The following is a 229254-nucleotide window of genomic DNA, read 5'->3' on the forward strand; positions in this document are numbered from 1 at the left end:
GGCGTGATCGGCCTGCACGAAATGCGTACCCGGCGGATGGCCGACCGCGTGCTGTGCGACGCCCACGTCCAGGTCGATCCACGGCTGACCGTCTCCGAGGGGCACCGCGTGTCCGACGCGGTGTACCTGCGCGTGCGCGCCGCCCACCCCGAGGTGCGCGACGTGCTGGTGCATATCGACCCCGAGGACGATGGCGAGCTGCAGGCGGTGCCGCCCGGCCCCCTGCCCGAGCGCGACGAAATCCTCGCGCACATGCGCAAGCTCCTCGGCCCCGGCTTCGCCGACCCTCGGCGGGTGCAGATCCACTACCTCGGCCAGCGCGTGGAAGTGGAAATCATCCTGCCCTCCCTCCCCGATGCGGACGCGCTCGATGCACTGCGATCGCACCGCCAGACTTGGCTCGCGGAACATCCGCACTACCGCAACATCCGCGTCTTCGTGGAGCTCGCACCATAGTAGTGCATTCAGGGAGCACATCCGCACCATTGAAGTGCATCCGCACCGGGCCGAGGCACCGATTTCGGGCTCGCAGCCTTGTGGCACAATGCCCTGCGCGCTGACATAGGGCTGGCACGCTAAGTGCTTAGCCCTGCTCACACGAATCCGGCGCATCGACCCCAGGCCGCTGCACCACCCGCTCAACGCAACAACGCCTCATCTCACCAGGAGTCAAAATGAACGCCCAAGACGTCATGAAGATGATCCAGGAAAACGAAGTGCGCTTCGTGGACCTGCGCTTCACGGATATTCGCGGCAAGGAGCATCACGTCGGCCTGCCGGTGTCGGCCTTCGAGGAAGAGCACTTCGAGCACGGCCACCCCTTCGACGGATCCTCGCTGGCCGGCTGGAAGGGCATCCAGGCCTCGGACATGATCCTCATGCCGGAGCCGTCAACCGCATACATCGACCCCTTCTTCGACGAGACCACGCTGGTCATCACCTGCGACGTCATCGAGCCCTCCGACGGCAAGGGCTACGACCGCGACCCGCGCTCGATCGCCAAGCGCGCCGAGGCCTACCTGAAGAGCACCGGCATCGGCGACACCGCCTTCTTCGGCCCCGAGCCCGAGTTCTTCATCTTCGACTCGGTCGAGTGGTCGGTCGACATGTCGGGCGTGTATAGCAAGATCATCTCGGAAGAGGCCGCCTGGTCGACCGCGGACAAGTTCGAAGGCGGCAACACCGGCCACCGTCCGCGCGTCAAGGGCGGCTACTTCCCGGTTCCGCCGGTCGACAGCCTCAACGACGTGCGCGCCGCCATGGTGCTCGCGCTCGAGGCCTGCGGCGTGCCGGTCGAGGTGCACCACCACGAAGTGGCCAACGCCGGCCAGTGCGAGATCGGCACCAAGTTCAGCACGCTGACCCAGCGCGCCGACTGGACCCAGGTGCTCAAGTACATCGTGCACAACGTCGCCCACCAGTACGGCAAGACCGCCACCTTCATGCCCAAGCCCATCGTCGGCGACAACGGCTCCGGCATGCACGTGCACCAGTCGATCTGGAAGGACGGCAAGAACCTGTTCGCGGGCAACGGCTACGCCGGCCTGTCCGAGACCGCGCTGTACTACATCGGCGGCATCATCAAGCACGCCCGCGCGCTCAACGCGATCACCAACCCGGGCACCAACTCGTACAAGCGCCTGGTGCCGCACTACGAGGCCCCGACCAAGCTCGCCTACTCGGCGCGCAACCGCTCGGCCTCGATCCGCATCCCCTACGTCGCCAACCCGAAGGGCCGCCGCATCGAGTCGCGCTTCCCGGATCCCCTGGCCAACCCGTACATGTGCTTCGCCGCGCTGATGATGGCGGGCCTGGACGGCATCCAGAACAAGATCCACCCGGGCGACCCGGCCGACAAGAACCTGTACGACCTGCCGCCGGAAGAGGACGCGCTGATCCCGACCGTGTGCACCAGCCTCGAGCAGGCGCTGGAGTACCTGGACAAGGATCGCGAGTTCCTGACCCGCGGCGGCGTGTTCTCGAACGACTTCATCGACGCCTACATCGCGCTCAAGATGGAAGAGGTCGATCGCATGCGCATCACCACCCACCCGGTGGAATTCGACATGTACTACAGCCTGTAAGCCGGGAAATCCTGCGCAGGACGGAAGGGACGGGCGTTGCCCGTCCCTTTTTTCTGGGGTCTAATCGGGCCTGACCCGCAAGGATGACGGCATTGCAGCCCGTTACTGCCGTCCCCGCGCCCCTCCGGACCTGCGCATGCGACCGTATCGAATCCTCCCGCTGCTCCTGCTCGCCGGCCTTGCCGCGCCGGCCCATGCCGAAATCTACAAGTGCACCGATGCCGACGGCAGGGTGACCTACACCAACGATCGCGCACTCGCGCGCGGTTGCGTGCGCCTGCAGTCCGACCAGCCGGTGTCCTCGGTGCCCGCCCCCGTGCGCCGTCCCGCCGCTCCGGCGGCACGCGAGACGCCCACGGGCGGCGACTTCCCGCGCGTGAGCCCCAACGAGCAGCGCGGCCGTGACGACGCCCGCCGCCAGGTGCTGCAGGAAGAACTGCGCACCGAGGAGCAGAAGCTGGCCGAGGCCGAGAAGGCGCTCGCCGAGCAGGAATCCATCCGTCTCGGCGACGAGCGCAACTACCAGAAGGTGCTCGACCGCGTGCGACCCTTCAAGGACCGCGTCGAATTGCACAAGCGCAATGTCGATGCACTGCGCCGGGAGATCTCCGGCCTGCGATGACCCGGACCTGGCGCGCTTCTTGCATGTCCTCGACCGAACAACAGGACGCGCCCATGCCATCGCACCCCACCCACGCCGCCAGCAGCCCCAGCAGCCCGTTCGCCGGACTCGACCTGCTGTCTTCGGCGGTCGTGCTCGTCGACGCCGGGCTGGTGATCCGCTACCTCAACGCGGGCGCGGAGAACCTGTTCGCGATCAGCCGGCGCAAGCTGCTCGGCCAACCGCTCGAACGCCTGCTCGGCAGCCCGCCCGGCCTGGCCGCGGCGCTCGACAACGCGCTGCGCACCAACTGGAGCTACACCGGCCAGGACATCAGCGTGCAGCGCGGCGACGCCGAGCCGCTGCGGCTCGACTGCACGGTGACGCCGGTCGACACCGCAAGCGTGCGCCTGCTGCTCGAATTCCGCCCGATCGACGCGCAGCTGCGCGTCGCGCGCGAGGAGCAGCTGCTGCACCAGCAGCAGGCCAACCGCGAGCTCATCCGCAACCTCGCGCACGAGATCAAGAACCCGCTCGGCGGCATCCGCGGCTCGGCCCAGCTGCTGCAGCACGAGCTCGACGACCCGCAGCTGCGCGAATTCACCGACGTCATCATCGCCGAGGCCGACCGCCTGCAGGACCTGATGAACCGCCTGCTGAGTTCGCATTGCATGATGCGCCCGGCCTCGATCAACCTCCACGACGTGCTCGAACGCGTGCGCCGCCTGATCCTCGCCGAGTTTCCTTCGATCGGCATCGTCCCCGACTACGACCTCAGCCTGCCCGAGCTCACCGCCGATCGCGAGCAGCTCATCCAGGCCGTGCTCAACATCGTGCGCAACGCCGCACAGGCGCTGGGCGGCCACGGCGAGATCCTGCTGCGCACCCGCATCGCGCGCCAGGTCACGCTCGCCAAGCGCCGTCACAAACTGGCACTCAAATTGCAAGTAATCGACGACGGCCCCGGCATCCCCGAGGAGATCCGCGATCGCATCTTCTATCCGCTGGTTTCGGGGCGGGAGGGCGGCAGTGGTCTGGGCCTGTCGCTCGCACAGAGCTTCATCGAGCAACACCAGGGCATGATCGAGGTGGATAGCCGTCCCGGGCGCACCTGCTTCACGATCCTGCTGCCGATTACCGAGCGTGCCTGAGCGCGCACCAGAATAGTGCATACGATATGAACACCGTCTGGATCATCGACGACGACCGCTCGATCCGCTGGGTGCTGGAAAAGGCGCTCGGCCGCGAGGGCATCGACCACGCCAGCTTCAGCTCCGCCGGCGACGCGCTCGCCGAGCTCGAGCGCGCACCGCAGCCGCCGGCCGCGCTGCTATCCGACATCCGCATGCCCGGCGAGTCCGGGCTGGACCTGCTGCAGAAGGTGAAGGAGCGCCACCCGCAGCTGCCGGTCATCATCATGACCGCCTACTCCGACCTCGACAGCGCAGTCGCGGCCTTCCAGGGCGGCGCCTTCGAGTATCTGCCCAAGCCCTTCGACGTCGACCAGGCGGTCGCGCTCGTCCGTCGTGCGCTGGAGCAGACCGCGCACCAGAACGGTGCGAGCGAAGAGGCCACCCTGGCCCCCGAGATCCTCGGCCAGGCCCCGGCGATGCAGGAGGTTTTCCGCGCCATCGGGCGGCTCGCCCACTCGCACGCCACCGTGCTGATCAACGGCGAGTCGGGCAGCGGCAAGGAACTGGTCGCGCGCGCCCTGCACCGCCACAGCCCGCGCCGCGACGCGCCCTTCATCGCCATCAACACCGCGGCCATCCCGCGCGACCTGCTCGAATCCGAACTCTTCGGCCACGAGCGCGGCGCCTTCACCGGCGCCGCCACCCAGCGCCGCGGCCGCTTCGAGCAGGCCGACGGCGGCACGCTGTTCCTCGACGAGATCGGCGACATGCCGGCCGAGCTGCAGACGCGGCTGCTGCGCGTGCTCTCCGACGGCCACTTCTACCGCGTCGGCGGCCAGCAACCGATCCGCGCCAACGTGCGCGTGATCGCCGCCACCCACCAGGACCTGGAGGAGCGCGTGCGCCAGGGCCTGTTCCGCGAGGACCTCTTCCACCGCCTAAACGTCATCCGCCTGCGCCTGCCGCCGCTGCGCGAGCGCCATGAGGACATCCCCTTGCTGGTGCGGCACTTCCTGCAGAAGAGCGCGCAGGAGCTCGGCGTCGAGCGCAAGCGCATCTCGGAGGCCACGCTCGAATACCTGCAGGCTCAGCCTTTCCCGGGCAACGTGCGCCAGCTCGAGAACCTGTGCCACTGGCTCACCGTGATGGCGCCGGCGCAGGTGGTGGAGGTCGCCGACCTGCCACCCGAGATGCGCGAGCAACCCGGCCGCGAGTCGCCATCGAACTGGATGGAGGGCCTGGGCAGCGAGGCCGACCGCCTGATCGCCTCGCGCCCCGGAGAGGTGTTCGACCGCCTCACGCGCGATTTCGAGCGCACCCTGATCCGTCGTGCGCTGGCCGCCACCGGCGGCCGCCGCATCGAGGCCGCGCAGCTGCTCGGCATCGGCCGCAACACCATCAGCCGCAAGATCCAGGAGCTGGGCATGGACGAGGAGCGCGCGCCGGAGACGGAGGAAAGCGGGCGCTGATCGCCCCGGTCGCCTCGATGCGGGGGCGCGTTGGCGCGGCCGGCGCACGGGGCGCAGCGCATCCATGCCGCGGGAAGCGCATCCCCCACGGTCTTGGCGGATAATGCGGTTTTCGATCCGCCGCTTCCGCACTTGTCCTCCATCCGTCCATCCACGCCTTCGGCGCGCGCCTGCGCGACCGAACTGGCCTCCCTCCTCGGCGCGCGTGCGCGCGACTTCGCCCTCGAATGGGTGGAGTGCTGCGACTCGACCAACGCCCGTCTCGTGGATGCGCCGCCCGCCGACGACGGTCGTGTGCATGTGCTCGTGGCCGACCGCCAGACCGCCGGGCGCGGGCGGCGCGGGCGGCAATGGCTGTCCTGGGAGGGCGCCAGCCTCACCTTCTCGCTGCTGTGGCGCTTCGCGCCGGGTACCCCGGCGCCGGCCGGACTCTCGCTCGCCGCCGGGCTGGCGCTCGCGCGCGCGCTCGAGCAGCTCGGCGTCGAGGGGGTGCAGCTGAAATGGCCCAACGACGTGCTGGTGCACGGAGAGAAGCTCGCCGGCATCCTGGTCGAACTCCTCCCCGTGCGCGGTCGCCCGCCCGCGGCGGTGATCGGCATCGGTCTCAACCTGCGCCTGCCGGCCGACGCCGCCATTCCCGACCAGGCCGGCGTCACCGACCTCGCCGCTGCGCTCGGCGGCGAACCGCCCTCGCGTCCGGTCCTGCTGGCGGCCATCCTCGGCGAGTTCCACCGCCTCTTCGACACCTACGCGGCCGCGGGCTTCCCCGCCCTGCGCGGCGCCTGGGAGCAGCGCAACGCCTTCGCCGAGTTACCGGTGGCGGTCCGCGGGGAGTCCGCCACGCTGCAGGGTACCTGCGCCGGGGTGGACGACGACGGCGCCCTGCTGCTGCGCACCGGGGACGGCGTGCAGCGGGTGCTCGCCGGCGACGTGTCGCTGCGTCCGCTGCTGGACGGCTCGCGATGATCCTGCTCGTGGATGCCGGCAACACCCGGGTGAAATGGCGCGTGATCGCAGCGGACGCCCCCGCGCGAGCCCTCGCCGAGGGGGCAGTCGGCCACGCCGAGATCGACATGCTCGCCGCCGCCTGCCGCGCCTGGCCGGGACTCGCGCGCGTGTTCGGCTGTAACGTCGCCGGCACCAGCGTCGCCGCGCGCATCGCCACGGCCTGCGCACCGCTGCGGGTCGATTGGCTGCTGCCCACCGCCGCGCGCGCCGGCGTGCGCAACCTGTACGAGAACCCCGAGCGTCTCGGCGCCGACCGCTGGGCGGCGCTGATCGGTGCCCGCCACAGCCATGCCGGCCCCTGCCTGGTCGTCACCGCCGGCACCGCGACCACGGTGGACCTGCTCTCCGCGGCGGGCGACTTCCTCGGCGGCCTGATCCTGCCCGGGGTCGAGCTGATGCAGCAGGCGCTCGCCCGCGGCACGGCTCAGCTGCCGCTCGCCGAGGGTCACTTCGCGTGGCAACCGCGACGCACGGTAGACGCGATCCGCTCCGGCTGCCTGCAAGCCCAGACCGGCGCAGTCGAGCGCATGTTCCGCCAGATCGCGGAGCACCCCGGCGCGCTCTGCCTGCTCGGCGGCGGCGCCGCCGACAGCTTCGCCGACCTGCTCGAGATTCCGCTGCGACGAACCGACAATCTGGTGCTGACCGGCCTGGGCACGGTCGCCACCCTGCCCGCCCCGCCCACCCACTGACAAGAATCGAAAGGGAGAAAACAACGATGGAAGCCACCCGCATCCTGCTCGACGCCGCCGACATCCCGACGCACTGGTACAACGTCGCCGCCGATCTGCCGACGCCGCTCGCGCCGCCGCTCGGCCCCGACGGCCATCCGGCCACGCCGGAGCAGATGGGGGTCATCTTCCCGCCGGCGATCCTCGAACAGGAGATGAGCACCGAGCGCTGGATCGCCATCCCGCAGGAGGTGCGCGAGATCTACCGCCTGTGGCGGCCGAGCCCGCTGTGTCGCGCGGTGCGCCTGGAGCAGGCGCTCGGCACCCCGGCGAAGATCTTCTTCAAGTACGAGGGCGTCTCGCCCGCCGGCTCGCACAAGCCCAACTCCGCGGTGCCGCAGGCCTTCTACAACAAGCAGGCCGGCATCACCCGCCTGACCACCGAGACCGGCGCCGGGCAGTGGGGCTCGTCGATCGCCTTCGCCGGGCAGATGTTCGGGCTGGAGGTGCGCATCTACATGGTCAAGGTCAGCTACGACCAGAAGCCCTACCGCCGCCTGATGATGCAGACCTGGGGCGGCGAGGTCTTCGCCAGCCCCTCGCCGCACACCGAGACCGGCCGCCGCCTGCTCGCCGAGAACCCGGACAACCCCGGCTCGCTCGGCATCGCCATCTCCGAGGCGGTGGAAGAGGCCGCCGGCCGCGCCGACACCAACTACACCCTGGGTTCGGTGCTCAACCACGTGGTGCTGCACCAGAGCATCATCGGCCTGGAGGCGAAGAAGCAGCTCGACAAGGTCGGCCTCTATCCCGACGTCGTCATCGGCCCCTGCGGCGGCGGCTCGAGCTTCGCCGGCATCGCCTTCCCCTTCCTCGCCGACAAGGCCGCGGGCGACAAGCGCGCCGCCACGCTGCGCTGCGTGGCGGTGGAGCCGACCTCCTGCCCGACCCTGACCAAGGGCCAGTACGCCTACGACTTCGGCGACGCCTCCGGCTTCACCCCGCTGATGAAGATGTATACGCTGGGCCACGATTTCATGCCGCCCGGAATCCATGCCGGCGGCCTGCGCTACCATGGCGACTCGCCGCTGGTGTCGAACCTGCTGCACGCCGGCCTCATCGAGGCCGCCGCGGTGCCGCAGCTGGCGACCTTCGAGGCGGGGGTGCAGTTCGCACGCGCCGAGGGCATCATCCCGGCGCCCGAGTCCTGCCACGCCATCCGTCAGGCCATCGACGAGGCGCTCGCCTGCAAGGCGACCGGCGAGGCGAAGACCATTCTGTTCAACCTGACCGGCCACGGCCACTTCGACATGAGCTCGTACGAGCGCTACTTCTCGGGCAAGCTCGAGGACTTCGACTACCCGGCCGAGGCGGTGGCAACTTCGCTCGCCCACCTGCCCAAGGTCGGCTGAACGAGCTGGCGGTCGCGCTCGGCCGGCAAGGCCGGCGGAGCGCCCCGCCTTCCCCGCCCCCCCTGCGACACCAAGGCATGACGACCCTGCGCTTCCTGCTCATCCTGCTGCTCATCCTCAACGCCCTCGCCTTCGCGGCGATCGGCGGCTGGCTGGGTGGCGAGCCGCCGGCGGGCGAGGCGGGGCGCATCGCCGCGCAGTTGCATCCCGAGCGTATCCGGCTGGCAAACGAGACCGGCGCCACCGGCCTCGCGCCCGTCGCCGCCGAACCGCCCCCGCCCGCCGCGGTCGTCGCCCGCGCGCCTTCCGCGCCGGAGGCCACCGCAGCCGCGCCACCCGACACCACGACCGGCAACGCCCCGGCGCGAGCCGCCACGGACGACGCCACGCTCCCCGCAGCGCAGGTCGCACCCGAGCCGGCCCATCCCCCGGCAGCCGAAATCGCCCCCGCGGCAGAGCCCCCGCCCCCCGAGCCTGCCCTGGTCCCCGCCCCCTCGCCGGCGCCGCCCGCCCTCTGCCACGTCTGGGCCGACCTCGGCGCGAGCGAGGCCGACCGCCTCGCCCAGCGCCTGCGCCGCATCGGCATCACCGCGGCGCGCAGCCGCAGCGAGACGCCGGAGGCCTGGTGGGTGCGCATCCCGCCGCAGCGCAACCGCAGCGAGGCCGAGCGCCGCGTCGTCGAGCTCAACCTGCTCGGCGTCAGCGACACCTTCATCGTGCAGGAGTCCGGCCCCAACCAGAACGCGGTCTCGCTCGGCCTCTTCAAGACCGAGAACCGCGCCCGCATCCTGCTCGGCCAACTGCGTGCCAAGGGCGTCGAGAACGCCGGCATCGAGCCGCGCATGGGCACCAGCTACCGCATCCAGGCCAACGTCCCGGCCAACGAGCTGCGCATCGTCGAATCGGCCGCGCCCGGCCTGCGCGCCCGGCGCCAGGCCTGCACGCGCTGATTCGGAGAAGGAGATGAGCGCGAAGCGCCCCTACATCGTCGGCCTCACCGGCGGCATCGGCAGCGGCAAGAGCGCCGCCACCGACCGCTTCGCCGCCCTCGGCGCGAGCGTGGTCGACACCGACCGTATCGCCCACGAGCTCACCGCCCCCGGCGGCGGCGCGATCGAGGCCATCCACGTCGCCTTCGGCGACGCCATGATCGCGCCCGATGGCCGCCTCGACCGCGCCGCCATGCGCGCGCTCGCCTTCCGCGAGCCCGATGCCCGCCGCCGCCTCGAGGCCATCCTGCACCCGCTGATCCGCGCCGAGAGCGCCCGCCAGTGCCTGGCGGCCAGCGGCCCCTACGTGATCCTCGCAGTGCCGCTGCTGGTCGAGTCTGGCGGCTACCGCGAGCGCTACGACCGCATCTGCGTGGTCGACTGTCCCGAGGCGCTGCAGGTCGCGCGCGTGCGTGCGCGCAGCGGGCTCGTCGATGAACAGATCCGCGCCATCATGGCCGCGCAGGCCAGTCGGGCGCAACGTCTGGCCGCCGCCGACGACGTGCTCGACAACGCCGGCACGCTCGCATCCCTGCACGCACAGGTCGATCGCCTGCACGCCGCCTACCTCGCCGCGGCGACGCACTGAAACCGTGCCTCGCCATGGTGGGAAGGGGGCCTGTGCTATCATCGGCGCGACTCTGAACAGGTGCGATACAGGCGGACACGCTGCGGTGATTAGCTACGAATATCCTCTCAACGAGCGCATCCGCACCTTGCTGCGCCTGGAGGACCTGCTCCTCAAGATTGCCCATTTCACCGCGGGCACGGCGCCGCAAGACCACCATGTCGCGCTGCTGACCATCTTCGAGACGCTCGAAGTGGCGAGCCGCGCAGACCTGAAGGTCGACCTGGTGCAGGAACTCGAGCGCCAGCGCCAGATCCTGATGTCCTTCCGCAACAACCCCGAGATCTCCGAGGAAGCGCTTGCCGGCGCGCTCTACGAGATCGAGCAGGCCTCCACCGGGCTGCTCGCGATGGCAGGCAAGATCGGCCAGTACCTGCGCGAGAACGAGTGGCTGATGAGCATCCGCAGCCGCGCGGCGATCCCGGGCGGAGTCTGCCAGTTCGACCTGCCGTCCTACCACTACTGGCTCAATCGCGACCCGGCCGTGCGCCGCGGCGACCTCGGCACCTGGATCCAGCCGATAGCGCCGATCCGCGATGGCATCGAGATCGTGCTGCGCCTGCTGCGCGCCAGCGGCCACCCCGAGCCGCTGCACGCACGTGCCGGCGCCTTCCAGCTCACCATGGCGGGGCGCACCGCACAGATGCTGCGCGTGCGTCTGGCGCAGTCCGAGACCGTGGTGCCCGAAATCAGCGCCAACAAGTACGCACTCAACGTGCGCTTCATGCTGCCCGAGACCGTCGCACGCCCACGCGTGGCCGAGCGCGACGTCGCCTTCGAACTGACCTTCTGCAGCCTGTGAACATGGACACCCGGGCCCGCACCGTGCGCTGCCCCACCTGCGGCAAGGACGTCGAATGGAAGCCGGAGAGCCGCTGGCGCCCGTTCTGCTCGGCGCGCTGCAAGCAGATCGACCTCGGCGAGTGGGCCTCGGAAGGCTACCGTGTGCCGAGTTCGCCGCCCGATGCGCCGCTCGACGAGATCGACTACCAGCCGCCCGGCGCGGGCGAGATGCCGCAGCGCTGAACGCCGCCGGCGCGGGCGGATTCGCCACCGCCTCGCGGCGCGTGCGCCTTCAATCCCGGACGGGCCTCCAGATCGCGCGGATCGCGGCGATGCCGTGCGCGCCGGCATCGCGCGCACGCTCCATGTCATCCGCTGCCAGCCCGCCGAGGGCGAACACCGGCAGCGGCAGGCCCGCCGCCGTGCTCGCGAACCCTTCCCAGCCCATCCCCGCCTGGCCGGGATGGGTCAGGGTCGGCTGCACCGGTCCGAGCAAGGCGTAATCGAGCTCCAGCGCCGCGGCGCGCTCGAGCCCCGCGCGGTCGTGGCAGGACGCCCCCACCCAGGGGAAATCCGGTCGCGCCTGCACCGCCATCAGCCGGCGCGCCGGCAGATGCACGCCGTCGGCGCCGATGCGGCGCGCGAGCACCTCGTCCTCATTCACCACCAGCAGCCCGCCATGCGCCCGCACGCGCGCCAGCGCCGCGCGCGCGAAGGCCTCGCGTGCAGCATCGGGCAGCGTCGCCTCGCGCACCTGCACCAGGCGCAGACCGCCGGCGAGCGCACGCTCGAGCGCGTCGAGCTGGACCTCTACGCCGATCTCCGCCGCCTGGGTGATGCCCATCGTGCGCGGCAGGCGCAGAGCCTTCAGGATCGGTCCGTTGGCGGGCAGCATCGGCTCGCGCGCGGGGCCCTCGGGACGCACCCAGGCGAGGGCGCTGTGCACCCGGTCGGCGAGCTCGCCCTCCCAGGCCGCAACCTCTTGGAAGTGCAGGCGGACGTGGGCATGCTCGTAGAGGTGCTCGCGGCACAGCCAGGGCCGCAGCCGCGTGACGCGGATGCCGAGTTCCTCGTCGAGCTCGCGGACCAGAGCCTGCGCCGGGCTCTCGCCAGGCTCGACCTTGCCGCCGGGAAACTCCCAGTAGCCCGCATACACCGCATCCGGCGCGCGCTGGCCGAGCAGGTAACAACCGTCCTCGCGCAGCAGCACGCCGGCGGCGACCTCCACCCGCTTGCGCGTCATCGCGCGTCGTCCTGCAGGCGACCGGCATGGTCGCGGGCGAACTGCCAGGCGACGCGGCCCGAACGCGAGCCGCGCATCAGCGCCCACTGCAGCGCCTCCTGGCGGGCGGCGGAGATTTCGTCATCGCTCGCCCCGAAGCTGCGCAGCCAGTGCGCGACGATGTCGAGGTACTCGTCCTGGCTGAAGGGGTAGAAGGAGATCCACAGGCCGAAGCGCTCGGAGAGCGAGATCTTTTCTTCGACCGCCTCGCCCGGGTGCACCTCGCCATCGACATGGCGGGCCTGCAGATTCTCGTCGTGGTACTCCGGCATCAGGTGGCGGCGGTTGGAGGTGGCGTAGATCAGCACGTTGTCCGACATCGCCGACACCGAGCCGTCGAGCACGCTCTTCAAGGCCTTGTAGGCGTCCTCGCCCTCCTCGAAGGAAAGGTCGTCGCAGAAGAGGATGAAGCGCTCCGGCCGGCCGGCGACCAGTTCGACGATCTCGGGCAGGTCGACCAGGTCGGTCTTGTCCACCTCGATCAGGCGCAAGCCGCGCGCGGCGTATTCGTTGAGCAGGGCCTTGATCAGCGAGGACTTGCCGGTGCCGCGCGCGCCCGTGAGGAGCACGTTGTTGGCGCGCCGGCCGGCGAGGAACTGGCGGGTGTTGCGGTCGATGCGCGCCTTCTGCTCGTCCACGTCCTGGATGTCGGCGAGCATGATGCGGTGCGGCGCACGCACCGGGCGCAGCGCGGTACGGCCGTGGCGGCGCTGCCAGCGAAAGGCGACCGCGGCGTCCCAGTCGGGCGCGGCGGCAGGGCCGGGCAGCAGGGTTTCGAGGCGCGCCAGCACGCCTTCGGCGCGGGCGAGCAGCTCAGCGAGTTCCTTGGTCATCGGGGTTTCCGCAATCGTCCCGGTCGCGCGCGTGCGCGGACGACTGGCGCAGGGCGAGCCCTACGACCAGCAGCAGCGCGAGCGCGACACCGAGTTCGAGAAAGATCAGCCACACCTTCCGTCTCCGGCAGCCTGTGGGGGCCCGGTATACTGGCGGCAAAGACAGCCGAGTTCAACCAATGCCCCGCAAGATGCTCTGCCGCACCCGCAACGCCCTCTTCCCTTCCCTCTCCGCCCTGCTGGTGGCCGCTTGCGCCGCCCTGCCCGGCACGCCCGAACCCTCCGGAGAGCGCCCCTGCGTACCCTGTCCGAGCTGCGCGCCCTGCTCCGGCGCCGCACCAGCCGCCACGCCGGGCGCTCCGGCTGCCCCGGCCGCCCCAGCCGCAGCCGCGCTGCAGGCGAGCGACTGGGGCGCGATCGAAGGCTGGCAGCGCGACGAGCTGTCGGCGGCCTGGCCGGCGTTGCGCGCCTCCTGCGGCACCCTGGTGCGCCAGGCACCGTGGAAGGCAGCTTGCGAGGAGGCCGCCCGCCTGGGCGGAGCACCCGACGGCGGCACTGTGCGTCGCTTCCTCGAGAGCCGCTTCACGCCCTGGCAGGTGGTGAATCCCGACGGCAGCGCGAACGGGCTGGTGACCGGCTACTACGAGCCGCTGATCCGTGGCAGTCGCACGCGCGGCGGACGCAGCACCTGGCCGATCCATGGCGTGCCGCAGGACATGCTGACGATCGAGCTCGCCGACGTGTATCCGGAACTGAAGAGCCTGCGCCTGCGCGGCCGCCTCGTCGGCAACAAGGTGCTGCCGTACTGGAACCGCCAGCAGCTCTCCGAACGCGAGGTCCCGGCACCGGTGCTGCTGTGGGCGGACGATCCGATCGAACTCTTCTTCCTGCAGGTGCAGGGCTCGGGGCGGGTGCAGCTGCCCGACGGCAGCCTGGTGCGGGTCGGCTATGCCGACCAGAACGGCCATCCCTACCAGTCGATCGGGCGCTGGCTGGTCGCCCAGGGCGAGCTGACGCTGGACAAGGCCTCGATGGATGGGATCAAGCGCTGGGCGCAGGACAACCCGCGGCGCCTGCAGGAACTGCTCAATGCCAACCCGAGCTACGTCTTCTTCCGCGAGTTGCCCGCCTCGGGCGGCGGGCCGGTGGGCGCGCTCGGCGTGCCGCTCTCCGAGGGCCGCAGCATCGCGGTGGATCCGCGCTACGTGCCGCTGGGCGCACCGGTGTTCCTCTCGACCACGCAGCCGCTCAGCGAGCGCCCGCTCGAGCGCCTGGTCATGGCGCAGGACACCGGGGGCGCGATCAAGGGCGCAGTGCGTGCCGATTTCTTTTGGGGATTCGGTGCCGAGGCTGGCCGCGAGGCCGGGAAGATGCGTCAGCAGGGGCGGATGTGGGTGCTGCTGCCGAGGGGGATGAAGCCGCCCATGCCGCACTGACCCGATCCGCGGCGCGGGCGTGACCGTCCGCCCGCGCCCTGCGAGGGATCAGCGCTTGGCGGCGTCCATCGCCTTTTCGAGTTCGGCGCGCGGCAGGTAGCCGCCGATGCGCGAGCCGTCGGCGAGGAAGATCGTCGGCGTGCCGCTGATGCGGAGGCTCTGGCCGAGTTCGACGTTACGCGTGATGGTCGCGGTATCGCAGCTCGCCTTGGCGGGCTCCTTGCCATCGACCACCCAGTCGGTCCACGCCCTCCCCTTGTCCTTCGCGCACCAGATGTTGTCCGACTTGACACGCGAGTCCTCGCTCAGGATCGGATACAGGAAGGTGTACACGGTGACGTCGTCCATCTGCTCGAGCTCCTTGCCCAGGCGCTTGCAGTAGCCGCAGTTGGGATCCTCGAAGGTGGCGATCACGCGCGTGCCCTTGCCTTTCACGACCTTCACCGCGTGGTCGAGCGGCAGGGTGGAGAAGTCGATCGCGGAGAGCTGATTGAGGCGCGCCTGGGTCACGTCGCGGCGCGTGGCGGTATCGATGATGCTGCCGTCGATGATGAAGCTGTTCTTCGCATCGGTATACACGAGCTGGCCGTTCTTGAGCACGACCTCGTACAGCCCGGCATAGTCGGTACGAGTCACCCTCTCCACCGCCGGCGAGCCGATGAAGGCCTCCATGCTCTTCTTGACCCCGGCTTCGTCGGCGTGTGCGAACGTGGTCGCACCGAGCGCCAGGGCGAGGCCGAGGGGCCGGATCAGGGACGGGACGGAAAGGGCTTTCATCAAGTTCTCCACAGGGTTCAGAAGCGACCGTTGGCAGCGTAGCGCACCAGCGCATTTTTTAAGACCGGGACCCGCCCGGTCAGGTTCATCCCGAGATTGCGCAGGGTCGCCGAGAGGGGATCCTGGCGCCCGAACAAGCGACTCAGGGCATGCGTCGTGTACTGCAGCAGGAAGGGCTCTTCCGCACGCATGCGCGCATAGCGCCGCAGCACCGAAAGATCGCCTGCGTCCTGCCAGGACGGTAGCGCGTCGAGCACCTCCGCCAGCGCCTTCGCATCCTGAAAGCCGAGGTTGATGCCATGTCCCGAGAGCGGGTGGATCGCATGCGCGGCATCTCCGATCAGCGCCACCCTTGGGCGCACCGTCTCTTCCACGCGCATCAGACGCAGCGGAAAAGCGGCGCGCTGGCCGGCGAGCTCGAGCTTGCCGAGCGCGCGGCCGCCAGCCCCCTCCACGCGCGCGCAGAACTCCTCGGCCTCGAGCCCGAGCAGCTCGTCGGCGAACGCGTCGGGCGCGGACCACACCATGGACATGTGACGCCCGGGCAGGGGCAGCCAAGCCAACACGCCGTCGGCGCGGAACCACTGGTAAGCGACACCGCGACTGGGGCGCTCGCAGACGAAGTTGGCCACCACGCCGCGCTCGCCGTAGGGCGTGATCGTCGCGGCGATTCCGGCGCGTTCGCGTACCCAGGAGTCGCGTCCGTCCGCACCGACGACCAACGCGGCTTTCAGGCTGCGACCGTCGCCCAGGCGCAACGTCGCCGCATCTTCGTCGATCTCGAGCGCCTCCGGCGCCGCTGGACAGAACAGCGTGACGTTGTGCTGGCGCTTGAGGCTCTCCCAGATTTCGACATGAACCAAGCTGGACTCGCCGATCCAGGCAAGCTCCTCGAGTCCGCTGTCGTAGGCCGAAAATACGAGCTCGCCGCCCGCATCGCCGTGGATACGCATCTCGGCGACTTCAGCGAGGCGTTGGTGGTCCAGATGGGCCCACACGCCAAGCTGGTCCAGGAAGCGTGCGCTCACCGGGCTGTAGGCGTAGACGCGGGCGTCCCAGCCTTCGGGGCGGCGCGGCACAGCATGTTCGATCACGGCGATCCGCAGTGCGCTACGGCGCAGCGCTACCGCAAGCGCGGCCCCGGCGAGACCGCCGCCGACGATGATGAGGTCGAATTTCATCGCGATCCCCGGAAACTCGGTACAGCTTTGGATTGTGCCCGAGGGCGCGCCTTGCCGCCACGTACGCACTCGCGGAGTGCGGGGGGATCCGGCAGCTGTAAAGCACGACGCCCCAGGCACGGATGTGTGCGTGGGGCGTTGTGTTGGTGTGGTTAGTCTGACGATGACCTACTTTCACGAGGGCGGACCTCACTATCATCGGCGCATGTGCGTTTCACGGTCCTGTTCGGGAAGGGAAGGGGTGGTTCCACACAGCTATGGTCGTCAGACTTTGACTTGTTGCCTGCGTGGTTTGCAGGCCAAAGTTAGGAAGAAGTGTTGTGTGATTGTCTGGTTACGTTGTTTTGGCAACCAGTGGGTTGAGTTCGTTTTGTTTTGAAGGTTATAGGATCAAGCCACACGGGCAATTAGTACCGGTTAGCTGAACGTGTTGCCACGCTTACACACCCGGCCTATCAACGTTGTGGTCTTCAACGACCCTTCAGGGGGCTCGAGGCCCCGGGGAAGTCTCATCTTGAGGCGAGTTTCCCGCTTAGATGCTTTCAGCGGTTATCTCTTCCGCACATAGCTACCCGGCGATGCGACTGGCGTCACAACCGGTACACCAGGGGTGCGTCCACTCCGGTCCTCTCGTACTAGGAGCAGGCCCTCTCAAACTTCCAGCGCCCACGGCAGATAGGGACCAAACTGTCTCACGACGTTTTAAACCCAGCTCACGTACCACTTTAAATGGCGAACAGCCATACCCTTGGGACCGGCTACAGCCCCAGGATGTGATGAGCCGACATCGAGGTGCCAAACTCCGCCGTCGATGTGAACTCTTGGGCGGAATCAGCCTGTTATCCCCAGAGTACCTTTTATCCGTTGAGCGATGGCCCTTCCATACAGAACCACCGGATCACTATGACCTGCTTTCGCACCTGCTCGACTTGTGGGTCTCGCAGTCAAGCCACCTTTTGCCATTGCACTATCAGTACGATGTCCGACCGTACCTAGGTGACCTTCGTACTCCTCCGTTACCTTTTGGGAGGAGACCGCCCCAGTCAAACTGCCCACCATGCACGGTCCCCGACCTGGATTCACAGGCCTGGGTTAGAACCTCGACGACACCAGGGTGGTATTTCAAGGTTGGCTCCACCGGAACTGGCGTCCCGGTTTCAAAGCCTCCCACCTATCCTACACAAGTCCCGTCAAAGTCCAATGCAAAGCTACAGTAAAGGTTCATGGGGTCTTTCCGTCTAGCCGCGGGGAGATTGCATCTTCACAAACATTTCAACTTCGCTGAGTCTCAGGAGGAGACAGTGTGGCCATCGTTACGCCATTCGTGCAGGTCGGAACTTACCCGACAAGGAATTTCGCTACCTTAGGACCGTTATAGTTACGGCCGCCGTTTACCGGGGCTTCGATCAAGAGCTTGCACCCCATCACTTAACCTTCCGGCACCGGGCAGGCGTCACACCCTATACGTCCACTTTCGTGTTTGCAGAGTGCTGTGTTTTTAATAAACAGTCGCAGCCACCGATTCTCTGCGACCCCGTTCCGCTCCGGCCGCGAGGGCCTTCACGTACCAGGGGCATACCTTCTCCCGAAGTTACGGTATCAATTTGCCGAGTTCCTTCTCCTGAGTTCTCTCAAGCGCCTTGGTATTCTCTACCAGCCCACCTGTGTCGGTTTGCGGTACGGTCACTCTTAGACTGAAGCTTAGAGGCTTTTCCTGGAAGCTGGGTATCACTCGCTTCGGATCCGAGGATCCTCGTCATCACGCCTCATCTAAGCCACGCGGATTTGCCTACGCGGCACGACTACACGCTTAAACCACCTATTCCAACAGATGGCCGAGCTAACCTTCTCCGTCCCCCCATCGCATCTAAGAGCGGTACAGGAATATTGACCTGTTTCCCATCGACTACGCATTTCTGCCTCGCCTTAGGGGCCGACTCACCCTGCGCCGATGAACGTTGCGCAGGAAACCTTGGGCTTACGGCGAGGGTGCTTTTCACACCCTTTATCGCTACTCATGTCAGCATTCGCACTTCCGATACCTCCAGCATCCCTTACGAGACACCTTCGCAGGCTTACGGAACGCTCCCCTACCACGTGTCAAAGACACATCCGCAGCTTCGGTTCATGGCTTGAGCCCCGTTACATCTTCCGCGCAGGACGACTCGACTAGTGAGCTATTACGCTTTCTTTAAAGGATGGCTGCTTCTAAGCCAACCTCCTAGCTGTCTATGCCTTCCCACCTCGTTTGCCACTTAGCCATGCATTTGGGACCTTAGCTGGCGGTCTGGGTTGTTTCCCTCTTGACACCGGACGTTAGCACCCGATGTCTGTCTGCCGTATATCACTTTGCGGTATTCGGAGTTTGCTATCGCGGGGTAGATCGCAATGACCCCCCCAACGATTACAGTGCTCTACCCCCGCAAGTGTCCGTACGACGCACTACCTAAATAGTTTTCGGGGAGAACCAGCTATTTCCGGATTTGTTTAGCCTTTCACCCCTATCCACAGCTCATCCCCTAACTTTTCAACGTTAGTGGGTTCGGACCTCCAGTACCTGTTACGGCACCTTCATCCTGGCCATGGATAGATCATCCGGTTTCGGGTCTACGCCCAGCTACTCTGACGCCCTTATCAGACTCGCTTTCGCTACGCCTCCCCTATTCGGTTAAGCTCGCAACTGAACGTAAGTCGCTGACCCATTATACAAAAGGTACGCAGTCACCCCTTTCGAGGCTCCCACTGTTTGTATGCATGCGGTTTCAGGATCTATTTCACTCCCCTCCCGGGGTTCTTTTCGCCTTTCCCTCACGGTACTGGTTCACTATCGGTCGATCACGAGTATTTAGCCTTGGAGGATGGTCCCCCCATCTTCAGACAGGATTTCTCGTGTCCCGCCCTACTTGTCGCACGCTCAGACCCGCCACCGGCTTTTCGCATACGGGACTATCACCCTGTATCGTCGGACTTTCCAGACCGTTTTGCTAAGCTGATGGTTTAGTCGTGCAGGCTCTTCCGTGTTCGCTCGCCACTACTTACGGAATCTCGGTTGATTTCTTTTCCTCGAGCTACTTAGATGTTTCAGTTCGCTCGGTTCGCCTCTACACACCTATGTATTCAGTGTGAGATGACCCTTGCGGGCCGGGTTTCCCCATTCGGACATCGTGGGATCAATGCTCTATTGCCAGCTCCCCCACGCTTTTCGCAGGCTTACACGTCCTTCATCGCCTGTGATCGCCAAGGCATCCACCACATGCACTTAGTCGCTTGATCCTATAACCTTGGACCCTCTTCGATGTTGCCATCCCGAAGGCCCGCGTACAGGAACGAACTCGTTTGTGCGATCCAGCCTGCGCTGACAAGCTCAGCCTGGATCGATGCAATCACACAACTTGCAGTACGCACCGGCTCGGTACGTACTACACTTCTTCCACTTTGTTAAAGAGCAAACCTCTACGCGCGACAGCCGAAGCTGCCGACCAAGAAGTAAGAGATGACGACGCCACGATCTTCGAGCGCCATCGACATCTCTTACTTCTCGAACCTGTTGCTTGGACAGTCCTGGTGGAGCTGGTCGGGATCGAACCGACGACCTACGGCTTGCAAAGCCGCCGCTCTCCCAGCTGAGCTACAGCCCCCCTGTCTCGAGCAACCCTTGATTGGTGGGTCTGGTTGGGTTCGAACCAACGACCCCCGCCTTATCAAGACGGTGCTCTAACCAGCTGAGCTACAGACCCTCATCCGAGGCTCTTCTCGCCTGAACAACCGATAAGTTGTGGATACTTGGCCATCATGGCCTGATCTCTTGAAAGGAGGTGATCCAGCCGCACCTTCCGATACGGCTACCTTGTTACGACTTCACCCCAGTCATGAATCTCACCGTGGTAAGCGCCCTCCCGAAGGTTAAGCTACCTACTTCTGGTGAAACCCACTCCCATGGTGTGACGGGCGGTGTGTACAAGACCCGGGAACGTATTCACCGCAGCATGCTGATCTGCGATTACTAGCGATTCCGACTTCACGTAGTCGAGTTGCAGACTACGATCCGGACTACGATCGGCTTTAAGGGATTGGCTCCACCTCGCGGCTTGGCAACCCTCTGTACCGACCATTGTATGACGTGTGAAGCCCTACCCATAAGGGCCATGAGGACTTGACGTCATCCCCACCTTCCTCCGGTTTGTCACCGGCAGTCTCACTAGAGTGCCCAACCAAATGATGGCAACTAGTGACAAGGGTTGCGCTCGTTGCGGGACTTAACCCAACATCTCACGACACGAGCTGACGACAGCCATGCAGCACCTGTGTTCTGGCTCCCGAAGGCACCCTCGCCTCTCAGCAAGGTTCCAGACATGTCAAGGGTAGGTAAGGTTTTTCGCGTTGCATCGAATTAATCCACATCATCCACCGCTTGTGCGGGTCCCCGTCAATTCCTTTGAGTTTTAACCTTGCGGCCGTACTCCCCAGGCGGTCGACTTCACGCGTTAGCTGCGTCACTCAGTGCATTGCTGCTCCGAACGACTAGTCGACATCGTTTAGGGCGTGGACTACCAGGGTATCTAATCCTGTTTGCTCCCCACGCTTTCGTGCATGAGCGTCAGTACAGGCCCAGGGGGCTGCCTTCGCCATCGGTGTTCCTCCTGATCTCTACGCATTTCACTGCTACACCAGGAATTCCACCCCCCTCTGCCGTACTCTAGCCTTGCAGTCACAAACGCAGTTCCCAGGTTAAGCCCGGGGATTTCACATCTGTCTTACAAAACCGCCTGCGCACGCTTTACGCCCAGTAATTCCGATTAACGCTCGCACCCTACGTATTACCGCGGCTGCTGGCACGTAGTTAGCCGGTGCTTCTTAGTCCGGTACCGTCATCCATGGCCTATGTTAGAGACCACGATTTCTTCCCGGCCGAAAGAGCTTTACAACCCGAAGGCCTTCTTCACTCACGCGGCATGGCTGGATCAGGCTTGCGCCCATTGTCCAAAATTCCCCACTGCTGCCTCCCGTAGGAGTCTGGGCCGTGTCTCAGTCCCAGTGTGGCGGATCATCCTCTCAGACCCGCTACGGATCGTCGCCTAGGTGAGCCTTTACCTCACCTACTAGCTAATCCGACATCGGCCGCTCCAATCGCGCGAGGTTCCGAAGAATCCCCCGCTTTCCCCCTCAGGGCGTATGCGGTATTAGCGTAGCTTTCGCTACGTTATCCCCCACGACATGGGCACGTTCCGATGCATTACTCACCCGTTCGCCACTCGCCGGCAGGCCGAAGCCCCCGCTGCCGTTCGACTTGCATGTGTAAAGCATGCCGCCAGCGTTCAATCTGAGCCAGGATCAAACTCTTAAGTTCAATCCAGCAAAGTACTCAAAATACTGACTTACATCAGCATGAGCACCAATCATTGTGATACCTGTGCGACCAAAGTCGCCGACCACAACAACCAAGCACCCACACTTATCGGTTGTCCAAGTTTTTAAAGAATCGCTGCGTTGCCGCAGCGAAGAAGCGAGATTATGTAGAACCTACATCGCCCTGTCAAGCATCTCGCGAATCTTTTTTTGCGCCGCCCCGCCAAAAACACGGAACAACAAGACCCGCAACACCCGACTGCCTCTCCCTTCCCGCCCCGCTGCGCCTGCACTCAAGCACCGCTGCGCTGGAAGAGGTGCGCATTATAGACAACCAAATCCTGACGTCAAGAAAAAACAACAAAGATTCCGATGGAAGCATGCGAGCAACGCCGACGGGACCCCGGGACCGATCACCGAGCACACCACACCTCTGGCGCCAGCGTCTCTACGGGCCTCCCGCAGGGCCCGACGCAGGAACAATCGCTTGGTGACGACCGCCGACCTTCCTGCGCAAACCGCAAAATCGCGACCATCCTGCGATAGGGCTCAGTACATGCCGGGGGCGGCGGCGTAGTTCTCGAAGCGCGTATTCTCCCCGATGAAGGTGAGGCGCACGGTGCCGGTGGGACCGTTACGATGCTTGCCGATGATCAGTTCGGCCGTCCCCTTGTCGGGCGAATCGGGGTTGTAGACCTCGTCGCGATAGATGAACATGATGATGTCCGCGTCCTGCTCGATGGCACCGGACTCGCGCAGATCGGACATCACCGGGCGCTTGTTGGGACGCTGCTCGAGGCTGCGGTTGAGCTGGGAAAGCGCCATGATCGGCACGTTCAACTCCTTGGCCAGCGACTTTACCGAACGCGAGATCTCGGACAGCTCGGAGGCACGGTTGTCGCCCTCGCGCGTGCCGCTCATCAGCTGCAGGTAGTCGATCACGATCAGACCGAGCCTGCCGCACTGGCGCGCCAGGCGACGCGCACGGGCGCGCAGGTCGATCGGGTTGAGGCCGGGCGTCTCGTCGATGTAGAGCGGCGCATCGTAGAGCTTGCCCATCGCCATGGTCAGACGCTGCCAGTCGTCGTCGGTCAGGCGTCCACTGCGGATCTTCTGCATGTCGATGCGACCCACCGAGGAGATGAAGCGAGTCGCGAGCTGCGTGCCCGGCATCTCCATCGAGAAGATCGCAACCGGCAGGCGCTGCTCGATCGCGATGTGCTCGGCAAGGTTGAGCGCGAAGGTGGTCTTGCCCATCGCCGGACGGCCGGCGACGATGATCATGTCGGACGGCTGCAGGCCGGAGGTCTTCTCGTCGAGGTCGACCAGGCCGGTCGGCACGCCGGTGACCTCGGAGGGGTTGTCGCGATCGTAGAGTTCCTGCACGCGATCCACGACCTGCTTGAGGATTGGCTGGATCGAGACGAAACCGCTGGCGTGGCGCGCGCCGGCCTCGGCGATCTCGAAGACCTTGGCCTCGGCCTCGTCGAGCAGCGCCTTGGCGTCCTTGCCCGACGGACTGAGCGCACTGGCAGCGATCTCGTCTCCCACCGCCACGAGCTTGCGCAGGATCGCGCGCTCGCGGACGATCTCTGCGTAGCGCCGGATGTTCGCCGCCGACGGCGTGTTGTTGGCGAGCTCGGCGATGTAGGCGAGACCGCCGGCCTGCTCGGCCTCGCCGTTCTTCTCCAGCGACTCGAACACGGTGACCGCATCCGCCGGACGCCCCTGGTCGATCAGCTTGGTGATGTGGCGGTAGATGCGGCGGTGGTCGTCGCGATAGAAATCGGCCTCGTTCACCAGGTCGGCGACACGCTCCCAAGCCTGGTTGTCGAGCAGGATGCCGCCGATCAGCGACTGCTCGGCCTCCAGCGAGTGCGGCGGCAGCTTGATCTGCGCGAGCTGCGGATCGGCGGAGAAATCGGAGAAACGGGAAGACGCGGAACTCATCGGATGCACCATCGGGGCCGGACCGCACATTGTAGCGAGCCGGACCGCGAGACGTTGGCGAAGGGAACGCGCCGCAGGGGCGCAGGAAACAAAAAGGGCTGCCAGCGGCAGCCCTCTTCGTGATGCACGTACAGATCGCGATTACTGCTCGGCAGCCACCACGACGGTGATGTTCGCGAGCACGTCGGCGTGCAGCGACACTTCGAGCTGGGTCTCGCCGACCTGCTTGAGCGGGCCGTCCGGCATGCGGATGGCGGAACGCTCGATGTCGAAGCCCTTGGCGGCGAGCGCCTCGGAGATGTCGGCATTGCCGACCGAGCCGAACAGACGGCCGTCCATGCCCGCCTTGCGAGCAACTTCGACGCTGACGCCTTCGAGCTTGCCCGCCAGCTCCTGGGCCGCAGCCAGCTTTTCGGCCTGGACGCGCTCGAGCTCGGCACGACGCGCTTCGAACTCGGCCAGATTGGCCTGGGTCGCGCGCTTCGCCTTGCCCTGCGGGATCAGGAAGTTGCGGGCGTAGCCGTCCTTGACCTTGACGACGTCGCCGAGACCACCGAGGTTCACGACTTTCTCGAGAAGAATGATCTGCATGGGTTCGTTCTCCTCTTACTGGTGCAGGTCGGTGTAAGGCATCAGGGCCAGGAAGCGGGCGCGCTTGACCGCGACCGACAGCTGACGCTGGTAACCCGCCTTGGTGCCGGTGATGCGCGCCGGCATGATCTTGGCGTTTTCGGTGATGAAGTCCTTGAGGATGTCCACATCCTTGTAGTCGACTTCCTCGATCTTCTCCGCGGTGAAGCGGCAGAACTTGCGACGCTTGAACAGACCACGACCGCCGCGATCGTCCTTCTTCTTGAACTTGGATTTGGGCTTGAAGGCCATTTTCAGTTTCCTTCGAGAAATTCGATAGTGTTCAGGTGCAGAACCGGAGTTCGGCTGCGCAGGCTCTTCGCGGCGAGGAATCCGGTGGCGCGCAGCGCACTCCCGGGAACCGCCACAGCCAGCACCGCCGCCAGATCGCCCAGCGCCACCGCCTGCACTTCCACCGAAACCTCGCGGGTCAGGCCCGCTTCGACTTGTTTCGATTCGTGCGCCAGCACACAGCTGGCGACCGGTATTCCGGCAGGGGTTCGACGCAGCGGCAGCACTTCGGCCACGCGCGCATCGAGGCGCAGTTCGTTCAGACCCGGCTCAGGCAACTCAGGCGGCAGCGGCTTCGCTGTCGGCCGGCTTGGCGTCGTCGGCACCGATGTTCATCGAGCGCGACTTCTCTTCCTTCATCATCGGCGAAGGCGTGGTGACGGCCTTCTTCATCTTGATGGTGAGGTGACGCAGCACGGCGTCGTTGAACTTGAACGAGTGCTCGAGTTCGGCCAGCGTCTCGCCGTCGCACTCGATGTTCATCAGCACGTAGTGGGCCTTGTGCACCTTTTGGATCGGGTAGGCCATCTGGCGGCGCCCCCAGTCTTCCAGGCGGTGGATCTGGCCGTTGCGGGTGGTCACGATGGACTTGTAGCGCTCGACCATCGCCGGCACCTGCTCGGACTGGTCCGGGTGCACGATGAAGACGATTTCATAATGTCGCATGCAAACTCCTTGCGGTTGGTTGTTGCAGCCCCCCGGCATGCGGTCCGGTGGAGCAAGGGAAGCTCGCCAGTCTAACAAGAAAACCCGGAAAATCAAAGACACTGAAGAAGCCCGGAAGTCGGGAGCGCGGTTGCAAAAGCCCGCTTACACTCTGCGACTGCCTCGTGGCGTCCGCCTCGCCTAGTATCCGGATCACCGGGGCCCTGCCCTGCAACGAAGAAATCGAACGAGGCAGACCATGAACACGACCCTGACCCGCAAGATCGCCACCGCCCTGCTCTGCGGCAGCGTCCTCGCCGCTGCCGCGCCTGCCGCCTACGCCGACCGGGACGACCGCGGCCCGCGCTGGGGCCACCACAAGCACCACTACAAGCACGATCATCGCCGCCACTGGGACGAGCGCACGGTGTATCGCGAGAAGGTCATCATCCGTGAACGCCCGCGCTACTACCGCGAGGCGGAGATCCACAACCACTACTACGAGCGCCCCTACCGCTCTTACAGCTACAGCCGCTCGCCCGCCGTGGTCATCGGCGTGGATATCCCGCCGCTGGTGATCCCGCTGCGCTGAACACCCCCCGCTCCATCCCCGTTCGCAGGGCGCGGCCTCACTCCCCTGACGGCACGCCCGGCCGAGCCGGTCGCGCGACTCAGCGCGGCCGGCTCTCCCAGATCTTCTGCAGACGCTTCACCGACACCGGCATCGGCGTCCTAAGCTCCTGCGCGTACAAGCCCACGCGCAACTCCTCCAGCAGCCAGCGGAACTCTTCCAGCGCCGGATCTTCCACGCCCGCGCGCCGGCGGGCGAGGCGCTCGCGCTCCCAGGCCTGGGCGAGCTGCTTCCACTCCGCCATGGCCTGGGGCGTCGCGCGCCGGATTGTTGCGGAGTTTGTCGAGCCGCACCGCGGCACCCTTGAGATAGCGTGCGAAGTGCGCCAGCTTGTCCCACTCGAAGGCGACGAGGAAGTCCTTCGGCAGCAGCGCACCGAGCTGGCCCTGGATATCGGCCACCACCTCGGGAAAGGTCTTCAGCCCGGACAGGCGCTTCTGCAGCGCCGCATGCTCGACCAGCAGCTGGCCGGTCAGGCGCATGAACTCCTGCGCAACCAGGCTCACCCGCGACTTGGCCTCGGCGCAGCGCTTCGCGAACGCGTCGGCATCCGTAGGCAAAGGCTCGAGCAGGCAGCAGCGGCCCAGCGTCGCCTCGATCAGGCGCGCCTTCAGCTCGGCCTCGGTGCCGAAGCCCATGTACTGCAGCGCGAGCTCGCGCAAGCCGGGCAGACGCTCGACCGCGCGCACCTGATCCTTGAGGTTGAGCGCGAACAGGCGGGCGAGGCCGCGGCGATGCACGCGCGACGCCTCCTCGGGCGTGTCGTGGGGGCGTAACGAGACGCTGTCGCCATCGTCGTGCAGCGCAGGAAAACCGATCACCTCACGGCCGGCGACGCGCACCTCGAGCAACTCGGGCAGGGCGCCGAAAGTCCACGCAGTGAAGCCGGACAGCACCGGCGCCGGGAGTTCGGCAGGCGCAGCGCTCCGGCCTGCCGGGTCGCCCGCCGCCTTGCCGCTCCCTTTGCCCCCCGGCTGCCCCGCCCCGGCACGGCCACCCACATCCGCCGCGGCATCACGCGCATCCGCGCCGGAGCGCGCACGGCCGGCGACCTCGCCCGCAACGGCGTCGGATCCGGCCCCCCGCGCGCTGACGCCCGCTCCGCCGGCACCGACGCCTTGGCCACCACCCGCGCCCCCGACGCCCACCACCGACAGCGCCCCCGCGAGCGCGCCGCCGATCTTCGCCGCCGAGAAGCGCGCCGCCACCTGCTCGCGGAAGCGCGCACGCAGCTCCATCAGGTTGCGCGACTGCCCCATCAAGCGGCCGTGCTCGTCGATCACGCGGAAGTTCATGAAGCAGTGCGGCTTCAGGTTCTCCGGGCGGAAGCTCTCCAGCGGCAGCTTCAACTGCACGCGCTCCTCCACGAAGCGTTGCAGCATCTTCAGCAGCGGCTCGTCGGTGTCGAACTCGCCGGCCTCGAAGACCGCCATGAAGGCCGCCGCGCTCTCGGCCACCGGCTGCAGGCGGTGGCGGTGCTTCTGCGGCACGGTCTTCATCAGCGCCGCAACCTTCTCTTCGAGCAGTCCCGGCACCAGCCACTCGCAGCGGTTGGCGGGGATCTGGTTGAGCATCGCCAGCGGCACCGCGAGCGTCACGCCGTCGTCGGCCTCGCCAGGCTGGTGCAGATAGGCGAGCTTCAACTTCTGCCCGAGCACCTCCAGCGTCGGCGGGAAACGGTCGGTGGTCACCCCTTCCGCGTCGTGGCGCATCAGTTGCTCGCGCGACAGATGCAGCAGCTTGGGCTCGGCCTTCTCCGCCGGCTTGCGCCACGCCTCCAGCCCCGCCAGGTCGCAGACCTCCGCGGGGAGCTTGCTGTCGTAGAAGGCCTCGATCAGGGTCTCGTCCACCAGCACGTCGGGGCGGCGCGACTTGTGCTCGAGGCGCTCGATCTCCGCCACCAGGCGCTGGTTATGGGCGAGGAAGGCCATCGCGCGCGCCGGCCCCTCGGCGATCTCGCCCTGCACCAGGCCCTCGCGGATGAAGAGCTCGCGGCACAGCGCGGGGTCGATGTCGCGATAGGCCACGCCGCGGCGCGGATAGATCACCAGTCCGTACAGCGTGCCGCGCTCCCAGGCGCGCACCGCGCCGGACGCCTTCGACCAGTGCGGCTCGAACACCTGGCGCTTGATCAGGTGGCCGCCGACCTCCTCCACCCACTCCGGCTCGATGCGCGCGATGCAGCGCCCGAACAAGCGGCTGGTCTCGACCTGCTCGGCGGCCATGATCCACTTTCCGGCCTTCTTCGCCAGCGCGGAGCCCGGGTGCGGCCAGAACTTGATCCCGCGCGCGCCGAGGTAGGCGCCGGCCTGCGGCCCCGAGGCATCCTCGACCTTGCAGCCGATGTTGCCGAGCAGCCCGGCGAGCAGCGCCTTGTGGATCGCCTCGTAGTTCGCCGGCTGTTCGTTCTCCTTCCAGCCGTGCTCGGCGCACAGGGTGTGGAGCTGGGCGAACACATCGCGCCACTCGCGCATGCGCATGTAGTTGAGGAAGTGCTTCTTGCACCAGGCCTTCTGCTTGCTGGAGGACTCGTGGCGCTGGACCTCGTCCCAGGCCTTCCACAGGTGCCAGTACCACAGGAACTCGGACTTCTGATCCTGCTCCCCGCCGCGGAACCTGGCGTGCGCCTGGTCGGCGGCACCCGGGCTGTCCTGCGGGCGCTCGCGCGGGTCCTGCACCGACAGCGCGGCGGCGATCACCAGCAACTCGGCGAGCGCGCCACGGTCGCGCGCGGCCAGGATCATGCGGCCGATGCGCGGGTCGAGCGGCAGCTTGGCGAGCTCGACGCCGGTCGGGGTGAGCTTGCGTTCATCGTCGTCGCTGACCGCGCCCAACTCGGCCAGCAGCGCGTAGCCGTCGCCGATCAGGCGCGCGCCGGGCGCGTCGATGAAGGGGAAGTCCTCCACCGCGCCGAGCTTCAGGGCCTTCATGCGCAGGATCACGCCGGCGAGCGACGACCGCAGGATCTCGGGATCGGTGTGCGCCGGGCGGCGGTTGAAGTCGTCCTCGTCGTAGAGGCGGATGCAGATGCCGTCCATGACACGACCGCAGCGCCCGGCGCGCTGCTGCGCGGCCGACCGGGCGATCTTCTCGACCTGCAGCTGCTCGACCTTGTTGCGCGGCGAGTAGCGCTTGATGCGCGCGAGTCCGGTGTCGACCACGTAGCGGATGCCCGGCACGGTCAGCGAGGTCTCGGCGACGTTGGTCGACAGCACCACCCGGCGGCCGTTGGAGGCCGAGAACACGCGCGCTTGCTCCTGCGCCGACTGGCGCGCGAACAGCGGCAGGATCTCGGTGCCGGGCAGGTGGTGCGCCTTGCGCAGCGCCTCGGCGGCCTCGCGGATCTCGCGCTCGCCGGGCAGGAAAACCAGCACGTCACCCGGGCCGCAGCGCTGGGCCTCGTCGACCGCATCGACCAGCGCGTCCATGAGGTCGCGGCTCCTGTCCTTGGCGGCCTCCCTGCCACCCTTGGCGGCGCTGCGCGCGGCCGCGGCGGGGTCAATCTCCTCGCTCTCCACCGGCCGGTAGCGCATCTCGATCGGATACAACCGGCCCGACACCTCGATCACCGGCGCCGGCTTGCCCGCGGCATCGGCAAAGTGCCGGGCGAAACGCTCGGCATCCAGCGTCGCCGAGGTCACCACCACCTTCAGATCCGGCCGGCGTGGCAGCAGGGTCTTCAGGTAGCCGAGCAGGAAATCGATGTTGAGGCTGCGCTCGTGCGCCTCGTCGATGATCAGCGTGTCGTAGGCGGCGAGCAGCGGGTCGGTCTGGGTCTCGGCGAGCAGAATGCCGTCGGTCATCAGCTTGACGTGGCTGCGCTCGCCGGTCTTGTCGGTGAAGCGGATCTTGTAGCCCACGACCTCGCCGAGCGGGCTCTTGAGCTCCTGCGCGATGCGGCTCGCGGTGGCGCGTGCGGCCAGGCGACGCGGCTGGGTGTGGCCGATGAGGCCGGCGACGCCGCGGCCGAGCGTCATCGCGATCTTCGGCAGCTGGGTGGTCTTGCCCGAGCCGGTCTCGCCGCACACGATGATGACCTGGTGGGCGGCGAGGGCCGTGGCGATCTCGTCGCGGCGCCCGGACACTGGCAGCTCGGGCGGGAAGTCCGGCACGGGCAAGGCGGCGCGGCGTGCGCGCAGCGCGGCGCGCGAGCGTTCGAGCAGGGCATCGAAGTCCGCCCGCAGGCGCAGGCGCTGCGCCGTGGCGCGCTCGTCCGCGCGTGACGGGTGGGAGAGGTCGCGCGCCATGCGGCGCAGGCGCGGGCGGTCGCCGCTCAGACAGTCATCGAAGTTCGGCAGCGCGGACGGGCGGCGCGCGCCCTTGTGTTCAGCCCTCATGGATCCGTTTCGGCTTCGTCGAGCCGCGCATTATCTCCCGCATCTTCGCCTTGTTGGCGCCGCAGTGCGACAATGAGGCCCATCCACGAACGAGCCGCCCGCCGAGCCCGACCATGCCCGCACACGCCATCGCCGCCGTCGTCTACAAGCCCACCGACAACATCGAGGCTCTGCTCGCCCGCGCCGCGCGCGCCCTGGGCGAGCGTGGCGTGCGCCTGGGCGGCGTGCTGCAGCACGACATCGCCACGGTGATCGAGGACCCCTGCGCGATGCAGCTCGAGAACCTGGAGACCGGCGAGAGCATCCCGCTGTCGCAGGAGCTCGGCCGCGGCTCGATCTCCTGCCGGGTCGACCCGGACGCGCTCGCGCAAGGCTCGATGGCGGTGCGCGGCGCGATCGAGCGCGGCGTCGAGCTGGTCATCATCAACAAGTTCGGCGCGCAGGAAGTGTCGGGCGCCGGCCTGCGCGACGAAATGGCCGAGACGGTCGTGGCCGGCGTACCCCTGCTCACGGCGGTAGGCGAGCGCTTCCTCCCCGAGTGGAAGGAATTCACCGGCGGCGAGGGCGTGCTGCTCGAACCCACGCTCGACGCCATCCTCGCCTGGTGGTCGGCGCCACGGGCAGGCTGAGGCATGGACTGCCGCCCCGGCTGCGCCGCCTGCTGCATCGCGCCCTCGATCTCCTCGCCCATCCCCGGCATGCCGCACGGCAAACCCGCGGGTGTGCGCTGCGCGCAGCTCGACGAGGCCGGGCACTGCCGCCTGTTCGGCGACCCGCGTCGGCCGGCGGTGTGCGCCAGCCTGCGCCCCGGCGCCGAGATGTGCGGCACCGACCGCGAGCATGCCCTGCTTTTTCTCGCCACCCTCGAAGCGATGACGGCGACCTGAGCGGGCAAACCTACCCCGCAGTGCAACATCCCGCCGGCTATAATCCGGCCTCCGATCCCTCCACCCTTCCCCCACTTCCAGCCCGGCCGCATGGACCTCTCCCTCCTCCTCGTCGCGCTCGTCCTCGGCATCGTCGAAGGCCTGACCGAATTCCTCCCGGTGTCCTCCACCGGCCACCTCATCATCCTGGGCGACCTGCTCGGCTACAACGACGACACCAGCAAGGTGTTCAAGATCGTCATCCAGCTCGCCGCCATCCTCGCCGTGTGCTGGGACTATCGCGAGCGCCTGATCAAGGTCGCGAGCGGGATCACCACCGAACCGAGCGCGCAGCGCTTCGTCGGGCTGCTGTTCATCGGCTTCCTGCCCGCGGCGGTGCTCGGGCTGATGTTCCACTCCACCATCAAGGGCCTGCTGTTCAACCCGATCACGGTGGCCACCGCGCTGGTGGTCGGCGGCCTGATCATCCTCTACGTGGAAAAGCGCGCCTACCACCCGCGCCTGAATTCGGTGGATGAACTGCGCTGGACAGACGCGCTCAAGGTGGGCTTCGCCCAGGCGCTGGCGATGATCCCGGGCACTTCGCGCTCGGGCGCGACCATCATGGGCGGCGTCATCTTCGGCCTGTCGCGCAAGACGGCGGCGGAGTTCTCCTTCTTCCTGGCGATCCCGACCATGTTCGCCGCCACCGCCTACGACCTGTACAAGAACTGGGCGCTGCTGCGGGTGGAAGACCTGCCGGTGTTCGCGGTCGGCTTCATCGCCTCCTTCGTCGCCGCGATGTGGGCGGTGAAGAGCTTCATCAAGTTCATCTCCAACCACACCTTCGTCGCCTTCGCCTGGTACCGCATCGTCTTCGGCATCTTCGTGCTCGCCACCTGGTACTTCGGCTGGGTCGAGTGGTCCGAGCCATGATCGAGGCAGCACGATGATCCTCTACCTGCACGGCTTCCGTTCCGCCCCGGCGTCGATCAAGGCGCGCGCCCTGAAGGAACGCATGGTCGAGCGCGGCCTGGCCGAACGCTTCTGGTGCGCGCAGCTGCCGGTGTCGCCGCGCGCCGCGATCGCGCTCGCCGAAACGGAGATCGCGCGCATCCGCGCCGCCGGCCTCGAGCCCACCGTGGTCGGCAGCTCGCTCGGTGGCTACTACGCCACCTGGCTCGCCGAGCGCCACGACCTGCGCGCGGTGCTGATCAATCCGGCCGTGGTCGCGCCGCTCTCGCTCGAGGCCTATGTCGGCGTGCAGGACAACCTCTACACCGGCGAGCGCTTCGAATTCACCCGCGGCCACATCGACGAGCTGCGCGCGATCGAGGTGCCGACGATCACCCGGCCGGAGCGCTTCTGGCTGCTGGTGGAGACCGGCGACGAGGTGCTCGACTACCGCCACGCGGTGGACAAGTACGCTGGTGCCCGCCAGACCGTGCTCGAAGGCGGCGACCATGGCTTCTCGCGCTGGAACGACTACCTGGACGAGGTGCTCGCCTATGCGGGGCTGGGCGATACCCGCCCCTGACCCGACCGAACACGGAGTGCCGCCGATGAGCCGTCCCACCGATCCCGCCCAACCCGGCTTCGATGCCCGCCGCTTCAAGGCCATGGAGCGCGCCGGCTTCAACCGCATCGCCGCGCGCTACGCCGAAGGCGCCCACCTGCGCGCCGAACTCGCCGAAGCCCTGCTCGAGGCCGCCGCGCTCGCCCCCGGCCAGCGCGTGCTCGACCTCGCCAGCGGCCCCGGCCTGCTCGCCGGCCAGGCCGCGCTGCGCGTCGCCCCCGGCGGCAGCGTGCTCGCCACCGACATCGCCGAGGGCATGCTCGCCGAAGGCGCGCGTCGCTGCGGCGAACACGCCGACGCTCCGTGCTTCGCCGCCGCCGACGCCGAACAGCTGTGCCTCGCCGACGCCAGCATGGACCGCGTGCTCGCCGGGCTGGCGCTGTTCATCTTCCCGCACCCCGAGCGCGCGCTCGCCGAAATGCACCGCGTGCTCATGCCCGGCGGACGGGTGGCACTGTCGGTGTGGGGCGTGCGCGAGTCCGTGCCGCTGATCCACCGCGCTCAGGACACCATCGCCCGCCTGCTGCCGCCGCCCAAGGTGTCGCGCCCCTCGGTGTTCCGCTACGGCGAGGCGGAAGTGCTGTCCGCCACGCTCGCGGCGGCCGGCTTCGACGACATCGACATCCGCCCCTGCACCTTCTCCTGCCACTTCGCCGACGCCGAAGCCTACTGGCAGGCCTTCCTCGACCTCGCCGGCGGTGCCGCGGAGGCGCTCGGCCGCCTGCCCGAGCCCATCCAGGCGGACCTGCGCGCGGCGGTCGCGGACGACCTCGCCGATCACCGCTGCGACGACGGCCGCGGCGGCTTCCTGGTGCCGGCCCTGACCCTGGTGGCGAGCGCCCGCCGGCCGGGCTGACCCCCCCGGGCCGAGCCCTGCCGCCCGCGCGGCCGGGGGCCGCACTGCGGCCCGCTGCCGATTTCCCGGCGCCCCCGCCTTCCTCCTTCCACCCCCTGCCCCGTCCGGATCCCGACTTGTCCCGCTTCCAAACCCGCGCACCGACCGCGGCACTCCCCGCTTCCGCAGTCGAAGGCGACACCCGCGCCGTGCGCCAGGGCATGTTCGCCGCCCTCGCCGCCTTCGTGACCTGGGGTCTGGCGCCGCTCTACTTCCGCGCCCTCGGCAGCGTGCCGCCCTTCGAGATCGTCGCCCACCGCGTGCTGTGGTCGGCGCTGCTGCTCGCGCTGATGCTGGCCACGCTGCGCTTCACCGGCGGCTTCGAACGCGTGGGCGCCGTGCTGCGGCAGCCCCGCCTGCTCGCCCTGCTCGCGCTCACCTCGCTGCTCACCAGCAGCAACTGGCTGGTCTTCATCTGGGCGATCGACGCCGGGCGCCTGCTCGAGGCCAGCCTCGGCTACTTCATCAACCCGCTGGTCAGCGTGGCGCTCGGCGCGATCTTCCTCGGCGAACGCCTGCGCCCGCTGCAGGCCGCCGCGGTGGGCATCGCCTGCGCCGGCGTGGCCTGGCGGGTCTGGCAGCTCGGCAGCCTGCCGTGGATCCCGCTCTTCCTCGCCGGCACCTTCGGCCTCTACGGCCTGCTGCGCAAGCGCGCCCCGGTGGACGCCGTGGGCGGACTCTTCATCGAGACGCTCGTCGTCGCGCCCCTCGCGCTCGCCTGGCTGCTGTGGCTGCACGCCCAGGGCAGCCTCGCCTTCGGCAGCGGCAACCCGGCCGAATGGCTGCTGCCGCTCACCGGCGTGATCACCGCGATCCCGCTGATGCTGTTCGCGGTCGGCGCCCGCCGCCTGCCGCTGGCCACGGTCGGCTTCCTGCAGTACATCGCGCCCAGCCTCAATTTCCTGGTCGCGGTGCTGCTCTTCCGCGAGCCCTTCGACACCACCCAGCTCGTCGGCTTCGCGCTCATCTGGCTCGCGCTCGCGGTGTATTCCGCGGACATGGTCAGGGCCGGGCGGCGGACGGCGCGGCGAGCCCGCTGACGGAAGCGGTGCGCGCCAGCCGCGTCGGGTGACGGCCTCGCCGATCGACGGGGCACCCAATGGCAGCGTCGGCGGTCGCATCCCCGCCAGGATCGCGACTTGCGTCGCTCCTACGGCGCACCCCGGTGCCACGGCTCGCTGCCGGCGCGATCGGCCCCGAATGCGCGAGGCCGCGGGGCAGGGGATGGCGGGGGCCAACTTCAGGAGCGCCGAGGTGGAGGGCGTCGCCGGGGAAACAAGGCGACGCATGTCCGAGGCGCGCAGCGACGAGTTTGCGTCGCCGCCCCCGCGGCGTCCTCCACCGCGGGAAGCCCCGAGCGCAGCGAGGGGCCGCGAGTGCAGGCGGCCCCCGCCACCCCGGCCCCGCGGCCGAATCGAAGCCGCACCGACTCCGAACCACGCCGACGCCGAACCGCACCGCACTGGAGCCGCACCGAATCGGTGCCAGCCCCGATCGGAGCCGCGCCGGATCGCCCCCCGCGCGGCATCGCCCCCTCATTCGCACCCCGCGATAGGGCCGGCGGCCCGAATCCAGTAAACTAGCGCGCTTGCTTTCTTCAGGCGGATGCCGATGTTCGTGCTGTATGAAGAGGACGGGGCCTTCAAGGCCGGAACCATCCTCGCCGATAACGACGCCACGCTGCAGGTCGAGAACACCCACGGCAAGCGGGTGAAGCTCAAGCGCGCCCATGTGCTGATGGAGTTCCGCGAGCCGGGGCCTTCCGACCTGCTCGCGCGCGCCGAGGCCGAGGCCGAAGGCCTGGACGTCGAATTCCTCTGGGAAGTGTGCGGCGACGACGAGTTCGCCTTCGCCGACTTCGCCGCCGAATATCACGGCCATGTTCCGAACGCGGTCGAATCGGCCGCCCTGCTGCTGCGCCTGCACTCGGCGCCGATCTGGTTCCACCGCAAGGGACGCGGGCGCTTCCGCAAGGCCCCCGCCGACATCCTCCAGGCCGCGCTCGCCGGCCTCGAGAAGAAGCGCCAGCAGGCCGCCGCGATCGAGCACATGCGCGCCGAACTGGTCGCCGGGCGCCTGCCGCCCGAGCTCGCCGCGCTGCTGCCGCAGGCGCTCTACCGCCCCGACCGCAACCGCCCAGAGATCAAGGCGCTCGAAGCCGCCTGCGTCGACAGCGGGCTGTCGGCCGCGCGCCTGCTGCTGGCCTGCGGTGCGCTCGCCTCGAGCTACGACTTCCATTACAACCGCTTCCTCTTCGAGCACTTCCCCGAAGGCACCGCCTTCCCCGCCATCGAGCCCCCCGTGCTGCCGACCGCGCTGCCGCGTGCCGAGGTTGCCGCATTCTCGATCGACGACGCCTCCACCACCGAGATCGACGACGCCTTCTCGGTGACGCCGCGCGCCGAGGGCGGCTGGCGCATCGGCATCCACATCGCCGCACCCGCGCTCGGCTTCGCGCGCGGCTCGACGCTCGACGCGGTCGCGCGCCGGCGCCTGTCCACCGTCTACATGCCGGGCAACAAGATCACCATGCTGCCCGACGAGATCGTGCAGACCTTCACCCTCGGCGAGGGCCGCGACTGTCCGGCGGTGTCGCTCTACCTCGACATCACCCCGGGGCTGGCGATCGTCCATCAGGAGAGCCGGGTCGAACTCGTGCCGATCGTGGCCAACCTGCGCCACCACGACATCGAGCCGGTGTTCAACGACGACACCGTCCACAACGGCGGCCCCGACTTCCAGTGGAAGCGCGAGCTGACCCTGCTGTGGGACCTCGCCACCGTGCTCGAGGCTGGACGCGGCAAGGCCGCCGGCAACGAGGACCGCATCGACTTCGGCTTCAGCGTGGACTGGACCGAGGAGACCGCGGACGGCCCGGGACGCGTCAGCATCGGCCGGCGCCTGCGCGGCTCGCCGATGGACAAGCTCGTCGCCGAGCTGATGATCCACGCCAACATGACCTGGGGAAAGCTGCTCGATACCTCGGGCATCCCCGGCCTGTATCGCGCCCAGGGCGGCGGCAAGGTGCGCATGACCACGGTCGCCGCGCCGCACGAAGGCCTCGGGGTGGACTGCTACGCGTGGTCGAGCTCGCCGCTGCGGCGCTACGTCGACTTGGTGAACCAGTGGCAGATCATCTCGGTGCTGCAGGGCACCCCGCCCGCGTTCGCGCCCAAGTCGGCCGAGCTGATGGCGGCGATGCGCGACTTCGAGCTCACCTACGCCGAGTACGCCGAGTTCCAGCGCGGCATGGAGCGCTACTGGTGCCTGCGCTGGCTGCGCCAGCACGGCCGCGGCGAGGTCGAGGCCACGGTGCTGCGCGAGAACGTGGTGCGCCTCGCCGAGATTCCGCTGGTGATCCGCGTACCCTCGATGCCGCTGCAGATGCCCGGCAGCCGGGTCAAGCTCGTCGTCGAGCGCACCGACCTGCTCGACGTCGAGGTGGAGGCGCGCTTCGTACAGACGCTCGCCGAACCCGATCCCGAGACGGTGGACGAGGCCGGCTTCGGTTTCGCGTGATCTGCGCATGACTCCCCCCGCCGCCCCCGTCCTGCCCGCCGGCGCCCTGCCGGGGGCCTGGAGCGGGCGCCTGCGGCGCTTCGGCGGACCGCTGCTGGTGGCGGCCTTCGTCATCTCGATCAGCCTGCACGCGCTGCTGCTGCTGATCCACTTCCGCCTGCCCGAGGCCAAGCCCGCGCGCGACAAGGGTCTGGAAGTGGTGCTGGTCAACGCCCGCCACGCCCGGGCACCCGACAAGGCCGAGGTGCTCGCGCAGGCCAACGTCGATGCCGGCGGCAACACCGAGCAGGAGGTGCGCGCGAGCACGCCGCTGCCGCCGCAGCCCAACCGCCAGGACGGCGACGCCCTGGTCGAGGCCAAGCGCCGCGCGCCCGAGCCGGTGCGCGAGCAGAAGCAGGTGATCACCCGCGACAAGGCGCCGGCCAAGGTCGCTGCGGCGCCGAAGAAGGTCGAGCAGCCCACGCCGACACCCGAACCGCAGCGCGAGATCAGCGGCCTCGACCTGCTCGACAGCGCCGCCGCGGTCGCCCGCATCGAGGCCCAGATCGACCGCGACCTCAAGGAGCTCGCCAAGCGTCCGCGCAAGAAGTTCATCGGCGCGCGCGCGCAGGAATACCGCTTCGCGCAGTACGTCGAGGACTGGCGGCAGAAGGTCGAGCGCATCGGCACCTTGAACTACCCGGATGCGGCGCGCGGCCGGCTCTACGGCAGCCTGCTGCTGTCGGTGACGATCCGCTCCGATGGCACGGTGGAGCGGATGGGCGTGCATCGCAGCTCGGGCCACAAGGTGCTCGACGACGCCGCGCTGCGCATCGTCAAGATGGCCGCGCCCTACGCCCCCTTCCCGCCCGACATCCGCAAGGACTACGACGTGATCGAGATCACCCGCACGTGGACCTTCACCAACAGCGACCAGGTGCGCGCCAACTGAGACCCCGCCCATGGACCGTTACGCCGTCGTCGGCAACCCGATCGCCCACAGCAAGTCGCCCTGGATCCACGCCGCGTTCGCTCGCCAGACCGGGCAGGCGCTCACCTACGAGGCCCTGCTCGCCCCGCTCGACGATTTCGCCGCGACGGTGGCGCGCTTTCGCGCCGAGGGTGGGCGCGGCCTCAACGTCACCGTGCCCTTCAAGCTCGAGGCCTTCGCCCTCGCCGACCGCCGCACGCCGCGTGCCGAGGCGGCCGGTGCGGTCAACACGCTCGCCTTCGGCACGGACGGCATCCTCGGCGACAACACCGACGGCGCCGGCCTGGTGCGCGACCTCGCGAGCCATCTCGGTTGCCCGCCCCGCGGGCGGCGCATCCTGCTGCTGGGCGCCGGCGGCGCCACCCGCGGTGCGCTGTTGCCGCTGCTCGACACCGCACCCGCTGACCTGTGCATCGCCAACCGCACGGCGCACAAGGCGGTGGAGCTGGCGCAGGCCTTCGCCGCCCACGCCGGCACGGTGCGCATCGAGGGCTGCGGCTTCGAGGCGCTCGCCGACCAGCGCTTCGACCTCGTGATCAACGCCACCTCCGCCAGCCTGTCCGGCGAACTGCCGCCGCTGCCGCCCGGCCTCTACGCCCAGGGCGCGCTCGCCTACGACATGATGTACGGCCGCGGCCACACGCCCTTCCTGCGCGCCGCGCTCGCCGACGGTGCGGCGCGGGTGGCCGACGGGCTGGGCATGCTGGTCGAGCAGGCCGCCGAGAGCTTCGCGCTGTGGCGCGGCGTGCGCCCCGACTCCGCGCCGGTGCTGGCCGAGCTGCGCCAGCTCATCGAAGCCGGCTGAGGCCAGCGTGCCGATCCCCGCGCCGCGCCGCATCCTCGGCTGGGTCGCCCGCGGGCTGGGTGTCGCGCTGCTGTTGGCGCTGTTCTGGCAGGCGGTGCTGCTGACCCAGGTGGTGTGGTGGAGCCGCTTCGATCCCGGCAGCACGAGCTTCATGCGCATCCGCCTCGCCGAGTTGCGCGAAGCCGACCCGCGGGCCGAACTGCGCCAGCAATGGGTGCCCTACGAGCGCATCTCGATCCACCTCAAGCGCGCGGTGGTCGCTGCCGAGGACGATCGCTTCCTCGACCACGACGGCTTCGACTGGGAGGGCATCGAGCGCGCCCTGGAGCGCAACGCCGAGGAGGGCCGCGTCACCGCCGGTGGCTCGACGATCAGCCAGCAGCTCGCCAAGAACCTCTTCCTGTCGTCCTCGCGCTCCTGGCTGCGCAAGGGCCAGGAGGCGGCGATCACCCTGATGATCGAGGCGACCTGGGACAAGCGCCGCATCCTCGAGGTGTACCTGAACGTGGCCGAATGGGGCAACGGCGTGTTCGGTGCCGAGGCCGCCGCGCGCCACTACTACGGCCGCCCGGCCGCCAGCCTGGGCCCGGCCGAGGCCGCGCGCCTGGCGGTGATGCTGCCCAACCCGCGGCGCTACGAGAAGACCTTCGGCCCCCGCCTGGCCGCGCACGCGGCGCGGGTGCAGCGGCGGATGGCGAATTCGCAGGTGCCTTGAGCGCAAGGCGCGAGGGGCGGGAATGGCCCTCCGCCGATTTTTCGCCTTCTGTCACATGATCGGGGTCGCGTGCGCGGGGGGGAGTCCGTAGAATTCGCGACTTGCCCCTCCGCCGGCCTTGCGCGCGATGACCGAGCCCGAAGAACTCCACGCCGACGACGTCCAGCAGCACCTCAAGGAGGTGCAGGATCTGCTCGCCCGCCAGAAGGTGGTGGAGGGTCTCGTCCATCGCCAGGACATGCCGCGCCACGAGCTGGTGGAGAACCTCGTGCACAAGCAGCACGAGGCCGGGCTGCGCGCCAAGCTCGACAGTCTGCACCCGGCCGACATCGCCTACATCCTCGAGGCGCTGCCGCGCGAGGAGCGTCTCTATGTCTGGGACCTGGTCAAGGCAGAGCGTGACGGCGAGATCCTGCTCGAGGTCTCCGACGCGGTACGCGAGTCGCTCATCGAGACGATGGACCCCGAGGAGCTCAAGGCGGCGGCAGGTTCGCTGGATGCCGACGAGCTCGCCGACCTCGCCCCCGACCTGCCGCCCGAGGTCATCGAGGACGTCTTCCAGTCGCTCGACAGCGAGGGCCGCGAGCAGCTGCGCGCGGCGATGTCCTACCCGGAGGATTCCGTCGGCGCGCTGATGGACTTCGACATGGTGACGGTACGCGACGACGTCACCCTGGAGGTCGTGCTGCGCTACCTGCGCCGCTTCGACGAACTCCCCGACCACACCGACAAGCTCTTCGTGGTCGACCGCGAGGACCACCTCGAGGGCATCCTGACCCTGGAGACGCTGCTGATCAGCGACCCGGAAAAGACCGTGGCCGAGGTGATGCGCTCCGAGCCGGTGATCAGCTTCACCCCCGAGGACGAGGCCGACGACGCCGCCCAGGCCTTCGAGCGCTACGACCTGGTGTCGGCGCCGGTGATCGATTCCGAGCGGCGGGTGATCGGCCGCATCACCGTGGCCGACGCGGTGGACTTCATCCGCGAGGAGTCCGAGGCCGAGATCCTGTCCCAGGCCGGCCTGCGCGAGGAGGAGGACATCTTCGCCTCGGTGTGGAGCTCGGTGAAGAACCGCTGGGCCTGGCTGGCGATCAACCTCGTCACCGCCTTCGTGGCCTCGCGCGTGATCGGCCTGTTCGAGGAGTCGATCGAGAAGCTGGTCGCGCTCGCGGCGCTGATGCCGATCGTCGCCGGCATCGGCGGCAACTCGGGCAACCAGACCGTGACGATGATCGTGCGTGCGATCGCGATGGGCCAGGTCGAGCCCTCGGCGATGACCCGCCTGCTGCGCAAGGAGCTCGGCGTGGCGCTGATCAACGGCGTGGTGTGGGGCGGACTGCTCGGCGTGCTGGCGTGGTGGCTCTACGGCAACGTCGATCTCGGCCTGGTGATGACCGGTGCGATGACGCTGAACCTCCTGCTGGCAGCCTGCGCGGGCGTGCTGGTCCCGATGCTGCGCCAGCGCCTCGGCGCTGACCCCGCGCTCGGCGGCTCGGTGATGATCACCGCACTCACCGACTCGGGCGGCTTCTTCATCTTCCTCGGGCTGGCGACGCTTTTCCTGCTCTGACGGGCGAGATGTGAGGAATATGGCGCCAGGAGCGGGCGAGCCCGCTCCGCAGGCCTGCGGGAAGGCTCAGCCCAGTTGGGCGAAGACCGCGCGCGCCACGGCCACCGTGGCGTCGATCTCGGCCTCGCCATGCGCCACCGACACGAAGCCGGCCTCGAAGGCCGAGGGCGCGAAGTAGTGGCCGGCTTCCAGCATGGCGTGGAAGAAGCGGTTGAAGCGCTCCTTGTCCGTAGCCATCACCTGGGCGAAGGAGGCCGGCACCTTGTCGGCGAAATAGACGCCGAACATGCCGCCGACCGAGTCCGCGCTGAACGTGACGCCGGCATCCTTGGCCGCCGCGGCGAGACCCGCAACCAGTCGCTGCGTGCTCGCCGTCAGCCGCTCGTAGAAGCCGGCCTCACGCGTCAGCTGCAGCGACACCATGCCCGCCGCCACTGCCACCGGGCTGCCCGACAGGGTGCCGGCCTGGTAAACGCTGCCCAGCGGGGCGATCTTTTCCATGATGTCGCGACGACCGCCGAAGGCGCCCACCGGCATGCCGCCGCCGATCACCTTGCCGAGCGTGGTCAGGTCGGGGGTGATGCCGTAGAGGCCCTGCACGCCCTGCGGGCCGACGCGGAACCCCGTCATCACCTCGTCGAAGATCAGCACCGCGCCGTACTCGGTGCAGATGCGGCGCAGGCCTTCGAGGAAGCCGGGCTGCGGCTTGATCAGGTTCATGTTGCCGGCCACCGGCTCGACGATGATCGCGGCGATCTCGTCGCCGCGCGCCTTGAACACGTCCTCGACCTGCTGCAGGTCGTTGTAGTCGAGCACGATGGTGTGCTTGGCGAAGTCCGCCGGCACGCCGCCCGAGGACGGGTTGCCGAAGGTCAGCAGGCCGGAGCCGGCCTTCACCAGCAGGCTGTCGGCGTGGCCGTGGTAGCAGCCCTCGAACTTCACGATCGCATCGCGGCCGGTGAAGCCGCGCGCCAGCCGGATCGCGCTCATGGTCGCCTCGGTGCCCGAACTGACCAGGCGCACCATCTCCACCGAGGGCAGCATGGCGCAGATCAGCTCGGCCATGTCGACCTCGCTCTCGGTGGGCGCACCGAAGGACAGGCCCTTCAGCGCCGCCTCGCGCACCGCCTCGATGATCGCCGGGTGGGCGTGGCCGGCGATCGCCGGGCCCCAGGAGCCGACGTAGTCGATGTACTCCTTGCCATCCGCATCCCACACCCGGGCACCTTCGGCGCGCGCAAGGAAGCGCGGCGTGCCGCCCACCGAGCGGAAGGCGCGGACGGGCGAATTTACGCCACCGGGGATGCTGCGCTGGGCGCGCTGGAAGAGGGCTTCGTTACGGCTGGTCATGGCAGAGGGTTCCTGTGCTGCGTGCGAAAGCCGGCATTGTGGCGCCGCAAGGCCAAGCCGGTCCACCACCGGCATTCACACGACTTGCGCGGCGAGCGTCCGCATGAGCCGCCCGCCTTGGCCGCCGACCACAGAGAACCGATCACGCCCAGCCTGACGTGACGCCCCTTGTCGGAGCCCGAAAACGTCGATGGATGACCACAGTTGCACGACAGCGAGATGAGACCCGGCGACTCGTCTGGTCATCCACCTCCGCCTGCCCCGGAGCCTGCGCCCGACAGCCCGCCGAAAAGCGCGTCGAGCACCTCGCGTTTCGGCTCGATCTGCTTCTTCGTGCCCACCCTATCGACGACGGAGAACGAAACCGTCGAGGATTTTTCCGGGTCTTCACGCGTGATGCCGATCACGATGGGAGACCTATCGTGTTGCGCGGGCGAGATTGTCTTTATGTTGGTTCCCGTCGTTGTGACGGTATAGGGAGGCGTTCCCCCCGTCACCGACAATTCGAGCTCGCCCGGCTTTGCGCCACGCCGGACATCAAGCTCGAGTTGTTGCACATTTTCCACCCCCCCGGCCCCGCCCGTACCATTGTTGCCCGCTCCGAAATGAAAGCCGACGATGGTTGCAAATACCCCCGAGAACACCAGAAAGATTTCGCGCGCCATCCTGAAACGTTCTTCGAACTTCCCCTCGTTGGAGTACAGAGCGCTGAAAATCAGCCCGCCGCCATACGCCAGCGTCGCAATGATCGCCGCCACGGTAAGGATGGGTCGTGTGCCATCCACGCCCATGAGCGCCTTCCAGCCAACTGCGGAGGTGAACAACATGATCCCGGCGACGAGCAAGCCCAGTACAACCAGGAGCACGACCAGCCCGATGAGCCCCGCAATGCTGAAGTCTGCCAACCACTCCGAAATCTTCCTCTTCGGTGCTACGCCGCTCCAACGCTCGACATTTGCCCACAACTCCTGAACCGCCATCTCGATGTGATCGCGCATGGTCGCGTCGCCACTCGCCCTGGCCGAGGCGAAATCGCTCTGCAAGGCGGTAACGCGATCAGCCAGTGATCGGGTTCGGGTGTTGACCGCTGCAGCCTTGACGACCTTGTCGAGGCCGGTGATCAGAGCCTCCAGGTTTTTCCATTTTTCTTCATCCATGACCGTCTCCCTTTCTCACCTCACCACGGACACCTCCATCGACCCGATTGCGATTCGTGCAGCCTCCGTGAAGGCGGCAAAGCCGGATCAACCCGCCATCATGCGGACTCGCGAGACGGGAGGCTCACGCCCGGTCGACATGACATCCGCCAGACCCATGGAATGATTCCGGTATAGCACTGGCATTGCCACATACAAGCTCGACGCAGTCGCATGAAGGCGCAGCCTGTGCCCATCTTCTGCACCGGGGGGCTTGCCCGCGCAGGAGCGCCGCACGCCGCCCTTGCGCGGGCAGGCCCGCTCCCACGGGTTCCGCTCGGGCAGGTCATGCATTCGTGCGATCGCCCCGCATGCGGGCCCTCGGCCAGGATGAGGCGCTACCGCCCGCGTAGGGTCGTCGGGCGGGAGGTGCGGGGTTCAGAACAGCGCGCGATACATCCTCGCACGCGCCGCCGGATCGGCCGCGCCGAACACGTCGCCGACCACCGCGAGCAGGTCGGCGCCCGCGGCGATCACCTGCGGCGCACGCTCCAGCGTGATGCCGCCGATCGCCGCCACCGGCAGGCCGAGCTCGCGCCTGGCGCGTTCGACGAGCGCGAAGGGTGCGGGCGGCGCGTGGGGCTTGGTGGTGGAGGGGAACATCGCGCCGAAGGCGATGTAGTCGGCACCGATCTCGGCGCCCTCGGTCGCACGCGACCAGTCGGCATAGCAGGTGAGACCGAGGATGCGCTGTGGGCCGAGCGCAGCGCGCGCCGCGGCGGGCGGGCCGTCCTCGCGGCCGAGATGCGCTCCGTCGGCGTCGATGGCGAGCGCGAGCGCGAGGTCGTCATTGACGATGAAGGGCACGCCGGCGGCCCGGCAGGCGTCGCGCAGCGCCAGCGCCTGCTCGCGGCGCAGACCGGCGTCGGCGCCCTTGTTGCGGTACTGCAGCAGCGCCGGATGACCGGCGAGCACGGACTGCGCGAGCGCGAGCAGGCGGCCGGTGTCGGGTTCGTCGGGGGTGACCGCGTAGAGCCCGCGCAGCGTGCGCACCGGGAAACGCTCAGTCATCGCTCTCGCCCTTGCCGCGCGCCCAGAAGAAGCGGTCGGGCAGCGCCCGCCCCATGCCGGCGCGATAGGCGTGGCGCAGGGCCTGGCGGGTAAACTCCTGCGCCTCGCGCACCGCCTCGGGCAGCGCCATGCCGTGCGCCATCGCTGCCACCGCGGCGGCGGCGAGGGTGGTGCCGGCACCCAGGCAGGGCGCGGCCGGGCGCGGGCCGGCGTCGGTGCGCACGATGCCCTCGCTGCCGAAGAGGGTGTCGACGAGCTGCGGGCCGTGGTCGCCGCCGCCGGTGAGCAGCACGTACTCGGTACCGTTGCCGAGCAGGCGCTCGAGCGCCTCGTCGAGCTCGGCGCCACCCGTCTCGCCCTGGCCTCCCCCGCCACCGTCCTCCTCGTCGGACTCGGCCGCCTCGTCCCCGGCCAGGCCGGTCAGGCGCAGCAGCTCGTGGCGGTCGGCCACCAACAGCGTGGTCTGCGGCAGGATCAGGTCGGCGAGCGCCGCGGCGATCTCCTCGCCCGCCTCGCCGAGCAGCGCCGCGGCGTGCAGGCCGGGTTCGACCACCAGGGGAACGTCGGGATAGTCGGCGAGGATCTCCGCGATCACCGCGACGTTCTCGACGCTGCCGCAGAAGCCGAGCTTGAACGCCGCCACCGGCACGTCCTCGAGCACCGCGCGCGCCTGCATGGCGATCAGCTCGGGCGCGACCGGCCACAGCTCGTCGATGCCGCGGGTGTCGCGCACCAGCGCCGCGGTCTGCACCGGCAGCGGGTGGCAGCCCATGCTCGCCAGGGTCAGGATGTCGGCCGCGAGTCCTCCGCCGGCCGTGGCGTCACCCGCCGACAGGCACAGCACGCAGGGGGGAGTTTCCGGAATGGCGAGCGGCATGGGAGGTGGAAATGCAGCGCGGATGGGGTGCGCGCGGATGCGTTAAGATAGGCGGTCGATTCTACCCCCAACCCTCGAGTCACGCTGGAACATGGCCGATACCCCCTGGAAGACCTACATGTGCCTGATCTGCGGCTTCATCTACGACGAAGCGTCGGGCCTGCCCGACGAGGGCATCGCGCCGGGCACGCGCTGGGAGGACGTTCCGCCGAACTGGACCTGTCCCGAGTGCAACGCGCGCAAGGAAGACTTCGAGATGGTCGAGATCTAGGCCCGGACGCCACCGCCCGACAACCCACCAGGAATACAGCATGGACCTTGCCGGCCTGAAGGTGATGGTCATCGACGACAGCAACACGATCCGCCGCAGCGCCGAGATCTTCCTCGCCCAGGCGGGCTGCGAGGTCGTCCTCGCCGAGGACGGTTTCGACGCACTCGCGAAGATCGCCGACCACCACCCCGACGTCATCTTCGTGGACATCATGATGCCGCGCCTCGATGGCTACCAGACCTGTGCGCTGATCAAGAAGAACCCCCGCCTGTCGCCCACGCCGGTGATCATGCTGTCCTCGCGCGACGGCCTCTTCGACCGCGCGCGCGGACGCATGGCGGGCTCCGACGAATACCTCACCAAACCCTTCACCAAGGACAGCCTGTTGCGGGCGGTCGCCAGCCACGCACGGCGCGGCGGCGATGCGGCGCGCGCAGGCTGAGCCACGCCGGAGACGACCGATGCCGATCCGCAAGATTCTCGTGGTCGACGACTCTCCCGTCGAACGCCTCGCCCTCCAGGAGGTGCTGGGCCGCAACGGCTACCAGGTGCTGACCGCCGAGAACGGCGAGCAGGCCATCGCACGCAGCCGCAGCGACCACCCCGACCTCATCCTGATGGACGTGGTGATGCCGGGCATGAACGGCTACCAGGCCACGCGCACGATCTCGCGCGATGACGAGACGCGCGACATCCCGATCATCATGTGCACCAGCAAGGGCCAGGAGACCGACAAGATCTGGGGCATGCGTCAGGGCGCGCTCGACTACCTGGTCAAGCCGGTCGACCACGACGAACTGCTCGCCCGCATCCGGGCGATGGGCTGAGCTCGATGGCCCGCAGCAGCCTGCGCGAATTCCAGGAACGCCTCGCCCGTCGCCTCGCCGAGGCCGCCGGCGCCGAGCGCCGCGGCCTGCTCGGCTTCCAGTGCGGCAGCGACAACTGGTTGATCGAACTCGCCGAGGCCGGCGAGATCCTGCCCCCGCCGCCCTTGTCCGCGGTGCCGCTCACCCGCCCCTGGTTCCGCGGCCTCGCCAACGTGCGCGGCAGCCTGTACGGCGTGGTCGACTTCGCCGCCTTCAACGGCCAGCCGCCGATCAGCGCCGGCGGGCGGGCGCGCCTGCTGCTGATCGGTGCGCGCCACGGCATCCACAGCGCGCTGCTGGTGTCGTCCTCGAGCGGCCTGCGCAGCCACGAGGACTTCGAGCCCGCCCCGGGCGGCGATGCCCCGCCCTGGGTGGCACGCCGCCTGCGCGACATGCAGGGCCGCGCGTGGCTGCAGCTCGACCCCGCCCGCCTGCTCGCCCAACCCGCCTTCCTCGACGCCGGGCTGGAATGACGTACGCATCCACCCCGCAAGAACCCGACCGAAAAATCGAGCATCGACCATGGCATTGAACCCGTTCGGCAAGAAAGCCCCGGCCCCCGGCGCCGGCACCGAGGCCCAGACGATCATCGAGACCTCCGCGCCGGAGCAGACGGTCGCCAACAAGACTCCGTCTCCCCCCGCGCGATCCGGCGGCCGCCTCGGCATGCTCGGCGGACTCTTCGTCGCCTGCACGGCGATCAGCGCCGGACTGCTCGCATACCAGGCGCGGGATGCGAGCCTGTCCGCGCTCCAGCTCGGCGCGGCGAGCGAACTGCAGGTGCTGCCCGGACAGATGGCCAGGGCGGCCCGCCTCGCCCGCCTCGGCGAGCCCGGCGCGGTCGCCGATCTCGAGCAGACCCGGGCACGCTTCGCCGGCTTGCTGCAGACCCTCGGCCAGGGCGGCAGCCATGCCGGCGCCACGCTGCCGCCGCTGCCCGCGAGCATGCGGCCCCTGCTGCAGGACCTCGACGCCGAGTGGCAGAAAAACGCCACGCTGGCGGCGCGCCTTGCCGCCCAAGGCGCGCCGCTCGCCGGCACCAGCGCTGCCGTGCGCGCGATCAACGCGGCCAGCGGCGCCCTCGCCGACGCGGCCGACCAGTTCGGTCGCCGTGTGGCGGCGATGAACGGAGACGCTTCTGCGCTGCGTGCGGCCCACGCCCTCCTGCTCCATGCCCAGCGCGCCACCCTGCAGGCAAACACCCTTTTCTCCGCGGATGCAGACCCGGCGGCGGCGGCCAAGGTGCTCGCCGGCGAGGCCGAGCAGCTGCGTCAGCGCTTGGCCGAACTCGAACGCCCGAGCAACGGCAGCGTCCTCGACGAGAGCCTGCGCGCGCTCGGGTCCGCCGCGGCACCGATCCTCCAGGCGATCGAGCGCATCGGCGCCGACGCGGGCGCGCTGCAGCAGGCGAACGCCGCGAGCGCCGGCCTCGCGGCGAACACCCCCGCCCTGCTCGCCGCGAGCACGGCCCTCGGCACGGCGCTCGCCGGGCGCACCGGCGGCTTCGGTCCGCTGCATGCGGGCGCGGCGCTCGCCGCCCTGCTCGCCGTGTTCGTGCTGGCGCAGATGGCGCGCGCCTACGCCGCCGACGCCGCGGCGCGGCGCCTCGCCTCGGAGGCCGAGCGCCGCCAGGCCGAGGATGAGCGCAACCTCACCCAGCAGGCCATCCTGCGCCTGATGAACGAGATGGGCGACCTCGCCGACGGCGACCTCACGGTGCGCGCCACGGTCACCGAGGACATCACCGGCGCGATCGCCGACTCGGTGAACTACACCATCGAGGAGCTCTCGGTGCTGGTACGCCGAATCAACGACGCCGCCACGCGGGTGACCTCGGCCACCGAGTCGGCGCGCCGTACCTCGACCGAGCTGCTCGCCGCCACCGACCGCCAGTCGCAGGAGATCGAGGAAGCCGGCGCCACCGCCGAGCGCATGGCGCAGTCGATGACCGACTCCTCCGCGCGCGCGCTGCAGTCCGCCCAGGTGGCGCGGCGCTCGCTGGAGTCCGCGCGCAAGGGCGCGGACGCGGTGCAGAACAGCATCCGCGGCATGAACGACATCCGCAGCCAGATCCAGGAGACCGCCAAGCGCATCAAGCGCCTCGGCGAATCCTCGCAGGAGATCGGCGAGATCGTCGAGCTCATCTCCGACATCACCGAGCAGACCAACGTGCTCGCGCTCAACGCCGCCATCCAGGCCGCCACCGCCGGCGAGGCCGGGCGCGGCTTCACCGTCGTCGCCGAGGAAGTGCAGCGCCTCGCCGAACGCTCGGCCGAGGCGACCAAGCAGATCGCCGCGATCGTCAAGACCATCCAGACCGACACCCAGGACGCGGTGGGTGCGATGGAGAGCGCCACCCGCAACGTGGTCGAGGGCGCGCAGCTCTCCGACGCCGCCGGCCAGGCGCTCGCCGAGATCGACCAGGTCTCCACCGAAACCGCCAGCCTGATCGAGCGCATCTCGGCCGACGTGCAGGAACAGGCCGCGACCGCCGGCCGCGTCGCCGCGGCGATGAAGGACATTCTCGCCGTCACCGAACAGACCTCGCTCGGCACCCGCCAGACCGCCGTGTCGATCGACCAGCTCGCCGAGCTGGCGGTGGAGCTGAAGGGCTCGGTCTCGGGCTTCAAGGTCTGACCACGCTGGCTGTCGCCCGGAAGAACAGCATGACACACGCCACCGAGCCGGACCTGGGACCGCTGACCTGGGTGAAGGGCGAGATCGACGCCGCGCTGGGGCGCGCGCGCGAAATCCTCGAGCGCGGCTGCGCAGGCAGCGAAGCCGCCGGCCTGCAGTTCGCGCAATCGCACCTGCACCAGGTGCGCGGCGCCCTCGACATCGTCGGCCTCGACGGCCTGACGCTGTTCACCGACGCCCTCGAGCAGCTGCTCGGGGCGATGGCGCGCGGCGAGGTCCCGGCCGACGCCGCGCGCCACGCGCTCGCCCTGCGCGCGCTGGCGATGGTGGGCAACTACCTCGAGGAGCTCGCCGACGGCGCGCCCGACCAGCCGCTGCGGCTGGCCGCGCGCTACCTCGAGCTCGCCGCAGCGCGCGGGCAGCACGACGCCAGCGCCGCCGACCTCTTCCATCCCGATCTTTCGCGCCGCCCGCCTGCGCGTGCGGCGCCGCCGGCGGACACGACCGGGAGCGAGGCGCGGGAGCTGCGCGCGGCACGCAGCCGCTTCGAGCGCGGTCTGCTGGAGTGGCTGCGCAAGGGCGCGGCGGGCGAAGGCGCGCGCGTCATGCGCGACGCGATCGCCGAGGTCGAGGCGCAGCAGCGCAGCCCGGCTGCGCGCAGTCTGTGGTGGGCCAGCCTCGCGTTCTACGACGCCCTGATCCACGGCGGGCTGCAGCCCGACCCGGCGGTGAAGCGCCTGTGCACCCAGCTCGACGCCCAGTTCCGCCGCCTGCTGAGCGGCACGCCCTCGGTGCCGGACCGTCTGCTGCGCGAACTCCTCTACCAGATCGCGCGCGCCCCGGTGCGCACTGAACAGCAGCGTGCGGTACGCGCGTGCTGGCAGCTCGACGCGCAGATCCCGGAGCCGGGGCTGGAGGTCGGCGAGACACCGATCGCGCCGCTGCTCGACGCCCTCGCCGCCCGCCTCGGCGAGGCGCGCGCGCATTGGGAAGCCTTCTGCGCCGGCACCGCGGTGGCCCTGCCCCGCTTCGAGGATGCAGTCGCGGCGATGAGCGCCCCCGCCGAGGCGCTCGGCCGCCCGGGCGTGCGCATCCTGTGCGCCGCACTGCTCGACTTCGCGCGCTGGCTGCGCCGCGATCCGCTGCAGTTCGTCGAGACCTCGGGCATGGAGGTCGCCACCGCGCTGCTGAGCCTCGAAGGCGCGCTCGACCGTCGTCCGCCGCCCGCCGGATTCGGCGCGCGCGCGGAACAGATCGCCGCCCGTCTGCTCGCCCTGCAGCGCGGCGAGCCCCTGTCCGCGGGCGCGATCGTCGCAGCACCGGCGGATGCCCGCCAGGCGCAGGAGCGCGCCGCGCTCGAGCAGGTGGCGAAGGAGATGCTCGCCAGCCTCGCCCACGTCGAACAGGTGCTGGACGACTTCTTCCGCAACCAGGCCAGGCGCGAGCCCCTGCTGCAGCTCCACCAGCCGCTGCAGCAGATCATCGGTGCCCTGAGCATGCTCGGCGAGACCGACGCGCTCGCCCTGGTGCGCAACGCCGCGATCCACATCGCCAGCCTCGCGCGCGAGGACAGCCGCGCCGGCCAGGCCGAGTTCGAACGCCTCGCGCGCGACCTCTCCGCGCTCGGCTTCTACATCGAGGCGATGCCGCGCGGCGGCGCCCGCCTGGAAGAACTGCTCGACCCGAGCCTGGGGCTCCAGGGCAGGCCGGCTGCACAGGAGGACGCGGCAGCGCCCGCTGCCGCGATCGCCGCCACACCTGTGGCGGCACCGGCACCGACGCCCGCGACCGAAGCCGCCGCGGCGGCGCCCGTCGAGATGCCCGAGCCGCCGCCGCCCGCGGCCGCGGAGCCGCCTCCACAAGACCTGGACGCCGCGGCGACGCAGGTCGCAGCGGCCCACCCGGAGAGCCCCGAAAACCTGTTCGGCCTCGACTTCCCCGATCTCGACTTCAGCCCCCTCGAAGAACTCGAGACACCTGCCGCAATGCCGCAGGCCGCGACAGAGCCCGTCGGCACCGATGCGCGGGCGCCTGCCGCCGCCCCCGAACTCGCCGCCACGGTCGCCGCGGAGAGCGCAGCCGCCCCGATGGCCGCAGGGGCGGCGCCGGTGGGCGCGGAGATCGACGCCGAACTGCTGGCGATCTTCATCGAGGAGGCGCACGAGGTGCTCGCCGGGATCGCGGCCGGGCTCGAAGCACTCCGCGACGGCACGGACGAGCCCGCGCAACTGGTCACCATCCGGCGCGGCTTCCACACCCTCAAGGGTAGCGGGCGCATGGTCGGGCTCGTCCAGCTCGGCGACACCGCGTGGGCGGTGGAGCAGGCGCTGAACCGCTGGCTGCAACTCGACTGGGCGCTCACCCCCGCCTTGTTCGCCCTCGTCGCCGAGGGCCATCGGGTGTTCTCCGCCTGGGTGGCGCAACTCGAACATGGCGAGGCCGGCGGTGGCGACACCGCGGCTCTGATCGCCGAGGCGAGACGGCTCCACGAAGCGGCCGAGCCGGTGCACGACGCCGGCATCACCACGCCGAGCGGAGCGCTCCCGCCCCTCCCCGAGCCGATCGAGGAGATCGAGGCGGAACCCGCCGCCATGGCCCCCGCCTCCGCGCCGATGCAGATCGACAGCGTGGACTTCCTGCTCGACGGCGAGATCGGCGGAGCCCCGCCGGCCCCCCCAGCGGGCACGGAGGAGACCACGCCCGTGTTCCCCGCCGCGACCGCGGCGAGCGCAACCGAAGAAGAGCTGATCGAATTCATCGAGCCGCTCGACGAGGGCGCCCCGATCGCGCTGGAAGCCTTCGAGTTCTTCCCGGCGCAGCCGGACGAAGTGCGAATCGAAGGCGGAGACGACGAGGTCGCCCCCGCACAGGCGCCCGCCGCAACGCAGGACGACGCGCCCGCCAGCGATGTCGTCGCCAGCCCCGCTGGCGACACCCTGCGCATCGGCGACGGCGAGATCTCGCGTGCGCTGCACGCGCTCTACTGCAGCGAATCGGCCCAGCACCTGGCCGCGCTCGAGCAGGCGCTGCGCGCGCTGCACGCGGGCGACGAGCCCCCCTCGACCGCCGCGATACGCGCCGCCCATACCCTGGCCGGCATCTCGGGCACCGTGCGCGCAGAGGCCGCGCATCGCCTCGGCCGCGCCCTGGAGCACCGCCTGGAACGCCTCGCCGACGCCGCCCGGGCTCCGGACGGGAACGAGCTGGCGCTGTTCGGCGAGGCTCTCGACGCCCTGCGCGCGATGCGCGACGAGATCGCCGCGGGCGGCACGCCGGCGGCGGAGGATGCACTCGTCGCACGCCTGGACGCTCGCGCCGACGAAGACAGCGCAGGCCTGGCCGACCTGTCCGAGGTCCTCGCTCCCGACATCGCCCTCGCTCCCGACATCGCCCTCGCTGTCGACGCGCAGACCGCACTCGACGGCGCGCGCGCCGCCGACCACGCGCCCCCCCCGCCAGCGGCTCCCGCGAGCCTACCCGCAGCGCTCCCCGCGGCGGAGGCGGGCGCCGTGGACAGTGCGCAGGACGACATCGACAGCCAGCTGCTGCCGATCTTCCTCGAAGAGGCCGCCGAGACCATCGGCGAGCTCCACGCCACCCTGCGCCGCTGGCGCATGCAGGCCGACGACGAAGAGGCGCCGCGTGCGGTCGCGCGCCTGCTGCACTCGCTCAAGGGCAGCGCGCGCATGGCGGGCGCGATGCGCCTCGGCGCCCACCTGCACGAACTCGAGTCGCGCCTGGAGGACGGCCTCGCCGCGCGCGAGGCGGCGGCCGGGCTCGCCGAAGCGCTCGCGCACGGCATCGACCGCTGCGAGCAGGTCATCGACGAGCTCGCCCTCGGCGAAGCGGCCCTCCAGGCGCCGGCCGCCCCGATCCGCGCCGAGGAAGCCGGCGCCGGCGCGGAGGCGGCACCCGAGGTCGAGCCGCTCGCCTCCCCGACCCTGCGTGTGCGCGCCGAGCGGATCGACCGCTTCGTCAACCAGGCCGGCGAGATCGGCGTCGCGCGCAGCCGGGTCGAGGGCGAGCTGCGCAGCCTGCGGCGCTCGCTGCTCGATCTCACCGAGAACGTGATCCGCCTGCGCAACCAGCTGCGCGAGGTCGAGATCCAGGCCGAGGTGCAGATGCAATCGCGCATCGCGCAGGCCGGCACCCAGCACACCGATTTCGATCCGCTCGAGCTCGACCGCTACACCCGCCTGCAGGAGCTCACGCGGATGATGGCCGAGAGCGTCAACGACGTGACCACCGTGCAGCAGGGCCTGCTGCACAACCTGGACGGCGCGGAGCTCGCCCTCGGCAGCCAGGCGCGCATGGCGCGCGAGCTGCAGCAAGGGCTGATGCAGGTGCGCATGCTGCCCTTCGACAACCTTGCCAGCCGGCTCTACCGGGTGGTGCGGCAGAGCGCGCGCGAGCTCGGCAAGCGTGCCGCGCTCGACCTTCGCGGCGGACGCATCGAGGTCGACCGCAGTGTGCTCGAGCAGATGGCCGCGCCGCTCGAACACCTGCTGCGCAACGCGGTCGCGCACGGCATCGAGGCCCCGGCCGCGCGCCTGGCCGCCGGCAAGGCCGAGACCGGCAACATCGAGCTGACGGTGCGCCAGGAGGGCAACGAGATCGCCATCGAGATCGCCGACGACGGCGCCGGGCTCGACCTCGAGCGCATCGCGGCGCAGGCGCGCGCGCGCGGTCTGCTCGGCGCCGACGAGCGCGTCGACGAGCGCCGCCTGGTGAACCTGATCTTCGTCTCCGGCTTCAGCACCGCGCGCGAGGTCTCCGCGGTCTCCGGCCGCGGCGTCGGCATGGACGTGGTGAAGGCGCAAACCGCCGCCGCCGGTGGCCGCGTCGAGGTCGCCAGCCGGCCCGGCGCCGGCACCCGCTTCTCGATCCGCCTGCCGCTCACCCTCGCGGTAACCCAGACCTTGCTGGTGGAGGCGCTCGGCCGCAGCTGGGCCGTTCCCGCCAACATGATCGTGCAGGCCATGGAGCTCAAGCCCGACGCGCTGCAGGCCATGCAGCGGGCGCACGGCATCGAATGGCAGGGCGAGCATTATCCCTACCGCTATCTGCCGCGCCTGCTCGGCGATCGCGAGGCGCGCCCCGCCGAGGCGCGCTACAGCTGGGTGCTGCTGCTGCGCGCCGGCGCGCAGACGCTCGCGCTGCATGTCGACGGGCTGCGCGGCAACCAGGAAGTCATCGTCAAGAACGCCGGCCCGCAGCTCACCCGCGTCGTCGGCATGAGCGGCGCGACCGTGCTTGGCGACGGCGAGATCGTGCTGATCCTCAACCCGGTCGCGCTCGGCGCGCGCGCCGCCACCACCATGGACGAGGCGCACGCGGGGTTGTTCGGTCCCGCTGCCGAGGCGCCGCCGCCGCTGCACCTGCCCACGGTGATGGTGGTGGACGACTCGCTGACCGTGCGCAAGATCACCGGTCGCCTGCTCGAGCGCGAGGGCTATCGCGTGCTCACCGCCAAGGACGGCGTGGACGCGCTCGAGCAGCTCATCGACCTGAAGCCCGACGTGGTGCTCACCGACATCGAGATGCCGCGCATGGACGGCTTCGACCTCGTCCGCAACATCCGCGCCGACGCGCGCCTGCACGACCTGCCGGTGGTGGTGATCACCTCGCGCCTGGCGGAGAAGCACCGCCGTTACGCCCTGGAGGTCGGCGCCGACCACTACCTCGGCAAGCCCTACCAGGAAGAGGAGCTGCTCGCGCTGGTGGCGCGCTACGCACAGGCGGGCAAGGGCTGAGGGGGGCCTCGCTCTTTCTGCGGTGCCAGCCGGGATGCGGCAACGGATGCGCCTCGACGCCCTCCGAACCGCCGCCGATCTCGACTTGCGTCGCTCCTGCGCCCCCGGCGTGGAAGCACGCTGCAGGAGCGACGCAAGTCGAGATATTGCAGTGGAAGACCGCTCCGTCCCGGCGTCTACGCGCCCAGCGCGCGCGCCATGCGCGCGAGCGCTTCGTCCAGCGTCGCGCGCGGGCAGCCGAAGTTGAGCCGCACGAAGCCCGGCGCGCCGAAGGCCGCGCCATCCGAGAGTCCGACGCCGGCGGCCTCGAAGAAGGCCGCCGGGTCGGAGACCCCGCGCGCCGCCATCATCGCGCGGCAGTCGACCCAGGCCAGGTAGGTCGCTTCGGGGCGCGTCGTCGTCAGGCCGGGCATCGCCGCGACGGCCTCCAGCACGCGCTCGCGGTTGCCGCGCAGGTAATCCAGCAGCGCCCGCCGCCAGGCATCGCCGTCGCGGTAGGCGGCCTCCGCCGCGACCATGCCGAGCACGTTCACATGCGGCACGATGCCGCGCATGGCGTGGCGGTAGCGCCGGCGCAGCGCGGGGTCGGGAATGATCGCGAAGGCGCAGTACAGCGCCGGGATGTTCCAGGTCTTGGACGGCGCCATCAGGGTGATCGTGCGCCGCGCGATAGCCTCGTCGAGCGCGGCGAGCGGGCGGTGCGTGCGATCGGCGTCGAGCACCAGGCCGCAGTGGATCTCGTCCGAGCACACCAGCAGGTCGTGGCGCGCGGCGAAGTCGGCGAGCCGGCGCAGTTCGGCTTCGTCGAACACCCGGCCGACCGGGTTGTGCGGGCTGCACAGCAGCAGCAGCCGGGTCGTGGGCGTGCAGGCGGCCTCGAGCGCGTCCCAGTCCCATTGCCAGCGGCCGTCGCCCAGCACCAGTTCGGCGCGCTGCAGCACGCGGCCGGTGTTGGCCGGGGCGGTAAGGAAAGGCGGATACACCGGGGTGGCGGTGAGCACGCCGTCGCCCGCTTCGCCGGCGATGGCGCAGGCGAGGTTGAAGCCGGCGACCACGCCCGGCAGCCACACCAGCCAGTCGGGCTGGATCGTCCATCCGTGATCCCGCCGCAGGCCTTCGACCACGGCCTGCTCGAGCGCGGGCCAGGCATCGGTGTAGCCGAACACACCATGGTCGATGCGCCGGTGCAGGGCCTCGATGACCGCCGGCGGCGCGGCGAAGTCCATGTCGGCGACCCACAGCGGCAGCACGTCGCGGCCGGCGTAGCGGCCCCATTTTTCGCTCGGCAGGCTGCGGCGGTCGATGAGGCGGTCGAAGTCGAAGGCGGGGGCGGTCATGGCGGGGCGTCCGGTGAAGGGTGACGGGGCGTCATTGTCCCGCATTCCCCCGAGCGCTCGCTGCCCCGCGGGAGCGACGCAAGTCGCGATCCGGCGCCCGGACGGCGCACCGAATCCCCGGGCTGACGCCTATGTGCCTTGCGCGTCGTTCTTCACCACGCCGAAACGTTGCAGCGTGCGCTCACGCGCAGCGGCGTGATCCACGATCGGTCCGGGGTAATCGACGCCGATCTTCGTCCGGCACGCGGTCTGGTCGATGCCGCCCATGGTCCAGGGGGCGTGGATGAACTTGTCGGGCACGCGCGCGAGTTCGGGCAGGTAGCGGCGGATGAAGCGGCCCTCGGGGTCGAACTTCTCGGACTGAGTGACCGGGTTGAAGATGCGGAACCAGGGCTGGGCGTCGCAGCCGGTCGAGGCCGCCCACTGCCAGCCGCCGTTGTTGGCGGCGAGGTCGTAGTCGTTGAGCCGGATGGCGAAGTAACGCTCGCCCAGGCGCCAGTCGACGCCGAGGTCCTTGGTGAGGAAGGAGGCGACGATCATGCGCAGGCGGTTGTGCATCCAGCCAGTCTGGTCGAGCTGGCGCATCGCCGCATCGACGATCGGATAGCCGGTGCGCGCCTCGCACCAGGCGGCGAAGAGCTCGGGCGCGTCGTCCCACTGCACGGCGTCGTACTCGGGACGGAAGGCACGGTCCACCACCTGCGGGTGGTGCCACAGGATCTGGTGGTAGAAGTCGCGCCAGATCAGCTCCGACAGCCAGGTCTCCGCCCCCTCGCCGCCGCGCGCGCGGGCGTGGGCGGCGAGCTGGCGGATCGACACGGTGCCGAAGCGCAGGTGGGTGGACAGATAGCTGACGCCTTTCACCGCCGGGAAGTCGCGCGCGCGCTTGTAGCGCTCGATGCGCGCGGCGAAGTCGTCGAACAGGCGCTTGCCGCCGCTCATGCCCACAGGCATGTTCAGCTCGGCGAGGTTGGTGGGCGCGAAGCCGATGTCGGCCAGCCCGGGCAGGGTCTCGCCGGCGGGCTTCGGCGCCAGGTGCGCGGCGTACTTCTCCACCGCATGCGAGCTGACCTGGGAATCGTCCACCGCCTTCAGCCAGGCGTTCTTGTAAGGCGTGAACACGCTGTAGGGCTTGCCCGTCTGGGTGAGCACCTCGTCACGCTCGAAGACCACCTGGTCCTTGAAGTCCTCGTAACCGATGCCGTCCTCGGCGAGTCGCTGCGCGACCCGGCTGTCGCGCAGGATCGCGTCGGGTTCGTAGTCGCGGTTGGCGAAGACCTTGTCGACGCCAAGCTCGGCGGCCAGGCGCGGGATCTCGTCCTCGGCGCGGCCATGGCGGACGATCAGCCCGCCTCCCGTGCCACCCGCGGCACGCGCCATGGCGTCGAGCGCCGCATCCAGCTCGGCCAGGCTGGCGTGGATGAACTCGACGCGGCGGTCGGCGCGCGCGGGCAGCGCGTCAAGGATGGCGGTATCGAAGACGAAGGCGCAATGCACGCGCTCGGCGAAGCGCAGGGCGTGGTGGAGCGCAGCGTGATCGAAGCTGCGCAGGTCGCGGCGGAACCAGACGAGGGCGGAAGACATTTTTTTGTCCAGGACAAAGGTGCACAATTATGACGCATCCGCCACCGTGCCGCCGCAGTCCGGACAAGCGCGAGGCCGCGGGGCCGGAGTGGCGGGCGCCAACTTCAGGAGCGCCGAGGCGGAGGGCGTCGCGGGGGAATCAAGGCGACGCATGTCCGAGGCGCGCAGCGACGAGTTTGCGTCGTCGCCCCCGCGGCGCCCTCCGCCGAGGGCAGCCCGCAGCGAAGCGCAGGGCCGCGAGTGCAGGCGGCGCCCGCCACTCCGGCCCCGCGGCCTCGCAGCACGCGATCGCCCACGCCGCACGCCACACCATCCACCCAGGAAGGGAATCGACGATGCCGGCGACCGATCGCTGCGATCGCGACTTGCGTCGCTCCCACAGAAACCGCGCGCGGCCTGCCCGACGGCGGAAGATCCCGCTCGCGCAAGCCCTCACGCCAAGAAGACCGGCGTTCGGCGTAGAATGCCGCGCATGGAAACGCCCACGGCCAACTTCACGCACCACTTCCTGATCGCCATGCCCAACATGGTCGATCCGCACTTCGCGCGCACGCTCACCTACATCGCCGAACACAACGAACAGGGCGCGCTCGGCATCATCGTGAACCGGCCGATCGACATGACCCTGGCCAGCCTCTTCGAGCGCATCGAAGTGCCGCTCGAGGCCGAGGGCTTCGCCGCGCAGCCGGTGTATTTCGGCGGCCCGGTGCAGACCGACCGCGGCTTCGTGCTGCACCGCCCGCTCGGCGACTGGCACTCCACGCTCAAGGTCACCGACGAGATCGGCCTCACCAGCAGCCGCGACGTGCTGCAGGCCATCGGCGCCGGTGGCGAACCCAAGGACGTCATCGTCACGCTCGGCTACGCCGGCTGGGCTGCCGGCCAGCTCGAGCAGGAGCTCCTCGACAACGCCTGGCTCACCGTCCCCGCCGACCTCGAGATCGTGTTCGAGCTGCCGCCCGAGGAACGCCTGGTCGCCGCCATGCAGAAGCTCGGCATCGACTTCACCAACCTGAGCGATGTCGCCGGACATGCCTGAGGCGGCCACGGCCGCCCCGTCCCCTGCGGACACCCGCTTCCCCCGGCCCGCCCCGGACACGCTCCCCGCGCGTGGCACCGTGCTCGGTTTCGACTTCGGCCTCGCCCGCATCGGCGTCGCCAGCGGCGAACTCGAGACCGGCCTGGCCAGCGCGCTCACCACCGTACACGCCGAGGCGAACGACGCACGCTTCGCCGCCATCGCCAGGCTCATCGCCGAATGGCGGCCGGTCGCGCTGGTGGTCGGCATTCCCACCCATCTGGACGGCCGCGAGCACGAGCTCACCGCGCGCTGCCGCCGCTTCGCCAACCAGCTCCACGGCCGCCACGCCCTGCCGGTGTTCACCGCCGACGAGCGCCTGTCCTCGGTCGCCGCCGAAGCCGAGCTCGCCGAGGCCGGCCGCAAGGACTGGCGCGAGCGCAAGGCGGCGCTCGACGCCGCCGCCGCCCGCATCCTCCTGCAAACCTTCCTGGACACACGACGCCATGAAAGACCTTGACGCCGAAGCCCTGTGCCGGCAGCTCGCCGAGCAGATCCGCCCCCACGTCGGCCCCGCCACCGCGCTCGTCGGCATCTACACCGGCGGCCTGTGGCTGGCCGAGCGCCTGCACGCCGAGCTGGGCATCGCCCAGCCGCTGGGCGCGATCGACGTCTCCTTCTACCGCGACGACTACGCCAGCAAGGGCCTGCACGCCAGCCCGAAGAAGACCGAGATCCCCTTCGACGTAGACGGCGCGCACGTGATCCTGGTCGACGACGTGCTCTACACCGGCCGCACCACCCGCGCCGCGCTCAACGAGCTGTTCGACTTCGGCCGCCCGGCCCGGGTCGAGCTCGCCGTGCTGGTCGACCGCGGCGGGCGCGAACTGCCGGTCGCCGCGCGCTACTGCGCCCACACCCTGTCCGTGCCGCTCGCGCGCGAGCAGAACCTCGAGCTGCAGCGCGACCAGGCCGGCCACTTGGGCCTCGAGCTGACACGTCGCGCCTGAGCCGGAGCCGCCCTCCCCTTCCCCCTGCCCACCGCTGATTTCGAGGCACGCCCGATGCGAAACCCCCAGCTCAACCAGCACGGCGAACTGCAGCACCTGCTCACGCTCGACGGTCTGCCGCGCAACATCCTGAACGCCATCCTCGACACCGCCGCGCCCTTCACCGAGGTGGCCGAGCGCGAGGTCAAGAAGCTGCCGCTCTTGCGCGGCAAGAGCGTGTTCAACCTGTTCTTCGAGAACTCCACACGCACCCGCACCACCTTCGAGATCGCCGCCAAGCGCCTCTCGGCCGACGTGGTGAACCTCAACATCAACACCAGCTCGGCCGCCAAGGGCGAGAGCCTGCTCGACACCGTCGACAACCTGTGCGCGATGCAGGCCGACATGTTCGTCGTGCGCCACGCCGCCAGCGGTGCGCCGATGCTGATCGCCCAGCACCTGCAGAACACCGGGCGCGACCACATCCACGTGGTCAACGCCGGCGACGGCCGCCATGCGCACCCGACGCAGGGCCTGCTCGACATGTACACCATCCGCCACTTCAAGAAGGACTTCACCAACCTGACCGTGGCGATCGTCGGCGACGTGCTGCACTCGCGTGTGGCGCGCAGCCAGATCGCCGCGCTGACCACGCTCGGCGTGCCCGAAGTACGCGTGATCGGCCCCCGGACCCTGCTGCCCACCGAGGTCGAGAAGCTTGGCGTGCGCGTGTTCCACGACATGCGCGAGGGGCTGAAAGGGGTGGACGTGGTGATGATGCTGCGCCTGCAGAACGAGCGCATGAACGGCGCGCTGCTGCCCACGCCGCAGGAGTACTACAAGATCTGGGGCCTCACCGCCGAGAAGCTCGCGCTCGCCAGGCCCGACGCGATCGTGATGCACCCCGGCCCGATGAACCGCGGCGTGGAGATCGACTCCGCGGTGGCCGATGGCGCGCAGGCGGTCATCCTGCCCCAGGTCACCTTCGGCATCGCCGTGCGCATGGCGGTGATGAGCATGCTCGGCAGCCGCTGAAGCCGCGGACAGCACAGGAACAAGGACCCACGCATGAACATCCTGATTTCCAACGGCCGCGTCGTCGATCCGGCCAATCGCACCGATGCGGTGCAGAACGTCTACGTCGCAGGAGGCAAGATCGTCGCCCTCGGCCAGGCGCCGGACGGCTTCGTCGCCGAGCGCACGATCGACGCCGGCGGTCTCGTGGTCGCCCCCGGCTTCATCGACCTCGCCGCGCGCCTGCGCGAACCCGGCTACGAGTACCGCGCCACGCTCGAATCCGAAATGGAGGCGGCGATGGCCGGCGGCGTCACCAGCCTGGCGATCCCGCCCGACACCGACCCCGTGCTCGACGAGCCCGGCCTGGTCGAGATGCTGACCTATCGCGCCAAGAAGCTGAACCGCGCCCACATCTATCCGGTCGGCGCACTCACCATCGGCCTTCAGGGCGAGCGCCTGTCCGAGATGGCCGAACTGGTCGAGGCCGGCTGCGTCGCCTTCTCGCAGGCCAACGTGCCGCTGGTCGACAACACCGTGCTGATGCGCGCGCTGCAATACGCCGCCACTTTCGGCTTCCGCGTCTGGCTGCAGCCGCTGGCGCCCTTCCTGTCGCAGGTGGGCCACGCCCACGACGGCGAGGTGGCGACGCGGCTGGGCCTGTCGGGCATCCCGGTCGCCGCCGAAACCGTGGCGCTCTACACCTACCTCGAGCTCGCGCGCATCACCGGCGCCCGCCTGCACATCACCCGCCTGTCCTCGGCCGCCGGCCTCGCGCTCATCGACCAGGCGCGCGCAGAAGGCATGGACGTGACCTGCGACGTGTCGATCAACCATGTGCACCTGTGCGACATGGACATCGGCTACTTCAACCCCAACTGCCACCTCGTCCCGCCGCTGCGCAGCCAGCGCGACCGCGAGGCACTCGCCCGGGGCCTGGCCGAGGGCCGCATCGACGCGCTGTGCTCGGACCACACCCCGGTGGACGACGACGCCAAGCAGACGCCGTTCTCCGAATCCGAACCCGGCGCCACCGGCCTCGAGCTGCTGCTGCCGCTGACGCTGAAGTGGGCCGACCGCGCCGGGCTGGCGCTGCTGGACGGGCTGGCCCGCATCACCTCGGACGCGGCGAAGATCGTCGGCATCACCAAGGCCGGCCACCTCTCGGTGGGCGCGCGCGCCGACGTGTGCGTGTTCGACCCCGCGACCCACGTCACCATCACCCGCGAGGGCCTCCGGAGCCAGGGCAAGAACACGCCCTTCCTCGGCATGGAGCTGCCGGGCAAGGTGCGCTACACGCTGGTCGAGGGGCAGGTGATGTTCGAGGGCTGAGCCCGGTCGGGCAAACGCCCGCCGGCCCGGCTCGCAAAAAGGGGCAGCCGCTACCGGCCGCCCCTTTTTGCGCTTGAAGCCGGTGCGGAAATCAGCCCCCGAACAGCAGCGGCGCGAAACCGTTGCGCGCGCCGGCGAGCACCATCAGCACGATCTGCAGCACCAGCAGCAGCACCAGCGGCGACAGGTCGACGTTGGCGATGCTCGGGATCACGCGCCGGAACGGGCGCAGGAAGGGCGCGGCGATCGAGTGCAGCAGCGGCGCCAGCGGCGCGTGCGGGCTCACCCAGGACAGCACCGCCGAGCCCAGCACCACCGCGAACACCAGGTAGATCATCATGCGCAGCAGCTCGATCAGGCCCACCCCCCACAGGCCGGCGAGCACGGCGGCGGTGTTGCCGCTGAAGGCCGCGCCGCGCAGGCTGAGCTCGAACATCACCAGCAGTACCTGAACCAGCCAGGCGGGCAGCAGGCTCGCCATGTCGAGACCGAACAGCCCGGGGATGAAGCGGCGCAGCGGGCGCACGATCCAGTCGGTGGTGCTGACCACGAACTGGCCGAGCTGGTTGCGGAAGGAGATGCGCTGCCACTGCATGAAGAAGCGCGCGAGCAGCATCAGCGTGAGGAAGCTGGCGGCGACGTCGATCACCAGCAGCAGGATGTTGGCGAGCATGAGTCAGTCCTTGCCGAGTTCGGCGCCGAGCTCGCGCCCGCGCGCTTCGGCCGCCTGCACCGCGGCGACGAGTTCGTCGTGCCAGCCGGCCGCCGCCAGGCTGGCGAGCGCGGCCTCGGTGGTGCCGCCCTTGGAGGTGACCTTCTGGCGCAGCACGGCGGGCGCGTCGGCGGAGTTCGCCGCCAGCTTCGCCGCGCCGAGCACGGTGTCGATGGCCAGGCGGCGCGCGCCGGCCTCGTCGAAGCCGAGGCTGCGACCGGCGGATTCGAGCGCCTCGATGAAGTGGAAGACGTAGGCCGGGCCGCTGCCCGAGATCGCGGTGACCGCGTCCATCTGCGCCTCGGCATCCGCCCACACGGTGCTGCCGACCGCGGCGAGGATGCGCCCGGCGGTCTCGCGGCCGGCGGCGTCCACCGACGGGTCGGCGTACAGGCCGGTGACGCCGGCGCCGATCAGCGCCGGTGTGTTGGGCATGCAGCGCACCAGGCGGGCATGGGGCGCACCCGGCGCACCCAGCCAGCGCCCGAGGTCGGCCAGGCGCAGGCCGGCGGCGATGCTGATGACGAGCTGGCCGCACAGGCGCCCGGCGATCGGTGCCAGCGCAGCCTTCATCTGCTGCGGCTTGACCGCGAGCACGAGCACGTCGCAGGCGAGCGCCGCGTCGTCGAAGGACTCGACCGCACGCACGCCGAAGCGCTGCGCGAGCGCGCAGCGCGCCGCTTCGCCGAGCTCGACGACCTGGAGGCCGGCGGCGGCGAAGCCGCGCTCGAGCATGCCGCCGATGAGGGCGGTGGCCATGTTGCCGCCGCCGAGGAAGGTGATCTTCATGGATGGACCTGCTGGTTGGGGCCGGAGCACACGCGGACGCGCGTCAGGCCGTAGGGGTCGGGGTCGGCGCGGTTCGGGCACGCTCGCCGAAGATCGCCGTGCCCACGCGCACGATGTTCGCGCCCTCGGCGATCGCCGGCTCGAGGTCGTGCGACATGCCCATCGACAAGGTGTCGAGCGCGAGTCCGGCGGCGCGCAGCTCGTCGTGGAGCCCGCGCAGCACGGCGAAGCGCGCGCGCAGCACGGCCTCGTCCGCGCTCGGTTCGGGGATGCACATGAGGCCGCGCAGGCGCAGCCGCGGCAGGGCGGCGACCGCGTGCGCGAGCGCGCCGGCCTCGTCCGGCGCCACGCCGCTCTTGCTGTCCTCGCCGCTGACATTGACCTGGATGCACACGTCGAGCGGCGGCAGATGCACGTCGCGCTGCGCCGACAGGCGCTCGGCGATCTTCAGGCGGTCGATGCCATGCACCCAGTCGAAGGCGTTCGCCACCGGGCGCGTCTTGTTGCTCTGCAGCGGGCCGATGAAATGCCATTCGAGCCCGAGCGCGCGCAGCGCCTCGACCTTGTCCACGCCTTCCTGCACGTAGTTCTCGCCGAAGGCACGCTGCCCGGCGGCGGCGGCCTCGCGCACCGCCTCCGCCGGCCAGGTCTTGCTCACCGCGAGCAGCTTCACGTCCGCAGGGTCGCGCCCGGCATGTCGTGCGGCGGCGGCGATGCGGGCGCGCACCGCGTCGAGGCGTGCAGCGATCGTCGTCATGGTCCGTGGCCTATTTCCTGGGATTTCGGGGCGGCAAAAGTATAGCATCGCTCCATCGCCCACCCCGAGGCCGACCCCGAGCGCCGCCCGCGCAGGCGGCCGTGTCGCCATTTGCGCCGGAATACCATGGACATCACCGAACTGCTCGCCTTCGCGGTCAAGAACAAGGCCTCCGACCTCCACCTCTCCGCCGGCCTGCCGCCGATGATCCGCGTGCACGGCGACGTGCGCCGGATCAACCTGCCGCCGCTCGAGCACAAGGAGGTGCATGCCATGGTGTACGACATCATGAACGACGCGCAGCGCAAGCAGCTCGAGGAGACCTGGGAGTGCGACTTCTCCTTCGCCGTGCCCAACCTCGCGCGCTTCCGCGTCAACGCCTTCCAGCAGAACCGCGGCGCAGGCGCGGTGTTCCGCACCATTCCGAGCAAGGTGCTGACCCTGGAGGAGCTCAACTGCCCGAAGATCTTCAAGGAGATCGCCCACCAGCCGCGCGGCATCGTGCTGGTGACCGGGCCGACCGGCTCGGGCAAGTCCACCACGCTGGCGGCGATGCTCGACTACGTGAACGAAAACGAGTACGGCCACATCCTCACCGTGGAGGACCCGATCGAGTTCGTGCACGAATCCAAGCGCTGCCTGGTGAACCAGCGCGAGGTGCACCGCGACACCATGTCCTTCAACAACGCGCTGCGCGCTGCGCTGCGCGAGGACCCCGACGTGATCCTGGTGGGCGAGATGCGCGACCTCGAGACCATCCGCCTCGCCCTCACCGCCGCCGAGACCGGCCACCTGGTGTTCGGCACCCTGCACACCTCATCCGCGGCCAAGACCATCGACCGGATCGTCGACGTCTTCCCCGCGGCCGAGAAGGACATGGTGCGCTCGATGCTTTCGGAATCCCTGCGCGCAGTGATCTCGCAGACCCTGCTCAAGACCAAGGACGGCCAGGGCCGGGTCGCGGCGCACGAGATCATGATCGGCACCCCGGCGATCCGCAACCTCATCCGCGAGAACAAGATCGCGCAGATGTATTCCTCGATCCAGACCGGCCAGAATATCGGCATGCAGACCCTCGACCAGTGCCTCGTCGACCTGGTCCGGCGCAACGTCGTGTCGGCCGCGGAAGCACGCGTGAAGGCGCAGAACAAGGACAGCTTCGCCGCCTGAGCGGCATCCACCCGCCCGTCCCGGGCAGGAGCACGCAGACCATGGAACGCGACCAGGCCCTCAAGTTCATGCACGACCTGCTGCGGCTGATGCTGCAGAAGAACGGCTCGGATCTCTTCATCACCGCCGGCTTCCCGCCTGCGATCAAGGTCGACGGCCGCATCGTGCCGCAGTCGAACCAGATCCTGCAGCCGCAGCACACCACCGAGCTGGCGCGCGCGATCATGAACGACCGCCAGGCCGCCGACTTCGAGACCCACAAGGAGTGCAACTTCGGCATCTCGCCGGCGGGCATCGGCCGCTTCCGCGCCAATGCCTTCGTGCAGCAGGGCCGCGTCGCCCTGGTGCTGCGCACCATCCCGCAGAAGATCCCCAATTTCAAGGAGCTCGGCCTGCCGCCGGTGCTCACCGAGATCGCGCTCGCCAAGCGCGGGCTGGTGATCTTCGTCGGCGGCACCGGCACCGGCAAGACCACCTCGCTCGCATCCCTGGTCGATTACCGCAACGAGAACACCTACGGCCACATCATCACCATCGAGGACCCGATCGAGTTCGTGCACCAGCACAAGAACTGCATCGTGTCCCAGCGCGAGATCGGCATCGACACCGAGTCCTGGATGTCTGCGCTCAAGAACACCCTGCGCCAGGCGCCCGACGTGATCCTGATGGGCGAGATCCGCGACCGCGAGACAATGGACTACGCGATCGCCTTCGCCGAGACCGGCCACCTGTGCCTGGCCACCCTTCACGCCAACAGCGCCAACCAGGCGATCGACCGCATCATCAATTTCTTCCCGGAAGACCGCCGCCAGCAGCTGCTGATGGACCTGTCGCTGAACCTGCGCGCGATGGTCTCGCAGCGCCTGCTGCCGATGAAGGACCGCAAGGGCCGCGTACCGGCGGTGGAGGTGATGCTCAACTCGCCGCTGATCGCCGACCTGGTCTTCAAGGGCAACGTGCCCGAGATCAAGGACGTGATGAAGCGCTCGCGCGAGCTCGGCATGCAGACCTTCGACCAGTCGCTGTTCCAGCTCTACGAGGACGACCTGATCGGCTACGAGGACGCGCTGCGCAACGCCGACTCGGTGAACGACCTGCGCCTGCAGATCAAGCTCAACAGCCGCCACGGCGACCCCCTCGCGGCCGGCGGCGGCATCCAGAACCTCGGCATCCTGTAGGGCGGGACACCGCGCGCTTTGTTACTCCTGCGGACGCGGCGTGCGCTCGCGGTTGCTGCCGGCCACCATGCGGTACTCGAACAGGCGGCATTCGAGCGCGCCGTTGAAGAGCGGCGTGCGCCGGCTCGCCTTCAAGCCGATGCGCTTGGGCAGCTCGGGGTCGGCGCTGAACAGATAGCAGCGCCAGCCGCCCCAGCGCTGCTTGAGTGCGTCGCCCAGGCGGGGATAGAAGGCGAGGAGTTCCTCCGCCTCGCCGATACGCACCCCGTAGGGCGGATTCGCCACCATCACCCCCGCGGCGGCCGGCGGCGTGCGCTCGAGAACGTCGGCGCGGTCCAGGCGCACGCAGTCGGCCAGCCCGGCCGCGTCGAGGTTCATGCGGCTGCGCCGCACCCACTCGCCGACCACGTCCGAGCCGAAGATCGGCAGCACGCGCGCCGGCTTGCGGCGCTGCTCGGCGGCGCGGCGCAGCGCCGCCCAGGCGCCGCGGTCGTGGATGCGCAGGCGCTCGAAGGCGAAGCCGCGCCCGAGGCCCGGCGCGATGTCGAGCGCCATCTGCGCGGCCTCGATCAGGAAAGTGCCGCTGCCGCACATCGGATCGACGAGGGCCTCGTCCGGCTGCCAGCCTGTGAGGCGCAGGATGCCGGCGGCGAGGTTCTCCTTCAGCGGCGCCTCCACCGCAGCAGGCTTGTAGCCACGCTTGTAGAGCGGCTCGCCGGTGGTGTCGACATACAGCGTGGCGGTGTCGACGGTGAGGAACAGGTGGATGCGCACCGCCGGGTCGGCGGTATCCACGTTCGGCCGCCGTCCGGCCACCGTGCGGAAGTGGTCGCACACCGCATCCTTCACCCGCAGGGTGATGAACTCGAGGCTCTTGAGCGGCGACTTCTGCGCGGTGACGTAGATGCGGATGGTGTCGTCGGCGGTGAACCACTTCGCCCAGGTGACGCTATAGGCGAGCTTGTAGATGTCGACCTCGGCGCGATAGCGCCCCTGCCCCACCCGCCACAGCACGCGGGTGGCTAGCCGGCTCTCGAGGTTGGCGCGCCGGCAGGCGTCCCAGTCGCCCTCCCAGCTCACCCCGCCATGCACCGCGCGCGCCGCGCGCGCGCCGAAAGTCACCAGCTCTTCGGCCAGCAGCGCCTCGAGGCCGCGCGGGCAGGGGGAAAAGAAGGTTTCGGCCATGTCGGGCTCCGGGCGGACAAAAACGGATTGTACCTAGTGGGCCCATGCGCCGCAGCGCGAACCCCGGGAAGCCGACAAAACGCGGCCCCGCAGGCATGCGATGCCGGTCGGGGCCGAAGCGTCCCGGGCCGAAGGGATGGGCGGCCCGGACGAGGGAGAGGAGATGGCGGGCCCGCTCAGGGATGCCCGGACTTGCCCGCCTTGACGTCGTGGTACCACTGCTCGTGGTGCTCGCGCGCCCAGGTCTCGTCGACGTAGCCGGTCTTCATCGACTCGTAGGCGCCTTCGGCGCCGAGCGTGCCCATGTAGATGTGGCCGAAGGCCAGCCCCAGCATCAGGATGGCGCCGATCGCATGCACGATGTTCGCGGTCTGCATGTCGGCACGGCTCCAGTCACCCAGGTTCGGGAAGTCCATGATCAGGCCGGAGATCGCCACGGTGAGGCCGAGGAAGGTGACGCCGAACCAGAACCAGGTCTTCTCGCCGAAGTTGAAGCGTCCCGAAGGCACGTGGCTGCCGTCGAGCAGGCCGCCGGCGCGGCGGATCCACTGCGCGTCGATCGGCCGCCAGACGTTGTCGCGCAGGAAGGCGAAGAACATCAGCACCACGAAGACCCCGAACAGCGGACCGACGTAGTTGTGCACCAGCTTGCCGGCGTTGAGCAGCAGACCCAGCCCGCCATGGCCGATGAGCGGCAGCAGCACGTGCTTGCCGAACAGGATCGCCACTCCGGTGACGGCGAGCAGCAGGAAGCTGATCGCCGTGCCCCAGTGCACGAAGCGCTCGAAAGCCGAGAAGCGCAGCATCTTGCGCCCGGTCTTCTGCCCGTGCAGCTTCATCGTGCCCTTGACCAGCCAGAACAGCAGGATGGCCGAAGGCACGAGAATGAGCAGCCAGCCGCCGTAGAGCGTGACCGGGCCGTTGCGAAGCTGGCGCCAGGTGTTGCCCTCGCTCTGGATCAGCACACCGGCCTCGGGGCTGCGCGAGAGGGTGAAGTGCTCCTCGCCCGAGCGCACCGCGCGCCACACCGGCGCGTTGTTGAGCGGGCGCTCGACCTGGCGCTCGGCCTGGTCCGCCGCGGTACTGCCGTGCTGCGGCGCTGCCGCCTGCAGCGGCAGCGCCGTCGCCCACAGCATGAGCGCGAGCAGCAGCACGGCGAGCCAGCCGCCGCGCTGCCCCCGCATCGCGTGTGTCGTCATGACGATCTCCTCACTGGATGCGGTTGTACTCGTTCTGGCCGCGGGAACGCTCCTTGAGCGCCTTCTCCCAGGCCGCGCGGTCGCCCTTGAACTCGCCGCCTTCCCAGGGGCGGGCGTCGGTCTTGCCGCGGTACTGGCCCTGCTCGTACACCGTGACCTGCGGCACCTCGCTGCAGGCCGACAGGCCGAGCAGCGCAGCGCCGGCCAGCGTCGCGAGCGCGATCGACTTCAGCTTGCCGGTACTCATGACTGCCCCTCCCGCTTGCGTTCCTGCTTGCGTTCCTGCTTGCGCTCACCGCCGCCGTAGGCCGCATCCCAGCCCCACACCTCGGCGCCGGTGCCGCGGCGCAGCACGCGCTCGCGGAAGATGTTGGCCACCACGTCGGCGTCGCCGGCGATCAGCGCCTTGGTCGAGCACATCTCGGCGCACAGCGGCAACTTGCCCTGGGCGAGGCGGTTGGAGCCGTACTTCTCGTACTCGGCGGCCGAGCCGGTCTCCTCGGGGCCGCCGGCGCAGAAGGTGCATTTGTCCATCTTGCCGCGCGCACCGAAAGCCGCCGGGCCGTTGGGGAACTGCGGCGCGCCGAACGGACAGGCATAGAAGCAGTAGCCGCAGCCGATGCACTTGTCCTTGTCGTGGAGCACCACGCCGTCTTCGGTCTTGTAGAAGCAGTCGGTCGGGCACACCGCCATGCAGGGCGCGTCCGAGCAGTGCATGCAGGCCACCGAGATCGAGCGCTCGCCCGGCACGCCGTCGTTCATCGTCACCACCCGGCGGCGGTTCACGCCCCAGGGCACCTCGTGCTCGTTCTTGCACGCGGTGACGCAGCCGTTGCACTCGATGCAGCGCTCGGCGTCACAGAGGAATTTCATGCGTCCCATCTTTTACTCTCCTCGTCCTCAGGCCTTGCTCACGCGGCACAGGGTGGTCTTGGTTTCCTGCATCATGGTCACCGAGTCGTAGCCGTAGGTGGTGGCGGTGTTGACCGCCTCGCCGCGCACGACCGGGGCCGCACCCGCGGGGTAGAACTCGAGCATGTCCTTGCCCTGCCACCAGCCGGAGAAGTGGAAAGGCAGGAAGACCGTGCCCGGCGCCACGCGCTGGGTGACCTGCGCGCGCACCTTGAGCCTCGCCTTGGTGGGCGACTCGACCCAGATGTACTCGCCATTGCGGAAGCCCGCGTCGTTGGCGTCCTTCGGATTCACCTCGGCGAACATCTCCTGCTGCAGCTCGGCCAGCCAGGGGTTGGAGCGGGTCTCCTCGCCGCCGCCCTCGTACTCGACCAGGCGTCCGGAGGTCATCACCAGCGGGTAGTCCTTCGAGATGTCCTTCACCTTCTCCTGCATCGACTTGTACAGGGTAGGCAGGCGCCAGAACTTCATCTTGTCGTCGTGGGTCGGGTACTTGGCGACCAGGTCCGGGCGCGGCGAGTAGATCGGCTCGCGGTGCTGCGGGATGGGGTCGGGGAAGTTCCACACCACCGCGCGCGCCTTGGCGTTGCCGAAGGGGTGGCAGCCGTGGTTCTTCATGGCCACGCGGATGATTCCGCCCGAGGGGTCGGTCTTCCAGTTCTTGCCCTCGGCCGCAGCCTTCTCGGCGTCGGTGAGCTCGTCCCACCAGCCCAGTTTCTTCAACAGCACGTGGTCGAACTCGGGGTAGCCCATCTGCAGGTCGGCGCCCTTGGAGGCCGAGCCCGCGCCGGCGAGCAGCGACACACCGTCCTTCTCCACGCCGAAGTTGGCGCGGAAATTGCCACCGCCGTCCATCACGTGCTTGGAGGTGTCGTAGAGGTTGGGCGTGCCGGGGTGCTTCATCTCGGGCGTGCCGTAGCACGGCCACGGCAGGCCGAAGTACTCGCCGTCGCAGGGGCCGCCCACCGCCTTCAGCGTCTTGACGTCGAAGGTGTGCATGTTCTTCATGTGCAGCTTGAGGCGCTCGGGCGACTGGCCGGTGTAGCCGATCGTCCAGGTGCCGCGGTTGATCTCGCGCAGCGTGTCCTCGATGCTCGGCTCGTCCCAGCCCTGGGCATCCTTCTCGAGCTTGATGTTCTTCACGAACTGCTCGGCCCAGCCGAACTTCTTCGCGAAGGCGTACATGATGGTGTGATCGGGCTTGGACTCGAAGAGGGGCTCGATGACCTTCTCGCGCCACTGGATCGAGCGGTTCGACGCGGTCGCCGAGCCGTGGGTCTCGAACTGGGTGCAGGCCGGCAGCAGGTACACGCCGTCCTTCCGCACCATCGCCGCCATCGCCGCGGTGGCCGACGGATAGGGATCGATCACCACCAGGGTGTCGAGCTTCTTCATCGCCTCGACCATCTCGGCGCCGCGCGTCTGCGAGTTGGGCGCATGGCCCCAATACACCACCGCGCGCAGGTTGCCGGCGGGCTGGTCGATGAGGTCCTTGTTCTCGAGCACGCCGTCGATCCAGCGCGACACGGTGATGCCGGACTTCTCCATCAGCTCCTGCGAGACGTAGCGACCCTTGACCCACTCGTAGTCCACGCCCCACACGTTCGCCCAGTGCTTCCACGAGCCGGTGGCGAGGCCGTAGTAGCCGGGCAGGGAGTCGGGGTTGGGGCCGACGTCGGTCGCGCCCTGCACGTTGTCGTGGCCGCGGAAGATGTTGGCGCCGCCGCCCGACTTGCCGATGTTGCCGAGCGCGAGCTGCAGGATGCAGGAGGCGCGCACCATCGCGTTGCCGATCGAGTGCTGGGTCTGGCCCATGCACCAGACGATGGTGCTCGGGCGGTTCTCGGCCATGGTGCGGGCGGCGAGCAGCATCTGCTCCGCGGGCACACCGCAGGCTTCTTCCACCTTGTCCGGCGTCCACTTGGCGAGCACTTCGTCGCGGATCTTGTCCATGCCGAAGACGCGGTCGTCGATGTACTGCTTGTCTTCCCAGCCGTTCTGGAAGATGTGGTACAGCAGGCCGAACAGGAAGGGAACGTCGGTGCCGGAGCGGATGCGGATGTACTGGTGGGCCTTGGCCGCGGTGCGGGTGAAGCGCGGGTCAACGACGATCATCTTGGCGCCGTTTTCCTTGGCGTGCAGGATGTGCAACAAGGACACCGGGTGCGCCTCGGCCGCGTTCGAGCCGATGAACAGCATCGCCTTGGCGTTCTGCATGTCGTTGTAGGAGTTCGTCATCGCGCCGTAGCCCCAGGTGTTCGCCACGCCCGCCACGGTGGTGGAGTGGCAGATGCGCGCCTGGTGGTCGGTGTTGTTGGTGCCCCAGAAGGAGACGAACTTGCGCAGCAGGTAGGCCTGCTCGTTGTTGTGTTTCGACGATCCGATGAAATACACCGCGTCGGGGCCGGACTCCTCGCGGATCTTCAGCAGGCGGTCGCCGACCTCGTTGAGCGCCTGCTCCCACGAGATCTTCTGGTACTTGCCGTCGACCAGCTTCATCGGATACTTCAGGCGGTATTCACCGTGGCCATGCTCGCGCAGCGCGGCGCCCTTGGCGCAGTGCGACCCGAGGTTGATCGGCGAGTCGAACACCGGCTCCTGATGCACCCACACGCCGTTGCGCACCACCGCGTCGGCGGCACAGCCCACCGAGCAGTGGGTGCACACGGTGCGGCGGATCTCGGCCTTGCCCTCGGCGCGCGACACGCCCGCGGGCGCCGCGGCGTCGGCGGCGCCGATGAAGTTGTAGGGCAGCTGGGTGGCGAGCGCGCCGGCGCCCACGCCCAGGCCGGAGCGCTTCAGGAAGGCGCGGCGGTCCATGGTCTGGCCGAGCTGGCGCGCGGCGGCGCCGCGCAGGCGACGCGCGCTGGTGGCGGCGGTCGCGGATTTCTTCGTCAACATCCTCGCGTCCTCCTCAGATCCGCGTCGTGCGGTAGTAATTGCGCATGTGCTCGCTCACGCCCTGGTCGGCGACCTCGCGGCGCGCCTCCTCGACCACCTTGGCGGTGACAGGCGACGCCTGGGCGGCGGTCGCGGCCAGCGTGGCGGCGCCAGCGGCACTGCCGGCACCGATCGCGGCCAGGAAGTTGCGGCGCGACAGCTTGGTGTTTTCGTCCTTCATCCTCGCTCTCCCCTCATTCGCGGCGCAGGCGCCCGCCCGCCCCGCATCGTGTCCATGGCGGCCGCGCTCAGCGCGCTTCCGCCTCCAGCATGTCGAACGCCTCGCGCTCGATGTCCATGAAGGCCGCCAGCAGGCCGCCGACCTTCGCGTAGAAATCCGCCCCCGGCGCCGCCGCAAGCGCGCCGGCGAACTGCGCGTACCAGGGCGCGAGGTGGCGGCCGAAGAAGCGCCGCTGGCGCGCCAGCCCCGCGTCGTCCGGCCCGGTCAGCACCAGGTGGCGCATGACCTCGGCGAGTGCGGCGATGTGGTCCTCGGTCTCGGTCACGCCCGCGCGGCGGCCCAGGCCGAGTTCGGCGAGGTCGTCGCGCAGCTCGGCGAGCGGCTCTTCCTGCAGGAAGCCGGTCAGGTACCAGGAGCCGTTGCACATCACCTCGGGCTTGCCGACGCTGACGAACAAGGCGTCGAACTCCTCGGCCACCGCCTGCAGCGGCATCGTCTGCGCCGCCGCGCCCAAAGCGGCCCAGGCACGCGGCAGCTCGCCGCCCTCGCCGCCGAGCGTCCGCCCCGCCTGCGCGAGCGCCGCGAGCAGCGCAGCGTCGGGCGCGGCGTGGAACAGACGGGCGATCAGCGCGTAGTGCTCGGCGCGCGCGCGGTCCTCGTCCGACCAGGTCGGCTGGGGCTGGATGGAAATGCTGGCGTTCGCGGCTGCGCTCATTCGGAGTCGTTCATTCAGTGAGGTCCCAGGCCTTGACGGCCGTTTCGGCCTTCATCATGTCGATCACCCGGCAGTCGGCGCACATGCGCAGGCGCGCGCGCTCGGCCTCGCCGGCGAACATGGCGTGGCCGGACAGGCGGGCGATCATGGATTCGATCAGCGGCGCGGCGCCCATGGCCTTGCCGCAGGCGGTGCAGTGGAAGATGTCGGCTTCGCGCAGGGCGCGCGCGCGGCGCGCACCTTCGGTGCCGTACTCGCCCGGCAGCAGGCGCGGCTCGAGCGTGATCGCGGACTCCGGGCAGGACGCCTCGCACAGGCCGCACTGCAGGCAGTTCTTCTCGACGAACTCGAGGCGGTAGGCGTCGCTGGCGGCGCGCAGCGCGCCCGCCGGACAGGCGCCGGTACAGGACATGCACAAGGTACAGGCGTCGGATGCGATCACCTGGCCGAAGGGTGCGCCCGCGTTGAGCGCGATCGCCGCCGGCAGGCCCGCAGGCGTGGTCGTGGCAGGCGCGTGGGCGACCAGATGGCGGAGCGCGAAGTCCAGCGTCTCGCGCTTCTTCGCCAGCAACCGGAAACGCGCGGGTTCGGCGACGGTCATCGCCGGAGCCCAGTCGTACAGTGCGCGCTCGAGCGCCTGCCAGTCGTCGGCGTCGGCCTCGATCACGCGCAGGTGTTCGCCGCCGTAACCCAGGGCGGAGAGGATGGCCTGGCCATGACCCGCCTGCGCCTCGAGCGGCGCGGCGTCGTGGCTGCCGGCGGCGAGCACCGCCACCTGGCAGGCGCCGAGCGCGAGGCTGCCGAGCATCAGGTCCAGCCCGACCGCGTCGGCGCTCCACACCTCGACCGGGATCACCCGCGCCGGCAGGCCGCGGCCGCGGCGCGCGAGGCGGGCGATCGCGGCGCTGCCGGCCGCGGCGGAGTGGAACAGCAGGCAGGCGTCGGTGCCGCCGGCGCGCGCGTATTCGGCGAGCAGGGTCTTCACGCGCTGGCCGAGCTCGGGCACGCGCGGATACTGGAAGGACAGCGCGCCCGAGGGACACACCGTGCTGCAGGTGCCGCAGCCCTTGCACAGATACGGGTCGACCGCGATCACGTCGCCGTTCGAGCGGATCGCCGCGGTGGAACAGGACTCGATGCAGTTGCTGCAGCCGGTCTTCTTCGCCCGGCTGTGCGCACACAGGGCGGCCTCGAAGGCTACGTAGCGCGGCTTCTCGAACTCGCCGACGAACTCCCCCAGCGCCTGCACCGCGAGCGCCTGCTCGAAGGGATCGCGCCCAGGCGCGGCGTAGCCGTCGGGCAGCTCGACGCGACGCAGCAGCGGCTCGGCCGACAGGTCGAGCACGAGGTCGAAGCGTTCGCTGCGCGCGCTGTCCTGGCGCGCGAAGTCGATCGCGCCGATCTCGCCACAGGCGGCGACGCAGGCGCCGTGGCTGCGACAGGCGTCGACATCGACCTGCAGGTCCCAGCCGATCGCGCCCTCGGGACAGGCCTTGACGCAGGCGTTGCAGCGCACGCACAGCTCGAGATCGATCGGGTTGTGCTGCGTCCACTCCAGCTCGAAGGCGCCGAGGTGGCCGCCGAGCCGCACCGGCCTGCCCGACCACACCGGGTACGCGTTGACCGCCGGCAGCTCCACGTCCTTCGAGCGCGCGGTGATCAGCACCGCCGGCTCGAAGCTGCCGGCCAGGCGCTCCGCCCAGCCCAGCGCCGCGCCCGCCTCGCCGATGATCAGCAGGCTGCGCCCGGCGCTCATCTGCACCGCAGCCACCGGCTCGGGGTCGGCCAAGGTGGTGGCCGCCGCGATCAGCGCGGCGAGCTTGGGCGTTGCCGCCGCGGACTCGGCCGACCAGCCGGCGTGCTCGCGCAGGTTGAAGAAGCGGATGCGCTCGCCCGCGCCGGCTTCCTCCGCGAGTTCGCCGAAGAGCGCGGTTTCCTGCGTACAGGCGACATGCACGGTCTTTCCGCCTGCGAGCGAAGTTTGCAGCGCCGGGAGTTCGGCGCCGCAGAGCGCGTGATGACACTGCATCGCGGCATCCGTGCCCGCCGCAAGACGCCCGGCGTCGAGCGCGAAGCTGCGGTTGCAATCGCACAGGTGGATACGGGAGGTCGGGTCGCGGCGTTCGCTCATGTGTTCTTCCATCGATTCCCTTACGCAAAGCAGTTCATAGGCCAGCCGGGGACTCAGGGAAGACCGCAGGAATCCCCGAAAAGCCATGACTGGGCGATATCCGGAATCGACGCGCGACAATTTGTCGCTCAGGGTGCGTTTTGTCCCGACTCTTGCGGCGGCTCCGACGACACCGCGCCCGACAGATCGTCGACGCATCGCCCACCCGGAGCAGTCGCAGCTTGCGCAGACGCGCACTCCACCGCAGCGGCCGGTTCCGCGGTGGTCCCCCGTCCCCGCTCGCCGTCGACGGGCGCCGCGTCGACAAGCGCCGTCGCCCCCTCGGGAGCGGGCTGTGCCGTCGCGTCGTCCATCAGCCATTCGCGCGCATGCTGGAGCTTCGCCAGGATCTCCGGCGGGATCGGGTCGGGCTGCGAGTAGTCGTCGATGTAGATGTCCAGCCCGTCCATGCGATTGAAGTGCGGGTCGGAGAACAGTTTCTGCAAGGCCTTGCGACGCAGCGCCTCGCTCACCTCTTCCTTCAGGAAGGCGGTGAAATCCGAGGACAGCGACAAGCTCTCGACCGGCGGCAATTGCGCCTCGGCGCCCCCCGCCGCATCCGCCGCCGCATCCGGTGTGGCCGGCGCGAGCGGCAGCGGATCCGCTGCGTGCGTGCGCAGCGGCGCGGGCGGAGCGCCCGCCGGCTGCGCTGCAGCCTCGGCCTGCGCTACCGCGGCGAGCTTGCGCCGCGACCAGCGCGAGAGAAAGCCGCGGCTCACGTCCGTCTCCGGTCCAGCCCGAGCGGATCGTTGCGCTTGACCTTCTTCTTCGGCTCCGGCTGGTAATGCGTGTTCACGAAATCCCCCACCCAGTCGGCGATCTCGCGCGGCATCGCCACGCCATCGACCTGCTCGCCCGAGTCCAGCCAGCGCGCGGCCTCGCCATAGCTCACCGAAACCGTCGCCGGCCGGGCGAGCTCGCCGTCCATGCGCCACAGCACGAAGACCTTGGGGATGGGCGCGGTGAGGTTGGCGAAGTAGTTCTCCGCCTCGTCGCGGAAGAGCTCGAGCGCGAAACCCCCGCAGCGCCACTGGCTGCGCTCGGGCTCGTCGACGATGCGCCGTGGCGCCGGCGCGGCGTCGTCGAAGGCCGGCACGACCCCCACCGCCTCCCAGGCGGCATCGACCCAGGGGTTGTTCAGGCGGCGGCGCTCCATGATCACCGCGATGGGGAATTCTTTCATCCTGCTGCACCCGCAAAGGAAGGTCCATGTCTTTCTTAGCATAAGCGCCCGCCGCGCCGTGCGCGAGCGTGGAAACCCGCGGCACGGACCTCAGGCGCCGCGATCGCGACTTGCGTCGCTCCCACAATGTCCGACCGCCGCGCGTGCGGGAATCGCCACGTGAGTCGCGATCCGCGGTAGCGAATTCCGTGTCGGGGCGAGGCCGCGAGTGCAGGCGGCGCGCGCCGCCGTGGTCCCGAGGGCGGATCACCGCAGCGACCGCACGGCCGGATTGGAGCCGCGACTCCGCCCATGCCTCGCCGGACTTGCGGCTACAATCGCCTGCTCGCGCATCCCCGGCCCCGCCCCGATGACCCCTCCCCACCGTCCCCTGCTGAGCCAGGCCCGCCGTCCACTCACCATCGAGATCCCCGCGGTCGATGAACGCGGCGACACGGTGCCGACCTCGATCGCCGGCGAGCATCCACTCACGCTCTACGTCGACAAGCGCGAGATCGTCACCCTGATGACGCTCGGCGCCGCCCCCGAGGCGCTCGCCATCGGCTGGCTGCGCAACCAGCGCCTGGTGCGCAGCCTGGACGAGATCGCCGCGGTGCAGGTGGACTGGGATACCGACGCGGTCGCGATCACCACGCGCGCCGGCATGCAGGACGCCGAGCGCAAGCTCGGCAGCCGCACGGTCACGACCGGCTGCGGCCAGGGCACGGTGTTCGGCGGACTCATGGACGAGATCGACCAGATCCGCCTGCCGCACGATCGCCAGCTGCGGCAATCCACCCTCTACGCCCTGATGGACGCGGTGCGCCACCACGAGTCCATCTACAAGCAGGCCGGCGCGGTGCACGGCTGCGCGCTCGCCAGGGCCACGCCCGGCGGCTGCGAGATCCTGATGTTCTTCGAGGACGTCGGCCGCCACAACGCGGTGGACGCGATCGCCGGCCAGATGTGGCTCGACGGGCTCGATGGCAGCGACAAGATCTTCTACACCACCGGCCGGCTCACCTCCGAGATGGTGATCAAGACCGCGCAGATGGGCATTCCCTTCCTCGTCTCGCGCTCCGGCCTCACCCACATGGGCTGGCAGATCGCGCAGAAGATCGGCCTCACCATGATCGGCCGCGCCCAGGGCAAGCACTACCTGCTGTTCTCCGGCGCCGACCGCTTCGAGCGCGACTGAAACGCCACCCCCTCCCACGCACGACGAGCTCCCACCATGCCTCCCTCCCCAGCCCCCCGCCCCGCCGACCGCCGCATCACCGGGATCCTGCTCGCTGGCGGCCAGGGCAGCCGCATGGGCGGTGTGGACAAGGGCCTGGTCGAGCTCGCCGGGCGGCCGATGGCGGCACACGCGCTCGAGCGCCTCGCCCCCCAGGTCGACGCGCTGCTCATCAACGCCAACCAGAACCTTCCGGCCTGGCAGGCCTTCGGCCATCCGGTGTTCGGCGACGACATCGGCGGCTTCGCCGGCCCGCTCGCCGGGCTCCATGCCGGGCTCCTGCGCGCGCAGCATCCCTTCGTCGTCACCGCGCCCTGCGACTCCCCGTTCCTGCCCGCGGATCTGGTCGAGCGCCTGGCCGCCGCACTCCACGCCGCCGACGCCCAGCTCGCCGTCGCCAAGACCTTCGGGCAGCCGCACCCGGTGTTCTGCCTGTGCCGGCGCGATCTCGCCGATCACCTCGGTGCCTTCCTCGCCGCCGGCGGACGCAAGATCGACCGCTGGTACGGCAGCCTGAAGGTGGTCGAGGTCGCCTTCGACGACGAGGAGGCCGCCTTCCGCAACGTCAACACCCGCGACGAGCTGGCCGAGGCCGCCCGCGACCTGCCCGCCGCCGCCGCGGGCGCGCCGCGCGGATGAGCGCGCGCCCCGCGCAGCCGGCAGGCACCGACGCGGCATCCGCGACCTGCCTCAACGCACGCGAGGCCGCGGCCTTCCTGCAGCTCAACGAGAAGAAGCTCTACGAACTCGCCAACAGCCGCGAAATCCCCGCCGCACGCGTGGGCGGCAAGTGGCTGTTCCCGCGCGCACTGCTCGAGGAGTGGCTGCTCGAGCAGGCGCATGGCGGCGCGCTCAGCGACCGGCTGGTGATCACCGGCAGCGACGACCCGCTGCTGGCCGCCACGGTGGGCGCGCTCGCTCCCGTGCTGGGGGGCGATGCCTTCGTCGCCTACAGCCCCACCGGCACCCTGCCCGGGCTCGAGCTGCTCGCGCGTCGCCGCGCCAGCGTGTGTGCGCTGCACTGGGGCGGGGTGGAGCACAGCCTGCAGCAGCACGCCATGCTGCTGCGCCGCTTCGCCCCGCATCGCCATTGGGCGCTGGTGCGCCTGGCGCTGCGCGAGCAGGGCGTGATCCTGCGCCGCGGCCTGGCGGTCGACGGCATCGAGACGCTCGCCGCCTTCGACTATCGCTGGGCGATGCGCCAGGCCGGCGCGGGTTCGGCGCACTTTCTCGAGTCCGTGCTCGCCAGCCGCGGTTTCTCGGCGGCCGACTGCAGCGTGGTCGCCACCGCCCGCAGCGAGCGCGAGGCCGCGGCCCTGGTCGCACGCGAGGACGCCGACTGCGCGCCCGGCACGCGCGCCGCAGCGACCGAGTTCGGCCTCGGCTTCCTGCCCTTGGGCTGGGAGGCCTTCGACCTCGCGCTGCCGCGCGACGTGATGTTCCGCCGCCTCTTCCAGGATCTGCTCGCCGCGCACGGCGACGCGCGCTCTCAGGCGCTGGCGCACCGGCTCGGCGGCTACGACCTCGGCCCGCTCGGGCGCGTGCTCGGCCTCGACTGAGGGCGCGGCACGCGCGGCCTCAGTGCAGCTTGACGTGGGGCTCGGTGCGGCGCGTGATCATGCGCGCCAAGGTGTCGAGCGTCACCTTCACCCAGCCGTGCAGCGCCAGTTCGTGCATCTTGTACAAGGAGGCATACATCAGGCGCGCGAACCAGCCCTCGATGAACAGGTCGCCCCTGGCGAGCCCGCCCATCATGTTGCCCACCGTGCTGAACTCGCCCAGCGACACCAGCGAACCGAAGTCCCGGTAGCGGTAGTCCTGCACCGGCTTGCCGGCGAGGCGGCGCTGCAGCTGCGTGTACAGATGCGAGGCCTGCTGGTGCGCGGCCTGCGCGCGCGGGGGCACGAAGCCGTCCTTTTCCGGCCACGGGCAGGCGGCGCAGTCGCCCATCGCGAAGATGTCGTCGTCTACCGAACTCTGCAGGGTCTGCCGCACCACGAGCTGGTTGATGCGATTGGTCTCCAGCCCGTCGAGCCGGGTGAGGAAATCGGGCGCCTTCACCCCGGCCGCCCACACCACCAGCTCGGCGGGCAGGACGCGACCGTCGGCCAGGCGCACGCCATCGGGCAGCACCTCGGCCACGCGTGCGTCGGTATTCACTTCCACACCCAGCTTGCGCAGCAAGCGCTCGGTCGATCGCGACAGGCGCTCGGGCAAGGCCGGCAGCACGCGCGGCGCGGCTTCGATCAGGGTGAGCCGGACGTCCTTTTCGGCATCGACGCGGTCCAGCCCGTACGCCACCACCTCGCGCGTGGTGTGGTGCAACTCGGCGGCAAGCTCGACGCCGGTAGCGCCGGCACCGATGATCGCCACATGCAACTGCCCGGGGCGCAGCGGCGAACGCTGGGCGTGGGCGCGCACGCACGCATTGACCATGCGCACATGGAAACGCCGCGCATCGGCGACGGTCTCGAGCTTGAGCGCATGCTCGCGCACCCCCGGCGTGCCGAAATCGTTGCTGAGACTGCCGACCGCGATCACCAGCGTGTCGTAGGGGAAGGAACGCGCGGGCGTGACCTCCTTGCCGTCTTCATCGACGAAGGGGGCGACGTGGATCTCGCGCCGGCTGCGGTCGAGCCCGATCATCTGCCCGATGCGGAAGCGGAAGCCATGCCAGTGCGCCTGCGCCAGGTAGGGCACCTCGTGATCGCCGATGTCCATGCTGCCGGCAGCGATCTCGTGGAGCTTGGGCTTCCACACGTGGGTGCGCTTGCTGTCGACGAGGGTGACCTCGACCCGCCCGCCGCTGCCGAACTTGCGCCCCAGGCGTGTCGCCAGCTCCAGTCCGCCGGCGCCCCCGCCGACGATGACGATGCGGTGGGGCGTCCCCGCCGTGGTCTTTTCGATCCTCATTACCGTCTCTCGAGAAAATTATTTATCTCGAGAATCCTAACAGAGCATTCGCCCTGCCATACCGGGCGTTCGCATGGATGCAACAGACTGGACCGACCTCGCCCGCACTACAGGTGCAGATGGTCCGCGATGAAGTCGGCCACCTGCACCGGGTCGTTGAGGTCCAGCCGCGGCAGCGTCGCAGGCAGCTCGGCGTCGGTCGCGATGGCGACGATGTGCGGATCGTGCGGATACAGCAGCGGCTCGGCGAGCCCCCGGCGATGCACCTCGATCTTGGGGATCGCCGCGCGCTTGAAGCCCTCGACCAACACCAGATCGCACGGTCCGAGGTGGGCAAGCAGCTCGTCGAGCGTCGCCTCGGGCCCGCCGCGCAGCTCGCGTGTCAGCGACCAGCGCTGGTCCGAGCTCACCATGACCTCGCGGCAGCCGGCCTGGCGATGGCGCCAGGAATCCTTGCCGGCATGGTCGATGTCGAAGCTGTGGTGGGCGTGCTTGACCAGCGACACCACCAGGCCGCGCGCGCTCAGCGCCGCGATCACCTGCTCCACCAGCGTCGTCTTGCCGCTGCCGGACCAGCCGGCGAAACCCATCACTTTCATGTCGCTTCCGTTTGTCCTGTTCCGTTTTCCCGTCCGCCGGGCGGCGGCGCGGGGTCCTTGCGATACACCGGCTCGGCGAGCAGGCTCACCGTGAAGGCCGCGCCCCGCCCGGGCGCGCTGTCCACCTCGATGCGGCCGCCATAGCGCTCGACCAGGGTGTGGCTGATCGACAGCCCCAGCCCGGTGCCTTGGCGCTTCTTGGTGGTAAAGAAGGGATCGAAGATGCGCGCCAGGTCCTCGGCACGGATGCCGCCGCCGGTGTCGCGCACCGTGATGCGCACGCCGCGCGCATCCTGCCGCGGGTCGCGGTCGACCGTCTCCAGCGTCAGCGTACCGCCGGCCGGCATGGCCTGCACGGCGTTGACGATGAGGTTGATCAGCACCTGCTGCAGCTCCTGCAGGTTGATCTGCACCCGCGCGGTGGCGGCCAGGCGCTGCACCACCTTCACCTCGGCGCGCGCCAGATGCTGGCGCGTCAGCACCAGGCAGTCGGCGAGCGCGGCGTTCACGTCGACGTCCTCGACGTAGCCGGCGAACTCGCCCGGACGGGCGAACTGCAGCAGCTTGGTGACGATCAGGCGGATGCGCCCGACCTGCTCGTGGATCAGGCGGATCTCGTTGGCCACCGGCTGCGCCGCGGGGCCGAGCTCCTCGCGCAGCAGGTCGAGATTGCCCTGGATCACCGCGGTGGGATTGCTGATCTCGTGCGCGACGCCGGCGGTGAGCTCGCCGATCGCGGCGAGCTTCTCGCTCATCACCAGGCGGTGCTGTGCGGCGCGCAGCTCGGCGTTGGCGTCGGCGAGGTCGGCGGTGCGCTCGGCGACCTTGCGGTCGAGCGAGGCGTTGAGCGCCTGCAGCTCGGCGCGGCGCACGGCCTGGTCGTCGAGCAGGTGGTCGAAGGCGGTAGCCAGGCGGCCGAGCTCGTCGCGGCTGGCGACGTCACCCACGCGCGCCTGCTCGTCGCCGGCGTCGATGCGGCCGATGGTGGCGTGCATGCGCTCGATCGGCCGGAAGATGCCGCGCGCCCAATACAGCGTCAGCAGCGCGCCGGCGGCGCTGACCAGCAGCGCGAGCGCGCCGACCACCAGCAGGGCCATGCGCTTGGCGGCGCGGAAGGGCGCCTCGAGGAAGCCGACGTAGAGCATGCCGACGCGTTCGCCACGGCTGTCCACCACCGGCTCGTAAGCCGACACGTACCAGTCGTTGACCACGAAGGCGGTCTCCAGCCAGGTACGCCCGTGGTCGAGCACATGCGTGCGGACCTCGTCCGAGGCGCGCGTGCCGAGCGCGCGCGCGCCCTCGAACAGGCGCACGTTGGTGGCGATGCGCACATCGTCGACGAAGAGCGTGGCGGTGCCCTCGCTGCCCTCGGGCAGGCTGCCCTCGCGGTAGACAATGGCGTTGAGGGTATCGACGAAGTCGAGGTTGCCATTGAGCAGCACGCCGCCTTCGAGCACCGCGACCAGGTTGCCCGCGGCGTCGAGCACCGGGGCCGCCGCGTGCACCACCAGGCCGCGCTCCTCCTCGCCGCGCGAATCCGGCCGCGCGCGCGCCGTGGCCACCAGGGCAAGGCGGGCACGCTCACGCATGCCGGCGTCGATCGCCGCGAGCTCGGCGGGTGCGAAGCGCTCGACGACGCTGCCGCCGCGGGCGCGGATCGCCTGCTGCACGACGGGCCATCCACCACGCGCGCTCCCCGCCGCCAGCGCGGTCGACGCATGCAGCACGCGGCCATTGACGTCGAGCAGGTTGAGGAAGTCGAGCGCGAGTCCGCCCTTGCGCGCACCGAGCAGCGCGGCCACCGCTTCCGGACTCTCGTGCGCCAGGGTCTGCGCGAGCGCATGCGAGCCGGCGAGCCCCTGCACGCCGTTGCCGACGCCGTCGATCACGCGCTCGAAGTAACCGTGCGCAGTCGCCAAGTCGCTGGCGACCCGCGACACCATCAGGCGGTGGTAGTAGACCTCGCCCCAGTACCACAGCACGCCCATGATCAGCGGGAAGCCCAGCATCAGCGGCGCGAGCACGAGGGCGAGCAGCTTGGCGCGTACCGAGCCGCGCAGGCGTTCGGCGAGCCTCATCGCCCCGCTCCCGCACCGGGCCCCGCCATCCGGCGCAGCCTGCTCGCCCCGACCCCCGCCACGCTCAGGCCCGCCGCTCCGCACGCGCGGCCGCGGCGTCCTCGAGCGCCCACTCGGCGAACTTGCGCTCCAGGGTCTTGCGCGACACGCCCAGCCGGCGCGCGGCCTCGGTCTTGTTGCCCTCGCAGGCGGCGGTCACACGCTCGATGTGGCGGCGCTCGACCTCGGCCAGGCTCGACTCCAGCTCGCCCGCCGGCGTCGGCGCGGCGGTCGGTGCGGCGCTCGGCTGCGCCGGGAAGTGGCCGAGAATCAGCGAGCGCTCGATGTAGTTGCGCAGTTCGCGCACGTTGCCAGGCCAGGTGTAGCCGGCGAGCCGGTTCACCACCTCGTGCGAGAGCGGCAGCGGCGGCACGCCGAGCTGGACGGAAAACTGCTGCATGAAGTGGCGCATCAGCTCGGGGATGTCCTCGGTACGGTCGCGCAGCGGCGGCAGGCCGATGTCCACCACCGCGAGGCGGTAGTAGAGGTCCTCGCGGAAGCGTCCGGCGCGCACCTCGGCGGCGAGGTCGCGGTTGGAGGCGGCGATGATGCGTACATCCACCGGCAGCTCGCGCTCGGAACCGACCGGGCGCAGCTTGCGCTCCTCGAGTACCCGCAGCAGCCGGGTCTGCATCGCCAGCGGCAGCTCGCTGATCTCGTCGAGGAAGAGCGTGCCGCCGTGGGCGTAGTAGAACAGACCGTTGCGGTTCTCGGTGGCGCCGGTGAAGGCGCCCTTGACGTGGCCGAAGAGCTCGCTCTCGATCAGCTCGGAGGCGATCGCCGCGCAGTTGAGCGGCACGAAGGGGCGCTGCGCGCGCGGGCTGGTCTGGTGCAACGCGCGCGCCACCACCTCCTTGCCGGTACCGGATTCGCCCAGCAGCAGCACCGTGCTCGGCATCTGCCCGACGCGGCGCACCAGCGCGCGCAGCTGCTCCATCGCGGGCGAGTGGCCGATCAGCCCGGTGGGCTCGGCGCCCAGGCCGGCGAGCTCGCGGCGCAGCACGAAGTTCTCGCGCGCCAGGCCGGCACGCTCGAAGCAGCGCTTGATCGAGTTGAGGATCTGGTCGACGCGGAAGGGCTTGAGGATGAAGTCCGAGGCGCCGCCGCGCAGCGCGTCGATCGCGGTCTCCATGTCGGCGAAGGCGGTGATCAGGATCACGTCGCCGGCATAACCATTCTCGCGCAGCTCGTGCAGCCACTCGATCCCCGACTTGCCAGGCAGGGCGATGTCGAGGACCAGCAGGTCGAAATGCAGACGCGCCATCAGCACCGCGGCGTGCTCGGCATCGGCGGCCGACTGCACCATGCCGCAGCGGCGCGCGAGCGTGCGCTCGAGGAAATTGCGCATGCCCTCCTCGTCGTCGACCACCAGCACCGAGTGCGCAGGCCACTGGTAGTCGGCGAGCTCCACCGGGCGCGCGGGCTCGGCGCGCCCGACTCCGCCTTGCGCGAGCGCCTTCGCCTCGTCGCCCCGCACGCCGCGCGCCATCTGCACGTCGTCCCCGCCGCCCCCGATCCGTTTCGCGACCATGTTCAGAAGGGCTTCAAGACCACGAGGAACACCACCACGAACAGCACCAGCACCGGGATCTCGTTGAAATAGCGGTACCACACGTGGCTGCGAGTGTTGCGTCCCTCGGCGAAGGCGCGCATCAGGCGGCCGCAATACAGGTGGTAGGCGATCAGGAACACCACCAGCAGGGTCTTCACGTGCAGCCAGCCGCCGGCGAAGTCGTAGCCGAACCACAGCCACAGGCCGAAGCCCACGGCGAGGATGCCGAGCGGCGTCATGAAGCGGTACAGCTTCATTTCCATCATCGCCAGGCGCTCGCGGGTGGCGGCGTCCTCGACCATGGCGTGATTGACGAAGAGGCGCGGCAGGTAGAAGAGGCCTGCGAACCAGCTCACGACGAAGACGATGTGAAAGGCCTTGAGGGTCAGCATGCGGGAAGGGCTCCAGGTTCGATCGGGGAAGTTCGCCCGCGGCGCGGCAAAGCGCCGCGGTTCAGACGGGAACGGTCGCGGCGCGCAAGCCGTCGGCCACCGTCGGATAGCGCAGGTGCAGGCGCAGTTCCCGCTTCAGCCGGCGGTTGTCGAGGCGGCGCGACTCGCTCATGAAGGACAGCGCGAGCGGCGACAGGTGGCGGACGATCTCGGCGCGTGCCATGCGTGGCGGGCGCGCCAGGCCGAAACGCTCGGCGACCGCGTCGAAGTACTCGCCCATGCGCAGGCCGGAGTCGTCGCTGGCGTTGTAGGCCCGCCCCGGCCCGGCACGGAACAGCGCCAGGCAGGCGATGCGGGCGAGGTCCTCGGCGTGGATGTGGTTGGTGTGCACATCCTCGTCGGCGGCGAGCACCGGATCGGCGCGACGCAGGCGCTCGAGCGGCAGACGGTCGGCGGCGTAGATGCCGGGCGCGCGCAGCAGGGCGACCCGCACCCGGTTACGGCGGCCGAAGGCGCGCAGGCGGCGCTCGGCATCCACCCGTCGGCGGCCGCGCGCGGTCTGCGCCCGGCACGGCCGCGTCTCATCCACCCGGACACCTGCGCAGTCTCCGTAAACCCCTGTCGTGCTTATGTATACCACCCCCTGTGGTAGACTCGATCGACCTGCCAGCGCGGCCAGCAGCCGCGCCATGCGCGGGTCGCCCTCGCCCGTCTGCGGCGGCGGCGCGAAGTGCAGCACCGCGTCGGCGATGCCGGCCAGGCGGCGCAGGCTGCGGCGGTCGTCGAGGTCGCCCGCGACCGGCACCGCGCCGAGCGCACGCAGTTCGGCGGCCGCCTCGGGCTGGCGGACGAGCGCGAAGACACGAAAGCGACGCACCAGCCATGGCAGCGCGCGGCGGGCGACGTCGCCGCTGCCGACGATCAGTATCCTTTTCATCGTTCAATTATCTCACGCACCATGAGCCACCGGATTTCCCTCCAGCCCGGCAACCACTCCTTCGAGGCCGACGACGACCAGACCGTGCTCGAGGCCGCGCTCGCCGCCGGCCTGCTGCTGCCGCACGGCTGCCGCGACGGCGCCTGCGGCGCCTGCAAGGGTCGCGTGCTCGAGGGCGAGGTCGAGCACGGCGAGCACTCGCCCGGCGCACTGAGCGAGGCCGAGCGCGCCGAGGGTCTGGCGCTGTTCTGCTGCGCGAAGCCGCTCGGCGACGTGATGGTGCAGGCACGCAGCGTGACGCGCGCCGGCGACATCCAGGTGAAGAAGCTGCCCTGCCGCGTGCAGAAGCTCGAGCGCCTGGCCGAGGACGTGATGCGGATCGAACTCAAGCTGCCCGCGAGCGAGAACTTCGCCTTCCGCGCCGGCCAGTACATCGACATCCTGCTCGCCGACGGCCAGCGCCGCAGCTTCTCGATCGCCAACGCCCCGCACGACGCCCGCCATCTCGAGCTGCATGTGCGCCGCATCGACGGCGGCCGTTTCACCGGCCACGTCTTCGAGACCATGATGGAAAAGGAGATCCTGCGCTTCGAAGGGCCGCTGGGCAGCTTCTTCCTGCGCGAGGACTCCGCGCGGCCGATCGTGCTGGTGGCCGGCGGCACCGGCTTCGCACCGATCAAGGGCATCGTCGAGCACGCGATCCGGCTCGGCCTGCAGCGCCCGATCACGCTGTATTGGGGTGCGCGCCGGCGCGACGGGCTGTATCTCGACGCGCTCGCACGCGCCTGGGAGGAGGTGCTGCCCGGCCTGCGCTACGTCCCGGTGCTCTCCGACGAGGCCTGGGCGGGACGCGGCGGCCTGGTGCACCAGGCGGTACTCGAAGACTTCGCCGACCTTTCCGCGCACGAGGTCTATGTCTGCGGCGCCCCCGCGATGGTCGATGCCGCACGCGCCAGCTTCCACAGCGAACGCGGCCTGCCCGAGGACGCGTTCTTCGCCGACGCCTTCACCTTCGCCCAGCCCTCCGCCCGATGACCCGGAACGCCCGATGAGCCTGACCACCCTGCTGACCCGCGAGCCGGTCGTCAACAAGAACCGCGCGATCACCGCCAACCGCCTGATCGCCCACGGCCCCAACATCGCCTCGGTGGTCGAGGCGCTCTCCGCCCAGGCCGCGGTGTGGCCGACCCACCATCCGGTGTTCGTCAGCCTCGGCCGCCTGGTACCGACGCCCGAGATCATGGAGTGGGCGATCCCCGGGAACGTGGCGATCGAGATCCCGGTGCAGACGCTCGCCCATCCGCACACCCAGGCGCTGATGGCGCGCCTGCGCGATGCCGGCATCGGCATGTGCCTGACCTGGTTCCAGCCCGAGGTCGCCCTGCCCGCCGGCCACGACTGGCGTTTCGTGCTCATCGACGCACGCCGCCACCCTGCGCCCACCGGCTCGCCCGGCCTGAGCCTGGCCTGGGGCCTGGCTGACATCGGCGCCTTCCGCCAGGCCGTCGCGGCGGGCTACGACGGTGCCTCGGGCTGGTTCTTCCTGCACGGCAACGCGCCCGCCAAGAGCCTCACGCCGGGGCATGCGCAGATCGTGCGGCTGCTCAACCTGGTGCGCAACAACGGCGACATCCGCGAGATCGAGGGCGTCCTCAAGCAGGACGTGGCGCTCTCCTTCAAGCTGCTGCGCTACATCAACTCGGCCGGCTTCGGCCTCATGGTCGAGATCCAGTCCTTCCGCCACGCGGTCAGCATCCTCGGCTACGACGCCCTCAACAAATGGCTGTCGCTGCTGCTGGTCACCGCCAGCCGCGACCCCAGCGCCCCCGCGCTGATGCAGACCGCGATCGCGCGCGGCCGCTTCATGGAAGAGATCGGCGGCGGCTTCTTCGATGCCGTCGAGCGCGACAACCTCTTCATCACCGGCGCCTTCTCGCTGCTGCACACCCTGCTCGGCACCTCGATCCAGACCCTGCTCGAAGAGATGAACCTGCCGCCGCGGGTGAGCGAGGCGCTCCTCTACGGCCAAGGCGACTTCGCCCCCTTCCTGCACCTTGCGCAGTGCTGCGAGAGCTTCGACCCCAAGGCCTTGCAGGCGGCGGTGGACCAGCTCCACCTGAGCTGCGAGCAGGTCAATCGCGCACAGCTGGTCGGGCTCGGTTTCGCCGACAGCCTGCACGGCTGAACCTCGTCCAGCGCCGCACCCCGTTCGTCATTCCCGCTCGACCGCCACATCGTTCACGGCAAGGGGAAGGGCCGACGGGCTAGAATCCGTCGGCCCTTTTTCCAACCGTCCATCGCATGTTCGCCGCCAATTTCAGCGCCTTCGAGCTCCAGCCCCTGCCCGACGGCGCGTCGACGATCCTGCGCATGCTCGCCGCGCAGACGCCGAACTGGGCGGAGATCGCGCTCGTGGCCGCACGCGACCCCGCGCTGAGCCTGGCGCTGCTGCTGGCCGATCCGCTGCGCGCGGGCGAACTCCAGGACGGCCTCAATGCCGCCCTGCGGCGCCGCCTCGAGCGCATCGGCACCGACCTGCTGCGCGCCTGGCTGCTCGGTCTGGGCCACGTCGGCAACCAACCGGACGAAACCGCCGACGCCGCACTGCTGCGTGCCGAATGCGCGCTCCACCTCGCGATCGAGACCGAATATCCGCGCCCCGACGAGGCCTACCTCGCCGGCCTGTGGTTCGGCCTGCCGCGCTCGGCGGGGTGGGTTTCCGGGCGCCGGCCGACGCTGCCGGCCCTTGTCGCCGACTGCGGCCTGCCCGCGAGCCTGGCCGACGCGCTCGAGTTCGACGGCATGGATCCGGCCTGCGCGGGCGCGATGCATCCGCTGCTCGGCCTGCTCGCCGCCGCACGCCAGCTCGCCGGTGGCAACTGGCAGGAGCGCATCACGGAAGTCGCCGAGCTGACCGGACTCGAGAGCGCAAGCGTGGTGGCGCTGCGCACCGACGTCGGCTACATCCTGTCCGGGCATGCGTCCTACCCCGCCCTGCCCGGCCTGCCCAGCGCGGGCACGGGCGCGGCCTGCCCGACCCTGCGCCTCACGGACGACCCCTACCGCTACGCCGGCATGCTCGGCCTGCTCACCGCCGCCTTCGTCGACCTGGACGCGACGACCATCCGCGACCGCCTGGCGATCGCCTGCCCGCTGTTCGGCCTGCACACCCCGCCGGTGCTGCTCGGCAGCGGCGAGGACGGTCGCCTGCGCCCGCTGCTCGGCGCCGCGGCGGGCAGCCCCGACCTGCTGATCGGCGAGCTGCGCCTGCGCCTGGACGACGAGACCAGCTGCATCGCCCTCGGTGCGCGCAGCGAGCAACCCTGCTCGCATTTCGGTGACGGCGGCCCGCCCGGGCGCAGCGTCGCCGACTGGCAGGTCGCACGCTGGCTCGGCCAGCCGGGCTTCCACGTCATCCCTCTGGGCGGCGCGGGCGACACCAGCGTGGCCCTGGTCGCCACCGCCTCCGCGCAGGCGCTCGACAGCGAGCTGCGCTGGCGCTACGCCGCCCTGCTCGGTGCCGCGGCGCGCGCGCTGCGCAGCCACGCCCGCCAGCGCGATGCGATCGCCGAGCGCGAGGCCGCGCTGCACCAGCGCTTCCGCGACCATGTGCGCCGCATCGCCCACGAGGCCAGCAACCCGCTCACGGTGCTCAAGACCCGCATCGACATGCTCGCCCAGGAGCGCTCCGGCGACAGCACGCTGCAAGACGAGATGAGCCTGCTCAACGCCGAACTCGACCGCATCGACAAACTCCTGCGCAGCGCCGCCGAACTGCCTGCCGAGACGGCCGAGATGCGCACCTGCCGGGTGCCCGAGCTGCTGCTGGACATGCGCACGCTGTACGGCGAGCCGCTCTTCGGCAGCCGCCAGATCCAGCTCGAGTTGCGCGCCGCGCGCGACGTGCCGCCGGCCGCGATCCCCGCATCGGCGCTCAAGCAGGTGCTGCTCAACCTGCTGCGCAACGCCTCCGAAGCGCTCCAGCCCGGCCAGCGCCTGGTCGTCTCGGTGCTGCCGCTGGTCAATGTCGACGGCCGCAACTGCCTGGAGATCCGCTTCGTCGACAACGGCCCCGGCCTGCCGGTGGAACGCGCCCAGGATCCGCTCAGCCCGCGCCCGAGCGCAAAGGGGGCGGAGCACCAGGGCCTCGGCCTCTCGGTGGTGCGCGAGATCCTCGCACAATGGGGCGGCACCCTGCTGTGCCGCACCCAGGCGGGCGCCGGCACGAGCTTCCAGATCTTCGTTCCGCTGGAACAAAGCGCCTGAGTGTTGCATCATGCGGCCGAACAAGCCCTCCACATCGCAGCCTCCGGGAGCCATGGTCACTCCGGCCGACAACGGGTTAAGGCCTCGGATCGACGCCACCGCCGGCGACGACGCCGACAGCGTCCGCATCCTGATCGTCGATGACGATCCGGCCCTGCGCCGCACCTTTCCGCATGCACTCGCCCGCCCCGGGCGCCTCTTCGACGAATGCGGCAGCATCGGCGAGGCGATCGGCCGCCTGGAGAAGCAGCGCTACGCGCTGATCCTGCTCGACTACCGTCTCCCCGACGCCAACGGCCTCGCGCTGCTCGACTGGCTGTCCGACCACCAGCGCGACGAGGCGGTGATCATCATCAGCGGCGAGGACGCGATCGACGCGGCGATCGGCGCGCTGCGCGGCGGCGCCGACGACTACGTGCGCAAGCCCTATCACGTGGCGCAGCTGCAGCGCGCGGTCGACGGCGCCCTGCACAAGGGCACGCTCGAACGCGCCAACAAGCTGATGAGCCAGCGCCTGAAGGATTCGGAGCGCCTGCACCGCTACCTGGTGGAGAGCTCGCCCGACATGATCTTCACCCTCGACGGCAGCGGCCGCTTCACCTACATCAACCCGCGCATCAAGGCCCTGCTGGGCTACGACCGCAGCGCGCTGGTCAAGCGCCCCTTCACCACCCTGGTGATGCCCGAGGACCTCGACCGCATCGACACCCTGCTCAGCCAGCCGAGCAGCCTGCCGGGCGAGAGCTTCCACGTCGAGCTGCGCCTGCGCTCGCGGCGCGACGGTGGTGGCGAGGGCGGCAGCGTCACCGTGTCGCTGACCGGCATCCCGATGGTCACGCAGGAGAACGACCGCCGCGTGATCGGCCTCTACGGCGTGGCGCGCGACATCTCCGAGCGCAAGCGCGCCGAGGAGATCATCTCCTTCCAGGCCTATCACGACCAGCTCACCCACCTGCCCAACCGGGTGCTGTTCAAGGACCGCCTCGAACTCGCGATCGCGCAGGCGCAGCGCCGCACCGGCGCGCTCGCGGTGATGTTCATCGACATCGACCGCTTCAAGCTGGTCAATGACACCTTCGGCCACGCCGAGGGCGACCTGCTGCTGCGTGCGATCGCGAGCCGGCTGTCGGCCACGCTGCGCCGCGGCGACACACTCGCCCGCCTCGGCGGCGACGAATTCACCGTGCTGCTCCCGGACATCAACCAGCCCGAGGACGCCGAGGTCATCGCGCGCAAGGTGCTCGACGCACTCGCCACCCCGGTGCGGCTCAGCCAGGGCGAATTCCGTGCCACGGTCAGCGTCGGCATCGCGCTCTTCCCGCGCGACGGCACCACTGCCGAGGACCTCACCCGCCACGCCGACGCGGCGATGTACCAGGTCAAGCGCTCCGGCAAGAACGCCTTCCGCTTCTTCGACCCCGAGCTCAACACCCGCCATCGCGACCGCATCGCGCTCGAGAACGACCTGCGCGGCGCGGTCGCCCGCGGCGAGCTCGACCTGCATTACCAGCCCCAGGTCAGCCTGGCGACGCGCGGCATCGTCGGCCTCGAGGCCTTGTTGCGCTGGAACCATCCGGGCCTGGGCGCGATTCCGCCCGCGACCTTCATCCAGGTGGCCGAAGAGGTCGGCCTCATCAGCGAGATCAGCAACTGGGTGCTGGAGACGGCCTGCGCGCAGCTCGCACGCTGGCAGGCGGAGGGCGTCGGCGCCCCGCGCGTGTCGATCAACCTGTCGGCCTGCGACTTCCAGCGCGGCGACGTGGTCGGCAGGATCCGCGCCTGCCTCGACCGCCACGGCGTGGCACCGTCATGCCTCGAGGTGGAGATCACCGAGGGCCTGATGATGGACGACACCGCCGACATCGCCGCCAAGGTGCGCGCGCTGCGCGAGGCCGGCATCAGCGTGGCGATCGACGACTTCGGCACCGGCTACTCGGCGCTCGCCTACCTGCAGCGCTTCCCGGTCAGCACGCTGAAGATCGACCGTAGCTTCGTGCGTGACCTCGAAGGCCCGATGACCAACCCGATCATCTCGGCCATCACCGGCATCGCACGCGGCTTCGATCTCGACCTCGTCGCCGAGGGCGTGGAGAATCTCGAGCAGGCCGACGCGCTGCGCGCGCTCGGCTGCGAGGTGATGCAGGGCTACCTGTTCGCCCGCCCCGCCCCGGCCGGCGAGGTGCCGGGCTGGCTGCGCCAGCCCGAACGGCTCTTCCTCGGCGCCGGCAGCGCGGACCTGCAGGCCGCACCGGCGTAAAAAAGCCGGCTTGCGCCGGCTTCGGAGGCACGCGGGCCGGCAGCGCCGGCCCGGGAATGCGGCATTACTTGAGCGTCAGGATCCAGTCGACGAGCGCCTTGGCGTCGGCGGCATTGACCTGCGGGTTGGGAGGCATCGGGACCTTGCCCCAAGCGCCCACACCGCCCTTCTGCACCTTGTCGGCGAGCATCGCCGCGGCATCGGCCTGGCCGGCGTACTTGGCGGCGACTTCCTTGTAGGAAGGGCCGACCAGCTTCTTGTCCACCGCGTGACAGGCCAGGCAGTTCTTGGACTTGGCCAGCGCCTCGGACGCGAAAGCGGGCGAAGCGGAGAGGAGACCAGCAGCGACCGCAGCAGCAACGAAAGCCTTCATATTCCTTACCTCTTGGTGTTGGTTGTTACCGGCAGGTATTAAACCACCGCATGCGCCGGTTTGGGCAGGGCCCGCATACGATGTTGCACATTTGCCGCGCCTGCGCTCACTGGCGCACTTCCATGGCCTCGTCCGCCCGCAGCCCCGCCCGGCTGGCGCGGAAGGGATTGATGTCCAGCCCGCCACGGCGGGTGTAGCGCGCCCACACCGCAAGCTCCTGCGGCTTGCAGCGCGCCATGAGGTCGCAGAACACGCGCTCCACGCACTGCTCGTGGAACTCGTTGTGGCCGCGGAAGGACACCACGTAGCGCAGCAGGCCCTCGCGGTCGATCGCCGCCCCGCGGTAGCGCACGACCAGGGTACCCCAGTCGGGCTGGCCGGTGACCAGGCAGTTCGACTTGAGCAGGTGCGAGTACAGCGTCTCCTCCACCTCCGGTCCCGCGGCGCGCAGCGTCTCCGCGCAGGGCTGGTAGCGCCCGATGTCGATCTCGAGCGCGTCGATGCAGACGCCCTCGGGGTAGCCGAAGCTGCGCCCAGGGCGTTCCTGCAGCGGCCGCAACACCACCGCCACCGCGGCGCCGGCCGCCGCCGAAAGGTCCCGCGCGATGGTCGCGCGCACTTCCTCGACACTCGCGCAGCGCTGCTGGTTGAACGAGTTCAGGTAGAGCTTGAGCGACTTGGACTCGATCAGTCGCGGCGAAGCCGCCGGCACGCGGAACTCGCCGAGGGCCACCACCGGCTTGCCGCGCGCGTCCAGCCAGGAGAGTTCGTAGGCGTTCCACAAGTCCTCGCCGCAGAAGGGCAGCATGTCGGCGCGCAGGCCGAGCTCGTCGCGCTTGAGCTGGCGCGAAATCGGGAACAGCAGCTCGGGCGCGTAGGTGTCGCGGTAGGCGACCGCCTGACCGAGCGGGGAGGATTCGGCGCCGTGGCGGCGCGGGGTGTCGGTGTTCATTCGTGCGGATCCCGCAAGACTTCAGAGGCGATTCGGGGCGAACAGGGATGCCAGATCGACATGGGCCTCGATCGCGTCGGCGAGGCGGTCGAGATCGGCTTCGCGGCGAGCTGCGAGGTCGACCGGCCCGGATCCTTCCAGCGCCTCCGCGTCCAGCCCCGCCCAGGCGAGCAGCGCCGCCAAGGCCGCGGGGGCGTCGAACAGGCCGTGGACGTAGGTGCCGAGGATCTGCCCGTCCGCAGAGCGCGCGCCGTCGGGCCGGGTCGGCATGGCATCGTCGCCGTGCGCCAACCACAGCGCCGGCCTCGCCAGCGCCGGGCCGGAGCTCACGCCCATGTGGATCTCGTAGCCGGTGACGGCCGCACCGGGTTCACCTGCACACTCGGACCCGTCTTCGCGCGACAGGTTCGCGAGGCGGCCGCGCAGGTTGCGCAGCTGCTTGTGTTGTTCGAGCACCGTGTCCACCTCGAGCAGGCCCAGCCCGGCCATCGTTCCCGGCGCGCCTTCGAGGCCCAGCGGGTCGGACAGCTCGCGGCCGAGCATCTGGAAGCCGCCGCAGATGCCGACCAGCTTGCCGCCATAGCGCAGGTGGCGGCGGATCGCCGTCTCCCAGCCCTGCGCGCGCAGCCAGGCGAGGTCGGCCTGCACGCTCTTGGAGCCGGGCAGCACGATCAGGTCGGCAGGCGGAATCGCCTGCCCGGGGCCGATCCAGCGGAAATCCACCTGCGGGTGCAATCGCAGCGGATCGAGGTCGGTGTGGTTGGAGATGCGCGAGTACACCGGCGCGATCACGCGCAGCGCAGCCTCGCCCGCGCGCACGTCGGCGGCGCTGTCGGCGAGCGCGTCCTCGGCGTCGAGGAAGAGCCCGTGCAGGTAAGGCAGCACGCCGAACACCGGCCGCCCCGTGCGCGCCTCCAGCCAGTCGAGGCCGGACTGCAGCAGGCCGAGGTCGCCGCGGAAGCGGTTGATGACGAAGCCCTTGACGCGCGCCTGCTCGGAGGGCGAGAGCAGCTCGAGGGTGCCGACGAGGTGGGCGAACACGCCGCCGCGGTCGATGTCCGCAACCAGCACCACCGGCACGTCGGCGGCTTCGGCGAAACCCATGTTGGCGATGTCGCGGTCGCGCAGGTTGATCTCGGCCGGGCTGCCGGCGCCCTCGACCAGCACCGCCGCGTAGGCGCTGCACAGGCGGTCCCAGCTCTGCATCACCGCGGCCATCGCGGTGGGCTTGTAGGCGTGGTAGTCGCGCGCCGACAGGCTGGCGACGGCGCGGCCGTGGATGACGACCTGGGCGCCGATGTCGGTGGAAGGCTTGAGCAGCACCGGATTGAAGTCGGTATGCGGGGCGACGCCGGCGGCGAGCGCCTGCAGGGCCTGGGCGCGGCCGATCTCGCCGCCGTCGATGGTGACGGCGGAGTTGAGCGCCATGTTCTGCGGCTTGAACGGGGCGACCTTGATGCCCCGTCGGCGCAGCACGCGGGCGAGTCCGGCGACCAGCGTGGTCTTGCCGGCGTCGGAGGTGGTGCCTTGCACCATCAGCGTGATCGGGGGGGACATGGCGTAGAATCCTGCGGGTTTTGCTCGAAGGGGCGGGATTATCGCCGATTCGGGAGGGTACGGTGGGCGCCCGGGCTTGCGCAGGCTGCCCGGCCCGGCGCGGGCGGGGCCGTGGTGCTTGCGGTTGTGTTCGCTGCTTGGGGTGACTCGCCCAAGTTCCTTTATTGACTGTTCCGATGCCCTCTTCATTGCTGCTCGTCCTCACGCTCAAGATGGCCGCCGGCCTGCTCGCCGATCGCGTATTCGGCGAGGCGAGGCGCTTCCATCCGCTGGTCGGCTTCGGGCGCTGGGCGGGCTGGGTCGAGCGGGCCTGCCGCCGGCTGTTCTTCGGCACCAACGAGACCGGCATGCGCCTGGCAGGATTGCTCGCCTGGGCGCTCGCGGTGCTGCCTTGGGTGGCGCTCGCGCTGTGGCTGCGTACGCTCCATCCGCACGCGCACTGGGGGGTGGACAGCGCGCTGCTCTACTTCGCCCTCGGCGGACGCAGCCTGGCCGAGCACGCGCTGGCGGTGGCGACGCCGCTCGCCGCCGGCGACCTTGACGCGGCGCGCGCGCGGGTGGGCTGGATCGTGAGCCGCGACACCCGCGCGCTCGACGCGGAGGGCGTGGCCAAGGCGGCCACCGAGTCGGTGCTGGAGAACGGCAACGACGCGGTGTTCGGCGCGCTGCTGTGGTTCGTGCTCGGTGGCGGCGCGGGGGTGGTGCTGTTCCGCCTGGCGAACACGCTCGATGCGATGTGGGGCTACCGCACGCCGCGCCACCTGCACTTCGGCTGGGCTGCGGCACGCATCGACGATCTGCTCGGCTGGCTGCCGGCGCGCCTCACCGCGCTCACCTACGCCTGGCTCGGAGACACCCGGCGGGCGCTCGCGTGCTGGCGCGCGCAGGCGCCCGCCTGGGACAGTCCGAACGCCGGGCCGGTGATGGCGGCGGGTGCGGGCGCGCTCGGCGTGCGCCTGGGCGGTGCGGCGACCTACCACGGCCGCGCGGAGCACCGCCCGGCACTGGGCGAGGGCCGTGGCGCCGACGTCGACGCCATCCGCGCGGCGGTAGCCCTGGTGCGGCGTGGTGCGCTGCTGTGGCTGGGGCTGACCGCAGTCCTCGGCGTCGCGACGACGCTGGCGGGAGGCGGCGGTGCTTGAGCACGGCGGCCGCCTGCGCCGCGCCGCCGAGCACTACGGTATCGCGCTTGCCGACTGGATGGACCTGTCCACCGGGATCAGCCCGTGGGCCTATCCGGTGCCGCCGGTGCCGGAGACGGCCTGGCAGCGCCTGCCCGAGGACGACGACGGCCTGGAGGAAGCCGCCGCGCGCTATTACGGCAGCGCCGAATTGCTCGCGGTGGCGGGTTCTCAGCCGGCGATCCAGGCCCTGCCCGCGGTCCTGCCCGGCGCACGCGTCCGCCTGCTGGCGCCGGGCTACGCCGAGCACGCCCACGCCTGGCGCGAGCGCCGGCCGCATCTGATCGACGCGGCGGCGCTCGAGGACGCGATCGACCACAGCGACGTGGTGGTGCTGGTGCAGCCCAACAACCCGACCGGCGTGCATTTCGACCGCGATCGCCTGCTCGACTGGCATGCCCGGCTCGCCCGCCGCGGCGGCTGGCTGGTGGTGGACGAAGCCTTCGCCGACACCACGCCTGCGCACAGCCTGGTGCCGCTCGCCGGTCGCCCCGGCCTGGTGGTGCTGCGCTCGCTGGGCAAGTTTTTCGGTCTGGCCGGGGCGCGCGTGGGCTTCGTGTTCGCACCCACCGAGGTCCGCACGGCGCTCGCCGAACGCCTCGGGCCGTGGACGCTGGCCGGTCCGGCACGCTGGGCGGCGCACCACGCGCTCGCCGACACCGCCTGGCAGGCCGCGCAGCGCGCCCGGCTGGACGCCGCGGGCGCGCGCCTGCACCGACTGCTGCAGGCGCATGGACTGGAAAGCTGCGGGCCGGCCTTGTTCCAGTACGTCCGCCTGCCGCACGCGGCGCAGGTGCACGCGGCCTTCGCCCGCCGCGGCATCCTGCTGCGCCGCTTCGACGCCCCGCCCGCGCTGCGCTTCGGCCTGCCCGCGGACGAGCCTCGCTGGGCGAGGCTGGAGGCCGCCCTCGCAGACTGCCCGAATCTCCTCAAGGAGCCGTGATGAGTTCTCTCCCCTGCCGTCTTTCCGATGCAGCGGCCTCGGCCGCAGCGGCCACGCTGCTCGCCCTCGGCGGCCCCGCGTCCGCCGCGGGCGTCGAGCTGGTGGACGACACCGGCCGCAAGCTCGCGCTGGCCGCGCCGGCGCAGCGCATCGTCAGCCTCGCCCCGCACGTCACCGAGATGCTGTTCGCCGCCGGCGCGGGCGAGCGCGTGGTGGGCGCGGTGGACTACAGCGACTACCCCGAGGCGGCACAGCGCATCGCGCGTGTGGGCGGCTACACCCGGATCGACCTCGAGGCGGTCGCGGCGCTGCGCCCGGACCTGGTGATCGGCTGGCAGAGCGGCAACCGCGAAGGCGATCTCGCCCGCCTGCAGGCGCTCGGCATCCCGGTCTACCTGAGCGAGCCGCGCAACCTGGAAGACGTGGCGCGCAACCTGGAGCGACTCGGGCAGCTCGCCGGCAGCGAACCCGCCGCCCAGGCCGCGGCGAGCGCCTTCCGCGCGCGCCGCGAGCACCTCGCCGCCACGTATTCGGCACGCGACAAGGTGCGCGTTTTCTACCAGATCTGGGATCGCCCGCTGATGACGGTGAACGACCACCACCTGATCGCCGACGTGATCCGCCTCTGTGGCGGCGCCAACGTGTTCGGCGAGGTCGCCCACCTGACGCCGACGATCGGCGTCGAGGCGGTGCTCGCGGCCAACCCCGAGGTGATCGTGGCCTCGGGCATGGGCGAGGCCCGTCCGGAGTGGCTCGACCAGTGGTCGCGCTGGCCGCAGCTCGAGGCCGCGCGCCGCGACAACCTGTTCTTCATCCCGCCCGAGCTCATCCAGCGCCATACGCCGCGCATCCTCGACGGCGCGGCGCGCCTGTGCGGCCAGGTCGAGACCGCACGCAAGCGCCGCGGCGGCGCCTCCGCGGCGCTCACGCCCCCTGCAGCACCCGCTCCGGCGCGCGCGGACTGAGCGCCGGCGGGCAAGCGTCGCGCAGGCTCTCCAACCAGATCCGGTCGAAATGCCAGGCCAGGAAAGGCAGGCTGTCGCCGAAGAAATGCTGCGCCGCAGAAGGACCCGACACCTGCAGCCGCTCGGGCATGGCGACGCCGATCGCCACGAGGCGATCCTGCAGCGCGGGGTGGAAGGGGTCGCCGGCGTCCGCGCGCAGCACGCGCTGCGGATCGATGGCAGCGCTCGATTGGGCGAAGCCGGCGGCAAAGCCGTGCCCCATCTCGCGGTAGGGCCGCACGCAAGACGCCTCGTCGCACTCGGCCAGGGCATGCACGCGCGGCAGGTAGTCGTTGGCGAGGAAGTCCGCCTTGCAGCAGAGCTCGACCAGGGTCCCGGCAAGCAGCTCGGCCCCTACCAGGCGCACCGCGGTGCGGTCGGCGGCGTACTCCTCCATTTGCGCCAGCAGCAGCATCCTCATGCACAGGGCGTCGCCCTGGGGGTCGAACCAGGGAAAGCCGGACGGCAACGCGGCCGCAAGCTCGTCCAGCGTGCGCATCCACCACGCCTGCAGCCAACCGCTCCGGCCGTGCATCCCGCGCTGGCGTGCGACCATGTGGCCGATCTCGTGGGCGATCACCGCCGCGAGCTGGCGGGGGCCGAGCGCATGGGCCAGCGGCAGGCCGATCAGCAGATCGGTCGCCATCTCGCCGACACCCAGGTGGCGCGGGCGCTGCACGATCGAGGCGTTGATCTCGCCCGTCACGTAGATGCGCCGGATCGGGCTCACCCCCGCCACGTGCGCGAGCGCATCGACCAGCGCGTAGAGCTCGCCCACCCGTTCGCGCGCGACCGCCAGCCCGCAGGGCCGCGGCGCGAGGCTCGCCAGGGAGGCCAGCGTGGCCCAGATCGCGGCGATGCTGCCGAGCATGAAGAGCACCCAGAACAGCGTTTCCACCGGTGTGCCCCGGCCGATCGCCTCCCAGGTCGCCACGGCACCCACGACCGCCCCGCCGAGCAGGACGAGGATCGAACCGGACACGGCGAGCAGGCCGGCGAGCGCGCGCGCGCCCAGATCGCGGGAGAGCCGATCGTAGCGGCCGTCGAGGTCTTCGGAGAGCTGGATTTCGCGCACGGGAATACCCCTGCCGGGAACCGGGTTGTGTCGGATTGTAACCAAACCTTCATTCCATGACACGATCCAGCGCAAGATTCGCCAGCGCCCCCGAGGCCGCGGGGGCGGATTCGCGGTCGCCAGCGGGCCGAAATGGCTCGCCATTCCGGTGTGGAGCGCTTATAGTGCCGGCTTCGCTGCGGTGCACCAGTCACCCGCCGCGTTTCCTGCAACGATCCGTTCGCCCCCATGCGGCGCGGATCCCTCCCGCAGCCCGGATTGGTGTCGCATCGATGCATGCGACGGGCTTGCGCCGGACCATCGAATGAATCCCCAAGTCACCTTCGCCAGCCTCGGGCTGGCCGAACCCATCCTGCGCGCGGTCTCCGAGGCGGGTTACTCCACGCCCACGCCCATCCAGGCCAAGGCCATCCCGCAGGTGCTCGCCGGCGGCGACCTGCTCGCGGCGGCGCAGACCGGCACCGGCAAGACCGCCGGCTTCACGCTGCCGCTGCTGCACATCCTGTCGCAGACCCACACCCGCACCCGCCCGGGCGCCCGCGCTGCCTGATCCTGACCCCCACGCGCGAGCTCGCCGCCCAGGTGCAGGAGTCGGTCGACACCTACGGCAAGCACCTGCCGCTGTCCTCGCTGGTCATGTTCGGCGGCGTGAACATCAACCCGCAGATCAGCGCACTGAAGAAGCGGGTGGACATCCTCGTCGCCACCCCCGGCCGCCTGCTCGACCACGTCGGCCAGAAGACGCTCGATCTCTCCGGCGTCGAGATCCTGGTGCTGGACGAAGCCGACCGCATGCTCGACATGGGCTTCATCCGCGACATCCGCAAGGTGCTCGCGCTGCTGCCGAAGAAGCGCCAGAACCTGCTGTTCTCGGCCACCTTCTCGGACGAGATCCGCGAGCTCGCCCACGGCCTGCTGCAGAACCCGGCAGAAGTGGAAGTCGCCCCGCGCAACACCACCGCGGAGCGCGTCGACCAGGCGGTGTACCTGATCGGCCAGAAGCAGAAGCGCGAACTGCTCGCCCACCTGATCAAGGAAAAGCAGTGGTTCCAGGCGCTGGTGTTCACCCGCACCAAGCACGGCGCCAACAAGCTCGCCGAGTACCTCACCAAGCACGACATCGGCGCCGCCGCGATCCACGGCAACAAGAGCCAGGCCGCGCGTACGCGCGCGCTGGCCCAGTTCAAGGACGGCTCCCTGCCGGTGCTGGTGGCCACCGACATCGCCGCGCGTGGCCTGGACATCGACCAGCTGCCCCAGGTGGTGAACTTCGAGCTGCCCAACGTCGCCGAGGACTACGTGCACCGCATCGGCCGCACCGGCCGCGCCGGCGCCGCCGGCAATGCGATCTCGCTGGTCGACAACGAAGAAATCAAACTGTTGACCGCGATCGAGCGCGTCATCAAGCGCCGCATCGAGCGCGCCGTGGCCGAGGACTTCGTGCCCAGCGCCGGCGGCGAGGCCGCACACGACGCCGACCACCAGCGCGAACCGCTGCAGCGCCGCGGCGGCCGCAACGGCCAGGGCCGCAGCCCCGCCGCCGCGCCCGCGCGCAGCGAGCGCGCAGGCGGCGGACGTGCTCCGGCCCAGCCCGGCGGACGTGCCCCCGCGCGCACCCGCGGCGAGGCCGACGGCAATCGCGCGGCGCGCACGGGCGAGGCGCGCGAGCCCAACGGCAACCGCGGCTCGGCTCCGCGCCCGGACGTCGATGGCAACCGCGCCGTGCCGGCCCGCCGTGTCGAGGTGGACGGCAACCGCGCACCGTCCGCCAACCGCCGCCCGGAGGGTAACGCGCCCCGCCCCGCCGGCGCGAACCCGCAGCGCCGCCCGCAGCCCCGCGCCGCCCTGTTCGCCGCCAAGCCGGGCGGCGACAAGCGCTGAGCAGGACGACCGGAAACGGCGAGGCCGTCGGCGCGGGTCCGAGATTCGCATAACCCGCGCCGACGGCCGCATCGCGACTGGTGTCGCTCCCACGAAAACCGGCATCGCGACCGCGGCGCTCCCGTCCCCACCGCTGCACATCGCTTGCCTTCCCGCCCCAGCTTCGCCTATCCTTCGCTCCGCATTCGATCCGGGTGCCCTGTCATAGCTTCATATGACAGGGTGAAACGGGAAGTCCGGTGACGTCGTCCGCCTTGCGCGCGCACGACCATTCCGGCGCAGCCCCCGCTGCTGTGAGCCTGACGAATCCGCCAACACGCCACTGAGCCTTGCGCTCGGGAAGGCCGGCGGAGGAGGAAGACGGCAAGCCAGAAGACCGGCCCGATCGAGTACGGAACCCGCACCCGCCTGCAAGTGGCGTCGTGCGCGGTTCCAGGTTGATGTGAGCCCCGGGGTGTGGGTTCGATCCGACTGGTTTTCCGCCGGCTGCCCGTGTGCGCCGGAAGCTCCAGCCGACTCGTCGTGCAAGCGGTCTCCAGGCAATGCCGTGCCCGGCGTGCGCTCGCGGTTTCACCGCGTGCGTACGCCCACCGGCAGCGCCGCGCCCGCATGCCGCCCCCCGCCCGCGTGGTTCGCATCGTCGTTCCATGCACTCGTGGGGAGTCATCATGCACATCGAACCCGGCATCCTTTCCGGCGCCAAGATCGCCGCCGCCAACCTCGCCGCCACCGCGCTCGTCGCCGCCGAGGCGCCGCAACTTCTCAGGAAGCCGCAGCGCTTGCTGCGCACCCTGCTCGCAGCCCTGTTCTTCTCCGTCTTCATGCAGAGCTTCCATACGCCCGCCGGCGCATCGGAGCTGCACTTCATCGGCGCCATGCCGATCTACCTGACGCTCGGCTTCGTGCCCACCCTGCTCGGCTTCGGCCTCGGCCTGCTGCTTCAGGGCGGGGTCTTCGAGCCCGCCGACCTGCTGCATCTCGGGGTCAATTTCCTCTCGCTGGCCGTACCGCTGGTGGCGCTGCATGCCACGCTCGGCCGCAGGCTCGCCAGCGGCGCCGCGACGCGGGTGGGATCGGTGCTGAAGCTCGACGCCGCCTACTACGCCGGCGTCGCCGTCATGGTCGGCTTCTGGCTGGCCATGGGCGAGGTCGCCACGCCCTTCGCGGCATGGGCCGCCTTCGCCAGCGCCTACCTCCCGGTGGCGCTGATCGAGCCGGTGCTGACGGTCGCACTCGTCCGCCTGCTGCAGTCGCAGGCGCATCGTCCCCTCGTGCGGCTCTGCTTCGCCGTGCCGGCGCGCGGCTGATGACCGCGCTGCCGGGTACGGTCTGGTTCGTCGGCGCGGGCCCCGGCGACCCCGACCTGATCACCGTGAAAGGCCGCCGCCTGCTCGAGCGGGCGGGCGCGATCCTGTTCGCCGGCTCGCTGGTCGACCGCAGCGCGACGCAGTTCGCGCCCGCCCACTGCGAGATCCGCGACTCCAGGGACATGACGCTCGAGGGCATGAGCGCCTGGCTGCTGGACGCCTGCGCCCGCCATCCCGTCGTGGTGCGCCTGCAGACCGGCGACCCCGGCCTGTACGGTGCCCTGGTCGAGATGACGCGCCCGCTCGACGCCGCCGGCATTCCTTGGCGGGTGGTGCCGGGCGTGTCCTCGGCGATGGCCGCGGCCGCCGCCGCGGGCGAGACCCTGACCCTGCCGGAGGTGACGCAGACGGTGATCCTCACCCGTGTCGCCGGGCGCACGCCGATGCCGCCGGGCGAGGCGCTCGAGGCGCTCGCCGCGCACCGCACGACGCTGTGCATCTTCCTGTCGATCACGCTGCTGCACGAGGTGCAGCGTGCGCTGCGCGCCGCCGGCTGGCCGGAGGACGCCCCCATCGTGGTGGTGCACAAGGCGAGCTGGGCGGGCGCGGAGAAGATCGTGCGCGGCACGCTGGCCGACATCAAGCGCCGTTGCCAGGACGAGAAGATCGCCAGCCAGGCCATGATTCTCGCCAGTCCGGCGCTCGGCGCCCGCCTGTGGCCCGACCTCGCACGCTCGAAACTCTACGACCCGGGCTTCGGCCACCGCTTCCGCAAGGCGTCGATGCCGGCCGCCGCGGCCGGCATCGCCACCGGAGAAACCGCATGAACAAGACCGCCATCCTTCTCGTCGGCCACGGCTCGCGCAACCGCGAGGGCAACAAGGAGATCCTCCACTTCGCCGCACAATGGCGCGAACGCCATCCCGGCTGGCGCATCGAGACCTGCTTCATCGAGCACGCCGACGTGCTGCTCGACGAGGGCCTCGACCGCGCCGCGCACGCGGCGCACCGTGTCGTCACGATTCCCTTCATCCTCAACGCCGCGGGCCACGTCAAGATGGAGCTTCCGGCTGCGATCGAGCGCGCCCGCGCCCGCCACCCCGGCGTCGCCTTCGCCTGCGCCCGCCACCTCGGCATGGGGCGCGAGCTCTTCGCCGTACTGCGCGGCCAGCTCGACCGCCTGCTGAGGCAGCTCGACATGCCCGACCCGCACACCACCGGCGTGGTGCTGCTCGGCCGCGGCTCCTCGGACGCCGGCGCCAACGGCGAGTTCGCCAAGATGGCGCGCTGGCTCTTCGAGGACGGCGACCACGAGCTGGTCGACCTCGCCTTCACCGGCGTGACCTGGCCGCGACTCGAGACCGTGGTGCAGCGCCAGGCCCGCCTGGGCATGACGCAGATCTGCATCGTGCCGGTGTACCTCTTCACCGGGGTGCTGATGGAGCGCATCCGGGCACAGGTCGAGCGCCTGCGGCGCCAGTACCCGCAGCTCGCCTTCGCGCTCGGCACCCACTTCGGCTTCGACGAGGGCATCTTCGCGCTGCTCGACCGCAGGGTCGACGACCACGAAGCACCCGAAGGCGGACTGCTGGAGTGCGACGGCTGCAGATACCGCCTCGCCGCCGAGGCCGTGCACCTGCACGAGCACAGCCCCACGCACGCCCGTCACGCCCCTGCGCACCACGAGCACGACCATGGCCATGCATACGCTCGCGCCCATGGCCACGCGCACGCCTGAAGCCGAACCCGCCATGCGCACCAACACCGTCACCGAACAGCTCACCGCCGCCGGGCGCGCGATCGAGCACGACTCCTTCGCCATCATCGACGCCGAGGTCGGCCGTCACGCCTACACCGCCGGGCAGTGGCCGGTGGTGCGCCGCATGATCCACGCCAACGCCGACTTCGAGTTCAACGGCCTCACCGAATTCCATCCCGATGCGGTGGACGCCGGCCTGGCCGCCATCCTCGGCGGCGGCGCGCGGATCGTCGCCGACGTCGAGATGATCTGTGTCGGCCTGTCCGCCTCGCGTCTCGCCCACTTCGGCATGCGCACGCACCAGTTCATCTCCGACCCCGACGTCGTCGAGCACGCCCGCGCCGAGGACAGCACGCGCGCGGTGCAGGCCATGCGCAAGGCGCACCGCCTCGGCCTGCTCGACGGCGCCATCGTCGGCATCGGCAACGCACCCACCGCGCTGATCGAGCTCGTGCGACTGATCCGCGACGAGGGCGTGCGCCCGGCGCTGGTGGTCGGCATGCCGGTGGGATTCGTGTCGGCGGCCGAATCCAAGGACCGGATGGCCGCGGTCGACGCGGTGCCATGGATCGTCATCCGCGGCCGCAAGGGCGGCTCCACCCTGGTGGTGGCGGCGATCCACGCCCTGCTCGGGCTGGCCGAGACACGGCAGCGACAGGCCGTCCGGGGCTGAAGCGACACGATGGCGGCAGGACATTCCCTCCCCGACAAGGTGCGCAAGGGCGACGCCAGGCGCTCGCGCGGCAATCGTACCGGCTTCACCACCGGCGCCAACTCGGCCGCGGCCGCGGCGGCCGCCACGCTCGGCCTGGTGCGCGGCGCGGTGCCCGACGCGGTGGAGTGCGTGCTGCCCAACACGACGCGGGTGCGCTTCACGATCCGCGACGGCCAGGTGGACGGCGACCACGCCCACGCGGTCTCGATCAAGGACGCCGGCGACGATCCCGATGCCACCCATGGCGCCCGTCTCACCGCCGACGTGCGCCGCATCCGCGGGGGCGGCGGCGTGGTGATCCTCGCGGGCGGCCCTGGCGTGGGCGTGGTCACCAAGCCCGGGCTCGGGCTGGCGGTCGGCGGCCCCGCGATCAACCCCGTGCCGCGGCGCAACATCATCGACAACGTGCGCGCGGCCGGCACGCCCATCCTCGAGGCCGGCGACGGTCTGGAGGTGACGATCTCGGTGCCCGGCGGCGAGGAGATTGCGCGGAAGACGCTCAATGCCCGCCTCGGCATCCTCGGCGGCATCAGCATCCTCGGCACCACCGGCATCGTCCGCCCGTATTCCACCGCCGCCTTCCGCGCCAGCGTGATCCAGGCCATCGATGTCGCCGCCAACCAGGGCCAGACCTGCGTGGTGTTCACCACCGGTGGGCGCACCGAGAAATGCGCGATGCGCGCCTTCCCGGACCTCGACGAGGCCTGCTTCGTGCAGATGGGCGACTTCGTCAAGGCCGCCTTCACCACCGCGGTGAGGCAGGGCATGCGCCACATCGTCGTCGGCGCCATGATCGGCAAGCTCACCAAGATCGCCCAGGGCCTGTCGGTCACCCACGCCTGGCGCGAGGAGGTCGATCGCGAGCTGATCGCCGCCGCCGCTGCCGAGGTCGGCGCGCCGCCCGCGCTCGTGGCCGAGATCCGCGCCGCCGAGACCGCCCGCTTCGCCGCCGAACGCCTGAGCGCGCTCGGCCTGGCCGTGGCCTTCCACCGCGCGCTCGCCGGGCGCGCCATCCGCAGCCTGCGCCAGCGCTACCCCGGCCCGCACCGGCTCACCGTGCTGGCGTGCAACTTCGAGGGCGTGCCGATCGTGAGCGTCGATGAGGCCGACCTGAAGGAGACCACGCATGCCTGAATCCACTGCCCCCGTCTGCAGCATCGTCGGCCTGCTCGACGACGGCTGGGACGGCCTCGGCGCCGCAGCGCGCCGGCGCATCGAAGCCGCCGCCAGCCTCATCGGCGCCGGACGCACGCTGGAACGCATCGCACCGCACGCCCCCAGCGCCCGCCTGCTGAACATGGACGGCGCGCTCACACGCGTGCCGGGCTGGATCGAGGAGGCCGTGCTCGAGGGCGACGCCGCCGTGGTGCTCGCCACCGGCGACCCCTTGTGCCATGGCATCGCCGGCTTCCTGATCGACAAGCTCGGCGCCGCGCGGCTCGAGGTACTGCCCGCAACCTCGACGCTGCAGCTCGCCTTCGCGCGCCTGAAGAGGTCGTGGCAGGAGGCCCGCTTCGTGTCTTGCCACGGCGCCGACGCCGACGAATGGCAGGCCGATCCGCGGCAACCCGGCCCCACGCCGGAGCACGGCCTGTACCGCGTGGTCCGCGCCGTCGCCGAACACCCGCTGGTCGCCTGCTTCACCAGCCCCGCCAACAGCCCCGACCGCATCGCCCGCGCCTTGCTCGCGGCTGGTCATGGCGCGCCGGGCTGCGACGAGGACCTGCGCCTGTCGGTGGTCGCCCGCCTGTGCCTGGACGACGAAGCGGTGTTCGCCGGGCTGAGCCTGCAGGAGGCCGCCAGCCGGCGCTTCCCGGAACCCAACGTCGTGGTGATCGAGCGCACGTGCGTCGGTACCGCGCTGTTCGGCGTCGACGACCTCGACTATGTGCAGCGCACACCCGAGAAGGGCCTGATCACCAAGCTCGAGGCACGCGCGGTCGCGCTGGCCAAGCTCGCGCTGCGCGCCGACAGCCGGGTGTGGGACATCGGCGCCGGTTCCGGCTCGGTCGGACTGGAGGCCAGCCGCATCGCCCGCCACGGCCACGTATGGGCGATCGAGAAGAACCCCGCCGACGCCGCCAATGCACGCACCAATGCCCGTCGGCTGCGCGCCAGCAACTACAGCCTGTTCGAGGGCAAGGCCCCCGCCGGCCTGGATGCCTGGCCCGACCCCGATGCGGTGTTCATCGGCGGCTCGGGCGGCGAACTCGGCGAGCTGATCACCCTCGTCCTGCGGCGGCTCGTTCCCGGCGGCCGGCTGGTGATGAACTTCGTCACCCTCGAGAACCTCGCCACCGCCACCTCCGTGCTGGCCGCGGCCGACACCGCCTGGGAGGTGACGATGCTCTCGGCCGCGCGCAGCCAACCCATCCTCGAGATGCATCGGCTCGCCGCGCAGAACCCGGTGTGGATCGTCACCACCCGCAAGGAGGCTCCATGAATCCGCATCCCGCGAACACGGCTCGCTTCGGCCGCCTGATCGGCATCTCGCTCGGCCCCGGCGACCCCGAGCTCGTCACCCGCCGCGGCTGGGCCGCGCTGCAGTCGGACGCACGCTGGGCGTATCCGGTGAAGAAGGCGGAGGAATCCTCCTACGCGCTCGACATCGTCCGCCGCGGCGGTCTGTCCATCCCCGCGGACGCGGTGGAGCTCGTCTTTCCGATGACGCGCGACGCCGTCGCACTCGCCAAGGCCTGGGCGCGCGCCGCGACGCAGGTGGTGGCGCTGCTCGCGGAAGGCCGCGACCTCGCCTTCCTGGTCGAGGGCGACGCCTCCACCTATTCCACCTTCCGCCACCTCGCGCGCACGGTGCGCGAGCTCGCGCCCGAGGTCGAGGTCGACACCATCCCCGGGGTCAGTTCCTTCGCCGCCGCCGCGGCGGTGGCCGACCTGGCGCTGGCCGAAGAGGACGAGACGATGGCGGTGATCCCCGCCGCCTACGGCACCACCGTCATCGACCACCTGCTCGACGAGTTCGACACCCTGGTGCTGATGAAGGTGAAGCCGCTGCTCGACGAGGTGCTCGACCTGCTCGAGCGCCGCGGCCTGCTCGCCACGAGCTGCTTCGTCGAGAAGGTGGGGGCGCCCGCGCAGCGCGTGGTGCACGACCTTGCCAGCCTGCGCGGCGCGCAGGTCAATTACCTCTCCCTGCTGCTGGTGCAGAACCCCAAGCGCGCGCGCGGCGAGCTGCGCCGCGGCTGCCGCAAGCGCGCCGCGCAAGTGGAACCGCAAGCCACCGCGCAGGCCCCCTCCCCGGACACCGGAGGCGCCGCCGCGCACCCTGGCGAGTCCCCCGCGGCCACGGCCCTTTCCTGAGGCTCCGCCCGATGCCTTCGCAACCCCTCCAGCCTCTGCCCTTCCCCTGCACCCGCATCGCCGTGGTGGCGATCACCCGCCACGGCATCGCGCTCGCCGGTCGCGTCATCGCCGCCTTGCCCGGCGCCACGCTGTTCGCACCGCGGAAGTTCGCCGCCGAGGCCGCCGCAGCCGCACCCGGCGCCTTCGCCTGCTACGAGGGCAAGGTGGGCGACCAGGTGCCGGCGCTGTTCGCCGGCTTCGACGGCATCGTCGCCATCGTGTCGCTCGGCGCGGTGGTGCGCCTGATCGCGCCGCATCTCGGCAACAAGGAGACCGACCCCGGCGTGGTGGTGCTCGACGAGGCCGGGCGCTGGGCGATCCCGGTGCTGTCCGGCCACCTCGGCGGCGCCAACGCGATCGCCGCCGCGCTGCAGCAGGCGGTGGGCGCCACGCCGGTGCTGACCACCGCATCGGACGCGCGCGCGACGCTGGCGGTGGACCTGCTCGGCCGCGAGCTCGGCTGGACCTTCGAAGCCAGCCACGACGAGATCGTGCGCGCCAGCGCCGCGGTGGTGAACGACGAGCCGGTGGCGCTGGTGCAGGAGACCGGCAGCACCGACTGGTGGTCGCGCCACGCCAACGGCCGCAGCGGCCCGCTGCCGGCGAACATCCGGCGCTTCGCGCGCCTGGAAGACGTCGAGCCCGAACACTTCGGCGCCGTGCTGTGGATCAGCGACCGCCCTCTGCCCACCGGCTACGCTGCACGCCTCGCCGGCAAGCGGGTGATCTACCGCCCCATCGCTGCGGCGAAGAAGCTCGCGCTCGGCCTCGGCTGCGACCGCGGCACGCCGGCGGCGACCATCACGCGAGCGATCGACGCGGCGCTCGCCCGCATCGGTGCGTCGCGCATCGACGTCACCGCCGTGGCCAGCATCACGCTGAAGGCCGACGAAGCCGGCCTGCTGGAGGCGGCCACGGCCGCCGGCTGGACGCTGCGGTTCTACCCACCGGCCGTGCTCGCCGCGGTCGACGTGCCCAACCCGTCGGAGACGGTGCGCCGATACACCGGCACGCCCTCGGTCTCCGAGGCCGCAGCCTTGCTCGCCGCCGGCACCGCACTCGCCACCGACCCGGGCGCGCTGCGCGTCGAAAAGCACAAGCTGCGCGGCCCGGACGGCCGCAACGCCACCGTCTCCATCGCCCGCCTTCCCGCCTCCTCGCCCGCCCCGAACTGACGACCACCCCGAGCACCCGGCACCACCGCCGGGGCTCGACGCGCGCCCTCGCGGGCCGCGTTTCGCACCGGAGTCCCTCCCGCATGAACGCCCCCGAAACCATCGTCCCTCCCGGAACGTCCGCCCCCGCCGGCAAGATCATGCTCGTCGGCCTCGGCCCGGGCGCGCACGCCCACCTCACGGAGCGCGCGCGCGCCGCGATCGCCGAGGCCGACACGATCATCGGCTACGTCACCTACATCCGCCTCGTGGCCGACCTGCTCGAGGGCAAGGAGGTCATCCGCAAGTCGATGACCGAGGAGCTCGACCGCGCCATCGAGGCGCTCGAGCGCGCCCGCCAGGGCCGCAAGGTGGCGCTCGTCTCCTCGGGCGACGCCGGGGTGTACGGCATGGCGGGCCCGACCTTCGAGGTGCTCTTCCAGGCCGGGTGGACACCGCCGAGCGGAAAGCCCGGCGACATCGAGGTCGAGATCGTGCCCGGCGCCTCGGCCCTCAACACCTGCGCCGCGCTCGTCGGCGCGCCGCTGACGCACGATTTCTGCGCGATCTCGCTGTCCGACCTGCTCACGCCCTGGCCGGCCATCGCACGCCGGCTCGACGCCGCCGCCTATGCTGACTTCGTGGTCGCGCTCTACAACCCCAAGAGCGGCCGCCGCACCGGGCAGATCGTCGAGGCGCAGCGCATCTTCCTGCGCCATCGCGACCCGGCCACGCCGGTGGCGATCGTCAAGTCCGCCTACCGGCCCAGGCAGCGCATCGAGTTCAGCACCCTCGAGCGCATGGCCGAGGCCGACATCGGCATGCTGACCACGGTGCTGATCGGCAACTCCAACACCTTCGTGCGCGACGGGTTGATGGTGACCCCGCGCGGCTACGCCAACAAGTACGCGGTCGACGGCAGCGAGCGCGCGACCCGCGCGGGCGAACAGGCCGGGCGCTCACTGTCGAGCGGGCTCGACGGCTGGCTGGCGACGATCCGCGCCAGCGGGCGCAACGCCCGGGAGCTGGCCGCCGAATACCGCCTGCCCGAGGACTACATCCGCGCCGCCCTCGCCCACCCACCTGCTTGAGCGCGCACCCTTTACCATACGACTCCGTATGGAATACCCGTATAATCGGCTTCCTTCGACGCCAGACCACACGCCCGGGAGAACCGCGATGTCCAAGCTGCAGGCCCTCTACGACAGCAAGCGCATGACCGCCTCCGACGCCGCCGGCCAGGTCCGCGACGGCGACACCGTGGTCGTGCCCACCGGCGTGGGCGAGCCGCCGGCGCTGCTGCACGCCCTGTCCGCGCGCCGTCACGCGCTGCGCGACGTCGCGGTGAGCCAGATCCTGCCGCTGCGCAAGTTCGCCTATCTCGACCCGGAAACGCGCGCGAACGTGCGCCACGACGCCTACTTCTTCGGCGGTGCGAACCGCGCGGGCGGCCAGGCCGGCTGGGTGGACTACGTGCCGGCCTACTTCTCCGAGCTGCCGATGCTGATCGAGCGCGGCCTGTCACCGGCGGACGTGGTGGTGTCGCTGGCCTCGCCGATGGACGAGCACGGCTACTTCAGCCTCTCGCTCGCGCCCGACTACACCATGGCGGCGATCCGGCGCGCGCGCGTCGTGCTGCTCGAGGTGAATCCGAACGTGCCCTTCGCCAACGGCGACTGCCTGGTGCACATCTCCCGGGTCGCCGGCCTGGTGGAGAGCGACGACGAACTCTTCGAGGTCGGCCTGCCCGAGATCGGCCCGGTGCAGCAGGCGATCGGCAAGTACGTCGCCGAGCTCATCGACGACGGCTCCACACTGCAGATCGGCTACGGCGGCATCCCCGACGCGGTGGTGGTGCAGTTGCAGCACAAGCGCGAGCTCGGCATCCACACCGAGATGCTCGGCGACGGAATCCTGTCGCTGATCGAGTCCGGCGCGGTCACCAACCGCAAGAAGACCTTCATGCCGGGCCGCACGATCGCCACCTTCGCGCTCGGCTCGCGGCGCCTGTATCGCACCATGCACCGCAATCCGGGCATCGAGATGCACCCGGTGGAGTTCACCAACGACCCCTACCTGGCCGCACGCAACGACAAGCTGTGCGCGATCAACGCCACCATGCAGATCGACCTGATCGGCCAGTGCGGCTCGGAGAGCCTGGGCCACCTGCCCTACTCGGGCACCGGCGGCCAGGCGGATTTCGTGCGCGCGGCCAACCGCTCGAAGGACGGCAAGGCCTTCATCGTGCTGCCGTCAACGGCAAAGAAGGGCACGGTGTCGCGCATCGCGCCGGTGCTGTCGCCGGGCACCCACGTCACCACCAGCAAGAACGACATCAACTACGTGGTCACCGAGTACGGCGTGGCGCAGCTGCGCGGCAAGACCGCGAAACAGCGCGCCGAGGCACTGATCGGCATCGCGCACCCGGACTTCCGTGGCGAACTGCGCGATGCGGCGCGGAAGATGAACCTGCTTTGAGGGGGAGGCTGCGGGCAGGCGCGATAGGCGGTCCGGCAAGGCGATGCGCGTGGGTGGATCTCGACCGCTGCATTCGCGCCTTGCGGCGCTCCTACAAGAGCCGCCGCGTTTCCGGCCCCCTGTAGGAGCGGCGCAAGCCGCGAACACGGCGCCTACAGGATGACCGTGATCTCCTCGCGCCGCACCAGCTCGGCGCCGAAGGTGAGCGCATCGAGCTGAAGCGCATCGCGCGCGGTGACGACACCGAGCGGGCGGCGGTTGGCGTCGACGATCGGCACGTGGCGCACGCCGTTCTCGTACATCAGGTGCAGGGCGTGACCAAAGGGGCGGTCCTCGGTCAGCGTCACCGGGTTGTGCGTCATCACCGCACCCACCGGCGTGGTGTCGGCGTCCAGGCCGGCGGCCAGCACGCCGAAGGCGGCATCGCGCTCGGTGAAGATGCCGGTGAGCACGCCGTGCTCGGTGACCAGGGCGGCGCTGCGCTGCAGGGCGTTCATCTGGCGGACCACCTCGCGCACCGGGGTGTCGGCCGACACGCCGACGAAGGGACGATCGGAAAGGATCTGATGGATCGGACGGCTGGGCATGATCTGTCTCCTGATGCTCGTTGTTGGACGGCACCCCATCCCTAGCTTCAATCGTGCCAGCTTCGGAGGTCGGCGCCGGGCGTTCCGGACGGAACGCCAAGCCGCTGTTCTAGCATGGGATTCTTTCAGCATCGTGACCGCAGGATGACGCCAGGGAATGCCCGCCGGAGCCATTCCTGGACACCATCACGGTGCATCGGCGAGTGCTGGCGCACCATCGGAGGGCGCGCCCGACTTCGCACGCGCCATCGGCTCGCCCATCCGCACCGGGCCGCCCGGCGCCCAGTCGGAGCCGAAGCGCAGCACGTCCTGCGGGAACAGCATCACCACCGTCGAGCCGAGCAGGAAGCGGCCCATCTCGGCGCCCTTCTCCAGCACCACCTCGCCCTCTGCATAGCCGCGCTTGACGATGTCCGGCCGGCGCGGCGGATTGACCACGCCGTGCCACACGGTGGCCATGCTGCCCACGATGGTCGCGCCCACCAGCACCATCACGAAGGGGCCGAATTCGCCCTCGAACACGCACACCACGCGCTCGTTGCGCGCGAACAGACCGGGCACGCCGCGCGCGGTGGCGGGATTCACCGAGAACAGTTCGCCCGGCACGTGGATCATCTGCGTCAGCCGCCCGGCGCAGGGCATGTGGATGCGGTGGTAGTCGCGCGGCGACAGGTAGATCGTGGCGAAGTCGCCGTTCTCGAAGCGCGCGGCGAGCGCCCGGTCGCCGCCCACGAGCGCCGTGGTGGAATAGAAGTGGCCCTTGGCCTGGAAGACCTGGTCGAACTCGATCGGCCCGAACTGACTGATCGCCCCGTCGACCGGGCAGACGAAGTCCGCATCGGCGATCGGCCGCACGCCTTCGCGCAGCGGGCGGGTGAAGAACTGGTTGAAGCTCGCGTAGCTCGCCGGATCGGCGTTCGCGGCCTCGGCCATATTCACCCCGTAGCGCTTCGCGAACCAGCGGATCACCGCGGTCGTCGCCTTGCCCCCCTCCAGGCCGGCGAGCTTTCCGGCAAGCTGGGTGAGCAGGCGCTTGGGCAGGGCGTACTGGAGGGCGACGGCGAGGCGTTCGGACACGGCGGAGATCCTGATCGGTGCGCGCGAGATGCGCGAGGGCATCGATTATAGCGGGCCGGGTTCACACGCTCCGCCCCCCGAACGATCCGTTTCAGGACGAAACCGACGCGTGGAATGCGCGCTCCGGTCGACCGGGCGCTGTGTTCGCGCCTTGGGGCGCTCCTACAGGGGGTCCCGAAACGCGGTCGCTTCCGTAGGAGCACCGCAAGGCGCGAATGGGCGCTCACGCCCGCTCACCCCAGCAGCAGCGAGCCCGCGATCGCCCACAGCATCAGCGCCACCAGCGCATCGAGCACACGCCACGCCACCGGCTTGGCGAACAGCGGCGCGAGCAGGCGGGCGCCGTAGCCGAGCAGCAGTAACCAGACGATCGAGGCGCTGATCGCGCCGACGGCGAAGAGCGGGCGCAGGTCCTCGGCCTGCTGGCTGCCGATCGAACCGAGCAGCACCACGGTGTCGAGATAGGCATGCGGGTTGAGCAGGCTGAAGCCGGCGGCCGCGAGCAGGGCCTGGCCGCGCGACATGCGCTTGTGCTCGGCCAGGTCCAGCGCGCGCCCACCGCGCAGCGCGGAGCGTAGCGCGCGCGCGCCGTACCAGGCGAGGAAGGCCGCCCCACCGTAGCGCGCCACCGTCATCAGGTCGGGGTTGGCGACGAACAGGCTGCCCACGCCGGCGATACCCAGGCCGATCAACAGAATGTCGCACGCCGCCGACACGCCGATCGTCAGCAGCACGTGCTCGCCGCGCAGGCCCTGGCGCAGCACGTGCGCGTTCTGCGCCCCGATCGCCATGATCAGGCCGAGGGTGAGGAGAAAACCGTTGAGGTAGACGTTGCTCATGATGCGTTCCGTTGTCGTCTCGTTTTGCCGTGGCCGCAGCCCTGTTCGCGACTGCGGGCGCTCCGGCAAGAACCGGCATGAGGCGGACCTGCAGAAGCGCCGGGAGGCGCGAATATAGGCGCCAGGCAGGCTTTTATTAAGTAGGATCGATTTATTTCGTTTTCGAGCAATAACGCTAATGATCGATCATCGCTTGCTGGCCTTCGAGGCGGTGCTGCAGGAGGGCGGATTCGAGCGCGCGGCGCGCCGGCTGGCGCTGACCCAGTCCGCGGTGTCGCAGCGGGTCAAGCTGCTCGAGGCCGAGCTCGGCCAGGTTCTGCTGGTGCGCAGCAAGCCGGTGCGGCCCACGCCGGCCGGGCGCAGGCTGCTGCCCTACCTTGCACAGCTGCGCCTGATGGAGGCGGAGGCGCGACGCGCGCTGTCGCCACGCGAGGTGGACGGGCCGCTGCGTCTCGCAGTGGGCGTCAACGCCGATTCGCTCGCCACCTGGTTCATCGGCGCGGTCGCCGAGGTGGTCCGCGACGAGGGCATCGTGCTCGACTGCGTGGTCGACGACCAGGACCACACCCACGCGCTGCTCGCCGACGGCGAGGTGCTGGGTTGCGTGTCCACCCGCGCCGATCCGATGCGCGGCTGCGCCGCCGTACGCCTCGGGGCCATGCCCTATCTGTGCGCCGGCTCGCCCGACTTCCGCGCGCGCTGGTTCCCGCAGGGTCTCACCCCGGCGGCGCTGGCGCGCGCGCCGGCGATCGTCTTCGGCCACCACGACGACATGCACGAGGCCTTCCTGCTGCGCCACTTCGGGCTGGATTCGCGGCGCTATCCACACCACGTCGTGCCCTCGTCCGAGGGCTTCATGGCCTTCGCGCTCGCCGGCCTGGGCTATGGATTCGTCCCCGAGATCCAGGCACGTGCGCACCTTGCGCGCGGCGAGCTGGTCGACCTGGCACCCGAGCGCGAAGAGGTGGTCCTGTACTGGCACCACTGGCAGGTACAGTCTCCGGTGATGGCGAGGCTGGCGCAGGCGATCGGAGATGCTGCAGGGCGGGCACTCGGGGGTGAGCGGCGCGATCCAGCCGGGCCGGGCTGAAGGCCTAATGAGACCGATGCCTCCCGTGGGAGCGACGCCAGTCGCGATTGCGGTGGCGAGATGAGCGCGGCGCGGACCGACGCGCCGATCGCGACTCGCGTCGCTCCTACGGCCCCTGATGCGCCGCGATGCCTCCCGTGGGCGCGACGCCAGTCGCGATTGCGGTGGCGAGGCGAGCGCGGCGCGGACCGACGCGCCGATCGCGACTCGCGTCGCTCCTACGGCCCCCGATGCGCCGCGATGTCTCCCGTGGGAGCGACGCCAGTCGCGATTGCGGTGGCGAGATGAGCGCGGCGCGAACCGACGCGCCGATCGCGACTCGCGTCGCTCCTACGGCCCCTCGATGCGCCGCGATGTCTCCCGTGGGAGCGACGCCAGTCGCGATCGGCGACACATCGGGTCGAGGCGCAATTTCGCCACGGACCCGATGGCAGACGGGTCATCCTCCGCCGAACAGCCCCGCCACCGCCACCGGATTCGACGGGAACCAGAAATGCACGTACGAGGCGGTGATCGGGCCGCGACGGTAGATCGCCTCGCCCTCGCCGCCGTCGGGGCGGCACGCGCGCAGCCAGGGCTCCAGCGGGGTCTCCGTGCGCGAATAATGAAAGGTGTGGCCGGTGAGCCGACCGCCGGGCAGATCGACTTCCTGCATGCCGAGCGCGGCGAGCCTTTTCTGCATCACCGCCCGGCCGGGCAGCAGGCCGGCGAACCCGTGCTCCACCCCAACCTTGTCGACGATGGCATCGAGCAGGCTCATCAGGCCTCCGCACTCGGCGAGCACCGGCTTGCCGGCGGCCACATGCGCTCGCAGCCCGACCCACAACCCGGCGTTGGCGGCCAGCGCGGCGCCGTGCAGCTCGGGGTAGCCGCCCGGCAGCCAGACGGCGTCGCACTGTGCCGGCAAGCCCTCGCCGGCGAGCGGCGAGAAGAAGGCGAGCTCCGCACCCAGCGCGCGCAGGGTGTCGACATTGGCCGGGTAGAGGAAGCCGTAAGCGGCGTCGTGCGCGATCGCGATCCGCTTGCCGGCGAGCAGTGGCGGAATCTCCGCCACTGCCACGACGGGAAACGCCACCGTCGGCGGCAGCTCCGCGGCGCCGGTGCGCTCGAGATGATCGGCGAGGCGGTCGAGACGCGCACCGAGGTCGTCGATCTCCGCCGCCTGCAGCAGACCGAGATGACGCTCGGGCAGCGCCGCATCCACATCGCGCATCACCGCACCGAACCAGCGCATGCCCGCCGGCAGCGACTCGCGCAGCATGTCGGCGTGGCGCGCGCTGCCAACGTGGTTGGCGAGCACCCCGGCAAAGGGCAACCCGGGCTGGTAATGCGCCAACCCGTAAGCCACCGCGCCGAAGGTCTGCGCCATCGCGCGTGCGTCGATCACCGCCATCACCGGGATGCCGAAGCGGCGTGCGATGTCGGCGCCCGAGGGCGCGCCGTCGTAGAGGCCCATCACACCTTCGACCAGGATCAGGTCGGCCTCGCGCGCCGCGGCGTGCAGCCGCCTGGCGATGTCCGCCTCGCCGCACATCCCCAGGTCGACGTTATGCACCGGCGCGCCGCTCGCCACCGCGTGGATCTGCGGGTCGAGGAAGTCCGGCCCGCACTTGAACACCCGCACCCGCCGTCCCAGCCGCGTGTGCAGGCGCGCGAGCGCCGCGGTGACGGTGGTCTTGCCCTGGCCGGAGGCGGGTGCGGCGACGAAGAGTGCCGGGCACGAGGCCGCACCCGGGTCGACCGTTTCCGGCATCGCGTCCGCCACGCTCACTCGCCACCCTTTCCGTGCACCACCGCACAGCCGGCGTGCGGCAGCGGCGAGGCCTTGGGCTGCTCCTGCGGCTCGAACCAGGCCAGCCTGGGGTACAGGCCGACGACGCTGCCGACAACGGTCAGCGAGGGGGGACGCACGCCTTCGTCCAGCACGCGCTGCGCCAGGGTGGCGAGGTCGGCCACCACCACGCGCTGCGCATGGGTGGTGCCGCGCTCGATCACCCCCGCAGGCGTGGTCGGCGGCAGGCCGTGGGCGACGAGCTGGGCGCAGATGTCGGCCAGGCGCGAGATGCCCATGTAGATCACCACCGTCTGATGCGGACGTGCCAGCATCGGCCAGTCGAGGTCGACCTTGCCTTCCTTGAGGAAGCCGGTGGCGAACACCACCGACTGCGCGTGCTCGCGATGAGTGAGCGGGATCCCCGCGTAGGCGGAGACACCCGCCGCCGCGGTCACGCCCGGCACCACCTCGACGTGGATGCCGGCCTCGACCAGCAGCTCCATCTCCTCGCCGCCACGACCGAAGATGAAGGGGTCGCCGCCCTTGAGCCGCACCACGCGCTTGTTCCGCCGCGCCAGCTCGAGCAGCAGCTGGTTGATCTCGTCCTGAGGCAGCGAGTGGTCGGCCGCCTTCTTGCCGACGTAGATGCGCTCGGCCTCGACCGGCGCCAGATCCAGGATGGGCGGCGCGACGAGGTTGTCGTAGACGATGACGTCCGCGCCCGCCACCAGGCGCGCGCCGCGCAGCGTGAACAGCTCCGGGTCGCCCGGGCCGGCGCCCACCAGATAGACCCAGCCCGGCAGCGGGCCGGGACGATGAACCGCGAGATCGGGAACTGCCATTCTTACCACTCCATGCCGGGCATCGCCTTCACCCCCGCGGCGAAGGCGTGCTTGACCGGCGTCATGTCGGTGACGGTGTCGGCAGCCTCGACCAGCGCGGGCGGCGCCCCGCGGCCGGTGACCACCACATGCTGCATCGGCGGCCGGGCGCGCAGGTCGGCGAGCACCCGCTCCACGTCGAGATACTGGTACTTGAGCGCGATATTGAGCTCGTCCAGCACCACGAGGCCGACTTCGGGATTCTGAAGCATTTCGCGTGCCAGCGCCCAGGCGGCTTCGGCCGACGCGACGTCGCGGGCACGATCCTGGGTCTCCCAGGTGAAGCCCTCGCCCATCACGTGCCAGCGCACGCCGGGCTGGGTACGGAAGAAGGCCTCCTCGCCGGTGTCCGAGCGCCCCTTGATGAACTGCACCACGCCGACCTGCATGCCGTGCCCGAGCGCGCGCGCCACCAGGCCGAAGCCCGCGCTCGACTTGCCCTTGCCATTGCCGGTGTTGACCAGCAGCACGCCGCGCTCGGCCTGCGCGGCGGCGATCTTTTCATCGACGACGTCCTTCTTGCGTGCCATGCGGGCGTTGTGGCGGGTGTCGCGGTCGGGGGTCTGGGTCATGTCGGGCCTGTCGTCCTGTTTTCGTTGTGAAGTCGGCGCGCGCTGGCACGCATGCCAGCGGCGATCGTGGTGAAGACATCCTCGGGGAAGGCTGCCGTCAGCCCGGCCGCAAGCCCGTCGAGCTGCGCCAGCACCGCCTCGACGACATCCTCCATGTCGGTCCCGAGGCCGCACTTGTGCGCCATCGCGTTGAAGTGCCTGCGTGCGGCGGCCCGCGGCTATCATTCACGCTCCACCTCGGCGGGCTTGCGGTCGCCGAGGGTCAGCTCGAGCCCGAGCACGCCAGCGAGCGCAAGCAGGCGGTCGAAGGTGAGGCGCTCGGGGCGCGTCTCGAGTTCGGAGAGCCGGTTCTGACTGATGCCGAGCCGGGCCGCGACCTCGGCCTGCGACAAGCCGAGCGCCTTGCGCCGGCCGACGAGCAGCTCGGCGGCCTGTTCCGGAGAGTAAAGCCTGGGCATGGTGTCGTATCGATGATCCCGATAAATCCAGGATATCGCCTTTCTCGATAAACGCAAGAAATCGCCAATGCCGATATCGAGCCCGGCACGCGCTCCGGACACGCCCGCTCAGTCCGGCAGGAACACCACCCTCCCCTCATGCTCGATCCGGCGCAGCGGGTGGCCGAAGGCCTGGCCGAGCAGGTCGGCGCGCAGCACGGCGTCGCGGTCGCCGGCGATCACGCCGCCACGGCCGTCGAGCAGGATGATGTGGTCGGCGTAGCGTGCGGCGAGGTTGATGTCGTGCAGCACCAGCACGCTCCCGCGCGCGGTACCCTGCTCGCGCAGCAGGCGCTGGAAGAGCTCGAGCGCGGCGATCTGGTGGTGCAGGTCGAGGTGGTTGAGCGGCTCGTCGAGCAGGAACAGGCGCGGCGCCTGCGCGAGCAGGGTGGCGATGCCCACGCGCTGGCGCTCGCCGCCCGAAAGCGTCTGCACGTCGCGCTGCTCGAAGCCGGCCAGCCCGACCGACTCCAGCGCCGCGCGCGCGATCGCCACGTCCTGCGGCCCCTCCCAGCCCCAACGCCCCAGGTGCGGGTGGCGGCCGACCAGCACGGTCTCGAGCACGCTCGCCGCGAAGGGGTCGGGCTGCTGCTGCGCGAGCAGGCCGCGGAACCGCGCCGCCTCCAGCGCCGGCCAGGCCGCATAGGGCAGGCCGCCGATGCGCACCTCGCCCACCGTGGGCTCGCGCAGTCCGGCCAGGGTGTGCAACAGCGTGGTCTTGCCCGCGCCGTTGGGGCCGAGCAGCACCAGGCACTCGCCCGCCGCCAGGCTCAGGCTGAACTCGCAGCACAGCCAGCGCTCGCCCACCTCGAGCGCGAGGCGCTCGGCCTCGAGCAAGGGGGCGTCATCCACGGGCAAGGCGCGGCGGGCGGCGTTCATGGCGTGCCGCGCGGGTTGCGCGAGAGCAGGAAGAGGAAGACCGGCACGCCGATCAGCGCGGTGAGCACGCCCACCGGCAGCTGCTGCGGCGCCATCACGGTGCGCGCCGCGGTGTCGGCCAGGGTCAGCAGGGTGCCGCCGGCGAGCGCCGCCGCGGGGATCAGCACGCGCTGGTCGTTGCCCAGCGCCAGCCGCACCAGGTGCGGCACCACCAGGCCGACGAAGCCCACCGAGCCCACGAGCGTGACCGCGGTGGCGGTGAGCAGCGAGGCGAGCACATAGAGCGCGACGCGCAGGTGGCCGACGCGCACGCCCAGCGCGCGCGCGCTGAGCTCGCCACGCGCGAGCACGTTGAGGTCGCGCGCGTAGGGCATCACCGCGACCAGCGCCAGCGCCAGCACCGCCAGCGCCGGCCACGGCCGCGCCGCCGCGCTGGCGTCGCCCATCATCCAGAACAGCATCGACATCACCCGCGTGTCGGGCGCGAGCGCCAGCATCAGCGACACCGCCGCGCCGCAGCCGGCGGCGACGATGACGCCGGTGAGCAGCAGCCGCGTCTGCGTCCAGCTGCCGTCGCCATGGGCGAGCCCGAAGACGAGCAGCATCGCCGCCAGCGCCCCGGCGAAGGCCGACACATCCACCCAGAACAGCGCCGCCCCGAGCATCATCGCCCCCAGCGCCCCCACCGCCGCCCCGCCCGAGATGCCCAGGATGTAGGGGTCGGCGAGCGGGTTGCGCAGCAGCACCTGCATCAGCGCACCCGCGGTGGCGAGCAGGCCGCCGCAGGCGAAGGCGGCGAGGGCGCGGGGGAGGCGAAGTTCGCGGATGACGGTCGCCCCCATGCCCTCCGCGCCGGCCAGCGCGGCGAAGACATCGGTCGCCGCAACCGGCAGGTCGCCGGCGACCAGCGCCCACAGCAAGGCCATGGCCGCCGCGGACAGCAGTACCGCAGCGATCGCCAGCGGCGCCCGCCTGCGGCGCATGGCCGGACTCAAGCGCGACTCCCCACGCAGGGCGACGGCGGGCATCGCCGGTCAGTGCATCGCGTAGCGCAGCGCGACGAAGGCACTCCTGCCCTGTGTTGCGAACCCCTTCGCAAGCTCATGGTCCTTGTCGAGTAGATTGTTGGCACGAACTTCGACGCTCCAGTCGCGCGCCACGGCGTAGTGCGCGTAGGCATCGACCAGACCGTAGCCGCCGAGGCGATTGGACACCGCGTTCGGCACCTGATCATAGCGCCGCCCCTTGCCGTTCCACTCCACACCCCAGGTCCACGCGCCCACCGCACGCTCCAGCGCGAGCGCCCCGCCGACGCGCGCGCGGCGGCCGAGCTGATCGCCGGTCTCGTCATCCTCCGCGTCGAGCAGGTCGACGCTGGCGCGCAGCCGGTAGTCGCCCAGGGTCGCGGACAGCGCCGCCTCGATCCCCTGGATGTCGGCCCTGCCCACATTGGAGGCGATGCCGGTGCTCCAGTCGATGAGGTTCTTGATGCGGTTGTTGAAATAGGTCAGGTCGACACCGACCCCGTTGCGCTCCCAGGCCACGCCCAGCTCACGGTTGAGCGCCTCCTCGGGCTCCAGGTCCGGATTGCCGCCGAAGCAGCCCCAGGCACCGTAGCACTCCACCGGGAAGTACAGATCGTTGAAGGTCGGCGCCTTGAACGCCGTGCCGATGCTGGCATGGGCGCGCCACTCGGGCGCAAGCCGATAGCCGTAGGCCGCGGCGCCGGTGGTCTTGCCACCGAACTGCGAGTTGCGGTCGTGGCGCGCATTGAGCTGGACGTTGTGGCGGTCGAATTCACCACCCCAGCCGAGCAGGAAGGCGTTGATGTGGCGACGCGTCTTCTCGAAGTCGGAGGTGGTCTTCACGCGCTGCTGCAGAAACTCGTACGCCGCCATCAGCGAGCCGCCACCTACGGCGACGTCGTGCTGCCAGCTCAACTGGCGCTGCGTGGTATCGAAGCGGGAACGCGTGCTCGCGTTCGACTGGTTGTCGAGGGCATCCACCCCGTGACCGAAGCGCAGGGTGCTGGCCCAGTCGGCGGAATGCTGCTTGCGCAGATACGCGCCGAAGGTCTCGGCACGCTTGTCGAGGTAGGAGTCGAAAGGCTGTGCCGCGTCGTACCAGTTGCGCATGTCGGAATACAGCAGGTTGGCGCCGAGCTCGTCATTGCCGCCCAGGTCCAGCACCAGCGACGCGCCCAGATAATCCTCGCGGAAGCCGTCGTCGTCGGCATCCGCGGCGGTCGCCGAATTCGGCCTTGCGTTGAAGCCGTCGCTGCGCTCGTGACCGGCGGTCAGGCTGTAGCGCAGACGCTCGTTTCCACCCGCGAGCGTGGCGCTCGCCTCGCGCGCGCCGTCCGTGCCGGCCCCGACGCGCACGGAGGGCTGGAAGCCCTCGCGCCCCTTGCGGGTGAACACCTGGATCACGCCACCGAGCGCATCCGCGCCGTACAGCGCACTTCCGGGGCCGCGCAGGATCTCGATACGCTCGATGAGTTCGAGCGGGATCGTCTCCAGCACCGGAGAGCCGCTGGTGGCGGAGCCCATGCGCACCCCATCGACCAGCACCAGCGTGTGTCCGGAGTTCGCCCCGCGGATGAAGATGCTGCCGCTCGAACCAGGACCGCCATTGCGTGCCATCTGCACGCCCGGCCGCGAGGAGAGCAGGCCCAGCAGGCTCGAATGCCCCGCGCGGGCGATTTCGTCGCGCTCGATGACATCCACGCTGGCCAGGGCCGCATCGGCACTGATCGGCTGGCGAGTGGCGGTCACGACGACGTGGCCGAGCTGGGCATCGGCCGCATGAGCGGCCGGTGCGAGGAAACAGGCGAGCGCGCATGCCGAGGCGAGCGCGGAAACACGGATCTTCATTGGTTTGAACTCCCTTCGCCACACCGTGCGTCCCCGCACGCCATGGCAACCTCACATGGACGCACCGCGAGCCAGGTAGAACCGAAGAGAGCAGGAGAACCCACCGCGCCCGTCGCCGCCACCCCGCGGCACATCCGCCAATCCGCGTTCCGGCCGGTCTCCGGGCTCGTGCGCTGTGCCGGCGGGGCCGGACGGGTGGGTCGCCTTCCCGGGCATGGATGCCCAGTGGCTGCATGACGCACCTTGCGCGCACTTACCGTTGCGGGGGCAGCACAGGCATTGCGGCCTCGTTTGCGAGGGGCCGCGCACCTGTTTCCCGTTTAACCCGGGGCGAGAAACGCCCGTGGGCACCGATAACGCGTTGCCCCTTCCGGGGCAGTGGGGGCGGATGATACCGTACGGCCCGGTATCGTGCACTGCAAAAAAACGACGACGAATCCTCCATGCAGGACCCGCAAAGACCATGACCTGCGAACTCATCCTCGGCGGCGCCCGCTCCGGCAAGAGCCGCGAAGCCGAACGGCGTGCTGTCGAAACCGGCCTGGCGGTGACGGTGATCGCCACCGCCGAGGCCCTCGACGAGGAGATGGCGGCGCGCATCCGCCGTCACCAGGCCGACCGGCCGGCGGGCTGGCGCACGGTCGAGGCGCCGCTGGCGCTCGCCGATACATTGCGACGCGAGGCCGCGGCCGAGCGCTGCCTGATCGTCGACTGCCTCACGCTGTGGCTCTCCAACCTGCTCGCCGACGCCCACACCCTTCCCGCAGGCGCCACGGCCGAAGACCTGCCGCGCTTCCGCCACGAGCGCGACGCGCTGCTCGCCGTGCTGCCGACGCTGCCCGGCCGCATCGTCCTCGTCGCCAACGAGGTGGGGCTCGGTCTGGTGCCGGAGACGCCGCTCGGACGGCTGTTCCGCGACGAGGCCGGACGGCTCAACCAGATGGTGGCGAGCGCATGCCGCCGGGTTGTCTTCGTCGCCGCCGGCCTGCCGCTGGTGCTGAAGGAAGGCTAAACTTCGGGGCGAAGCACACTTTCCGGGAGAGGGCTGTGGGGCTGCCTGCACAGAAGCACAAGATGACGCTGGAAGACTTCCTGGCCTGGGAGGCGGAGCAGCCCGAGCGCTGGGAGTTCTTCAACGGCGAGGCCTTCATGATGGCGGGGGGGGCGGACGTGCATAACGTCGTGACCGGAAACATGTACATGGCTTTGCGGATCGGGCTGCAGCACACGCGCTGCAACGTCTTCATGTCCGACGTCCGTCTGCGCCTGGCCGAATCGGACGACCTCTTCTACCCCGACGTCTTCGTCACCTGCACCGACGCCGACCGCGCCCGCCGCCAGGTCAAGGAAGACCCTATCCTCATCGCCGAGGTGCTGTCGCCCTCGACCGAGGCCTATGACCGCGGCGACAAGTTCGCCGCCTATCGCCGCTTTGCGGGGCTGAAAACCGTGCTCTTCCTGTCGCAGGACCGTGCCCACGTCGAGTGCTTCACCCGCGGCGAGGACGGGCGCTGGGTGCTGAGCGAGGCGAGCGGAGAAACGGCCCGCCTCGCCCTGCCCGCCTTCGACTTCGAGCTCGCGCTCGCCGACCTCTATCGCGACCTGCCGGACGCGGACGCCTCCGACCCGGCGCCCATCCCCCCTCCCTCCACACCACCCCCGCCACCTGCCGCATGAAGCCCTACGCCATCGCCTCGCCCGACCCGCTGCTCTCCGCCGCGATCCAGCACAAGATCGACCGCAAGACCAAGCCGCGCGGCGCGCTCGGCCGCCTGGAGGCGCTCGCGCACCAGATCGCGCTGCTGCAGCAGACCCTGGAACCCGAACTGCGCCAGCCGCACATCGTCGTCTTCGCCGGCGACCACGGCGCGGCGCGTGCCGGCGTGTCCGCCTACCCGCAGGACGTGACCTGGCAGATGGTGGAGAACTTCCTCGCCGGCGGCGCGGCGATCAACGTATTCACCCGCCAGCTCGGGCTGGATCTCACCGTGGTCGATGCCGGCGTCAACCACGACTTCGGCAAGCGCCCGGGGCTGATCGACGCCAAGATCGCGCCCGGCACGGCCAACTACATCGAAGAGCCGGCCATGAGCGCCGCGCAGCGCGACGCAGCGCTCGAGCGCGGGCGCGGCGTCGCCCATGCGCTCGCCGACAACGGCTGCAACTGCATCGGCTTGGGCGAGATGGGTATCGGCAACACCGCGTCGGCCTCGCTGCTCACCCACTGTCTGGTGGGCGCCGAGCACGACGCCGAGCTCTATACCGTCACCGGCCGCGGCACCGGCCTGGACGACCCCGGCCTGTTCCGCAAGCGCAGCATGCTCGCCCAGGCGCTGCAGCGCGGTGGTCGACCACACGACCCGCTGGAGGTGCTGGTGCAGTATGGCGGCCTCGAGATCGCCATGATGGCGGGCGCCATCCTCGGCGCCGCCGAGCGCCGCATGCTGGTGCTGGTCGACGGCTTCATCGTCACCTCGGCCGTGCTCGTCGCCCACGCCCTGGCACCCGCGGTGCTGTCGTGCTGCGTCTTCGCGCATCGCTCGCAGGAGCCCGGCCACCGCGTGCAGCTCGACTTCCTGCAGGCCGAACCGCTGATGGAGCTCGACCTCCGCCTGGGCGAAGGCACCGGCGCGGCACTCGCCTTCCCGCTCGTGCAGGCGGCTGTGAATTTCATCAACGAGATGGCGAGCTTCGAGTCCGCCGGGGTCAGCGACCAGGGCCGCAGCCCGGGCTGATGCGCGACCAGCTCGAACTCTTCTTCACCGCGCTCGGCTTCTTCACCCGCCTCCCGGTGCCCGCCTGGGTGCCGTGGTCGTCCGAGCGCATGCACCATGCGGCGCGCTACTTCGCACTCGTGGGCTGGGTGGTGGGCGGCGCAGGCGCGCTCGGCTACCTCGCCCTCGCCTGGCTGCTGCCGCCCGCCGTGGCGGTCGTCCTGTCGATGGCGCTCACCATCCGCCTCACCGGCGCCTTCCACGAGGACGGCTTCGCCGACAGTTGCGACGGCCTCGGCGGCGGCTGGGACAAGGCACAGATCCTGGCGATCATGAAGGACTCGCGGATCGGCAGCTACGGCACCATCGGCATGGTGCTGATGCTGCTCGCCAAGGCGGCGGCGCTGGTGGAGCTGGCCAGCCCGGCGGTGCAAGGGGCGGGCGTGGCGCTCGCCCTGCTCGTCGCCCATCCGCTGTCGCGCCTGGCCGCCACCGTGGTGCTGCACCGCCTGCCCTACGTACGCGCCGACGATTCGGCCAAGTCGGTCGCCGTCGCGCGCCCGCTGGCACCGGCCGGGCTCGCGCTGGCCGTCGCCAGCGGCCTGCTACCCCTGCTGCTGCTGCCACCCGCCGCCGCGCTCTGCGCCCTGCTCGCCGCCGCTGCGGTGACGACGTGGAGCGCGCGCCTCTTCCAGCGCCGGCTCGGCGGCTACACCGGCGACCTGCTCGGCGCCACCCAGCAGGCGAGCGAGCTCGCCATCTACCTCGCCCTGCTCGCCGCATCGCGGCTGGCGAGCTGAGCCTGCACCGCCGTGCGGTCCCCATGCGGCCTGGACGGATCTTGACCCAGGACAAAAAAACTTGCTCCCGACAAGTCGGCAACCCAATATGAGTTGATCTGGAGTCTTTCTCCGGCAAGTCGGACACGTCTTCAGGCGTGCGCGGAAAGCATGGTGGAGCCCCGACCTGAAGCGCGGTTCCGCGCCCTCGACAAGAGGGGCAGGGGGGAGACAAGCCATGCATCACCATCGCGAGCCCGAGCCGGTCGCAGCTGCGCCGCGCCTGAAGGAAATCGTCGTCCATGTCACTTGCGCGCTGATCGTCAGCCACGGCCTGGTGCCCGAGCTGGCGTGGGCGGTCGACATCGTCCCCGACGGCCGCACCGCGACCAGCGTGAGCCCGCTCGGCACGAACGCCGCCGATGTCCGCAACACCGACCGCCTCCTCGGCAACGGCAATGCGGTCAACTCCTTCAGCCGCTTCAATGTCGGCAGCGGCGAGACCGCCAACCTCCACCTGCCCGACGGCGCCGCCGCGCTCATCAATCTGGTGCGCGACCAGAAGACCACGATCGACGGCATGCTCAATGCCATCAAGGAAGGCCGGATCGGCGGCAAGGTCTATTTCGCCAACCCGCACGGCGTCGTCGTCGGCCCGAGCGGCAAGGTCAACGTCGGCAGCCTGCACGTGTCCACGCCCAGCCAGCGCTTCGTCGACGACTTCTTCGACGCCCCGGGCGGCGCCGAGGCCTCGGCCGCCGCCCTGGTCGAGGGCCGCGCGCCGCGCAACACCGCGGCCGAGATCCGCATCGACGGCGAGGTCAACGCCACCGACCAGGTCGGCCTGTCCGCAGGCTCGATCACGGTGGGCGGCAAGGTGCTGAGCGGCGCGAAGTTCGCCGGCGGTGCCCCCGACTTCAGCGACGTGGTCAACGTGCACGGCCTGGCGACGGGCGGCGCGGTGGTCGAGAACCAGGGCCGCATCGAAATCGTCGGCGACAGCGGCATCGAGCTCACCGGCACGGTCTCCTCGCGCCGGGTGAACGTCGGCGACGACGCCAGCCTGCGCAGCGGCGTGTCGATCGCCGCCTCGGGCGACATCGCCCTGCGTGCGCCCACGATCCGCATCGGCAGCGGCGGCAAGCTGCTCGCCGCGGGCAGCGACACCCACGCGGGCGGAGACGTGACGCTGCAGGCGCAGGCCGTCGGCGGCACGCTCGACGCCTTGTCCGACACCGCGGCGCGCATCGAGGCGAGCGGCGCGACCCTCACCGGCCGCGACCTGCACCTGCAGGCGAGCGCGGAACACCGTAGCACGCTGGCGCCGCTGGTCACCAAGACCACGAGCGCGACGATCGAGGTGGACGGATCCACGCTGGAGGCGAGCGGCCGCGCCACCCTCGAGGCCACCGCCACCGCCGCCATCGCCACCCCGGATGTCGTGCCGCTGGCGGTGGTCGATGTGGACGTCGCGGCGAGCGTGCGCGTCCAGGGCGACACCCGGATCACCAGCGCCGGTCCCGCCCGCCTCGGCGCCACCACCACCACGACCATCGACGCCCGTCCCGGCCTGCCCGACCTCGGCGCGCTGCCGGCCGACGCCGGCGCGGCGATCGTCATCGCCGACACCACCGCCAGCGTGGATCTGCTCGGCAACGCCGAGCTCGCCAGCACGGCGGACAAGACCGAGCTCGTCGCGAGCAACCGCACGACGGTGGACGCGGCGGTCGACGCCTCGGCCGCGGGCAGCAGCGCGGTGGGCGGCAGCGTGGCGGTCAGCGTGGTGCGCAGCACCACCCGCGCGCGCACCGCCGACAACGCGCGCCTGGCCGGCAAGACCGGTGTCGGCGTGCACGCGCAGTCGGATACCCGCGTCACCACCTCGGCCAAGGCCGCGGCCGGCGGCGCCAGCCCGCAGCCGGCAGGCACGAGCAAGACCGAGGGGACGCTCGCGGACTACGAGGACGAGGCCTCGACCTCGGACGGCAGTGTCAGCGTCGCCGCGGCGGTGGCGGTGAGCGACCTCGAGAGCACCACCCTGGCCGCGCTCGACGCCACCCGGGCGGCCACCAGCGAGGGCATGCTCGCGGTCGGCAGCGAGGCACTGACCCAGGCGGACGTGGTCGCCGACGGCAGCAGCACCGGCGCTGCGGTCGGCGTCGGCGCGGCGGTCGCGCTCAACCTCGCGCGCACGAGCGCGGAGGCGCGCATCGGCGGCAGCGCCGACGCACAGGGCATCGAGGTCGTGGCAACCCTGCCCACGGGCGACGAGATCAATGGCTTCACCACCGCCGCCACCTCGGGCGCGGGTGCCAGCGACGTCGGCGTGGCCGGCGCGCTCGCGCTCAACGTCATCGACGCGGGCAGCCGCGCCCGCATCACCGGCAGCGCCGACGCGAAGGGCGGCACCGTCCGCATCGGCAGCGATCACCGCAGCGAATCCTCGGCCAGCGCGACCCCCGCCGAGGACGCCACCGCCAGCGGCGACACCCTCGGCATCGGCGCCTCCGTGGCGGTCAACGTCGTCGCCAACGAGAGCCGCGCCGAGCTCGCCAACGGCGCGCGCCTGATCAACCCGGGCGCCGTCACGGTCGAGGCCGTCGGCGACTACCTCGTCCACACCGAGGCCGAGGCTGGCGCCGAGGGCGGCATCGCCGCCACCCCGGTGGCCGCGGTCGCGGTGGTCGACAACCAGACCCATGCCGTGATCGGCAGCGGCGAACGCGTGCAGGCCGGCGCCAAGGTCGGCGTCACCGCCACCCATTCCAGCACCGTCGAAACCTCGGCCAAGGGCAGCGCCGAGGGCGAGAAGGCCGCGATCGGCATCGCCGTGGCGGTCAATGTGCTCACCGAGCGCGTCAGCGCAAGCATCCAGCGCGACGTGTTCACCCCGGGCGCGATCGAAGTGGCCGCGCACAACGCCCACAAGGGCTCGGCGACTGCGAGCGCGAGCGCCAAGGGCGGCAAGGGCGAGGAAGAGGACGGCAGCAGCGCGGAGGACGGCGTGGACCTCGAGGTCCAGCGCCAGTCCGGCTTCGCCCAGGACAAGCAGAAGGACGGCAGCGCGAGCAAGACCCAGCAGCCGGGCTCGGCCGAATCGAGCGAGGGCAAGCTCAGCGTGGCCGCGGCGGTCGCGGTGAACGCGCTCGACAGCCGCAGCGAGGCCTACGTCGCCAGCGCCATCGAGTTGCAGGCCGGCGGCCGGCTCGCGGTCGAGGCCTGGAGCAACACCGACGCCGAAGCCGAGGCCGATGGCAGCGCGGCCGGGAGCACGGCGACGGTCGGCATCGGCGCCGCCGCCGCGGTCAACAGCATCGAGACCCACACCCTGGCCTGGATCGGCGACGCTCAGGTGACCGCGAACGGCATCGCCGTAAACGCCGGCACGGAAATCCTCGGCGACGACGAGGAAAACCGCTTCAGCGCGAGCGCGAAGGCTGGCGCCGGCGCGGGCAAGGTCGGCATCGCCGGCGCGCTCGCGCTCAACCTGCTCGAGACCCACACCCGCGCCGAGGTGCTCGAAGGCGCGCGCGCGGACGCCGAGGGTGGCGATGTCGAGCTCGAAGCCGGCAGCACCACGGAAACCAGCGCCACCGCCCTGCCCGACGAGCCGGTCGACGGCGGCGACTTCGGCGTCGGTGCCTCGGTCGCGCTCAACCTCTTCCGCGAGGACGAGGTGCGGGCACGCATCCGGCGCGGCGCCGAGATCACCGACCTCGACAAGCTGCGTGTGATCGCCAACGCCAGCAGCGACACCCGCGCCACCGCCGAGGCAGGCGCTGCGGGCAGCGTGGCGCTCGACGCCGCCGTGGCCCTGTCCGACCTCAAGCTGAACACGGCCGCCGTGGTCGAGGCCGGCACCGAAATCGTCGCCGCCGGCGCCGTCGAGATCCGCGCCACCTCCACCGGCGAGCACGAGGCCGAGGCGACGGGCGACACCGAATCGGAAAAGGTCGGCATCGGCGCCTCGGGCGCGATCGTGCTCAGCACGACCACGACCACCGCCAGCCTGCAGCGCTCGCTGCAGACGACCACCAGCGGCGAGGAGGGCAATCTCACCATCGACGCCGACGCCACGCGCAGCTACGAGGCGGTGGCCAAGGCCAGCGCCGCCGGCGGCAAGGCCGAGGAGGACACCACCGCCGCCGAGCGCGACAAGGCCAGCACCAGCTCGACCCTGAAGGACAACCAGGACGCCCAGGAGGGCACCCAGACCACCGGCAACAGCAACAAACTGGCGGTGGCGGCCGCGGTGGGCGTGGTGGTCATGGACGACGACGTGCGCGCGGACGTCGGGCGTGCGCAGGGGGCGGACAGCGATCCTGCCGTCCGCCTCGACGTCGGCGGTGAACTCGCGATCGGCGCACACAACCAGAGCGACTTCAGCGCCCGCGGCCTGGGCAACACCCTGGACGTGTCCAAGCTCGAGAGCAGCGCCCAGGTCGGCATCGGTGTAGGTGTCGGGTTGGCGATCGCGCGCAACGACACCGCCGCCACGATCGGCGACGGCACGCTGGTCGCGGACGCGGCGGGCGTGCAAGTTGCCGCCGGATCGTCGCAGAACACCTCGGCGGAGTTCGCCAACAAGCTCGCCGCAGAAGGCGTGGCGGGCGCCGGGGCGGAGAAGGTCGGCATCGCGGGCGCACTTGCGGTGGCATGGTCGCAGTCCACCACCTCCGCCTCGCTGGGCGAGGGCGTCCGCATCGGCGATCTGACCACCGGGGAGTACGCCGGCGAAGTCAGCATCACCGCGGACAACACCAGCAAGCTCGCGGCCAAGGCCTGGAGCGCGGCGCTCGCCGGCAAGGTCGGCGTCGGCGCCTCGATCGCCATCCTGCGCGCCAACAACAGCCAGCATGCCTGGATCGGCGAACAGGCCGAGGTCACCGCGGCCGGGCTGCAGCTCGCCGGGCGCAACCATCTGCTGAACAGCTCGCCGAGCTTCGACTGGACGATCCTCGACGACCTCGAGAACCGCTTCACCGAGGCCAACCTGCAGGTGCTGCTCGGCGAAAGCAACTACTACACCGAGACCATCGCCGGCGCCGGCGGCGAGCAGGTCGCGGTCACCGGCTCGTTCTCGGTGAATGTCTTCGACGAACGCACCGAGGCCACGATCGGCGACGGCGCGCGGGTGAACACCAATGGCACGGTCGACCTGGAAGCCGACAACCAGTCCTCCGCGACCGCCTTCGCCGGCGGCGTGTCGGCCGCGGGCAAGGTCGGCGTGGGCCTGGCCAGCGCCGACATCGTCAACCGCAGCCAGACCCGGGCCACGATCGGCGCGGACGCGCGCATCGAGCAGTCCGCCGCGATCGACATCGACGCCACGGCCGCGATGGACCTCGCCGCCGTCACCGCGAGCGCGGCCGCCGCGGGCAAGGCCGGCGTGGGCGGCGTGCTGAGCCTGATCGACTCGGAGAACCAGGTCGAGGCCGCCACCGGCGCGCGCAGCTTCCTGCGCAGCGACGGCGCCATCGACGTCGACGCGGGCAACACCTTCGATGCCCTCGGCGTCGCCGGGGTGGCCGGCGTGGGCGGAACCGCCGGGGTGGGCGTATCCGCCGGCACCTTCCTGGTCGACAACCAGACTCGCGCCTCGATCGGCGCCGCGGCCGACGTCGCCGCGGCGGGCGCGATCGGCGTGCGCGGCACCGCGGTGCAGGATGTCATCTCGGTCGTCGTCGGCGGCGCCGGCGGCGGCACCGCGGGCGTAGCCGCATCCGCGGCGGTGAACGACTACAACCCGCTCACCTACGCGTGGATCGGCGACGGCGCACGCATCAATCAGGGCGTGAGCGGCGCGGCCCTTGCGGGCCGCAGCCTTGCGGTGCACGCACACGCCCGCACCGACTTGCTGTCCATCGTCGGCACGGTAGGCATCGGGGGCACCGCCGGCGTCGGCGGCGCCGCCGACGTGGTGGTGATCGACAAGGAGACCGCGGCCTGGATCGGCGAGGGCGTGATCGCCCGCAGCGGCGACAGCCTCGCGGTGGGCGCCAGCAGCGCGGAGGCGATCCGCTCGGTGGGCGTGGGCCTGAGCGCGGGCGGCACGGCCGGTGTGCAGGGCTCGGCTTCGGTGCTGGTGCTCGACATCGACACGCTCGCCTCGGTGAAGACGGGCAGCGCGCTGTTCTCCGACGGCAACCTGGTGATCGCGGCCGACGCCGACAGCGACCTCGACCTGCTCGCCGGCGCGATCGGCGCGGCGGGGACCGCGGCGGTGGGCGCCGGCGCGGCGGTCGCGGTGGTGGACAAGACCACCCACGCCTGGATCGACGACGGCGCCGCGGCGAGCGCGCTCGGCAACGCCGCCGCGGCACAGGTGGCGGACGGCGGCTTCGACATCGACTACGTTGCCACGGCTGCGGGTGAAGGCGAGGTCGCCGCCCCCGGCATCACCCCCTCCGACGGCGAGAACGACCTCGCCGGCGGCAGCGCGGCGCTCGACGCCACACGCACCAGCAGCGCGAGCACGAGCGCGCACCGCGGGCTCGCGGTGACCGCGGTGAACCGCGACGACATCAAGGGCTTTGCGGTCACCGGCGCCGCGGCCGGCACCGCGGCGGTGACCCTGTCGGGCGAAGTGTCGGTGCACCAGACCGACACCCGCGCCTCGATCGGCAGCATCGCGCTCGCCGAGGGCGCCAGCCACACCGGCGTGCAGGTCAACGCCGACAACACCGGCGCCAACGCCGCGCAATCGGTGCGCGTCGCCGCCGGCAACGACAGTTTCCACCTCGGCATCGCCGGCGCGCTGTCGGCCTCGGGCACGGTGGGCGTAGGCGTCGGCGCCGATGTGGCGGCGATGCGGCACGCCACCCATGCGGCCATCGTCGAGCAGAGCGACGTCAAGGCGCGCCGCGACGTCGAGGTCGCCGCCAGTTCCGGTCAGGAGGTGGTCTCGATCAGCGCCAGCCTGGGCGCCTCGGGCACGGTCGGGGTGGCGGGCAGCGTGTCGGTGCTGAGCTTCGACAACGCGACCTCGGCCTCGATCGGCGACGAAGCCGAAGTCGCCGCCGGCGGCAACGTGAGCGTGAAGGCGGACGACCACACCGCCACGACCCTGGTCGCCGGCACGATCGCGCTCGGCATCGGCGGTGGCGGAGTCGGCGCCGGCGTGGGCGTGACGCTGATCGAGAAGGACACGCGCGCCTGGATCGGCGCGGGCGCGGTCGTGGATGCCCTCGGCAAGGACACCGCCGATCTGGTCGTGCGCTCGGGCGAGAGCGTGGACGAGACCGCCACGGCGCGCGGCGTGCAGGTGCAGGCGGAGTCGAGCGAGGATCTGTTCACCGTCTCGGCCGCCGCCGCGGGCGGGCTCTACCTCGGCTTCGCCGGCGCGGTGTCGGTGGCGACGGTGGATTCGGACACCGCGGCCTGGATCGGCGCGGACGCCCGGGTGAACCGGGGCGGTGGCGACGCCGACGCGGCGCAGGACGTCAACGTCGGTGCGCGCAACGAGTTGGCGCTCTTCAACGTCTCCGGCGCGCTCGGCGTCGGCGCGGCCGGCATCGCCGGCGGCGTGGATGTGGGAGTGATCCGCAACGACACCACCGCCTGGATCGGCGACCGCGCCGAAGTGGGCGCCAAGCGCGACATCGGCGTGAGCGCGCTCGCGAACACCGACATCGAGAGCTACGTGGTGAGCGCCGCCGGGGGGATCGGCGCGCTCGCCGGCGGCGTCGGCGTGTATTCCGTGGGCGGTGGGCTGGGCGACGAGGCGCAGGGCCGGCTCGAGTCCGGCGACGACGATGCCGGCAGCTATGTCGATGGCCAGGCCACCGACGGCAGCGTCGCCACCCTGCTCGGGAGCTACACGGACAGCCGCATCGGCGAGGCCGCCGATCGGGTGGAGGACGAGCGTGGCACGCTCGCCGCGAGCGGCCGCTTCACCGCGGCGGAAACCCGCACCCTGCCCGCCGGTACCGCCGCCTTCGTGGGCGAGAATGCGGACCTCGAGGCGGGCAGGGACATCGACCTCGACGCACGCACGGACGTCGAGTTCGATGCGCTCGACGGCGCCCTCGCCATCGGCGCGATCGGCCTCGGCGCCGGCGTGGGGGTCGCGGATTTCGACAACGACACCCTCGCCTCCGTCGGCCGGGGCAGCACCCTGCGTGCCGGCGCCGCCGGCAGCGTGAGCCTGACCGCGGCGCTCGACGAGGATGTGGACGTGACCGCCTTCGCCGGCACCGGCGGCATCGTCGCGGTCGACGCGGCGGTCGCACTGATCGGCTCCACCGGCGCGGTGCAGGCCGGCCTCGACGACGAGGTCGCGATCGAGCGTGCCAATGCGGTCGACATCGCGGCCGACGACACCCGCAGACTGGAGGCCGAGACCACCGGCGTCAGCGTCGGCGTGGTCGCCGCGGGGGCCTCGGTGACCGGCAGCACGATCGGTGGCGGCGCCACCGCCAGCATCGGCGACGAGGTGGCCATCGGCCAGGTCGCAGGCGACACGGTCGGCGAGCTGCATGTGCTCGCCGACGCCAGCCACACCGCCGTCGCCACCGCGCTCGCCGCCAAGGGCGGGCTCGGCCTCGCTGCCAGCGGCACGGTGGCCGACGCCGTGGTCGACACCCGCGTCTCCGCGACGATCGGCGACGACGCCCGGATCGAGGTCGCCCGTATGGTCGAGGTCGACGCGAACAGCGCCGGCAGTGCACGCGCCGACGCCACCGGCATCAACGTGAGCCTGGGCGGAGCGGTCGGCGCCTCGATCGCCACCGCGACCATGTCGCCCACGGTTTCCGCGACGATCGGGCAACGCAGCCTCATCGACGCCACCGACTTCACGCTGGCCGCACACCAGGCGCTGCCAGCGAGCGGCGGACGCAGCGCCTTCGCCAGCGCCAGCGGCGCCGCCGGCGGCCTGCTGGTGGGGGCGAACGCATCGCGCTCGACCGCCTTGAACGACGCTGCGGTGAACGCGAAGCTTGGCGACGACAGCACCTTGAAGATCAGCGATACGGCCACCGTACGGACGGATAACACGCACTCGCAACTCGCCTACGTGTCCGGGGTGTCGGCGGGCTTCGTGGCGGTCGGCGCCAACACCGCCAGCGCGGGCTCGAACACCGACAGCCATGCCGCGCTCGGCGACCATGCCCGGGTCGAGGGCGGCACGCTGAACGTGCTCGCCGACGGCCAGGCCACCAACCATGCCTACGGTGTGGCCGGTGCCGGCGGGCTGGTCTCGGTGCCGTTCTCGGCGAGCTACACCACGACCGTGAGCAGGACGAGCGCCACGACCGGCAGCAAGGCCGCGCGTCAGCCCGGCGACCCGGCGACGATCGCGGTCGACAGCCTGACGCTCGCGGCGACGCAGGGCTCCAGCTTCGACGCCTGGATGAGCAACACCAACGCGTCGCTGGTCGGCGTGAGCGGCGCGCAGACCGAGAACTTCGCGCGCGCCACCACCACCGCGACGATCGGCGCCGAGGGCGAGATCGAAGCCGGAACGGTGCAGCTCGACGCCAGCACGACGCTGAGCAAGGGGGCGCCTGCCGGCCTGCTCGCCGGCACGGGCCTGGCACGCCCGGACTGGAACGTGGAGTCGAGCTCGGGCGGGCTCGCCGACTTCCCCGCCGCCGGCAGCCGCACGATCCTGCTCGCGGACACGCTCGCCGGGATCGGCGCGGGCGCGACCGTTTTCTCCACGAGCGGCAATGCCGCCACGCCGGGGATCCGCGTCGATGCGCGCAATGAGATCGGTGCCAGCGACCGGGTCAAGATGGCCTCGGGCGGCGCGGTGTCGGCAGCGAGCGGCGAGTCGGTCGTGTCGACCGTGTGCCCGCCGGAGCACGCCGCCTGCAACGCGGGCGAACGCCCGGCCGCGACCGTGCGCGTCGGCGACGGCGCCCACGTCGAGACCACGGGCGAGAGCGACATCGCGATGGGCTCGCGGACCAGCGCAAATCTCCATTCGCAGAGCGCGGTGGACGTCTACGGCCTGGTCGGCGTCGCCCCCGAGGGCAGCAGCACCGCGGTGTACGACGGCGATAACCGCATCGAGATCAGCGACGCCGATCTGCGTTCGGAACGCAACATCCGCCTGGCGGCCGGCGCCGCGAGCGACGGCACCGCGAACGCGCTCGGCGCGAGCGCGCGCACCGACGTCTTCAACAACACCGCGATCCCGGTTAACCGCGACCCGGTGGCCGACGCCTTCGTCACCAGCCGCAGCGCGGTGAGCGTCGCTGCCGGCGCCGACGTGGCCGCGGTGCGCAACGTGGCCCTGCACGCCGTGGAAGGCTCGGCGAGCGCCTCGGGCGTGGGCATCGGCAAGGACATCTACCGCGAGACCCTGGCGGCGATCGCGAGCTGGTTCAGCAACCTCTTCGGCGGCGGCGACGTCTCCTTCGAGACCCGCACCGGACGCTCCGGCGTAAGCCAGGACAGCACGGTCGACGTCCGCGGCAGCGTGCGCGTGGGCATCGAGCGCAGGCAGCGCCTGCACATCGACTATGACGGTTCGGTGATCGAGCAGACCGACGGCATCGGCATCGCATCGACACGGATGCAGGACATCTACGCGGACATCCTGGCGCGCATCGAGACCCTGCGGGCGCTGATCCGCGACTATGCGGTAGGCCCGGGCGACACCACCAGCGATGCGGCGATCGCCACCGCGGCCTACCGGGCGGAGATCTCCTTCCTGGAGCACAAACTCCACGAGATGGGCTTCGGCGGCAACCCGGACGAGCCCGGCTTCAACGACAGCAATCCGCGCCAGATGGCCGAGGACCGCGTGGGCGCGCTCGATGGACAGCTGGGCGGCCTGCGCACCACGCGCACGCAATTGCAGGCCGAGAAGACCACGATCGAGGGCCAGGTCGCCACGCTCAACCAGCCACTCGACGAGGACAACGGCACGCGGACGGCGCAAAACACGACGCTGAGCAACCAGATCACGGGATTGAACGCGCAGATCGCGGCGCTGGATCCGGACGACGACGACTACGCGACCGATCTCGCCGCCCTGCGGGGCCAGGTCGCCACCCGGCAGGCGGCCATCGACGCCAACAACCGCGCGATCACCGCCAACAACCAGCAGATCGCCCTCAACAACGCGCCGCTCGACGCCAAGAATGCCCAGATCGCCGCGGTGAACACCGAGATCGGCAGCCTCGAGACCACGGTCGGGAAGATCCGCCAGGGCATCGCCGCCGGCGACTACGGCGATGCCAGCGGCGCCGGCCTGCAGGCGAAGTTCCTGCGCATCGGCGACAGCGTGGCCCGGCTGGGCGACATCGACGTGCGCGCCGACCGCCTCACCGGCACCGGCGAGCTCGACGCGCCGGGCGACGCCGGCATCCACATCATCAACGAGGGGCCGTCCTTCCTCACTCTGGGCAAGCTCGAGATCGCCTCGGACGCGGGTGGCCGGCTGGTCTTCAACGGCGTGGAGGTGCGCGACAACGCCGGCATCGCCGCGATCAACCGCGGCGCGGGCACGGCCGCGTTCGCGCGGATCGTCACCGCCGAGGCGGGCAGCGACGCCCCCGCCATCCTGGTCGAGAACCGCTTCAATCCGCTCGACGACGCCGACGCCACGCGCGCGATCGGCGCCGGCGTGGCGCCGGTGGCCCCCGACATCGTGCTCACCGACGCGATCACCAACCTGCGCGGCCTGGTCGGCATCCACAGCGAGGCCGGCGGCATCCGGCTCGAGCAGACCGCGTCGATCGCGGCCAACAGCGTCGAGGTGCAGGCCCTCAACGGCGACTTCGTGCAGAGCTACACCGACAGCTTCACCCACGTGGCCACCTCGCCGCTCAAGGAGGTGGTCGGCTCGGGGGGGACCCGCTCCATCGTGCAGGACACCAGCGGCAGCGGCAGCATCGTCGCCAACGGCAGCGTGCTGGTCGCGGCGCGCTACCTCAACATCAACGGCACCATCCAGAGCGGCCTCCCCGAGTGGGGCGTGCACGTCCCCGCGCAGGCCCAGGTGGAGCTGCCCGACGGCAGCAGCGTCGACCTCGCCACGGCGAAGGCCTGGTACGAAGCGCTCGACCCGAGCGCGCGCGCCCAGCCCGGCGCCGAGTTCTTCAAGCTCTCCAACGCCTCGGTGAGCGGCCTCACGTCCGCGCAGCAGGGGCAATGGACGCAGGTGACGGTCAACTACAATGCGCGCGAGGACCGCCTGGAGCTCGCCGGCGTGCAGGTGCAGGGCGGCTACATCGAGCTGTTCGGGCAGATCTTCAACACCAAGGCCGGCGGCGGCAAGCTGCGCGTGCTCGACGGCTACGGCCAGATCGAGGTGCGTAACGACAGCGGCAAGACCCTGCGGGTGAACACGCTCGACGCCGGGCGCGGCGCGGAAGGCAGGATCGTCATCACCGACCTGTCGGTGGACGCCAGTGGCGACACGGTGCCGGGCACGCCGCGCACCTTCACGCGCGCGGCGGGCGAGGCGCGCAGCGGCGTCGATGCCTACACGCCGACGACCAACCTGCGCTACGTGATGGCCACCGGCTTCAACTCCGTGCGCACCGACGAGTACCTGTACTCGCAGAACGGCTGGTTCGGCATCACCGCGGCCCCGGTGCAGGACCAGTACAGGGTCGGCACCACCGCGAACACCCTCGATCCGCTGCTGCAGGGCGAGTTCCTGCGCGTGCAGAGCCTGACCAACCCGGACGCGTTCGTGCCCACGACGACCACGGTCAATGGCTTCCGGTCCGTCACCCAGGGTGCGAGCTGGAAGAAGTGCAACTGGTGGACCTTGTGCGCCAATGCGACGTACTACATGCAGTACTTCGTCACCACCGGCAACAAGACCACGGTCACCGGCAGCGTACGCGCCGACCACCCGATCCCGATCGAGTACATCGGCTTCGACACCGCCCGCATCGCCATCGACTCGGTCGGCGACGTGGTGCTCGCCGGCAGCCTCAACAACCGCAGCGGCACGACCTCGGTCGACACCGACGGCCACCTGTCGCAGGGCAACGCGACCGCCACCGTCGGCGGGCGCACGATCGAGCTGTCGGCCGGCACCGGCATCGGCAGCACGACGCCCGCGGGCGAGCCGCAGCAGGCCCTGCGCATTCGCCAGCTCGAAGGCGGCGTGGTCCATGCCGACACCACCAGCGGCTCGATCCACCTCGATCAGGTGGTGGGCAACCTGAACGTGGGCCGCATCGGCAGCGCCGGGGTGGACAGGGTGACCCTGGAGTCCGCCGGCGACATCCTCGCCAAGGATGCCGACGCCCTGGTGCAGGCGCGGCGCATCGACCTGGTCGCCGAGAACGGCCGCATCGGCACGCTGGATGAGGCCGGCAACGGCACGCCGCTGCGCATCCGCAGCGGCGACAGCACCAGCCTCGACCCCGACGTGCTCGCCCGCCACGGCCTGTCGGCGCGCGCGCGCGGCAACATCCACCTCGCCAACGAGGCCGACCCCGACCCGGCGGCGGCAGGCACCTATACCGGCGATCTGCTGCTGATCGGCGTGGAGTCGGGCGCGGGCGACGTGCGCATCCGCACCAGCGGCAGCGCGATCGACAACAACCCCTACGGCTCGGTCGACACGCGCACGGAGGACCAGCTCGCCGCGCTGTGGGACGAGCTGCGCCTGCGCGTGAAGGCCGACCCCGACCCGAACGACGGCGTCGCAGTGGGCGCCGATGCCAAGGCACAGGAGGCGGTCGCCGCCTTCGCCAACGGTCGCAGCAACAACTACCGCCTGTACTGGCAGCTCCGCGGCCGCCAGGCCGACGGCGGCGCGGCCTACGACCCGGGATACCAGTACGTGCCCACCGCCACCGAGCGCCGGGTGCTCGCCGATTCGGGCATGAGCGACGCCGAGATCGCCGCCTTCGCCGCCAACCGCAGCGCGCAGTACCACGCGCTGCACGCCGAGGTCGGCGGCTACACCACCGCCTTCGACGAGGATTTCCGCTACGTCGCCACCGACGCCGAGCGTGCCGCGATCACCCGCGGCTCGAGCTGGACCGAGGCGCAGCTGCTGCTGTCGGTCGGCGCAGGCCTGATCAAGAAGGTCACCGACACCGTCACCACGATCCAGGAACCCAACGTCGTCGGCCGCAAGGTCACGCTCATCGCCGACGGCGACATCGGCGCCTATGGTCCGGACCTGGTGATCGACACCACCGCCGGCATCGACACCCTGAGCAAGGCCGAGCGCGCCGCGCTGGCCGCGGCCGAACGCGGCGACGCCCAGGTCGACGACCCGGACAACCCGCGCATCGTCACCCTGCGCCAGCCGCAGGCGGTGAACCTCGCGGTCGCGCCCGACGGCGCGCTGAGCGCGCGGGCGGGCGGCCATGTCCTGATCGGCGCCGAGCAGGACCTGCGCATCGACCGCATCGTCGCCGGCGGGGAGACGCGGATCAAGGTGGCGGGCGGCCTCAGCAGTCTCGCCAGCGCGACCGACGCGGTCAACGTGAAGAGCGGCGGCCGCCTCATCCTGGAGGCCGCCAGCGCCGGCATCGGCGGAACGCTGGACCCCGACGGGCTGTTCCTGACCCCGTTCGGCATTCAGCTCACCTCGCCCGACGCCGGCCTGATCCTGCGCGCCGGTGGGCACGCCTGGGTCGCGGCCGAGTCGGGCCTCTTCGTCGACACGGTGTTCGCGCTCGGCGACGTACGCCTCGACGCCAGCGGCGCCATCCTCGACTTCCAGTTCACCGAGGCGCCCCTGGCGCCCGAGCTCAATCTGCTCGCGCGCAATGTGGCGCTGGCTTCGCGCACGGGGGCGATCGGCTCGTCCGTCAATCCGTTCGATGTCGCGGTCTCGCACGAGGACGGGCGCATCTCCGCCAGCACCGCTCGCTTCGGCGAAGGTGCGCACCTGAACGGGCCGATGGGCGAGTTCTTCAACATCGCCAATGTCACGTCGGGCGACGCCGTCGCGCTGTCCTCGGCCACCTTCATGTTCATCGACGGCCGCGTCACCGGGCCGGGCCCGATCAGCCTGGTGTCCGGCGCCAGCATGGTGCTGACCCCGTTCGCCGACATCCACGCCACCACCCTCGGCGTGTTCCTGCAGGCTTCCGACCTGCTGATGCAGGAATCGGCGGACGGCGCAGATGCGGCGCGCATCCAGGTCGACGTCGGCACCATCGACCTGCGCACCGTGGGCCACCAGGCTGCACCCGACGCGCCCCGCAGCGGTGGCGACGCGGTCATCACCGGCATCTTCACCGGCAACCCGACCGAGAGCGCGATCCTCATCGACGCCTTCGGCAGCGTGCTCGACGGTGGCGACAAGCGCCTCGACATCATCGCTCGCACCGCCCCCGCCGCCACCCTGACGATCCGTGCCGGCGGCCAGATCGGCGGCAACCCGCTCGAGATCGACGTGCTCCACTTCAACGCCGACTCCGGCGGCCTCATCCACCTCGACTCGCCGGGTTCGCTGGCCATGGGTGACGTACGCGCCGAACGCGAGATCGACATCCGCGCCGCCGGCTCGATCAGTGCGGACTCCGTCACCAGCGTGACCGAGGACGTACGGCTCGCGGCCGATGGCGGCGACCTGCGCGTCGGCGCCATCGCGGGACGCGACGTCGAACTCGGCGTTCAGGGTGGCAATGCGGAGATCGGCTCGATCGACGCGCGCGACCTCGGGCTCCGGGTGGAGAACGGCGACGCTCGCATCGGTTCGATCGACGCCCGCGACGTCGACCTCGGCGCGCGCGATCGCCTCGACATCGATCGTCTCGACGTCGGCCGCAGCCTGCGACTGGGCGGCAACCACATCGTCGCCCGGGTCTTCGCCAGCGGTGGCGCGCCGATCGTCGGCTCCATCGGGGGCTATGGCGGCGGGATGGCCTCGGTCGCGGACCTGACGCTGAGCGGCCCGGGCGGATTCCACTTCGACGACATCGCCGCTCGAACCGGCCGGCTCGACCTGCCCCTCGGCACCCTGCAGGTCGATCGCTTCCAGGTCGGCGAGCGCATGGTCGTCACCAATCCGCAAACTCGGCTGCTGATCGACCAGCAGAACTTCCGCCTGCAGGGCTACGACGTGCAGCTCTACTCCGGCGGGGCCCCCTTCGCCCTGGCGCTCGATCGCAACCTGATCGCCACCGACAGCTTAGTCATCGACCGTCGCGCCTCGCACGAGGTGCGCGGACCCGATGGCCCGCTGGCGAGCGTGGTCGAGTACACCGAGCGCGTGCTCGCCGACATCCATCTCGCCCCGCCGGCTGCCGGAGCGCCCCGCGAGGACGGGGAAGAGAGCCTGGTCCGCATCGCCCCCACCCCCGTCGCGCTCGGAACGGAGGGAGAATGAGGCCGAAACGACCAATCCCCTCCAGTGGAGAGCCCGCAATCGTGAAACCCATGCTGATCCTGGCTGCAGCGCTCTCGGCGGCCCCCGCCCTGGCCCAGACCCTGCCCTCGGCGGCGAATCCCGGCGCGTTGCAGCAGCGCCGGATCGACGAGGAGGAGCGCCGCCGCCAGCTCGAACAGCTCGAGCGCCGCGAGATCACCGATCCGGTCCGGCGCGAAGCCGCACCCCCGCCGGCTGCCCCCCCGGCAGGCGAGGCGGTGCGCTTCACGGTGCGGGAGATCCGCTTCACCGAGTCGGCCATCCTGCCCGCCGAGGCGCTCGCCGAGCTCGCCGGGCCCTACACCGGGCGCGAGGTGAGCCTCGCCGAGCTGCGCGAGCTCGCCGCGCGCATCGACGCGGCCTACCGCGAACGGCGCGTGGTCACCGCGCGCGCGGTGATCCCGCCGCAGGACGTCTCCGACGGTGTCGTCGACATCCGCCTGGTGGAAGGCCGCGTGGGCGAGATCGCGGTAGAGGGCAACGCCAGCACCGACGCGGAATTCATCACCCGGCGCATCGGCCTCGTCCCCGGCGAGCTGGTCGACCTGCCGGTGCTGGAGCAGGACCTGCGCCGCTTCAACCGCACCCAGGACGCGCAGCTGCGCGCGGACCTGGCGGCGGGGCAGCGCTTCGGCACCTCGGACCTCAGGATCCTGGTCGAGGAGCCGCCGCGCCACAGCCTGCGCCTGAGCCTCGACAACGGCGGCAGCGAGGGCTCGGGCGAGTGGCGCACCGGCCTGCAATACACCAACCGCAGCCTGCTCGGCTTCCGCGACGAGCTGAGCCTGGGCGTGGTCGGCGCGAAGGGGCAGGAGAGCTACTCGGCAGGCTACAGCTTCCCGGTGAACCGCGGCGGCGGCCGCCTCAGCCTGGCGGCGTACAAGGACCACGTCGAGATCGTCGAGGGCCCGCTGCGCGACCTCGACATCAGCGGCCGCTCCACCGGCACCATCGTCGCGCTGCGCCAACCGGTGCATCTGGGCGAACGCTCGCGCACCGACCTGGTGCTGGGCAGCAAACGGCGCGAGACGCGCAACTGGATCAGCAGCGTACCGCTGCAGGAGACGCAGACGGTGGACGGCCACCTCGGCGTGGAGCACCAGGCGGCCGACGACCACGGCTACTGGCTCGCCACCTACACCCTCACCGGCGGTCGCGCCAAGGGCTTCGAGCGCAGCAACTACACGCTCGGGCGCGCCTTCGTGCGCCGCGTCCACGCCCTGGCCCCGGGCTGGTCGGCGCAGGCCGGCCTCAACTACCAGCACAGCGGCCACAGCCCGCTGCCGAGCGGCGAGCAGCTGCAGATCGGCGGCGAGTACAGCGTGCGCGGCTACCCGGTGGGCGTATGGTCGGGCGACCGCGGCTTCATCGCCAACCTGGAGTTGCATCACCCGCTCGGCGAGCTCGCCGCGAGCGAAGGCCTGCCCGGCGTGCGCGCCACCGGCTTCTTCTTCGCCGACCACGGCCGCGTCACCCCCGACCGCGCACCCAACTCGCTCGAACCGAACCACCGCCAGCTCGGCAGCGCGGGCTGGGGCGTGCGCGCCGCGATCGGCGAGCGCGTGGACGCCCGCCTCACCTTCGCCCGCGCCTTCAACCGCCTGCCCGACGAGGACCGGCGCTACGAGGTGCATTTCATGCTGGTGGCGGAGTTCATGTAGTCCACCCGCATCCGTGCCTTCCGTCGCTCCTGCAAGGCCCCGCCACGCTTCCCGAGACTCCGATGGGAGCGCCGCAAGTCGCGATCGCGGCGTACGGACAGGTCGGTGCATGTACCATGCGCCGCATCGCGACTTGCGTCGCTCCCACAAAAACCATTGGGGCCGCATCGCGACTTGCGTCGCTCCCACAAAAACCATCGGGGCCGCGTCGCGACTTGCGTCGCTCCTACGAAAACCATCGGGTAGGGCGTGGCATGATCGGGGGGTCAGATCTCATCCACGCCGCCCCCGATGCAACTTCACCTGATCCGCCACCCCCGCCCGGCCGTCGAGCCGGGAATCTGCTACGGCCAGACCGACCTCGGCCTGGCCGAATCGCCCGCCGCGGTGGCCGAGCGCCTGCGCCCGCTGCTGCCCGAATCCTTCGCACTGCATGCCAGCCCGCTCGCGCGCGCGCGCCTGCTTGCCGAGTCGCTGGGTAGGCCGCGCCTCGACGAAAGGCTCAAGGAGATCCACTTCGGCGACTGGGAGGGGCGCAGCTTCACCGACATCGGCAGCGCCATCGACGATTGGGCGGCCGACCCGCTGGGTTTTCGGCCGCCGGGCGGAGAGTCCCCGCGCGAGATGGCGACGCGCGTGCTGCAGTGGCTGGCGGAACATGGGCTCACCCCTCGAACGCCCGATGCGGCGGGAATCAGGGCCAGCCCCCCATTGCCAGACGCGCTGGTCGTCGTGGCCCACGGCGGGCCGCTGCGGGCGATTGCCGGGCACTTGCTGGGCATGCCGCCCGAACGCTGGATCGGGTTGGACTTCGGCTGCGGGCAGGTGACGCGGATCGACGTGGAAGACTGGGGAACGGTGCTGAGGTGGTTCAATCGCTGAGGCCGCACCCGAGGCGTACAAATCTGCAGTTCGACTTTGGATCTGCAAACCGCTTGGGCTACACGTGAACGCAATGGCCGATCACATCCGCTTCCCACAATGGACTGCGGTCAAAGCCTGAAACCGATCACCGGCATCTGCTCCGACATGACCATCCTCTGGCTCGTCACCGACAACAAGCCCGGCCACCGCAGCCAGCTGCAGGGCCTGGCGCAGGCGCTGGCCGCACGAACCCCGATCGACACGCGCTGGATCGACGCCCCATCCGGGCGTGCGGCGCTCTGGCAGTGGGTCGGCGGACGCTTCCCGCCCGGCGCCGGCCTGCCCGATCCGGACCTCATCCTCGTCGCCGGCCATCGCACCCACCTCGCGGGCCTGGCGGCGCGGCGCGCGCGTGGCGGCAAGCTGGTCGCGCTGATGCGCCCGAGCCTGCCGCTGGCCTGGTTCGACCTGTGCGTGATCCCGCAGCACGACGCCCCGCCCGCGCGCGCCAACGTCATCGCCACCCGCGGCGTGCTCAACACCGCGCGCCCGAGCGCCGAGCGCGCGGCCGACCGCGGCCTCTTCCTGATCGGCGGGCCGTCGAAGCACCACGGCTGGGACAGCGCCGGCCTGCTCGCCCAGCTCGACGCCATCCTCACCGCCACGCCGGGCATGCGCTGGACGCTGACCACCTCGCGACGCACGCCCGCCGAGACCGAGTCCGCCCTGCTCGCCCTGCGCGAACGCGGCGTGGACGTGCGCCCGGTGCGCGACACCCCGCCCGGCTGGGCGATGGAGCAGGTCGCGCGCAGCGCGCAGGCCTGGGTATCGGAAGACAGCGTGTCGATGGTGTACGAGAGCCTCACCGCCGGCGCCGCCACCGGCCTGCTCGCCGTGCCACGCCTGGGCGAGACGCGCATCGCCGCAGGCGTGGCCGCGCTGCAGCGCGAAGGCTTCGTCACCCCATTCGTCGATTGGCAGCGCACCGGCCGCCTGAGCACGCCCCCCGAGCGCCTGGCCGAAGCCGAGCGCGTGGCCGAGGCGGTGCTGGCACGGTTCGGAGCGTGAGCACAAGTTCGAGCCCCCCGCACCGCGACGGTTTTCTGTAGGAGGCGTCCATATAAGCGCCGCAAGGCGCGAAAGCGGCGGTTGAGCTTCGTCCGCCCACGTCGCGCACCCGACGGCCGTATTCGCGGCTGGCGCCGCTCCTACACGAAACATCGCGTATACAAGGCGGGCCCGCCGCCGGCCTACAATACCGCTATCCCCCGAACCGGATCGGAGCACCGCCATGGGCCTCGCGCTGCGCAAGGAAAAGCACTACACCTACGCCGACTACCTGCAGTGGCCGGACGAGACACGCTACGAGCTGATCGACGGCGAAGCCTTCCTGATGTCACCTGCACCGCTGGTCGAGCATCAGGAGGTCGCCGGCGAGGTCTACTATCAGCTTCGCAACCAGCTCGACGGCCAGCCCTGCCGCCCCTACATCGCCCCGGTCGACGTCCGCCTGCCGCGCAAGGACGAAGCCGACGCTGCCATCGACACCGTGGTGCAGCCCGATATCCTCGTGGTATGCGACCCGCGCAAGATCGACCGCCGCGGCGTGCGCGGCGCGCCCGACTGGGTGCTCGAGGTGCTCTCCCCCAGCACCGCCGCCCACGACCAGATCGCCAAGCGCCGCACCTACGAGCGCGCCGGCGTGCGCGAATACTGGCTGGTGCACCCGGGGGACCGCACCCTCACTGTCTATCTGCTCGACAACGGCCAGTACGGCCGGCCGGAGATCTACGAGCTGAAGGACGCGACCCCGATCGGCGTGCTGCCGGGCGTGTCGATCGCCTGGGACGCGCTGGTCGCACGCCTGCCCAAGCCGGAGTATTGATCTGGCCGACCCGGCTTCGCTCCCGCCACAGGAACCGCCTGGCTTGATCGCATCTCATATGCGATACATAATTCGCACTCCGCAAGCGAGGAAGCCATGGCACAGAGTTCAATGCTCCACATCCGCGTCGACGACGAAACGAAGACCCAGGCCACCGAGGCGCTGGCCGCCATGGGCCTGTCGATGTCCGACGCCGTGCGCATCTTCCTCAAGCGCGTCGTCAACGACCAGGCCTTCCCGCTCGAACTCAAGGTCCCCAACGCCGAAACGCGCGCCGCCATGGAAGAGGCGCGCGCCATGATGAAGGCACACCAGGCACGTTTCGAATCGACCGACGCCCTCTTCGATGAGCTCGAAAAAGCCCGCTAAAACCAAGCGAGCATCGCTGCCGCGCGCCGCGGATTTCAGCAAGGCCTTCCACAAGGACTGGGAACGATTCAGCCGCTCCGGCCGTTTCGACCTCAAGCGGCTCAAGGAAGTCATGCTGCTGCTCATCGCCAACGACGCCCCGCTCGGCCCGGAGTGGTTCGACCACCCGCTCAAGGGCGAGTGGGCCGATCACCGCGAATGCCACGTCGGCGGCGACTTCCTGCTCATCTACAGCGCCGATGACCGACAGATTACCTTCGTCCGGGCGGGCACCCATGCGGATCTCTTCGAGGGATGAGGCACGAATGAAAGCCCTCAAGGTCCTGCAACTTCTCCCCGCGCTGGACAGCGGCGGCGTCGAGCGTGGCACGCTCGAGATCGCGCGCGCGCTGGTCGCGGCCGGGCACGAATCGGTGGTGCTGTCCAGGGGCGGGCGCCTGGTCGGGCAGTTGCAGGACGAAGGCTCGCGCCACCTCGCGCGCGACCTCGGGCGCAAGTCGCCGACCACCTTCCTGCACTACCGCGCGCTGCGCAGGCTCTTCGAGGCCGAGCGCTTCGACATCGTGCACGCGCGCTCGCGCCTGCCGGCCTGGGTCGCCTGGCTCGCCTGGCGCGGCATGCCGGCCGACGCCCGCCCACGCTTCGTCACCACGGTGCACGGCATGCACTCGGTCAGCCGCTACAGCGCCATCATGTGCGCGGGCGAGCGCGTGATCGCGGTCAGCGACACGGTGCGCGACTACATTCGTACCCATTACCCGCCGTCGCGCTGGCCGCACCTGGCCGATGAGCACATCACGGTGATCCCGCGCGGTATCGACCCGGCGGAGTTTCCGCGCGACTACCAGCCTTCAGACGAATGGCTGGCGCGCTTCCATGCCGAGTTTCCGCAGCTTGGCCAGCGCAAGGTGCTGACGCTGCCGGGGCGGCTCACGCGGCTGAAGGGACATCACGACTTCATCACCCTCATCGGCAAGCTGGTCGCGGACGGACTGGACGTGGTCGGGCTGATCGTCGGCGGCGAGGACCCGAAGCGGCCCGGCTACGCGAAGGAGATCCGCGAACGGGTGCAGGCGGAGGGGCTAGGGGAACGCATCCTCTTCACCGGTCACCGCAGCGACGTGCGCGAGATCTACGCGATCTCGGACTGCGTGCTGAGCCTGTCCTCCACGCCCGAATCCTTCGGGCGCACCGTGCTGGAGCCGCTGGCGATGGGGCGGCCGGTGGTGGGGTATGCGCATGGGGGGGTGGCGGAGATCCTGGGCGAGGTGTTCCCGCATGGGGCGGTGGCGAAGGGGGACGTGGCGGCCGCGACAAAGCGGGCCGGGGACGTGGTCGCCGGACGGACGCCGGTGGTGGAGTTCAACACGCGCTTCCTGCTCGAGCGCATGCAGGCGCAGACGCTGGCGGTGTATGGAGCGCTCGCATGACCCTGTGGCTCGTTCTCTGCGCGGCGCTCGCCGCCGGCTGGCTCTCCAACCGTTACGCCTGGTGGCGTTCGCCGGCCGATTGGCGTCACCCGCGCGTGCTGATGTACCACATGGTCAGCCCACACCGTCCGGGCGCGAAGTTCAACGGCCTGCGCGTCACACCCGAGCGCTTCGACGCCCAGCTCGCCTGGCTGCAGCGCGAGGGCTGGCAGTTCTACACCGTGAGCGAGCTGTGGGAACACTGGGACACGCTGCCCGAGAAGAGTGTCGCGATCACCTTCGACGACGGCTACGCCGACAACCTGCATAACGCCCTGCCCTTGCTGGACAAGTACGACGCCAAGGCAACGATCTACATCGTCGTCGACCGCCACGACCGCGACTGGTCCACCGCCAAGAAGGCGCACCACAACACCGGCGAGCTCGCGCGCGAACCCAAGCTGAGCGACGACGAGCTGCAGCGCCTGGTCGCGAGCGGCCGCATCGAGATCGGCTCGCACACGCTCACCCACATCAACATGGGCACCACTTCGGCGGCAGACAAGCGCCACGAGCTGGCCGAGTCCCGCCGCCTGCTGCAGGCGCAGACCGGCCAGGCGGTGGCGAGCTTCGCCTATCCGTTCGGGATCTACGGCGAGGAAGACGTCGCGCTGGCGCGCGCGGCCGGCTACACGACCGCGGTGACGACCATCGACGGCATCGACGCACGCACCCCGCGCCCCGATCCGCTGCAGCTCAAGCGCATCAAGATCAGTGGCAAGGACAAGCTGCTCGCGTTCGCGCTGCGCATGCGCGGCGGGAAACGGGGGTGGAAGAAGTGAGGCCGCTCGCCATCTGGCTGCTCAGCGACGGCGCCCCCGGGCACCTCAGCCAGAGCCGCGGCATCGTCGATGCGCTCGCCACCCGGCGGATGGTGGAAACGCGCACCATCGAGCTGAAGATCCGCAGCCCTTTCTGGAAGCGCCTGGGCCGCCTGCTGCTGCCGCGCATCCGCGACACCGACACGTGGCTGCGGCGGATCTACGGCCTCACCCCACCCGCCGGCCAGCCCGCGCTGATCGTCTCGTCCGGCGCCAACACCCTGCTCGCCAACGCCCTGCTCGCGCGCCGGTACGGCGTGCCCAACGTGTATAGCGGCACCCTCAAGGGCTACGACCCGGCCGCCTTCGCCCGCGTGTTCACCGTGGTGCCGCTCGGTGTCGCGTGCAATCACGTGCTGCCCCTGCCGCCGGTGCCGGGCGAGCTCGCCCGTCCGCTGCCTCCCCCGACCGGCGAGCCACGGATCGCGGTGCTCGTCGGCGGCGATGGCGCCGGCTATGTCTTCAAGGAAGCCGACTGGCGCGCCTTCGGCGCCGGCCTCGCCGCGCTCGCCCGCCGCGACGGCGCCCGCCTGCTGCTCACCACGTCCCGCCGTACCGGCGCTGTCGCCGAAGCCTGGCTTCGGGACAGCATCCCCGCCGAACTGATCGCCGACGCGGTGTGGTGGTCGCAGGCGCCGCGCAAGGTCATGCGCGATTTCCTCGGCGCGGCAAGCGCGATCGTCGTCACCGAGGACAGCCTCAGCATGGTGGCCGAGAGCCTCTACTCCGGCCGGCCGGTGGTCTCGGTCTCGCCCGCGGTCGCCCAGCCCAACGCCAACGACGGCGCCGCGCTGCAGGCTTATGCAGAGCGCGGCCTGCTGGTGCGCCAGCCGCTCGCGGGCCTCGCCGACATCGCATTCCCCGACTGCAGCACGCCCGTGCCCGACGTGCAGGCCGAGATCGCCGACGTCGTCCTCGCGCTGCTGGAGCCGACAACACCATGAAGAAGGTGCTGATCTGGGGCCGCTACGGCAACTACGGGCCCGACTACCCGCGCAACCGCGTCATCGAGTCGGTGCTGCGCAGCCTCGGCTGCGAGGTGAGCCGCTTCCTGCCCGCGCTGTCGGCCACCGCCGACCTCGAGTACGCCCTGCGGAACCTCCTGGAGCGCAGCCACCGCCCCGACCTCGTCTGGGTGCCGTGCTTCCGCCAGCGCGACCTCGCCGCCGCCGCACGCTACGCCCGCCGCCAGCGCGTGCCGCTGGTCTTCGACCCGCTGATCAGCGCCTACGACAAGCAGGTCAACGAAAAGCACAAGTTCGCCGCGGACAGCGCAAAGGCGCGCAAGCTGCTGGAGTGGGAATCGCGCCTCTTTCAGCTGCCCGACTGGCTGATCGCCGACACCGAGGGCCACGCCGACTACTTCCACGCCACCCACGGCGTGGAGCGCGCGCGCATCCGCGTGATCCCGGTCGGCGCCGAGGAGTCGCTGTTCACCCCGCAGCCCTGGCCGCACAAGCCCGCCGATGCGCCGCTGGAACTCGCCTTCTTCGGCACCTTCATCGGCCTGCAGGGGGTGGATGTGCTGGCGCAGGCCATCCTGCACTACGACGGCCCGCCCACCCACTGGCGCCTGATCGGCGAAGGGCCGATGAAGGCGGAGTGCGAACGTCTCCTCGCGCCGCTTGCCGGCGCCACCGGCCCCAGCCGCGTCAGCGTCGAAGGCTGGGGCCCGCTGCCCGAGCTCCCCGGCCGGCTCGCCAGCGCCGACGCCATCCTCGGCATCTTCGGCACCAGCGACAAGGCGCTGCGGGTGATTCCGAACAAGGTGTATCAGGGGCTGGCGATCGGGCGGGCGGTGCTCACCGCGGCAACGCCGGCCTTCACGCCCGAACTGCGGGCGGACGAAAATAACGGGCTGCTCTGGGCAATACCGGGAAACCCGGATAGCATTCGCACCGCGGTGGAGCGCCTGCACCAACGTCGCAGCGAAACGTGGGCGATCGGTGCCGCGGCGCGCAGCACCTACGAACAGCACTTCTCCAACCGGGTCATCCGCGACGTGCTGAGCATCCTGCTCACCGCGGACACCCGGCCCACCGCACGATGAAACCGCTCATTTCCGTCGTCATCGCCAACTACAACTACGGCCGCTACCTGGCAGAGACACTCGAATCCGTCCTCGCCCAGACCTATGCGCCGGTCGAGATCGTCTTCATCGACGACGGCTCCACCGACGACAGCCTGGAGATCGCGCGGAGCTACCCGATCACGGTGCTCGCACAGCAGAACCAGGGCGTGTCGGCCGCACGCAACAACGCCGCCCAATATGCGCACGGCGAATACGTGCTTTTCCTCGACTCCGACGACCTGCTCTACCCCGACTCGCTCGAAGTCCTGCAGCGGCGGCTCGAAGCAGAAGGACCACGGGCAGGTTTCGCCTACGGCCAGTTGCAGTATTTCGGGGAGAAGAACACCGTCTTCGCCTCGCGGCCCTTCGATCCGAAAACGCTGAGCCTGGAGAACTACATCCAGACCAGCGCGCTGATCCGCCTGGACGCGTTTCGCACCGTCGGCGGCTTCGACCGCGGCTTCGAACTGCGCGAGGACTGGGAACTCTTCGTCCGCCTGTGGCACGCCGGCTGGACAGGCGCCCATCTCGCCCGTCCGGTGATCAAGTACCGCAAGCATCGCCCCAAGGCGCAAGTACGCGCGCAAGGCAAGTTCCGCAAGCGTCTTTCCGACGCCAAGCTCATCACACTCTATCCACGTTTCTTCTGGCGCAAGCTCGCGACGCATCCGCTGCGCTATCTCCTTTACCGAATGCGCTGGAAAGTCCCTGGTCTGGTCGGCCATTACGGCCCAACCGGCGCAGCCACGCTGATCCAGTCTGCAGATCGACCGCTCTCCTGAATGTCCTCGTCCCCCTTCGCAGACCACGACGCCGGCAGCCCGCTCGAGCGCACTCTCCACACGGTGAACTCGGCACTGGTGTTCTGGTTCTTCGCGTTCCTGATCACGGGACCGAAGAACTCCCACGCGACGACCGCCCTGCTGGCCTTGAGCCTGGTGACCCTTCCGGCGACGGTTCGCGTCGCCCCCAGGGTCTGGGCCCACGCAGCGCCCTGGCTGATCGGCCTGGGAGCATACTGTTCGTATCAGATCGCCTACCGATTGATCGACGGTGGGCTCGAGGCTCGCATCGACCCTCCTGCACGCTACCTCGGTGCAATCCCGATCCTTTTCTACCTCGCGCGCTACGGTTTCAACATCAAGGCACTGTGGGCGGGGATGGCCGTCGGCAGCCTCATCGGTGGCGTGGCGGGCGCGCAGGAAGTGTGGATCGAGGGGGCGCAACGCGCAGGAGCGGGAATCCACCCGATTGCATACGGCAGCATCCTGGCGCTGCTGTCGATGATCCTGCTGTACGGCGCCACGATTTTCCGCGAAACCACTTGGCGGATCTTTCTCTCGGCTGCATTCGCCGTCGGGCTGACGGGGGTGCTGCTATCCGGCACACGTGGGCTCTACGCGGCGTTGGCGGTCTGCATGGCGTTCATCGGCTATCGCGCATTGAGGCAGGCGGGCGTTTCCAGCCGGGCCGTCTGGCTTACAGCCGCGTTCAGCTTGATCCTCACCATCGCAGTTGCGTCCCAGATCCCGGCCGTCAACGAACGGTTGCAGGAAACGCAGCGCGAATACGCAGAAATTTACGAGGGCAACCTGGATACCTCGATCGGTCATCGTCTACAAATGTGGCATGCCGGGCTGTTCATCATTTCGGAACGACCGCTCTTCGGTCTCGGCCCCGACGTAACCAAGAGGCAAACGGCTACACAGGCATTCATGGAGGAACATCAATACGGCCCCTGGGTCCTCCGCATCTACGACCACCTGCATAATCTCTACATCAATGAGGCTGCGACCTTTGGCCTCATCGGTCTAACCGCTCTAGCTGGACTGCTTTTCGGCGCGCTCAAGGGAACCTTCGGTCCCACGCGCACGATGATCAACCTCACCATCATGATCATCCTCCTCGAAGGACTGACCGAGACAATCCTCAACCATCACCGTCTGATGATGACCTTCATGATCCTCGTGACCGTGCTGCGAGCTCGGCTCGCCACCGAAACCATCGGCGCCCGGAATCTCACTCTCTCCGGGCAGGCCAGCCCTTCGGCATTCGATGGTGCAGAAGGCCGAATACCGGGCGATAGTAGACCGCATCCATGATCTGCCGCTGCCACTTCTCCACCCGAGCCTTCAGGCTCTTGGACCGTCCCGACGCGGTCTCCACCCGTCGCCGGTCGTACTCCAGTTGCGAAGGCGCCGTGTCCAGATACCCGATACAGAACGGATCCAGCCCACACAGTTCGATAGAACCGAAACGTCGGTAAGCCACCCAATCGTCGGCCGAAAGCCACGCTGGCGAATTGATCCTCCGCATCGCATCCGCCGCGGCGCGGTTAACGAGATAACCATAGCCTTCCCACGCCCGTCGGACCTTGACCCGCCGATAGCCCGCGGCAAACGGCACCGCGCCCCGGGCAAGGAAAGCCCGGATCGGCGTCATCAATAGCAGCCGCGGATGCGGCGACTGCAACCAGAGACAGTTCTCTGCGCTGACAAGCAGATTTGCCACGTCCGGCAGCAGGACCGCATCGTCTTCCAGAATTAGACCGAACTGGTGCCCGCTACAGAGAAGTTGCTCGTACGCGCGCACATGGCTCATCGCACACCCTAGCTCGCCGGGCGTCAGCACTCGCCCGTAGCGCCCGACGGAACGTGGATCATCCGCCACTGACGCGCGCTCAGCCACGGAAAGCGTGCTGCCCCGCACGGCCTCAATGACGGTCGCGTCGAGGCCCAGTGCGGCCAAGTGGCCTGACACCCGCTGCCGACGCTCGACCGCCTCGGGCAGGTTGATGATGAAGATGCCGATACTCAAACGTGGCCTCCTGTCAAGGGCCTCCGCTTACGGCGCTTCAGCCCAACCCTCAAGAGCCGAAGAGTAGACGATCGCCATAGCGCCCGCACCACGCGCGGTCACGAGGTAGTGTTCTGAAGAGATCAATGGCCTGCTGAACATCACCGGCCGCGAACCGATGGACGCCAAGCCGCGGCACCCACGGTGTCTTTCAAGTCCGCGCGGGCATTCGGTAACGTGTGGGCGCTAACCGAGCTGCGTAAGTCACTTGGGTTCTCGGATCTGCTGCGCCGGGTGTTTCGCCTTACGCGCCGCACCATCAACATGGAGACGCCGATCCAGCTGATGGTGCTCAACCGCCTGTGCGATCCGGACTCCAAGTTCGGCGTGCTGCGCTGATGGATCATCAGAACGAGGTCGATGCGGTGGTCGCCGGACTGCAGCCCCGGCGGATCCACCAGGATTTGTCGGTGGTGTTCTACGACCTCACCACGATTGTTGTTGAGTCAATTTCCACTAGAAACGGCATAGAATCCTTTTGCCCCGTACGCAAACGCTCGCCTAAGTGTGATAATTCGGGTTTTCCCGTAGCATCACATCATCATGCAGAACACGCAGCGGCCTTCACAAGCCTACAAAGACGACGACAAGATCGACCTGAGCCAGATGGTCGGCACACTATGGCAACAGAAGGGCCTGATCGCCGGCATCGGCGTTCTCGGCGCCGTGCTGGGCGTAGGCGGTAGCCTGCTGTCTACCAAGTACATCACCGAGGGGCTGCTCCTCACGCCGAGCGCCTCGGCCCCGGCAAGCGATCCCACGAAAAAGTTGCAGTTGCTCAGCGCGTCGGACTACAAGCGCTATGAGAGCGCACTATCCAGCGGCTCGCGCCTCGAAGACTTTCTACGGATTACATCGCAGACCGAGACCCCGGATGGCCAACGGCTGCAAGCAATCGCCAAGCTGCCCAGCGGTCTGCGCGAGGTCATCAAGCCCGAATTCGCCTTTACGGACAAAGACCAGAAGGCCTTCGGAATCAAGGCCGACGGTGATGCGCAAAACGCCCTAGTCGGCCTGCGCATCCGGTACGCGGGCAAGGGCCCGAGCAACGGCACTCCCCTCACCCTGCTGGCCGAATACGTCCGCGACTCGGTCATCAAGGTCGACCTCGCCGAGAGCACTCTCACGAACTGCAACACCCACGCCACCCGGGCGCAGGAGCTGCGCAACCAGCAGTTGCAGAGCGATTTCGTCATCCGCCAGGAAACGCAGCGGATCGCAGACCTTCGCGAGATCATCGCCCGCCACCCCGACGCCGGCGCGGCGGAGAGCCGCCAGATCGTCTCGCTGGAAAAGGGCACCGAGCGTTTCCTCTCGCCCGCCGCGCAGCTCGTCGCCGCGGAGATCCAGATCGCCGACCTCAAGCTCGCTAAAGCCCAGCGCGAGCGCGAACGCGTGGCAAGCGAGCTCAAGCGAAAGTACTACTGCGACGCCGAGGCTGCGCTCAAGCAAGCGGTCTCAGGGCGCAAGCTGCTTGCCGAACTGCAGAACCTCCAGTCCGCCGCCTTCCAAGGCCGCGACCGTGCGGCCGACATCGTCGAGCAAACCTGGAACGAGCTTGATCTCGAACGCGAACGCTGGAAAAACACCTACATTACCGGCATGCGCTTCGTGACGCCGCCCGAGGGGACGGAAATGCGGGAGCGCAAACCTGAGGTCGCTCCGGGTGTTGCACTGGGCGGGCTGCTGGGCGTCATTGCGGGGATGATGTTTGTATTGGGTCGAGCGCCGTGGAGCGATGGCCACAGGCGCCAAGCGGGCGACCACTAAGCACCTTGAGCCGGGAACACTAGGAACTTGCGCTCCCACGGACGAATACCGCCATGAAAAGCGCGTGAATTAGGCCTCGCAGAAGCAATTTGAACGGGAGCAACGAGCAATGAAAGTATTGACGGTGTTCGGTACTCGCCCGGAAGCCATAAAAATGGCTCCACTCGCCATCAGCTTGGCAGAAGATCCGCGTTTTGATGCCAAAGTTTGCGTTACTGCCCAACACCGCGAGATGCTGGACCAAGTCCTGCAACTCTTTCGAATTCAACCCGACTTCGACCTGAACATCATGAGACCCGGACAAGATCTCACCGATGTTACTACAGCGGTTCTGCAGGGTTTGAAGGGAGTTCTCTCCAGCTTCAAGCCCGACATCGTTCTGGTGCATGGCGACACTACCACGACCTTTTCCACCACCTTGGCCGCCTATTATCACCAAATCCCAGTGGCCCACGTCGAAGCGGGGCTACGCACCGGCAACCTATATTCCCCATGGCCGGAAGAGGCCAACCGCAAGCTGACCGCCGCGCTTGCAGAAGTGCACTTTGCTCCAACAGATACTTCGCGCCAGAATTTGCTACGCGAAGGTATACCACCCGACCACATCATCGTCACCGGGAATACCGTTATCGACGCCCTTCTGGATGTCTCCAGGCGTCTCGATACCGATCCGGGCTTGCGCGCGGAAGCAGCGAGCCCAACGAGTTCCCTAACGGCGTCCGGGCGGGTCATCCTCGTTACCGGTCATCGTCGTGAAAGCTTCGGCGGCGGCTTTGAGCGAATCTGCCAAGCGCTTGTCAAGATCGCCAGAGATCATCCCGATGTGAGCATCATCTATCCCGTTCACCTGAACCCGAACGTCCGCGGCCCGGTGAACCGCCTCCTGACTGGCATCGAGAATATTCACCTCATCGAGCCGCTGGATTATCTGCCTTTCGTGCACCTGATGAAAAAGGCCTACCTGATCCTCACCGACTCCGGAGGAATTCAAGAAGAAGCCCCATCTCTCGGCAAGCCGGTGCTTGTCATGCGAGACACGACCGAACGACCCGAAGCAATCACTGCCGGTACCGTCAGACTTGTCGGCACCGACACCAACACCATCGTGGAAGAGATTAGAAGCCTGCTCGACGATAAGGCGGCATACCGCAGCATGAGCCGCGCCCACAATCCCTACGGTGACGGAAAGGCCTGCCAGCGAATTCTGGAAACCTTGCTCGCTCGCTCCACTTTTGCGCCCCTCAACGGATCAGAGCCCCGCTGACTGTTTACGCAGGCGCACCAGTCTATTGAATGTAGCTACCCGAGCCCTCTGACTGTGGCGGACACTTTAAAAAAAGTCGCGCAAAGGGTGATTCAGAACCTACGCTCACTATCGAAATTATTCGAGAAATTTGTGCAACCAAGCCGTACGCCCTCCCTCTCTGTAGTCGTGAGGAACATCCTCTGGGCGCTCGTCGAGCGCGGCCTCCAAATCGTGATGACGCTCATCATCACGGGATTGATTGCACGCGAGTTTGGCCCAGAACTCTACGGGAAGTGGCAATATGCACTCTCGCTTCTTTTCATAGCTACAACACTGACTTACCTCTGCGGCTCGGAAGTAGTCGTACCAAGACTGGTCGCAAATCCAGAAAAAGCAGGAAAAATCCTTGGAACGGCTTTCGCAATCCGAATTCTGATCAGTTCAATAGCCTATCTCATAGGATATACCTTTACCTCTCTATTCCTGAGCGATCCAGAGGTCTCCGCCCTTGCTCAGATCATTCTTCTCCTGCTTTTCCTCGTGGAACCACCTGCCGTAATTGTCGCGTGGCTTCAGTCCAAAACCAATATCGCACCTGCTGTAAAGATTCGGCTCGCCGCCCTCTCTGGCAAGTTCATTGCAATCACAGCAATAGCTTACTTCTCCCTGAGTTACAAACTGGTTGCGGTCGCCTGGGTTGGCGAAGGGCTGCTCGTCGCCATCCTATTGTTCCTCGTTTACTTCCAACCTGGATCGCCAAAGTGGCAATTTTCACGCGCCGATGCATTCACGTTTCTCAAAGATGGCGCCATTTTCTGGCTCGGACTTCTGTTTATGACAATCTTCCTTCGTCAGGACCGATTATTTCTCGCCGAGCACACAACCTATACCGAACTCGGCGTTTACTCCGCCGCAATACAAATCACTGAAAACTGGCTGGTTCTCGGGACGATTCTTTCACAGTCTTTTGCGCCAAAATATCTCTACGGCGAGCAATCACCCTGCCGCGTCAATCAAAACATCAAAAAACTCCTACTCCTGTACCTCGCCATAGCTCTCTCTGGCTCAGCGCTGCTCTCCTTATCTTCCAATTTTCTGATAACTGCAATTTTCGGCAACTCTTACGCCGACGCCGTTCCATTGCTTCAGTACGCCGCTTTTCTGTCCGTCGCCACATTTGTGGACTCGGTCTACAACGCCTTGATGCTGAAAGAGCAGGCCGCCACATGGGTCGTGATCAAATGGGCCACCGCTCTGACAACGGCCTCAGCCATCAATTTCTTCTTTATCGAGCATCTCGGTACCAAAGCGCCTCTGATCGCCTTGTTTCTAGGGTACGGCGCGGCATGCGTCGTGGGAATCATCTATTGGATCCGCTGGAAAAAGAGAGTTCTCCCAACTTATCAGGAAGACCCTAGCTAACCCGCCGGCCGATGAACTTCATGACAGACAAACCTGCAATCTCACTCGTCTTGCCCACCTACAACGTTTCAAGATACATCGACCGATGTCTCCAGTCTTGTATCGACCAGTCCTGCACGAACATCGAGATACTCGTAGTGGACGACTGCGGCACTGACGACTCCGTTTCACGTGCAATGAAGTGGGCGGCGCTGGACCCTCGCATACGCATCATTTCAAACGCAAGAAATTTGGGAACGTACCATGCGCGAAGAGTAGGCACCGAAAACTCACGTGCGGATTATGTCCTTTACATTGATCCTGACGATACCTTGCATCGCGACGCCTGCCTTTCGATCATTCACGCGACGGAGCAGACGAAACCGGACATCGTCCTTTTCGAATTCGCGACGATTCCGACTCCTCCATGGCATCAAACACCGTCAGTGGTTCCTCACCCGCGTCTTCGGCGCCGCCATGTCCTCGATGCTGTCATGCAGACACCGCACCTTCCTTTCGGCACACCGGGAAAGGCATACTCGAAAAAAGTCCTAGCTGCTGCGTTTTCAGCCTTGTGCATTTCGACCGAAGAGCGCCTGACATTTGCCGAAGATGCGCTGCTTTTCTTCGCCGCGCTTTCCGTCTCCAGCACTTTCACCGTCATCGATAAAAGACTGTATTTTTATCATCGCAATACCTCCTCGATCACACAACAAGTTGACAGCAACTCTACATTAAAAAATATAAAACAAGTCGAAACGATCATAGAGCACATGAAACGCGTTTCACAACTAGCACAGATCGGGCTCGGGCGAGACCGGCAGACGTCGCTTTACGAGTATTTCCGCTCCAGACTTTCATGCGAGAAGCACCTGCTCAGCCGAAACCTCATTGACGAGAATGGCAATAGCCTTTACTTTTCCAGCGTTATGCATGCGCTGAAAGAACAAGGCCACGCGAAGGAGCTCTTTCGCATCCTGATTTTTTTCTTCACCTTTGGATTAAAAAGACCTTGAGAGACCTCGGCTTCCGCCTTCGTCAGTTTTGTTCGAGGAGCACAGAGCCTTATCTGTCGTCACTTCAACTCCAGCAAGGTTCGGATAGCAAATGCGGTTCCAACGAGCACTTCTTGCGCCGGTCGAACGCAGAAAAGGATCAACGCGGATCGCACAAACTCACAGCAGGCCTCCTGCACGCGATCGCGACCGACACACCCGCGCACAATCGCCGTCACGCTTCAAACACCAACTCTGGTTTGCCCTTGTCACACCGCCATCTTGCCCTGAACAATCAAGCGCTGCAAAGCCTTGACCGTTGGATCGTTCTTACATCGTGCATTGGCATTCGGCGGCTCAATTTACCTAGCTACAGATTTCGATCGAATCACAGTCGCCTAACCACAGCTAGCGAATGTTCGACCACCAAAAGCAGAATCAAAGTATTCGCGGACTTCGTAGGGAAAGAGCGTCAAGAATGCTGCTGATCGCGAGAACAGGGGCTTCTGGTACCTGAGCGGGCAGCGTGATCCAAGGGTTACTCCGGCCCCAAAGCGCACGCACCAGCGGCGTCTTAACATCTCACCACGTTTCTAAAAAAATTCAGATATTCGACAACTACACCACCCCGAAAACCAATCCACCACATACCTTCCACGAAATCCAACCTGCCCCCAGGGCCTCCGCACTCGCCTAGCATATCGCCCGGATCCCCAGCATGCGCTCCCGCACCCCGTCATCCCACGCCGCCCCCTTGCGCTTGAGCCGAAGGCTGCTCTTGCGCGTGTCGGTCTTGTCGGCGCGGATGATCGTGAGCGCGATCTTGCGCAGCAGCGACAGGTTCTGCGGCGCGTTGTCCTTGGCCACCGTGCTGGCGTCCTCGCTGAAGCTGACATCGAGGATCCAATGAAGCCGGTTCTCCACACCCCAATGCGCACGTACCGCTGCGGCCAGTTGCTCGGCGCTCAGTGCGCGCGAACTGATGTAGTAACGCCGCTCGAGATCGGATTGCTTGTCGCCGACCACCCGCATCGAGTCGATGCGCCCGATCGTCACGCACTTGGGCCAGTCGGCCGGATCGACGATGCCCTTGGCCGAGAGCACCGAGGCGATCTGCCCGACGGTGCGGCCGTGGCCGCGCTCGACCCGCGAACTGCGGTCGACCGACTCGACGCCGTGCTGATCGATGAAGGCGGTCTCGATCGCTTCGAGCAGCTTGGGCTGGTTGCCCTTGACCATCAGCAGGTAGTCGCCCTTCTTCGCAACGATCTGTTTGGCAATGCTTTTCTGGCAGCCCATGGCGTCGATCGTGACCAGCAGCCCCTTGATCGAGAGCGCCTCCAGCAACTCCGGAATCGCGGTGATCTCGTTGCTCTTGGCGGCGACCTTCTCCTGGCCGAGCACCAGTCCCAACTCGGTGGCGAAGGCGCTGACCATGTGGATCGCGCTCTCGCCGCCGCTGCCCGAGCCGCGCACGGTCTTGCCGTCAATTGCGATCGTGCCGGCGAGGCCCGCATCGTCGCTGAGCGCACCGACCACGCCGCCCACCCAGCGCCGGAACATGTTCTCGAACTGCTTCGGATCGAGCGCACGCAGGATCCGAAGGAAGGTCTCCTCGGACGGGATGCCGTTCTTGAGCACGAGGAAGCGACGCAGCCACGCCTGCTTGGTGCGTGCCCAGAAAGTGATGTCCTCGACCGTGTCGCAGTCCGAGAGCACGGCGGCGATCAGGATCACCAGGATCTCCCGGAAGTCGTGCAAGGTGCCGTTGCTCGGCTTGCGCGGATCATCGATTTCGTCCAGACAACTCATCAGGGAACCCCTTTGCGCCGCACTCACGCTCTTCGCCCAAAAGACGAGAGTAGACGTGATTTTCGAAGGGTTCACAAGATGAATGCATAAGGCGTTGAATGTGAACGACTATTTTCAGGTGGATATGCGGTCAGGGAAAATGCATTCCGAGTGCGGAGGCCCTGAACCTGCCCCCTCGTACGTAACCAGGTAGAAGCCCACGAGGGCTCGCCTGCCACAGATCATGCTGACCCAGGATGCTCATCTATTAATCACTATGGATTAGATTTACCAGAAAAAATGATAAGCATCCAATCCGCCCTCACTTTTCTCTTCACGCTTAAATTTGCGCTGGACTTCCTTTCACCATTCAGGGATCTCAATTTCGTCATCTTCAATACATTTGTCTTGCTGCTTTTCATCTCACAGAAATATATACTGCAATCGATCCATAAAAGACACGCATTGTTATTGGGCGCGTATCTTTTCTTCTGCTTTATCTGGCTCTCGAGCAGCGGAAATGTCGAGCACTTCTTCAAGTTCGCAAGCCTGGCAATCATCTTCTTTGTAGTCCGGGCAAGCGCAATGCATTTAGATTGCAACGCAATACCACTTCTATCACAACGAATATTTTTAATATTCATTGCATTAGCGTCTGCGAACTTCTTGATCTCAACCGAGCTTGCGGATCCTGCCAACAGGGAATTCTTCAACTTTGAGCATGCGAACTTACTTGGCAGCTACCTCTTGACATCGCTTCCATTCTTATACATCTCCCTCCTGCAAGAACGCGCCCTCACATTGCGAAAGACGATAATATCATTGCTCACTTTACTGAGCACCTCTACCGGAGCCTTCATCTGCTCCCTGCTCGCTTTTGTGAACATAAAGAAGCTTTCTCTGCGATTTATCGTTCTGAACGTAATTTTTTCATTAATAGCCGCAGTAACCTCCTATTTCTATTTACGCCATTTCTCACCTGAAATGTTCGCGAAGATCTTCGGGCCACTACACCTTCTGCTGGGTGGTGGAGGGTCTGACCTCGTTCACGCAGCTAGGCAGAAGCTACCGATTCAGGTTCTTGGAGATGAATACCAAGGATCTATGCTCTGGAGACTATATGCCTACATTGTATTTATAGACTTTATTATTGAGCAACCATATTGGTCGCTATTCTTCGGGAACGGTTTTTTGGGCTTCTTGGAGATCTGGGACGGAATTGCGCCGCATAACGATTTTCTATTGATCCTGATTGACTTTGGGCTACTAGCATTTCTTGCGCTATTATATTTTCTCGTCAGATCGTTTTCCTGGTGCCTACGACGTGACATATTCATGACGCCACTGATCCTAATAATGACACTCAGGCTTCTTACCGAGAACAACATTTACTCGTATTACATACTCAGTAACTTCTTGATAATCTCGATAGTTTTCTTTCAGGCGAAAGAAAAACTCAACAAAGACCATGAGAGCACTAATCATAACTAACATGTATCCGGATCGCAATCCGGATACACCTTATGCAGGCATATTCGTAAAGGAACAGCACGAATCCCTGATTCGCAATGGAGTAAAGTGCGATCTTTTCGTAATCGAAGGCTTCAGATCGAAAATAGAATATGCTTCAACCGCGATAAATCTTTTGATTAAGAGTCAATTCGGCGGCTACGACATCATTCATATACACTATGGCCTGAGCGGACTATTCACCCTTCTCGCTCCTTTCCGCTCGATTTGGAAAAGAACCATCCTCACACTACATGGGGGAGACATACTCGAGGATCAGGGAAAGACGGTTCAAGTATTGATCACCAAGCAGGTTATCAAGCGCATCGGAAAGGTGATCACGCTTAACGCGACGATGAACAGGATCGTCGCCCAAGCCCAGGCGAACTACGAAACACTGCCTTGCGGCGTGGATACGGATTTTTTTTCCCCTCAGGCCGCCGCATCCAAGCGGAACTTGATTCTGTTCCCCGGAAGAAAGGACCGCACGGTAAAGAACTTTTCTTTTTTTCAGGCCGTCATGAATGCGTACGCAGAAAGGCATGGTGAGATGCAGATCGTCCCACTGGACGGCTTTACTCGAGAAGAAGTACGTCACCTTATGTCGGAATCGAGCGCTTTGCTGATGACGTCCATTAGCGAGGGCTCACCCCAATCGATCAAAGAAGCTATGAGCTGTGACCTGCCCGTCGTGAGTTCCGACGTTGGCGACGTTCGCTCCATCGTCGGAAGCACTCCCGGAACAAGGATCTTCCAACTGTCCGACCGCCCCGACTACGTGGCAGATCTGCTTCACGAGGCGATTCTAGAGGGCAGTCAACGCCCAGGAGCCCGAAGAGAGCGAATATTGCGTCTTGGTCTCGATAACGAGCAGATCACGAAGAGATTAATGCAGATCTACGCAGAGCAAATTCATGGCCTCTAAACTGTCACTAGCCCTATATTACTTGATAGTCTTCCATCTCCCGAATACGAAATACATCAAATTCTTCAACAAGATTCGCGTATGGTATGCATCGAAGATATTGCAAGTGATGGAATATCATCACCAGTCAATTCTGGAAGATCGAGTTTACTTGTCTGATTGCAAGAACGTGAAAATTGGCAGACACTGCCACATCAACGAAGGAGTTTTCATACAAGGCGCATCGATAGGCAACCATGTGATGATTGCACCTAACGTCGCAATTCTGAACGAATCGCACACGTACTCCGACCCAACCATACCGATGATTTTCCAGCCGACCACCGAAAAACGAAATCCACAAATTTCGGACGACGTATGGATTGGCAGAAACGTCATCATCCTCCCTGGGGTGATCATAGGAAGAGGCAGCATTGTTGGCGCAGGCGCTGTAGTGACTAAAGACGTTCCATCGGGAGCCATAGTTGGAGGCGTACCGGCGAAGATAATCAAGATGAGAGATCTTTCCACCTCGACGCAGCAACAGGCCCTCTGACGAACATCACCGGGCTCTACTCGCTGGAACTCCGGAGAGGAACTTTTTTTCAATTTCCGCTTCTTTCGGGCAGAAGCGCGTTGCAGACCAATCCTTCAAGCCAAGCATAATTAATGAAGAACATTTTTCAGGATTTAGCCGAAAACCCCAACCTTACGACGTTGAGCCTTGAGGAAACAGCGGATTTCTTATTGAGCACACCAGCCGAATCGCCACCTGTTGTCCGCGAGGACTTGAACGCATTCAAGATCTGCTTACGGGAGGTCAACGAAGACGTCCGACGGGCAATCGAGAACGCAGAGCTTATAAACATGGACGGGATGTCCATGGTCTTCGCCTACGAGATTCTTTATGGAAAGAAATTTCCACGGGTCACTGGATGCGACCTCTTTATTTTCCTTTTATCCAAGCTTGAGAAAAATAACAAAACGGCCTACTTCCTCGGAGCAACTCAAGAAACGCTCGACGCCCTCGTAAAGGTCGTATCACTCAGGTACAACAAAACCATCATAGCCGGCGCACGCAATGGATACTTCAAGAGATCCGAATGGGAAGACATCATTGATTCCGTGAACCGCAGCGGAGCGGACTTTTTGTTTGTCGGAACGCCTTCACCACAGAAAGAAGAATTTCTTAACTTCGCAAAATCGAAGCTGATGAATGGGATGGTTCTGATGGGAGTGGGAGGATCTTTCGACGTTGTAGCGGGAAAGGTTCAACGCGCACCTTTTTGGATGCAGCGATGGAGCCTGGAGTGGCTGTATCGAATCCTCCAGGAGCCACGGCGGATGTGGAAAAGATATCTTGTAACCAACACTAGATTTCTTCTATTCTTACTCGTGGCAAAATATCTATTGCTGTGCAGGCGCAGAAAGGCTCCACGTGCTTGACCATGGTTGTGCGCACGCGCTGCGACGTTGCCCGGCCTGGCGGCCCACGCGGGGACGAAGGGCAAGACACGCGCACGCGTTTTCTTCAGCTATACCGAGGTGGAAGGAACGTGCAGGAACATAACGTTTGAGAATGTCATGGACTTGATTTTAGGAGCGTGACCTTCTCGCGTTGACAGCATTTGCCTTCATTGAAAACTGCTCCTGATTCTGTTCCTTTATACCCATGCCTCAATCACTCAACTACACTCCGACGTTCGCTGAACGCTACCCAGTGGCATTGGCTGCTGCACTCGCTGACGCCGGCACGGCCATTCTCGCAGCATACGCCGCCTTCTTATTGCGGTTTGGCAGTTTCGATGTCGACCAGCGTTATTTTTTGGGTGCGATTACGTGGGCTGCGCTCGTGGTGGGCGCGTTGTTTGTAATGGGAGCATATGGCTCTTGGCGGGGGCAGTCTTTCGCTCGGCAGGTTACACGTGTTGTTGGTGGATGGCTGCTTGCAGCAGCAATGCTAGCGATGCTTGGCTTTTTGCTTAAACCTGAATCCGTGTTGTCTTCAGCGCGTACCCGCTCCGCGAGCCCCAGCGCATGATTTTTCTGCTGCCTGACTCCCAATCTCAGCTCACCGCAGCCCCGAGCACCGTCCTTTCACGGCCCGGAGGCCCGGCGAGCCGGGCTTACGGGGGGTGCGCTACGTCATTTTCCTGCTCCCACGCGGCCGTCGCCCTTTCGCCGCAGCGAAATGGCCTCGATTCGGAGAATTTGGCCGTCGGATTTGCATCACGGCGAAGCCACCGCGCACAGTCGCGCCTGCACCGTGGTGAACACCTTCACATGCGCGGCGACGCCGCGTCCGAAGTCCAGCACCAGGCGGCGGGCGTGTTCGACGAACTTCGCCGCACGGTACATCACCTCCTGCAGCACTGTCTTGATGCGTCGGCGCTTGGCCGGGTGACGGATCGGCGAGAGCTCGCCGGTCAGCCCGAGTTGGCCGATCAGGCGCAGGCAGTTGTAGGCGAACGCGGCCAGATGCATGACCGCGTCGTTGGTGTCGAACTTGCCCGAGGGCAGGCGCTCGAGGTCCAGGTCGGTCTTGATCTCGGAGTGGAACTGCTCGTGCGTGCCGTGGTGCTTGTAGAGCTCGATCACGTCAGCCATCGCCACTTCGAGGCTGGTCCACCAGCCTTCGATCTCGATCTCGGGGGTCAGCAGGTGCTGGCCCTTCTTGTCGATCGTGCGCTCGGTCACCCGCACCACCAGACGCAGCGTGCGCTTGGCCTTCTTCCAGGCACGGTCGATCTTCAGGTCCAGCAGCCCCACCCGCTTGCCCGCGCGCACTTCCTCGAAGACGCCGGCGGCCTCGGCCCGGTCCACCCAGGCGGTCTTGTCCTGACGGCGCGGATTCCACTTGGTGAGGTAGTCGAACGAACGCCCCAGCGCTGCCCAGCGATCGCGCTCGTCGGCCAGCGCGAACAGCAGCCGGGCGCTGTCGAAGCCGCTGTCGGCCCGCCACAGCAGCTTCGCATCGGCCGCACACACCCGGCGCAGGCGCGGGAACGCGCGCTCGAAGAAATACTCGGTCTCCAGCGCCGAGTGGTGCGACCCCGCGCGCAGCTCCAGGCCGAGGTTCCAGCCCTCGTTGCCCAGGTACAGCGCGATCGGCGTGTAGCCATCGACGCCCTGGTAAGTGCGGCTGACCGCCTCCTTCTTGGTGTCGGAGTTGTCCATCACGAAGGTGTCCAGATCGGCGCAGACGTAGCCCTTGTGCGCCGTGATCGGCGCCTCGGTGCGCTCGAGCAGGCGCAGGCTCAGCTCGTCGGTCAGCTCGCGCAGCTCGGCCGCGCGGGCATCGAGCCGTTGGCGCATCCACACGCTGCCGGGCACCTTGGCGAGCCCGAGCGCTTCCTTGAAGAAGCGGTCGCCGCGAAACGGCTCGATCGCCTCGAAGTCGCTTTTGCCCAGGCTCAGCAGCCCCACCACCGACTTGACCAGGTCCGAGCTCCGCATACCCTGCGACACCGGCAGCCTCGGGTCGATCACCGCCTCGACCTGTGCCGCCTGGCAGCACTGCCCGATCAACGCCAGGCCCGAGTAGGACGTCAGATTGAGCTTGGCGGATTGCTTGACTTCGAAGCGCGGCATGGTCGGTTGGGTGAAAGGCTCGGATGCGTAATTATACAATTACATCAATGCGTTAGGCTGGATTTCCGGCTAAGCGAACACGGATTCAGGTTAAAGCTTCGGAGAGCTATTCACGGCTGTGGTTCAGCTACACGATGGTCATCAGCGCAGGGGTGGGGGTCGGATTGCGTCTGCTGGTGTTCATGTTTCTTCGTCGAGCTCGTAGGTCGGGGAAGAACCTGAAGCGGGTGGTTGTCGTCCGGTCCATCGCTGGGCAGGAGGCAAGACTGCCCTCGCAACTGGCACTGCGCGAACAAGGCTACGAGTTGAGTGGCACGATCTCCTGTAGCGACGGCCCGGACTGGCTGGAAGGGCTCTGCGACGAGGTCAACGCTAGTGGCGCGCACGAAGTGTGGCTAATGCTTCCTTTGAGTCAAGGCATGCGGGTTCAGTCAGCCATTTACGCGCTACGACACCATGTGGTGTCCATCCGCTTCATGCCGCAATTCGATGATCTCCCCCTACTCAACCACCAAGTGAGCCGCGTAGCAGGTTTCTATTCGATCGATCTGAGCGTGACACCGATGGACGGTATCGCGCGTATCGTCAAGCGCACTGAGGATTTGGTGATCGGCAGCCTGATTCTTTTGATTATCTTCCCTGTATGCGTGATGATCGCACTCGCGATCAAGCTGACCTCACCAGGCCCGGTGCTTTTCAAGCAATACCGCACCGGTATCAACGGGCAGCACTTCAAAGTATACAAGTTCCGCTCGATGGTCCTGCATCAGGAGGGCGACGGCCAAGTGACCCAGGCACGCAAGGGCGATGCACGCGTTACCCCGATTGGCGCGTTCTTGCGCCGCACCAGCCTGGACGAACTACCGCAGTTTTTTAACGTACTGCAGGGGCGGATGTCGATCGTTGGCCCGCGCCCCCATGCGCTAGCACACAACGAGTATTACAAGGACTTGGTCGAATCCTACATGCAGCGCCACAAGGTCAAGCCGGGGATCACGGGCTGGGCGCAAGTGAATGGCCTGCGGGGTGAAACCGATACGCTCGAGAAGATGCAGGCACGGGTGGAACACGACCTGTGGTACATCGACAACTGGTCGCTCTGGCTCGACCTGAAGATCATCTTCCTGACGGTGTTCAAGGGCTTCGTGAACCCGAACGCGTATTGAGCCGGGTCACCCGGCCGTTGCCTGTCCGTACAGATCGGCCAGCATGCACGCGAAGGCGACAACCGAGGCCCCGCTGAGAACCAGGACGGCAGCCGCGGCGCAGTCCTTGGCGACCTGGACGAAGCGCGCGTGCTCGGGATGGAGGCCGTCGAGAGCGGCTTCGAGCGCGGTGTTGATGAGCTCGGCAGCCAGCACGAGGGCGATCATCACGACGACGATGGCGGACCATAGCCAGCCGGGGCGCAGCACCGCGAGCGCGAAGAGCGCGGCGAGCGCCGCGAGGCATTGGCTGCGGAAGCTGGCTTCCAGCCGCCAGGCGTCGCGCACGCCAGCCCAGGCGAAGCGAACGCGGCGGGAGAAGGGAAGGCCCTTGCCGGGAGGTCGCATCTCTTCACTCCAGCGACGAGACGAGAGTCAGACGGTGTTGTAGGAGCGACGCGAGTCGCGATCTCAGCGGCTGTGATCGCGGCTTGCGTCGCTCCTACAGGGGCGTCGAGCCATGGCGCCTATTGCAGGAGCGACGCGAGTCGCGATCCGGGCGACTGTAGTCGCGACTTGCGTCGCTCCTACGGGGGCGTCGAAGCGTGGTGCGCGGGGCGGGCTCGTATCAAGACTTTCTCACGCCCGCCAGGACATATATTTCTTGAACAACTGCATGCGCTCCGCGCTTTCGGGGTCTTCGGCGGCACGCTGGGCGGCTTCCTTCATGAAGGCGATCAGCACGGCGACGAAGCCGGCGGCGAGCACGGCGAGGATCACGATCAGGGCGCGCTTGGGCTTGGACTTGCGCTCGGGCGGGATGGCGGTGTCCAGCACCTGGATCAGCGCGCTGTCCTTGGCCTCCTCGATCTTGGCGAGCTCGAACTGCTGCGCCAGCATCTGGTACAGCGTCTCGTAGTACTTCACGTTGCGCAGCAACTGCAGGTTGGTCGCGGCGGCGCTCGATTCGCCACCGACCTGGGTGTCGCGCAGCGCGCTCGCGCCCTCGATGCGTGCGAGCTCGGTCTGCAGCGCAAGCAGCTCCTGCTGCGCAGCCTTGAGGCGGGGGTTTTCCTCGGCGGCGAAGGCGCGCATGGCGCCGATCTCGACCTCCTTCACCGAGATCTGCCCGCGCAGCCGCGCCGTCACCTCGATCATCGCCTGGCCCTGGGCGTCGATGCTCGCCAGGCCACCCCGCTCCATCGCCGAGCGCGCCTCGATCTCGGCCGCCACGAGGCGGTCACGCGCGTCGACCATCTGGCGTTCGAAGAAGAGGCGCTTCTGCGAGGCCTCGGTCACCGCCAGCACCTCGGTGAGCCTGTTCAGCTCTTCCACGTAGGCGTTGGCCATCTTCGCGGCGAGCTCGGGGTCCTTGTCATCGACCGAGATGGTGATGATGCCGTCCTTGCCGGCGGTGAAGCTGGATACATTCTCCAGCGACTTGCGCGCGTCCTCCGCAAACTCATCCTCGTAATAGTTCACCAGGTCGAAGCGCGCGATCATCGCATCGGCCACGGTGCGGCTCTTCAGCATGCCGACGTAGAGGTCGCTCGGGTTCTTGATCCCGGCCGCTGCGCCGGCAATGCCGGCGAGCCCGCCGAGCTGGCCGAGCAGCGCCGAGGCGGTCGACTGCGATTGCTGCGGCGGCAGGATGGCCGTGGTCGCGGTGAAGATCGGCGTCATCAGAAGCGTCGCGCCCACCGTCAAGGCCCCCACCAGCACCGGCAGGCCGAGGATCAGCTTCTTGAACTTGGCGAGCACGATCGCGAGATCGAGCAGAGAGATCTCGTCGTCGTCCTCCACCACCACCATTTGGCCCTGCGGGCTCTCGATCGCCGCCTTCTGCATCGTGCTTTCGTTCATGGTCATCGCTCAGTCGTTCTCGATCGAGCGCACCGCGGCCACACCGAGGCCGAGGTTGGCGAAGATCTGCGTCCAGTCCTTGGCAATGCGCGCGAAGGCCGTCCAGCCCGACTCGCGATCGATCAGCTCCGGAATCACGATGATGTCGCCCGGCAGCACCGTCGTCCCCATCACGCTGCTGAACCAACTGCCCGTTTCGGCCACCACCGTGCCGTCGGCGCGCAGCACGAAGGCCGCGCTGCGGTCGCCCTCGCGGCTCATGCCGGCCTGCTCCAGGTAGTCGGAAACGGTGCGGCTGGGCCGCCACAGCAGGGCAGACTCGGTATTGACCGCACCGAACACCTGCACGAAATCGGGCCGATTCGGGATCACCAGGCGATCGCCGTTCTCCAGCCGGAAGCCGGGGATCTGCGCGAAGCTCGGCTCGTCCGCCGGCAGGCCGAGCGACATCCGGCCCGAGGACTTCAGCGTGCGCATGCGGGCGAGGAAACGCCCACGCGCCTCGCGCTCGGCGCGCAGCTGCGCCTGCGCCTGGGCCACGGCCTGGGCGTCCCCGATGATGTTGGCGGAAACCCGCGCCGACTCGGCAACTGCCTGCTGCTCCAGGCGCTGCACCAGCTTGTCGAGGTTGGCCTGCTGCGACCTGCGCACCGACTCGCGGTAGAACTCGGCGCCGAACAGGTAGGCGTCCGCGGTCGGCCCGCCCGCCTTCTCGATGATGTTCACCAGGGTCTCGCCCGGCTCGGCCACATACACCCCGGGGCGGTTCACCTCGCCCTCCACCCGCATCACCACGCGGCGGCGGCTCACCGGCACGCGCACGTCGCCCGCGGTGAAGATCGAGATCGTGTCGCCCGCCTGCAGGCGCAGGTTGTCCGGGCCGTTGGGGTCCGCGAACAGCCCGTTGAGGCTGAACGGGATCAGCTTGAGCGCCATCTGCGGGCGCTCGAGCCGCTCGACCACCGCGTAATCCATGTTGATGTCGACGAAGAGGTTGCCGACATCGCCGACGAAGCTGCCGCGATCGAGCAGGCTGCGGTTCTGGTTGTCCACCACGTAGCGGTTGATCAGGGTGGCCTTGTCCGGAATCAGGTCCGAGATCCGCATGCCGGCGCGGTAGGGCAGGCGCACCGGTGCGCTCACCCCACCGCGCAGCGTCACCGCATTGGCGAACTCGGCCAGGATGGGCTGCACCGCGACCAGGTCGCCGGATTTCAGCACGAAGTCGGGCTGCCCCGGCTGCAGCGACACCTCGAACACCGAGCGCGGCTGGTCCGCGCTCGGGTCCAGGCGCTCGACGAAGGCCAGGCGCGGGTCGGCCACGACGGGCAGCCCGCCCGACACCGTCAGCACGCTGCGCAGCGTGTCCGTACGGTCCTTGAGCTCGTAGATCGCCGGCGCCTTCACCTGCCCGGTCAGCGCCACGTAGCCGTGCGCCGGGGGGATCACGATCACGTCGCCATCGACCAGGCGGATGTCGGCCGAGGTGTCGCCGTTGGCGAGGAAGCGGTACAGGTCGATCTCGGTGATCACCTGGTTGTCGCGCTTGACCTGCACGCGGCGCAGCGAACCATTGGCCCCCGGGCCGCCACTCTGGAACAGCGCGCCGATCAGGGTCGAATTGCCCGACACCGTGTAGGTGCCCGGACGCCGCGCCTGGCCCACCACGAACACGGTGATGCCGCGCACCCGGTCCAGGCTCACGCTGACGCTCACGTCGCGGTAGATGCGGCCCACCTGATTCTCGATCACCTGCACCGCGTTGGCGATCCGCACCCCGGCCAGGCTCACCGGGCCGATGGTCGGCAGCGTGATCATGCCGCTGCGGTCGATCTGCGCCCGGGTCTGCGACTCGAAGGCGCCCCAGATCCGCACCAGCACCTGGTCGCCCGGGCCGAGCACGTAGTCGTCGGCGACCGGCGCGGTGGGGCTGTTGAACACTCGCGAGCCCGCGAAGAAGCCCGAACCGTACAGCGGCAGCACCTGCCCGGTGCTGCGCGCCACGAATTGCTGGAAGTCGTTGAGCACCCGCGCGGCGCGCACCGTGCCGCCCACGCGGTCGTTGCCGTCGGCGTCGACCGTCACCGCCTGGTCGAGCGCGGCATCCTGGGAGGGGCTCAGGCCTTCACCGCCGATCACGGTCGGAGCAGCCTGGGTCTCGAATCCGTCCGCGGCACCGGCAGATGCCGCAGCACCGCTGGCGGCACCGACGGCCGCACCCGGCGCGCCACCGGACAAGGTAGGGGCCCCCATGCCCACCCCGCCGCTCCCCACGGCAGCCGGAGCACCGCCCGCCGCCGCGAAGCCCGCTGCAGCGGGGGCGTTCTGCGCCATCGTCACGGACGAGCAAGCCAGTGCCAAGCCCAGGATCAGCGCCTTCGCAGCGCTCCGCAGGCGGTTGCAATGTTCGGTGGTATTCATTTTCTGACAACATAAGGACGCTTGAGGGCGTGGATTGTAGCTGGAAAAAGTCGGCTGACTGGCTGCGCTCGGTCACGGCTTGGCGGGGCAGCCGGAATCGGGCGGCCTAGATTGTCGTATTCTTCTCCTTCAAGGACTTGTTCATGTTTCAACCACGGTCGGCACAAGCTAGAATAGTTGCGTCCGAAACAAACTTTTCCAGCGCTCGGCCAGCCGGTCGCGCTTTCCTCGACAGGAGTTTCCATGAAAAAAACCGCTCTGATCGCCGCGATCCTTGCCTTCTCCACCGCGCCCGTGCTGGCGCAAACCGCCCCGCGCCCCGGCACGGGCGCTCCTGCGCAGGCAGCCCCTGCGCCGGCCCAAGCGGGTGCGACCGGTGCGCAAGCCGGTGCTGCGGGTAGCGGAGCGGGCGCCGCCGGTGCCAGCGCGGCTGCGGTGGGTGGTTTGACCGCAGGCACGGTGGCCGCCGTTGCAGTCGGCGTGGCGGCCGTGGCCGCGGCGGCGAGCAGCGACAGCAGCTCGGGCACCACCGGCACCACCGGCACCACGCGCTAAGCCGTCGCGTCAGGCTGGTGGGTCGATAGTCCGACGGGAATTCGCGCAGATCGCGACTCGCGTCGCTCCTACGGCGAGACTGCTGCGGCAATGCCTTTGCAGAAGCGGCGGAAGCCGCGAACGGCTGCGCTCGACGACCACCCGACTCGAAGCACAAGCCCCCCGGGGGTCACCCTTTGGGGGCTTTTCGTTTGATGAACGCCGTACCTTCTGTTCCGATGTCGCGCGCTTTACCAGAGCGACTGGCCGTGCTGGCGATTCTCGCCTGCGCGGCCTGCAGCACCGACTCGACCAACATCTCGCGCACCTTCGAGCTCGCCTACCGCGGCGGCTCCTTGGCGGACCGGGCTGCGCCGAATCCGGCCTATCGCTACCTGCGCACGGTGGTCGACGGTCGCAGCGCGCTGCTCGTGCTGGGCTACACCGATCCCGATCCAGCGACGCCCGACGCGCCTCCGATCGAGGTCTGGTATAGCGCGGAGGGCGAGGTCGTGCGCCTGCAGCAGGGGCGCGTCGTCGGCACCAGCGGGCTCAGCACCGACTGGCGCAGCACCCGCGCACCAGACGCCCCCACCTGGGGCAGCCTGGTCGCGAGCGCAGCTCAGGACCGAGCTGCCGGCCAAGTGCTCGCCACCTGGCAACGCACCCGCGACGAATCCGCCTACCGCTCGGGGGTCATCGACCGCATCAGCGTGCATGCCATCGCCGCCCCGCGCGGCACCGAGCTCGCCGGCCTCGCCCCCGAAAGCCTGCAATGGTTCGAAGAGCGCGCCGAACCGATCGTCCCGCCCGCCGGCACGCCGGGCGCCGTCCGCCTCACCGCGCGCTACGCCCTGCGCGTCGACAGCGGCGCGATCGAGGTCGTCTACACCGAACACTGCCTCGGCCCGGAGCTCTGCCTCTCGCTGCAGCGCTGGCCGGCACGGTGACTCGATGACGCGCCCGCTTCCCGCCGCGACCACGCTCGCACGCCCCGTCCGGCCATCACGTCTGTGCCTCGCCGTGGCGCAGGTCTGCATCGTGCTGGGGATGCCGACCGCGGCCGGCAACGCCCAGGCCGGCGGCGGCGCGACCACGTCCGTGGCGTCCGCACAAACGGCCATCCGCGCGGGCGAACGCCTCAGCGACTGGCTGCTGCGCAACCCGCCCGGCGCTGGCGACGACCCCGCTGCACTCGCCTGGCAAGTGCCAAGCGCCCGCCAGGCCCAGGCGGAGCTCAAGCAGGCCTTGCTCGCCCAGCTGTGGTCTGCACGTGACCTGCAGGCCGACGAGACCACCCGCCAGCGCCTCGCCGACTGGCTGCGCAGCCTGCCCGTCACCGGCCGCGTGCCGCTGGCGATCGTCGACGCACGCTGGCTGCAGGCCAATCCGGACCAGGATCCGATCCTCGCCCCCGGCCACGCGCTCGTGCTGCCACAGCGCCCCGGAACCGTCACCGTGCTCGCCGACGACGGCCGCCCCTGTGCTGTCGTGCACCGGCCCGGCACCCAGGCCCGCGGCTACCTGCAGGCCTGCATCGGCGGAGCGGCCAGCGAGGCCGACATGGCCTGGATCGTGCAACCAGATGGTCGCGTGCAGCGGTTCGGAATCGCCACATGGAACGCCGAACCGCAGTCGGAACCGGCTCCCGGCGCCTGGATCTGGGCGCCGCGCCGTAGCGCCGCCTGGCCCGAGGATTTCTCCGACCGCCTCGCCACCTTCCTGGCGACGCAGTCCCCCACGCCGATCGCGGCTCGCGCCGCTCCTACACAAACCGGCACGCCGATCGCGGCTCGCGCCGCTCCTACACAAACCGGCACGCCGACCACCGCCCCCGTAGGAGCGACGCAAGTCGCGATCCCGCCGTCGGATCCCGCACCCGCCGCCGGCCAACACGACGAGCGCCCGATCGCGGCTCGCGCCGCTCCTACACAAACCGGCACGCCTCCTAGCGCCCCCGTAGGAGCGACGCAAGTCGCGATCCCGCCCTCGGATCCCGTCGTGGCCCGGCCAGGGGTACACACCGCCAACGACTGGGGCTTCATCGGCCTGCTGCAAACCCCCACCGCGCGCATGTCGCCGGCGGGCGAGCTGCGCTTCCACCTCAGCCGCGTCGAGCCCTACACCCGCGGCAGCGTGGTGGCGCAGCCCTTCGACTGGCTGGAGGCCGGCTTCCGCTATACCTCGGTCAGCAACCGCCTCTACGGCCCGCAAGACCTGTCCGGCAACCAGAGCTACAAAGACAAGAGCATCGACTTCAAGCTGCGCCTGGCGCAGGAAACCGCCCACACCCCCGCGCTCGCCATCGGCATGACCGACATCGGCGGCACCGGCCTGTTCTCGGGCGAATACCTCGTCGCCAGCAAGCGCAGCGGCGATTTCGACTGGTCGCTCGGCCTCGGCTGGGGCTACGTCGGCAACGCCGGGAGGGTGAAGAACCCCTTCACCTGGTTCGACGACAGCTTCGCCGAGCGCGAGGAGGGTGCCGGAGGCGGCTCTGGCGGCGAGTTCAGCGCGAGCAACTACTTCAAGGGCCGAACCTCGTTCTTCGGCGGCGTCCAGTACGCCCCCTCCGACGACTGGGTCCTCAAGCTCGAATACGACGGCAACGACTACCAGAACGAGCCCCAGGGCAACAACCAGAAGCACGACAGCCCCTTCAACGTTGGCGTCGTCTACCGCTACGCCTCCGGTCTCGATCTCACCGCCGGCCTCGAACGCGGCAACACGCTGATGCTGGGCCTCACCCTGCACGGCAGCCTGGCCGACCTCACCGTACCCAAGCTGCTCGACCCCAGCTACCCCAGGCCGCTCTCCACCTACCCCGCCGGTCCCACCGACTGGGCGCGCATGAGCGCCGAGTTCACCGAGCAGACGCGCTGGCCGGTACGCGAGGTGCGCCGCCAGGGCACCGACCTGCAGCTCGTCGTCGAAGAGCCCTACACCATCTACCTGCGCGACCGCATCGACCGCGCCGTCGCCGTGCTCCACCGCCACGCCCCCGCCGACGTCCGTCGCTTCGTGTTCAGCTTCCACGAACGCGGCCTGCCGCTCACCGACTGGGTCGTGCTGCGCGACGAATGGGTGGCCCGGCAGACCCGCTATCGCGCCCATGCCGAGCAGTTCGAGGCCGTGGTCGCCGCCGAGCACTGGCCCGCGCACAGCCAGGAAAAGCTCTGGGTCGGCCCCGCCGAACGCTTCAGCACCGGGCTCGAGCCCAGCTACAGCCAGAGTCTGGGCGGCCCGGACGGCTTCATCCTGTTCCAGCTCGGCATCACCGCGCCCACCGAGCTGCGCCTCGCCGACGACACCTGGCTGTCCGGCCGCGCCAACCTGGGCCTCGTCGACAACTACGACAAGTTCGAGTACGACGGCCCCAGCAACCTGCCGCGCGTGCGCACCGACATCCGCAAGTACGTCACCGAGTCGGATCTCACCCTGCCCACGCTGCAGCTCAACCACGTGCGCGCGCTCGGCACCAACCAGTACGCCAGCCTCTACGGCGGCTACCTCGAGCCGATGTTCGCCGGCATCGGCGGCGAATGGCTCTACCGCCCGTGGAACAGCCACTTCGCCTTCGGCCTCGACCTCAACCACGTGCGCCAGCGCGAGTTCGACCAGCACTTCGGCCTGCGCGACTACGACGTCACCACCGGCCACGCCACCCTGTACTGGCACACCGGCTGGCAGAACACCCTGGTCAAGCTCAGCGCCGGTCAGTACCTCGCTGGCGATCGCGGCGTCACCGTGGACATCGCGCGCCAGTTCGACAACGGTGTCAAGATGGGCGTCTTCGCCACCAAGACGGACGTATCGGCCGAGGAGTTCGGCGAGGGCAGCTTCGACAAGGGCATCTACCTCAGCATCCCCTTCGACGCCATGCTGCCCTTCTCCAGTGCACGCACGGCCGACATCATCTGGCGCCCGCTCACCCGCGACGGCGGCGCCATGCTGTCGCGCACGCTCAGCCTCTTCGACCTCACCCGCCTGCGCGACCGCCGTGTCGGCCGCTACGCCCCCGCGGGCTCGCAGGCCTGGCTGGCGCTGGGCGACGACCGCGAGGACGGCCGCTCGATCTGGGGCGAGCTCGGCCACACCGGCGGCTGGCTCGCCGACAAGATCTTCTCGCCCGAGGCCGTCCGCCCCCTGCTGCTCGGCGCCGGGCTCACCGGCCTCTCGGCCACGCTCGACCGCCCCCTCGCCGACTGGGCCGACGAGCACCAGAGCGGCAGCTGGGACACGCTCGGCGAGGCCGCCAGCCTCATCCCCTTCGGCCTCGCCGCGGGCGCCGGCGCGCTATGGATGGGCTTGGCCGATGACGCGGCTTCCGACACTGCCCGCACCAGCCTGCTCGCCGCCGGCTGGACGCTCGGCGCCCAGCTCGCCACCAAGTACGCGGTCAACCGCGCCCGCCCCGAAGCCGGCCTCGGCCCACACGAATTCCGCGGCCCCGGCAACGGCGGTTCGGATTCCAGCTTTCCCTCGATTCACATGGGCGTAGCATTCGCACTCGCCACCCCGTTTGCACAAAAGTATGATGCGCCGTGGCTGTATGGCCTCGCCGCCGCCACCGGCTTCGGTCGCATCCAGGAACGCCAGCATTTCTTCTCGGACGTGGTCGCCGGCAGCCTGATGGGCTATGGCATCGCGTCACTGCTGGTGGACGAACAGCGCAGCCGCGACGGGCCGGTGATCACCCTCGGGACCGATCGCAGCCTGCAGGCGCACTGGAAGTTCTAAGCCGAGCCCAACCGTTTTCTGTGAACACGATGCTGACCCAGCTCCCCGTCCTCACCAAAACCGCAGTGCTCGCCGTCGTGCCGCTGCTGCTGACCCTGGCCGTGATCCAGGTGCTGATCAAGCCTGCCCGGCGCATCGGCCTGGTAGACCGCCCCGGCGGCCGCAAGGAGCACGACGGCGAAATCCCGCTCATCGGCGGCCTCGGCATGGCAATCGCGCTCATCCTCAGCGTACAGCTCGCCGAACCCCAGACCCTGATCGACCTCAACGTCCTCGGCGGCATCGCCCTGCTGGTCGTGGTCGGCGTACTCGACGACTTCCTCGACATCCGCGCCAAGACCAAGCTCCTCGTCCAGGCCATCGCAGCCATGCTCATCGTGCTGCCGAGCGGCGTCTACATCACGCATGTGGGCGATATCCTGGGAATCGGGAACATCAGCCTCGGCCCCCTGGCCCTGCCCTTCACCGTATTCGCGGTCGTCGGCCTCATCAACGCGGTCAACATGGCCGACGGCGCCGACGGCCTCGCGGCCGGCCTCACCTCGACCACCGTCGTCTGGTTCATCGCCTGCGCCCTCGTCGTCGGCAACCAGTCGATGGCCCTCGACCTCGTCATCCTGCTCGCCGTCACGGTCGGCTTTCTCTGCTACAACATGCGCACCCCACTGCGCCACAAGGCGGCCGTGTTCATGGGCGACGCCGGAAGCATGATGCTGGGTGCGCTGCTGGCATGGTTCGCGATCCAGCTCCCGCACAACAGCACCGCCGTACCGCCACCTCCGCCCTTCGCGATCCTGTGGATGCTGGGGTTGCCAGTGCTGGACACCGTGGTGCTGATGATCCGCCGCATGCTGCAGGGACGCAGCCCGTTCAGCGCCGGGCGGGATCACATGCATCACATCTGGATGCATGCGGGTTTTAGCCCGGGCGAGACGACGTTGCTGTTGATGCTGCTCAACGCTCTGATCGGTCTGGTCGGTTTTGCAGGCTGGCGTTCGGGTGTGCCGGAATGGGCTCTGGCACTTGGTTACGTTGGGCTGTTCGCGATACAGGCATCGATCACCCAGCATGCCTGGGTCGTCTCGAAGTGGCTCAAACGGCATCACTGCGCACGAGCCCAGCAATAACTCAGGGCCACACGGTGCATACCCAAGCCAGCATCAACCCGACGACCTGCGCCCGCAGCCTAAAATCTCCGAATTACTCTCTGTAGGAGCGACGCAAGTCGCAATCCAGCGCACAGAACTACGCTCCCTCCTGCACCAAGCGAACCCCATGACCCCCTACCAACAACTACTGCAAGACCTACCTCGCGCACCAAAGACCTGGCTCATCACCGGGGCCGCCGGCTTCATCGGCTCGAACCTTTTGGAAACCTTGCTTACCCTCGACCAGACGGTCGTCGGCCTCGATAACTTCGCCACCGGCCACCAACGCAACCTCGACGAGGTTCGCAGCGTGGTCACCCGCGAACAATGGGCGCGCTTTGCTTTCCTCAAGGGCGACATCCGCGAATTGGAAGACTGCCGTCGCGCCTGCAATGGTGTCGACTACGTTCTCCACCAGGCAGCTCTCGGTTCGGTGCCACGCAGCCTCGCCGACCCGATCACCAGTAACGCCACCAACATCGACGGCTTTCTCAACATGCTGGTGGCCGCGCGCGACGAAGGCGTGAAGAGTTTCGTGTACGCGGCCAGCAGCTCGACCTACGGTGACCACCCCGGCCTGCCCAAGGTGGAAGACACCATCGGCAAGCCACTGTCGCCCTATGCGGTCACAAAGTACGTCAACGAACTCTACGCCGACGTTTTCGCCCGCAGCTACGGATTCACCACGATCGGCCTGCGCTACTTCAACGTCTTCGGCCGCCGTCAGGACCCTGATGGCGCTTACGCTGCAGTCATTCCCAAATGGACCGCTGCACTGCTCAAGGGTGACACTGTTTATATCAATGGTGACGGCGAAACCAGCCGCGACTTCTGCTACGTGGCCAACGCGGTTCAGGCCAACATACTGGCAGCCACCACAAGCAACCCCGAGGCCAGGAATCAGGTTTACAACGTGGCTGTCGGTGACCGCACCACACTCAACACCCTATTCCTAATGCTGCGCAATAACCTCCTGACACACGACGTATCACCGAACGTACGACCTACCTACCGTGAGTTTCGCGCGGGCGACGTGCGCCACAGCCAGGCGGCGACGGAAAAGGCGCAGAGCCTTTTGGGTTACGCGCCGTCGCACACCCTGGAACAAGGCATCGCGGAAGCGGTAGATTGGTATTTACGGCGTCTCAAGGCATCGAAAGCCCCCCAATCCTGCGTTGCATCACCGGATGCGAGCTCCTAACCAACAAAACGCCAACCCGTTGGTCACTTCTCAGCCCTTTTTATTCGTTTAACAAGATCGCATCGGAAAACGACCGAAAACCCTTATGAGTGTGTCTCGCCACACCGCTTACAACCTCATGGGCACAGCCGCTCCCATTCTGGTTGCACTCGTTTCGATCCCGATCTACATCAACTTGATTGGAGAGCAACGATATGGAATGCTTTCAATCGCCTGGATTCTGCTGGGCTACTTCGGTGTATTCGACCTCGGCATTGGTCGCGCAGCCGCTCAAAGAATCGCCTCATTGGACAAGACACAGGCTACTAGGGGGCAGGCGTTCTGGACCGCGCTGACCCTAAATAGTGTTCTTGGTGCTCTGGGTGGACTGGCTATTTGGCCTGCTGCGCACTATTTTTTCGCTCATCAGTTCCAGATCGAGAATGACCTTAAACCTGAAGTACTTCAAGCTCTTCCATGGCTTGTGCTTGCGCTACCCCTATCAACCATCACTGGCGTTCTATCGGGGGCACTACAAGGGGTAGAGCGTTTTCTTCAGCTCAACGCCATCAATGCTACAGGCTCAATCCTATTTCAAACGTTGCCGCTGTTGGCTGCTTGGTTATGGACACCTGATCTCGGCATCCTTATGCCAGTAGCGATCGGATCTCGCTTACTTGGAGTGATTTTTCTCTTTTTTTCCTGTTTGCGACATGTAACATCCAATCTTACACCCTCGTTTAATACACACGAAGCGCGGGAACTCCTGAAGTTCGGTGGATGGATCACAGTCTCTTCGCTTGTCAGCCCCGTCATGGTGATGGCAGACCGTTTCATAATCGGCGCGATCATAGGAGCAAAGGCAGTGACCCAATACACGGTTCCATTCCAGCTCGCGGAGCGCTCCACAATTTTTCCTAGCGCTCTGTCATCCAGTCTTTTCCCACGGTTTGCGAAGGACTCGGATCATGACGGCAAACAAATAGCTGTGATCTCAGTGCGTCTGCTGCTCGTGCTCATGACGCCCGTAATGGTGGCAGCCATTCTCTTGGCAGACCCCTTTCTTAGGATCTGGATTTCGTCCGAATTTTCGGAACAATCCGCGCTGACTCTACAAATACTGTTGATAGGGTTCTGGATCAACGGCGTGGCCCGTATCCCGCACGCCCGATTGCAGGCAACCGGGCATCCCAACGTGGTCGCAATCTGTCACCTCATGGAGCTAATCCCGTATCTGGTCGTTCTTTTCCTCGGCCTGAACGTAGGCGGTGTTGCGGGCGCCGCAGCCGCGTTCACCTTGCGTGTATTCGCTGACCACATCCTGCTATCCGCCCAAGCCGGCACTCTGCGCTCGACAATCTTTCTGACTTGGTGCGGGCTGGTCTTCCTCGGTGCGGCGTTGCTACTGAGTCAGCAGAGTCTCTCAACTCCGATCATGGTCTCTGCAGGCTTGGTACTGTTCGCGCTGACCATTTTCTGGTCCATTATGCAAGCCCCCGGGGCGCTCAAGAAATGGATAAAAAATCTGTATAAGCGCGCTTGACTCGCTGCTCCGAAAGGTAAAAATCATGAAATTTGTATTCATTGCCGTCAACTACAATGGGGCTGCGCACACAGAGAACTACCTGCAAAGTCTACAAGAGATGACACTACCCGACGGGGATACACTGGAAGCCATCATCGTCGACAATAACTCGCCTGATTCAGATCTAGAAAAGGTTCGCAGTTCAGTCGCGCAGCGTCCTTTTGCCCGGCTGATCGCTCAAGATCACAACCCAGGATATTTCCGTGGACTCAACGCTGGCATCGACACCTGCCCTAAGACCGAAGGCACGTTGCTCGTCGTCGGGAACAACGATCTTAAGTTCGCAATGGACTTTATCATCCGCCTCAAAGAGATTCCGTACGAGAAAGACGTCTTAGTGATCGCCCCCAACATCACCACCCTTGACGGCCGCAGGCAAAATCCTCACGTGGTGAAGAACGTCCCCTATTCCGAACTGGTGATGACGCGAATCTACTTCACCAATTACTATATTGGTCAGGCAGGTCGACTTATAAATAGGACCATTCGCTCATTGCTTCGCAGAGTGCGCCCGGCGCCAAAAAACGTAAGACCGAAACCAGAGCCGGGTCGAATGAAGATCAAGCGCGGCATTGGGGCCTGCTATGTTTTGACCCCCTACTTCTTCCACCACTATCAGCGACTGGATGGCCGCGTATTCCTATGGGGTGAAGAAGCCTTGCTGTCCCATCAAGTGGAGAGCGCGGGCGGTTGCACGCTTTATGATCCGTCTATAAAAATTCTGCACCATGAAAGCGCCAGCGTTAAATCAATTGAATCAAGGAAACGATACGAAATTGTTAAAGCATCATACAAGATATATCGAGACTACCTATAGTTCAGCTCAAAATCCTCGCTGACTCTTCGTAAAATTACGACACCCTGCACCCTATTGCAGCTTGCAAAAATAAAACAACGTAGCGGCATCAAGCCTGCCCCTCTCGACTAGACACATCACTGCTAGAAGATCACTTTGGTAGCCCGTATGGTCGAGCGGGGGTAAACGCTAGAGCCTCAGCGTCTCAGCCGCATAAACCACCCATGAATTTGATTAATATTTAGATGCAGGGCGGTATCGCTTGAAAACTCCTCTTGAAAGGAACCAGCAAACTTTGGTTCCTTCGGTGGTCTTCGTGATTCGGATTCAGCCACAGATTTAGCAAATCTTACGAAATTAGCGAACGGCATCATAATGGTATCGAGTACAAGAGCCCTATGGCGAAGGCGCTCAAGAGAGGCTTCATCGCACGCGGAGGTCTAACCATCGACGCCATCTGCACCGAATAGCATTGCAAGAGCCAAGTCGGTTACAAGTGATCGATCACCGCCGACAAGAAGTACACGACTGTTAAGTCACTTACATTAAATTTTTAACACTAAAACGCCATGTGGTACCGCGTGCCGACATTGTCCAGGATCTCACCCACATCATTTTCCAGCGTCTGGGCGTTGCGGTGCCTGGGCGCCATCCAAGTGTGCTTGACCAGATGCCAGAGCTTCTCGATGCGGTTCAATTCCGGACTGTACGGCGGGAGAAAGTACAGCGTCACACCTTGGCGGCGCAGCACTTCCATTAGCGGCGCAATCGCGCGCGACTTGTGGACCGAGGCGTTATCGAGAATGACCGTCAGGGGCTTGGTGACCTGCTCCTTGAGCAGCCCGACAAAACTCGCGAACAGCGGCGCCTTGAAGGCACACCATAACTTGGCACTGAAGACCTTTCCGCTCGACAGCAGTGCAGCAACGACATTGAGTCGCTTGCCACGTATCGCCTCGATGCAGTGCTGTTCGCCGACGGGCGTCCATGCGCTGCGGTTCGGGTGGATCTGTGCGAATCCGGCTTCGTCCAGGTACGCCACTTCGATCTCGTCTGCCTGGGCGCGCGCCCTCAACTCGGCGATCTCCTGTTTTGCGCGTTCAAATGCCACCTCATCTCGTTTTTTTTAAGGCTGTGTCGAGTGCGCTTCCAGACAAAGCCGTTTGCCTTGAGCAGCGCCGTCAAGGTGTTCGGATGCACCGGTGTGCCGCCCGCCTCTTCATGGCGCGTTTTGAGCGCAGTCAGCGTCAGCGGCTCGTCTCGCGCCCACTGCAGCAGGCGCTCGGCCTCCTGCTTGGACACTTTGGCAGGTGCGCCACTACGGGGCAAATCCGCCAGACCGTTCAGCCCCGCCGCAATCCAACTCTTGCGCGTGCTGCTCACGGTCCGCATGCTCAATTCCTGCAACGCGGCAACCTGCGCGCAGGTCTTGCCTTGAGCAAGCAGCAACACACTCCGGGCACGTTCGCGAACACGCCAGTTGGGGTTCTTTTTCTCGGCCTGCATCAAGGTTTCCTTGTCCGCAGCACTCAGGACCAGCATCACGCGCAGGGGCACTTCACCACTCACCAAGTCAGGAGGATCTGGTAGCGTACCGCGAACCGGACCTGACGTCACTGGTGATAAAAACTTTAGGATAATGACTTACGACCAGCACGCGCGACAGACAGCGTTTTGGCAACGTCGTCGATGCGAGCAACACGCCCCGTAACGTCTATGCCGACTGGGGCTACCAGTCCGCGGGGCGTGAAGCCTGAATGAAGGTGAGCGGCTTTCGAAACCAAGTCCAGGGGAAGGGCAGCAAACTGCGGACGGAATACCAACAATGATTTACTAAAATTTCGAAAAGTAGTGTCAACTTAGCCTTAGATCGTGAGTCGTTGAAATACAAAATTTTTCATGAGATCAATAGATGACATTACCAACGGAAAAATTAGTAACAGGTCCATTTCTACGACGCACGCTCGGATCCGAGCAAGCATTCGACTCCCTCAGCAGATGGGCGGAAAACTGCCTTGTAGCATTAGTCAGGACCGCGCAACCTTGTCGATGACAACGTTGGTCGGTTGCTGCAACCTAAAGCGGCTAATCTATTCCAGAACGGCCAAAATCGAGTTTTTTGACGCCTGAAAAATGGGCAGAATCGCAGATGCCTGTGGCGCTTCGATGCGAAAACGTGGCAACGCCGCTGCGAAGTGCGGCGATTTGCCGGGGAAATTAAACTGAATTCAGTCGCACTCGTGATTACGCGACAGGACTCACTGAAAACCTCGGGTTATTCGAGGCACCCTATAATCTTACGCAATGGTAACCTTCTACCTCACTGCAACACTACTGACTCTCCTTTTAATTTCCTGGCGAATACGCTCGTGGAGCCCAACCTCTCCATCAGTAGTATCGGTTTCTGTTTTTCTCGCCAGCACTATTCTATTAACATTAGGCCCAAAAAGCCTCCACAAAGAACTGTCCGAACATACCGCGCTTACGATAATACTGGCTTTAATGGCTTTTTTTATCGGAGAGATTATTGCTCTATCTTCGGTTAAAACCAAGAAACCCTTCCGACAGACAGACTGGAAAAAGCCCATCGAAATTGGAACATGCACGTACATCAACATTCTTTTCTTTTCCATCGTAACGCTTGTATGGTCGTACTATTCAATAAAAGAGATGGCCACAGCAGTTGGCTATCGAGAAGGAGAGCACTTGCTTATCCAGTACGCCAGGCTTGCCGTACTCCAAAATGAGATGCGACCGAGCACAACGCTAATATTATTCAGCTTCATGCTGCGAGCGCTTTCATACACTCTCACATTCGCATATCTACACAACAAAATTTTGTGCAAGAAAGAAGCCAATTTACGGCTAATGCTACTTCTTCCATCTCTGATATACTTAATTCAGTACATGCTATGGGGATCTCGAGGCGGGGTGATTGAATATATATCTTTTTTTATTTTTATTTATGCTTATTTTAAATCTAGAGTAACCCAAAGCCCAAAGAGCACTAATCTCGCAGTGCTTAAACTCGCAGCTAAGGGACTCGCGTTTTTCTTATTTATTTTTATCGGAGCTGGATCACTAAAGGGCTGGGCGGAGTCAAACCCACTCGAGGTGATTGCAGTATACGGCGGTGGATCCCTCTCTGCACTAGACGTTTACCTGACAAACGTAAGGCATCCGCCAGCTGCTTTTGGGCAAGAAACGCTCCTCGGGATATACGCTCTGCTAGAGAGAGTTGGACTTTCTTCTGTTTCATCTAGTCGAATTCTTGAGTTCACAACCATTGGCCAAACTGAAACTACGAACATCTACACTTCCATTAGAAGATACATCAATGATTACGGCATACTCGGCATGCTTTACATTCAATTTACCCTTGGATATTTATTTTCGGCAGGTTACGTCCGACTTCAGAAATCTAAAGAAATTGGTTATTTCGCGCTATTCTACTCCACTTTATTCATGATTCTAATTTACCAAGCACTAGACGAACAGGCACTAACAACCTTTCTCTCAACCACTCAAATATTCACAATATTCTTTACATTTCTTTTTTACAACCTACTTCTTCGCAAAAAACTGAACAAGTCAGATCAAATAATCATTTGAACAGCATAAACTCAAGGCCTAGATACTTTGAAAGACGTAATATATGTGGGCCCTTTCTCGTTCCCCAACGGAGGCGCCGCCGCCCGTCGGGTTCTAGGTATCGCCAAGTCCATGCAAGCTGCCGGATTCGAGGTCAAGGTGGCGAGTGGCCAGATGGGGAATGCCGGTCCGTCTCCAGAGTGGTTTGAGGGCATAGAAGTCTTTTCCTTGAATGAACGCACCGCAGAGCACCTGCCGCGCCTCCTGAAGCACCTCGCTTACCTCACCATGGGCCGCAAAACACTCGCGTGGCTGGACTCGCTGGAGCACAAGCCGCACACCGTGGTGCTATACAGCGGCTATTCGCCCTATCTCTTCCATCTGCTGCCATGGACCCGACGTCATGGCGTTCGACTGGTTTTCGATGCCGTCGAGTGGTACGACCCCGCTTCACCCATGGGCTGGCTGTCGCCCTACCAGCTCAACATCGAGTTAGCGATGAGGCTTCTGCTGCCGCACGCAGGTCATGTCATCTCGATCAGCGACTATTTGCATCGTTATTACATCGGGCGTGGCTGCCGTAGCGTGGTCGTACCTCCCACGCTGGATGTGTCGACCACACCGATACGAACCGAGGGACGCGATCCCCTGCGCCCCCTGGAACTGGTGTACGCCGGGTCACCCGGCCGCAAGGACCTGCTGGACAACATACTTGAAGCAGTGCTGCGCCTGCGCAGTGCAGGGCACAAGCTGCATCTGTCGGTAGCGGGCATTCAGGCCGAGGAGGCCGGCCGCTACGCGTCCGTGCGCTCGCGGCAGGGCGACGAGGTATCGAGAGGAGTGGATTTCGTCGGCATGCTCAGTCACGGCGCCTCGATGGATCTGGTCCGCAAGGCCGATTTCTCGCTCTTGCTGCGAAACGATGCGCGCTACTCCCGTGCGGGATTTCCCACCAAGTTTGTCGAGAGCCTTGCGGTGGGTACGCCGGTCATTGCCAACCTCACGAGCGATCTGCACCGCTACCTGAGGGACGGCGATACCGGTTTCACCTGCGCAGGCCCGGCTCCGGAAAACCTGGAGGCCGCCCTCACCCGCGCGCTTGCCATGACCCCCGAACAACATGCGGCCATGCGTGCACGCTGCCGTGCTCAGGCCACCGAGGCTTTCGACTACCGGGCGTTTATCGAACCCTTATCCAAATTTCTCCAATCTGCAGAGGTTTGATTCATGTTCGCTTCAAGGTCACTACTAATCACCGGCGGCACCGGTTCCTTCGGCAACGCCGTCCTCAAGCGCTTCCTCGACACCGACATCGGCGAGATCCGCATCTTCAGCCGTGACGAGAAGAAGCAGGACGACATGCGCAAGCGCTACAACAGCGCCAAGCTCAAGTTCTACATCGGCGACGTGCGAGACCAGCGCAGCGTGGAGCAGGCGATGCGCGGGGTGGACTTCGTCTTCCACGCCGCGGCGCTCAAGCAAGTGCCGTCGTGCGAGTTCCACCCAATGCAGGCGGTGCGCACCAACGTGCTGGGCACCGAGAACGTGCTCGAGGCGGCGATCGCCGCCGGGGTCAAGCGCGTGGTGGTGCTGAGCACCGACAAGGCGGTGTACCCGATCAACGCCATGGGCATTTCCAAGGCGATGATGGAGAAGGTGATGGTGGCCACCAGCCGCAACCTGGAAGGCACCGGCACGGTGATCTGCGGCACGCGCTACGGCAACGTGATGGCCTCGCGCGGGTCGGTGATTCCGCTGTTCGTCGAGCAGGTGCTGGCGGGCAAGCCGATCACCATCACCGACCCGAGCATGACGCGCTTCATGATGACGCTGGCCGATGCAGTGGATCTGGTGCTGTATGCCTTCACCAACGGCAACAACGGCGACATCTTCGTGCAGAAGGCGCCGGCGGCGACCATCGAGACGCTGGCGCGCGCGGTGACCGGGCTGATGGGCCAGCCCGCACACCCGGTCAACATCATCGGCACCCGCCATGGCGAGAAGCTCTACGAGGCGCTGCTGAGCCGCGAGGAGCGTGCCTGCGCCGAGGACATGGGCGACTACTTCCGCGTGCCGGCCGATGGGCGCGACCTCAACTACGGCAAGTTCGTGGACCAGGGCGAGGCGAAGCTGACGCAGACCACGCACGGTGAGGACTACAACTCGCACAACACCACGCGGCTGGACGTGGACGGCATGACGCAGCTGCTGCTGAAGCTCGAAGGCATGCAGCGCATAGCCCGCGGCGAGACGACCACCGTCGAGGAGTGCTGAGGCGATGAAGGTCCTGATCACCGGCGCCGGCGGCTTCGTCGGCAAGAACCTGCAGCAGCACCTGGCCGAGCGCAAGGACGTGGAGGTGGTGTGCTTCACGCGTGCCAACACCGTGGCCGAGCTGCCGCGCCTGCTCGACGGGGTGGAGTTCGTCTTCCACCTGGCCGGGGTGAATCGACCGCAGGATCCGCAGGAGTTCGTCACCGGCAACGCCGACCTGACCGCGGCGCTGGTGGCGGCGGTGGAAGGTGAGATGCAGGCAAGCGGGCGCAGGATCGCCATCGTCTGCAGCTCGTCCACCCAGGCCGCCCGCGACAACCCCTACGGCGCCAGCAAGCGCGCGGCCGAAGCGGCGCTGCAGGCCTTTGCGGCGCGCAGCGGCGCGGCGGCGCACGTCTTCCGCCTGCCCAACGTGTTCGGCAAGTGGTGCCGGCCGAACTACAACTCGGCGGTGGCGACCTTCTGCCACAACATCGCCCGTGGGCTGCCGATCCAGATCAACGACCCGGCCGCACCGGTGACGCTGGTGTATGTGGACGACGTGGTCGAGCGCTTCATCGAGCTGATGGACGGCGCCGATGCGGCGGTGGACGCCGAGGGCTTCGCCACGGTGACGCCGCAATACACCACCACGGTGGGCGAGCTGGCGCGGTTGATCGAGACCTTCCGCGCCAGCCGCGACACGCTGGTGACCGAACGCGTGGGCACCGGCCTGGTGCGCGCGCTGTATTCCACCTACGTGAGCTACCTCCCGCCGGAACTCTTCGCCTACTCCGTGCCGATGCACGGCGACGCGCGCGGCGTGTTCGTGGAGATGCTGAAGACGCCCGACTGCGGGCAGTTCTCCTTCTTCACCGCGCACCCGGGCATCACCCGCGGCGGCCACTACCACCACACCAAGACCGAGAAGTTCCTGGTGATCAAGGGCGAGGCCCGCTTCAAGTTCCGCCACATGCAGACGGGCGAGACGCACGAGCGGGTGACCAGCGGCAGCAAGGCCGAGATCGTGGAGACGGTGCCGGGGTGGACGCACGACATCACCAACATCGGCAGCGACGAGATGGTGGTGATGCTGTGGGCGAACGAGGTGTTCGACCGGGCGAAGCCGGATACGTATGCGTGTCCGTTGTAACGGGCATCGCGACTGGCGTCGCTCCTACAGGATCAGCCGCAGGAGCGACGCAAGTCGCGATATGCCGTCGATCGCCAACGCCGCTCCAACACGAACCAAACGATCATCCCCATGAAAAAACTCAAAGTCATGTCCGTGGTCGGCACCCGGCCCGAAATCATCCGCCTGTCGCGCGTGCTGGCGGCGCTCGACGAGCACTGCGAGCACGTACTGGTGCACACCGGTCAGAACTACGACTACGAGCTCAACCAGGTCTTCTTCGACGACCTGGGGGTGCGCAAGCCGGATCACTTCCTCAACAGCGCCGAGGGCAGCACCGGCGCGGCGCACACCATCGGCAACCTGATCATCGCGGTCGACCGCGTGCTGGGCGAGGTGCAGCCCGAGGCCATGCTGGTGCTGGGCGACACCAATAGCTGCCTGTCGGTGATCCCGGCCAAGCGGCGCAAGATCCCGATCTTCCACATGGAGGCGGGCAATCGCTGCTTCGACCAGCGCGTGCCGGAAGAGACCAATCGCCGCATCGTCGACCACACCGCCGACATCAACCTCACCTACAGCACCATCGCGCGCGACTACCTGCTGCGCGAGGGCCTGCCGCCCGACCAGGTGATCAAGACCGGCAGCCCGATGTTCGAGGTGCTGACGCACTATCGCCCGCGCATCGAGGCGTCGGACGTGCTGCAGCGCCTGGCGCTGGAGGCGGGGCGCTACTTCGTGGTGAGCGCGCACCGGGAAGAGAACATCGAATCCGAGAAGTCCTTCACCAAGCTGGTGGCGGTGCTCAACGCAGTGGCGGAAGACCACGGCCTGCCGGTGATCGTGTCGACCCACCCGCGCACGCAGAAGCGCGTGGATGCCACCGGCGCGAAGTTCCACCCGATGGTGCGGCTGCTCAAGCCGCTGGGCTTTCACGACTACGTGAAGCTGCAGCTTTCGGCCAAGGCGGTGCTGTCGGACAGCGGCACGATCAACGAGGAGTCGTCGATCCTCAACTTCCCGGCGCTGAACCTGCGCGAGGCGCACGAGCGGCCGGAGGGCATGGAAGAGGCGGCGGTGATGATGGTGGGGCTGGAGGTCGACCGGGTGCGCCAGGGGCTGGCGGTGCTCGCGTCGCAGTCGCGCGGTGAGGAACGCAGCCTGCGCCAGGTGGCCGACTACAGCATGCCGAACGTGTCGGACAAGGTGGTGCGCATCATCCACAGCTACACGGATTACGTGAAGCGGGTGGTGTGGAGGCAGTACTAACCGGAATCAGCCGTACATGTGCGAGATTGAATCAAACGTTCAACGTCCGTCCGAGCCACCCCGCAGAGGCAAATCACGGTGAAAGTACTGCTATTCGCCAATACCGATTGGTATCTGTTCAACTTTCGACGATCACTAGCTCTCGCGCTTCGCGACGCTGGGTACGAGGTCCTTCTGGTCTCACCAGCCGGCCCCTATGGCCCCAGACTGACCCAAATGGGTCTGCGATGGTTGCCTGCGCCTATGAAGCGGCGCAGCCTCAACCCTTGGCGCGAGCTCGCCTTGATATTCTGGCTACGACGACTACTGATCGAAGAGCGGGTAGAGCTAGTCCATGGGTTTACCATAAAGAATGCGATCTATGGATCGCTGGCGGCAAGGCTGGCCGGCGTTCAGGCACGTATCAATGCAGTGGCCGGCATGGGCTACGTTTTCAGCAGCGACGACCTTAAGGCGCGCCTGCTGCGCCCGATCGTACGTGCCCTGCTTCGGCTGGCGCTAAAGGGTCCTGATGCACGTCTCATCCTGCAGAATCCCGATGATGTAGAACTTTTCAGGAGGACGGGACTAGCCACACCCGAGGGGATACGGTTGATTCTGGGCTCGGGCGTGGACTGCAATCGGTTCAGTCCGGTAGAGCAGGCACGTGAGCGCACCTCGGCTCTTAAGGTGCTTCTACCGGCCCGCTTGCTATGGGACAAGGGTATTGCGGAGTTCGTAGAGGCTGCTCGGCAGCTCAAAAACACCGGCAGGAACATTGACTTTCTGCTAGCGGGGGAGCCGGACAAGGGCAACCCTGCAGCGGTCCCCGAGGAACAGGTGGCGGGCTGGCAGCACGACGGCCTGTTGCAGTGGTTGGGGCATGTGGACGATATGCCCGGGCTCTATCGCACAGTGGATCTCGTGGTGCTGCCCAGCTACCGTGAAGGGTTGCCGAAAGGCCTGATCGAGGCCTGTGCTTGCGGATTGCCAATCATCACGACAGATGTCCCAGGCTGTCGCGAAGTCGTTGCCAACGGCGAAAACGGCCTTCTGATCCCGATCAAGGCTCCGGGCGCACTGGCGGATGCCATTGCGATGCTCGACGACAATGTTGATCTGAGAGTCCACATGGGCGCCAATGCACGCAAGAAGGCGCTAGCGGAATTCGACGAAAGGATCATCCTGCAACAAACACTCTCTGTGTACAGCGAACTGCTGCGCAGAGGCCGGCACCACTTGAAATCGAGCAATGAGCAATGAAATCCCTCCTCGCTTTCGTCTTCCCGGGCCCTCTGGGTCAAAATAGCAGCTGTCGACTCGATAGAATCTGAAACTTGAGGGCGATAGCGGAAGAACGAAATACCCCAGGGCCTCCGCACTCGCCTAGCATATCGCCCGGATCCCCAGCATGCGCTCCCGCACCCCGTCATCCCACGCCGCCCCCTTGCGCTTGAGCCGAAGGCTGCTCTTGCGCGTGTCGGTCTTGTCGGCACGGATGATGTTGAGCGCGATCTTGCGCAGCAGCGAAAGGTTCTGCGGCGCGTTGTCCTTGGCCACCGTGCTGGCGTCCTCGCTGAAGCTGACATCGAGGATCCAATGAAGCCGGTTCTCCACACCCCAATGCGCACGTACCGCTGCCGCCAGTTGCTCGGCGCTCAGTGCGCGCGAACTGATGTAGTAACGCCGCTCGAGATCGGATTGCTTGTCGCCGACCACCCGCATCGAGTCGATGCGCCCGATCGTCACGCACTTGGGCCAGTCGGCCAGATCGACGATGCCCTTGGCCGAGAGCACCGAGGCGATCTGCCCGACGGTGCGGCCGTGGCCGCGCTCGACCAGCGAACTGCGGTCGACCGAGGCGACGCCGTGCTGATCGATGAAGGCGGTCTCGATCGCTTCGAGCAGCTTGGGCTGGTTGCCCTTGACCATCAGCAGGTAGTCGCCTTTCTTCGCAACGATCTGTTTGGCAATGCTTTTCTGGCAGCCCATGGCGTCGATCGTGACCAGCAGCCCCTTGATCGAGAGCGCCTCCAGCAACTCCGGAATCGCGGTGATCTCGTTGCTCTTGGCGGCGACCTTCTCCTGGCCGAGCACCAGTCCCAACTCGGTGGCGAAGGCGCTGACCATGTGGATCGCGCTCTCGCCGCCGCTGCCCGAGCCGCGCACGGTCTTGCCGTCAATTGCGATCGTGCCGGCGAGGCCCGCATCGTCGCTGAGCGCACCGACCACGCCGCCCACCCAGCGCCGGAACATGTTCTCGAACTGCTTCGGATCGAGCGCACGCAGGATCCGAAGGAAGGTCTCCTCGGACGGGATGCCGTTCTTGAGCACGAGGAAGCGACGCAGCCACGCCTGCTTGGTGCGTGCCCAGAAAGTGATGTCCTCGACCGTGTCGCAGTCCGAGAGCACGGCGGCGATCAGGATCACCAGGATCTCCCGGAAGTCGTGCAAGGTGCCGTTGCTCGGCTTGCGCGGATCATCGATTTCGTCCAGATAGCTCATCAGGGAACCCCTTTGCGTCGCACTCACGCTCTTCGCCCAAAAGACGAGAGTAGACGCAATTTTCGAAGGGTTCACAAGATGAATGCATAAGGTGTTGAATGTGAACGAGTATTTTCAGGTGGCTATGCGATCAGGGAAAATGCAGTCCGAGTGCGGAGGCCCTGCGAAATACCCCAACCTCGAGGTGCAGGCCAGCCTCAACGGCAGCGGTGCTGGCGGGCCTGGTGGGCGGTGAGACGCTGCTGTCGGGCCAGCACACCGGCCAGCTGTATCGCCGGCTGATGGCCAACGATTTCGCCGGGCTGCAGCGGCTGATCACCGCCTTCTTCGCCAGCATTCCGCACGATTGGTACCGCAACAACCCGATTGCCCGATACGAGGGCTACTACGCCAGCGTCTTCTACAGCCACTTCGCCGCGCTGGGGCTGGACATCCGGCTGGAGGATGCGACCAACAAGGGCCGTATCGACATGGCGGTGCTGTTCAACGGGCAGGTGTATCTGTTCGAGTTCAAGGTGGTGGAGCTGGTGCCCGAGGGCAAGGCCTTGCAGCAGTTGCGCGATCGGGCCTATGCCGACAAGTACCGCGCCCGCGGCGAGCCGATCCACCTGATCGGCGTGGAGCTCAGCCGGGAAAGCCGCAGCGTGGTGGGATTCGAGGTGGACAGCGTCGGAGCGCGGAGCGGCGAGCGACACGGCTGAGGGCGCTGCCATGGGTAGCGATCGCGACTTGCGTCGCTCCTACAGGCGCCTCCGGAAGCGCGGCGGTTTGCCGTAGCGATTACAGCGTCCCGGTCGGCCCCGGTTCTTCGTAGGAGCGACGCAAGTCGCGATTTCTGCGTTCCACCCTTCCTCGCTGCGACGGATTCAGGCACGGAATCCGCTCACAGCTCGACATCCTCGTACAGACCCTCCAGCACCAGCTCGGTCCCCACGCTTTCCAGCCTCACCACGTCGCCCTCGCCCGCCGGGTGCAGCACCCACAGCCCCTCGCGGTTCTTGCGGAAAAGGTCGGCGTGCTTGCGGTCCTGCTCGACCAGCAGGTATTCCTGCAGGGTGTCGATCTGCTGGTAGTGCTCGAACTTGCGACCGCGATCGAACGCGGCGGTGGAGTCGGAGAGGACCTCGATGATCAGCGCCGGGTGCTGCTTGGCCAGGCTGGCCTCGGGCTGGCGGTCGCGCGGGTCGCAGGTGACGAAGACGTCGGGGTAGAAGACGGCGTCGGCACGGTCGACGCGTAGCTTCATGCCGGAGATGAAGGCGCGGCAGGGTTTGCCGGAGAGGGCAGCCTTGAGGCTCGTTGCCGTGTTGAGCAGGATCGTGTAATGCGCATCCGTGCCACCCGACATGGCGAACACCTCGCCGCCGAGGTACTCGTGGCGTTCGGGCAGACCCTCTTCCCACGCCATGTAGGCATCGATGTCGAATTCGGGTCTGCGCTTGGGCAGTTCCATGGTGGGAACTCCTTCGTTTGGTCGAGCATAGCGGGTCGATTTGGGAAAGAAAACCGGGGAAAGAAAACCAGAGCCGGGTCGTTCATTTGCTCACGGCCGGCCCGCAGCCTGCGGCGCCCATCGAGCAGCCCGCCCGCGCCCTGCTAGACTTCAGCCATATCACGGATCGGGAACTCGCCCATCATGGCCCTGCCTCAACCCGCCGCGCGCTTCGAGCGCGCGGATTTCTTCGCCTGGGAAGCCGAACAGCCCATGAAGCACGACTATGTCGCCGGCGAGGTGTTCGCCCAGGCCGGCGCACGACAGGATCATGTGGTCGTGGCCCTGAACATCGCCACCTCGTTGCGCCAGAAGCTTCGCGGCACGCCCTGCCGCGCCTACATCTCCGACATGCAGCTCGAAGTGATGCAGGCCGACGCGGTGTTCTATCCCGACGTGATGGTGAGCTGCCACCCCGAAGACCTCGCCGCCGAGCGCGTGCTGCATCATCCGCGCGTGATCATCGAGGTGTTGAGCGACAGCACCGCCGCCTACGACCGCGGTGCGAAGTTCGCCGCGTATCGCATGCTCGACAGCCTGCAGGAGTACGTGCTGGTCGATCCGGAGCGACGCAGCGTCGAGATCTTCCGCCGCCTGCCCTCCAACGATTGGCTGCTCGCCACCGGCGACAGCGCGCGCGGCCTGGTGCTGGCGGCACTGGAGCTGGAGATCGGGCTGGACGAGGTGTTCGAGGACGTCGGCGCCTGAAATGCACATATACGAGTAGCGCCCGCGGTTTCGCTTTTGTAGGAGCGACGCAAGTCGCGATCCAAGCGTCCGGGATCTGCAATACGCCCGGAGCAACCGGATCGCCGGATCGCGACTTGCGTCGCTCCTACGGAAGGCTGCCGCGCGATCGACAGGCGAGGGCGGCATCCGTTTTCCATTCCCTGATTCACTCACCCCCATGAACACACGACTCCACCACCTCGCCGAGGCCCACAACGCGCGCTTCGGCACCAGCGGCGTGCGCGGCCTCGTCAGCGACCTCTCCGACGCGGTCTGCTACGCCTACGCGCAGGCCTTCCTGCGCAGCATTGCGACCGACAGCGCGCGCGTCGTCGTCGGCCACGACCTGCGCCCGAGCAGCCCGCGCATCGCCGCGGCCTGCATCCAGGCGATCCGCGACGCCGGACGCGAGGCGGTGTTCGTCGGCGCCCTGCCCACGCCCGCGCTCGCCTACTACTGCGCGCTGCAGCGCGCTCCGGGCATCGTCGTCACCGGCAGCCACATCCCCTTCGACCGCAACGGCATCAAGTTCTATCGCGCCGACGGCGAGATCGACAAGGCGGACGAGCAGGCGATCCTCGATGCGGAGGTGCCCGTGCCCGATGCGCTGTCGCCGGCGCCCCTGCCTGCGGTCGATGCCGCGGCGCTGGAGGCCTACGTGGCGCGCTACACCGACTTCTTCGGCATCGGCGCCCTTGCGGGAATGCGCGTGGCGCTGTACGAGCACTCGAGCGTGGCGCGCGACGTGCTGCGCACGGTGTTCGAGCGCCTCGGCGCCGAGGTCCTGTCGCTCGGGCGCACCGACACCTTCGTGCCGATCGACACCGAGGCCGTGCGCGCCGAGGACATCGCGCAGGCGCGCGCATGGGCGCAGGCGCATCGCTTCGACGCCATCGTGTCGACCGACGGCGATGCCGACCGCCCGCTGATCGGCGACGAGACCGGCACCTGGCTGCGCGGCGACGTGGTGGGCATCCTGTGCGCGCAGTATCTGCACGCCGACGTGGTGGTGACGCCGGTGAGCAGCAACACCGCAGTGGAGAAGTGCGGCGCGTTCCGGCAGGTGCTGCGGACGCGCATCGGCTCGCCCTACGTGATCGCCGGAATGGACGCGCAGCGCGGCGCGGGGCGGGTGGTGGGCTACGAGGCGAACGGGGGATTCCTGCTCGGGAGCGATGTCGAGTATGGGGAGGCGATCGGGGCAAGTGCGGCGGAAACCGCCAGCGTTGGGGCGGGCAGCGTTGGGACGGGCGGCTTTGGATCTGCCGAAGTTGCGACGGATGGGCCCGAGGCGACGCAGAAATGCTTGCCCGCCGGCGCAGCACGGCTCAAGGCCCTGCCCACGCGCGATTCGCTGCTGCCGATGCTGGCCCTGCTGGCCATGGCGCGCGCCAAGGGCTGTCCAGTGTCGCAGCTGGCCGATGCCCTGCCGCGCCGCTTCACCGCGAGCGACCGCATCCAGAACGTGCCGACCGAGTTCAGCCGCGCCTTGATCGCGCGCCTGCAGCAGACCCCCGCGGAGGCGGCCGCGCTGATGGCGCCGGACGCCGGCGACGTGATCGCGATCGATACCACCGACGGCTTGCGCACGAGCTTCGCCACCGGCGAGATCGTGCACCTGCGCCCCTCCGGCAACGCCCCCGAGCTGCGCTGCTACGCCGAGGCCGCCGACGAGCCCCGCGCCCGCGCCCTGTGCGACGCCTGCCTCGCCCGTATCGCCGCTTCCGCGTAGGAGCGACGCGAGTCGCGATGGGCCGCCCAGACACCGATCCGCTGCGGACCTCCGAACGCCGCGATCGCGACTTGCGTCGCTCCTACAGGCCAAGCCGAGCGCCATGCACGCCAATGAGCGCGCCGGTTCCCGTAGGAGCGACGCGAGTCGCGATTCGGGCGACTGACCACGCAAGGACCGCATCGATGGCTCCCCGCACGCACGACGTGCATCGCACCCTCCGACGGTCACGCCGGCGGATCGATGGCATAGACTTCCAACCGGAAACGACTCGCACCCCATCGCCGCACGCACTTCGTCACCAGACCGTCCGCTCCCTCTCATCCAGGACCTTCGAACCATGAAAGGCATCATCCTCGCCGGCGGCTCCGGCACCCGGCTGCATCCGATCACGCGCGGCGTCTCCAAGCAGCTGCTGCCGATCTACGACAAGCCGATGATCTACTACCCGCTGTCCGTGCTGATGCTCGCCGGCATCCGCGAGATCCTGGTGATCTCGACCCCGGACGACCTGCCCAACTTCCGCAAGCTGCTCGGCGACGGCGCGGACTTCGGCATCGCGCTGAGCTACGCCGAGCAGCCCTCGCCCGACGGCCTGGCGCAGGCCTTCCTGATCGGCGAGGACTTCATCGGCGGCGACCGCGTCTGCCTGATCCTGGGCGACAACATCTTCTACGGCTACGGCTTCAGCGCCATGCTGCGCGAAGCGGCGCGCCGCGAGCGCGGAGCGACGGTGTTCGGCTACCACGTCTCCGACCCCGAGCGCTTCGGCGTGGTGGAGTTCGACGCCAGCGGCAGGGCGATCTCGATCGAGGAGAAGCCCAAGGCGCCCAAGTCGAACTACGCGGTCACCGGGCTGTATTTCTACGACAACTCGGTGGTGGAGATCGCCCGGCAGGTGAAGCCCTCGCCGCGTGGCGAGCTCGAGATCACCGACGTCAACAACGCCTACCTGCAGCGCGGCGACCTGCACGTGAGCCTGCTCGGACGCGGCTTCGCCTGGCTGGACACGGGCACGCACGATTCGCTGATGGAGGCGAGCCACTTCGTGCAGACCATCGAGGCACGCCAGGGCCTGAAGGTGGCCTGCCTGGAGGAGATCGCCTACAACCAGGGCTGGCTGTCGGCCACGCAGCTGGCCCGCCAGGCCGAGGCGATGAGCAAGACCGGCTACGGCCAGTATCTCAAGCGCCTGCTGCGCCAGGAGGGCGGGCAATGAAGGTGATCGAGACCGCACTGCCCGGGGTGCTGATCATCGAGCCGAAGGCCTTCGGCGACCACCGCGGCTTCTTCCTCGAGACTTTCCAGGTCGAGCGCTACCGCGAGGCGGGCATCACCCTGCCCTTCGTGCAGGACAACCACTCGCGCTCGCAGCGCGGCGTGCTGCGCGGGCTGCATTTCCAGAAGACGCGCCCGCAGGGCAAGCTGGTGAGTGTGAGCCGCGGGGCGGTGTATGACGTGGCGGTGGACATCGACCCGGCCTCGGCGACGTATGGCAAGTTCGTCGGGGTGGAACTGAACGACGACAACCACCGCCAGATGTGGGTGCCGCCCGGCTACGCGCACGGGTTCTGCGTACTGAGCGAGGTGGCGGATTTCCAGTACAAATGCACCGATTTCTACCTCCCGGCGGACGAGGGAGGCTTGGCATGGAACGATCCGGACGTGGGGATCCCGTGGCCGATCGAAGCGCCGCAGCTGTCGGCGAAGGACATGAACAACCCGCGCCTGCGGGATTTGAAGCTCCGGTAGGAGCGACGCGAGTCGCGATCCGCGGCTCCGATGCGGCCGCGATCATTCCATCGCCCAAATCGCGACTTGCGTCGCTCCCACGAAAACCGACGCAGGCGTAGATGTAGGAGCGACGCGAGTCGCGATGCACGGCTCCGATGCGGATCGCGGTCGGTCCATCGCCCGATCGCGACTTGCGTCGCTCCTACGAAAACCAGCGCGGGCGTGGATGTAGGAGCGACGCGAGTCGCGATGCACGACTCCGATGCAGATCGCGGTCGTTCCATCGCCCGATCGCGACTTGCGTCGCTCCCACGAAAACCGGCGCGGGCGTAGATGTAGGAGCGACGCGAGTCGCGAGACAAGCGACGCGACGCGGGCCGGGCCCGGATGTAGGAGCGACGCGAGTCGCGAGACAAGCGACGCGACGCGGACCGGGCCCGGATGTAGGAGCGACGCGAGTCGCGATTGCGGCGGCGGAGCAATCGCTGCGCGGCTCGATACGCGCACGATCGCAACTCAAGCCGCGGCGTCCGGCTCGATCCCCATCGCCTGCAGGCGCGCGTAGACGCCGCCGCGGGCCACCAGCTCCGCATGCGTGCCGCGCTCGACGATGCGGCCGGCCTCCATCACCAGGATCTGGTCCGCCTTCTCGATCGTCGACAGCCGATGCGCGATCACGATCGTCGTCCGCCCTTCCATCAGGCGCTCGATCGCCGCCTGGATGAGGCGCTCGGACTCGGTGTCGAGCGCCGAGGTAGCCTCGTCGAGGATCAGGATGGGCGCGTTCTTGAGCAACGCGCGCGCGATCGCGAGGCGCTGGCGCTGGCCGCCGGAGAGCAGCACGCCGTTCTCTCCGATCTCGGTGTCGAAGCCCTGCGGCAGGCGGTCGATGAACTCGCACGCGTTGGCGGCTTCGGCGGCGGCGACGATCTGCTCGCGGCTGGCGCCGGCGAGCTCGCCGTAGGCGATGTTCTGCGCCACCGTGCCGTTGAAGAGCGTGACCTGCTGGGTGACCAACGCGATGTGGTGGCGCAGGTTGGCGAGCGTGTAGTCCTCGACCGCCACGCCATCGACCAGCAGCCGGCCCGCGTCGTGCTGGTAGAAGCGCGGGATGAGGTTGGCGAGGGTCGACTTGCCGCTCCCCGACTTGCCGACCAGCGCGATCATCTGGCCCGGCTCGGCCTTGAAGTCGATGCACTGCAGCGCGCGACCTTCCGCGCCTGGATAGCCGAAGCCCAGCCCTTTCGCCTCGACGCGGCCGGTGATGCGCTCGCGCTCGACGCTGCCGGTGTCGGGCTCGGGGGCCTCGTCGAGCTGCTCGAAGATGCTGTCGGCCGCCGCGACGCCGCGCTGGATGCGCGCGCTGACGCCGCCGAGCAGCTGGATCGCGCGCGGCAGCAGGCCGGCGGCAGTGATGTAGGCGACCACGTCGCCAGCCGAGGCGTCGCCGCGCACCTTCAGCACGGTAAAGAGCAGCAGGCCCATCGACGAATACACGATCAGGTGCATCAGCGCCGAGAAGGTCTCCTGCGTGCGCACCATCTTCAGCTGTCGTTTGGTGTTGTCGGTGCTGGCCTTGCGGAAGCGCGCGCGCTCGTAGTCCTCGCCGCCGAAGCTGCGCACCACGCGGTAACCCTGGATGGTCTCGGAGGCGACGTGGGTGACCTCGCCCATCGAGGTCTGGATGTTCTTCGACAGGCGGCGGAACTTGCGGCTGGCGTTGGACACCAGCCAGGCGATCGCGGGCAGCACGACCAGCAGGGTCAGCGTCAGGCGCCAGTTCATCCACAGCAGGTAGCCGAGCAGCGCGACGACGGTGAGGCCCTCGCGGAACAGGATCTTGACCGCATCGGTGGCCGCGTCGGTCACCATCGACACGTTGTAGGTGAGCTTGGAGACCAGGTGGCCGGAGTTGTTGGCGTCGTAGAAGCGGTTGGGCAGCACCAGGAAGCTGCCGAAGAGCTGGGTGCGCAGGTCGTGGATGAGGCCGAGCGAGACGCGCGAGATGCCGTAGTTGCCGAGGAAGGTGCCGAGGCCTTCGACGAGCGCGATGACGACGATCATGAGCGGGATGGCGAAGATCAGGTCGAGCGCGTCCAGCCAGGGCAGGCCGGTGGCGATCGGCGCATCGGGCGCGGCGAGACCGTCGATGAAGTACTTGAGCACGCTCGCCAGCCCCGCCTTGCAGGCGCCTGCGATGGCGAAGCCGAGGATGCTGAGCGCGAAGTAGCCGAGGAAGGGCCGGGTGTAGCCGAGCAGGCGGAGGTAGACCTTCATGCTGCTCGAGGGCGGCTTCTCGACGGCGGGGGCGGGCGTGCTGGATGCGATCGGTTCGGGTACGGCAGTCATGGCCCGGATGATATGCCAAGCCCGCAAGCGCGCGGCAGCAACGATGGCCGCGGCGTTTCTCGTAGGAGCGACGCGAGTCGCGATTGCGGCGCTTCCGGGACCGCCTGCGTCATTCGACCGCCGGATCGCGACTTGCGTCGCTCCTACCGGAGACTCCGGAAGCCCGGCGGTTTCCGTAGGAGCGACGCGAGTCGCGATTGCGGCGCTTCCGCCTCAGTGGGCCTCGTCCCAGTTGTCGCCGGCGCCGACCTCCACCAGCAGCGGCACCTTCAGCGTGGCGACGCCGCCCATCAGCCGGGGCAGCTCTTCCCGCACCGTTTCGAGCTCGGCCCCGGGTACCTCGAGCACCAGCTCGTCGTGCACCTGCAGCACCAGCTTCGACTTCAAGCCGCAGGAAGCCAGCCAGGCGTCGGTCGCGATCATCGCTTTCTTGATGAGGTCGGCGGCCGTGCCCTGCATCGGCGCGTTGATCGCCGCACGCTCGGCGCCGGCGCGGCGGCCGGCCTGGCTGGCGCGGATGTCGGGCAGGTAGAGGCGACGGCCGAAGACGGTCTCGACGTAGCCCTGCTCGCGCGCCTCGGCGCGGGTGCGGTCCATGTACTCTGCAACGCCGGGGTAGCGCGCGAAGTAGCGGTCGATCCAGGCCTGCGCGGCGGCGCGCTCGATGCCGAGGTTCTTGGCCAGGCCATGCGCGCTCATGCCGTAGATGAGACCGAAGTTGATCACCTTGGCGTAGCGGCGCTGCTCGCTCGTCACCTCGGCCGGCGCCACGCCGAAGACCTCGCCGGCGGTGGCGCGGTGCACGTCCTCGCCGCGGGCGAAGGCTTCGAGCAGGCGGGCGTCGTCCGAAAGGTGGGCCATGATGCGCAGCTCGATCTGCGAGTAGTCGGCCGAGACGATGAGATGATCGCGCGGCGCGATGAAGGCGGCGCGGATGCGGCGGCCTTCGGGCGTGCGGATCGGGATGTTCTGCAGGTTGGGCTCGGAGCTCGACAGCCGGCCGGTGACCGCGGTGGCCTGCGAGAAGCTGGTGTGCACGCGGCCGGTGCGCGGATTGACCATGCGCGGCAGCTTGTCGGCGTAGGTGCTCTTGAGCTTGGACAGGCCGCGGTGCTCGAGCAGGAGCTTGGGCAAGGGGTAGTCCTCGGCGAGCTTCTCCAGCACCTCCTCGTCGGTGGAGGGCTGGCCGGTGGCGGTCTTCTTGACCACGGGCAGGCCGAGCTTGCCGAACAGGATCTCGCCGAGCTGCTTGGGCGAGCCGAGGTTGAAGGGCTGGCCGGCGAGCGCATGTGCCTCGCCCTCGAGCGTGTACAGGCGGCGGCCGAGCTCCTCCGAGTGCTGGCCGAGCAGGAAGGGGTCGATCAGCACCCCGGTGCGTTCCATGCGCTGCAGCACGCCGAGCACCGGCATCTCGAGCTCGCGGTAAAGCGCTTCGAGCTGCGGCAGGGCCTGGAGCTGCGGGCACAGGTGCTGGTGCAGGCGCAGGGTGACATCGGCGTCCTCGGCGGCGTATTCGGTGGCGCGCGCGACATCGACCTCGTCGAAGCCGATCTGCTTGGCACCCTTGCCGCAGACCTCCGTATAAGGGATCGTCGCGAGGCCGAGATGGCGCTTGGCGAGCGAATCCATGTCGTGCGCCTTGTCGCTCTCCAGCACGTAGGATTCGAGCAGGGTGTCATGCGCGATGCCGCGCAGCGCGATACCGTGGTTGGCGAGCACGTGGGCGTCGTACTTGAGGTTCTGCCCGAGCTTGGCGTGCCGGTCGGATTCGAACCAGGGCCTGAGCCTGTCGAGCACCTCGTCCAGCGGCAACTGCTCCGGCGCCTCTGGCAACTGCGCGGCACCGCGGTGCGCCAGCGGCAGGTAGGCCGCCTCGCCCGGCTCGACCGCGAAGGACATCCCGACCAGCCTGGCCGCCATCGGGTCGAGGCTGGTGGTCTCGGTGTCGAAGGCGGTGAGCTCGGCAGCGGAGATCTTCGCCAGCCAGGCGTCGAAGGTCGGCCAGTCGAGGATGGGAAGATAGACCGGGGTCAGGTCTTTCATTTGCTCATCCGCGGAGATTGCGCACACCCCGCCCTCCCCTGGCGTCGTGGTCGCAGCCTCGGAAATCGGGGTCTGTCCCCGATTTTCCTGGCGGTCGAAGCGGCGCGCATCGGACGCGGCCTTCGAGGCGGCGACACTCTCCGCACCGCCATCCAGATCCTTCAGCCATGACTTGAACTCGAAGCGCTCGTAGAGCGCGCGCAGCGCCGCCTTGTCGTCCGCGCGCGCCGGCAGCTCGTCCAGCCCCACCGGCAGCTCCACATCCGTCGCCACCGTCACCAGCTTCCGGCCCAGCGGCAGAAAGTCCAGATGCCTGCGCAGGTTCTCGCCGACCTTGCCGCCCACCTTGTCGGCGTTGGCGACGAGGTTGTCGAGCGTGCCGTACTCGGTCAGCCACTTCACCGCGGTCTTGGGACCGCACTTCTCCACGCCCGGCACGTTGTCCACCGTGTCGCCCACCAACGCGAGGTAGTCGACGATGCGCTCGGGCGGCACGCCGAACTTGGCCGCCACGCCGGCCTCGTCGAGCACTTCCTCGCTCATCGTGTTGACCCAGCGCACGCCGGGGCGCACGAGCTGGGTGAGGTCCTTGTCGCCGGTCGAGATCACCACCTCCCAGCCGCGCTCGAGCGCCAGGCGGGTGAGCGTGCCGATGACGTCGTCCGCTTCCACGCCCTCCACCGACAGCAGCGGCCAGCCCTCGGCCCGCACCGCCTCGTGCAGCGGCGCGATCTGCGCGCGCAGGTCGTCGGGCATCGGCGGGCGGTGGGACTTGTATTCGGGATACCAGTCGTCGCGGAAAGTCTTGCCCTTGGCGTCGAAGACGCAGGCGCGAAATTCTGCCTTGTAGTCGCTTTCCAGCCGCCTTAGCATCGACAGCACCCCCCGGATCGCGCCCGTCGGCTCGCCCTGCGAATTGCGCAGGTCGGGCAGGGCATGGAAGGCGCGATAGAGATAGCTGGAGCCGTCGACGAGCAGCAGGGTGGGCATTCCGAATCCTAGAGAACAACAACATGACCGCGAAAGACAAACTCCCCCGCAGCGTGCCCGACAGCACCGCACCGCGCTTCAACGCGCGCGAATCCTGGCGGATCTTCGGAATTATGGCAGAGTTCGTGGAGGCGACCGAACGCCTGGCGGCGATCCGGCCGGCGGTCTCGATCTTCGGCAGCGCACGCACGCCGCCCGACCACAAGTACTACATGCTCACCGAAAAGATCGCCCGCCTGCTGTCGGATTCGGGCTTCGCGGTGATCTCGGGCGGCGGTCCGGGAATCATGGAAGCGGCCAACAAGGGCGCCTTCTTCGGCAAGAGTCCCTCGGTGGGGCTCAACATCCAGCTGCCGCTGGAGCAGGCCGCCAACCCCTACCAGGACATCTCGCAGACCTTCCAGCACTTCTTCGCGCGCAAGTTCATGTTCGTGAAGTTCGCCACCGCCTACGTGGTGATGCCGGGCGGCTTCGGCACCCTCGACGAGCTGCTCGAGGCGATGACGCTGATCCAGACCAGGAAGAGCCGCAAGATTCCGATCATCCTGGTGCACCGCCCGTTCTGGCAGGGCCTGCTCGACTGGCTGCGCGAGCGCCTGGTCGCCGAAGGCATGATCAACGCCGAAGACCTCGACCTGGTGCAGGTGATCGACGAGCCCGAGGAGGTGGTCGAGGCCATCTTCAAGCATTACGAGCGGCGCGGTTTCCAGCCCCTTCCGGCCGAGCGCGAGATGATGCTGAACCTTTGAGTGCCGCATTACCGGCTAGAATTGCAGCATCTTCCGGAGAACATCATGCGCCGCACCCTGATCGTCCTGTGGCTGGCCGCCGCCGTGCCGGCCTTCGCCCAGCAGCCCGCGAACCTCGAACCGATCCCCGAGCCGCCGCCGATGCCCGCCGAGGGCGCAGCCGACGAACCCGAGGTCACCATCGTCAAGCGCGGCGAGGACACCGTCACCGAATACCGCCTGCGCGGCAAGCTCTACATGGTCAAGGTCACACCGCCCCACGGCGTGCCCTACTACCTGATCGACAAGGAAGGCAACGGCCAGATGGTGCGCCACGACGGCACGCCCGAACTCGCCGTGCCGATGTGGGTGATCAAGTCCTGGTGAGCACGACCGCCGCACCGCTGGTGCGCAGCTTTGCCCCGCTGTTCCGCGCCGACGCGCGCGTGCTGGTGCTCGGTAGCATGCCCGGCACGGCCTCGCTCGCCGCCGCGCAGTATTACGCGCATCCGCGCAACGCCTTCTGGCCGATCATGGGCGCGCTCTTCGGCGCCGGAGCGGAACTCCCCTACGCGCAGCGGCTCGAGCGCCTCGCCGCCGCCGGCGTCGCGCTGTGGGACGTCATCGGCCGCTGCGAGCGCGCCGGCAGCCTCGACAGCGCGATCGCGCCCGACAGCATCGAGGCCAACGACTTCGCCGGCCTCTTCGCCGCCTGCCCCGACATCGGCCACGTCTTCTTCAACGGCACCGCCGCCGAGACCGCCTTCCGCCGCCATGTGCGCGGCCGCATCGCGCTGCCGCCGCTGCACTTCACCCGCCTGCCCTCGACCAGCCCGGCGCACGCCGCGCGCGGGCTGGAGGCCAAGCTCGCCGCCTGGCAGGTCGTGAAGGCGGCAGCGCACCGCGCGGCCGCAGCCCGCATCGACATCCCGGCCGCCCAGGCCGCCTGACCCCATCCGACCGTCTTACCCGGAGTCCGCATGTCCGTCTTCACCCCCGTTCCCGAATCCGTGCTCGCCGACTGGCTCAAGGACTACGCCATCGGCCGCCTGGTGGAACTCGAGGGCATCTCGGCCGGCGTGCAGAACAGCAACTTTTTCGTCACCACCACGCTCGGGCGCTACGTGCTGACGCTCTTCGAGGGCATCCCGCGCGCCGAGCTGCCCTACTACCTGCACCTGATGGCGCACCTGTCGCGCCACGGCCTGCCCGTGCCGGGCCCGATCGCCAACCGCCACAACGAATACCTCGGCACCCTGCAGGAGCGCCCCGCCGCACTGGTGGTACGGCTCTCGGGCCGCTCCGAGATGAGCCCCGGCCTGGCGCACTGCGGGAGGGTCGGCGCCATGCTCGCCGGCCTGCACCTCGCCGGCCAGTCCTACGGTCGCCGCCAGGAAAACCCGCGCGGCGCCGCCTGGCGCGCCGCCACCGCGCAGGTGCTGCGGCCCTTCCTGTCCGCCGACGAACAGACCCTGCTCGACGCCGAGATCGCCTTCCAGGCCACGGTCGACGTCGCCGCCCTGCCCGCCGGCGCGATCCACGCCGACCTCTTCCGCGACAACGTGCTGTGGGACACCGATGCCGACGGCGGGGTGCGCATCGGCGGCGTCATCGACTTCTACTTCGCCGGCTACGACGCGCTGCTGTTCGACGTCGCCGTCACCGTCAACGACTGGTGCTCCACCCCCGACGGCGGGCTGGATGCCGAGCGTGCCGCCGCGCTGCTCGACGCCTACCACGCCGAGCGCCCTTTCACCGACGCCGAGCGCGCCGCCTGGCCGGCCATGCTGCGCGCGGCCGCGCTGCGCTTCTGGATGTCGCGCGCGGCTGACTTCCACCTGCCGCGCGCGGGCGAGATGGTGCTGGTGAAGGACCCGAACGAGTACCGCGACATCCTGCGCCTGCGCATCGCCACGGCGCCGCCCCTGCCGCGCTGACGCCGCCCCGCCCGCTCTGTCACGCCCGCCCATCCCCGACCCGACGCCGATGAATGCCACCCTGCCCCCGCCCCGCCGCCCGCATCCGCCGCCGCCCGCCCCCGGCGACGTGGTGCCCGGCCACGCCCTCGACTGGCTCGCCGCCGGGTGGCGCATCTTCATGCGGGCGCCGCTGGTGTGGGCGCTGCAGGCGCTGATCTTCTTCGTGATCCTCGCCGCGCTCGGCATGGTGCCCTTCCTCGGCTGGGCGGCCGCACCCGTGACCCTGCCGGTGCTCGTCGCAGGCATGCTCTCCGGTGCGCGCACACTCGACCGCGGAGAGCGCCTGCACGTCGGCCAGCTCTTCGACGGCCTGCGCCAGCATGCCGGCAACCTGCTGCTGGTCGGCCTCTTCCACCTCCTCGGCCTGCTGCTCGCGGCGCTGGCCGCGGCCGCGATCGGCGGCAGCGCGATGCTCACCGGCGCGGCGGCGGGCGCGCTCGGCGCGATCGCCGGGGCGGGCGTCGCCGCCGGCGGCATGATGCTCGGCGTGGTGGTGTTCACCGTTTTGTGGGCCCTGCTGATGATGGCGCTGTGGTTCGCCCCGGCGCTGGTGATGCTGCACGAGGTCGCGCCGCTGGATGCGATGAGGCTGTCCGCGCGCGCCTGCTTCCACAACCTGCTCGCCTTCGTCGTGCTCGCCGCGCTGCTCTACGTGCTGGTGTGGGTGGCGATGATCCCCGCCGGCCTGGGCATGCTGGTGCTGGTGCCGATGATCGCCGGCGCGCTTTACGCGGCGTGGAAGGAGACCTTCTCGCCGCTGCTGCCGGCCCCCGCGGCCCCGCCCGCGCCCGCAGCGGGGGCGACGTCGGGCGAAAGCATCCCGCCCGCCCCCGTGCTGCTCGCGCCCGCGGCCGACCCCGCGGCCGATGACGCAGCCCCCTCCGCGGCACCGCCCGCTCCCGAACCGGGCCCCCACCCCGACCTCGCGCCCGGCTCCGCCCCCGCGCCCGGCCCCGAATCCGATCCGGCTCCCGACTCCGCGCCAGCGGACGCGCCCCCGAAACCCTGACCCCTGGAAACGAATGCAAGCACGACAACTCCCCATGCCGCGCGGCTGGGCCTGGCTGCGCGAAGGCCTGCAGCTGTGGCGGCGCAATCCGGCGCTGCTCACCTTCGCCACCTTCGGCTACCTGCTCTCGATCATCGTGATCAGCCTGGTGCCGCTGCTCGGCCAGCTCGTCGCCTCGCTGCTGATGCCTGCGCTCTCGGTCGGCGTGCTGAACGCCTGCCGCGCCATCGACGGCGGACGCAAGACCGGTCCCGACGTGCTCTTCTCCGGCTTCAAGTCCAACCTGCAGGGCCTGGTGGTGGTCGGCGGGCTCTACCTCGCGGCCACCCTGGTGGTGCTGATGCTGGTGATGCTGGTCGACGACGGCAGCCTGGCCGCGGTGATGCGCGGCGAGGACATGGACGCGCAGGCCGCGGCCGACTCCTCGCTCGGTTTCACCCTGGTGGTCGGCCTCGTGCTGAGCACGCCGGTGATGATGGCCTACTGGTTCGCGCCCGCGCTCGCCGGCTGGTGGAAGCTGCCCGCGCCCAAGGCGATGTTCTTCAGCTTCTACGCCTGCCTGCGCAACTGGCGGCCCTTCGTCGCCTACGCGCTCGGGCTGGCGATCTTCGCCGGCCTGCTGCCCGGCCTCGTGGTCGCGGTGCTCGGCCTGCTCTCGCCCACGCTGGGCAGCGTGGCCGCGCTGCCGGTGCCGCTGATCATCCTGCCGATCGTGTTCGCGAGTTTCTACACCGCCACCCGCGACGTGTTCGGCCTCCCCGAGAGCAACCCCGCGCGCGATCCCGCCGCACACGACGACGCGCGCGATGGCGACTGAGCCCGCGCCTTCGCCGGCCAGAGCCGCTTTCGAGCCGCCCGTCCGGGCCCCGCTCGGCGTGCTCGGCGGCACCTTCGACCCCATCCACACCGGCCACCTGCGCCTCGCCGAAGAAGCGCGCGAGGCGCTCGGCCTCGACGGCGTGCGCTTCATCCCCGCCGGCCAGCCGCCGCACCGCGGCGAGCCCGGCAGCACCGCCGAGGACCGCCTCGCCATGGCACGGCTCGCCACCGCCGGCAACCCCGGCTTCAGCGTGGACGACGGCGAGGTGCGCGCGCAGCAGAAGAGCTACACCGTGCCCACCCTCGAGCGCCTGCGCGCCGAGATCGGCCCGCAGCAGCCGCTGGTGCTGATCCTTGGCGCCGACGCCTTCGCCGGGCTGCCGACCTGGCACCGCTGGACCGATCTGTTCGCGCTCGCCCACATCGCGGTCGCCAACCGCCCCGGCTACGCGCCCCACGGCCGGCGCTGGCCCGCCACCCTGTCGCCCGCGCTCGACGCCGCCTGCGCGGGCCGCCACACCGCCGACCCCGCGGATCTGCGCCGCGCACCGGCGGGCCGCGTCGTCCCCTTCGACATGACCCCGCTGGCGATCTCCGCCTCGCTGATCCGCGATCTGGTGCGCGACGGCCACAGTGCCCGCTATTTGCTGCCGGAATCGGTTCTCGACTATATTGCCGCGCACCATCTCTACCGCTGAGCGCCCCGCGCCGGCCCACACAGGATCCGAATGGACACCCCCACCCTCGAAAAGATCGTCGTCGCCGCCCTCGAAGACATCAAGGCACGCGACATCGAAGTCATCGACACCTCGAAGCACACCCCCCTCTTCGACCGCATCGTCGTCGCCAGCGCCGAATCCGGCCGTCAGACCCGCGCGCTCGCGCAGAACGTGCACGACAAGGTCAAGGAAGCCGGCGGCGAGATCATCGGCACCGAAGGCCAGGAGACCGGCGAGTGGGTGCTGGTCGACCTCGGCAACATCGTGGTGCACGTGATGCAGCCCGCGGTGCGCGCGCACTACAAGCTCGAGGAACTCTGGAACACCCCGCCGTCCAGCCGGCGCAACGCCGCCTGACGAGTAGCGCCCCGCGCGAGCGGCCGCCTGCGTACGGCGCGGGCGGCGGTCGCGTTTTTCGACGCATGCTCGTCCACGCATGCGCGCAGGTTCAACCATGAAACTGATCATCGTCGCCGTCGGCCACCGCATGCCCGCCTGGGTGCAGGCCGGCTTCGACGAGTTCGCCCGCCGCATGCCGCGCGAGCTGCAGTTGCAGCTCGTCGAGGTCAAGGCCGAGCCGCGCAGCGGCGGCAAGACGGTGGAGGCGATGATGGCGGCCGAGGCCGCGCGCATCGAGGCCACCCTGCCGCCGCGCTGCCGCCGCGTGATCCTCGACGAGCGCGGCGCCGACCTGAGCACGCTGGCGCTCGCGCGCCGGCTGGAGTCCTGGCAGGGCGCAGGCGACGACGTCGCGCTCATCGTCGGCGGCCCCGACGGCCTCGCCCCAGCGTTCAAGGCGGGCGCCCACGAGGCCATCCGCCTCTCCAGCCTCACCCTCCCCCACGCCTTGGTGCGCCCCCTGCTCGCCGAGGCGCTCTACCGCGCGTGGACGGTGCTCAAGAACCACCCCTACCACCGCGAGTAGCGCCTGCAGCATCGGCCGATCGCGACTTGCGTCGCTCCCACAAGAACCACCGCGTCTCCGAAGGCCCCCGTGGGAGCGACGCGAGTCGCGATTGCGGCGGTGACGCCGGCACGGCGGCGCGGGCGGGCGGTGAAACCCGTTAGAATCGCGCCACCCGAGCCCGACCGGCGCCGACCGGCGTCGCGGATCCTGCGGAACGCCATGCCATGACCCTCACCCCGCGCATCTACCTTGCCTCCACGAGCCCCCGCCGCCGCGAACTGCTGCGCCAGATCGGGATCAATTTCGACGTGCTGACCTTTCGCGCCGGCGAGCGCGGCGAGGACGCCGACGTCGACGAGACCCCGCTGCCCGACGAAGCGGTCGAACGCTACGTCGAGCGCCTCGCGCTCGCCAAGGCCCAGGCCGGGATGCGGCGGGTGCTGTGGCGCAAGCTGCTGCCGCATCCGGTGCTCGCCGCCGACACCACGCTGGAGGTCGACGGCGAGATCGTCGGCAAGCCGCGCGAGGCCGCCGAGGCGCACGCCATCCTGGAGCGCCTGTCCGGCCGCCGCCACCGCGTGCTGACCGCGGTCGCGATGAGCGACGGCGAGCGCACGCGCAGCCGGCTGTCGGTCAGCGAGGTCGCCTTCCGCACGCTGAGCGAGCACGACATCCGCCGCTACATCGCCACCGGTGAACCCTTCGACAAGGCCGGCGCCTACGGCATCCAGGGTCACGCCGCGATCTTCATCGAGGAGATCCGCGGCAGCTACTCGGGGATCATGGGCCTGCCGCTGTTCGAGACCGCCGCCCTGCTCGAGATCTTCGGCCACCCCGTCCTGTGAGCACACCCCGTCCATGAGCATCGAATTCCTCATCAACTTCACCCCGCAGGAAACCCGCGTCGCGATCGTCGAGCAGGGCGTGGTGCAGGAGCTGCACGTCGAGCGCACCGCCAGCCGCGGCATCGTCGGCAACCTCTACCTCGGCAAGGTCGTCCGGGTGCTGCCCGGCATGCAGTCGGCCTTCATCGACATCGGCCTCGAGCGCACCGCCTTCCTGCACGTGGCCGACATCTGGAGCGACCGCCAGAACGGCGAGGGTGCGCGTCCGATCGAGAAGATCCTCACCGAAGGCCAGAGCCTGATGGTGCAGGTGCTCAAGGACCCGATCGGCACCAAGGGCGCACGCCTGTCCACCCAGGTCAGCCTCGCCGGCCGCCTGCTCGTCTACCTGCCGCAGGAAAAGCACATCGGCATCTCCCAGCGCATCGAGGACGAGGCCGGGCGCGAGGCGCTGCGCAGCCGGCTGGTCGCGCTGGTGCCGGAAGACGAGCCAGGCGGCTTCATCGTGCGCACGATGGCCGAATCCGCCACCGACGCCGAGCTCGCCGCCGACATCGCCTACCTGCGCAAGCTGTGGCGCGAGATCTCCGGCTCGACCGTGGGCCTGTTCCCGCCGAAGCTGCTGCACGAGGACCTCGGGCTGGGCCAGCGCACGCTGCGCGACCTCGTCACCGACGAGACCTCACGCATCCGCGTCGACTCGCGGGAGAACTTCCAGAAGCTCACCGCCTTCGCCGCCGAGTACACGCCCCAGGTGCTGCCGCTGCTCGAGCACTACAGCGGCGATCGCCCGCTCTTCGAGCTCTACAGCGTGGAAGAGGAGATCCAGAAGGCGCTCGCCCGCCGCGTCGATCTCAAATCCGGCGGCTACCTGATCATCGACCAGACCGAGGCGATGACCACCGTCGACGTCAACACCGGCGGCTTCGTCGGCGCGCGCAACTTCGACGACACCATCTTCAAGACCAACCTCGAGGCCAGCCAGGCCATCGCCCGCCAGCTGCGCCTGCGCAACCTCGGCGGCATCATCATCATCGACTTCATCGACATGGAGAACGTCGAGCATCGCGAGATGGTGCTGGAGGAGTTCCGCAAGGCGCTGTCGCGCGACCACACCAAGATGAGCATCAACGGCTTCACCGCGCTCGGCCTGGTGGAGATGACGAGGAAGCGCACGCGCGAATCCCTCGCCCACCTGCTGTGCGAGCCCTGCCCCACCTGCAGCGGCCGCGGCGAGGTCAAGACCGCGCGCACGGTGTGCTACGAGATCCTGCGCGAGCTGCTGCGCGAGGCACGCCAGTTCAACGCCCGGGAGTTCCGCGTGCTCGCCGCGCCCAACGTGATCGACCTCTTCCTCGACGAGGAGAGCCAGTCGCTGGCGATGCTGTCGGACTTCATCGGCAAGAAGGTCTCGCTGCACGCCGAGGGCAGCTACACCCAGGAGCAGTACGACATCGTGCTGCTGTGAGCGTGGCGGGGCTCCCCGCCCGCAGCGCCCCTTGGCGCGAACACCCGGCCGACGCCGCGCGCTGCCGCGCGGTCCGCGGGCGTGCTGGCCGGCACGAGGACTGCCACCGTATCATTCGTCGTCGATCTGCCGCCCACCTGCCGCAACGGAGGCCCTCATGAGCAACGCCCTGGCACGCCCCGCCCCGATCAGTGTCGAGGACTACCTCGAAGGCGAGACCCGGAGCGAAATCAAGCATGAATACCTCGACGGCGAGGTGGTGGCGATGGGCGGCGCCAGCGCGAGGCATGGCCTGGTCGTCACCAGCCTCGGCCTCGCGATCGGACCGCACGCCCGCCGCAAGGGCTGCCAGCTCTTCATCGCCGACATGAAGGTCCGCGTCGAGCACACCGGCCAGACCTACTTCTATTACCCCGACATCGTGCTGGCCTGCGCGCCCGACGACCGCGAGACCTATTACCGCCGCAGTCCCTGCCTGCTGGTGGAGGTGCTGTCGCCGAGCACCGAGCGCATCGACCGCCGCGAGAAGCTCTTCGCCTACCAGGCCATCCCCTCGCTGCGCGAATATCTGCTCGTCGATCCGGACAAGCGCTCCGTGGAGATCTACCGCTTCGGCGATCCGGTGCGCCACGAGACCTGCGCCGAGGGCGCCTTCCGGCTGGACTGCCTGGATACGGAGATCACGCTGGACGAGGTGTACGCCGACGCCGAAGCGCCCTGAAGCCTGCCGGCTCGGCCCCCCCGGTCGCGCCGCGAAGCAGGAGCGTCCGCCCCGCTCACACCCCGAGGTAGCGCCCCCACAGCTCGCGCCGCGCGTCCAGCTCGGCCGAGCTGCCCTGCCAGGTAATGCGCCCGCGCTCCAGGATGAGGTTGCGGTCGGCGAGCGCCATCAGCCTCTCGACGTATTTATCCACCACCAGCGTGGTCTGCCCCTGCGCCTTGAGGAGCGCGAGGCAGCGCCAGATCTCCTCGCGGATCACCGGGGCGAGGCCTTCGGTGGCTTCGTCGAGGATCAGCAGGCGCGGGTTGGTCGACAGCGCACGCGCGATCGCCAGCATCTGCTGCTCGCCGCCGGAGAGCTGGTTGCCGAGGTGGTCGGCGCGCTCGGCCAGGCGCGGGAAGAGCGCGTAGAGCCGCGCCGGCGTCCATGGCTCGGCGACGCCATTGCGGCGCGCGGCGAAGGCGACGAGGTGTTCGTGCACCGTGAGATTGGGGAAGCACTGCCGGCCCTCGGGCACGATCGCCACGCCGAGGCGGGCGATGGCGTCGGCGCGCTCGGCGTGGATCGGACGGCCTTCGAAGACGATCTCGCCGCGCTGCGGGCGCAGGCCGCCGACGATCGTGCGGATCGTGGTGCTCTTGCCCATGCCGTTGCGCCCGAGCAGCGCCACCACCTCGCCGGCGCGGATGTCGAAGTCGAGGCCGAACAGCACCCTGCTGGTGCCATAGCCGGCCTCCAGGCCGCGGCAGCACAACAGCGGCGCGTTCATCCCGCCACCTCTGTCCCCAGATACACCGCCTGCACCTCGGCATGCCCCTTGATGTGGGCGGCGTCACCCGAGGTCAGTACCTTGCCGTACACCAGCACCGAGATGCGGTCGGCGAGCTGGAACACCGCGTCCATGTCGTGCTCGATGAGCAGGATCGCGGTCTCGCCGGCGAGACCGCGGATCAGCGCCACCATCTGCTGCGAATCCTCCGGTCCCATGCCGGCCATGGGCTCGTCGAGCAGCAGCAGCCTGGGCCGCGCGGCGAGCGCGAGCGCGAGGTCGAGCCGCTTCTGCAGGCCGTGGGCCAAGGTGCCGGCGTTGCGCTCGAGAACCTCGGCCAGGCCCGTGCGCTGCGCCAGCGCCTCGGCGCGCTCCTGCAGCGCGTGCTCGGCGTCGCGCCGCGACAGGCAGCGGAAGCTCGACCCCGCCTGCGCCTGCACCGCGAGCAGCAGGTTGTCGCGCACGCTGTCGTTGCGGAACACGCTGCTGATCTGGAAGCAGCGCGCCAGGCCGGCACGGGTGCGCGCGTGCGGCGTCAGCGCGGTCAGCTCGACACCGTCGAGCACGATGCGCCCGGCGTCCGCCGGCAGCAGTCCGGAGATCAGGTTCACCAGGGTGGACTTGCCCGCGCCGTTGGGGCCGATCAGCGCATGGATCTCGCCCGCCTCGACGGCGAGGGAGACATGGTCGGTGGCGAGCAGGCCGCCGAAGCGCTTGACCAGGCCCTCCGCCCTGAACAGGCTCATCGCGCGCCCTCCTGGCCGGCGCGGCGCTCGAGCAGCGCCGCCACGCCCTGCGGCGCGTGGAACACCACCAGCAGCAGCAACAGCCCGAGCGGCCAGTGCCAGTAGTCCGTGTACAGCTTCAGCACCTCCTCCAGCGTCAGCCACAGCGCCACCCCGAGCGGCGCGCCCCAGCGCCGGCCGGCGCCGCCGAGCATCACCATCACCAGCAGCAGCGCGGACTGCGTCCAGTGCATGATCGACGGGCTGACGAAGGCGTTGTGGCTGGCGAGCAGGCCACCGGCCAACCCCGCCACCGCGCCGGCGGCGACGAAGCCGGCGAGCTTGAGCCGATAGACCGGGTAGCCGAGCGCCACCATGCGCGTCTCGTTGTCGCGGACGCCGCGCAGCGCATGGCCATAGCGCGAATGCGCGACCCGGCTGAAGAGCGCGAACACCGCCGCGGCGATCGCCAGCACCACCCAGTAGAAGACCTGCGCATGCGCGCCGTCCAGCCAGGCACCCAGCGCCAGCGGGGTGTACAGGCCGTAGCCGTCGTCGCCGCCATACGTGCGCAGCGACACCGCGAGGTAGTGCAGCATCTGCGCGAAGGCGAGGGTGATCATGATGAAGTACACCCCGCGCGTGCGCAGCGACACCGCGCCGATCGCCGCTGCGAACAGCCCGGCAAGCACCGCCGCGCTGCCCCAGGCCAGCCAGGCCGACGAGACCCCGGCCTCGACCAGCGCCACCACGGTGTAGGCCCCCACGCCGATGAAGCCCGCATGGCCGAGCGCCGCCATGCCGCCGTAGCCGAGGATGAAGTTGAGGCTGCTTGCCGCGATCGCCACGATCAGCACCCGGCGCACGAAGCCGACGTAGTACTCCAGCCCGAGGGCGGGCGCGAGCAGCGGGAAGGCCGCGAGCAGGGCCAGCACCAGCCAGGGCAGGCGGCGCGCGAGGCCGGGGAAGCGTTCGGGCATCGCGTCCCTCAGCCGCGCGCGGGGAACAGCCCCGCGGGTTTCAAGCTCAGCACCGCCGCCATCAGCACGTACATGGCGATGCCGGCGAGCGCCGGGCCGAGGTCGGCCGCCACCGCGGGCGGCAGCACCGCGCGCAGGGCCGGCGGCAGGAAGGCGCGCCCGGCGGTGTCCACCAGGCCGACCAGCAGCGCGGCCACGAAGGCGCCGCGCACCGAGCCGATGCCGCCGATGACGATCACCACCAGCGCCGGGATCAGGATCGCCTCGCCCATGCCGATCTGCACCGCGCTGATCGGCGCCATCAGCGCCCCCGCCAGCGCCGCGAGCGCAGCGCCGAGCGCGAACACGAAGGCGAACACCCCGCCCACGCGCACGCCCATGTGCTCCGCCATCTGCCGGTTCGAGGCGCCGGCGCGCACCAGCATGCCGATGCGGGTCTTGTTGACCAGCAGGTGGAGCCCGAGCGCCACCGTCAGCCCGGCGCCGATCAGCAGCAGGCGGTAGGACGGATAGGGCAGGCCTTCGAGGAGCGCGACCGGCCCGGCCAGCGCCGCCGGGGTCGAGGCCAGCAGCGGCGCCACGCCCCAGATCGCCTTCACCGCGTCGTCGGCGATGAGGATGATGCCGAAGGTGGCGAGCACCTGGACGAGGTGGTCGCGCCGATACAGCCGGCGGATGACGAGGAACTCCGCCACCGCCGCGATCGCCACCGTCACGCCGACCGCGACCAGCACGGCGAGCGCGAACGCGCCGCTCGCCTCATGCACGCGCGCGGCGATGTAGGCCCCTGCCATGTAGAGCGAGCCGTGGGCGAGGTTCATGGTATCCATGATGCCGAACACGAGCGTGAGCCCGGCGGCGATCAGGAACAGCATGAGCCCGTAGCCCAGGCCGTTGAGCAGCTGCTCGAAGACGAAGATGGCATCCATCGGATTTCAGCCCGGCGCGTCCGAAGCCTCTGTGTAGGAGCGACGCCAGTCGCGATCCGCCCATGGAGCATCCCGCCGCACTCGGGGCAGCAGTGAGCTCCAAATCATGAAGCTGCCGTTCGGATGGTGCATCGCGGTGAATCGCGACTTGCGTCGCTCCCACGGCGGCCCCATGCCCCGCGCGCGCGGACCTCGGGTCTCACATCCTGCACGCGCCCACGTAGGCGTCCTGGTGCTTCTCGAGCGTGGTGCCGACCAGCTTGTTGGTGATGCGGCCCTCGGCGTCCTTGCCGACCTCGCGCAGATAGTAGTTCTGCACCGGGAAGTTGTTGGCGCCGTACTGGAATTCGCCGCGCAGGGACTTGAAGCTGGGATTCTTGAGCGCCTTCAGCACCGCCTCGCGGTCGTCGATCCTGCCGCCGACGTCGCGCACCGCGGCGTCCATCGCCATCACGGTGTCGTAGGCCATCGCCGCATATACCGAGGGGTAGCGCCCGGCGTACTTCTGGCGGAAGGCGGAGACGAACGCGGCGTTGGCGGGGTTCTGCAGGTCGTGCGTCCAGTGCGCGGTGTTGAGCACGCCGAGCATCGGCTCGCCCACCGCCTGGATCACGTCCTCGTCGGCCGAGAAACCGGGGGCGATCAGCGGGATGTCCTCGAGGCCGCCACCGACGAACTGCTTGACGAAGTTGATCCCCATCGCGCCGGGCAGGAAGAAGAACACCGCGTCCGGCTTGGCGGCGCGGATCTGCGCGATCTCGGCGGCGTAGTCGATCTGGCCGAGCTTGGTGTAGATCTCGTCCTTCACCGCGCCCTTGTACAGGCGCTTGAAGCCATTCAGATGATCCTTGCCCGCCGGGTAGTTGGGCGCGATCAGCAGGACGTTCTTGTAGCCCTTCTCGTTGGCGACCTTGCCGGCGGCCTCGTCGTAGGTGTCGTTCTGGTACTGGGCGAAGAACCAGGGGCTGCACTTCTCGCCGGCGTAGGCGCTCGGACCGGGGTTGGCCGACAGGTAGGGCACCTTGGCGGCGAACAGCGCCGGGCCGACGGCGAGCGCGGCGTTGGAGCCGATCGGGCCGGTGAAGAAGTGGATGCCGTCGCGTTGCAGGAAGCGCGCGACGAGCTGGTTGGCCTGCTCCGGGTTGCCGCCGAAGTCGCTGCGGATGAACTCCGCCGGCTGGCCGCCGAGCTTGCCGCCGAGCTTCTCGATCGCCAGCTCGAAACCGTCGCGCGCCTCGGCACCGAGCGCCGAGAAGGGACCGGAGAGGTCGAGCGCGATACCGACCTTGATGTCGGCGGCGTGGGCGGTGGCGTTGAGGGCGGCAGCGCCGCACAGGGCGAACGCGACGGACAGCTTCTTCATCTGCAGCATGGGGTCTCCTCGATTGTTCTCTTTGCCGCTCGCAACGCCGGCGTCGAAGCGCCGCGCCACGCGCGAAGGCCGCCGATTCTACCCCAGCCCGGCCGCGCCTCGCGCCGCCGGCCGCCCCTGGAGGAACGACATGGCTTCGGCAAACTCCGCAGGATCGATGCAGGTCGCGATCGGCCCCTCAACCGGGCATCGACACGAATCTCCCGGGCCGCACTCGCGACTCGCGTCGCTCCTACAAGAACGGCAGGTTCTCCAACGCGCCCGCAGGAGCGACGCAAGTCGCGATCGGCTCCTCGATTGGGCATCGATACGAATCTCCCGGGCCGCCATCGCGACTCGCGTCGCTCCTACAAGAACGGCGGGTTCTCCGACGCGCCCGTAGGAGCGACGCGAGTCGCGATAAGGCGATGAATGGAGCGGTAGCGCCGCACGAAACGCCGCACCCCGGCCCGCGCTGCTGTATGAAACCGCAGGCCGCACGCCTGCGGCCTGCTAGACTTGCACATCCGCATTTCGCACGCCCGCCCCTCATGATCGGACGCATCACCGGCACCCTGCTGGAAAAGAACCCGCCGCAGATCCTCGTCGACGCCCACGGCGTCGGCTACGAGATCGACGTGCCGATGAGCACCTTCTACAACCTGCCCGCCACCGGCGGCACGGTCAGCCTGCACACGCACTTCGTCGTGCGCGAGGACGGCCACTTCCTGTTCGGCTTCGCCACCGAGGAAGAACGCGCCACCTTCCGCCAGCTGCTCAAGGTCTCGGGCGTGGGCGCGCGCATGGCGCTTGCGGTGCTGTCCGGGCTGTCGGTGAACGACCTCGCCCAGGCGGTGGCGCTGCAGGAGGCCGGGCGGCTGGTGAAGATCCCCGGCATCGGCAAGAAGACCGCCGAGCGCCTGCTGCTCGAGCTGCGCGACAAGCTCGGCAAGGCGCTGCCCAGCATGACGGGCGCGCGACTCGCCGCGGCCGCACCGGGCGCAGCCCCGGACGCGAAGAGCGACATCCTCAACGCCCTGCTCGCGCTCGGCTACAACGAACGCGAGGCGCTGTCCGCGATGAAGGGGCTGGCCGAGGACGTCGGCGTCTCGGACGGCATCCGCCAGGCGCTGAAGGCGCTGTCGAAGGCATGACGCGCATGCACCCCGCTCGCCACGCCGTCGGCTGCCGCCCTGCAAGCTCGGCCAGGACACGCCCATGATCGAAACCGACAAGCTCAAGGCTGCCGCCCCCGCCGAGCGCCTGATCTCCGCCGCCCCCGCCGACCGCCAGGAAGACGCGATCGAGCGCGCGCTGCGTCCCAAGCGCCTGGCCGAGTACGTCGGCCAGGTGAAGATCCGCGAACAGTTGGAGATCTTCATCCAGGCGGCGCGCAATCGCAGCGAGGCGCTCGACCACGTGCTGCTGTTCGGCCCGCCCGGGCTGGGCAAGACCACGCTCGCCCACATCGTCGCCGCCGAGATGGGCGTGAACATGCGCCAGACCTCCGGCCCGGTGCTCGAGCGCGCCGGCGACCTCGCCGCGCTGCTCACCAACCTCGAACCGCACGACGTGCTCTTCATCGACGAGATCCACCGCCTGTCGCCGGTGGTCGAGGAGATCCTCTACCCGGCGCTGGAGGACTTCCAGATCGACATCATGATCGGCGAAGGCCCGGCGGCACGCTCGGTGAAGCTCGACCTGCCGCCCTTCACGCTGGTCGGCGCCACCACCCGCGCCGGCATGCTCACCAACCCGCTGCGCGACCGCTTCGGCATCGTGTCACGGCTGGAGTTCTACACCGCGGACGAGCTCGCCTTCATCGTCGGACGCTCGGCGCGCCTGCTCAATGTGGAAATCGAGGACAACGGCGCGCTCGAGATCGCCCGCCGCGCGCGCGGCACGCCGCGCATCGCCAACCGCCTGCTGCGCCGGGTGCGCGACTACGCCGAGGTGAAGGCGGGTGGCCGCATCACCGCCGCGGTCGCGGACGCGGCGCTGCGCATGCTGGACGTCGACAACCTGGGCCTCGACCTGATGGACCGCAAGCTGCTGTCGGCGATGCTGGAGAAATTCGGCGGCGGCCCGGTCGGCCTGGACAACATCGCCGCGGCGATCGGCGAATCGACCGACACCATCGAGGACGTCATCGAGCCCTACCTGATCCAGCAGGGCTACCTGCAGCGCACCCCGCGCGGGCGCATGGCGACGCAGTCGATCTGGCAGCACTTCGGCCTCGTGCCGCCGCGCATCGGCGGCGACCTCTTCCAGTAGGCGACGAGGCCGACCGTGCGCTCGCTGCAGGTGGTGATGCTGATGCTGTGCGTGCTGGGCGGGATGTTCCTGCTTGTGCGAGCGCCCGAGTTCTTCATGCCCGCACAGTGGGACCCCTCGATCGGGCGCAGCTTCGATCCGCTCGCCTCGCGCCTGCTCGGCGCCGGACTGCTGGCGCTCGCCGCCGCGGGAGCGGGCTATCTTCACGCGATGTACTACTCGATGCCGCGCCGCCTGCCCGGCCCGGCAGCGCAGCGCCGCCACTTCGCCCTGCTGCTCGCCGCCCTGGTGCTGATCGGCGCGGCGCTGGCGCGCGCCGAGGTGGGGCCGAATCCGGAATATCGAGCGCCCTTGCGCACGGGTTCGTAGGCAGCACTGCGGCCGCAAAGCCACACGTTGCCCGGCGCGAGGCGGCTGCGGCTCGCGTCCCTCCTGCAGAAGCCTGCACACGCCCCTGCGCGCGGCCTGCTTCAGTCGTGCTCGTCGTCGAGCAGGGTGCGGACGTGGTCGGCCGTTTCGAGGAGCTCGCCGAGCGCGCGCGAGCTGAGCATGGAGCCGAACTGCTCGAGCGCGATCTCGGTGATGAAGAGGTGTCCGTTGTCTTCGCGACAGATCCAGCCCAGCTCGATCAGGCGCCCGATCTTGCGCCGCACCGTCTCGCGCGGCAGACCGGTGGCGGCGGCGATCGAGTAGGCGTTGCAGGGCTTGAGGCCGCAATCCGCCGGGCGCGTGTCGCGCGGCACCGAGGGCGTCGCGGTGATCGGACGGGTGCTCTCGCGGCGCGCGACGCCGTTCTGCAAGGCGCCGATATTATGCAGTGCAATCTCGCCGAGCAGGATGGGGAGCAGGATGTCGCGGTCGAAGTCTTCGAACCAGCGCCGCAAGCTGCGGATCTCGTGGCGCGCGAGCACGAGCGCGACCGCCTTGATCGTGCGGCGTGCCGACGCCGCATTCGGGTGTTCCGGGTGCGCTGTTGGGCTCATTGGGCTGTCATGGCACGCTTCACCCTTTTTTGTTGATTCCGGGAGCTAGCGGCGTTTTTTAGAAAATTCTTAAATTAACAGACGCCATGAGCATAACCCAAGCCGAACGGGCTCAATACTCGGGAATACCCATAATGGGGAGAGTCATATTGTGACCCCAACCGCCCTCTTCTGCCGCTGCGATTCCCCGGATCGGGGCGTGCGCGCCGGGGTGGCGAGCGCGTGACGGGCTACTTGCGCGCGCGCGGATGTGCCGCGTCGTACACCGCGGCTAGATGCTGGAAATCGAGATGCGTGTAGATCTGCGTGCTGCGGATGCTGGCGTGGCCGAGCAGTTCCTGGACAGCGCGAAGATCGCCGCTCGATTGCAGAAGATGACTCGCAAAACTGTGCCGCAGCATGTGCGGATGCACATGCACGCCGAGCCCGAGCGCCTGAGCGCGCGTGCCCAGCCGGCTGGCGATGCCGCGGGTGCTCAGGCGGTGGCCGTCGCGGGTCACGAACAGCGCGCGCTCGCCCGCCGCAGCGAGGCCGGCGCGGATCTCCAGCCAGGGGCGCAGGGCCGCGATCGCCTTGCCGCCCACCGGCACGGTGCGCTGGCGCTGGCGCTTGCCGGTGACCGTGACCAGGCCCTCGGCGAGGTCCAGCCCGGAATCGATGTCGAGTCCGGCGAGTTCCGCAACTCGCAGACCGGAAGAATAAAAAAGCTCGAACATCGCAATATCCCGAATTTCTAGCAAATTCTGCGGCTCTGGATCGAGCAGCGCGTTCGCCTGCTCGGGCGAGAGCACGCGCGGCAGCGTCGAGGGGGACTTGGGCGGACGGATGCCGAGCGCCGGATTGATGCGCACGCCGTGCTCGCGCACCAACCAGCGGTAGAAGCCTCGCCACGCCGACAGATGGCGGGCGATCGAGCGCCCCTGCTGGCCCTCGCCATGCAGGCGGGCGACGAAGCGGCGGATGTCGGCGGGCTGCAAGGATTCGGGCGGGTGCTCCTCGGCGAGGCGCAGCAAGGCCTGCAGGCCGGCGCGGTAGGCGGTCAGCGTCAGCGGCGAGACCCGGCGCTGGGTGGCGAGCCAGGCCAGCCAGGCCTGCATGCGCTCGGGCAGCGCGGCCGGCGCCTCGGCGGACCGCCGCGGGCCCATGGATTCAGCCCGCGCGCGCCGCCAGCGCCGCGGCGGCGAGGTCGGCGATGCGGCCCAGGTAGAGCGTGCCCATGCCGGCGTAGAAGCGCTCGGGCTCGGCGCTGCCGAGCGCGAGCAGGCCGATGCAGTTGCCGCCGACGCGCAGCGGCATCAACGCCAGCGAACGGATGTGCGGCGCGGCCTCGCCGAACCAGCTCGTCATCTCGATGCTCTCGGGCACCCCGCACCATGGGTGGCGCAGGTTCTCGACCTGGCGGCGCGCCGCTTCGCCGACGCCGAAGGCCTCGGTGTGCACCACCCCGCCCCCGACCTCTCCCCACAGCTTGAGGCTGACGTGCGGCACGGAGAAGTCGTCGCGCAGGCTGTCGGCCAGGCCCTGGCGCACCGCGGCGGCCGAGCCCGCCTGCAGCAGCGCGACCGACAGGCGGTGCACCTTGGTGCTGATGTCGTCGTTCTCCTCCCCGAAGCGGATCAGCTCGGCAAGCTTGAGTTCGAGCGCACGGATCTTGTCGCGCAGGGCATGGAGCTGGCGCTCGGCGAGCGAGATCGCCTGGCCGCCATGCTGCGGATGCGGCACGGTGAGCTCGCTGAAGAGCTCGTGATGCTGGTTGAGGAAATCGGGGTGTTCGCGCAGGTAGCGTGCGACATCTTCTGCATTCATCGATGCTGCTCCAGGCGAGGCGGCTGCCGCCCCGCGTCGATCGTTCGTGGATGGCCGCCGCATCCGGCGCGGTCGGCCGCGAGTCGGCCGGCACGATGCCGCACAGGCGCATCGCGTCCGGCCCGGCAAAATCCGGACTCGGGCGGGCTCCCTCAGGCGAGCTCCATCTCGCCCTCGAAAACCGTGACCGCCGGTCCGGTCATGCGCACCGGCGTGCCCGGGCCGTCCCAGGCGATCTCCAGCTCGCCGCCGCGGGTATGCACCCGCACCGGCGTCTCCAGCAGGCCGCGCAGGATGCCCGCCACCACCGCCGCGCAGGCGCCGGTTCCGCAGGCCAGGGTCTCGCCGGCGCCACGCTCGAACACGCGCAGACGCACCTCGTGCGCATCGACCACCTGCAGGAAGCCGGCATTGACCCGCGCCGGGAAGCGCTCGTGGCGCTCGATCCGCGCGCCCTGCTCCACCACCGGCGCGGCATCGACGTCGGCCACCACCTGCACCGCGTGCGGGTTGCCCATCGACACCGCGGTGATCGCCACCGTGTCGCCGCCCACCTGCAAAGGCTGCACGACCGCGTCCGAGTCGGACACGAACGGCACCTTCGCCGGCGCCAGCTCCGGCACGCCCATGTCCACCGTCACCAGGCCGTCCGCGCGCAGGCGCGGCGCGATGATGCCGGAGCGGGTCTCGACACGGATTTCGGCCTTGTCGGTGAGCCCCTTGTCATGCACGAAGCGCACGAAGCAGCGCGCGCCGTTGCCGCACTGCTCGACCTCGCCGCCATCGGCGTTGAAGATGCGGTAGCGGAAATCGACATCCGGCCGCGCGGCGGGCTCGACCACCAGCAGCTGATCGCAGCCGACGCCGAAATGGCGGTCGGCGATCGCCTTGACCCGCGCCGGGGTGAGGTCGACCGGCGCACGCGTGGCATCGATGACGACGAAGTCGTTGCCCAGGCCGTGCATCTTGGTGAAGCGCAGTTTCATCTTGCTGTTCCAGTGTTTCAGTAGATCCGCGGCTCGCCCTCGGGCCGGGTCTTGAAGCGGCGGTGCACCCAGTAGTACTGCTCGGGCATGGTGCGCACCACGCCTTCGAGCCAGGCGTTCATGCGCAGCGTGTCGGCCTCGACGTCGTCCGAAGGGTAGTCGGCCCAGGGCGCGCCGAGCTCCAGCACGTAGCCCTGTCCGCCGGGCAGGATGCGGGTGATGCAGGGCACCACCGCCGCACCCGCCAGGCGCGCCAGGCGCGGCAGGCCGGTGATGGTCGCCGCCTGCACGCCGAAGAAGGGCACGAAGATGGACTCCTTGCGGCCGTAGTCGAGGTCGGGCAGGTAATAGAAAGGGCGGCCGGACTTCATCGCCTTGACCGTGGCGCGCACGCCATCGTGGCGCGACAGCAGCAGCTGGTCGTTGAAGCGGCTGCGGCCATGGTGCAGCCAGTGGTCGAAGACCTTGTCCTTCTGCGGCGAATACACGCTGACGAAGTCGCCCTCGAGCGTGAGCCGGGTGCCGGCCATGTCGAGGCCGAGGAAGTGCGGCGCCAGCAGCAACACCGGGCGGCCCTCGGCGCGCAGGCGCTGCAGGTGCGCCAGGCCCTCGATGCGGACGGTGGCGCGCAGGCGCTCGGGGCTCGCCCACCAGGCCAGGCCGCGCTCGAGCATGCTGCGTCCGATGAGGGCGAAGTTGCGCCGCGCCAGCGCGCGCCGTTCGGGCTCGGAGAGCTCGGGAAAGCACAGCCGCAGGTTGGTCAGCGCGACCTTGCGGCGCGGCACCACCACCCAGTAGAGCAGCCGGCCGAAGCCGCTTCCCACGCGTGCGAGCAGCACCAGCGGCAGCCAGTGCAGCAGCCAGATCAGGCCGATGACCAGGCGGCTCATGGCGCGCGCTCCGCGTCCGTGCCGGCGGTGTCGGCGGCGGAAGTGGTCGCCGAGGGGTTGGCGGCATCGGCGCCCGCATCCCCCTGCGGGGCGACGTCCTCGCGCTCGCGCCGCGGACCCTTGTAGCGGTTGTAGCCCCACAGGTACTGCTGCGGGCACTGCAGGATCATGCGCTCGACCTCGCGGTTGATGATCGCGACGTCGGTGTCGATGTCGCCGGTAAGCGCCTCGGTAGGCGCCTGCAGGCGGAACACGTAGCCCTCGCCGCGCGGCAGGCGCTCGGCCCAAGTGTAGATCACGCGCACGCCCTTCACCGCCGCCAGGCGCGCGGCCAGCGTCATCGTCCACGCCGGCTTGCCGAAGAAGGTCGACCACACGCCCTCTCCCGCGCCCGGCACCTGGTCGGGCAGCATGCCCACCGCCTCGTGGCTGCGCAGGGTCTTGACCAGCTTGCGCACGCCGGATAGATCGGCCGGCGCGGTACGCATCTGTCCGCGCGCCCGGCCCGCCTCCATCAGCGGTTGCAGCACCTCCTTGCGCGGAGGGCGATAGAGCACGGTGATCGGAATCCTGGCGGCGATGCACTGGGCGGTGATCTCGAAGCAGCCCAGGTGCGGGGTGATGAAGAGGATGCCGGCGCCCTCGGCGCGCGCGGCCTCGACCAGCTCCCAGCCCTCGGTGCGCACCGCGCTCGCCACCACCTCGGACGCCGGCCGGCCCCAGATGAAGGGCAGCTCCAGCGCCTGGCGGCCGGCCTCGACGATCGCCGCACGCAGCACCGTCTCGTCCTCGCGACCGATGGCGTTGAAGAGGTTCTCGCGCACGCGGCGGGCGTAGGACGGCGAAGCCTTGTAGGTCAGCCAGCCCGCCCAGCCACCGAGGCGGTGCAGCCAGGACAGGGGCAGGCGAGAGAGGAGGCGGAATGCGCTTTGCGACAGCACCAGGTTGAGATCCGATATGGATGCCGGAACCGGCTTCAGGCCCGAATGCTTACACAGCCGGGCGTCCCGGTCTATAATCCGCGCTCCACCGCCGAGTTAACTCGACAACTTGCAGGGCGGTGGGGCGGCCGCGGTGCCGCCCGAACCAAGTACTGCTAAAGCGTCGGCTGCTCGACGAAATCCCCGGAGCTGGCCGCAGACGCAAGGCCATGGCAACGGGGATTTTTGTTTTCCAAGGAGCAGCACGAATGGCTGAATTTCTCTTCACCTCCGAATCGGTCTCCGAAGGTCATCCCGACAAGGTCGCCGACCAGGTCTCCGACGGCGTCCTCGACGCCGTGCTGGCCGAAGACCCCAAGGCGCGCGTCGCCTGCGAGACCCTGGTGTCCACCGGCCTGGTGGTGATCTCGGGCGAGATCACCACCACCGCCCACCCCAACTACCGCGAGATCGCGCAGGACGTGATCCGCCGCATCGGCTACGACAACTCCGACATCGGCTTCGACTACAAGAGCTGCGCGGTGCTGGCGGCGATCAACCGCCAGTCGCCCGACATCGCCCAGGGCGTGAACAACGCCAACGACGACCCGCTCGACCAGGGCGCCGGCGACCAGGGCCTGATGTTCGGCTACGCCACCAACGAGACCGCCAGCCTGATGCCGCTGCCGATCCACTACGCTCACCGCGTCATGCAGCGCCAGGCCGAGGTGCGCAAGGATGGCCGCCTGCCCTGGCTGCGCCCGGACGCCAAGAGCCAGCTCACCGTCAAGTACGTCGACGGCAAGCCGGTGGCGATC

195 protein-coding genes, 2 tRNA genes, 3 rRNA genes, 2 pseudogenes and 2 riboswitches (2 of these 204 running past the window's edge) are annotated in these 229254 nt (G+C 68.4%); of the genes and pseudogenes, 123 read left to right on the forward strand and 79 right to left on the reverse strand.

The features are described from left to right. The 12 genes from TMZ1T_RS17655 to TMZ1T_RS17710 form a co-directional block, all read left to right on the forward strand. A protein-coding gene (locus TMZ1T_RS17655; RefSeq protein ID WP_012586050.1) for a cation diffusion facilitator family transporter crosses the window boundary here: on the forward strand, window positions 1-456 show its 3' portion. It extends 732 nt beyond the left edge of the window; only the last 456 of its 1188 coding nucleotides appear in the window; its start codon lies off the left edge, out of view; the stop codon is at window positions 454-456. Between the two features lie 218 nt (window positions 457-674). Next, window positions 675-2084 (forward strand): type I glutamate--ammonia ligase, encoded by a 1410-nt coding sequence (gene glnA / locus TMZ1T_RS17660; protein WP_004314445.1) that lies wholly within the window; start codon window positions 675-677, stop codon window positions 2082-2084. A gap of 136 nt (window positions 2085-2220) precedes the next feature. Then, entirely contained in the window at window positions 2221-2706 is a 486-nt protein-coding gene (locus TMZ1T_RS17665; RefSeq protein ID WP_004314447.1) for a DUF4124 domain-containing protein, read from the forward strand. 53 nt (window positions 2707-2759) lie between these two features. Beyond that, complete coding sequence (gene glnL, locus TMZ1T_RS17670) at window positions 2760-3836, forward strand: nitrogen regulation protein NR(II) (RefSeq protein ID WP_004314448.1); 1077 nt, start codon at window positions 2760-2762, stop codon at window positions 3834-3836. Between the two features lie 26 nt (window positions 3837-3862). Next, entirely contained in the window at window positions 3863-5287 is a 1425-nt protein-coding gene (gene ntrC / locus TMZ1T_RS17675) for a nitrogen regulation protein NR(I) (RefSeq protein WP_004314449.1), read from the forward strand. A 132-nt stretch (window positions 5288-5419) separates the two neighbouring features. Beyond that, the gene (locus tag TMZ1T_RS17680) at window positions 5420-6253 is read left to right on the forward strand and encodes a biotin--[acetyl-CoA-carboxylase] ligase (protein ID WP_012586051.1); all 834 of its coding nucleotides are present in this window, start codon (window positions 5420-5422) and stop codon (window positions 6251-6253) included. Continuing rightward, entirely contained in the window at window positions 6250-6987 is a 738-nt protein-coding gene (locus TMZ1T_RS17685; protein ID WP_004314451.1) for a type III pantothenate kinase, read from the forward strand. The genes TMZ1T_RS17680 and TMZ1T_RS17685 overlap by 4 nt, the downstream gene beginning before the upstream one ends. 26 nt (window positions 6988-7013) lie before the next feature. Beyond that, window positions 7014-8378 (forward strand): TrpB-like pyridoxal phosphate-dependent enzyme, encoded by a 1365-nt coding sequence (locus TMZ1T_RS17690; protein ID WP_004314452.1) that lies wholly within the window; start codon window positions 7014-7016, stop codon window positions 8376-8378. A gap of 77 nt (window positions 8379-8455) precedes the next feature. Beyond that, window positions 8456-9328, forward strand: a complete 873-nt coding sequence (locus TMZ1T_RS17695) for an SPOR domain-containing protein (RefSeq protein WP_012586052.1) — start codon at window positions 8456-8458, stop codon at window positions 9326-9328. 13 nt (window positions 9329-9341) lie between these two features. Then, window positions 9342-9956, forward strand: a complete 615-nt coding sequence (coaE, locus tag TMZ1T_RS17700) for a dephospho-CoA kinase (RefSeq protein WP_004326473.1) — start codon at window positions 9342-9344, stop codon at window positions 9954-9956. An 85-nt stretch (window positions 9957-10041) separates the two neighbouring features. Continuing rightward, entirely contained in the window at window positions 10042-10797 is a 756-nt protein-coding gene (gene zapD / locus TMZ1T_RS17705; RefSeq protein ID WP_004326474.1) for a cell division protein ZapD, read from the forward strand. 2 nt (window positions 10798-10799) lie between these two features. Beyond that, window positions 10800-11021 (forward strand): DNA gyrase inhibitor YacG, encoded by a 222-nt coding sequence (locus TMZ1T_RS17710; protein WP_004326475.1) that lies wholly within the window; start codon window positions 10800-10802, stop codon window positions 11019-11021. Window positions 11022-11070: 49 nt separating this feature from the next. On the opposite strand, the gene TMZ1T_RS17715 is transcribed toward TMZ1T_RS17710, so the two are convergent. Genes TMZ1T_RS17715 through TMZ1T_RS21650 form a run of 3 tightly spaced genes read right to left on the reverse strand, consistent with a single transcriptional unit; the run spans window position 11071 to window position 13008 of the window. Further along, window positions 11071-12021: a Nudix family hydrolase gene (locus TMZ1T_RS17715; RefSeq protein WP_004326476.1), complete on the reverse strand. Its 951-nt coding sequence runs from the start codon at window positions 12019-12021 to the stop codon at window positions 11071-11073. Beyond that, window positions 12018-12893: an ATP-binding protein gene (locus TMZ1T_RS17720; RefSeq protein ID WP_004326477.1), complete on the reverse strand. Its 876-nt coding sequence runs from the start codon at window positions 12891-12893 to the stop codon at window positions 12018-12020. Before TMZ1T_RS17720 ends, TMZ1T_RS17715 begins: the two co-directional genes overlap by 4 nt. After that, window positions 12874-13008, reverse strand: coding sequence for a hypothetical protein (locus TMZ1T_RS21650; RefSeq protein ID WP_012586053.1), 135 nt, complete (start codon window positions 13006-13008; stop codon window positions 12874-12876). The genes TMZ1T_RS17720 and TMZ1T_RS21650 overlap by 20 nt, the downstream gene beginning before the upstream one ends. A 64-nt stretch (window positions 13009-13072) precedes the next feature. On the opposite strand from TMZ1T_RS21650, the gene mltA reads away from it, so the two are divergent. After that, window positions 13073-14329 (forward strand): murein transglycosylase A, encoded by a 1257-nt coding sequence (gene mltA / locus TMZ1T_RS17725; RefSeq protein WP_012586054.1) that lies wholly within the window; start codon window positions 13073-13075, stop codon window positions 14327-14329. A 48-nt stretch (window positions 14330-14377) separates the two neighbouring features. Here mltA and TMZ1T_RS17730 read toward each other — a convergent pair whose 3' ends face one another. The 12 genes from TMZ1T_RS17730 to rpsF all read right to left on the reverse strand — a co-directional run bounded on the left by TMZ1T_RS17730 (window position 14378) and on the right by rpsF (window position 25170). Continuing rightward, a complete protein-coding gene (locus TMZ1T_RS17730) occupies window positions 14378-15106 on the reverse strand; it encodes a DsbC family protein (RefSeq protein WP_012586055.1) in 729 nt (242 codons plus the stop codon). Between the two features lie 17 nt (window positions 15107-15123). Beyond that, the gene (locus TMZ1T_RS17735; protein ID WP_004327260.1) at window positions 15124-16287 is read right to left on the reverse strand and encodes a UbiH/UbiF family hydroxylase; all 1164 of its coding nucleotides are present in this window, start codon (window positions 16285-16287) and stop codon (window positions 15124-15126) included. 155 nt (window positions 16288-16442) lie between these two features. After that, a 5S ribosomal RNA gene (rrf, locus tag TMZ1T_RS17740) occupies window positions 16443-16556 on the reverse strand. 117 nt (window positions 16557-16673) lie between these two features. Continuing rightward, window positions 16674-19560, reverse strand: a 23S ribosomal RNA gene (locus TMZ1T_RS17745). 289 nt (window positions 19561-19849) lie between these two features. After that, window positions 19850-19925 (reverse strand) — tRNA-Ala (locus tag TMZ1T_RS17750). 22 nt (window positions 19926-19947) lie between these two features. Further along, window positions 19948-20024: transfer RNA gene (locus TMZ1T_RS17755), tRNA-Ile, on the reverse strand. A 71-nt stretch (window positions 20025-20095) separates the two neighbouring features. Next, window positions 20096-21634: ribosomal RNA gene (locus TMZ1T_RS17760) — 16S ribosomal RNA — on the reverse strand. The 16S, 23S and 5S rRNA genes sit together here with 2 tRNA genes alongside, the layout of an rRNA operon. A 548-nt stretch (window positions 21635-22182) precedes the next feature. Next, the gene (dnaB, locus tag TMZ1T_RS17765; protein ID WP_040829426.1) at window positions 22183-23583 is read right to left on the reverse strand and encodes a replicative DNA helicase; all 1401 of its coding nucleotides are present in this window, start codon (window positions 23581-23583) and stop codon (window positions 22183-22185) included. Between the two features lie 141 nt (window positions 23584-23724). Then, entirely contained in the window at window positions 23725-24174 is a 450-nt protein-coding gene (rplI, locus tag TMZ1T_RS17770) for a 50S ribosomal protein L9 (RefSeq protein WP_004321663.1), read from the reverse strand. A gap of 15 nt (window positions 24175-24189) precedes the next feature. After that, window positions 24190-24465 carry a 30S ribosomal protein S18 gene (gene rpsR, locus TMZ1T_RS17775; protein WP_002933051.1) on the reverse strand — a complete coding sequence of 92 codons (276 nt, stop codon included), beginning with the start codon at window positions 24463-24465 and terminating at the stop codon, window positions 24190-24192. Window positions 24466-24467: 2 nt separating this feature from the next. Continuing rightward, window positions 24468-24740: a primosomal replication protein N gene (gene priB, locus TMZ1T_RS17780; RefSeq protein ID WP_231570744.1), complete on the reverse strand. Its 273-nt coding sequence runs from the start codon at window positions 24738-24740 to the stop codon at window positions 24468-24470. A 43-nt stretch (window positions 24741-24783) separates the two neighbouring features. Next, on the reverse strand, window positions 24784-25170 hold the full coding sequence (rpsF, locus tag TMZ1T_RS17785) for a 30S ribosomal protein S6 (RefSeq protein ID WP_004321668.1): 387 nt from the start codon (window positions 25168-25170) through the stop codon (window positions 24784-24786). A gap of 238 nt (window positions 25171-25408) precedes the next feature. Between rpsF and TMZ1T_RS17790 the strand changes: the two genes are divergently transcribed. Beyond that, the gene (locus TMZ1T_RS17790; RefSeq protein ID WP_004321671.1) at window positions 25409-25741 is read left to right on the forward strand and encodes a hypothetical protein; all 333 of its coding nucleotides are present in this window, start codon (window positions 25409-25411) and stop codon (window positions 25739-25741) included. 79 nt (window positions 25742-25820) lie between these two features. On the opposite strand, the pseudogene hrpA reads toward TMZ1T_RS17790, so the two are convergent. Continuing rightward, window positions 25821-30027: pseudogene (gene hrpA, locus TMZ1T_RS17795) on the reverse strand (ATP-dependent RNA helicase HrpA). Between the two features lie 203 nt (window positions 30028-30230). Here hrpA and TMZ1T_RS17800 point away from each other — a divergent pair. From TMZ1T_RS17800 to mgtE, 11 genes are all read left to right on the forward strand, one after another. Beyond that, window positions 30231-30746: a DUF2478 domain-containing protein gene (locus tag TMZ1T_RS17800; protein ID WP_004321676.1), complete on the forward strand. Its 516-nt coding sequence runs from the start codon at window positions 30231-30233 to the stop codon at window positions 30744-30746. 3 nt (window positions 30747-30749) lie between these two features. Next, window positions 30750-31004 (forward strand): YkgJ family cysteine cluster protein, encoded by a 255-nt coding sequence (locus TMZ1T_RS17805; protein WP_004321677.1) that lies wholly within the window; start codon window positions 30750-30752, stop codon window positions 31002-31004. A gap of 90 nt (window positions 31005-31094) precedes the next feature. Further along, complete coding sequence (locus TMZ1T_RS17810; RefSeq protein ID WP_004321679.1) at window positions 31095-31919, forward strand: undecaprenyl-diphosphate phosphatase; 825 nt, start codon at window positions 31095-31097, stop codon at window positions 31917-31919. Window positions 31920-31932: 13 nt separating this feature from the next. Beyond that, window positions 31933-32520 carry a YqiA/YcfP family alpha/beta fold hydrolase gene (locus TMZ1T_RS17815; RefSeq protein WP_004321682.1) on the forward strand — a complete coding sequence of 196 codons (588 nt, stop codon included), beginning with the start codon at window positions 31933-31935 and terminating at the stop codon, window positions 32518-32520. Between the two features lie 25 nt (window positions 32521-32545). Then, window positions 32546-33415 carry a class I SAM-dependent methyltransferase gene (locus tag TMZ1T_RS17820; RefSeq protein WP_012586059.1) on the forward strand — a complete coding sequence of 290 codons (870 nt, stop codon included), beginning with the start codon at window positions 32546-32548 and terminating at the stop codon, window positions 33413-33415. Between the two features lie 200 nt (window positions 33416-33615). Continuing rightward, a complete protein-coding gene (rarD, locus tag TMZ1T_RS17825) occupies window positions 33616-34494 on the forward strand; it encodes an EamA family transporter RarD (protein ID WP_040829419.1) in 879 nt (292 codons plus the stop codon). A 571-nt stretch (window positions 34495-35065) separates the two neighbouring features. After that, window positions 35066-36973 (forward strand): ribonuclease catalytic domain-containing protein, encoded by a 1908-nt coding sequence (locus tag TMZ1T_RS17830; RefSeq protein WP_012586061.1) that lies wholly within the window; start codon window positions 35066-35068, stop codon window positions 36971-36973. A gap of 7 nt (window positions 36974-36980) precedes the next feature. Beyond that, window positions 36981-37904: an energy transducer TonB gene (locus TMZ1T_RS17835; RefSeq protein WP_012586062.1), complete on the forward strand. Its 924-nt coding sequence runs from the start codon at window positions 36981-36983 to the stop codon at window positions 37902-37904. Between the two features lie 10 nt (window positions 37905-37914). Beyond that, complete coding sequence (gene aroE / locus TMZ1T_RS17840; protein ID WP_004321312.1) at window positions 37915-38748, forward strand: shikimate dehydrogenase; 834 nt, start codon at window positions 37915-37917, stop codon at window positions 38746-38748. 7 nt (window positions 38749-38755) lie between these two features. Then, entirely contained in the window at window positions 38756-39463 is a 708-nt protein-coding gene (mtgA, locus tag TMZ1T_RS17845; RefSeq protein WP_004321314.1) for a monofunctional biosynthetic peptidoglycan transglycosylase, read from the forward strand. Between the two features lie 127 nt (window positions 39464-39590). After that, a complete protein-coding gene (gene mgtE, locus TMZ1T_RS17850; protein WP_004321317.1) occupies window positions 39591-41033 on the forward strand; it encodes a magnesium transporter in 1443 nt (480 codons plus the stop codon). 66 nt (window positions 41034-41099) lie between these two features. On the opposite strand, the gene hemL is transcribed toward mgtE, so the two are convergent. The 4 genes from hemL to thiD all read right to left on the reverse strand — a co-directional run bounded on the left by hemL (window position 41100) and on the right by thiD (window position 45467). Next, a complete protein-coding gene (hemL, locus tag TMZ1T_RS17855) occupies window positions 41100-42383 on the reverse strand; it encodes a glutamate-1-semialdehyde 2,1-aminomutase (RefSeq protein WP_012586063.1) in 1284 nt (427 codons plus the stop codon). A gap of 242 nt (window positions 42384-42625) precedes the next feature. Further along, window positions 42626-43540, reverse strand: a complete 915-nt coding sequence (locus TMZ1T_RS17860) for a SprB repeat-containing protein (RefSeq protein ID WP_004321320.1) — start codon at window positions 43538-43540, stop codon at window positions 42626-42628. 417 nt (window positions 43541-43957) lie between these two features. Further along, the gene (gene thiE, locus TMZ1T_RS17865) at window positions 43958-44590 is read right to left on the reverse strand and encodes a thiamine phosphate synthase (protein WP_012586064.1); all 633 of its coding nucleotides are present in this window, start codon (window positions 44588-44590) and stop codon (window positions 43958-43960) included. After that, a complete protein-coding gene (gene thiD, locus TMZ1T_RS17870; RefSeq protein ID WP_012586065.1) occupies window positions 44583-45467 on the reverse strand; it encodes a bifunctional hydroxymethylpyrimidine kinase/phosphomethylpyrimidine kinase in 885 nt (294 codons plus the stop codon). The genes thiE and thiD overlap by 8 nt, the downstream gene beginning before the upstream one ends. Window positions 45468-45585: 118 nt before the next feature. Between thiD and TMZ1T_RS17875 the strand changes: the two genes are divergently transcribed. Genes TMZ1T_RS17875 through TMZ1T_RS17900 form a run of 6 tightly spaced genes read left to right on the forward strand, consistent with a single transcriptional unit; the run spans window position 45586 to window position 54994 of the window. After that, the gene (locus TMZ1T_RS17875; protein ID WP_049766948.1) at window positions 45586-45738 is read left to right on the forward strand and encodes a rubredoxin; all 153 of its coding nucleotides are present in this window, start codon (window positions 45586-45588) and stop codon (window positions 45736-45738) included. A 40-nt stretch (window positions 45739-45778) separates the two neighbouring features. Further along, window positions 45779-46180 (forward strand): response regulator, encoded by a 402-nt coding sequence (locus TMZ1T_RS17880; RefSeq protein ID WP_004327486.1) that lies wholly within the window; start codon window positions 45779-45781, stop codon window positions 46178-46180. 19 nt (window positions 46181-46199) lie between these two features. Further along, window positions 46200-46565, forward strand: a complete 366-nt coding sequence (locus TMZ1T_RS17885; protein ID WP_012586067.1) for a response regulator — start codon at window positions 46200-46202, stop codon at window positions 46563-46565. 5 nt (window positions 46566-46570) lie between these two features. Continuing rightward, window positions 46571-47077: a chemotaxis protein CheW gene (locus TMZ1T_RS17890; protein WP_004327492.1), complete on the forward strand. Its 507-nt coding sequence runs from the start codon at window positions 46571-46573 to the stop codon at window positions 47075-47077. A 49-nt stretch (window positions 47078-47126) separates the two neighbouring features. After that, the gene (locus TMZ1T_RS17895) at window positions 47127-49241 is read left to right on the forward strand and encodes a methyl-accepting chemotaxis protein (RefSeq protein WP_012586068.1); all 2115 of its coding nucleotides are present in this window, start codon (window positions 47127-47129) and stop codon (window positions 49239-49241) included. Window positions 49242-49270: 29 nt separating this feature from the next. After that, window positions 49271-54994, forward strand: a complete 5724-nt coding sequence (locus TMZ1T_RS17900; protein WP_012586069.1) for a hybrid sensor histidine kinase/response regulator — start codon at window positions 49271-49273, stop codon at window positions 54992-54994. Between the two features lie 176 nt (window positions 54995-55170). Here the strand turns inward: TMZ1T_RS17900 and TMZ1T_RS17905 are convergent, their stop codons facing one another. Further along, window positions 55171-56331 (reverse strand): MalY/PatB family protein, encoded by a 1161-nt coding sequence (locus TMZ1T_RS17905; RefSeq protein ID WP_012586070.1) that lies wholly within the window; start codon window positions 56329-56331, stop codon window positions 55171-55173. A 129-nt stretch (window positions 56332-56460) separates the two neighbouring features. Beyond that, the gene (locus TMZ1T_RS17910; protein ID WP_012586071.1) at window positions 56461-57915 is read right to left on the reverse strand and encodes a cryptochrome/photolyase family protein; all 1455 of its coding nucleotides are present in this window, start codon (window positions 57913-57915) and stop codon (window positions 56461-56463) included. Between the two features lie 463 nt (window positions 57916-58378). Here TMZ1T_RS17910 and TMZ1T_RS17915 point away from each other — a divergent pair, with 463 nt between their 5' ends. Genes TMZ1T_RS17915 through TMZ1T_RS17935 form a run of 5 tightly spaced genes read left to right on the forward strand, consistent with a single transcriptional unit; the run spans window position 58379 to window position 62268 of the window. After that, the gene (locus TMZ1T_RS17915) at window positions 58379-58954 is read left to right on the forward strand and encodes a YqgE/AlgH family protein (protein ID WP_012586072.1); all 576 of its coding nucleotides are present in this window, start codon (window positions 58379-58381) and stop codon (window positions 58952-58954) included. Continuing rightward, on the forward strand, window positions 58947-59453 hold the full coding sequence (ruvX, locus tag TMZ1T_RS17920; protein WP_012586073.1) for a Holliday junction resolvase RuvX: 507 nt from the start codon (window positions 58947-58949) through the stop codon (window positions 59451-59453). The genes TMZ1T_RS17915 and ruvX overlap by 8 nt, the downstream gene beginning before the upstream one ends. Continuing rightward, the gene (gene pyrR, locus TMZ1T_RS17925; protein WP_012586074.1) at window positions 59440-59943 is read left to right on the forward strand and encodes a bifunctional pyr operon transcriptional regulator/uracil phosphoribosyltransferase PyrR; all 504 of its coding nucleotides are present in this window, start codon (window positions 59440-59442) and stop codon (window positions 59941-59943) included. Before ruvX ends, pyrR begins: the two co-directional genes overlap by 14 nt. Window positions 59944-59997: 54 nt before the next feature. After that, entirely contained in the window at window positions 59998-60957 is a 960-nt protein-coding gene (locus tag TMZ1T_RS17930) for an aspartate carbamoyltransferase catalytic subunit (protein ID WP_012586075.1), read from the forward strand. Between the two features lie 33 nt (window positions 60958-60990). After that, a complete protein-coding gene (locus tag TMZ1T_RS17935) occupies window positions 60991-62268 on the forward strand; it encodes a dihydroorotase (RefSeq protein WP_012586076.1) in 1278 nt (425 codons plus the stop codon). 91 nt (window positions 62269-62359) lie between these two features. Here TMZ1T_RS17935 and TMZ1T_RS17940 read toward each other — a convergent pair whose 3' ends face one another. The 3 genes from TMZ1T_RS17940 to TMZ1T_RS17950 are packed head-to-tail and all read right to left on the reverse strand — an operon-like array spanning window position 62360 to window position 64526. Further along, window positions 62360-62941 carry a YggT family protein gene (locus tag TMZ1T_RS17940; protein ID WP_012586077.1) on the reverse strand — a complete coding sequence of 194 codons (582 nt, stop codon included), beginning with the start codon at window positions 62939-62941 and terminating at the stop codon, window positions 62360-62362. 3 nt (window positions 62942-62944) lie between these two features. Continuing rightward, complete coding sequence (gene proC, locus TMZ1T_RS17945) at window positions 62945-63769, reverse strand: pyrroline-5-carboxylate reductase (RefSeq protein ID WP_012586078.1); 825 nt, start codon at window positions 63767-63769, stop codon at window positions 62945-62947. A gap of 43 nt (window positions 63770-63812) precedes the next feature. Continuing rightward, window positions 63813-64526, reverse strand: a complete 714-nt coding sequence (locus TMZ1T_RS17950; RefSeq protein WP_012586079.1) for a YggS family pyridoxal phosphate-dependent enzyme — start codon at window positions 64524-64526, stop codon at window positions 63813-63815. A gap of 126 nt (window positions 64527-64652) precedes the next feature. Between TMZ1T_RS17950 and TMZ1T_RS17955 the strand changes: the two genes are divergently transcribed. Both TMZ1T_RS17955 and TMZ1T_RS17960 read left to right on the forward strand, forming a co-directional pair. Next, on the forward strand, window positions 64653-65696 hold the full coding sequence (locus TMZ1T_RS17955; RefSeq protein ID WP_004309695.1) for a type IV pilus twitching motility protein PilT: 1044 nt from the start codon (window positions 64653-64655) through the stop codon (window positions 65694-65696). Between the two features lie 41 nt (window positions 65697-65737). Then, window positions 65738-66874, forward strand: coding sequence for a PilT/PilU family type 4a pilus ATPase (locus TMZ1T_RS17960; protein WP_004309696.1), 1137 nt, complete (start codon window positions 65738-65740; stop codon window positions 66872-66874). Between the two features lie 21 nt (window positions 66875-66895). Here the strand turns inward: TMZ1T_RS17960 and TMZ1T_RS17965 are convergent, their stop codons facing one another. From TMZ1T_RS17965 to TMZ1T_RS18010, 10 genes are all read right to left on the reverse strand, one after another. After that, window positions 66896-68059, reverse strand: a complete 1164-nt coding sequence (locus tag TMZ1T_RS17965; protein ID WP_012586080.1) for a THUMP domain-containing class I SAM-dependent RNA methyltransferase — start codon at window positions 68057-68059, stop codon at window positions 66896-66898. Window positions 68060-68235: 176 nt separating this feature from the next. Beyond that, on the reverse strand, window positions 68236-69258 hold the full coding sequence (locus TMZ1T_RS17970; RefSeq protein ID WP_012586081.1) for a formate dehydrogenase subunit gamma: 1023 nt from the start codon (window positions 69256-69258) through the stop codon (window positions 68236-68238). Between the two features lie 10 nt (window positions 69259-69268). Beyond that, window positions 69269-69505 (reverse strand): hypothetical protein, encoded by a 237-nt coding sequence (locus TMZ1T_RS17975; protein ID WP_004323744.1) that lies wholly within the window; start codon window positions 69503-69505, stop codon window positions 69269-69271. Beyond that, window positions 69502-70140: a formate dehydrogenase FDH3 subunit beta gene (gene fdh3B, locus TMZ1T_RS17980; RefSeq protein WP_004323743.1), complete on the reverse strand. Its 639-nt coding sequence runs from the start codon at window positions 70138-70140 to the stop codon at window positions 69502-69504. The genes TMZ1T_RS17975 and fdh3B overlap by 4 nt, the downstream gene beginning before the upstream one ends. Before the next feature lie 18 nt (window positions 70141-70158). After that, window positions 70159-73071: a formate dehydrogenase subunit alpha gene (locus TMZ1T_RS17985; protein WP_012586082.1), complete on the reverse strand. Its 2913-nt coding sequence runs from the start codon at window positions 73069-73071 to the stop codon at window positions 70159-70161. Between the two features lie 13 nt (window positions 73072-73084). Next, window positions 73085-73291, reverse strand: a complete 207-nt coding sequence (locus TMZ1T_RS17990; protein ID WP_004323741.1) for a twin-arginine translocation signal domain-containing protein — start codon at window positions 73289-73291, stop codon at window positions 73085-73087. Window positions 73292-73358: 67 nt separating this feature from the next. Beyond that, window positions 73359-74006, reverse strand: a complete 648-nt coding sequence (locus tag TMZ1T_RS17995; RefSeq protein ID WP_004323740.1) for a TorD/DmsD family molecular chaperone — start codon at window positions 74004-74006, stop codon at window positions 73359-73361. A 10-nt stretch (window positions 74007-74016) separates the two neighbouring features. After that, window positions 74017-76137, reverse strand: a complete 2121-nt coding sequence (locus tag TMZ1T_RS18000; protein WP_041589695.1) for a 4Fe-4S binding protein — start codon at window positions 76135-76137, stop codon at window positions 74017-74019. Window positions 76138-76265: 128 nt separating this feature from the next. Further along, window positions 76266-76895 (reverse strand): DUF3306 domain-containing protein, encoded by a 630-nt coding sequence (locus TMZ1T_RS18005; protein ID WP_012586084.1) that lies wholly within the window; start codon window positions 76893-76895, stop codon window positions 76266-76268. Beyond that, window positions 76892-77359 (reverse strand): DUF3305 domain-containing protein, encoded by a 468-nt coding sequence (locus tag TMZ1T_RS18010; protein WP_004327934.1) that lies wholly within the window; start codon window positions 77357-77359, stop codon window positions 76892-76894. Before TMZ1T_RS18010 ends, TMZ1T_RS18005 begins: the two co-directional genes overlap by 4 nt. 349 nt (window positions 77360-77708) lie before the next feature. Between TMZ1T_RS18010 and TMZ1T_RS18015 the strand changes: the two genes are divergently transcribed. The 3 genes from TMZ1T_RS18015 to TMZ1T_RS18025 are packed head-to-tail and all read left to right on the forward strand — an operon-like array spanning window position 77709 to window position 80134. Beyond that, entirely contained in the window at window positions 77709-78536 is an 828-nt protein-coding gene (locus tag TMZ1T_RS18015) for a formate dehydrogenase accessory sulfurtransferase FdhD (protein WP_004327932.1), read from the forward strand. Between the two features lie 36 nt (window positions 78537-78572). After that, window positions 78573-79214: a molybdenum cofactor guanylyltransferase MobA gene (mobA, locus tag TMZ1T_RS18020; RefSeq protein ID WP_012586085.1), complete on the forward strand. Its 642-nt coding sequence runs from the start codon at window positions 78573-78575 to the stop codon at window positions 79212-79214. Further along, window positions 79211-80134, forward strand: a complete 924-nt coding sequence (locus TMZ1T_RS18025) for a helix-turn-helix transcriptional regulator (RefSeq protein ID WP_012586086.1) — start codon at window positions 79211-79213, stop codon at window positions 80132-80134. The genes mobA and TMZ1T_RS18025 overlap by 4 nt, the downstream gene beginning before the upstream one ends. A 19-nt stretch (window positions 80135-80153) precedes the next feature. On the opposite strand, the gene TMZ1T_RS18030 is transcribed toward TMZ1T_RS18025, so the two are convergent. The 6 genes from TMZ1T_RS18030 to TMZ1T_RS18055 form a co-directional block, all read right to left on the reverse strand. Beyond that, window positions 80154-81488: an NAD(P)/FAD-dependent oxidoreductase gene (locus TMZ1T_RS18030; RefSeq protein WP_012586087.1), complete on the reverse strand. Its 1335-nt coding sequence runs from the start codon at window positions 81486-81488 to the stop codon at window positions 80154-80156. A 107-nt stretch (window positions 81489-81595) separates the two neighbouring features. Further along, a complete protein-coding gene (mobB, locus tag TMZ1T_RS18035) occupies window positions 81596-82087 on the reverse strand; it encodes a molybdopterin-guanine dinucleotide biosynthesis protein B (protein WP_004326007.1) in 492 nt (163 codons plus the stop codon). Beyond that, on the reverse strand, window positions 82084-84165 hold the full coding sequence (locus TMZ1T_RS18040) for a sensor histidine kinase (protein WP_012586088.1): 2082 nt from the start codon (window positions 84163-84165) through the stop codon (window positions 82084-82086). Before TMZ1T_RS18040 ends, mobB begins: the two co-directional genes overlap by 4 nt. Before the next feature lie 64 nt (window positions 84166-84229). Next, the gene (locus TMZ1T_RS18045; protein ID WP_012586089.1) at window positions 84230-85735 is read right to left on the reverse strand and encodes a sigma-54-dependent transcriptional regulator; all 1506 of its coding nucleotides are present in this window, start codon (window positions 85733-85735) and stop codon (window positions 84230-84232) included. 2 nt (window positions 85736-85737) lie between these two features. Next, window positions 85738-86148: a CopD family protein gene (locus TMZ1T_RS18050; protein ID WP_012586090.1), complete on the reverse strand. Its 411-nt coding sequence runs from the start codon at window positions 86146-86148 to the stop codon at window positions 85738-85740. 61 nt (window positions 86149-86209) lie between these two features. Then, on the reverse strand, window positions 86210-87085 hold the full coding sequence (locus TMZ1T_RS18055) for an SDR family oxidoreductase (RefSeq protein WP_012586091.1): 876 nt from the start codon (window positions 87083-87085) through the stop codon (window positions 86210-86212). A gap of 21 nt (window positions 87086-87106) precedes the next feature. On the opposite strand from TMZ1T_RS18055, the gene TMZ1T_RS18060 reads away from it, so the two are divergent. From TMZ1T_RS18060 to TMZ1T_RS18075, 4 genes are all read left to right on the forward strand, one after another. After that, window positions 87107-88120 carry a CDP-6-deoxy-delta-3,4-glucoseen reductase gene (locus TMZ1T_RS18060; RefSeq protein WP_012586092.1) on the forward strand — a complete coding sequence of 338 codons (1014 nt, stop codon included), beginning with the start codon at window positions 87107-87109 and terminating at the stop codon, window positions 88118-88120. A gap of 13 nt (window positions 88121-88133) precedes the next feature. Next, window positions 88134-89270, forward strand: coding sequence for an EAL and HDOD domain-containing protein (locus tag TMZ1T_RS18065; protein WP_012586093.1), 1137 nt, complete (start codon window positions 88134-88136; stop codon window positions 89268-89270). 116 nt (window positions 89271-89386) lie between these two features. Further along, entirely contained in the window at window positions 89387-91351 is a 1965-nt protein-coding gene (locus TMZ1T_RS18070; protein WP_004321997.1) for a sensor histidine kinase, read from the forward strand. Window positions 91352-91403: 52 nt separating this feature from the next. Continuing rightward, on the forward strand, window positions 91404-93608 hold the full coding sequence (locus tag TMZ1T_RS18075; protein ID WP_004321995.1) for an EAL domain-containing response regulator: 2205 nt from the start codon (window positions 91404-91406) through the stop codon (window positions 93606-93608). A 64-nt stretch (window positions 93609-93672) separates the two neighbouring features. Here TMZ1T_RS18075 and TMZ1T_RS18080 read toward each other — a convergent pair whose 3' ends face one another. From TMZ1T_RS18080 to TMZ1T_RS18090, 3 genes are all read right to left on the reverse strand, one after another. Further along, complete coding sequence (locus tag TMZ1T_RS18080) at window positions 93673-93981, reverse strand: c-type cytochrome (protein ID WP_004321994.1); 309 nt, start codon at window positions 93979-93981, stop codon at window positions 93673-93675. 106 nt (window positions 93982-94087) lie between these two features. Beyond that, window positions 94088-94933, reverse strand: a complete 846-nt coding sequence (queF, locus tag TMZ1T_RS18085; RefSeq protein ID WP_004321992.1) for an NADPH-dependent 7-cyano-7-deazaguanine reductase QueF — start codon at window positions 94931-94933, stop codon at window positions 94088-94090. Between the two features lie 21 nt (window positions 94934-94954). Continuing rightward, on the reverse strand, window positions 94955-96490 hold the full coding sequence (locus TMZ1T_RS18090; protein WP_012586095.1) for a cobyric acid synthase: 1536 nt from the start codon (window positions 96488-96490) through the stop codon (window positions 94955-94957). A 176-nt stretch (window positions 96491-96666) separates the two neighbouring features. Between TMZ1T_RS18090 and cbiB the strand changes: the two genes are divergently transcribed. The 3 genes from cbiB to TMZ1T_RS18105 are packed head-to-tail and all read left to right on the forward strand — an operon-like array spanning window position 96667 to window position 99579. Further along, window positions 96667-97632 carry an adenosylcobinamide-phosphate synthase CbiB gene (gene cbiB / locus TMZ1T_RS18095; protein WP_012586096.1) on the forward strand — a complete coding sequence of 322 codons (966 nt, stop codon included), beginning with the start codon at window positions 96667-96669 and terminating at the stop codon, window positions 97630-97632. Continuing rightward, entirely contained in the window at window positions 97625-98614 is a 990-nt protein-coding gene (gene cobD / locus TMZ1T_RS18100; RefSeq protein ID WP_012586097.1) for a threonine-phosphate decarboxylase CobD, read from the forward strand. Before cbiB ends, cobD begins: the two co-directional genes overlap by 8 nt. Further along, window positions 98614-99579, forward strand: coding sequence for a cobalamin-binding protein (locus TMZ1T_RS18105; RefSeq protein ID WP_012586098.1), 966 nt, complete (start codon window positions 98614-98616; stop codon window positions 99577-99579). Before cobD ends, TMZ1T_RS18105 begins: the two co-directional genes overlap by 1 nt. On the opposite strand, the gene TMZ1T_RS18110 is transcribed toward TMZ1T_RS18105, so the two are convergent. Further along, on the reverse strand, window positions 99539-100693 hold the full coding sequence (locus tag TMZ1T_RS18110) for a M48 family metallopeptidase (protein ID WP_041589696.1): 1155 nt from the start codon (window positions 100691-100693) through the stop codon (window positions 99539-99541). The genes TMZ1T_RS18105 and TMZ1T_RS18110 overlap by 41 nt on opposite strands. 304 nt (window positions 100694-100997) lie before the next feature. Here TMZ1T_RS18110 and TMZ1T_RS21660 point away from each other — a divergent pair, with 304 nt between their 5' ends. From TMZ1T_RS21660 to TMZ1T_RS18165, 12 genes are all read left to right on the forward strand, one after another. Further along, window positions 100998-101243, forward strand: a complete 246-nt coding sequence (locus TMZ1T_RS21660) for a DEAD/DEAH box helicase (RefSeq protein ID WP_261789064.1) — start codon at window positions 100998-101000, stop codon at window positions 101241-101243. A 32-nt stretch (window positions 101244-101275) separates the two neighbouring features. After that, window positions 101276-102574: a helicase-related protein gene (locus TMZ1T_RS18115; protein WP_261789066.1), complete on the forward strand. Its 1299-nt coding sequence runs from the start codon at window positions 101276-101278 to the stop codon at window positions 102572-102574. Between the two features lie 174 nt (window positions 102575-102748). Continuing rightward, window positions 102749-102973, forward strand: a riboswitch (cobalamin riboswitch). 269 nt (window positions 102974-103242) lie between these two features. After that, the gene (locus TMZ1T_RS18120) at window positions 103243-103881 is read left to right on the forward strand and encodes an energy-coupling factor ABC transporter permease (RefSeq protein WP_012586100.1); all 639 of its coding nucleotides are present in this window, start codon (window positions 103243-103245) and stop codon (window positions 103879-103881) included. Further along, window positions 103881-104708, forward strand: coding sequence for a precorrin-4 C(11)-methyltransferase (cobM, locus tag TMZ1T_RS18125; protein WP_004306982.1), 828 nt, complete (start codon window positions 103881-103883; stop codon window positions 104706-104708). The genes TMZ1T_RS18120 and cobM overlap by 1 nt, the downstream gene beginning before the upstream one ends. Beyond that, window positions 104705-105619, forward strand: a complete 915-nt coding sequence (locus tag TMZ1T_RS18130; protein ID WP_004306981.1) for a sirohydrochlorin chelatase — start codon at window positions 104705-104707, stop codon at window positions 105617-105619. Before cobM ends, TMZ1T_RS18130 begins: the two co-directional genes overlap by 4 nt. Before the next feature lie 13 nt (window positions 105620-105632). Beyond that, entirely contained in the window at window positions 105633-106313 is a 681-nt protein-coding gene (locus TMZ1T_RS18135) for a precorrin-8X methylmutase (RefSeq protein WP_012586101.1), read from the forward strand. 9 nt (window positions 106314-106322) lie between these two features. After that, window positions 106323-107489 carry a cobalt-precorrin-5B (C(1))-methyltransferase gene (locus tag TMZ1T_RS18140; RefSeq protein WP_004306976.1) on the forward strand — a complete coding sequence of 389 codons (1167 nt, stop codon included), beginning with the start codon at window positions 106323-106325 and terminating at the stop codon, window positions 107487-107489. Continuing rightward, window positions 107482-108798: a bifunctional cobalt-precorrin-7 (C(5))-methyltransferase/cobalt-precorrin-6B (C(15))-methyltransferase gene (locus TMZ1T_RS18145; RefSeq protein WP_012586102.1), complete on the forward strand. Its 1317-nt coding sequence runs from the start codon at window positions 107482-107484 to the stop codon at window positions 108796-108798. The genes TMZ1T_RS18140 and TMZ1T_RS18145 overlap by 8 nt, the downstream gene beginning before the upstream one ends. Next, the gene (cobI, locus tag TMZ1T_RS18150) at window positions 108795-109673 is read left to right on the forward strand and encodes a precorrin-2 C(20)-methyltransferase (protein WP_004306972.1); all 879 of its coding nucleotides are present in this window, start codon (window positions 108795-108797) and stop codon (window positions 109671-109673) included. Before TMZ1T_RS18145 ends, cobI begins: the two co-directional genes overlap by 4 nt. A gap of 11 nt (window positions 109674-109684) precedes the next feature. Next, window positions 109685-110890, forward strand: a complete 1206-nt coding sequence (locus TMZ1T_RS21735; RefSeq protein WP_012586103.1) for a cobalt-precorrin 5A hydrolase — start codon at window positions 109685-109687, stop codon at window positions 110888-110890. Window positions 110891-110973: 83 nt separating this feature from the next. Next, the gene (gene cobJ, locus TMZ1T_RS18160) at window positions 110974-111960 is read left to right on the forward strand and encodes a precorrin-3B C(17)-methyltransferase (protein ID WP_012586104.1); all 987 of its coding nucleotides are present in this window, start codon (window positions 110974-110976) and stop codon (window positions 111958-111960) included. Window positions 111961-112048: 88 nt separating this feature from the next. Then, the gene (locus tag TMZ1T_RS18165) at window positions 112049-113347 is read left to right on the forward strand and encodes an acetyl-CoA hydrolase/transferase family protein (RefSeq protein WP_004306966.1); all 1299 of its coding nucleotides are present in this window, start codon (window positions 112049-112051) and stop codon (window positions 113345-113347) included. 152 nt (window positions 113348-113499) lie between these two features. Here TMZ1T_RS18165 and TMZ1T_RS18170 read toward each other — a convergent pair whose 3' ends face one another. From TMZ1T_RS18170 to TMZ1T_RS18180, 3 genes are all read right to left on the reverse strand, one after another. Then, a complete protein-coding gene (locus TMZ1T_RS18170; RefSeq protein WP_004306963.1) occupies window positions 113500-113934 on the reverse strand; it encodes a CBS domain-containing protein in 435 nt (144 codons plus the stop codon). A 186-nt stretch (window positions 113935-114120) separates the two neighbouring features. Then, the gene (gene asd, locus TMZ1T_RS18175) at window positions 114121-115011 is read right to left on the reverse strand and encodes an archaetidylserine decarboxylase (RefSeq protein ID WP_012586105.1); all 891 of its coding nucleotides are present in this window, start codon (window positions 115009-115011) and stop codon (window positions 114121-114123) included. Window positions 115012-115244: 233 nt separating this feature from the next. Then, window positions 115245-115850: a LysE/ArgO family amino acid transporter gene (locus TMZ1T_RS18180; protein ID WP_012586106.1), complete on the reverse strand. Its 606-nt coding sequence runs from the start codon at window positions 115848-115850 to the stop codon at window positions 115245-115247. A gap of 178 nt (window positions 115851-116028) precedes the next feature. On the opposite strand from TMZ1T_RS18180, the gene TMZ1T_RS18185 reads away from it, so the two are divergent. Then, window positions 116029-116940 carry a LysR family transcriptional regulator ArgP gene (locus TMZ1T_RS18185; protein WP_012586107.1) on the forward strand — a complete coding sequence of 304 codons (912 nt, stop codon included), beginning with the start codon at window positions 116029-116031 and terminating at the stop codon, window positions 116938-116940. Window positions 116941-117379: 439 nt separating this feature from the next. Here TMZ1T_RS18185 and TMZ1T_RS18190 read toward each other — a convergent pair whose 3' ends face one another. The 8 genes from TMZ1T_RS18190 to TMZ1T_RS18225 all read right to left on the reverse strand — a co-directional run bounded on the left by TMZ1T_RS18190 (window position 117380) and on the right by TMZ1T_RS18225 (window position 124416). Beyond that, on the reverse strand, window positions 117380-118693 hold the full coding sequence (locus TMZ1T_RS18190; protein WP_012586108.1) for a cobyrinate a,c-diamide synthase: 1314 nt from the start codon (window positions 118691-118693) through the stop codon (window positions 117380-117382). Window positions 118694-118707: 14 nt separating this feature from the next. Continuing rightward, the gene (gene cobA / locus TMZ1T_RS18195) at window positions 118708-119556 is read right to left on the reverse strand and encodes a uroporphyrinogen-III C-methyltransferase (protein WP_004306952.1); all 849 of its coding nucleotides are present in this window, start codon (window positions 119554-119556) and stop codon (window positions 118708-118710) included. Window positions 119557-119558: 2 nt separating this feature from the next. Next, window positions 119559-120167, reverse strand: coding sequence for a cob(I)yrinic acid a,c-diamide adenosyltransferase (cobO, locus tag TMZ1T_RS18200; protein ID WP_004306950.1), 609 nt, complete (start codon window positions 120165-120167; stop codon window positions 119559-119561). Continuing rightward, window positions 120164-120322, reverse strand: a complete 159-nt coding sequence (locus tag TMZ1T_RS18205) for a hypothetical protein (RefSeq protein ID WP_187283012.1) — start codon at window positions 120320-120322, stop codon at window positions 120164-120166. The genes cobO and TMZ1T_RS18205 overlap by 4 nt, the downstream gene beginning before the upstream one ends. A 66-nt stretch (window positions 120323-120388) precedes the next feature. After that, the gene (locus tag TMZ1T_RS18210) at window positions 120389-120625 is read right to left on the reverse strand and encodes a helix-turn-helix domain-containing protein (protein WP_012586109.1); all 237 of its coding nucleotides are present in this window, start codon (window positions 120623-120625) and stop codon (window positions 120389-120391) included. A 108-nt stretch (window positions 120626-120733) separates the two neighbouring features. Then, window positions 120734-121543, reverse strand: coding sequence for an ABC transporter ATP-binding protein (locus TMZ1T_RS18215; RefSeq protein WP_012586110.1), 810 nt, complete (start codon window positions 121541-121543; stop codon window positions 120734-120736). Beyond that, a complete protein-coding gene (locus tag TMZ1T_RS18220) occupies window positions 121540-122526 on the reverse strand; it encodes a FecCD family ABC transporter permease (RefSeq protein ID WP_041589697.1) in 987 nt (328 codons plus the stop codon). Before TMZ1T_RS18220 ends, TMZ1T_RS18215 begins: the two co-directional genes overlap by 4 nt. A gap of 51 nt (window positions 122527-122577) precedes the next feature. Next, the gene (locus tag TMZ1T_RS18225; protein ID WP_012586112.1) at window positions 122578-124416 is read right to left on the reverse strand and encodes a TonB-dependent receptor domain-containing protein; all 1839 of its coding nucleotides are present in this window, start codon (window positions 124414-124416) and stop codon (window positions 122578-122580) included. A gap of 135 nt (window positions 124417-124551) precedes the next feature. Beyond that, window positions 124552-124786, reverse strand: a riboswitch (cobalamin riboswitch). 93 nt (window positions 124787-124879) lie between these two features. Between TMZ1T_RS18225 and cobU the strand changes: the two genes are divergently transcribed. The 17 genes from cobU (at window position 124880) to TMZ1T_RS18310 (ending at window position 155457) form a co-directional block, all read left to right on the forward strand. Further along, window positions 124880-125428, forward strand: coding sequence for a bifunctional adenosylcobinamide kinase/adenosylcobinamide-phosphate guanylyltransferase (gene cobU / locus TMZ1T_RS18230; RefSeq protein ID WP_004306939.1), 549 nt, complete (start codon window positions 124880-124882; stop codon window positions 125426-125428). Window positions 125429-125463: 35 nt separating this feature from the next. Then, window positions 125464-126093 (forward strand): Uma2 family endonuclease, encoded by a 630-nt coding sequence (locus TMZ1T_RS18235; protein WP_012586113.1) that lies wholly within the window; start codon window positions 125464-125466, stop codon window positions 126091-126093. Next, window positions 126090-127151, forward strand: coding sequence for a nicotinate-nucleotide--dimethylbenzimidazole phosphoribosyltransferase (cobT, locus tag TMZ1T_RS18240; protein WP_004306936.1), 1062 nt, complete (start codon window positions 126090-126092; stop codon window positions 127149-127151). Before TMZ1T_RS18235 ends, cobT begins: the two co-directional genes overlap by 4 nt. Beyond that, window positions 127151-127930, forward strand: coding sequence for an adenosylcobinamide-GDP ribazoletransferase (locus TMZ1T_RS18245; protein WP_012586114.1), 780 nt, complete (start codon window positions 127151-127153; stop codon window positions 127928-127930). Before cobT ends, TMZ1T_RS18245 begins: the two co-directional genes overlap by 1 nt. A gap of 217 nt (window positions 127931-128147) precedes the next feature. Continuing rightward, window positions 128148-144176, forward strand: a complete 16029-nt coding sequence (locus TMZ1T_RS18250; RefSeq protein ID WP_012586115.1) for a leukotoxin LktA family filamentous adhesin — start codon at window positions 128148-128150, stop codon at window positions 144174-144176. A 50-nt stretch (window positions 144177-144226) separates the two neighbouring features. Then, complete coding sequence (locus TMZ1T_RS18255) at window positions 144227-145876, forward strand: ShlB/FhaC/HecB family hemolysin secretion/activation protein (protein ID WP_187283065.1); 1650 nt, start codon at window positions 144227-144229, stop codon at window positions 145874-145876. A gap of 291 nt (window positions 145877-146167) precedes the next feature. Then, window positions 146168-146758 (forward strand): alpha-ribazole phosphatase family protein, encoded by a 591-nt coding sequence (cobC, locus tag TMZ1T_RS18260; RefSeq protein ID WP_012586117.1) that lies wholly within the window; start codon window positions 146168-146170, stop codon window positions 146756-146758. A gap of 147 nt (window positions 146759-146905) precedes the next feature. Then, window positions 146906-147808, forward strand: coding sequence for a mitochondrial fission ELM1 family protein (locus tag TMZ1T_RS18265; RefSeq protein ID WP_041589911.1), 903 nt, complete (start codon window positions 146906-146908; stop codon window positions 147806-147808). A gap of 223 nt (window positions 147809-148031) precedes the next feature. Further along, window positions 148032-148625, forward strand: a complete 594-nt coding sequence (locus tag TMZ1T_RS18270) for a Uma2 family endonuclease (protein ID WP_012586119.1) — start codon at window positions 148032-148034, stop codon at window positions 148623-148625. A 96-nt stretch (window positions 148626-148721) separates the two neighbouring features. Continuing rightward, window positions 148722-148994 (forward strand): type II toxin-antitoxin system RelB/DinJ family antitoxin, encoded by a 273-nt coding sequence (locus tag TMZ1T_RS18275; RefSeq protein ID WP_012586120.1) that lies wholly within the window; start codon window positions 148722-148724, stop codon window positions 148992-148994. Next, entirely contained in the window at window positions 148972-149292 is a 321-nt protein-coding gene (locus TMZ1T_RS18280) for a type II toxin-antitoxin system YafQ family toxin (RefSeq protein WP_012586121.1), read from the forward strand. The genes TMZ1T_RS18275 and TMZ1T_RS18280 overlap by 23 nt, the downstream gene beginning before the upstream one ends. Window positions 149293-149299: 7 nt before the next feature. Beyond that, window positions 149300-150424, forward strand: a complete 1125-nt coding sequence (locus tag TMZ1T_RS18285) for a glycosyltransferase family 4 protein (protein ID WP_012586122.1) — start codon at window positions 149300-149302, stop codon at window positions 150422-150424. Further along, on the forward strand, window positions 150421-151245 hold the full coding sequence (locus tag TMZ1T_RS18290) for a polysaccharide deacetylase family protein (protein ID WP_012586123.1): 825 nt from the start codon (window positions 150421-150423) through the stop codon (window positions 151243-151245). Before TMZ1T_RS18285 ends, TMZ1T_RS18290 begins: the two co-directional genes overlap by 4 nt. After that, window positions 151233-152228 carry an ELM1/GtrOC1 family putative glycosyltransferase gene (locus TMZ1T_RS18295; RefSeq protein ID WP_012586124.1) on the forward strand — a complete coding sequence of 332 codons (996 nt, stop codon included), beginning with the start codon at window positions 151233-151235 and terminating at the stop codon, window positions 152226-152228. The genes TMZ1T_RS18290 and TMZ1T_RS18295 overlap by 13 nt, the downstream gene beginning before the upstream one ends. Then, window positions 152225-153334 (forward strand): glycosyltransferase, encoded by a 1110-nt coding sequence (locus TMZ1T_RS18300; protein WP_012586125.1) that lies wholly within the window; start codon window positions 152225-152227, stop codon window positions 153332-153334. The genes TMZ1T_RS18295 and TMZ1T_RS18300 overlap by 4 nt, the downstream gene beginning before the upstream one ends. Continuing rightward, window positions 153331-154137, forward strand: coding sequence for a glycosyltransferase family 2 protein (locus TMZ1T_RS18305; protein WP_012586126.1), 807 nt, complete (start codon window positions 153331-153333; stop codon window positions 154135-154137). Before TMZ1T_RS18300 ends, TMZ1T_RS18305 begins: the two co-directional genes overlap by 4 nt. Continuing rightward, the gene (locus tag TMZ1T_RS18310) at window positions 154138-155457 is read left to right on the forward strand and encodes an O-antigen ligase family protein (protein WP_012586127.1); all 1320 of its coding nucleotides are present in this window, start codon (window positions 154138-154140) and stop codon (window positions 155455-155457) included. On the opposite strand, the gene TMZ1T_RS20690 is transcribed toward TMZ1T_RS18310, so the two are convergent. Beyond that, entirely contained in the window at window positions 155375-156172 is a 798-nt protein-coding gene (locus tag TMZ1T_RS20690) for a glycosyltransferase family 25 protein (protein ID WP_012586128.1), read from the reverse strand. The genes TMZ1T_RS18310 and TMZ1T_RS20690 overlap by 83 nt on opposite strands. Window positions 156173-156293: 121 nt before the next feature. Here TMZ1T_RS20690 and TMZ1T_RS21200 point away from each other — a divergent pair. From TMZ1T_RS21200 to TMZ1T_RS20695, 5 genes and pseudogenes are all read left to right on the forward strand, one after another. Then, window positions 156294-156678 (forward strand): annotated as a pseudogene (locus tag TMZ1T_RS21200) (IS1634 family transposase); the annotation flags it as partial. A 76-nt stretch (window positions 156679-156754) separates the two neighbouring features. Beyond that, on the forward strand, window positions 156755-157981 hold the full coding sequence (locus tag TMZ1T_RS18315; RefSeq protein ID WP_012586129.1) for a Wzz/FepE/Etk N-terminal domain-containing protein: 1227 nt from the start codon (window positions 156755-156757) through the stop codon (window positions 157979-157981). 109 nt (window positions 157982-158090) lie between these two features. After that, on the forward strand, window positions 158091-159245 hold the full coding sequence (wecB, locus tag TMZ1T_RS18320; protein WP_012586130.1) for a non-hydrolyzing UDP-N-acetylglucosamine 2-epimerase: 1155 nt from the start codon (window positions 158091-158093) through the stop codon (window positions 159243-159245). Between the two features lie 168 nt (window positions 159246-159413). Then, the gene (locus TMZ1T_RS18325; protein ID WP_041589701.1) at window positions 159414-160649 is read left to right on the forward strand and encodes an oligosaccharide flippase family protein; all 1236 of its coding nucleotides are present in this window, start codon (window positions 159414-159416) and stop codon (window positions 160647-160649) included. Window positions 160650-160660: 11 nt separating this feature from the next. Further along, window positions 160661-161644 carry a glycosyltransferase family 2 protein gene (locus TMZ1T_RS20695; RefSeq protein WP_012586132.1) on the forward strand — a complete coding sequence of 328 codons (984 nt, stop codon included), beginning with the start codon at window positions 160661-160663 and terminating at the stop codon, window positions 161642-161644. 672 nt (window positions 161645-162316) lie between these two features. Here the strand turns inward: TMZ1T_RS20695 and TMZ1T_RS18330 are convergent. After that, window positions 162317-163435, reverse strand: a complete 1119-nt coding sequence (locus TMZ1T_RS18330) for an ISAs1-like element ISTha1 family transposase (RefSeq protein ID WP_012586133.1) — start codon at window positions 163433-163435, stop codon at window positions 162317-162319. Between the two features lie 279 nt (window positions 163436-163714). On the opposite strand from TMZ1T_RS18330, the gene TMZ1T_RS18335 reads away from it, so the two are divergent. The 5 genes from TMZ1T_RS18335 to TMZ1T_RS21680 all read left to right on the forward strand — a co-directional run bounded on the left by TMZ1T_RS18335 (window position 163715) and on the right by TMZ1T_RS21680 (window position 167868). After that, complete coding sequence (locus TMZ1T_RS18335) at window positions 163715-164905, forward strand: hypothetical protein (protein ID WP_012586134.1); 1191 nt, start codon at window positions 163715-163717, stop codon at window positions 164903-164905. A 1-nt stretch (window position 164906) separates the two neighbouring features. Next, window positions 164907-165848 carry a glycosyltransferase family 4 protein gene (locus TMZ1T_RS18340; protein WP_012586135.1) on the forward strand — a complete coding sequence of 314 codons (942 nt, stop codon included), beginning with the start codon at window positions 164907-164909 and terminating at the stop codon, window positions 165846-165848. After that, complete coding sequence (locus tag TMZ1T_RS21740; RefSeq protein WP_012586136.1) at window positions 165838-166383, forward strand: acyltransferase; 546 nt, start codon at window positions 165838-165840, stop codon at window positions 166381-166383. Before TMZ1T_RS18340 ends, TMZ1T_RS21740 begins: the two co-directional genes overlap by 11 nt. 113 nt (window positions 166384-166496) lie before the next feature. Further along, window positions 166497-167273, forward strand: a complete 777-nt coding sequence (locus tag TMZ1T_RS20705) for a WecB/TagA/CpsF family glycosyltransferase (RefSeq protein ID WP_012586137.1) — start codon at window positions 166497-166499, stop codon at window positions 167271-167273. Window positions 167274-167700: 427 nt separating this feature from the next. After that, window positions 167701-167868, forward strand: coding sequence for a hypothetical protein (locus TMZ1T_RS21680; protein WP_261789201.1), 168 nt, complete (start codon window positions 167701-167703; stop codon window positions 167866-167868). A gap of 188 nt (window positions 167869-168056) precedes the next feature. Here TMZ1T_RS21680 and TMZ1T_RS18345 read toward each other — a convergent pair whose 3' ends face one another. Beyond that, window positions 168057-169418 carry an IS1380 family transposase gene (locus tag TMZ1T_RS18345; protein ID WP_004357889.1) on the reverse strand — a complete coding sequence of 454 codons (1362 nt, stop codon included), beginning with the start codon at window positions 169416-169418 and terminating at the stop codon, window positions 168057-168059. Window positions 169419-169501: 83 nt separating this feature from the next. Here TMZ1T_RS18345 and TMZ1T_RS18350 point away from each other — a divergent pair, with 83 nt between their 5' ends. Further along, window positions 169502-170584, forward strand: a complete 1083-nt coding sequence (locus tag TMZ1T_RS18350; RefSeq protein ID WP_261789202.1) for an undecaprenyl-phosphate glucose phosphotransferase — start codon at window positions 169502-169504, stop codon at window positions 170582-170584. 6 nt (window positions 170585-170590) lie between these two features. On the opposite strand, the gene TMZ1T_RS18355 is transcribed toward TMZ1T_RS18350, so the two are convergent. The 3 genes from TMZ1T_RS18355 to TMZ1T_RS18365 form a co-directional block, all read right to left on the reverse strand. Then, the gene (locus tag TMZ1T_RS18355) at window positions 170591-170971 is read right to left on the reverse strand and encodes a diacylglycerol kinase (protein ID WP_012586138.1); all 381 of its coding nucleotides are present in this window, start codon (window positions 170969-170971) and stop codon (window positions 170591-170593) included. Window positions 170972-171202: 231 nt separating this feature from the next. After that, complete coding sequence (locus tag TMZ1T_RS18360) at window positions 171203-172432, reverse strand: GumC family protein (protein WP_041589703.1); 1230 nt, start codon at window positions 172430-172432, stop codon at window positions 171203-171205. A gap of 3 nt (window positions 172433-172435) precedes the next feature. Next, a complete protein-coding gene (locus TMZ1T_RS18365; RefSeq protein ID WP_012586140.1) occupies window positions 172436-174847 on the reverse strand; it encodes an SLBB domain-containing protein in 2412 nt (803 codons plus the stop codon). 243 nt (window positions 174848-175090) lie between these two features. On the opposite strand from TMZ1T_RS18365, the gene TMZ1T_RS18370 reads away from it, so the two are divergent. The 7 genes from TMZ1T_RS18370 to TMZ1T_RS20715 all read left to right on the forward strand — a co-directional run bounded on the left by TMZ1T_RS18370 (window position 175091) and on the right by TMZ1T_RS20715 (window position 184851). Beyond that, window positions 175091-175402, forward strand: a complete 312-nt coding sequence (locus tag TMZ1T_RS18370) for a hypothetical protein (protein WP_004300731.1) — start codon at window positions 175091-175093, stop codon at window positions 175400-175402. Between the two features lie 248 nt (window positions 175403-175650). Further along, a complete protein-coding gene (locus TMZ1T_RS18375; RefSeq protein WP_144312181.1) occupies window positions 175651-176331 on the forward strand; it encodes a YjbF family lipoprotein in 681 nt (226 codons plus the stop codon). Between the two features lie 4 nt (window positions 176332-176335). Beyond that, window positions 176336-180121, forward strand: a complete 3786-nt coding sequence (locus tag TMZ1T_RS18380) for a YjbH domain-containing protein (RefSeq protein ID WP_012586142.1) — start codon at window positions 176336-176338, stop codon at window positions 180119-180121. Window positions 180122-180150: 29 nt separating this feature from the next. Then, entirely contained in the window at window positions 180151-181248 is a 1098-nt protein-coding gene (locus tag TMZ1T_RS18385; RefSeq protein ID WP_012586143.1) for an MraY family glycosyltransferase, read from the forward strand. Window positions 181249-181396: 148 nt separating this feature from the next. Further along, window positions 181397-182470, forward strand: coding sequence for an NAD-dependent epimerase/dehydratase family protein (locus tag TMZ1T_RS18390; RefSeq protein WP_012586144.1), 1074 nt, complete (start codon window positions 181397-181399; stop codon window positions 182468-182470). Between the two features lie 85 nt (window positions 182471-182555). Further along, window positions 182556-183992 carry a flippase gene (locus TMZ1T_RS20710; protein WP_012586145.1) on the forward strand — a complete coding sequence of 479 codons (1437 nt, stop codon included), beginning with the start codon at window positions 182556-182558 and terminating at the stop codon, window positions 183990-183992. Window positions 183993-184017: 25 nt separating this feature from the next. Beyond that, the gene (locus TMZ1T_RS20715; RefSeq protein WP_012586146.1) at window positions 184018-184851 is read left to right on the forward strand and encodes a glycosyltransferase family 2 protein; all 834 of its coding nucleotides are present in this window, start codon (window positions 184018-184020) and stop codon (window positions 184849-184851) included. Window positions 184852-185389: 538 nt separating this feature from the next. Here the strand turns inward: TMZ1T_RS20715 and TMZ1T_RS18400 are convergent. After that, the gene (locus TMZ1T_RS18400; protein ID WP_083768711.1) at window positions 185390-185941 is read right to left on the reverse strand and encodes an IS630 family transposase; all 552 of its coding nucleotides are present in this window, start codon (window positions 185939-185941) and stop codon (window positions 185390-185392) included. After that, window positions 185902-186372, reverse strand: a complete 471-nt coding sequence (locus TMZ1T_RS18405) for a helix-turn-helix domain-containing protein (protein ID WP_261789203.1) — start codon at window positions 186370-186372, stop codon at window positions 185902-185904. Before TMZ1T_RS18405 ends, TMZ1T_RS18400 begins: the two co-directional genes overlap by 40 nt. A gap of 762 nt (window positions 186373-187134) precedes the next feature. Between TMZ1T_RS18405 and TMZ1T_RS20720 the strand changes: the two genes are divergently transcribed. From TMZ1T_RS20720 to TMZ1T_RS18430, 6 genes are all read left to right on the forward strand, one after another. Next, window positions 187135-188442 carry an O-antigen polymerase gene (locus TMZ1T_RS20720; protein ID WP_012586148.1) on the forward strand — a complete coding sequence of 436 codons (1308 nt, stop codon included), beginning with the start codon at window positions 187135-187137 and terminating at the stop codon, window positions 188440-188442. A 45-nt stretch (window positions 188443-188487) separates the two neighbouring features. Further along, window positions 188488-189645, forward strand: a complete 1158-nt coding sequence (locus tag TMZ1T_RS18410; protein ID WP_261789204.1) for a glycosyltransferase — start codon at window positions 188488-188490, stop codon at window positions 189643-189645. A 3-nt stretch (window positions 189646-189648) separates the two neighbouring features. Next, entirely contained in the window at window positions 189649-190695 is a 1047-nt protein-coding gene (locus TMZ1T_RS18415; protein ID WP_012586150.1) for a polysaccharide biosynthesis protein, read from the forward strand. 4 nt (window positions 190696-190699) lie between these two features. After that, window positions 190700-191827, forward strand: a complete 1128-nt coding sequence (gene wbjC, locus TMZ1T_RS18420) for a UDP-2-acetamido-2,6-beta-L-arabino-hexul-4-ose reductase (protein WP_004300710.1) — start codon at window positions 190700-190702, stop codon at window positions 191825-191827. Between the two features lie 111 nt (window positions 191828-191938). Beyond that, window positions 191939-193075, forward strand: coding sequence for a non-hydrolyzing UDP-N-acetylglucosamine 2-epimerase (gene wecB, locus TMZ1T_RS18425; RefSeq protein WP_004300708.1), 1137 nt, complete (start codon window positions 191939-191941; stop codon window positions 193073-193075). Window positions 193076-193153: 78 nt separating this feature from the next. Continuing rightward, window positions 193154-194317 carry a glycosyltransferase family 4 protein gene (locus tag TMZ1T_RS18430; protein ID WP_012586151.1) on the forward strand — a complete coding sequence of 388 codons (1164 nt, stop codon included), beginning with the start codon at window positions 193154-193156 and terminating at the stop codon, window positions 194315-194317. Between the two features lie 123 nt (window positions 194318-194440). Here TMZ1T_RS18430 and TMZ1T_RS18435 read toward each other — a convergent pair whose 3' ends face one another. Further along, the gene (locus TMZ1T_RS18435) at window positions 194441-195559 is read right to left on the reverse strand and encodes an ISAs1-like element ISTha1 family transposase (protein WP_012586152.1); all 1119 of its coding nucleotides are present in this window, start codon (window positions 195557-195559) and stop codon (window positions 194441-194443) included. A 224-nt stretch (window positions 195560-195783) separates the two neighbouring features. Between TMZ1T_RS18435 and TMZ1T_RS18440 the strand changes: the two genes are divergently transcribed. Next, entirely contained in the window at window positions 195784-196260 is a 477-nt protein-coding gene (locus TMZ1T_RS18440) for a PD-(D/E)XK nuclease domain-containing protein (protein WP_012586153.1), read from the forward strand. A 182-nt stretch (window positions 196261-196442) separates the two neighbouring features. On the opposite strand, the gene TMZ1T_RS18445 is transcribed toward TMZ1T_RS18440, so the two are convergent. After that, on the reverse strand, window positions 196443-197012 hold the full coding sequence (locus TMZ1T_RS18445) for a Uma2 family endonuclease (RefSeq protein WP_012586154.1): 570 nt from the start codon (window positions 197010-197012) through the stop codon (window positions 196443-196445). 183 nt (window positions 197013-197195) lie between these two features. Between TMZ1T_RS18445 and TMZ1T_RS18450 the strand changes: the two genes are divergently transcribed. The 4 genes from TMZ1T_RS18450 to rfbC all read left to right on the forward strand — a co-directional run bounded on the left by TMZ1T_RS18450 (window position 197196) and on the right by rfbC (window position 201264). Continuing rightward, the gene (locus tag TMZ1T_RS18450) at window positions 197196-197759 is read left to right on the forward strand and encodes a Uma2 family endonuclease (protein ID WP_012586155.1); all 564 of its coding nucleotides are present in this window, start codon (window positions 197196-197198) and stop codon (window positions 197757-197759) included. 199 nt (window positions 197760-197958) lie between these two features. After that, window positions 197959-199512 (forward strand): phosphomannomutase, encoded by a 1554-nt coding sequence (locus TMZ1T_RS18455; RefSeq protein WP_012586156.1) that lies wholly within the window; start codon window positions 197959-197961, stop codon window positions 199510-199512. A gap of 340 nt (window positions 199513-199852) precedes the next feature. Further along, the gene (rfbA, locus tag TMZ1T_RS18460; RefSeq protein ID WP_012586157.1) at window positions 199853-200731 is read left to right on the forward strand and encodes a glucose-1-phosphate thymidylyltransferase RfbA; all 879 of its coding nucleotides are present in this window, start codon (window positions 199853-199855) and stop codon (window positions 200729-200731) included. Next, entirely contained in the window at window positions 200728-201264 is a 537-nt protein-coding gene (gene rfbC, locus TMZ1T_RS18465; RefSeq protein WP_012586158.1) for a dTDP-4-dehydrorhamnose 3,5-epimerase, read from the forward strand. Before rfbA ends, rfbC begins: the two co-directional genes overlap by 4 nt. Window positions 201265-201762: 498 nt before the next feature. On the opposite strand, the gene msbA is transcribed toward rfbC, so the two are convergent. Continuing rightward, window positions 201763-203523 (reverse strand): lipid A export permease/ATP-binding protein MsbA, encoded by a 1761-nt coding sequence (gene msbA / locus TMZ1T_RS18470; RefSeq protein WP_144312184.1) that lies wholly within the window; start codon window positions 203521-203523, stop codon window positions 201763-201765. A 285-nt stretch (window positions 203524-203808) separates the two neighbouring features. After that, window positions 203809-206628, reverse strand: a complete 2820-nt coding sequence (gene polA, locus TMZ1T_RS18475) for a DNA polymerase I (protein WP_012586160.1) — start codon at window positions 206626-206628, stop codon at window positions 203809-203811. Between the two features lie 23 nt (window positions 206629-206651). Here polA and TMZ1T_RS18480 point away from each other — a divergent pair, with 23 nt between their 5' ends. From TMZ1T_RS18480 to TMZ1T_RS18535, 12 genes are all read left to right on the forward strand, one after another. Further along, the gene (locus TMZ1T_RS18480; protein ID WP_004300686.1) at window positions 206652-207377 is read left to right on the forward strand and encodes an LOG family protein; all 726 of its coding nucleotides are present in this window, start codon (window positions 206652-206654) and stop codon (window positions 207375-207377) included. A gap of 45 nt (window positions 207378-207422) precedes the next feature. Next, the gene (locus tag TMZ1T_RS18485) at window positions 207423-207743 is read left to right on the forward strand and encodes a DUF2782 domain-containing protein (protein ID WP_004300684.1); all 321 of its coding nucleotides are present in this window, start codon (window positions 207423-207425) and stop codon (window positions 207741-207743) included. Continuing rightward, on the forward strand, window positions 207740-208306 hold the full coding sequence (locus TMZ1T_RS18490) for a DNA-deoxyinosine glycosylase (protein WP_012586161.1): 567 nt from the start codon (window positions 207740-207742) through the stop codon (window positions 208304-208306). The genes TMZ1T_RS18485 and TMZ1T_RS18490 overlap by 4 nt, the downstream gene beginning before the upstream one ends. Window positions 208307-208336: 30 nt before the next feature. Continuing rightward, window positions 208337-209293: a homoserine kinase gene (locus tag TMZ1T_RS18495; protein WP_012586162.1), complete on the forward strand. Its 957-nt coding sequence runs from the start codon at window positions 208337-208339 to the stop codon at window positions 209291-209293. A 49-nt stretch (window positions 209294-209342) separates the two neighbouring features. Further along, a complete protein-coding gene (locus tag TMZ1T_RS18500; RefSeq protein WP_012586163.1) occupies window positions 209343-210344 on the forward strand; it encodes a BPSS1780 family membrane protein in 1002 nt (333 codons plus the stop codon). Window positions 210345-210357: 13 nt separating this feature from the next. Beyond that, complete coding sequence (locus TMZ1T_RS18505) at window positions 210358-211161, forward strand: BPSS1780 family membrane protein (protein WP_012586164.1); 804 nt, start codon at window positions 210358-210360, stop codon at window positions 211159-211161. Next, entirely contained in the window at window positions 211151-211861 is a 711-nt protein-coding gene (nadD, locus tag TMZ1T_RS18510; protein WP_012586165.1) for a nicotinate-nucleotide adenylyltransferase, read from the forward strand. The genes TMZ1T_RS18505 and nadD overlap by 11 nt, the downstream gene beginning before the upstream one ends. Before the next feature lie 30 nt (window positions 211862-211891). Next, window positions 211892-212239, forward strand: coding sequence for a ribosome silencing factor (rsfS, locus tag TMZ1T_RS18515; protein WP_004324527.1), 348 nt, complete (start codon window positions 211892-211894; stop codon window positions 212237-212239). A 97-nt stretch (window positions 212240-212336) separates the two neighbouring features. Next, window positions 212337-212807 carry a 23S rRNA (pseudouridine(1915)-N(3))-methyltransferase RlmH gene (gene rlmH / locus TMZ1T_RS18520; protein WP_004324525.1) on the forward strand — a complete coding sequence of 157 codons (471 nt, stop codon included), beginning with the start codon at window positions 212337-212339 and terminating at the stop codon, window positions 212805-212807. 206 nt (window positions 212808-213013) lie between these two features. Next, window positions 213014-213634, forward strand: a complete 621-nt coding sequence (locus TMZ1T_RS18525; protein ID WP_004324523.1) for a Maf family protein — start codon at window positions 213014-213016, stop codon at window positions 213632-213634. A gap of 13 nt (window positions 213635-213647) precedes the next feature. Further along, window positions 213648-215102, forward strand: coding sequence for a ribonuclease G (gene rng, locus TMZ1T_RS18530; RefSeq protein ID WP_012586166.1), 1455 nt, complete (start codon window positions 213648-213650; stop codon window positions 215100-215102). Between the two features lie 157 nt (window positions 215103-215259). After that, window positions 215260-215823: a Uma2 family endonuclease gene (locus TMZ1T_RS18535; protein WP_004324519.1), complete on the forward strand. Its 564-nt coding sequence runs from the start codon at window positions 215260-215262 to the stop codon at window positions 215821-215823. Between the two features lie 55 nt (window positions 215824-215878). Here the strand turns inward: TMZ1T_RS18535 and TMZ1T_RS18540 are convergent, their stop codons facing one another. The 5 genes from TMZ1T_RS18540 to TMZ1T_RS18560 all read right to left on the reverse strand — a co-directional run bounded on the left by TMZ1T_RS18540 (window position 215879) and on the right by TMZ1T_RS18560 (window position 220598). Beyond that, entirely contained in the window at window positions 215879-216592 is a 714-nt protein-coding gene (locus TMZ1T_RS18540) for an ABC transporter ATP-binding protein (RefSeq protein WP_004324518.1), read from the reverse strand. After that, window positions 216589-217338, reverse strand: coding sequence for an ABC transporter ATP-binding protein (locus TMZ1T_RS18545; protein WP_004324516.1), 750 nt, complete (start codon window positions 217336-217338; stop codon window positions 216589-216591). Before TMZ1T_RS18545 ends, TMZ1T_RS18540 begins: the two co-directional genes overlap by 4 nt. Continuing rightward, a complete protein-coding gene (locus TMZ1T_RS18550; RefSeq protein WP_012586167.1) occupies window positions 217335-218297 on the reverse strand; it encodes a branched-chain amino acid ABC transporter permease in 963 nt (320 codons plus the stop codon). The genes TMZ1T_RS18545 and TMZ1T_RS18550 overlap by 4 nt, the downstream gene beginning before the upstream one ends. 8 nt (window positions 218298-218305) lie before the next feature. After that, complete coding sequence (locus TMZ1T_RS18555; protein WP_012586168.1) at window positions 218306-219226, reverse strand: branched-chain amino acid ABC transporter permease; 921 nt, start codon at window positions 219224-219226, stop codon at window positions 218306-218308. A gap of 199 nt (window positions 219227-219425) precedes the next feature. Next, on the reverse strand, window positions 219426-220598 hold the full coding sequence (locus TMZ1T_RS18560) for an ABC transporter substrate-binding protein (protein ID WP_012586169.1): 1173 nt from the start codon (window positions 220596-220598) through the stop codon (window positions 219426-219428). A gap of 530 nt (window positions 220599-221128) precedes the next feature. Here TMZ1T_RS18560 and ruvA point away from each other — a divergent pair. The 3 genes from ruvA to TMZ1T_RS18575 all read left to right on the forward strand — a co-directional run bounded on the left by ruvA (window position 221129) and on the right by TMZ1T_RS18575 (window position 223220). Further along, window positions 221129-221731 carry a Holliday junction branch migration protein RuvA gene (gene ruvA, locus TMZ1T_RS18565; protein ID WP_004315748.1) on the forward strand — a complete coding sequence of 201 codons (603 nt, stop codon included), beginning with the start codon at window positions 221129-221131 and terminating at the stop codon, window positions 221729-221731. Window positions 221732-221795: 64 nt separating this feature from the next. Beyond that, entirely contained in the window at window positions 221796-222851 is a 1056-nt protein-coding gene (ruvB, locus tag TMZ1T_RS18570) for a Holliday junction branch migration DNA helicase RuvB (RefSeq protein ID WP_004315749.1), read from the forward strand. Between the two features lie 15 nt (window positions 222852-222866). After that, on the forward strand, window positions 222867-223220 hold the full coding sequence (locus tag TMZ1T_RS18575) for a hypothetical protein (protein WP_004315750.1): 354 nt from the start codon (window positions 222867-222869) through the stop codon (window positions 223218-223220). 101 nt (window positions 223221-223321) lie between these two features. Here TMZ1T_RS18575 and TMZ1T_RS18580 read toward each other — a convergent pair whose 3' ends face one another. The 6 genes from TMZ1T_RS18580 to TMZ1T_RS18605 form a co-directional block, all read right to left on the reverse strand. Further along, window positions 223322-223834 carry a helix-turn-helix domain-containing protein gene (locus TMZ1T_RS18580; RefSeq protein WP_004315751.1) on the reverse strand — a complete coding sequence of 171 codons (513 nt, stop codon included), beginning with the start codon at window positions 223832-223834 and terminating at the stop codon, window positions 223322-223324. Between the two features lie 230 nt (window positions 223835-224064). After that, on the reverse strand, window positions 224065-224979 hold the full coding sequence (gene xerC / locus TMZ1T_RS18585) for a tyrosine recombinase XerC (protein ID WP_004315752.1): 915 nt from the start codon (window positions 224977-224979) through the stop codon (window positions 224065-224067). A gap of 4 nt (window positions 224980-224983) precedes the next feature. Beyond that, window positions 224984-225640: a DUF484 family protein gene (locus TMZ1T_RS18590; RefSeq protein WP_004315753.1), complete on the reverse strand. Its 657-nt coding sequence runs from the start codon at window positions 225638-225640 to the stop codon at window positions 224984-224986. A gap of 152 nt (window positions 225641-225792) precedes the next feature. Beyond that, on the reverse strand, window positions 225793-226626 hold the full coding sequence (gene dapF, locus TMZ1T_RS18595; RefSeq protein WP_004315755.1) for a diaminopimelate epimerase: 834 nt from the start codon (window positions 226624-226626) through the stop codon (window positions 225793-225795). Window positions 226627-226643: 17 nt separating this feature from the next. After that, window positions 226644-227516 (reverse strand): lysophospholipid acyltransferase family protein, encoded by an 873-nt coding sequence (locus TMZ1T_RS18600; RefSeq protein WP_004315756.1) that lies wholly within the window; start codon window positions 227514-227516, stop codon window positions 226644-226646. Then, window positions 227513-228457 (reverse strand): lysophospholipid acyltransferase family protein, encoded by a 945-nt coding sequence (locus TMZ1T_RS18605; RefSeq protein WP_012586170.1) that lies wholly within the window; start codon window positions 228455-228457, stop codon window positions 227513-227515. The genes TMZ1T_RS18600 and TMZ1T_RS18605 overlap by 4 nt, the downstream gene beginning before the upstream one ends. 248 nt (window positions 228458-228705) lie before the next feature. On the opposite strand from TMZ1T_RS18605, the gene metK reads away from it, so the two are divergent. Then, window positions 228706-229254, forward strand: the start of a protein-coding gene (gene metK, locus TMZ1T_RS18610; protein ID WP_004315758.1) for a methionine adenosyltransferase. The gene runs 615 nt beyond the window's last position; only the first 549 of its 1164 coding nucleotides appear in the window; its start codon is at window positions 228706-228708; its stop codon lies off the right edge, out of view.

Source organism: Thauera aminoaromatica (genome assembly GCF_000021765.1).
GTDB classification, from domain to species: domain Bacteria; phylum Pseudomonadota; class Gammaproteobacteria; order Burkholderiales; family Rhodocyclaceae; genus Thauera; species Thauera aminoaromatica.

Coding starts and splice junctions, on each gene's coding strand:
- glnA (WP_004314445.1), top strand. CDS start 675: ATGAACGCCCAAGACGTCATGAAGATGATCCAGGAAAACGAAGTGCGC.
- TMZ1T_RS17665 (WP_004314447.1), top strand. CDS start 2,221: ATGCGACCGTATCGAATCCTCCCGCTGCTCCTGCTCGCCGGCCTTGCC.
- glnL (WP_004314448.1), top strand. CDS start 2,760: ATGCCATCGCACCCCACCCACGCCGCCAGCAGCCCCAGCAGCCCGTTC.
- ntrC (WP_004314449.1), top strand. CDS start 3,863: ATGAACACCGTCTGGATCATCGACGACGACCGCTCGATCCGCTGGGTG.
- TMZ1T_RS17685 (WP_004314451.1), top strand. CDS start 6,250: ATGATCCTGCTCGTGGATGCCGGCAACACCCGGGTGAAATGGCGCGTG.
- TMZ1T_RS17690 (WP_004314452.1), top strand. CDS start 7,014: ATGGAAGCCACCCGCATCCTGCTCGACGCCGCCGACATCCCGACGCAC.
- TMZ1T_RS17695 (WP_012586052.1), top strand. CDS start 8,456: ATGACGACCCTGCGCTTCCTGCTCATCCTGCTGCTCATCCTCAACGCC.
- coaE (WP_004326473.1), top strand. CDS start 9,342: ATGAGCGCGAAGCGCCCCTACATCGTCGGCCTCACCGGCGGCATCGGC.
- TMZ1T_RS17710 (WP_004326475.1), top strand. CDS start 10,800: ATGGACACCCGGGCCCGCACCGTGCGCTGCCCCACCTGCGGCAAGGAC.
- TMZ1T_RS17715 (WP_004326476.1), bottom strand. CDS start 12,021: ATGACGCGCAAGCGGGTGGAGGTCGCCGCCGGCGTGCTGCTGCGCGAG.
- TMZ1T_RS17720 (WP_004326477.1), bottom strand. CDS start 12,893: ATGACCAAGGAACTCGCTGAGCTGCTCGCCCGCGCCGAAGGCGTGCTG.
- mltA (WP_012586054.1), top strand. CDS start 13,073: ATGCCCCGCAAGATGCTCTGCCGCACCCGCAACGCCCTCTTCCCTTCC.
- TMZ1T_RS17730 (WP_012586055.1), bottom strand. CDS start 15,106: ATGAAAGCCCTTTCCGTCCCGTCCCTGATCCGGCCCCTCGGCCTCGCC.
- TMZ1T_RS17735 (WP_004327260.1), bottom strand. CDS start 16,287: ATGAAATTCGACCTCATCATCGTCGGCGGCGGTCTCGCCGGGGCCGCG.
- dnaB (WP_040829426.1), bottom strand. CDS start 23,583: ATGAGTTCCGCGTCTTCCCGTTTCTCCGATTTCTCCGCCGATCCGCAG.
- rplI (WP_004321663.1), bottom strand. CDS start 24,174: ATGCAGATCATTCTTCTCGAGAAAGTCGTGAACCTCGGTGGTCTCGGC.
- rpsR (WP_002933051.1), bottom strand. CDS start 24,465: ATGGCCTTCAAGCCCAAATCCAAGTTCAAGAAGAAGGACGATCGCGGC.
- rpsF (WP_004321668.1), bottom strand. CDS start 25,170: ATGCGACATTATGAAATCGTCTTCATCGTGCACCCGGACCAGTCCGAG.
- TMZ1T_RS17790 (WP_004321671.1), top strand. CDS start 25,409: ATGAACACGACCCTGACCCGCAAGATCGCCACCGCCCTGCTCTGCGGC.
- TMZ1T_RS17800 (WP_004321676.1), top strand. CDS start 30,231: ATGCCCGCACACGCCATCGCCGCCGTCGTCTACAAGCCCACCGACAAC.
- TMZ1T_RS17805 (WP_004321677.1), top strand. CDS start 30,750: ATGGACTGCCGCCCCGGCTGCGCCGCCTGCTGCATCGCGCCCTCGATC.
- TMZ1T_RS17810 (WP_004321679.1), top strand. CDS start 31,095: ATGGACCTCTCCCTCCTCCTCGTCGCGCTCGTCCTCGGCATCGTCGAA.
- TMZ1T_RS17815 (WP_004321682.1), top strand. CDS start 31,933: ATGATCCTCTACCTGCACGGCTTCCGTTCCGCCCCGGCGTCGATCAAG.
- TMZ1T_RS17820 (WP_012586059.1), top strand. CDS start 32,546: ATGAGCCGTCCCACCGATCCCGCCCAACCCGGCTTCGATGCCCGCCGC.
- rarD (WP_040829419.1), top strand. CDS start 33,616: ATGTTCGCCGCCCTCGCCGCCTTCGTGACCTGGGGTCTGGCGCCGCTC.
- TMZ1T_RS17830 (WP_012586061.1), top strand. CDS start 35,066: ATGTTCGTGCTGTATGAAGAGGACGGGGCCTTCAAGGCCGGAACCATC.
- TMZ1T_RS17835 (WP_012586062.1), top strand. CDS start 36,981: ATGACTCCCCCCGCCGCCCCCGTCCTGCCCGCCGGCGCCCTGCCGGGG.
- aroE (WP_004321312.1), top strand. CDS start 37,915: ATGGACCGTTACGCCGTCGTCGGCAACCCGATCGCCCACAGCAAGTCG.
- mgtE (WP_004321317.1), top strand. CDS start 39,591: ATGACCGAGCCCGAAGAACTCCACGCCGACGACGTCCAGCAGCACCTC.
- hemL (WP_012586063.1), bottom strand. CDS start 42,383: ATGACCAGCCGTAACGAAGCCCTCTTCCAGCGCGCCCAGCGCAGCATC.
- TMZ1T_RS17860 (WP_004321320.1), bottom strand. CDS start 43,540: ATGGATGAAGAAAAATGGAAAAACCTGGAGGCTCTGATCACCGGCCTC.
- thiE (WP_012586064.1), bottom strand. CDS start 44,590: ATGACTGAGCGTTTCCCGGTGCGCACGCTGCGCGGGCTCTACGCGGTC.
- thiD (WP_012586065.1), bottom strand. CDS start 45,467: ATGCCGCTCGCCATTCCGGAAACTCCCCCCTGCGTGCTGTGCCTGTCG.
- TMZ1T_RS17875 (WP_049766948.1), top strand. CDS start 45,586: ATGTGCCTGATCTGCGGCTTCATCTACGACGAAGCGTCGGGCCTGCCC.
- TMZ1T_RS17880 (WP_004327486.1), top strand. CDS start 45,779: ATGGACCTTGCCGGCCTGAAGGTGATGGTCATCGACGACAGCAACACG.
- TMZ1T_RS17885 (WP_012586067.1), top strand. CDS start 46,200: ATGCCGATCCGCAAGATTCTCGTGGTCGACGACTCTCCCGTCGAACGC.
- TMZ1T_RS17890 (WP_004327492.1), top strand. CDS start 46,571: ATGGCCCGCAGCAGCCTGCGCGAATTCCAGGAACGCCTCGCCCGTCGC.
- TMZ1T_RS17895 (WP_012586068.1), top strand. CDS start 47,127: ATGGCATTGAACCCGTTCGGCAAGAAAGCCCCGGCCCCCGGCGCCGGC.
- TMZ1T_RS17900 (WP_012586069.1), top strand. CDS start 49,271: ATGACACACGCCACCGAGCCGGACCTGGGACCGCTGACCTGGGTGAAG.
- TMZ1T_RS17905 (WP_012586070.1), bottom strand. CDS start 56,331: ATGACCGCCCCCGCCTTCGACTTCGACCGCCTCATCGACCGCCGCAGC.
- TMZ1T_RS17910 (WP_012586071.1), bottom strand. CDS start 57,915: ATGTCTTCCGCCCTCGTCTGGTTCCGCCGCGACCTGCGCAGCTTCGAT.
- TMZ1T_RS17915 (WP_012586072.1), top strand. CDS start 58,379: ATGCCGCGCATGGAAACGCCCACGGCCAACTTCACGCACCACTTCCTG.
- ruvX (WP_012586073.1), top strand. CDS start 58,947: ATGCCTGAGGCGGCCACGGCCGCCCCGTCCCCTGCGGACACCCGCTTC.
- pyrR (WP_012586074.1), top strand. CDS start 59,440: ATGAAAGACCTTGACGCCGAAGCCCTGTGCCGGCAGCTCGCCGAGCAG.
- TMZ1T_RS17930 (WP_012586075.1), top strand. CDS start 59,998: ATGCGAAACCCCCAGCTCAACCAGCACGGCGAACTGCAGCACCTGCTC.
- TMZ1T_RS17935 (WP_012586076.1), top strand. CDS start 60,991: ATGAACATCCTGATTTCCAACGGCCGCGTCGTCGATCCGGCCAATCGC.
- TMZ1T_RS17940 (WP_012586077.1), bottom strand. CDS start 62,941: ATGCTCGCCAACATCCTGCTGCTGGTGATCGACGTCGCCGCCAGCTTC.
- proC (WP_012586078.1), bottom strand. CDS start 63,769: ATGAAGATCACCTTCCTCGGCGGCGGCAACATGGCCACCGCCCTCATC.
- TMZ1T_RS17950 (WP_012586079.1), bottom strand. CDS start 64,526: ATGACGACGATCGCTGCACGCCTCGACGCGGTGCGCGCCCGCATCGCC.
- TMZ1T_RS17955 (WP_004309695.1), top strand. CDS start 64,653: ATGGACATCACCGAACTGCTCGCCTTCGCGGTCAAGAACAAGGCCTCC.
- TMZ1T_RS17960 (WP_004309696.1), top strand. CDS start 65,738: ATGGAACGCGACCAGGCCCTCAAGTTCATGCACGACCTGCTGCGGCTG.
- TMZ1T_RS17965 (WP_012586080.1), bottom strand. CDS start 68,059: ATGGCCGAAACCTTCTTTTCCCCCTGCCCGCGCGGCCTCGAGGCGCTG.
- TMZ1T_RS17970 (WP_012586081.1), bottom strand. CDS start 69,258: ATGACGACACACGCGATGCGGGGGCAGCGCGGCGGCTGGCTCGCCGTG.
- TMZ1T_RS17975 (WP_004323744.1), bottom strand. CDS start 69,505: ATGAGTACCGGCAAGCTGAAGTCGATCGCGCTCGCGACGCTGGCCGGC.
- fdh3B (WP_004323743.1), bottom strand. CDS start 70,140: ATGGGACGCATGAAATTCCTCTGTGACGCCGAGCGCTGCATCGAGTGC.
- TMZ1T_RS17985 (WP_012586082.1), bottom strand. CDS start 73,071: ATGTTGACGAAGAAATCCGCGACCGCCGCCACCAGCGCGCGTCGCCTG.
- TMZ1T_RS17990 (WP_004323741.1), bottom strand. CDS start 73,291: ATGAAGGACGAAAACACCAAGCTGTCGCGCCGCAACTTCCTGGCCGCG.
- TMZ1T_RS17995 (WP_004323740.1), bottom strand. CDS start 74,006: ATGAGCGCAGCCGCGAACGCCAGCATTTCCATCCAGCCCCAGCCGACC.
- TMZ1T_RS18000 (WP_041589695.1), bottom strand. CDS start 76,137: ATGAGCGAACGCCGCGACCCGACCTCCCGTATCCACCTGTGCGATTGC.
- TMZ1T_RS18010 (WP_004327934.1), bottom strand. CDS start 77,359: ATGAAAGAATTCCCCATCGCGGTGATCATGGAGCGCCGCCGCCTGAAC.
- TMZ1T_RS18015 (WP_004327932.1), top strand. CDS start 77,709: ATGACCCCTCCCCACCGTCCCCTGCTGAGCCAGGCCCGCCGTCCACTC.
- mobA (WP_012586085.1), top strand. CDS start 78,573: ATGCCTCCCTCCCCAGCCCCCCGCCCCGCCGACCGCCGCATCACCGGG.
- TMZ1T_RS18025 (WP_012586086.1), top strand. CDS start 79,211: ATGAGCGCGCGCCCCGCGCAGCCGGCAGGCACCGACGCGGCATCCGCG.
- TMZ1T_RS18030 (WP_012586087.1), bottom strand. CDS start 81,488: ATGAGGATCGAAAAGACCACGGCGGGGACGCCCCACCGCATCGTCATC.
- mobB (WP_004326007.1), bottom strand. CDS start 82,087: ATGAAAGTGATGGGTTTCGCCGGCTGGTCCGGCAGCGGCAAGACGACG.
- TMZ1T_RS18040 (WP_012586088.1), bottom strand. CDS start 84,165: ATGAGGCTCGCCGAACGCCTGCGCGGCTCGGTACGCGCCAAGCTGCTC.
- TMZ1T_RS18045 (WP_012586089.1), bottom strand. CDS start 85,735: ATGGTCGCGAAACGGATCGGGGGCGGCGGGGACGACGTGCAGATGGCG.
- TMZ1T_RS18050 (WP_012586090.1), bottom strand. CDS start 86,148: ATGCTGACCCTCAAGGCCTTTCACATCGTCTTCGTCGTGAGCTGGTTC.
- TMZ1T_RS18055 (WP_012586091.1), bottom strand. CDS start 87,085: ATGAAAAGGATACTGATCGTCGGCAGCGGCGACGTCGCCCGCCGCGCG.
- TMZ1T_RS18060 (WP_012586092.1), top strand. CDS start 87,107: ATGAGCCACCGGATTTCCCTCCAGCCCGGCAACCACTCCTTCGAGGCC.
- TMZ1T_RS18065 (WP_012586093.1), top strand. CDS start 88,134: ATGAGCCTGACCACCCTGCTGACCCGCGAGCCGGTCGTCAACAAGAAC.
- TMZ1T_RS18070 (WP_004321997.1), top strand. CDS start 89,387: ATGTTCGCCGCCAATTTCAGCGCCTTCGAGCTCCAGCCCCTGCCCGAC.
- TMZ1T_RS18075 (WP_004321995.1), top strand. CDS start 91,404: ATGGTCACTCCGGCCGACAACGGGTTAAGGCCTCGGATCGACGCCACC.
- TMZ1T_RS18080 (WP_004321994.1), bottom strand. CDS start 93,981: ATGAAGGCTTTCGTTGCTGCTGCGGTCGCTGCTGGTCTCCTCTCCGCT.
- queF (WP_004321992.1), bottom strand. CDS start 94,933: ATGAACACCGACACCCCGCGCCGCCACGGCGCCGAATCCTCCCCGCTC.
- TMZ1T_RS18090 (WP_012586095.1), bottom strand. CDS start 96,490: ATGTCCCCCCCGATCACGCTGATGGTGCAAGGCACCACCTCCGACGCC.
- cbiB (WP_012586096.1), top strand. CDS start 96,667: ATGCCCTCTTCATTGCTGCTCGTCCTCACGCTCAAGATGGCCGCCGGC.
- TMZ1T_RS18105 (WP_012586098.1), top strand. CDS start 98,614: ATGAGTTCTCTCCCCTGCCGTCTTTCCGATGCAGCGGCCTCGGCCGCA.
- TMZ1T_RS21660 (WP_261789064.1), top strand. CDS start 100,998: ATGAATCCCCAAGTCACCTTCGCCAGCCTCGGGCTGGCCGAACCCATC.
- TMZ1T_RS18120 (WP_012586100.1), top strand. CDS start 103,243: ATGCACATCGAACCCGGCATCCTTTCCGGCGCCAAGATCGCCGCCGCC.
- cobM (WP_004306982.1), top strand. CDS start 103,881: ATGACCGCGCTGCCGGGTACGGTCTGGTTCGTCGGCGCGGGCCCCGGC.
- TMZ1T_RS18130 (WP_004306981.1), top strand. CDS start 104,705: ATGAACAAGACCGCCATCCTTCTCGTCGGCCACGGCTCGCGCAACCGC.
- TMZ1T_RS18135 (WP_012586101.1), top strand. CDS start 105,633: ATGCGCACCAACACCGTCACCGAACAGCTCACCGCCGCCGGGCGCGCG.
- TMZ1T_RS18140 (WP_004306976.1), top strand. CDS start 106,323: ATGGCGGCAGGACATTCCCTCCCCGACAAGGTGCGCAAGGGCGACGCC.
- TMZ1T_RS18145 (WP_012586102.1), top strand. CDS start 107,482: ATGCCTGAATCCACTGCCCCCGTCTGCAGCATCGTCGGCCTGCTCGAC.
- cobI (WP_004306972.1), top strand. CDS start 108,795: ATGAATCCGCATCCCGCGAACACGGCTCGCTTCGGCCGCCTGATCGGC.
- TMZ1T_RS21735 (WP_012586103.1), top strand. CDS start 109,685: ATGCCTTCGCAACCCCTCCAGCCTCTGCCCTTCCCCTGCACCCGCATC.
- cobJ (WP_012586104.1), top strand. CDS start 110,974: ATGAACGCCCCCGAAACCATCGTCCCTCCCGGAACGTCCGCCCCCGCC.
- TMZ1T_RS18165 (WP_004306966.1), top strand. CDS start 112,049: ATGTCCAAGCTGCAGGCCCTCTACGACAGCAAGCGCATGACCGCCTCC.
- TMZ1T_RS18170 (WP_004306963.1), bottom strand. CDS start 113,934: ATGCCCAGCCGTCCGATCCATCAGATCCTTTCCGATCGTCCCTTCGTC.
- TMZ1T_RS18180 (WP_012586106.1), bottom strand. CDS start 115,850: ATGAGCAACGTCTACCTCAACGGTTTTCTCCTCACCCTCGGCCTGATC.
- TMZ1T_RS18185 (WP_012586107.1), top strand. CDS start 116,029: ATGATCGATCATCGCTTGCTGGCCTTCGAGGCGGTGCTGCAGGAGGGC.
- TMZ1T_RS18190 (WP_012586108.1), bottom strand. CDS start 118,693: ATGCCGGAAACGGTCGACCCGGGTGCGGCCTCGTGCCCGGCACTCTTC.
- cobA (WP_004306952.1), bottom strand. CDS start 119,556: ATGGCAGTTCCCGATCTCGCGGTTCATCGTCCCGGCCCGCTGCCGGGC.
- cobO (WP_004306950.1), bottom strand. CDS start 120,167: ATGACCCAGACCCCCGACCGCGACACCCGCCACAACGCCCGCATGGCA.
- TMZ1T_RS18205 (WP_187283012.1), bottom strand. CDS start 120,322: ATGGAGGATGTCGTCGAGGCGGTGCTGGCGCAGCTCGACGGGCTTGCG.
- TMZ1T_RS18210 (WP_012586109.1), bottom strand. CDS start 120,625: ATGCCCAGGCTTTACTCTCCGGAACAGGCCGCCGAGCTGCTCGTCGGC.
- TMZ1T_RS18215 (WP_012586110.1), bottom strand. CDS start 121,543: ATGAACGCCGCCCGCCGCGCCTTGCCCGTGGATGACGCCCCCTTGCTC.
- TMZ1T_RS18220 (WP_041589697.1), bottom strand. CDS start 122,526: ATGCGCCGCAGGCGGGCGCCGCTGGCGATCGCTGCGGTACTGCTGTCC.
- TMZ1T_RS18225 (WP_012586112.1), bottom strand. CDS start 124,416: ATGAAGATCCGTGTTTCCGCGCTCGCCTCGGCATGCGCGCTCGCCTGT.
- cobU (WP_004306939.1), top strand. CDS start 124,880: ATGACCTGCGAACTCATCCTCGGCGGCGCCCGCTCCGGCAAGAGCCGC.
- cobT (WP_004306936.1), top strand. CDS start 126,090: ATGAAGCCCTACGCCATCGCCTCGCCCGACCCGCTGCTCTCCGCCGCG.
- TMZ1T_RS18245 (WP_012586114.1), top strand. CDS start 127,151: ATGCGCGACCAGCTCGAACTCTTCTTCACCGCGCTCGGCTTCTTCACC.
- TMZ1T_RS18250 (WP_012586115.1), top strand. CDS start 128,148: ATGCATCACCATCGCGAGCCCGAGCCGGTCGCAGCTGCGCCGCGCCTG.
- TMZ1T_RS18255 (WP_187283065.1), top strand. CDS start 144,227: ATGCTGATCCTGGCTGCAGCGCTCTCGGCGGCCCCCGCCCTGGCCCAG.
- cobC (WP_012586117.1), top strand. CDS start 146,168: ATGCAACTTCACCTGATCCGCCACCCCCGCCCGGCCGTCGAGCCGGGA.
- TMZ1T_RS18265 (WP_041589911.1), top strand. CDS start 146,906: ATGACCATCCTCTGGCTCGTCACCGACAACAAGCCCGGCCACCGCAGC.
- TMZ1T_RS18270 (WP_012586119.1), top strand. CDS start 148,032: ATGGGCCTCGCGCTGCGCAAGGAAAAGCACTACACCTACGCCGACTAC.
- TMZ1T_RS18275 (WP_012586120.1), top strand. CDS start 148,722: ATGGCACAGAGTTCAATGCTCCACATCCGCGTCGACGACGAAACGAAG.
- TMZ1T_RS18280 (WP_012586121.1), top strand. CDS start 148,972: ATGAGCTCGAAAAAGCCCGCTAAAACCAAGCGAGCATCGCTGCCGCGC.
- TMZ1T_RS18285 (WP_012586122.1), top strand. CDS start 149,300: ATGAAAGCCCTCAAGGTCCTGCAACTTCTCCCCGCGCTGGACAGCGGC.
- TMZ1T_RS18290 (WP_012586123.1), top strand. CDS start 150,421: ATGACCCTGTGGCTCGTTCTCTGCGCGGCGCTCGCCGCCGGCTGGCTC.
- TMZ1T_RS18300 (WP_012586125.1), top strand. CDS start 152,225: ATGAAGAAGGTGCTGATCTGGGGCCGCTACGGCAACTACGGGCCCGAC.
- TMZ1T_RS18305 (WP_012586126.1), top strand. CDS start 153,331: ATGAAACCGCTCATTTCCGTCGTCATCGCCAACTACAACTACGGCCGC.
- TMZ1T_RS18310 (WP_012586127.1), top strand. CDS start 154,138: ATGTCCTCGTCCCCCTTCGCAGACCACGACGCCGGCAGCCCGCTCGAG.
- TMZ1T_RS18315 (WP_012586129.1), top strand. CDS start 156,755: ATGCAGAACACGCAGCGGCCTTCACAAGCCTACAAAGACGACGACAAG.
- wecB (WP_012586130.1), top strand. CDS start 158,091: ATGAAAGTATTGACGGTGTTCGGTACTCGCCCGGAAGCCATAAAAATG.
- TMZ1T_RS20695 (WP_012586132.1), top strand. CDS start 160,661: ATGAACTTCATGACAGACAAACCTGCAATCTCACTCGTCTTGCCCACC.
- TMZ1T_RS18330 (WP_012586133.1), bottom strand. CDS start 163,435: ATGAGTTGTCTGGACGAAATCGATGATCCGCGCAAGCCGAGCAACGGC.
- TMZ1T_RS18335 (WP_012586134.1), top strand. CDS start 163,715: ATGATAAGCATCCAATCCGCCCTCACTTTTCTCTTCACGCTTAAATTT.
- TMZ1T_RS18340 (WP_012586135.1), top strand. CDS start 164,907: ATGTATCCGGATCGCAATCCGGATACACCTTATGCAGGCATATTCGTA.
- TMZ1T_RS21740 (WP_012586136.1), top strand. CDS start 165,838: ATGGCCTCTAAACTGTCACTAGCCCTATATTACTTGATAGTCTTCCAT.
- TMZ1T_RS20705 (WP_012586137.1), top strand. CDS start 166,497: ATGAAGAACATTTTTCAGGATTTAGCCGAAAACCCCAACCTTACGACG.
- TMZ1T_RS21680 (WP_261789201.1), top strand. CDS start 167,701: ATGGGAGCATATGGCTCTTGGCGGGGGCAGTCTTTCGCTCGGCAGGTT.
- TMZ1T_RS18345 (WP_004357889.1), bottom strand. CDS start 169,418: ATGCCGCGCTTCGAAGTCAAGCAATCCGCCAAGCTCAATCTGACGTCC.
- TMZ1T_RS18355 (WP_012586138.1), bottom strand. CDS start 170,971: ATGCGACCTCCCGGCAAGGGCCTTCCCTTCTCCCGCCGCGTTCGCTTC.
- TMZ1T_RS18360 (WP_041589703.1), bottom strand. CDS start 172,432: ATGACCATGAACGAAAGCACGATGCAGAAGGCGGCGATCGAGAGCCCG.
- TMZ1T_RS18365 (WP_012586140.1), bottom strand. CDS start 174,847: ATGAATACCACCGAACATTGCAACCGCCTGCGGAGCGCTGCGAAGGCG.
- TMZ1T_RS18370 (WP_004300731.1), top strand. CDS start 175,091: ATGAAAAAAACCGCTCTGATCGCCGCGATCCTTGCCTTCTCCACCGCG.
- TMZ1T_RS18380 (WP_012586142.1), top strand. CDS start 176,336: ATGACGCGCCCGCTTCCCGCCGCGACCACGCTCGCACGCCCCGTCCGG.
- TMZ1T_RS18385 (WP_012586143.1), top strand. CDS start 180,151: ATGCTGACCCAGCTCCCCGTCCTCACCAAAACCGCAGTGCTCGCCGTC.
- TMZ1T_RS18390 (WP_012586144.1), top strand. CDS start 181,397: ATGACCCCCTACCAACAACTACTGCAAGACCTACCTCGCGCACCAAAG.
- TMZ1T_RS20710 (WP_012586145.1), top strand. CDS start 182,556: ATGAGTGTGTCTCGCCACACCGCTTACAACCTCATGGGCACAGCCGCT.
- TMZ1T_RS20715 (WP_012586146.1), top strand. CDS start 184,018: ATGAAATTTGTATTCATTGCCGTCAACTACAATGGGGCTGCGCACACA.
- TMZ1T_RS18405 (WP_261789203.1), bottom strand. CDS start 186,372: ATGCTGGTCCTGAGTGCTGCGGACAAGGAAACCTTGATGCAGGCCGAG.
- TMZ1T_RS20720 (WP_012586148.1), top strand. CDS start 187,135: ATGGTAACCTTCTACCTCACTGCAACACTACTGACTCTCCTTTTAATT.
- TMZ1T_RS18415 (WP_012586150.1), top strand. CDS start 189,649: ATGTTCGCTTCAAGGTCACTACTAATCACCGGCGGCACCGGTTCCTTC.
- wbjC (WP_004300710.1), top strand. CDS start 190,700: ATGAAGGTCCTGATCACCGGCGCCGGCGGCTTCGTCGGCAAGAACCTG.
- wecB (WP_004300708.1), top strand. CDS start 191,939: ATGAAAAAACTCAAAGTCATGTCCGTGGTCGGCACCCGGCCCGAAATC.
- TMZ1T_RS18435 (WP_012586152.1), bottom strand. CDS start 195,559: ATGAGCTATCTGGACGAAATCGATGATCCGCGCAAGCCGAGCAACGGC.
- TMZ1T_RS18445 (WP_012586154.1), bottom strand. CDS start 197,012: ATGGAACTGCCCAAGCGCAGACCCGAATTCGACATCGATGCCTACATG.
- TMZ1T_RS18450 (WP_012586155.1), top strand. CDS start 197,196: ATGGCCCTGCCTCAACCCGCCGCGCGCTTCGAGCGCGCGGATTTCTTC.
- TMZ1T_RS18455 (WP_012586156.1), top strand. CDS start 197,959: ATGAACACACGACTCCACCACCTCGCCGAGGCCCACAACGCGCGCTTC.
- rfbA (WP_012586157.1), top strand. CDS start 199,853: ATGAAAGGCATCATCCTCGCCGGCGGCTCCGGCACCCGGCTGCATCCG.
- rfbC (WP_012586158.1), top strand. CDS start 200,728: ATGAAGGTGATCGAGACCGCACTGCCCGGGGTGCTGATCATCGAGCCG.
- msbA (WP_144312184.1), bottom strand. CDS start 203,523: ATGAAGGTCTACCTCCGCCTGCTCGGCTACACCCGGCCCTTCCTCGGC.
- polA (WP_012586160.1), bottom strand. CDS start 206,628: ATGCCCACCCTGCTGCTCGTCGACGGCTCCAGCTATCTCTATCGCGCC.
- TMZ1T_RS18480 (WP_004300686.1), top strand. CDS start 206,652: ATGACCGCGAAAGACAAACTCCCCCGCAGCGTGCCCGACAGCACCGCA.
- TMZ1T_RS18485 (WP_004300684.1), top strand. CDS start 207,423: ATGCGCCGCACCCTGATCGTCCTGTGGCTGGCCGCCGCCGTGCCGGCC.
- TMZ1T_RS18495 (WP_012586162.1), top strand. CDS start 208,337: ATGTCCGTCTTCACCCCCGTTCCCGAATCCGTGCTCGCCGACTGGCTC.
- TMZ1T_RS18500 (WP_012586163.1), top strand. CDS start 209,343: ATGAATGCCACCCTGCCCCCGCCCCGCCGCCCGCATCCGCCGCCGCCC.
- TMZ1T_RS18505 (WP_012586164.1), top strand. CDS start 210,358: ATGCAAGCACGACAACTCCCCATGCCGCGCGGCTGGGCCTGGCTGCGC.
- nadD (WP_012586165.1), top strand. CDS start 211,151: ATGGCGACTGAGCCCGCGCCTTCGCCGGCCAGAGCCGCTTTCGAGCCG.
- rsfS (WP_004324527.1), top strand. CDS start 211,892: ATGGACACCCCCACCCTCGAAAAGATCGTCGTCGCCGCCCTCGAAGAC.
- rlmH (WP_004324525.1), top strand. CDS start 212,337: ATGAAACTGATCATCGTCGCCGTCGGCCACCGCATGCCCGCCTGGGTG.
- TMZ1T_RS18525 (WP_004324523.1), top strand. CDS start 213,014: ATGACCCTCACCCCGCGCATCTACCTTGCCTCCACGAGCCCCCGCCGC.
- rng (WP_012586166.1), top strand. CDS start 213,648: ATGAGCATCGAATTCCTCATCAACTTCACCCCGCAGGAAACCCGCGTC.
- TMZ1T_RS18535 (WP_004324519.1), top strand. CDS start 215,260: ATGAGCAACGCCCTGGCACGCCCCGCCCCGATCAGTGTCGAGGACTAC.
- TMZ1T_RS18540 (WP_004324518.1), bottom strand. CDS start 216,592: ATGAACGCGCCGCTGTTGTGCTGCCGCGGCCTGGAGGCCGGCTATGGC.
- TMZ1T_RS18545 (WP_004324516.1), bottom strand. CDS start 217,338: ATGAGCCTGTTCAGGGCGGAGGGCCTGGTCAAGCGCTTCGGCGGCCTG.
- TMZ1T_RS18550 (WP_012586167.1), bottom strand. CDS start 218,297: ATGCCCGAACGCTTCCCCGGCCTCGCGCGCCGCCTGCCCTGGCTGGTG.
- TMZ1T_RS18555 (WP_012586168.1), bottom strand. CDS start 219,226: ATGGATGCCATCTTCGTCTTCGAGCAGCTGCTCAACGGCCTGGGCTAC.
- TMZ1T_RS18560 (WP_012586169.1), bottom strand. CDS start 220,598: ATGCTGCAGATGAAGAAGCTGTCCGTCGCGTTCGCCCTGTGCGGCGCT.
- ruvA (WP_004315748.1), top strand. CDS start 221,129: ATGATCGGACGCATCACCGGCACCCTGCTGGAAAAGAACCCGCCGCAG.
- ruvB (WP_004315749.1), top strand. CDS start 221,796: ATGATCGAAACCGACAAGCTCAAGGCTGCCGCCCCCGCCGAGCGCCTG.
- TMZ1T_RS18580 (WP_004315751.1), bottom strand. CDS start 223,834: ATGAGCCCAACAGCGCACCCGGAACACCCGAATGCGGCGTCGGCACGC.
- xerC (WP_004315752.1), bottom strand. CDS start 224,979: ATGGGCCCGCGGCGGTCCGCCGAGGCGCCGGCCGCGCTGCCCGAGCGC.
- TMZ1T_RS18590 (WP_004315753.1), bottom strand. CDS start 225,640: ATGAATGCAGAAGATGTCGCACGCTACCTGCGCGAACACCCCGATTTC.
- dapF (WP_004315755.1), bottom strand. CDS start 226,626: ATGAAACTGCGCTTCACCAAGATGCACGGCCTGGGCAACGACTTCGTC.
- TMZ1T_RS18600 (WP_004315756.1), bottom strand. CDS start 227,516: ATGAGCCGCCTGGTCATCGGCCTGATCTGGCTGCTGCACTGGCTGCCG.